This window comes from Enterobacter cloacae complex sp. SHL012 (assembly GCF_049237505.1).
GTDB classification, from domain to species: Bacteria; Pseudomonadota; Gammaproteobacteria; order Enterobacterales; family Enterobacteriaceae; genus Enterobacter; species Enterobacter kobei.
Genome location: NZ_JBMKIZ010000001.1, coordinates 453,803 through 680,964, shown reverse-complemented (window position 1 = coordinate 680,964; position 227,162 = coordinate 453,803). Strand labels below are relative to the sequence as shown.

209 protein-coding genes and 2 pseudogenes (2 of these 211 running past the window's edge) are annotated in these 227,162 nt (G+C 55.1%); 111 read left to right on the top strand and 100 right to left on the bottom strand.

Annotated elements, in window-relative coordinates; genetic code table 11:
• From lapB to yciH, 3 genes are all read left to right on the top strand, one after another.
• A protein-coding gene (gene lapB, locus ACOTY9_RS03265) for a lipopolysaccharide assembly protein LapB (protein WP_088126678.1) crosses the window boundary here: on the top strand, positions 1-151 show its final stretch. It extends 1,019 nt beyond the left edge of the window; the window shows 151 of its 1,170 coding nt (coding positions 1,020-1,170); the start codon falls outside the window, past its left edge; it ends in the stop codon at positions 149-151.
• Positions 152-336: 185 nt separating this feature from the next.
• Complete coding sequence (pyrF, locus tag ACOTY9_RS03260; RefSeq protein ID WP_047626731.1) at positions 337-1,074, top strand: orotidine-5'-phosphate decarboxylase; 738 nt, start codon at positions 337-339, stop codon at positions 1,072-1,074.
• Positions 1,074-1,400 (top strand): stress response translation initiation inhibitor YciH, encoded by a 327-nt coding sequence (gene yciH / locus ACOTY9_RS03255; RefSeq protein WP_014884082.1) that lies wholly within the window; start codon positions 1,074-1,076, stop codon positions 1,398-1,400. Before pyrF ends, yciH begins: the two co-directional genes overlap by 1 nt.
• Positions 1,401-1,504: 104 nt before the next feature.
• On the opposite strand, the gene osmB is transcribed toward yciH, so the two are convergent.
• The 3 genes from osmB to ACOTY9_RS03240 all read right to left on the bottom strand — a co-directional run bounded on the left by osmB (position 1,505) and on the right by ACOTY9_RS03240 (position 2,965).
• Complete coding sequence (gene osmB, locus ACOTY9_RS03250; protein ID WP_008501216.1) at positions 1,505-1,723, bottom strand: osmotically-inducible lipoprotein OsmB; 219 nt, start codon at positions 1,721-1,723, stop codon at positions 1,505-1,507.
• Positions 1,724-1,986: 263 nt separating this feature from the next.
• Positions 1,987-2,739: a DNA-binding transcriptional regulator YciT gene (locus ACOTY9_RS03245; RefSeq protein ID WP_014884081.1), complete on the bottom strand. Its 753-nt coding sequence runs from the start codon at positions 2,737-2,739 to the stop codon at positions 1,987-1,989.
• 43 nt (positions 2,740-2,782) lie between these two features.
• Positions 2,783-2,965, bottom strand: a complete 183-nt coding sequence (locus ACOTY9_RS03240; protein WP_014884080.1) for a hypothetical protein — start codon at positions 2,963-2,965, stop codon at positions 2,783-2,785.
• 193 nt (positions 2,966-3,158) lie between these two features.
• Between ACOTY9_RS03240 and ACOTY9_RS03235 the strand changes: the two genes are divergently transcribed.
• Positions 3,159-4,028, top strand: a complete 870-nt coding sequence (locus ACOTY9_RS03235; RefSeq protein ID WP_348565464.1) for a crotonase/enoyl-CoA hydratase family protein — start codon at positions 3,159-3,161, stop codon at positions 4,026-4,028.
• On the opposite strand, the gene pdeR is transcribed toward ACOTY9_RS03235, so the two are convergent.
• The 7 genes from pdeR to ACOTY9_RS03200 form a co-directional block, all read right to left on the bottom strand.
• Positions 4,025-6,016 (bottom strand): cyclic di-GMP phosphodiesterase, encoded by a 1,992-nt coding sequence (pdeR, locus tag ACOTY9_RS03230; protein ID WP_014884078.1) that lies wholly within the window; start codon positions 6,014-6,016, stop codon positions 4,025-4,027. The two genes, ACOTY9_RS03235 and pdeR, sit on opposite strands and share 4 nt — an antisense overlap.
• Before the next feature lie 323 nt (positions 6,017-6,339).
• Positions 6,340-8,274: an exoribonuclease II gene (locus ACOTY9_RS03225; protein ID WP_071922169.1), complete on the bottom strand. Its 1,935-nt coding sequence runs from the start codon at positions 8,272-8,274 to the stop codon at positions 6,340-6,342.
• 88 nt (positions 8,275-8,362) lie between these two features.
• Positions 8,363-9,349, bottom strand: coding sequence for a CMD domain-containing protein (locus ACOTY9_RS03220; RefSeq protein WP_196347726.1), 987 nt, complete (start codon positions 9,347-9,349; stop codon positions 8,363-8,365).
• Positions 9,350-9,501: 152 nt separating this feature from the next.
• Complete coding sequence (gene fabI, locus ACOTY9_RS03215; RefSeq protein WP_003856831.1) at positions 9,502-10,290, bottom strand: enoyl-ACP reductase FabI; 789 nt, start codon at positions 10,288-10,290, stop codon at positions 9,502-9,504.
• A 250-nt stretch (positions 10,291-10,540) separates the two neighbouring features.
• Positions 10,541-13,645, bottom strand: a complete 3,105-nt coding sequence (locus tag ACOTY9_RS03210; protein ID WP_421637323.1) for a multidrug efflux RND transporter permease subunit — start codon at positions 13,643-13,645, stop codon at positions 10,541-10,543.
• 4 nt (positions 13,646-13,649) lie between these two features.
• Positions 13,650-14,561 carry an ABC transporter six-transmembrane domain-containing protein gene (locus tag ACOTY9_RS03205; RefSeq protein ID WP_059372356.1) on the bottom strand — a complete coding sequence of 304 codons (912 nt, stop codon included), beginning with the start codon at positions 14,559-14,561 and terminating at the stop codon, positions 13,650-13,652.
• Between the two features lie 134 nt (positions 14,562-14,695).
• On the bottom strand, positions 14,696-15,088 hold the full coding sequence (locus tag ACOTY9_RS03200) for a transporter (protein ID WP_100124566.1): 393 nt from the start codon (positions 15,086-15,088) through the stop codon (positions 14,696-14,698).
• Between the two features lie 265 nt (positions 15,089-15,353).
• Here ACOTY9_RS03200 and ACOTY9_RS03195 point away from each other — a divergent pair, with 265 nt between their 5' ends.
• Positions 15,354-16,058, top strand: coding sequence for a response regulator (locus ACOTY9_RS03195; RefSeq protein ID WP_014884072.1), 705 nt, complete (start codon positions 15,354-15,356; stop codon positions 16,056-16,058).
• Complete coding sequence (locus ACOTY9_RS03190; protein WP_348565465.1) at positions 16,055-17,119, top strand: ATP-binding protein; 1,065 nt, start codon at positions 16,055-16,057, stop codon at positions 17,117-17,119. Before ACOTY9_RS03195 ends, ACOTY9_RS03190 begins: the two co-directional genes overlap by 4 nt.
• Here the strand turns inward: ACOTY9_RS03190 and ACOTY9_RS03185 are convergent.
• From ACOTY9_RS03185 to pspF, 7 genes are all read right to left on the bottom strand, one after another.
• Entirely contained in the window at positions 17,100-18,041 is a 942-nt protein-coding gene (locus ACOTY9_RS03185) for an ATP-grasp fold amidoligase family protein (RefSeq protein ID WP_348565466.1), read from the bottom strand. The two genes, ACOTY9_RS03190 and ACOTY9_RS03185, sit on opposite strands and share 20 nt — an antisense overlap.
• 160 nt (positions 18,042-18,201) lie before the next feature.
• Positions 18,202-19,008 (bottom strand): putrescine export ABC transporter ATP-binding protein SapF, encoded by an 807-nt coding sequence (sapF, locus tag ACOTY9_RS03180; protein ID WP_421637304.1) that lies wholly within the window; start codon positions 19,006-19,008, stop codon positions 18,202-18,204.
• A gap of 1 nt (position 19,009) precedes the next feature.
• Positions 19,010-20,002 (bottom strand): putrescine export ABC transporter ATP-binding protein SapD, encoded by a 993-nt coding sequence (gene sapD, locus ACOTY9_RS03175; RefSeq protein WP_014884068.1) that lies wholly within the window; start codon positions 20,000-20,002, stop codon positions 19,010-19,012.
• Entirely contained in the window at positions 20,002-20,892 is an 891-nt protein-coding gene (gene sapC / locus ACOTY9_RS03170) for a putrescine export ABC transporter permease SapC (RefSeq protein WP_014884067.1), read from the bottom strand. The genes sapD and sapC overlap by 1 nt, the downstream gene beginning before the upstream one ends.
• Positions 20,879-21,844: a putrescine export ABC transporter permease SapB gene (gene sapB, locus ACOTY9_RS03165; RefSeq protein WP_348565467.1), complete on the bottom strand. Its 966-nt coding sequence runs from the start codon at positions 21,842-21,844 to the stop codon at positions 20,879-20,881. Before sapB ends, sapC begins: the two co-directional genes overlap by 14 nt.
• A complete protein-coding gene (gene sapA, locus ACOTY9_RS03160) occupies positions 21,841-23,481 on the bottom strand; it encodes an ABC transporter substrate-binding protein SapA (RefSeq protein WP_014884065.1) in 1,641 nt (546 codons plus the stop codon). Before sapA ends, sapB begins: the two co-directional genes overlap by 4 nt.
• A gap of 88 nt (positions 23,482-23,569) precedes the next feature.
• Positions 23,570-24,547 carry a phage shock protein operon transcriptional activator gene (gene pspF, locus ACOTY9_RS03155; RefSeq protein WP_023330538.1) on the bottom strand — a complete coding sequence of 326 codons (978 nt, stop codon included), beginning with the start codon at positions 24,545-24,547 and terminating at the stop codon, positions 23,570-23,572.
• Positions 24,548-24,713: 166 nt separating this feature from the next.
• Here pspF and pspA point away from each other — a divergent pair, with 166 nt between their 5' ends.
• From pspA to ACOTY9_RS03080, 15 genes are all read left to right on the top strand, one after another.
• Positions 24,714-25,382 (top strand): phage shock protein PspA, encoded by a 669-nt coding sequence (gene pspA, locus ACOTY9_RS03150; protein WP_023337367.1) that lies wholly within the window; start codon positions 24,714-24,716, stop codon positions 25,380-25,382.
• 53 nt (positions 25,383-25,435) lie between these two features.
• Positions 25,436-25,660 (top strand): envelope stress response membrane protein PspB, encoded by a 225-nt coding sequence (pspB, locus tag ACOTY9_RS03145; RefSeq protein ID WP_014884062.1) that lies wholly within the window; start codon positions 25,436-25,438, stop codon positions 25,658-25,660.
• Complete coding sequence (gene pspC / locus ACOTY9_RS03140; protein ID WP_014884061.1) at positions 25,660-26,019, top strand: envelope stress response membrane protein PspC; 360 nt, start codon at positions 25,660-25,662, stop codon at positions 26,017-26,019. Before pspB ends, pspC begins: the two co-directional genes overlap by 1 nt.
• Before the next feature lie 12 nt (positions 26,020-26,031).
• Positions 26,032-26,256, top strand: a complete 225-nt coding sequence (pspD, locus tag ACOTY9_RS03135) for a phage shock protein PspD (protein ID WP_014884060.1) — start codon at positions 26,032-26,034, stop codon at positions 26,254-26,256.
• A 195-nt stretch (positions 26,257-26,451) separates the two neighbouring features.
• Complete coding sequence (locus tag ACOTY9_RS03130) at positions 26,452-28,149, top strand: sugar phosphorylase (protein ID WP_348565468.1); 1,698 nt, start codon at positions 26,452-26,454, stop codon at positions 28,147-28,149.
• A gap of 14 nt (positions 28,150-28,163) precedes the next feature.
• Positions 28,164-29,456, top strand: coding sequence for an ABC transporter substrate-binding protein (locus ACOTY9_RS03125; protein ID WP_348565469.1), 1,293 nt, complete (start codon positions 28,164-28,166; stop codon positions 29,454-29,456).
• A gap of 22 nt (positions 29,457-29,478) precedes the next feature.
• The gene (locus ACOTY9_RS03120) at positions 29,479-30,360 is read left to right on the top strand and encodes a carbohydrate ABC transporter permease (RefSeq protein ID WP_014884057.1); all 882 of its coding nucleotides are present in this window, start codon (positions 29,479-29,481) and stop codon (positions 30,358-30,360) included.
• Positions 30,347-31,189: a carbohydrate ABC transporter permease gene (locus ACOTY9_RS03115; protein ID WP_014884056.1), complete on the top strand. Its 843-nt coding sequence runs from the start codon at positions 30,347-30,349 to the stop codon at positions 31,187-31,189. The genes ACOTY9_RS03120 and ACOTY9_RS03115 overlap by 14 nt, the downstream gene beginning before the upstream one ends.
• 29 nt (positions 31,190-31,218) lie before the next feature.
• Complete coding sequence (locus ACOTY9_RS03110; RefSeq protein WP_023338367.1) at positions 31,219-32,271, top strand: zinc-dependent alcohol dehydrogenase; 1,053 nt, start codon at positions 31,219-31,221, stop codon at positions 32,269-32,271.
• Between the two features lie 17 nt (positions 32,272-32,288).
• Complete coding sequence (locus ACOTY9_RS03105; RefSeq protein ID WP_032636319.1) at positions 32,289-33,077, top strand: sugar phosphate isomerase/epimerase family protein; 789 nt, start codon at positions 32,289-32,291, stop codon at positions 33,075-33,077.
• An 11-nt stretch (positions 33,078-33,088) separates the two neighbouring features.
• Positions 33,089-34,147, top strand: coding sequence for a Gfo/Idh/MocA family oxidoreductase (locus ACOTY9_RS03100; RefSeq protein ID WP_348565470.1), 1,059 nt, complete (start codon positions 33,089-33,091; stop codon positions 34,145-34,147).
• Positions 34,141-36,420 (top strand): glycoside hydrolase family 65 protein, encoded by a 2,280-nt coding sequence (locus ACOTY9_RS03095; protein WP_348565471.1) that lies wholly within the window; start codon positions 34,141-34,143, stop codon positions 36,418-36,420. The genes ACOTY9_RS03100 and ACOTY9_RS03095 overlap by 7 nt, the downstream gene beginning before the upstream one ends.
• Positions 36,410-37,084 (top strand): beta-phosphoglucomutase, encoded by a 675-nt coding sequence (gene pgmB, locus ACOTY9_RS03090; protein ID WP_014884051.1) that lies wholly within the window; start codon positions 36,410-36,412, stop codon positions 37,082-37,084. Before ACOTY9_RS03095 ends, pgmB begins: the two co-directional genes overlap by 11 nt.
• A gap of 3 nt (positions 37,085-37,087) precedes the next feature.
• Positions 37,088-38,170 (top strand): ABC transporter ATP-binding protein, encoded by a 1,083-nt coding sequence (locus tag ACOTY9_RS03085; RefSeq protein WP_014884050.1) that lies wholly within the window; start codon positions 37,088-37,090, stop codon positions 38,168-38,170.
• 65 nt (positions 38,171-38,235) lie between these two features.
• Positions 38,236-39,150 (top strand): OmpG family monomeric porin, encoded by a 915-nt coding sequence (locus ACOTY9_RS03080; protein WP_014884049.1) that lies wholly within the window; start codon positions 38,236-38,238, stop codon positions 39,148-39,150.
• 34 nt (positions 39,151-39,184) lie between these two features.
• On the opposite strand, the gene ACOTY9_RS03075 is transcribed toward ACOTY9_RS03080, so the two are convergent.
• Positions 39,185-40,195: a LacI family DNA-binding transcriptional regulator gene (locus ACOTY9_RS03075; protein WP_348565472.1), complete on the bottom strand. Its 1,011-nt coding sequence runs from the start codon at positions 40,193-40,195 to the stop codon at positions 39,185-39,187.
• Positions 40,196-40,350: 155 nt separating this feature from the next.
• Between ACOTY9_RS03075 and ACOTY9_RS03070 the strand changes: the two genes are divergently transcribed.
• The 3 genes from ACOTY9_RS03070 to tyrR all read left to right on the top strand — a co-directional run bounded on the left by ACOTY9_RS03070 (position 40,351) and on the right by tyrR (position 44,451).
• Positions 40,351-41,748: a YcjX family protein gene (locus tag ACOTY9_RS03070; RefSeq protein ID WP_200924259.1), complete on the top strand. Its 1,398-nt coding sequence runs from the start codon at positions 40,351-40,353 to the stop codon at positions 41,746-41,748.
• A complete protein-coding gene (locus ACOTY9_RS03065; protein ID WP_348565473.1) occupies positions 41,745-42,797 on the top strand; it encodes a YcjF family protein in 1,053 nt (350 codons plus the stop codon). The genes ACOTY9_RS03070 and ACOTY9_RS03065 overlap by 4 nt, the downstream gene beginning before the upstream one ends.
• Before the next feature lie 112 nt (positions 42,798-42,909).
• A complete protein-coding gene (tyrR, locus tag ACOTY9_RS03060; RefSeq protein WP_014884045.1) occupies positions 42,910-44,451 on the top strand; it encodes a transcriptional regulator TyrR in 1,542 nt (513 codons plus the stop codon).
• A 33-nt stretch (positions 44,452-44,484) separates the two neighbouring features.
• Here the strand turns inward: tyrR and ACOTY9_RS03055 are convergent, their stop codons facing one another.
• Positions 44,485-45,693, bottom strand: coding sequence for an aldose 1-epimerase family protein (locus ACOTY9_RS03055; RefSeq protein ID WP_063434310.1), 1,209 nt, complete (start codon positions 45,691-45,693; stop codon positions 44,485-44,487).
• A 275-nt stretch (positions 45,694-45,968) separates the two neighbouring features.
• Positions 45,969-46,475: a thiol peroxidase gene (gene tpx, locus ACOTY9_RS03050; RefSeq protein WP_045135272.1), complete on the bottom strand. Its 507-nt coding sequence runs from the start codon at positions 46,473-46,475 to the stop codon at positions 45,969-45,971.
• Positions 46,476-46,582: 107 nt separating this feature from the next.
• On the opposite strand from tpx, the gene ycjG reads away from it, so the two are divergent.
• On the top strand, positions 46,583-47,548 hold the full coding sequence (gene ycjG / locus ACOTY9_RS03045; protein WP_348565474.1) for an L-Ala-D/L-Glu epimerase: 966 nt from the start codon (positions 46,583-46,585) through the stop codon (positions 47,546-47,548).
• On the opposite strand, the gene mpaA is transcribed toward ycjG, so the two are convergent.
• Positions 47,539-48,252, bottom strand: coding sequence for a murein tripeptide amidase MpaA (mpaA, locus tag ACOTY9_RS03040; RefSeq protein WP_348565475.1), 714 nt, complete (start codon positions 48,250-48,252; stop codon positions 47,539-47,541). The genes ycjG and mpaA overlap by 10 nt on opposite strands.
• Positions 48,253-48,437: 185 nt before the next feature.
• On the opposite strand from mpaA, the gene ACOTY9_RS03035 reads away from it, so the two are divergent.
• Entirely contained in the window at positions 48,438-50,054 is a 1,617-nt protein-coding gene (locus ACOTY9_RS03035) for a peptide ABC transporter substrate-binding protein (RefSeq protein WP_348565476.1), read from the top strand.
• A gap of 94 nt (positions 50,055-50,148) precedes the next feature.
• Here ACOTY9_RS03035 and ACOTY9_RS03030 read toward each other — a convergent pair whose 3' ends face one another.
• From ACOTY9_RS03030 to ACOTY9_RS03015, 4 genes are all read right to left on the bottom strand, one after another.
• Positions 50,149-50,712 carry a DJ-1/PfpI family protein gene (locus ACOTY9_RS03030; protein ID WP_348565477.1) on the bottom strand — a complete coding sequence of 188 codons (564 nt, stop codon included), beginning with the start codon at positions 50,710-50,712 and terminating at the stop codon, positions 50,149-50,151.
• Between the two features lie 113 nt (positions 50,713-50,825).
• Positions 50,826-50,966, bottom strand: coding sequence for an Ecr family regulatory small membrane protein (locus ACOTY9_RS03025; RefSeq protein WP_014884038.1), 141 nt, complete (start codon positions 50,964-50,966; stop codon positions 50,826-50,828).
• A 74-nt stretch (positions 50,967-51,040) separates the two neighbouring features.
• On the bottom strand, positions 51,041-52,273 hold the full coding sequence (locus ACOTY9_RS03020) for a sensor domain-containing diguanylate cyclase (RefSeq protein WP_348565478.1): 1,233 nt from the start codon (positions 52,271-52,273) through the stop codon (positions 51,041-51,043).
• Between the two features lie 91 nt (positions 52,274-52,364).
• On the bottom strand, positions 52,365-54,494 hold the full coding sequence (locus ACOTY9_RS03015; RefSeq protein ID WP_348565479.1) for a putative bifunctional diguanylate cyclase/phosphodiesterase: 2,130 nt from the start codon (positions 54,492-54,494) through the stop codon (positions 52,365-52,367).
• Positions 54,495-54,949: 455 nt separating this feature from the next.
• On the opposite strand from ACOTY9_RS03015, the gene ACOTY9_RS03010 reads away from it, so the two are divergent.
• From ACOTY9_RS03010 to dbpA, 4 genes are all read left to right on the top strand, one after another.
• Complete coding sequence (locus ACOTY9_RS03010) at positions 54,950-56,092, top strand: methyl-accepting chemotaxis protein (RefSeq protein ID WP_023338360.1); 1,143 nt, start codon at positions 54,950-54,952, stop codon at positions 56,090-56,092.
• 156 nt (positions 56,093-56,248) lie between these two features.
• Positions 56,249-57,232 (top strand): zinc transporter ZntB, encoded by a 984-nt coding sequence (zntB, locus tag ACOTY9_RS03005; RefSeq protein WP_014884034.1) that lies wholly within the window; start codon positions 56,249-56,251, stop codon positions 57,230-57,232.
• Between the two features lie 275 nt (positions 57,233-57,507).
• On the top strand, positions 57,508-57,690 hold the full coding sequence (locus tag ACOTY9_RS03000; protein ID WP_000025608.1) for a hypothetical protein: 183 nt from the start codon (positions 57,508-57,510) through the stop codon (positions 57,688-57,690).
• 27 nt (positions 57,691-57,717) lie between these two features.
• Positions 57,718-59,091, top strand: a complete 1,374-nt coding sequence (dbpA, locus tag ACOTY9_RS02995; RefSeq protein WP_014884033.1) for an ATP-dependent RNA helicase DbpA — start codon at positions 57,718-57,720, stop codon at positions 59,089-59,091.
• A 42-nt stretch (positions 59,092-59,133) separates the two neighbouring features.
• Here the strand turns inward: dbpA and ttcA are convergent, their stop codons facing one another.
• Together ttcA and ACOTY9_RS02985 are read right to left on the bottom strand one after the other, a co-directional pair.
• Positions 59,134-60,069: a tRNA 2-thiocytidine(32) synthetase TtcA gene (gene ttcA / locus ACOTY9_RS02990; RefSeq protein WP_421637303.1), complete on the bottom strand. Its 936-nt coding sequence runs from the start codon at positions 60,067-60,069 to the stop codon at positions 59,134-59,136.
• A gap of 11 nt (positions 60,070-60,080) precedes the next feature.
• Positions 60,081-60,255: pseudogene (locus tag ACOTY9_RS02985) on the bottom strand (hypothetical protein); the annotation flags it as partial.
• An 81-nt stretch (positions 60,256-60,336) separates the two neighbouring features.
• Between ACOTY9_RS02985 and ACOTY9_RS02980 the strand changes: the two are divergent.
• The 5 genes from ACOTY9_RS02980 to ACOTY9_RS02960 all read left to right on the top strand — a co-directional run bounded on the left by ACOTY9_RS02980 (position 60,337) and on the right by ACOTY9_RS02960 (position 62,429).
• Complete coding sequence (locus ACOTY9_RS02980) at positions 60,337-60,681, top strand: DUF1294 domain-containing protein (protein ID WP_088126699.1); 345 nt, start codon at positions 60,337-60,339, stop codon at positions 60,679-60,681.
• A 94-nt stretch (positions 60,682-60,775) separates the two neighbouring features.
• On the top strand, positions 60,776-61,213 hold the full coding sequence (locus ACOTY9_RS02975; protein WP_023330513.1) for a VOC family protein: 438 nt from the start codon (positions 60,776-60,778) through the stop codon (positions 61,211-61,213).
• Positions 61,214-61,317: 104 nt separating this feature from the next.
• A complete protein-coding gene (locus tag ACOTY9_RS02970; protein ID WP_014883976.1) occupies positions 61,318-61,767 on the top strand; it encodes a hypothetical protein in 450 nt (149 codons plus the stop codon).
• A 39-nt stretch (positions 61,768-61,806) separates the two neighbouring features.
• Positions 61,807-62,004, top strand: coding sequence for a hypothetical protein (locus ACOTY9_RS02965; protein WP_014883975.1), 198 nt, complete (start codon positions 61,807-61,809; stop codon positions 62,002-62,004).
• 2 nt (positions 62,005-62,006) lie between these two features.
• A complete protein-coding gene (locus ACOTY9_RS02960) occupies positions 62,007-62,429 on the top strand; it encodes a GFA family protein (protein ID WP_348565480.1) in 423 nt (140 codons plus the stop codon).
• 17 nt (positions 62,430-62,446) lie between these two features.
• Here ACOTY9_RS02960 and ACOTY9_RS02955 read toward each other — a convergent pair whose 3' ends face one another.
• The 3 genes from ACOTY9_RS02955 to nifJ form a co-directional block, all read right to left on the bottom strand.
• Complete coding sequence (locus ACOTY9_RS02955; RefSeq protein WP_255199877.1) at positions 62,447-62,572, bottom strand: hypothetical protein; 126 nt, start codon at positions 62,570-62,572, stop codon at positions 62,447-62,449.
• A gap of 140 nt (positions 62,573-62,712) precedes the next feature.
• Entirely contained in the window at positions 62,713-63,822 is a 1,110-nt protein-coding gene (ompC, locus tag ACOTY9_RS02950) for a porin OmpC (protein ID WP_014883973.1), read from the bottom strand.
• Between the two features lie 388 nt (positions 63,823-64,210).
• Entirely contained in the window at positions 64,211-67,735 is a 3,525-nt protein-coding gene (nifJ, locus tag ACOTY9_RS02945; RefSeq protein ID WP_348565481.1) for a pyruvate:ferredoxin (flavodoxin) oxidoreductase, read from the bottom strand.
• A gap of 270 nt (positions 67,736-68,005) precedes the next feature.
• Between nifJ and ACOTY9_RS02940 the strand changes: the two genes are divergently transcribed.
• On the top strand, positions 68,006-68,272 hold the full coding sequence (locus ACOTY9_RS02940) for a DUF333 domain-containing protein (protein WP_023330510.1): 267 nt from the start codon (positions 68,006-68,008) through the stop codon (positions 68,270-68,272).
• Here ACOTY9_RS02940 and hslJ read toward each other — a convergent pair whose 3' ends face one another.
• The 4 genes from hslJ to ACOTY9_RS02920 all read right to left on the bottom strand — a co-directional run bounded on the left by hslJ (position 68,273) and on the right by ACOTY9_RS02920 (position 71,375).
• Complete coding sequence (gene hslJ, locus ACOTY9_RS02935; protein WP_014883970.1) at positions 68,273-68,710, bottom strand: heat shock protein HslJ; 438 nt, start codon at positions 68,708-68,710, stop codon at positions 68,273-68,275. It abuts the gene before it with no gap.
• A 126-nt stretch (positions 68,711-68,836) separates the two neighbouring features.
• A complete protein-coding gene (locus ACOTY9_RS02930) occupies positions 68,837-68,965 on the bottom strand; it encodes a DUF2474 domain-containing protein (protein WP_023330509.1) in 129 nt (42 codons plus the stop codon).
• Entirely contained in the window at positions 68,965-69,975 is a 1,011-nt protein-coding gene (cydB, locus tag ACOTY9_RS02925) for a cytochrome d ubiquinol oxidase subunit II (protein ID WP_023330508.1), read from the bottom strand. Before cydB ends, ACOTY9_RS02930 begins: the two co-directional genes overlap by 1 nt.
• Complete coding sequence (locus tag ACOTY9_RS02920; protein ID WP_014883967.1) at positions 69,975-71,375, bottom strand: cytochrome ubiquinol oxidase subunit I; 1,401 nt, start codon at positions 71,373-71,375, stop codon at positions 69,975-69,977. The genes cydB and ACOTY9_RS02920 overlap by 1 nt, the downstream gene beginning before the upstream one ends.
• A gap of 393 nt (positions 71,376-71,768) precedes the next feature.
• Between ACOTY9_RS02920 and ACOTY9_RS02915 the strand changes: the two genes are divergently transcribed.
• The 9 genes from ACOTY9_RS02915 (at position 71,769) to ACOTY9_RS02875 (ending at position 80,286) form a co-directional block, all read left to right on the top strand.
• Positions 71,769-71,957, top strand: coding sequence for a cold-shock protein (locus tag ACOTY9_RS02915; protein WP_348565482.1), 189 nt, complete (start codon positions 71,769-71,771; stop codon positions 71,955-71,957).
• A gap of 82 nt (positions 71,958-72,039) precedes the next feature.
• Positions 72,040-73,449, top strand: coding sequence for a PLP-dependent aminotransferase family protein (locus ACOTY9_RS02910; protein WP_032636344.1), 1,410 nt, complete (start codon positions 72,040-72,042; stop codon positions 73,447-73,449).
• A 271-nt stretch (positions 73,450-73,720) separates the two neighbouring features.
• Positions 73,721-74,866: a putative ABC transporter substrate-binding protein YdcS gene (gene ydcS / locus ACOTY9_RS02905; protein ID WP_348565483.1), complete on the top strand. Its 1,146-nt coding sequence runs from the start codon at positions 73,721-73,723 to the stop codon at positions 74,864-74,866.
• 17 nt (positions 74,867-74,883) lie between these two features.
• On the top strand, positions 74,884-75,897 hold the full coding sequence (locus ACOTY9_RS02900; protein WP_045268210.1) for an ABC transporter ATP-binding protein: 1,014 nt from the start codon (positions 74,884-74,886) through the stop codon (positions 75,895-75,897).
• A gap of 7 nt (positions 75,898-75,904) precedes the next feature.
• A complete protein-coding gene (locus ACOTY9_RS02895; protein ID WP_369796272.1) occupies positions 75,905-76,843 on the top strand; it encodes an ABC transporter permease in 939 nt (312 codons plus the stop codon).
• Positions 76,833-77,639: an ABC transporter permease gene (locus ACOTY9_RS02890; protein ID WP_045268208.1), complete on the top strand. Its 807-nt coding sequence runs from the start codon at positions 76,833-76,835 to the stop codon at positions 77,637-77,639. Before ACOTY9_RS02895 ends, ACOTY9_RS02890 begins: the two co-directional genes overlap by 11 nt.
• A 24-nt stretch (positions 77,640-77,663) precedes the next feature.
• Positions 77,664-79,088: an aminobutyraldehyde dehydrogenase gene (gene patD / locus ACOTY9_RS02885; RefSeq protein WP_014883957.1), complete on the top strand. Its 1,425-nt coding sequence runs from the start codon at positions 77,664-77,666 to the stop codon at positions 79,086-79,088.
• A 182-nt stretch (positions 79,089-79,270) separates the two neighbouring features.
• On the top strand, positions 79,271-79,444 hold the full coding sequence (locus ACOTY9_RS02880; protein WP_014883956.1) for a GhoT/OrtT family toxin: 174 nt from the start codon (positions 79,271-79,273) through the stop codon (positions 79,442-79,444).
• An 86-nt stretch (positions 79,445-79,530) separates the two neighbouring features.
• Positions 79,531-80,286, top strand: coding sequence for an alpha/beta fold hydrolase (locus tag ACOTY9_RS02875; protein ID WP_045268207.1), 756 nt, complete (start codon positions 79,531-79,533; stop codon positions 80,284-80,286).
• A 124-nt stretch (positions 80,287-80,410) separates the two neighbouring features.
• Here ACOTY9_RS02875 and ACOTY9_RS02870 read toward each other — a convergent pair whose 3' ends face one another.
• Genes ACOTY9_RS02870 through ACOTY9_RS02860 form a run of 3 tightly spaced genes read right to left on the bottom strand, consistent with a single transcriptional unit; the run spans position 80,411 to position 86,902 of the window.
• Positions 80,411-82,585: a virulence factor SrfC family protein gene (locus ACOTY9_RS02870; RefSeq protein ID WP_063666462.1), complete on the bottom strand. Its 2,175-nt coding sequence runs from the start codon at positions 82,583-82,585 to the stop codon at positions 80,411-80,413.
• Positions 82,582-85,563, bottom strand: coding sequence for a virulence factor SrfB (locus ACOTY9_RS02865; RefSeq protein ID WP_023330500.1), 2,982 nt, complete (start codon positions 85,561-85,563; stop codon positions 82,582-82,584). The genes ACOTY9_RS02870 and ACOTY9_RS02865 overlap by 4 nt, the downstream gene beginning before the upstream one ends.
• A 4-nt stretch (positions 85,564-85,567) precedes the next feature.
• Entirely contained in the window at positions 85,568-86,902 is a 1,335-nt protein-coding gene (locus ACOTY9_RS02860; RefSeq protein ID WP_045268205.1) for an SrfA family protein, read from the bottom strand.
• 283 nt (positions 86,903-87,185) lie between these two features.
• Here ACOTY9_RS02860 and ACOTY9_RS02855 point away from each other — a divergent pair, with 283 nt between their 5' ends.
• Both ACOTY9_RS02855 and ACOTY9_RS02850 read left to right on the top strand, forming a co-directional pair.
• Complete coding sequence (locus tag ACOTY9_RS02855; protein WP_047625847.1) at positions 87,186-88,784, top strand: ABC transporter substrate-binding protein; 1,599 nt, start codon at positions 87,186-87,188, stop codon at positions 88,782-88,784.
• Positions 88,785-88,885: 101 nt separating this feature from the next.
• Positions 88,886-89,119 (top strand): YdcY family protein, encoded by a 234-nt coding sequence (locus ACOTY9_RS02850; protein WP_063666470.1) that lies wholly within the window; start codon positions 88,886-88,888, stop codon positions 89,117-89,119.
• Between the two features lie 2 nt (positions 89,120-89,121).
• On the opposite strand, the gene ACOTY9_RS02845 is transcribed toward ACOTY9_RS02850, so the two are convergent.
• Positions 89,122-89,571 carry a DMT family transporter gene (locus tag ACOTY9_RS02845; protein ID WP_014883949.1) on the bottom strand — a complete coding sequence of 150 codons (450 nt, stop codon included), beginning with the start codon at positions 89,569-89,571 and terminating at the stop codon, positions 89,122-89,124.
• The gene (locus ACOTY9_RS02840) at positions 89,568-90,086 is read right to left on the bottom strand and encodes a GNAT family N-acetyltransferase (RefSeq protein WP_164954945.1); all 519 of its coding nucleotides are present in this window, start codon (positions 90,084-90,086) and stop codon (positions 89,568-89,570) included. The genes ACOTY9_RS02845 and ACOTY9_RS02840 overlap by 4 nt, the downstream gene beginning before the upstream one ends.
• A 147-nt stretch (positions 90,087-90,233) precedes the next feature.
• Here ACOTY9_RS02840 and ACOTY9_RS02835 point away from each other — a divergent pair, with 147 nt between their 5' ends.
• From ACOTY9_RS02835 to ACOTY9_RS02825, 3 genes are all read left to right on the top strand, one after another.
• Positions 90,234-90,809, top strand: a complete 576-nt coding sequence (locus ACOTY9_RS02835) for a helix-turn-helix domain-containing protein (protein WP_014883947.1) — start codon at positions 90,234-90,236, stop codon at positions 90,807-90,809.
• A gap of 63 nt (positions 90,810-90,872) precedes the next feature.
• Positions 90,873-91,913, top strand: coding sequence for an NADP-dependent oxidoreductase (locus ACOTY9_RS02830; protein WP_023330497.1), 1,041 nt, complete (start codon positions 90,873-90,875; stop codon positions 91,911-91,913).
• A 254-nt stretch (positions 91,914-92,167) separates the two neighbouring features.
• A complete protein-coding gene (locus ACOTY9_RS02825) occupies positions 92,168-92,836 on the top strand; it encodes a GntR family transcriptional regulator (RefSeq protein WP_014883946.1) in 669 nt (222 codons plus the stop codon).
• Positions 92,837-92,956: 120 nt separating this feature from the next.
• Here the strand turns inward: ACOTY9_RS02825 and pqqU are convergent, their stop codons facing one another.
• Positions 92,957-95,071, bottom strand: a complete 2,115-nt coding sequence (pqqU, locus tag ACOTY9_RS02820; protein WP_045268201.1) for a TonB-dependent receptor PqqU — start codon at positions 95,069-95,071, stop codon at positions 92,957-92,959.
• Positions 95,072-95,314: 243 nt separating this feature from the next.
• Here pqqU and ACOTY9_RS02815 point away from each other — a divergent pair, with 243 nt between their 5' ends.
• Complete coding sequence (locus ACOTY9_RS02815) at positions 95,315-96,376, top strand: YncE family protein (protein ID WP_348565484.1); 1,062 nt, start codon at positions 95,315-95,317, stop codon at positions 96,374-96,376.
• A gap of 93 nt (positions 96,377-96,469) precedes the next feature.
• On the opposite strand, the gene ansP is transcribed toward ACOTY9_RS02815, so the two are convergent.
• Entirely contained in the window at positions 96,470-97,966 is a 1,497-nt protein-coding gene (ansP, locus tag ACOTY9_RS02810; protein ID WP_014883943.1) for an L-asparagine permease, read from the bottom strand.
• Positions 97,967-98,383: 417 nt separating this feature from the next.
• On the opposite strand from ansP, the gene ACOTY9_RS02805 reads away from it, so the two are divergent.
• From ACOTY9_RS02805 to ACOTY9_RS02755, 11 genes and pseudogenes are all read left to right on the top strand, one after another.
• A complete protein-coding gene (locus tag ACOTY9_RS02805) occupies positions 98,384-98,923 on the top strand; it encodes an AAA family ATPase (protein ID WP_058689925.1) in 540 nt (179 codons plus the stop codon).
• A gap of 110 nt (positions 98,924-99,033) precedes the next feature.
• Positions 99,034-100,035, top strand: coding sequence for an LLM class flavin-dependent oxidoreductase (locus ACOTY9_RS02800; protein ID WP_045268199.1), 1,002 nt, complete (start codon positions 99,034-99,036; stop codon positions 100,033-100,035).
• Positions 100,032-101,153: an amidohydrolase gene (locus tag ACOTY9_RS02795; RefSeq protein ID WP_421637302.1), complete on the top strand. Its 1,122-nt coding sequence runs from the start codon at positions 100,032-100,034 to the stop codon at positions 101,151-101,153. Before ACOTY9_RS02800 ends, ACOTY9_RS02795 begins: the two co-directional genes overlap by 4 nt.
• A gap of 17 nt (positions 101,154-101,170) precedes the next feature.
• A pseudogene (locus ACOTY9_RS02790) lies at positions 101,171-103,434 on the top strand (NtaA/DmoA family FMN-dependent monooxygenase).
• 9 nt (positions 103,435-103,443) lie between these two features.
• Entirely contained in the window at positions 103,444-103,953 is a 510-nt protein-coding gene (locus ACOTY9_RS02785) for a GNAT family N-acetyltransferase (protein WP_032636417.1), read from the top strand.
• 9 nt (positions 103,954-103,962) lie between these two features.
• On the top strand, positions 103,963-104,889 hold the full coding sequence (locus tag ACOTY9_RS02780; RefSeq protein ID WP_032636418.1) for an amino acid ABC transporter permease: 927 nt from the start codon (positions 103,963-103,965) through the stop codon (positions 104,887-104,889).
• Positions 104,873-105,646 carry an amino acid ABC transporter ATP-binding protein gene (locus ACOTY9_RS02775; protein WP_032636419.1) on the top strand — a complete coding sequence of 258 codons (774 nt, stop codon included), beginning with the start codon at positions 104,873-104,875 and terminating at the stop codon, positions 105,644-105,646. The genes ACOTY9_RS02780 and ACOTY9_RS02775 overlap by 17 nt, the downstream gene beginning before the upstream one ends.
• Before the next feature lie 9 nt (positions 105,647-105,655).
• On the top strand, positions 105,656-106,543 hold the full coding sequence (locus tag ACOTY9_RS02770; protein WP_032636421.1) for an ABC transporter substrate-binding protein: 888 nt from the start codon (positions 105,656-105,658) through the stop codon (positions 106,541-106,543).
• A 41-nt stretch (positions 106,544-106,584) separates the two neighbouring features.
• The gene (locus ACOTY9_RS02765) at positions 106,585-107,202 is read left to right on the top strand and encodes a glutathione S-transferase family protein (RefSeq protein WP_014883933.1); all 618 of its coding nucleotides are present in this window, start codon (positions 106,585-106,587) and stop codon (positions 107,200-107,202) included.
• A gap of 37 nt (positions 107,203-107,239) precedes the next feature.
• On the top strand, positions 107,240-107,470 hold the full coding sequence (gene pptA / locus ACOTY9_RS02760) for a tautomerase PptA (RefSeq protein ID WP_014883932.1): 231 nt from the start codon (positions 107,240-107,242) through the stop codon (positions 107,468-107,470).
• 193 nt (positions 107,471-107,663) lie between these two features.
• Positions 107,664-108,665 carry a Kdo(2)-lipid IV(A) acyltransferase gene (locus ACOTY9_RS02755; RefSeq protein WP_180261715.1) on the top strand — a complete coding sequence of 334 codons (1,002 nt, stop codon included), beginning with the start codon at positions 107,664-107,666 and terminating at the stop codon, positions 108,663-108,665.
• 82 nt (positions 108,666-108,747) lie between these two features.
• On the opposite strand, the gene ACOTY9_RS02750 is transcribed toward ACOTY9_RS02755, so the two are convergent.
• Entirely contained in the window at positions 108,748-110,244 is a 1,497-nt protein-coding gene (locus tag ACOTY9_RS02750; protein ID WP_348565485.1) for a PLP-dependent aminotransferase family protein, read from the bottom strand.
• Between the two features lie 164 nt (positions 110,245-110,408).
• Here ACOTY9_RS02750 and ACOTY9_RS02745 point away from each other — a divergent pair, with 164 nt between their 5' ends.
• Positions 110,409-110,864 carry a GNAT family N-acetyltransferase gene (locus tag ACOTY9_RS02745; RefSeq protein ID WP_045268230.1) on the top strand — a complete coding sequence of 152 codons (456 nt, stop codon included), beginning with the start codon at positions 110,409-110,411 and terminating at the stop codon, positions 110,862-110,864.
• Between the two features lie 63 nt (positions 110,865-110,927).
• Here ACOTY9_RS02745 and ACOTY9_RS02740 read toward each other — a convergent pair whose 3' ends face one another.
• A complete protein-coding gene (locus ACOTY9_RS02740; protein WP_045268191.1) occupies positions 110,928-111,227 on the bottom strand; it encodes an ArsR/SmtB family transcription factor in 300 nt (99 codons plus the stop codon).
• A 161-nt stretch (positions 111,228-111,388) separates the two neighbouring features.
• Between ACOTY9_RS02740 and fusA the strand changes: the two genes are divergently transcribed.
• Positions 111,389-113,488 (top strand): elongation factor G, encoded by a 2,100-nt coding sequence (fusA, locus tag ACOTY9_RS02735; protein ID WP_063666495.1) that lies wholly within the window; start codon positions 111,389-111,391, stop codon positions 113,486-113,488.
• A gap of 35 nt (positions 113,489-113,523) precedes the next feature.
• On the opposite strand, the gene ACOTY9_RS02730 is transcribed toward fusA, so the two are convergent.
• Positions 113,524-114,096 (bottom strand): flavin reductase family protein, encoded by a 573-nt coding sequence (locus tag ACOTY9_RS02730; protein WP_023330480.1) that lies wholly within the window; start codon positions 114,094-114,096, stop codon positions 113,524-113,526.
• A gap of 107 nt (positions 114,097-114,203) precedes the next feature.
• Here ACOTY9_RS02730 and nhoA point away from each other — a divergent pair, with 107 nt between their 5' ends.
• Positions 114,204-115,049, top strand: a complete 846-nt coding sequence (nhoA, locus tag ACOTY9_RS02725; protein ID WP_045268189.1) for an N-hydroxyarylamine O-acetyltransferase — start codon at positions 114,204-114,206, stop codon at positions 115,047-115,049.
• Positions 115,050-115,144: 95 nt separating this feature from the next.
• Entirely contained in the window at positions 115,145-115,594 is a 450-nt protein-coding gene (locus ACOTY9_RS02720; RefSeq protein WP_032636427.1) for a hypothetical protein, read from the top strand.
• An 87-nt stretch (positions 115,595-115,681) separates the two neighbouring features.
• Here ACOTY9_RS02720 and narI read toward each other — a convergent pair whose 3' ends face one another.
• From narI to ACOTY9_RS02690, 6 genes are all read right to left on the bottom strand, one after another.
• A complete protein-coding gene (narI, locus tag ACOTY9_RS02715; protein WP_014883923.1) occupies positions 115,682-116,362 on the bottom strand; it encodes a respiratory nitrate reductase subunit gamma in 681 nt (226 codons plus the stop codon).
• The gene (gene narW / locus ACOTY9_RS02710) at positions 116,359-117,054 is read right to left on the bottom strand and encodes a nitrate reductase molybdenum cofactor assembly chaperone (RefSeq protein WP_088126716.1); all 696 of its coding nucleotides are present in this window, start codon (positions 117,052-117,054) and stop codon (positions 116,359-116,361) included. The genes narI and narW overlap by 4 nt, the downstream gene beginning before the upstream one ends.
• The gene (gene narH, locus ACOTY9_RS02705) at positions 117,054-118,598 is read right to left on the bottom strand and encodes a nitrate reductase subunit beta (protein ID WP_014883921.1); all 1,545 of its coding nucleotides are present in this window, start codon (positions 118,596-118,598) and stop codon (positions 117,054-117,056) included. Before narH ends, narW begins: the two co-directional genes overlap by 1 nt.
• Entirely contained in the window at positions 118,595-122,335 is a 3,741-nt protein-coding gene (locus ACOTY9_RS02700; RefSeq protein WP_421637301.1) for a nitrate reductase subunit alpha, read from the bottom strand. Before ACOTY9_RS02700 ends, narH begins: the two co-directional genes overlap by 4 nt.
• A 73-nt stretch (positions 122,336-122,408) precedes the next feature.
• A complete protein-coding gene (locus ACOTY9_RS02695) occupies positions 122,409-123,788 on the bottom strand; it encodes a NarK family nitrate/nitrite MFS transporter (RefSeq protein WP_071922207.1) in 1,380 nt (459 codons plus the stop codon).
• Between the two features lie 209 nt (positions 123,789-123,997).
• Positions 123,998-124,573 (bottom strand): TetR family transcriptional regulator, encoded by a 576-nt coding sequence (locus ACOTY9_RS02690; protein ID WP_014883918.1) that lies wholly within the window; start codon positions 124,571-124,573, stop codon positions 123,998-124,000.
• A 116-nt stretch (positions 124,574-124,689) separates the two neighbouring features.
• Between ACOTY9_RS02690 and ACOTY9_RS02685 the strand changes: the two genes are divergently transcribed.
• Entirely contained in the window at positions 124,690-126,177 is a 1,488-nt protein-coding gene (locus ACOTY9_RS02685; protein WP_348565486.1) for an MFS transporter, read from the top strand.
• Positions 126,178-126,211: 34 nt separating this feature from the next.
• Here the strand turns inward: ACOTY9_RS02685 and ACOTY9_RS02680 are convergent, their stop codons facing one another.
• From ACOTY9_RS02680 to yddG, 3 genes are all read right to left on the bottom strand, one after another.
• Positions 126,212-126,652 carry a GFA family protein gene (locus tag ACOTY9_RS02680; protein ID WP_014883916.1) on the bottom strand — a complete coding sequence of 147 codons (441 nt, stop codon included), beginning with the start codon at positions 126,650-126,652 and terminating at the stop codon, positions 126,212-126,214.
• A 77-nt stretch (positions 126,653-126,729) separates the two neighbouring features.
• Positions 126,730-127,812 (bottom strand): porin OmpC, encoded by a 1,083-nt coding sequence (ompC, locus tag ACOTY9_RS02675; protein WP_014883915.1) that lies wholly within the window; start codon positions 127,810-127,812, stop codon positions 126,730-126,732.
• Between the two features lie 600 nt (positions 127,813-128,412).
• Positions 128,413-129,291 (bottom strand): aromatic amino acid DMT transporter YddG, encoded by an 879-nt coding sequence (gene yddG, locus ACOTY9_RS02670; protein ID WP_348565487.1) that lies wholly within the window; start codon positions 129,289-129,291, stop codon positions 128,413-128,415.
• Between the two features lie 221 nt (positions 129,292-129,512).
• Between yddG and fdnG the strand changes: the two genes are divergently transcribed.
• From fdnG to fdnI, 3 genes are read left to right on the top strand one after another with little or no spacing between them, the layout of a single operon-like run.
• Positions 129,513-132,560 (top strand): formate dehydrogenase-N subunit alpha, encoded by a 3,048-nt coding sequence (fdnG, locus tag ACOTY9_RS02665; RefSeq protein ID WP_100246819.1) that lies wholly within the window; start codon positions 129,513-129,515, stop codon positions 132,558-132,560.
• A gap of 11 nt (positions 132,561-132,571) precedes the next feature.
• Complete coding sequence (fdxH, locus tag ACOTY9_RS02660; RefSeq protein WP_023330472.1) at positions 132,572-133,456, top strand: formate dehydrogenase subunit beta; 885 nt, start codon at positions 132,572-132,574, stop codon at positions 133,454-133,456.
• Positions 133,449-134,105 carry a formate dehydrogenase-N subunit gamma gene (gene fdnI, locus ACOTY9_RS02655; RefSeq protein WP_348565488.1) on the top strand — a complete coding sequence of 219 codons (657 nt, stop codon included), beginning with the start codon at positions 133,449-133,451 and terminating at the stop codon, positions 134,103-134,105. The genes fdxH and fdnI overlap by 8 nt, the downstream gene beginning before the upstream one ends.
• Positions 134,106-134,176: 71 nt before the next feature.
• On the opposite strand, the gene ACOTY9_RS02650 is transcribed toward fdnI, so the two are convergent.
• The gene (locus ACOTY9_RS02650) at positions 134,177-134,500 is read right to left on the bottom strand and encodes a CcdB family protein (RefSeq protein WP_023337335.1); all 324 of its coding nucleotides are present in this window, start codon (positions 134,498-134,500) and stop codon (positions 134,177-134,179) included.
• A 290-nt stretch (positions 134,501-134,790) separates the two neighbouring features.
• Positions 134,791-135,609 carry a polyphosphate kinase 2 gene (gene ppk2 / locus ACOTY9_RS02645; RefSeq protein ID WP_014883908.1) on the bottom strand — a complete coding sequence of 273 codons (819 nt, stop codon included), beginning with the start codon at positions 135,607-135,609 and terminating at the stop codon, positions 134,791-134,793.
• Between the two features lie 166 nt (positions 135,610-135,775).
• Between ppk2 and araJ the strand changes: the two genes are divergently transcribed.
• Positions 135,776-136,951, top strand: a complete 1,176-nt coding sequence (araJ, locus tag ACOTY9_RS02640; RefSeq protein WP_348565490.1) for an MFS transporter AraJ — start codon at positions 135,776-135,778, stop codon at positions 136,949-136,951.
• A 40-nt stretch (positions 136,952-136,991) separates the two neighbouring features.
• Here araJ and adhP read toward each other — a convergent pair whose 3' ends face one another.
• The 6 genes from adhP to ACOTY9_RS02610 form a co-directional block, all read right to left on the bottom strand.
• Positions 136,992-138,002, bottom strand: coding sequence for an alcohol dehydrogenase AdhP (adhP, locus tag ACOTY9_RS02635; RefSeq protein WP_023330465.1), 1,011 nt, complete (start codon positions 138,000-138,002; stop codon positions 136,992-136,994).
• Positions 138,003-138,198: 196 nt separating this feature from the next.
• On the bottom strand, positions 138,199-139,908 hold the full coding sequence (locus ACOTY9_RS02630) for an ABC-F family ATP-binding cassette domain-containing protein (RefSeq protein WP_047027025.1): 1,710 nt from the start codon (positions 139,906-139,908) through the stop codon (positions 138,199-138,201).
• Positions 139,909-140,782: 874 nt separating this feature from the next.
• The gene (locus tag ACOTY9_RS02625; protein ID WP_014883904.1) at positions 140,783-142,480 is read right to left on the bottom strand and encodes an NAD-dependent malic enzyme; all 1,698 of its coding nucleotides are present in this window, start codon (positions 142,478-142,480) and stop codon (positions 140,783-140,785) included.
• Between the two features lie 176 nt (positions 142,481-142,656).
• On the bottom strand, positions 142,657-142,794 hold the full coding sequence (sra, locus tag ACOTY9_RS02620; RefSeq protein WP_032636448.1) for a stationary-phase-induced ribosome-associated protein: 138 nt from the start codon (positions 142,792-142,794) through the stop codon (positions 142,657-142,659).
• A gap of 95 nt (positions 142,795-142,889) precedes the next feature.
• Positions 142,890-143,105, bottom strand: a complete 216-nt coding sequence (gene bdm, locus ACOTY9_RS02615) for a biofilm-dependent modulation protein (RefSeq protein ID WP_014883903.1) — start codon at positions 143,103-143,105, stop codon at positions 142,890-142,892.
• 232 nt (positions 143,106-143,337) lie between these two features.
• Positions 143,338-144,189: a Vmh family MBL fold metallo-hydrolase gene (locus tag ACOTY9_RS02610; RefSeq protein ID WP_032636450.1), complete on the bottom strand. Its 852-nt coding sequence runs from the start codon at positions 144,187-144,189 to the stop codon at positions 143,338-143,340.
• A 110-nt stretch (positions 144,190-144,299) separates the two neighbouring features.
• Between ACOTY9_RS02610 and ACOTY9_RS02605 the strand changes: the two genes are divergently transcribed.
• Together ACOTY9_RS02605 and ACOTY9_RS02600 are read left to right on the top strand one after the other, a co-directional pair.
• A complete protein-coding gene (locus ACOTY9_RS02605; protein ID WP_014883901.1) occupies positions 144,300-145,181 on the top strand; it encodes a LysR family transcriptional regulator in 882 nt (293 codons plus the stop codon).
• 75 nt (positions 145,182-145,256) lie between these two features.
• Complete coding sequence (locus ACOTY9_RS02600) at positions 145,257-145,685, top strand: OsmC family protein (protein ID WP_014883900.1); 429 nt, start codon at positions 145,257-145,259, stop codon at positions 145,683-145,685.
• A 23-nt stretch (positions 145,686-145,708) separates the two neighbouring features.
• Here the strand turns inward: ACOTY9_RS02600 and ACOTY9_RS02595 are convergent, their stop codons facing one another.
• On the bottom strand, positions 145,709-146,614 hold the full coding sequence (locus tag ACOTY9_RS02595) for a LysR family transcriptional regulator (RefSeq protein ID WP_023337326.1): 906 nt from the start codon (positions 146,612-146,614) through the stop codon (positions 145,709-145,711).
• A 133-nt stretch (positions 146,615-146,747) separates the two neighbouring features.
• Here ACOTY9_RS02595 and ACOTY9_RS02590 point away from each other — a divergent pair, with 133 nt between their 5' ends.
• On the top strand, positions 146,748-147,497 hold the full coding sequence (locus ACOTY9_RS02590) for an SDR family NAD(P)-dependent oxidoreductase (protein ID WP_023337325.1): 750 nt from the start codon (positions 146,748-146,750) through the stop codon (positions 147,495-147,497).
• Here the strand turns inward: ACOTY9_RS02590 and ACOTY9_RS02585 are convergent.
• From ACOTY9_RS02585 to ACOTY9_RS02555, 7 genes are read right to left on the bottom strand one after another with little or no spacing between them, the layout of a single operon-like run.
• Entirely contained in the window at positions 147,494-148,423 is a 930-nt protein-coding gene (locus tag ACOTY9_RS02585) for an oligopeptide/dipeptide ABC transporter ATP-binding protein (RefSeq protein WP_032636451.1), read from the bottom strand. The two genes, ACOTY9_RS02590 and ACOTY9_RS02585, sit on opposite strands and share 4 nt — an antisense overlap.
• Positions 148,416-149,402 (bottom strand): ABC transporter ATP-binding protein, encoded by a 987-nt coding sequence (locus ACOTY9_RS02580; RefSeq protein WP_014883896.1) that lies wholly within the window; start codon positions 149,400-149,402, stop codon positions 148,416-148,418. The genes ACOTY9_RS02585 and ACOTY9_RS02580 overlap by 8 nt, the downstream gene beginning before the upstream one ends.
• Entirely contained in the window at positions 149,399-150,295 is an 897-nt protein-coding gene (ddpC, locus tag ACOTY9_RS02575; protein ID WP_023330458.1) for a D,D-dipeptide ABC transporter permease, read from the bottom strand. Before ddpC ends, ACOTY9_RS02580 begins: the two co-directional genes overlap by 4 nt.
• A complete protein-coding gene (locus ACOTY9_RS02570) occupies positions 150,292-151,314 on the bottom strand; it encodes an ABC transporter permease (RefSeq protein WP_014883894.1) in 1,023 nt (340 codons plus the stop codon). Before ACOTY9_RS02570 ends, ddpC begins: the two co-directional genes overlap by 4 nt.
• 22 nt (positions 151,315-151,336) lie before the next feature.
• Entirely contained in the window at positions 151,337-152,869 is a 1,533-nt protein-coding gene (locus tag ACOTY9_RS02565; RefSeq protein ID WP_047624922.1) for an ABC transporter substrate-binding protein, read from the bottom strand.
• A gap of 15 nt (positions 152,870-152,884) precedes the next feature.
• On the bottom strand, positions 152,885-153,460 hold the full coding sequence (gene ddpX / locus ACOTY9_RS02560) for a D-alanyl-D-alanine dipeptidase (RefSeq protein ID WP_045133998.1): 576 nt from the start codon (positions 153,458-153,460) through the stop codon (positions 152,885-152,887).
• Positions 153,461-153,472: 12 nt separating this feature from the next.
• Positions 153,473-154,327: a MurR/RpiR family transcriptional regulator gene (locus tag ACOTY9_RS02555; RefSeq protein ID WP_014883891.1), complete on the bottom strand. Its 855-nt coding sequence runs from the start codon at positions 154,325-154,327 to the stop codon at positions 153,473-153,475.
• Between the two features lie 266 nt (positions 154,328-154,593).
• On the opposite strand from ACOTY9_RS02555, the gene ACOTY9_RS02550 reads away from it, so the two are divergent.
• The 14 genes from ACOTY9_RS02550 to dsbG all read left to right on the top strand — a co-directional run bounded on the left by ACOTY9_RS02550 (position 154,594) and on the right by dsbG (position 170,709).
• Positions 154,594-156,075, top strand: a complete 1,482-nt coding sequence (locus tag ACOTY9_RS02550; RefSeq protein WP_348565491.1) for an alpha/beta hydrolase — start codon at positions 154,594-154,596, stop codon at positions 156,073-156,075.
• 90 nt (positions 156,076-156,165) lie between these two features.
• Positions 156,166-157,377 carry a diguanylate phosphodiesterase gene (locus ACOTY9_RS02545; RefSeq protein ID WP_023330455.1) on the top strand — a complete coding sequence of 404 codons (1,212 nt, stop codon included), beginning with the start codon at positions 156,166-156,168 and terminating at the stop codon, positions 157,375-157,377.
• An 89-nt stretch (positions 157,378-157,466) separates the two neighbouring features.
• Positions 157,467-158,357, top strand: a complete 891-nt coding sequence (locus ACOTY9_RS02540; RefSeq protein ID WP_014883888.1) for an aminoimidazole riboside kinase — start codon at positions 157,467-157,469, stop codon at positions 158,355-158,357.
• A gap of 173 nt (positions 158,358-158,530) precedes the next feature.
• Entirely contained in the window at positions 158,531-160,048 is a 1,518-nt protein-coding gene (locus tag ACOTY9_RS02535; RefSeq protein ID WP_014883887.1) for a carbohydrate porin, read from the top strand.
• A 67-nt stretch (positions 160,049-160,115) separates the two neighbouring features.
• Positions 160,116-161,486, top strand: a complete 1,371-nt coding sequence (locus tag ACOTY9_RS02530; RefSeq protein ID WP_014883886.1) for a sucrose-specific PTS transporter subunit IIBC — start codon at positions 160,116-160,118, stop codon at positions 161,484-161,486.
• Positions 161,486-162,892 carry a sucrose-6-phosphate hydrolase gene (locus tag ACOTY9_RS02525; RefSeq protein ID WP_348565492.1) on the top strand — a complete coding sequence of 469 codons (1,407 nt, stop codon included), beginning with the start codon at positions 161,486-161,488 and terminating at the stop codon, positions 162,890-162,892. The genes ACOTY9_RS02530 and ACOTY9_RS02525 overlap by 1 nt, the downstream gene beginning before the upstream one ends.
• Positions 162,893-162,920: 28 nt before the next feature.
• On the top strand, positions 162,921-163,937 hold the full coding sequence (locus tag ACOTY9_RS02520; RefSeq protein WP_048996764.1) for a LacI family DNA-binding transcriptional regulator: 1,017 nt from the start codon (positions 162,921-162,923) through the stop codon (positions 163,935-163,937).
• A gap of 89 nt (positions 163,938-164,026) precedes the next feature.
• The gene (locus ACOTY9_RS02515) at positions 164,027-165,577 is read left to right on the top strand and encodes a methyl-accepting chemotaxis protein (protein WP_348565493.1); all 1,551 of its coding nucleotides are present in this window, start codon (positions 164,027-164,029) and stop codon (positions 165,575-165,577) included.
• Between the two features lie 198 nt (positions 165,578-165,775).
• Positions 165,776-166,195 carry a hypothetical protein gene (locus ACOTY9_RS02510; protein ID WP_045134003.1) on the top strand — a complete coding sequence of 140 codons (420 nt, stop codon included), beginning with the start codon at positions 165,776-165,778 and terminating at the stop codon, positions 166,193-166,195.
• Positions 166,196-166,200: 5 nt separating this feature from the next.
• Complete coding sequence (locus tag ACOTY9_RS02505; protein WP_080335820.1) at positions 166,201-166,761, top strand: RNA polymerase sigma factor; 561 nt, start codon at positions 166,201-166,203, stop codon at positions 166,759-166,761.
• An 87-nt stretch (positions 166,762-166,848) separates the two neighbouring features.
• Positions 166,849-167,217 carry a hypothetical protein gene (locus tag ACOTY9_RS02500; RefSeq protein ID WP_014883880.1) on the top strand — a complete coding sequence of 123 codons (369 nt, stop codon included), beginning with the start codon at positions 166,849-166,851 and terminating at the stop codon, positions 167,215-167,217.
• A gap of 48 nt (positions 167,218-167,265) precedes the next feature.
• Complete coding sequence (locus tag ACOTY9_RS02495) at positions 167,266-169,290, top strand: protein-disulfide reductase DsbD family protein (protein ID WP_348565494.1); 2,025 nt, start codon at positions 167,266-167,268, stop codon at positions 169,288-169,290.
• Between the two features lie 7 nt (positions 169,291-169,297).
• The gene (locus ACOTY9_RS02490; protein ID WP_087529358.1) at positions 169,298-169,909 is read left to right on the top strand and encodes a DsbA family protein; all 612 of its coding nucleotides are present in this window, start codon (positions 169,298-169,300) and stop codon (positions 169,907-169,909) included.
• Positions 169,910-169,950: 41 nt separating this feature from the next.
• Positions 169,951-170,709 carry a thiol:disulfide interchange protein DsbG gene (gene dsbG / locus ACOTY9_RS02485; protein WP_032636469.1) on the top strand — a complete coding sequence of 253 codons (759 nt, stop codon included), beginning with the start codon at positions 169,951-169,953 and terminating at the stop codon, positions 170,707-170,709.
• 42 nt (positions 170,710-170,751) lie between these two features.
• Here the strand turns inward: dsbG and ACOTY9_RS02480 are convergent, their stop codons facing one another.
• From ACOTY9_RS02480 to ACOTY9_RS02470, 3 genes are all read right to left on the bottom strand, one after another.
• A complete protein-coding gene (locus tag ACOTY9_RS02480) occupies positions 170,752-172,044 on the bottom strand; it encodes a glycoside hydrolase family 10 protein (RefSeq protein ID WP_023330449.1) in 1,293 nt (430 codons plus the stop codon).
• A gap of 7 nt (positions 172,045-172,051) precedes the next feature.
• Positions 172,052-172,339: a VF530 family DNA-binding protein gene (locus ACOTY9_RS02475; RefSeq protein WP_023338326.1), complete on the bottom strand. Its 288-nt coding sequence runs from the start codon at positions 172,337-172,339 to the stop codon at positions 172,052-172,054.
• 128 nt (positions 172,340-172,467) lie between these two features.
• On the bottom strand, positions 172,468-173,955 hold the full coding sequence (locus tag ACOTY9_RS02470) for a UbiD family decarboxylase (RefSeq protein WP_071922220.1): 1,488 nt from the start codon (positions 173,953-173,955) through the stop codon (positions 172,468-172,470).
• Between the two features lie 112 nt (positions 173,956-174,067).
• On the opposite strand from ACOTY9_RS02470, the gene ACOTY9_RS02465 reads away from it, so the two are divergent.
• Entirely contained in the window at positions 174,068-174,952 is an 885-nt protein-coding gene (locus tag ACOTY9_RS02465) for a LysR substrate-binding domain-containing protein (protein ID WP_014883873.1), read from the top strand.
• A 13-nt stretch (positions 174,953-174,965) separates the two neighbouring features.
• Here ACOTY9_RS02465 and ACOTY9_RS02460 read toward each other — a convergent pair whose 3' ends face one another.
• Positions 174,966-175,952 carry an MBL fold metallo-hydrolase gene (locus ACOTY9_RS02460; protein WP_421637300.1) on the bottom strand — a complete coding sequence of 329 codons (987 nt, stop codon included), beginning with the start codon at positions 175,950-175,952 and terminating at the stop codon, positions 174,966-174,968.
• Between the two features lie 60 nt (positions 175,953-176,012).
• A complete protein-coding gene (locus ACOTY9_RS02455; RefSeq protein WP_059373093.1) occupies positions 176,013-176,540 on the bottom strand; it encodes a GNAT family N-acetyltransferase in 528 nt (175 codons plus the stop codon).
• A 132-nt stretch (positions 176,541-176,672) separates the two neighbouring features.
• Between ACOTY9_RS02455 and treZ the strand changes: the two genes are divergently transcribed.
• From treZ to glgX, 3 genes are read left to right on the top strand one after another with little or no spacing between them, the layout of a single operon-like run.
• The gene (treZ, locus tag ACOTY9_RS02450) at positions 176,673-178,460 is read left to right on the top strand and encodes a malto-oligosyltrehalose trehalohydrolase (protein ID WP_023330444.1); all 1,788 of its coding nucleotides are present in this window, start codon (positions 176,673-176,675) and stop codon (positions 178,458-178,460) included.
• Positions 178,457-180,925: a malto-oligosyltrehalose synthase gene (treY, locus tag ACOTY9_RS02445; protein WP_348565496.1), complete on the top strand. Its 2,469-nt coding sequence runs from the start codon at positions 178,457-178,459 to the stop codon at positions 180,923-180,925. The genes treZ and treY overlap by 4 nt, the downstream gene beginning before the upstream one ends.
• 15 nt (positions 180,926-180,940) lie before the next feature.
• On the top strand, positions 180,941-183,016 hold the full coding sequence (gene glgX, locus ACOTY9_RS02440) for a glycogen debranching protein GlgX (protein WP_047344259.1): 2,076 nt from the start codon (positions 180,941-180,943) through the stop codon (positions 183,014-183,016).
• 2 nt (positions 183,017-183,018) lie between these two features.
• Here glgX and ACOTY9_RS02435 read toward each other — a convergent pair whose 3' ends face one another.
• Positions 183,019-183,564 carry a winged helix DNA-binding protein gene (locus ACOTY9_RS02435; protein ID WP_045134012.1) on the bottom strand — a complete coding sequence of 182 codons (546 nt, stop codon included), beginning with the start codon at positions 183,562-183,564 and terminating at the stop codon, positions 183,019-183,021.
• A 198-nt stretch (positions 183,565-183,762) separates the two neighbouring features.
• Between ACOTY9_RS02435 and ACOTY9_RS02430 the strand changes: the two genes are divergently transcribed.
• The 3 genes from ACOTY9_RS02430 to ACOTY9_RS02420 are packed head-to-tail and all read left to right on the top strand — an operon-like array spanning position 183,763 to position 186,473.
• Positions 183,763-184,485, top strand: a complete 723-nt coding sequence (locus tag ACOTY9_RS02430; protein WP_045134013.1) for a DUF969 domain-containing protein — start codon at positions 183,763-183,765, stop codon at positions 184,483-184,485.
• The gene (locus tag ACOTY9_RS02425) at positions 184,482-185,468 is read left to right on the top strand and encodes a DUF979 domain-containing protein (protein ID WP_023330441.1); all 987 of its coding nucleotides are present in this window, start codon (positions 184,482-184,484) and stop codon (positions 185,466-185,468) included. The genes ACOTY9_RS02430 and ACOTY9_RS02425 overlap by 4 nt, the downstream gene beginning before the upstream one ends.
• 9 nt (positions 185,469-185,477) lie before the next feature.
• Entirely contained in the window at positions 185,478-186,473 is a 996-nt protein-coding gene (locus ACOTY9_RS02420) for a DUF2891 domain-containing protein (RefSeq protein ID WP_047344258.1), read from the top strand.
• A gap of 79 nt (positions 186,474-186,552) precedes the next feature.
• Here the strand turns inward: ACOTY9_RS02420 and ACOTY9_RS02415 are convergent, their stop codons facing one another.
• Positions 186,553-187,971 (bottom strand): MFS transporter, encoded by a 1,419-nt coding sequence (locus ACOTY9_RS02415; protein ID WP_348565497.1) that lies wholly within the window; start codon positions 187,969-187,971, stop codon positions 186,553-186,555.
• Positions 187,972-188,088: 117 nt separating this feature from the next.
• Between ACOTY9_RS02415 and ACOTY9_RS02410 the strand changes: the two genes are divergently transcribed.
• Complete coding sequence (locus ACOTY9_RS02410; protein ID WP_180253379.1) at positions 188,089-188,994, top strand: LysR family transcriptional regulator; 906 nt, start codon at positions 188,089-188,091, stop codon at positions 188,992-188,994.
• A 4-nt stretch (positions 188,995-188,998) separates the two neighbouring features.
• Here the strand turns inward: ACOTY9_RS02410 and ACOTY9_RS02405 are convergent, their stop codons facing one another.
• Both ACOTY9_RS02405 and ACOTY9_RS02400 read right to left on the bottom strand, forming a co-directional pair.
• Entirely contained in the window at positions 188,999-190,453 is a 1,455-nt protein-coding gene (locus tag ACOTY9_RS02405; RefSeq protein WP_348565498.1) for a Cu(+)/Ag(+) sensor histidine kinase, read from the bottom strand.
• Entirely contained in the window at positions 190,443-191,126 is a 684-nt protein-coding gene (locus ACOTY9_RS02400; RefSeq protein ID WP_045134020.1) for a copper/silver response regulator transcription factor, read from the bottom strand. The genes ACOTY9_RS02405 and ACOTY9_RS02400 overlap by 11 nt, the downstream gene beginning before the upstream one ends.
• Positions 191,127-191,288: 162 nt before the next feature.
• Here ACOTY9_RS02400 and ACOTY9_RS02395 point away from each other — a divergent pair, with 162 nt between their 5' ends.
• From ACOTY9_RS02395 to silA, 4 genes are read left to right on the top strand one after another with little or no spacing between them, the layout of a single operon-like run.
• Positions 191,289-192,674: an efflux transporter outer membrane subunit gene (locus ACOTY9_RS02395; RefSeq protein ID WP_063861369.1), complete on the top strand. Its 1,386-nt coding sequence runs from the start codon at positions 191,289-191,291 to the stop codon at positions 192,672-192,674.
• Positions 192,675-192,702: 28 nt separating this feature from the next.
• Positions 192,703-193,044: a cation efflux system protein CusF gene (gene cusF, locus ACOTY9_RS02390; protein WP_063861368.1), complete on the top strand. Its 342-nt coding sequence runs from the start codon at positions 192,703-192,705 to the stop codon at positions 193,042-193,044.
• An 11-nt stretch (positions 193,045-193,055) separates the two neighbouring features.
• Entirely contained in the window at positions 193,056-194,306 is a 1,251-nt protein-coding gene (locus tag ACOTY9_RS02385; protein ID WP_421637299.1) for an efflux RND transporter periplasmic adaptor subunit, read from the top strand.
• Between the two features lie 10 nt (positions 194,307-194,316).
• Positions 194,317-197,457, top strand: a complete 3,141-nt coding sequence (silA, locus tag ACOTY9_RS02380; RefSeq protein ID WP_348565736.1) for a Cu(+)/Ag(+) efflux RND transporter permease subunit SilA — start codon at positions 194,317-194,319, stop codon at positions 197,455-197,457.
• Positions 197,458-197,499: 42 nt separating this feature from the next.
• On the opposite strand, the gene ACOTY9_RS02375 is transcribed toward silA, so the two are convergent.
• Positions 197,500-198,069 carry a hypothetical protein gene (locus ACOTY9_RS02375; protein ID WP_047626185.1) on the bottom strand — a complete coding sequence of 190 codons (570 nt, stop codon included), beginning with the start codon at positions 198,067-198,069 and terminating at the stop codon, positions 197,500-197,502.
• Between the two features lie 382 nt (positions 198,070-198,451).
• Here ACOTY9_RS02375 and ACOTY9_RS02370 point away from each other — a divergent pair, with 382 nt between their 5' ends.
• Positions 198,452-198,895 carry a PACE efflux transporter gene (locus ACOTY9_RS02370; protein ID WP_014883852.1) on the top strand — a complete coding sequence of 148 codons (444 nt, stop codon included), beginning with the start codon at positions 198,452-198,454 and terminating at the stop codon, positions 198,893-198,895.
• 149 nt (positions 198,896-199,044) lie between these two features.
• Positions 199,045-199,407 (top strand): DUF4406 domain-containing protein, encoded by a 363-nt coding sequence (locus ACOTY9_RS02365; protein ID WP_023330429.1) that lies wholly within the window; start codon positions 199,045-199,047, stop codon positions 199,405-199,407.
• A gap of 32 nt (positions 199,408-199,439) precedes the next feature.
• On the opposite strand, the gene ACOTY9_RS02360 is transcribed toward ACOTY9_RS02365, so the two are convergent.
• Positions 199,440-200,201 carry a DeoR/GlpR family DNA-binding transcription regulator gene (locus tag ACOTY9_RS02360; RefSeq protein ID WP_014883850.1) on the bottom strand — a complete coding sequence of 254 codons (762 nt, stop codon included), beginning with the start codon at positions 200,199-200,201 and terminating at the stop codon, positions 199,440-199,442.
• An 86-nt stretch (positions 200,202-200,287) separates the two neighbouring features.
• Between ACOTY9_RS02360 and ACOTY9_RS02355 the strand changes: the two genes are divergently transcribed.
• Entirely contained in the window at positions 200,288-200,872 is a 585-nt protein-coding gene (locus ACOTY9_RS02355; RefSeq protein ID WP_014883849.1) for a GDP-mannose pyrophosphatase nudK, read from the top strand.
• Between the two features lie 83 nt (positions 200,873-200,955).
• Positions 200,956-201,714, top strand: coding sequence for a trans-aconitate 2-methyltransferase (gene tam, locus ACOTY9_RS02350; RefSeq protein ID WP_014883848.1), 759 nt, complete (start codon positions 200,956-200,958; stop codon positions 201,712-201,714).
• An 8-nt stretch (positions 201,715-201,722) separates the two neighbouring features.
• Here the strand turns inward: tam and ACOTY9_RS02345 are convergent, their stop codons facing one another.
• The 6 genes from ACOTY9_RS02345 to ACOTY9_RS02320 all read right to left on the bottom strand — a co-directional run bounded on the left by ACOTY9_RS02345 (position 201,723) and on the right by ACOTY9_RS02320 (position 207,348).
• Entirely contained in the window at positions 201,723-202,913 is a 1,191-nt protein-coding gene (locus tag ACOTY9_RS02345) for a cytochrome c biogenesis protein/redoxin (RefSeq protein ID WP_047626183.1), read from the bottom strand.
• Positions 202,914-203,048: 135 nt separating this feature from the next.
• Positions 203,049-204,347, bottom strand: coding sequence for an ATP-binding protein (locus ACOTY9_RS02340; RefSeq protein WP_047626182.1), 1,299 nt, complete (start codon positions 204,345-204,347; stop codon positions 203,049-203,051).
• Positions 204,344-205,084: a response regulator gene (locus ACOTY9_RS02335; protein WP_014883845.1), complete on the bottom strand. Its 741-nt coding sequence runs from the start codon at positions 205,082-205,084 to the stop codon at positions 204,344-204,346. Before ACOTY9_RS02335 ends, ACOTY9_RS02340 begins: the two co-directional genes overlap by 4 nt.
• Positions 205,085-205,128: 44 nt before the next feature.
• Positions 205,129-206,124 carry an alpha/beta fold hydrolase gene (locus ACOTY9_RS02330; RefSeq protein ID WP_023330426.1) on the bottom strand — a complete coding sequence of 332 codons (996 nt, stop codon included), beginning with the start codon at positions 206,122-206,124 and terminating at the stop codon, positions 205,129-205,131.
• Between the two features lie 146 nt (positions 206,125-206,270).
• Positions 206,271-206,711, bottom strand: coding sequence for a GNAT family N-acetyltransferase (locus tag ACOTY9_RS02325; protein WP_121527876.1), 441 nt, complete (start codon positions 206,709-206,711; stop codon positions 206,271-206,273).
• 52 nt (positions 206,712-206,763) lie between these two features.
• Positions 206,764-207,348, bottom strand: a complete 585-nt coding sequence (locus tag ACOTY9_RS02320; protein ID WP_121527875.1) for a hypothetical protein — start codon at positions 207,346-207,348, stop codon at positions 206,764-206,766.
• 134 nt (positions 207,349-207,482) lie between these two features.
• Between ACOTY9_RS02320 and ACOTY9_RS02315 the strand changes: the two genes are divergently transcribed.
• Positions 207,483-208,031, top strand: coding sequence for a GNAT family N-acetyltransferase (locus ACOTY9_RS02315; RefSeq protein ID WP_014883841.1), 549 nt, complete (start codon positions 207,483-207,485; stop codon positions 208,029-208,031).
• Here ACOTY9_RS02315 and ACOTY9_RS02310 read toward each other — a convergent pair.
• The 9 genes from ACOTY9_RS02310 to sad form a co-directional block, all read right to left on the bottom strand.
• Complete coding sequence (locus ACOTY9_RS02310; RefSeq protein WP_023337298.1) at positions 208,019-208,933, bottom strand: bestrophin family protein; 915 nt, start codon at positions 208,931-208,933, stop codon at positions 208,019-208,021. The genes ACOTY9_RS02315 and ACOTY9_RS02310 overlap by 13 nt on opposite strands.
• Before the next feature lie 201 nt (positions 208,934-209,134).
• A complete protein-coding gene (locus ACOTY9_RS02305) occupies positions 209,135-210,586 on the bottom strand; it encodes a tagaturonate reductase (RefSeq protein ID WP_047344240.1) in 1,452 nt (483 codons plus the stop codon).
• Positions 210,587-210,702: 116 nt separating this feature from the next.
• Complete coding sequence (locus ACOTY9_RS02300) at positions 210,703-211,230, bottom strand: GNAT family N-acetyltransferase (RefSeq protein WP_348565500.1); 528 nt, start codon at positions 211,228-211,230, stop codon at positions 210,703-210,705.
• A gap of 82 nt (positions 211,231-211,312) precedes the next feature.
• Positions 211,313-212,278 carry a sensor domain-containing diguanylate cyclase gene (locus ACOTY9_RS02295; protein WP_058690768.1) on the bottom strand — a complete coding sequence of 322 codons (966 nt, stop codon included), beginning with the start codon at positions 212,276-212,278 and terminating at the stop codon, positions 211,313-211,315.
• A 111-nt stretch (positions 212,279-212,389) separates the two neighbouring features.
• Positions 212,390-213,838, bottom strand: a complete 1,449-nt coding sequence (locus tag ACOTY9_RS02290) for a GGDEF domain-containing protein (RefSeq protein WP_421637298.1) — start codon at positions 213,836-213,838, stop codon at positions 212,390-212,392.
• A 107-nt stretch (positions 213,839-213,945) separates the two neighbouring features.
• Positions 213,946-214,308 carry a DUF4186 domain-containing protein gene (locus ACOTY9_RS02285; RefSeq protein WP_023337293.1) on the bottom strand — a complete coding sequence of 121 codons (363 nt, stop codon included), beginning with the start codon at positions 214,306-214,308 and terminating at the stop codon, positions 213,946-213,948.
• Entirely contained in the window at positions 214,308-215,234 is a 927-nt protein-coding gene (glsB, locus tag ACOTY9_RS02280) for a glutaminase B (protein WP_047626169.1), read from the bottom strand. The genes ACOTY9_RS02285 and glsB overlap by 1 nt, the downstream gene beginning before the upstream one ends.
• A 62-nt stretch (positions 215,235-215,296) precedes the next feature.
• Positions 215,297-216,886 carry a methyl-accepting chemotaxis protein gene (locus ACOTY9_RS02275; protein WP_348565502.1) on the bottom strand — a complete coding sequence of 530 codons (1,590 nt, stop codon included), beginning with the start codon at positions 216,884-216,886 and terminating at the stop codon, positions 215,297-215,299.
• 112 nt (positions 216,887-216,998) lie between these two features.
• Entirely contained in the window at positions 216,999-218,387 is a 1,389-nt protein-coding gene (gene sad / locus ACOTY9_RS02270) for a succinate-semialdehyde dehydrogenase (protein ID WP_303756826.1), read from the bottom strand.
• A 98-nt stretch (positions 218,388-218,485) separates the two neighbouring features.
• Here sad and ptrR point away from each other — a divergent pair, with 98 nt between their 5' ends.
• On the top strand, positions 218,486-219,364 hold the full coding sequence (gene ptrR, locus ACOTY9_RS02265; protein ID WP_348565503.1) for a putrescine utilization regulator PtrR: 879 nt from the start codon (positions 218,486-218,488) through the stop codon (positions 219,362-219,364).
• Here the strand turns inward: ptrR and ACOTY9_RS02260 are convergent.
• The 3 genes from ACOTY9_RS02260 to ACOTY9_RS02250 form a co-directional block, all read right to left on the bottom strand.
• Entirely contained in the window at positions 219,318-219,800 is a 483-nt protein-coding gene (locus ACOTY9_RS02260) for a GNAT family N-acetyltransferase (protein WP_047344235.1), read from the bottom strand. The genes ptrR and ACOTY9_RS02260 overlap by 47 nt on opposite strands.
• 83 nt (positions 219,801-219,883) lie before the next feature.
• Positions 219,884-220,675: a PhzF family phenazine biosynthesis protein gene (locus tag ACOTY9_RS02255; RefSeq protein ID WP_023330414.1), complete on the bottom strand. Its 792-nt coding sequence runs from the start codon at positions 220,673-220,675 to the stop codon at positions 219,884-219,886.
• Positions 220,676-220,702: 27 nt separating this feature from the next.
• Complete coding sequence (locus ACOTY9_RS02250) at positions 220,703-221,491, bottom strand: PhzF family phenazine biosynthesis protein (protein WP_023337288.1); 789 nt, start codon at positions 221,489-221,491, stop codon at positions 220,703-220,705.
• A 177-nt stretch (positions 221,492-221,668) separates the two neighbouring features.
• Between ACOTY9_RS02250 and ACOTY9_RS02245 the strand changes: the two genes are divergently transcribed.
• The gene (locus ACOTY9_RS02245; RefSeq protein WP_333109858.1) at positions 221,669-222,865 is read left to right on the top strand and encodes a sugar transporter; all 1,197 of its coding nucleotides are present in this window, start codon (positions 221,669-221,671) and stop codon (positions 222,863-222,865) included.
• A 94-nt stretch (positions 222,866-222,959) separates the two neighbouring features.
• Here ACOTY9_RS02245 and ACOTY9_RS02240 read toward each other — a convergent pair whose 3' ends face one another.
• The gene (locus tag ACOTY9_RS02240; protein ID WP_014883826.1) at positions 222,960-223,625 is read right to left on the bottom strand and encodes a MarC family NAAT transporter; all 666 of its coding nucleotides are present in this window, start codon (positions 223,623-223,625) and stop codon (positions 222,960-222,962) included.
• 256 nt (positions 223,626-223,881) lie between these two features.
• Here ACOTY9_RS02240 and marR point away from each other — a divergent pair, with 256 nt between their 5' ends.
• The 3 genes from marR to marB are packed head-to-tail and all read left to right on the top strand — an operon-like array spanning position 223,882 to position 224,968.
• Entirely contained in the window at positions 223,882-224,316 is a 435-nt protein-coding gene (marR, locus tag ACOTY9_RS02235; protein ID WP_348565504.1) for a multiple antibiotic resistance transcriptional regulator MarR, read from the top strand.
• Between the two features lie 19 nt (positions 224,317-224,335).
• Positions 224,336-224,716 (top strand): MDR efflux pump AcrAB transcriptional activator MarA, encoded by a 381-nt coding sequence (gene marA / locus ACOTY9_RS02230; RefSeq protein WP_008502237.1) that lies wholly within the window; start codon positions 224,336-224,338, stop codon positions 224,714-224,716.
• A 33-nt stretch (positions 224,717-224,749) separates the two neighbouring features.
• Entirely contained in the window at positions 224,750-224,968 is a 219-nt protein-coding gene (marB, locus tag ACOTY9_RS02225; protein ID WP_014883824.1) for a multiple antibiotic resistance protein MarB, read from the top strand.
• A gap of 38 nt (positions 224,969-225,006) precedes the next feature.
• On the opposite strand, the gene eamA is transcribed toward marB, so the two are convergent.
• Positions 225,007-225,906, bottom strand: coding sequence for an O-acetylserine/cysteine exporter (gene eamA, locus ACOTY9_RS02220; RefSeq protein WP_014883823.1), 900 nt, complete (start codon positions 225,904-225,906; stop codon positions 225,007-225,009).
• A 194-nt stretch (positions 225,907-226,100) separates the two neighbouring features.
• On the opposite strand from eamA, the gene ydeE reads away from it, so the two are divergent.
• Positions 226,101-227,162: the 5' portion of an efflux MFS transporter YdeE gene (ydeE, locus tag ACOTY9_RS02215; RefSeq protein WP_050863049.1), read on the top strand. Its footprint extends 132 nt past the window's final position; only the first 1,062 of its 1,194 coding nucleotides appear in the window; its start codon is at positions 226,101-226,103; its stop codon lies beyond the right edge, outside the window.

Below are 227,162 nucleotides of genomic sequence, written 5' to 3'. Positions count from 1 at the left end.
GCTGCGCGACATGGTCGGCGAGCAGGTGCGGAGTAAACCGCGCTACCGTTGCCAGAAGTGTGGTTTTACCGCGTATACGCTTTACTGGCATTGTCCTTCCTGCCGGGCCTGGTCCACCATCAAGCCAATCCGTGGTCTTGACGGACAGTAATTTTTTAAAACACCTCATTTTAGTTACAACATACTGTTGATTTTTACCCCTTCCTTAACACCGTGCGGTGTGCCAGCCTGGCAGGGGCGCAAATGGATTCTGTCAATTTGCGGCGGCGGCAGGTAGAATGCTGGCCGTTTATCTGTTCCGCGCCGCTGCGCGCCCATAGACGAAAAGGGCTGGTCATGACGTCTGTTACTTCCTCCACTTCCCACGTTATTACGGATTCTCCTGTTGTTGTCGCGCTTGATTACAATAAGCGTGACGCTGCACTGGCCTTTGTCGACGGTATCGATCCTCGCGATTGCCGTCTGAAAGTTGGTAAAGAGATGTTCACGCTGTTTGGACCGCAAATCGTCCGCGATCTGCAGCAGCGTGGTTTCGATGTCTTCCTCGATCTCAAGTTCCATGACATCCCGAATACCACGGCGCACGCCGTTGCCGCCGCCGCAGAGCTGGGTGTATGGATGGTCAACGTCCATGCGTCGGGCGGAGCGAGAATGATGACTGCCGCACGTGAAGCCCTCCTGCCGTTCGGGAAAGATGCGCCATTGCTGATTGCGGTGACCGTATTGACCAGTATGGACGAAAGTGATTTACGCGATCTTGGCGTGACATTGTCACCTGCCGAACATGCCGAGCGTCTTGCGCGTCTGACGCAGAACTGCGGTTTGGATGGCGTCGTCTGCTCCGCACAGGAAGCGGTCCGCTTCAAATCAGAACTGGGCAAAGATTTTAAACTGGTCACGCCGGGTATTCGTCCGGCAGGCAGCGACGTAGGCGATCAGCGCCGTATTATGACGCCTGAGCAGGCGCTGGCTGCTGGTGTGGATTATATGGTTATCGGGCGGCCAGTAACGCAGTCAGCTAACCCGGCAGAGACGCTTAAGGCAATCAACGCATCACTGAAAAAGGGGGCGTAATGACCGATTCCAACAGTCGTCTGGTCTACTCAACGGAGAGTGGGCGCATAGATGAGCCGAAAACCAAAGTGGAACGTCCGAAGGGCGACGGTATTGTGCGTATCCAGCGTCAAACCAGTGGACGAAAAGGGAAAGGGGTTTGCCTTATCTCAGGAATTGACCAGGATGATGCTGAACTAACAAAACTGGCGGCTGAGTTGAAAAAGAAATGTGGCTGCGGTGGGGCCGTGAAAGACGGCATTATCGAAATTCAGGGTGATAAACGCGATTTAATTAAATCGCTGCTTGAAGCAAAAGGCATGAAAGTCAAACTGGCAGGCGGTTAAAATAAATGAGCCACGGCAAATGCCGTGGCTCGTGATATATACGTGCGTAAGTCAGACCAGAAATGCGACGCTAAATCGCGATGTCGGGAAGGCTTATAGAATAATTATTTGCCAACCTGGTGACCGATAATACCACCGACAGCAGCGCCACCCAATGTACCCAGCGTGCTACCATCTGTTAAGACTGCACCACCGAGTGCACCTGCACCGGCACCAATGGCGGTGTTACGGTCACGTTTAGACCAGTTAGAGCATGCGCTCAGGGACATTGCTACAGTGATTGCCAGAACAGCGGCGGCTAATTTTTTGCTGGTTAAGGTCATAATACTTTCTCCTGAATTATCGATTCACGGAAAGAGGTACACGTTAAGTATAGACAAAACGAATACCTAATTCTTTTTTCCGTGAAAGCTGGTCGCGCAGGCGTTACGTAATCACGCAAGTGATAGTCACTTCCTGTTATATCGCTAACATTAATTTTACGACTTTAATGCGGGTTAAACAGGTAAAAACTCTTAAAGGGGGGTTAGGAATCGTCTCAGACGAAGGGATATGCAGGCGCCCGAATGACGGGCGCGAAATGGACTCAGGCGGACGTTTTAATAATATCGACAATCAGACCGTCTTCTTCCAGCTTATTACGATGCTCGTCACTTAACCGTTCGTCGGTAATGACGCGACTGAAGCGTGAGACGGGACCCATTGTGTAAGGATGGACGGCGCCAAATTTGGAACTGTCAGTGAGCACAATGGCTTCACACTCTTTTTCCAGTACGGCATTCACCACGTCAGTGCGCATCATATCCCGGCCGGTGAAACCTGTTTCCGGCTGCCAGCCGTCAATGCCGATAAAGGCCTTACTGAAATGCACCTGCTGAACATATTGCCGGGTCAGCGGGCCCACCATGCTTTCACTTTTCTTTTGGTAAATGCCACCCAGCAAAATGACCTCACAGCGCGTCTCTTTGAGTAAATGGGCGATATAGCTGCTGACAGTGATGATAGTCACGTCTTTTTGTTCCGCGAGCGTCCGTGCCAGAAGGGCGTTGCTGCTGCCGTTTTCAATAAAGACCGTCTCGCCAGGGTTTACCAGTGATGCGGCAAACTCAGCCAGTTCACGTTTAAGCGCGTAGTTATTCATCATGCGCGTCTCAACGTCGTCGCTGTCCAGCGGCACGGCATAACCATGCGCACGGCGCAGGTAACTCTGTTTTTCCAGCAGATTAAGATCCTGACGAATGGTGACTTCGGAGACGCCGGTGGTTTTAGCGAGATCGACCACGCTTACACGCCCCTGATCGATGACCATCTGCAAAATGAGTTGTTGTCGGGAATTCATAGCATCCATTTAATAAAGCGAAACGAGGTCGGAAACGGTGGGATTACACTTCCCACGGCGCTTTTGGCTGTTTGTTTTCGGGGGCGTTGTCAGCGCCATTCTGAGCAAGAAGTTCAGACTTCAGGATCTCGAGATTACGGATCGCAGAGTGATAATCACCCGCTACCAGAATATCCAGCACGGTATCAATACGTTGTGCTACAGCTTGTGGATCAATAGTAGACATAATCTCTCCCCGGGAGCGAAAAGTGAATAATTTCAATGATGCAGAAAATGGGGTCAAAAGAGAAGGGAAAAAATGCGATAACGAAATTACATAAATGAAAGTGATAAATTTATTCCCCCTCATATAGCAGGCTTAATCGGTGGATTAGTCTAAAACTGCGCGCAAGGCGCTTTTTTATATGAGGAATTGGACTATGACAGTTATCAATCAGCCTGCCTGTACACTGTTTACCGATACTGAACGTTTCACGCAGCTCTCAGGGTATTACGAGGCGGAGCGACGCACCGTCTGGATGATGCTGCGGGCTCAGCCGCGTCCTTGCTTCAACCATGCCTTAATTGAGGAGATCATGAACCTTTCCTGGCTGGTCCGTCAGTCGGGTTTTGCGGTCGATTTTTGGGTTACCGGCTCGCTTGTTCCTGAAATGTACAACGTGGGAGGGGACTTGCAGTTCTTCGTCGAGTGCATTCAGAACGGGCGGCGTGAAGCGTTACGGGCGTATGCCCGCGCCTGTGTTGATTGCGTCCATGCGGCGTCAAGAGGGTTTGATACGGGGGCCATCACGCTGGCAATGGTCGAAGGCAGCGCATTAGGCGGCGGATTTGAGGCAGCGCTGGCGCACCATTTTGTCCTGGCTCAGCGTGATGCCCGGTTAGGTTTCCCGGAAATTGCCTTTAATCTGTTCCCGGGGATGGGGGGGTATTCGCTGGTCGCACGACGTTCAGGCATGAAGCTGGCGGAGGAGCTCATCTACAAAGGGGAGTCCCACACGGCAGAATGGTACGAGCAGCACGGGCTGGTGGATGTGCTGTATGAACCCGGGCAAAGCTACGTCTCGGTCAGGACCTTCATAGACACATTGCGGCCAAAACTGAACGGCGTAAGAGCCATGCTGCGTGCTCGTACGCGCGTTCTGCAGTTGCCACGCAGTGAGCTGATGGATATTACCGAAGACTGGGTCGATGCCGCATTCTGCCTTGAGCCGAAAGATATAGCCTACATGGAGCGTCTGGTGATGCTGCAAAACCGCCATCATGCGGCGGGCTTACGCAAGGCCAGCTAGCGCTGTTGTCGCGCCTGATAGCGTTTTAGCCATCGCTCGAATGCGGCAGCGGGCATCGGCTTAGCAAAAAGGAAACCCTGCCGTTCGTTGACGCCATTCTTAGTCAGAAAGGCGTCTTCTTTTGCATTCTCCACCCCCTCGGCGATCACCTGCAGATTCAGGGCCTGTGCCACTGCGACAATGGCGCGTACCAGAGACTGGGAGATGGACTGCTTATGAATATCTCTGACAAAAGATTGATCGAGTTTAATGGCGTCAATAGGAAAACGCGCCAGCTGGGAAAGGGAAGAGTAGCCCGTACCAAAGTCATCCAGATGTATTTGTGCCCCGAGTCGGCTGAATTGCTGGATCACCGAAAGCGCCAGCTCTTCGTTTTCGATGAGACAGCTCTCTGTTAACTCGACGTCGATAGGGCAGTACTCAAAATGCAGATCCTTAAGCGCCTGCTTTAAATCGCTGAAAATCGTCTGGTCGGCAAGCTGACGTGCAGAGACGTTCACGGCCACGCGCAGGTTAATCCCCTTGTCACGCCATTTCGCCACCTGACGAACCACGTCGAGCATCACCCAGCGCCCCAGTGGCACAATCAAACCGGACTCTTCGGCATAAGAGATAAATTCCAGCGGTGGGATCAAGCCGCGCTCCGGCGACTGCCAGCGGACCAGCGCCTCAAGACTTCTGACCTCACCGCGCCAGGTCATTTTAGGCTGGTAGTGAATCAGAAGCTGATCGTTATCCAGCGCTTTACGCAGATTGGTGTCCAGCCAAAGATACTCAAATACGCGCTGGTTCATTTCAGGGGAGAAGACGCAGAACTTACCCCTGCCATTTTCCTTGGCGGTGTACATGGCCGTATCGGCATTGCGAATCACACTTTCCCGATCGTTCCCGTGCTGCGGCGCGAGGGCGATCCCCAAAGAACAGCCGGTATATATCTCAATCAGCCCGATTCTGAACGGCTGGCGCAGGCGGGTCAGAATGCGCGACGCCATCGCTTCCAGCGAGCCCTGAGACGTATTCGTGGCCATCACGATAAACTCATCGCCGCCGAGCCGGGCCAGGACCTGCCCCTCGTCAAGGCAACTCAGAATGGCGAGTGCAACCGCCTGTAAGAGCTGATCGCCAAACATATGCCCGTAGGCATCGTTGACCTTTTTGAAGTTATCCAGGTCAAGATACACCACGCCAACCTGCGTTTCGCCCCGATGGTTGATGGCGTCTGAGATCTGTTCGTGGATGGCATTGCGGTTGGGTAAACCGGTGATGGTATCGGTATTGGCCAGCACGCGCAGGCGCTCCTGCGCCCGACGTTCCTCGGTAATGTCGGTGCCGGAGCAAATAAGAAATATTTCGTTTTTACCGCTGCCGCTGTGAACGAATTTGTTTCTGAACAGAAACAAGCGTTGTCCTTTCCGCGTCTTGATCCAGCGTTCAACTTCGTAGGAGCTGCCGTTACGGAAGAAACCGGTGATATTTCGCTTCGAGGCTGCCGCCTCGCTGCGACTCATAAACAATTTGAACACGTTCTGACCGATCACTTCCTGCTCTTTCAGACCGGTATACTCTTCGCTCAGGCGATTAAAACGCTGAATATTGCCGTGCTGATCGAGAATTACAATGACGGAATTCGCTTCCGAAACCACCTGTTCCGCGAAGGAGAGTCCTTGAGCGAGATCGCGTGCTACGGAGGGGGTATCGTTCCAGGCCGATGCCGTGCCGGCCCACTCGTTTCGGGTGATTTTGCGGCCGACAAGATGCACGGGAACCTCTTCGCCATACAGGGAGAGGTTCATTGAAATGCTGGAGGTAATTACCGTTAACTGGCGGATCAACGTGGCTTGTTCATCGTCCAGCGTCACCACCTGAGTCGCATCGGCATTTTCGCTGGCGGCAAGGTGCAGAGCGTTGCTGTCTGCCGACAATCGCCACCACGGACTGTGAGTACCCATGTAACGAAACAGCAAATTCTGCTCAAGATCGTCGATCATGATTTCTCCCGCTGCTACTCATTAGCGCACAAATTATTCATTTGCAGTCGACTTTTCCGTTGTGAAACAGCGGTAAAACCGAAGTGAACGTATTGTTTTTCCCTGCTTTCTTATAATAAAACGAGTCTGCCAAAAAAGAATACTGAGCATCCAGCTATTCAGGTGACCGAATATGACGGCACTCTTTTACTGTAGATAATTATGGCCATTTTGGGCGGGGGGAATCGGAAAATAGTCAGAAAAAATGATGAATTTGTGGGGCAGGTTAAAAAGAAAAATTGTCGGCCTTCCCGAACGGAAATGGCCGACAATTTAGCGGGTTATCAGACAGCTGGTCGCGCGATAATACTGCGGGTTTCCATGCGGACTTCAGCGATAGTTACGTCAATCACCTCAGTGACTCTGTAAACTGTTTCACCTTTAATCTGCACGGTGCCACTTTCCTGGCTACAGACCAGTTCGTCACGAACGGCATGCAGGAATGGGGCAGGGATAAAGGCGACAGCACCGTTATCCACCAGACGGACACGCATCCCGCCGCGGCTGATATCAATAATCTCCGCAGCGAAGCGGGTGTCGGTTCCGGCTTTATCCTGCAGGAAACGCGCGTAAAGCCAGTCTCCAACGTCACGTTCCGCCATGCGGTTCAGACGGCGACGTTCTGCCATCTGCACGGTCGTGTCGTCCTGAGGGCGCGCAATCGTTTCGCCTTTGATAATCGCTTTCAGCAGACGGTGGTTAACCATGTCGCCATATTTACGAATTGGGGATGTCCAGGTGGCGTAAGCTTCCAGACCGAGGCCGAAGTGCGGGCCTGGTTCGGTGCTGATTTCAGCGAAGGACTGGAAGCGGCGAATACGGCTATCAAGGAAACCGGATGGCTGTGCGTCCAGCTCGCGGCGAAGCTTGCAGAATCCTGGCAGCGTCAGGACTTCTTCCGGATCAACATGCACATCGTGATTCTTCAGCAGGGCCGCCAGCGCTTCGGTATTGGCCGGATCGAATCCGGTGTGAACGTTGTAAATTCCAAAGCCCAGCTTGTCGCGCAGCACGCGTGCGGCGCAAATGTTGGCGGAAATCATCGCTTCTTCGACGATGCGGTTAGCAATGCGTCGCGGCTCGGCCACGATATCCAGCACTTCGCCTTTCTCACCGAGAACAAAACGGTAGTCCGGACGATCTTTGAACACCAGGGCGTGGGTTGTACGCCATTCGCCACGCTTCAGGCAAATACGGTGCAGCAGACGAATCTGCGCCGCAATGGCATCAGATTCAGGTTTCCAGCTGCCGGTGTTTTCCAGCCAGTCAGAGACATTGTCATAGGCCAGCTTGGCTTTGGATTCGATGGTGGCGGCAAAGAATTCGATATCGTCTTCAATCGTCCCATCCGCGGCGATGGTCATGCGGCAGGCGAGAGCCGGGCGCACTTCATTTGGGCGCAGCGAGCAGAGATCGTCTGACAGTTCGCGCGGCAGCATCGGGATGTTAAAGCCTGGCAGGTAGTTGGTAAACGCACGGATTTTGGCCGTTTCGTCCAGTTTACTGCCTTGTGCAATCCAGGCGGTAGGATCGGCAATGGCGACGGTCAGATGCAGTTTGCCATCGGCGCTCTCTTCAGCGTAGAGCGCATCGTCCATATCTTCTGTGCTGGCGCTGTCGATGGTGACAAATTCCAGCGCAGTGAGATCGCGGCGCGTCAAACCTTCGTCCTGCATTTCAGTCGCCACGCCGTTCGGCGCTTCTTTTTCAAGATTATGGCGCGCCAGCGTGACCCACCACGGGACGAAATGGTCATCGCCAAAGGTGATGAACTGCGTCAGCTCTGCATAGAAACCACGGTCGCCTTTCAGAGGATGACGGCGCATTTCTGCTACGGCCCAGTCACCTTCTTTAAAATCATGCTCAACGCCGCGGGCGGCCCGGCAGGGAATGGCATCTTTCAAGAGGGGATGATCCGGCACGATAGAAAGACGATCGTCTTTTCGCTGAACCTTACCGACAAAGCGGGTCAGGAACGGTTCAATCAGTTCTTCCGGCTCAGCGGATTCACGTTCTTTCTCTGTATGAATGACGGCCATGACGCGATCGCCATGCATCACTTTCTTCATCTGCGGTGGCGGAATGAAGTAGCTTTTCTGCGCGTCAACTTCAAGGAAGCCAAAGCCCTTTTCCGTGGCTTTCACGACCCCTTCTGCACGCGGCGTCTGGGAATGCAGTTGCTGTTTAAGCTGCGCTAGCAGCGGGTTGTCCTGAAACATAATGTTCTATTTTCGTAGCCATTGAGCGGCTGACAGTTTTACGCGATTCTCACTTCTACAGCAAGCGGTCTTTGGGGATTGCGTGTGGTTATTCCGCTTTGCCAGCCGCGACTTTTAGTCGATTAAGCCAGCCCTCAAACGCGCTTTGAGACAGGCGGTTGATCGCCTGGGCAACAGTCAGTCCTTCTTCCATGAGTGGGGTAAACTGCGCGGCACTGAAGCGGTCCGGCGAGCGTGTCAGCAAGTCGACTGCTGCCAAAAGCGACGGCGGGGAAAGCGCACTCTCTTCCCGGCTGTTTATCAGGATCTCTCCCGTCAGGTCGAGCAAGGTCGGTTCATGGCACAGGACGGGTGTCAGCGCCTCAAGCGCAGGTTCTGCCTGCCAGCGGGAGAGGGACTCAAGCTGTTGCGCACTCGCATAGCGAAGCTCGACCACGGGAAGAAGCGCTATCCACCTACCGGCGCACGCTGGCAGGGTGTGCGGCTGAATATGATGGCCCGGCAACCAGCGAACGGGATGGCCAAGCAGAGCCTGAAAGACCGCAACCACGCGCGCCTGAAAACCGATAAAGCCGATGATCTGGTTAATCACCACAATGTCATAGGTAGAGAGACCCACCTCATCAAGCTGGTTTCGCGCCTTGTCATCAATGACATCCGGTGAGCTGGCGAGCTGACGGGCATACTGCGTGATTTGCGCCAGCCGCCGGTTACTTTCGCGGGAGGAGTCAGGACCCGGCAGCGGAGCAAGAAGGGCGGCATAATGGTTGCATAGCCGCTGAACGCCACAGGCCTGCGCAACCGTCAACGCGGTACTTAACCGGTCATAGGCGCTGAGCGTTCGCAGACGATTGACGGGAAGTGAGAGGGGAAACAGCTGATGGCATAAGGCTCTGGCAGGGGCAAGCCAGCCGGTACAGGCGGCGACAATCTCATCGGGCAGGGCTAAATCGAGCAAAAAACGATCGTCGACGTTAGCGGCTTCGGGCACCAGGGGCAGCGCATCCGACTGCGCGTGGTTTGACTGGGTTTCGTGATACCAGTGGCCTTTGCCGGAAAAACGGCGTTGTTCCATGGGCGTTCCTTGATCTCAAAATGGCGATCAATATCCTGGCGTAACGCAGATAAAGGGAAAAATATTGTTAGGTGATAACAAATATCAGAACGGAATAACGAGGGGATGGTGCGGGGGAAAACTCTCTTCCCGTGCGGGAAGAGAGTCTGAGCTTATTTAATTTCCAGCTCGTTCATTGCAGCGATGTTGAAGCCGCCGTCAACGTGAACCACTTCGCCGGAGATACCCGCGGACAGGTCAGAGCACAGGAATGCAGCAGAGTTACCCACATCTTCAATGGTAACAGTACGACGAATCGGGGTAACCGCTTCGCAGTGCGCCAGCATTTTACGGAAATCTTTGATGCCGGACGCCGCCAGGGTGCGGATAGGACCCGCGGAGATGGCGTTAACACGCACACCTTCAGGACCCATTGCGTTCGCCATATAGCGTACGTTGGCTTCCAGAGACGCTTTAGCCAGACCCATCACGTTGTAGTTAGGGATAGCACGTTCCGCGCCCAGGTAGGACAGGGTCAGCAGCGCTGCGCCCGGGTTCAGCATTGCGCGGCAAGATTTAGCCATCGCAACGAAGCTGTAGGAGCTAATGTCGTGAGCGATTTTAAAGCCATCACGGGTAACCGCGTTCACATAGTCACCGTCCAGCTGGTCGCCAGGCGCGAAGCCGATGGAGTGAACGAAACCGTCGAATTTCGGCCATGCTTTTGCCAGCTCAGCAAACATGCCATCGATGCTTTCATCTTGTGCAACGTCACATTCCAGAACGATGCTGGAACCCAGCTGCGCGGCAAACTCTTCAACACGGCCTTTCAGCTTGTCGTTCTGGTAGGTGAACGCCAGCTCAGCGCCTTCGCGATGCATTGCTTGTGCGATGCCGTATGCGATGGACAGTTTGCTGGCAACGCCAGTCACCAGAATGCGCTTACCGGAAAGAAAACCCATAGCTTTAATCCTTATATTCATTGCTTATTTTGCCTTGTAATTCATAGCGTTACAGGCAGTATTTCAAAATCATTCGAAATTAGCTCGAAATTATAGCCCACTCACAGCCCCTTGTGTCACGATATTTCTCGCCGATCGCCAAAGACGAATGCCCCAGAAGGTGAGGCGTGGGTTCAAAATTTCAGCATTCGTCCAGTATATCACCCGGCAGCAGCTTCGCCTCATCCAACCAGCGTGGATGCGCGATCCCTCACGATAGTGACCCTTTCCTGGCGCTTTCTATAAAACGCGCGATGACAATAAAGAAAACCGGGACGAAGAAGATCGCGAGAAGCGTACCGCTAATCATGCCGCCAAAGACACCGGTGCCGATGGCGTGTTGTGTGCTGTCACTTGCGCCACTGGCCAGCATTAAGGGAACCACTCCCAACGTAAAGGCTAACGATGTCATCAGAATAGGGCGCAGGCGCTGGCTTGCGGCCTGTATCGTTGCCGCCACCAGAGGGTTCCCTTCACGATGCAATTGTCTGGCAAACTCCACAATCAATATGGCGTTCTTGGCAGACAGGCCTATCAGGGTGATAAGGCCGACCTTGAAGAAAACATCATTCGTCATGCCGGCAACAAACACGGCTATAACTGCACCGATCAGTCCCAATGGCACCACCAGCATGACGGCAAAAGGTATTGACCAGCTCTCATACAGGGCAGCGAGCACCATAAACACCACCAGAATCGACAGGACGATCAGACCCGGGAGCTGCGACTGGGATTTTATTTCCTGCAATGAGCTCCCGGCCCATTCTCCCGCCAAGCCCTGAGGTAAATCCCTGGACAAATTCTCCATAACTTTCATTGCGGTACCGCTGGATTCACCTGTGGCCGCACTGCCGATAATGCGGATAGCAGAATACCCCTGATAACGCGTTAGTTGCTGCGGTGCAACGTTCCAGGAGAGCGTCGCAAACGTTGACACTGGCACCCTCTGCCCCTGGTGGTTTTTAACGGATAATTTCAGGATCTGCTCAGGTTGCATTCGGTAAGGCGCATCGGCCTGGATAATCACCTGCTGAACACGCCCATTGTTCGTGTAGTCATTAACGTAGTTTGAACCCATGGTGACGGAGAGCGTCTGGTTGATTTCATCAAATGAGACGCCCAGAGCTTCCGCTTTTTCCCGGTCAATCTGAAGCGCCAGGCTAGTGCCTTCCGGCAGGCCGTCGATATACACGCCACTCAGTTCAGGACGTTGATTCGCTTTCAGCACCAGCGTATCGGCCGCCTGCTTTAACGCCTCGTAGCCCAGTCCCGCTCTGTCCTGCACGTACCAGGTGAAGCCCGACGAGGTGCCCATATCCGAAATGGCAGGCGGGAGCAGGCTCATCGTTACGGCATCAGAGACGTTTGCCATACTGGCCTGCATATGGTCGGCTTCATCCTCGGCTGTAGAGCCGTGCCTTTCTTTCCAGTCCTTCAGCGTGGTGAATGCCATGGCCGAATTCGGCCCTGATCCTGAAAACCCAAAACCCAGGATCATAATGTTGCTTTCAATATCCGGTCGGGTCGCAATTTCCTGTTCAAATGTTTTTACGACTTTCAGGGTGCGCTGCATTGTGGCATCAGAGGGAAGCTGAATAGAGGACATAAAATAGCCCTGATCTTCGTCCGGCAGAAAGGATGAGGGCAGCGAAGACAATCCAAAAAATAGCGCAGCACAAAGCGCAACATACAGAAGCAGCATTCGGCCGGTTCGTTTCAGAACCGCGCCCAGGCCGGATTCGTACCATGTCGTCAGGGTATGAAAACGGGCGTTAAAGCCTACCGCGAACCTGCCGCCACCGTGTTTTTGCGCGCTGTGGGGCTTAAGCAACGTCGCACAAAGCGCGGGAGTCAGCGTGAGGGCAAGAAATGCCGACAACAGTATGGATACCGCCATGGAAATACAAAATTGTCGATAAATAATGCCTACGGACCCATCAGCAAAACCCATGGGTATAAAGACAGCGGTAAGTACCAGCGTGATCCCGATAATTGCCGGGGTGATTTCGGCCATGGCCTCCCGGGTAGCGTCGCGCGGAGAAAGGTTTTTTTCTTCCATCAGCCGTTCAACGTTCTCCACGACCACAATGGCGTCATCCACGATAATCCCTATCGCCAGCACCATGCCGAACATGGTCAGGATATTGATCGAGTATCCACTCAATAGCATCACTGTGAAGGTGCCCAGCAGCGCGACGGGGGCCACAATCGCGGGGATAAGCGTACAACGTATCTTATGTAAAAACAGCAGCATAACGAGAAAGACAAGGACCATCGCTTCCACAAAGGTTTGCACCACCTTCATGATGGACAGCTTTACAAACGGTGCGGTATCGAAGGGAACCGTAAACGCCATCCCTTCCGGCAATACCTGAGAAAGTTCGTCGATACGTGCACGTACCCCTGAAGCCGTGCTCATCGCATTGGCGCCCGGTGACAACTGGATTGCCGCAGCCGTTGCCGGCACCCCATTTTCACGGATACCGAAAGCGTAACTTTGCAGGCCAGACTCAATCCGCGCAACGTCGGACAGTTTCAGCCTTGCGCCAGACGCATCTGATTTAAGGGTAATGTTTCTGAAAGCCTCTACAGAAGTGAGTTGCCCTTTCACGGTAATGGGATAGGTTACGCCTTGTCCTGCAGTTGCCGGTTCGTCTCCCGTTTTCCCCGGCGAAACAAGGGCATTTTGCTGACCTACAGCGGTAAGAACATCGCTCACCGAAAGCCCGTAACTATGCAGCTGCATGGGATCCAGCCAGATGCGCAGCGCTTTTTCGCCACCAAACAGCTGGACTTTTCCGACTCCCGGCACACGGCGTAGTTCGTCGCTGACGTTGCGGGCAAAATAATCGCTTAAATCCGCCTCTTCAAATTTGCCGGTTGTGGACTTCAACCCCACCATCATTAAAAATCCGGAATTGGCCGCCTCGACGTTGATGCCATTTTGCCTGACCGCCTGTGGCAAACGTGGCTCTACAATCTTGATCTGGTTCTGAAGATCCATCTGTGCCAGCTTAATGTCTGTGCCGGGCTTAAAGGTCACGGTAATAGATGCAGAACCGGTTGTGTCGCTGGATGATTCGAAATAGAGCAAATTATCCACGCCCGATATTTCACGCTCGATGAGCGACACCACGGACGTATTCATGATATCGGGGCTGGCCCCCGGATAAGTGACAGAAATAATGATCCCCGGCGGTGCCACCGCCGGATACTGCGCAACCGGCAACCGGGGTATAGACAGGACACCCGTCAGGACAATAAAAAGCGCCACTACCCAGGCGAATACGGGGCGTTCAATAAAAAAATGAGGCATTAAATTAACGTCCAGATACGTGAATTTCGTCATCGGCTGATACGCGTTTACCGATATCCCTGAGCTGAGAAAATTTCTCAAGAAGCTGCGGGGCGTCATCGAGACTTGTCGCGAACATCCACATGTATGTCATCACGGAATAAATATGTCCGGCGGTGATGCCAGCCGATTGCGTCATCCAGATAATGGTCAGCGTAAAAAGCAGGGCAACGAGTATACCCACCCATAAATAGCCCCACGCCTCCCGGTCCGATAACGCAATGCGTAAACGTGCAAGCGTGACGTAATGTCGGTGAAGGGTGGCGGTGCCTGCCTTATGAACATAATCAACTTCTTTCTCAAGACGATTATTCAGGCGCATGAATAACCATTCATTTTTACGGGTATATTCCGAGACAAATCCCATCAGAATGATGACGATTGCACAGCACATGATGCCGGCCCAGAATTCGATAAATAACAGCATGATTGCCGCACCAAAGAGAGAACTCAGCGAGGTAATAAGCAGGGGCAAGTGCATTTCAAAGAAATCCACATACTCGCGCGAGAGTGTGACCCTGGCGGCGATAGCCGAATGGTTAAGCTGGTATTTCCGCTGTGAAAGCACAACGGAGACCGCAAGCCCGGCATAAATACGGGCAAACGTTCGTGTATCAACACTCCGTCTTGTCGCACCTATGATCCACATACAGAGCACCATCAGTCCGTACAGTGCGGCGTTAAGTGTCTTACCCGCAAGAATGGCATTAATCGCGATGCCTGCCAGAACGGGATACAGTAAAAACATTACGTTTTCAGCCACGACAAGGAAAAAAGTCACAACCAGTTTTTTCCGGTGACGTACCGCGAGTTTTTTAAGTGAGTACATAACGCCAGCTGTATCTGGAGAACGACGATTGTTATTAAGGTTATTCATTCTGGGTAACAGGTTTCAGACTCTTTAAGTGAGTGTATTTTGAGCAATAAGGGTTGGCAGGAAGTCTACAACTCGCCTGTTTAGCGGAAATGGCAGTTTTATGGAGAGAGTGTGGAGCGCAACCGTGCGGTTGTTCAAATCATTCTCATAATGAGGTACAACGGCGAACCGCAGAAAAAAAGAATTAAATAACACTCGTAATAAAACACCAAATCGTCGAAATCTGGCGTAGCGTTCAGCAGCACAGTGAACGTAATTATGAGATATATAAAAATCACCATTAGCCAGAAGGCGATGACAAGTAATTCAGTGAATGCGCCTGCTTTGTTTTGTATTATCAGAGAGACAACCGACAAAGCGATGCAACCATAAATAATGGGAGAGGAGGGCAGCGTCGCGGCAACTTTTTCATCCATTTTATGCATCAACACCAGCCAGGTATAAAGTAATCCCCACGACAGCAGCAGGAACAGCGTATATATACCGATTTTCTTAGTAGAGAAATATTTCGAAAATTCCATGTTCATTATCTCAGCCAGATTCATAAAGCCTTAAAGCGACAGGGTTAATTCTCTCCGTTCTATGAAAGAAGGGTTCTGCCGAATAGCTATTCTGGCCAGGCATTGTCGAGTCTTTATTGACTGAATGTGTAGGCTGTGTGGAGGCATGGCCGGACATTTAAATTAGTGCTGGAAATTTTCATGGCTACGGCACTTTTTCCCGGAGGCTGTGTCTTATTGTGCTAAAGATATCTGATAGCGTGCTCAAAGGGATTTCACCCGCGGAGATAAAATGAACAAAAATACTCTAATCCTTGTTGTTGAAGATGAAGACGACATTGCTGAAATACTGATGAGTTACTTAGAGCGTTCAGGGATGAAAACGCTGAGGGCCAGACAGGGCGAGCAGGCGATAGCGCTTAATCGCCTTCATAAACCGGATCTCATCTTGCTGGACATTCATCTGCCCGTATGCGACGGCTGGAGCGTCCTCACGACGCTTCGTCAGGAAAGTTCCGTGCCCGTCATTATGGTTTCTGCCCTCGATCAGGACGTAGATAAACTCATGGGGCTGAGGCTTGGCGCAGATGATTACGTTATCAAGCCTTTTAACCCTTCTGAAGTTGTCGCGCGGGTTGAAGCGGTGCTGCGCAGAACCAAACCCGCTATTCAGCAGGCGGGGGCCGCGCCTCTCAGGACGCCTTTTATTACGGTCTATCCGGATGATTTCTACGTTGAGGTTACCGTGGGACCTGAAGTGATCTCCCCGGTGTTAACGACGACGGAATTTAAGCTTCTTACGTATCTGGTCAGATATCCGCGAAAGGTCTGCTCCCGCGAAGAGTTACTCAACGCATGTCTTCCTGAAGGTGATACCCTCGACAGAACAGTAGATAGCCATATGAGCAAGCTGCGTAAAAAACTTGAGCTCGCGGGGCTTTACGGCGTCCCTGAGAGCATCAGGGGCATGGGTTACCGGCTTGGGGAGAAAAAATGAACAGAGAGTCTGTCCTGAGTCGTCAGATCTTAACGTACATGATGTTGCTGACGTTTACGATCATTGCCATTTCCATACTGGGCTCCTGGTTTTTTTACTCCTTTATTCTGGATCACCTCCCCGGCGGCGCTGCTGCGGGGGAAGACGAGCAGATGACCCTGTGGGACTGGGTGTGGATCGGGACAGCAACAACAATCAGTCTGATATTCGCGGTTTTTTTAACGATCAAACTTTCCTCGCGGATACTCACCCCGCTAAATGCGGTCGCGTCCAGCCTGAAAAAAATTTCGCAGGGCCAACTGGATGCCCGGGCTTATTGTGCCAGTTCCAGGCTGGGAGAGATCAATCACCTGGTCATGGATTTCAATGAAATGGCGGAAAAACTGCAGACGCTGGATATGCAGCGTAAATCCTGGAATGCCGCCATTGCCCATGAACTCAGAACCCCGGTCACGATTTTACGCGGGCGGCTTCAGGGTCTGGTAGACGGCGTTTTTGAATCGGATCCGGTGCTTTTTAATAATCTTCTCAGGCAGACCGAAGGGTTAACCCGCCTGATTGAAGATCTACGGGTTGTCAGCTCTGACGGTGGGGCGGGTTATACGTTGTCTAAATCCAGAACGGATCTCAACGGGACAATACAGGACGCGCTTGATACGTTCATGCCCGAATTTAAACGTAATCAGTTTACGATAAAGACAGCGTTGAGGGAGCAGCGTTGTGTGTTCGATCCGTTGCGTATCAACCAGTGTCTGGCCGTTCTTTTTGACAACGCATTACACTATTCAACCTCGCGGACGCTCATTGTCAAAAATGGCGTGTCTGATAAAGGCAATTATATTCTTATTCAGGATGGCGGACCGGGCATCCCTGAGGCCTTCCACGATTTTTTATTTCAGCCTTTTCAGCGGGATAATGGCGCCAGGGCATTGAATCCCGAAGGGTGTGGTTTAGGCTTATCGGTGGTAAAAGCCATCATGCTGGCCCATGGTGGCGATGTCACTTATACCTTATCAAAGCAAAACCACTCAATATTTAAACTCACCTGGCCCGACCCGTGAGTTTCAGCGGCAGATCAAATGTGCTTGCTGGCGATAAATGCCATATTTGTCCTAGCTTAGCATCCCATTCCTGTGGGGTAATCGTCAGTTTACCGCGTCTCGGGCTTAAGGTTATTTCACTGAAATAGATTTCATCTTTTTTTAGCATAAGATCAACGCGGCAGTAATCAATTCCCTGCGCCAGCTCCTGGGAGGCCAACAATGCTTCTCGGAATAAAAGCGGTTCGCCAGGATCTGCTGAAGTATTCGGATATTCCATCTGGAAAGGTTGTAAGTTCCAGTGCCTGTCATAAACGTTGATAAACCCTTTCCCGTTATCATCCGTAAAATCCGCTTCAACATAGTGGGCAACGCCATGAAAGCAATGGATCCTCAACATTTCGGGCGTTGTATTCCTGTCAGCATCGTCGAAGAGATCGACAAATGGCTCGCAAAGTATACTCGGCGTAATGTTTTTGTACTGCCATTCGCGTGTGGTGTAGTACAGATTTTTCTTTAACGCGAGGCTCAGTTTTTTACAGGCTTCCCTGTCATTAAAGTGCGCTTTGTCGGTACATATTATTGTGCTACCACTGTCATGGTTGCACTTAAGGACGAATTTGTCAGGAAGTACGGAAAAATCAATTTGCGACGCCCTGGTATAAACACCAAGTAATGGCACCGTTTTCACGCGCGTAGTTCTGGAAGAAACGTATTCCCGAACGGCGAGTTTATCGGCAAGCATTGTATAGACGTTATTATGATCATAGACCAGACGATGGCATATTTTTTCACTCAACGTCGAGGGTGATTTAATGTCAGGGGTTTTCCCGGTTGTTCTCCTGAGCCTCACAGTATGGAAGTGCAGGTCCGTCATTAAAAATGAACGACATTTTCTGATGAGATACTCTGTGTATTTTAGAACATAAGTGGCGGTGATCATTTTTTCTCCTCCGTAATGTCCTGATATTCTGGAGAAGAACTGTTGATGGATATTGCGTAAAATATGGAGCAAGGATGGAGACGAAAATTAAAAGGATTAAATAGCGTACGCAGGTTATTTAATCCTTGATTTAGCGGGGGGGGGGGGGTTACCGTTGTGCTTAGCGGTCCTTTCTCCACGCATCGGCGGTCAGCGCTTCACCGAAATGACCGGCAATCAGTCGTTTCGTCAGCTCATGAAGCGGAGAGGCCATCACATCCGCCGTGCTGCCACGCTCGACAACGTCCCCCTGGTGCATCACCATCACCTGGTCGCTGATGTGCTTCATCATTCCGAGATGTTGGGTAACGTAGATATAGGAGATACCCTGTTTTTCCTGCAACTCCAGCATCAGGTTAATCAGTTGCGAACGCATCGACATATCCAGCGAGGCAAGCGCTTCGTCGGCAATGATTACCTTCGGGCGCAAAATCAATGCGCGCGCCAGACCCAGGCGCTGTTTCTGGCCGGGGGCCAGCATATGCGGATAGTAGCTTTCGTGATCAGGTAACAGTCCCACCATGCGCAGGGTTTCAAAGACGCGCTTTCGTCGCGCCTCGGGCTCCAGCTCGGTGTTCAAACGCAGAGGAAAATCCAGAATCTGCGAAATACGCTGGCGAGGATTGAGCGAGGTTGACGGATCCTGGAAGATCATGCGGATACGCTGGCTGCGGAAAGAGTAATCCCCAAACGCCAGAGGATGATCGTCAATCAACACTTCTCCAGCGGTAGGCTCTACCATGCCGGCAAGCATCTTCGCCAGCGTCGATTTCCCGGAGCCGTTTTCGCCAATAATCGCCAGCGTCTGTTTTTCACGCAGGGTAAAACTTAGCGGCTTTACCGCCTCGACAGTCTGACGATGAAACAGCCCCGTACGATAGCGAAAGGTCTTACTCAGGTTGCGGACTTCCAGTAAGGTTTCGACCATTTCACTCTCTCTCCATGTTCAGCGGGAAATGACAGGCGTAAAGATGATTTTTGGCGCCGGTCAGGCGGGGTGTTTCAATACATTTACGCTGAGCATACGGGCAACGAGGCCCAAGACGGCAGCCTATCGGTAAGGATTCCAGCAGCGGAATCGCCCCTGGCAAGGTATTCAGGCGGCTCTTGTGCGGCATGGCGCTGCCAAAATCAGGAATAGCCCGGATAAGCGCCTGCGTATACGGATGATGCGGGGCGTTGATCAGGTCTTCGCTGGGGGCGGTTTCGACCGTTTGCCCGCAGTACATCACATCAATTTTGTCCGCCCATTTGCTTAACATCTGCAGGTCATGGCTGATCAGCAAAATGGTGGTGTTGTTGTTCTGGTTCAGACGTGACAGCAGGCGGAAAATTTGCGCCTGCGTGGTCGGCTCCATCGCGTTGGTGGGTTCATCCGCAATCAGCAAGCGCGGCTGATTAGCCAGCGCGATAGCAATCATCACCTTCTGACATTCACCGTCGGTAAGCTCATACGGGAAGCTGCGCATCGCGTCTTTATGATCTTTGATACCGACGCGGTGCAACAGTTCGATGGCGCGACGTTTACGCCAGCCGAAACGCTGCCACCAGCGGCCTTTATAGGTCCAGCCGGGGATGTTCTGCATGAGCTGTTTACCCACGCGCTCGGACGGATCGAGACAGGATTGCGGCTCCTGGAAGATCATCGAGACGTTGTGACCAACCAGCTTACGCCGCTCGCGCGGGGAGAGGCGCAGCAGGTCAATGTCGTCGAAGCGCATACGATCGGCGGTTACGCGCCAGTTGTCTTTCGCCACGCCGCAGATAGCTTTGGCGATCAGGCTTTTCCCTGAGCCAGATTCACCCACCAGCCCGCGAATTTCACCCTCAGCAAGCGTGATACTGATGCGATCGACGGCCTTAACCCAGCCTTCACCGGTTTTGAATTCGATGGTGAGGTTGCGGATATCAAGAAGTGGCATTATTGCACCCCCGCGTTAATTGCACGGCGAATACCGTCGCCCAGCAGGTTGATCAGCAACACGCTCACCATAATCGCCGCCCCCGGCAGCATGACTGTCCACGGTGCCACGTAGATTAACTCCAGCGCGTCACCGAGCATTGCGCCCCATTCAGGTGATGGCAACTGGGCGCCAAGGTCGAGGAAGCCGAGCGCAGCAATATCGAGAATCGCCATCGACAGCGCACGGGTGATCTCGGTGACCAGCCCGGCGGCGATATTCGGCAGAACGGCAAACCACAGGATGTTGAAGGTGGTCGCGCCGTCCAGACGGGCGGCGACGACATACTCTTTTTCCAGCTCGTCATGCACCATGCTGTAAACCGAACGCACGATGCGGGGCAGGATTGCCAGCCAGACGGCAAACATCGCATGCGACAGATGCGGTCCGGCAAAAGCAACCACAATGATCGCCAGCAGCAGAGACGGAATCGACAGCAGGGTGTCCAGAATGTGGTTCAGTACCGCCGAACGCAGGCCATGCGTGGATCCCGCAAAAATACCGAGCGCCAGTCCACAGACTGTCGCCGCAAGCGTGACCACAAATGCGCCACCCACCGTCGGGGCAGCGCCGCTTAACAGGCGACTCAATACGTCACGTCCGAGGTCGTCAGTGCCGAGGAAGAAAGAGACTTCGCCGTAGCGTGACCAGGAAGGCGGCAGAAGCTGATAGCCGAGGAACTGCTGGTCAATGCCATACGGGGCAAACCACGAGCCAAAGAGGCAGAGTAATACCAGCCCGGCGCAGCCATAAAGGCCGATCATCGCCGTGGTGTCACCATAGAACTTACGCCACACGGTACGCAGCGCACCGGGTGTGCGCTTTTCACTGTATACGTTATCGTAAGGCATACCATTCCTTATGCTTCAACGGGTTAGCCATCGCACCCAAAATATCGGACAACACGTTAACAATAATCACCAGCGAACCAATCACCATCACACCCGCTGAAATAGCGGCGTAGTCCTGCTGGCGAATCGCGTTGATCATCCATCGTCCCAGCCCTGGCCAGCTAAAGACCATCTCGGTGATCATCGCCAGAGTGAGCATGGTGGAGAACTGCAGCCCCAGACGCGGAATCACCGGCGGTAGCGCGTTATGAAGAACGTTGCGGCGCAGGATGGTCAGGCGTGACAAACCCCGCGTGGCGGCGGCTTTGACATAATTCTGGTCAAACACCTCGATGGTGCTCAGGCGCATCAGGCGAATTACTTCCGTGGTCGGGGCGACGGCCAGCGTCAGTACCGGCAACACCATATGGCGCACGGCGCTGACGATCATCTCATGACGCCACACTGAATCGGACAGCCAGGCGTCAATAATGGCAAAACCCGTCACCGTTTTCACCGTGTAGAGCAGGTCGAAACGCCCCGAGACCGGTAGCCAGCCCATTGTCAGCGAGAAGAAGAGCGTTAACAGCAGCGCCAGCCAGAATATCGGGATGGAGAAGCCTAACAGGGCGAGGGCGCTGATGAACTTATCCTGCCATTTGTTGCGATAGATCCCGGCCAGCATACCCACGGGGATCCCCACCATCAGGGCAAAACCGAAGGCCAGAATGCACAGCTCCATCGTGGCCGGAAAAACCTCTTTCAACTGGTCGGAGATAAGCTGCCCGTTGATGCTGGACACCCCGAAATCCCAGTGCAGCAGACCGTTAAACCAGAACAGCCAGGCATCCCACAACGATGAGCCCTGAAGCGGGGCGTGCGGCGTAAAATAGCTCAGGCTGAAACCGACAAAGGTCAGCAGAAAGAGCGTCACCAGCAGCAGCAGGAGTCGGCGCAAGGTAAAAATAATCATGGTTTTTTCACCTCTTGTTCTTTTTCGCGCGAGACGCCCGCGAACGAGGCATTGCCGAACGGACTCAGCACCAGACCTTTAATATCATAGCGATAGGCCTGGAGACGCAGGGAAGAGGCCAGCGGCAGCACGGGCAACTCCTCGGCGAGGATTTTCTGCGCTTCATCATAAGCATCGATGCGTGAGGCCAACTGTTGGGAAGAGAGCGCTTTTTGCAGAACGGCGTCAAACTCCCGGTTACACCAGTGAGCGTAGTTGGTCTGCGAGTTGATCGCCGCACAGCTCAGCAGCGGCCGGAAAAAACTGTCCGGGTCGTTACTGTCGGTAGCCCAGCCGGTCAGCGTGAGATCGTGATTCATGTCCATCAGGCGCGCCTCCTGGAAACGGCCCTCAACCGGCACGATGATCACCTTGACGCCCACCTGTGCCATATCTGCCTGCAACAGTTCGGCCGTTTTCAGCGGGCTCGGGTTCCACGCCTGGGAACTGGTCGGCACCCAAAGCTGGAGGGTGAGGTTTTCCGCGCCCAGCGCTTTCAGTTGTTCGCGTGCTTTTGCCGGATTGTATTCCGTAATTTTAGCTTCACCGTCGTAGGCCCACGAGGCGCGCGGTAAAATAGAGGCCGCGGTTTCCGCCGTGCCGTAGTAGATCGACTGCATCAGACGCTGGTTGTTAATCGCCAGCGCCAGGGCATGACGGACGGCAGGGTTATTCAACGGCGGCTTATCCGTGTTAAAGGCCAGATAAGCGATGTTCATTCCCGGGCGTAGCGTCAGACGCAGACGCGGATCGTCACGCAAAATAGTGAGCTGGCTGGCGGCAGGCCAGGCGAGCACGTCACATTCCCCGGTGAGCAGTTTTGAGAGACGTCCCGTTCCGCCGGAGCCGAGGTCAACCACCACCTGCGGCATCAGCGGCGTGCCGCGCCAGAAATGTTCATGACGCTGCAGGCGTATATATTGCCCCGCGCGGTATTCAGCCAGCTGGAACGGACCGGTGCCCACCGGCTGGCGATCGAGCAACTCCTGGCGATCTTTTTTCGCAAGCTGCGACGCATATTCAGCAGACATGACGGACGCATAGTGGGTCGCCAGATGCCAGAGGAAGGAGGCATCCGGGCGCGTTAGCGTAAATTCAACCGTTCGGTTATCCAGCTTACGCACGCTCTTAACCGTGTCGGCAAACTGCAGACTGTCGAAGTAAGGGAAATGATCTCCATTGACGTTATGCCACGGATGATTGCGATTAAAGATCCGCTGGAAGGTAAAGACCACATCGTCCGCATTCAGCTTGCGCGTGGGGGTAAACCACGGCGTGCGCTGAAACGCGACATCATTGCGCAGGTGGAAGCGGTAGGTTGCACCGTTGTCCAGCACTTCCCAGCTTTCCGCAAGCTCAGGGACCAGACGGTAGGTGTACGGGTCGACATCAAGTAGACGGTCATACAATTGCGCGGCAAGCGTATCGACAATCAGGCCGCTGCCCGCTTTTTGCGGGTTGAAGGTATCCACCTGGCCGCTCACGCAATAGACGAAGCCACTGTCACGGATGTCAGGCTGCGAAGTCTGCCCCGGCGCGGCAAAAGCCATGCTGCTGAACAGACCGAGTGCAAAAAAGGACGATAAAACCAGACGCATAATTTTTAAGGTTTTTAGGTTCGATCTGCAAAGTGTATCGCACTTACGCCTGCTTCGTAAAAATGTCTGCGGGTAAGTGCCGATATTGTCAGCGCATTTGATGCTTTTTGAGCAATGCCCGTAACTGATGGTAGGTCAGACCCAGGAGTTCAGCCGCCCGTTTCTGGTTATATTTCGCCGTCTTCAGGCTTTGCTCCAGCAATTGTTGTTCCTGGTCGTGCTGGAACTGACGTAAATCAAGAGGGAGGGCGGGGGCGTGGTCAGACGATGAGGGGGCGGTGACCGGCGGCGCATGACGCTGAAAAGGATCGATAATGATGTTATCCAGTTCCGCCTCGCTGCTGCCGTGGCGGTAGACAGAGCGCTCCACGACGTTTTTCAGTTCGCGAATATTTCCCGGCCAGTGATAGGCCAGTAGCGTCTCCTTTGCATAATCGCTGAAGCCGGGGAACAGAGGCAGGCCGAGCTCGCGGCACATCTGAATCGCAAACTGGTCTGCGAGCAGCATAATGTCACTTCTTCGCTCGCGCAGGGGGGGAAGCTGAACAACGTCAAAGGCCAGGCGGTCGAGCAGATCGGCTCTGAATTTCTCCTCCGCGACCCTCTCCGGCAGATTGGCGTTGGTGGCGCACACCAGACGCACGTTAACCTGCAGCGGCTGGCTACCGCCGACGCGCTCCAGTTCGCCATACTCAATGACGCGCAGCAGTTTTTCCTGCACCAGCATGGGCGCGGTGGCGAGTTCATCAAGAAACAGCGTACCGCCGTCGGCGCGCTCAAACCGTCCCGGATGGCGCTTCTGGGCGCCGGTAAAGGCGCCTGCTTCGTGGCCGAAAAGCTCTGTATCGAGCAGGTTTTCATTTAGCGCCGCGCAGTTTAACGAGATAAAGGGGCCGTCCCAGCGTCCGGATAAATAGTGCAGGCGGTTGGCAATCAGTTCCTTACCCGTGCCGCGCTCGCCGATAATCAGCACCGGCTTGTTGAGCGGTGCAAGACGAGACACTTGTTCCAGCACCTCCAGAAAGCTGTTTGCTTCCCCGAGTAAATTGTCTTTGTATCCAGCCATGATGAAATTAACCACTCCTTAGCGATATTCACCAGGTCAGCATAGTTCTTCATTGCGTATAAATCAAACACATCAAGCAAAATCAATAGGATAAAAACTGGCACGGGAATTGTATTATCTCAACAGCAGGGCATTGCCCGACCACAGAAATAAGAGGATTTTTATTATGGGTATTTTTTCTCGTTTTGCCGACATCGTGAACGCCAACATCAACTCACTGCTGGAAAAGGCGGAAGACCCGCAGAAGCTGGTGCGTCTGATGATTCAGGAGATGGAAGACACGCTGGTTGAAGTGCGTTCTACCTCTGCTCGCGCGCTTGCTGAGAAAAAACAGTTAACGCGCCGGATTGAGCAGGCCACCGCCCAGCTCAATGAATGGCAGGAAAAAGCGGAACTCGCCCTGCGTAAAGATAAAGAAGATCTGGCTCGTGCGGCGCTGATTGAAAAACAGAAGCTGACGGACATGGTCGCGACGCTTGAGCATGAAGTGACGCTGGTGGATGACACGCTCACCCGTATGAAAAAAGAGATTGGTGAGCTCGAAAATAAACTGAGCGAAACCCGCGCACGTCAGCAGGCGCTGTCGCTGCGTCATCAGGCGGCCAGCTCTTCCCGCGACGTACGCCGTCAGCTGGACAGCGGCAAGCTGGATGAGGCCATGGCGCGATTTGAGTCCTTCGAGCGTCGCATCGATCAGATGGAAGCGGAAGCAGAAAGCCACAGCATTGGGAAGCAAAAGTCACTGGATCAACAGTTTGCCGACCTGAAAGCGGACGATGAAATCAGCGAGCAGCTGGCGGCATTGAAAGCCAAAATGAAGCAAGATAACCAATAATACTGTTGCGGCACCTGAGCGTGCCGCTATGCATCCTAAGACAAGGAGTACACATGAGCGCGCTTTTTCTGGCCATTCCCCTGACGATTTTCGTGCTGTTTGTTTTGCCGATTTGGCTATGGCTGCACTACAGCAACCGTTCTTCACAAGGCGATCTTTCCCAGAGTGAACAGCAACGTCTTGCGCAGCTTACCGAACAGGCGAATAAGATGCGTGACCGCATTCAGGCGCTGGAAGCGATCCTGGATGCAGAACATCCAAACTGGAGGGATCGTTAATGACCGGACTGAATCTGAACAAAAAGTTGTGGCGAATCCCACAGCAGGGGATGGTGCGTGGCGTTTGTGCCGGGCTGGCACACTATCTTGACGTTCCGGTAAAACTGGTCCGTGTGGTGACGGTACTGTCTATTTTCTTCGGTCTGGCGTTTATCACGTTCGTGGCATACATCGTTCTGTCATTTGTCCTTGATCCCATGCCCGACGGAGAACTGGCCGCAGAAAGTGCGCCAACCAGTAACGATCTTCTGAACGCGGTTGACGAGCAACTGGCCGCAGGGGAGAAGCGGTTACGTGAAATGGAACGTTATGTCACGTCGGATACCTTTACGCTGAGAAGTCGTTTTCGTCAGCTTTAAGAGAGAATTTATATGAAGCAAAACTGGCAACAGGCCGGTCATAAGGTAAAACCCGGCCTGAAAATCGCAGGTAAACTGGTTCTGATGACGGCATTACGTTACGGCCCGGCAGGTGTAGCGGGTTGGGCGATCAAATCTGTTGCCCGTAAGCCGGTCAGAATGTTGCTGGCCGTAGCGCTCGAACCAATGCTGCAAAAAGTGGCAAAACGGCTATCGCGCCGTTACTTATCCCGCTAATTCACACGCGCGTCAGCCCCTACTTTCCCAGAGAAGGGCTGGCGCCGTCTCAAACATTTCCCTCCCTTTAATGTGCTTTCTTTGCGGCAGCTCACAATACTGAGCAGACCCGCTTTGGAATTGCGTTTTTCAGCCTCCCGCTTCGTTGACAGATATTTTTCATGGGAGTAGATTGCCCTTCGTGGGACCGCTACCATGGAAAATAAAGTGAACGCAAAAATTAAAAAACTTATCAATCATATCTACGGTGAATCATTTTCTGACGCACATTTAGACGTGTTATTATCAAAGCTTGAGCAAGCCGCTATTGATATTACAGAAAAGCGCAAATCAGGCTGGGATGAAAAAGATGTTGTCCTGATTACTTACGCCGATCAGTTCTCCGCGAAAGGGGAGAAAGCGTTGCCGGTGCTTACCCGCTTTTATAATGAATGGCTTGCCCGCACGTTTTCCCATGTCCATCTTTTACCTTTTTATCCGTGGTCCTCTGATGACGGATTTTCCGTTATTGATTACCACAGCGTCGCGCCTGAAACCGGAAGCTGGCAGGATGTTGCTGAATTAAAACAGTCTGCCAGCTTAATGTTTGACTTCGTGTGCAACCATATGTCAGCAAAAAGTGAATGGTTTGCTAATTATCTTGCGCAGAAGCCGGGCTTTGACGATTTCTTTATTTCTGTCGATCCTGAAACTGATTTATCTGCCGTGACGCGGCCTCGTGCATTACCGCTGCTGACGCCATTTAAGCTGCATGATGGAAGCGTGCGTCATCTTTGGACCACGTTCAGTGATGACCAGATCGATCTCAACTTCGCCTCGCCTCAGGTACTGATTGCGATGGTTGACGTACTGCTCCATTACCTGGCGGAAGGGGCGCGTTACATTCGCCTCGACGCCGTTGGGTTTATGTGGAAGATTCCAGGAACCAGCTGCATCCATCTTGAGCAGACACACTGCCTTATCCAGCTTTTCCGTGCGATTACCGACGCTGTGGCACCCGGCACGGTGATCATTACCGAGACAAACGTCCCGCATAAAGACAATATCTCGTACTTCGGTGATGGTGAAAATGAAGCCCAGATGGTCTATCAGTTCTCCTTGCCACCGCTGGTGCTGCATGCTGTTCATCGTCAGGATGTAAAAGCGCTTTGCCAGTGGGCGGGGTCGCTGGCGCTGCCTTCAACAAAAACGACCTGGTTCAACTTCCTGGCGTCTCATGACGGTATTGGCCTGAACCCGTTACGTGGCATTCTTCCGGAGTCAGAAATACTGTCACTGGTTGAAAAACTTCAGCAGGAAGGGGCGCTGGTTAACTGGAAAAATAATCCTGACGGAACGCGCAGTCCTTACGAAATCAATGTGACCTATCTGGACGCATTAAGCTCGCAAGACAGCCCGGATGATGAACGTATTGCGCGGTTTATTCTGGCGCATGCTGTACTGTTGAGTTTCCCGGGTGTACCTGCTGTATATATTCAAAGCATTCTTGGCTCGCGTAACGATTATAAAGGCGTTGAACGCCTCGGCTATAACCGCGCGATAAACCGCAAGAAATACACCGCCGGTCAGGTTGACCTTGAGCTCAATAATAAACAAAGTATTCGCCATAAAATCTATTCCCGTTTAAGCGAGTTTATTGCTATTCGTCGTGGGGAACATGCATTTCATCCTGATGCTCAGGCAATGTTTGAATCACTTGATGAACAGATTCTTAAAATTGTTCGCGTGGCTGATAATGGTGAAAGAATTACCGCGCTATTTAATTTTAGTCATAACGTTCATACCGTTTACGAGAAAGTGCTTTCCGGTGTGGAATTGCTATCAGGACAGGCTATTGACGGTACGGAACTGACCCTCAATCCATGGCAGGTTATGTGGATTAAAGAAAACTAAAAAAGGACCCTTAAATGAAAATGCCCAAAATTGTGCTGTTATCAGCACTGGTTTCGTGCGCCCTGTTATCAGGCTGTAAGGATGATAAAACGTCTGCTGTGACCATTGAGTTTATGCACTCTTCAGTAGAGCAGGAGCGTCAGGCGGTTATTACGAAACTGATCGAGAAATTTGAAAAAGAGAACCCTGGCATCACGGTGAAACAGGTGCCTGTGGAAGAAGACGCCTACAACACCAAGGTGATTACGCTCGCGAGAACCGGGGCGCTGCCTGAGGTGATTGAAGTCAGCCATGATTACGCAAAAGTCATGGATAAGGAACAGCTGCTGGATCGCAAGGCGATTGGCGAAGCCATTAAAGCGGTAGGCGAAAACACCTTCTATGACGGGATCCTGCGCGTAGTCCGTACCGAAGACGGTACCGCCTGGACGGGCGTGCCAATGAGTGCCTGGCTGTCCGGCGTCTGGTATCACAAAGATGTGCTGGCTGCTGTGGGTATTGAGGAGCCTCACAACTGGGAACAACTGCTGAAGGCCAGTGAGAAACTTAACGACCCGGCCAAAAAACATTACGGCATTGCGCTGCCTACCGCGGAAAGCGTCATGACCGAGCAGGCATTCTCCCAGTTTGCACTTTCCGGCGGCGCGAACGTTTTTGATGCCAACGGGAACGTCGAAATCGATACCCCTGAGATGGCGAAAGCGCTCTCTTTTTATAAGGCGCTGGCCGCGACCACCATGCCGGGCTCGAACGACGTCATGGAGATCAAAGATGCCTTCATGAACGGTTCCGCACCGATGGCGGTTTATTCCACCTACATCCTGCCTGCGGTATTCCATGATGGAAACCCTGCCAATCTTGGCTTCGTAGTCCCTACCGAAAAGACCTCTGCAGTCTACGGCATGATCACATCGCTGACGATCACCACGGGGCAATCTGAAGGTGAAACGCAGGCGGCTGAAAAGTTTGTGACGTGGATGGAGCAGGCTCAAAACGCAACCGACTGGGTCATGATGTCACCTGGTGCGGCGCTGCCGGTGAACAAGCTGGTGGTAGGTACGGATACCTGGAAAAACAACGAGGTCATTAAAGCGTTTGGGCAACTGCCTTATGAGCTGATTGCTCAGTTCCCAAATGTGCAGGTATTTGGCGCTGTGGGCGACAAGAACTTTACCCGCATGGGCGATGTCACCGGGTCCGGCATTATCAGTTCCATGGTGCATAACGTCACGGTGGGTAAACAAGATCTCAGCGCCACGCTCAGCAATAGCCAGAAGCGACTGGCTGACCTGATTTCACAACGATAGGAGCGCTTTGCGGAAGGAAATTATGAAGACGTTGTTTTCTGGTCGATCAGATATGCCTTTCGCCATGCTGCTGTTGGCCCCCAGCCTGATTTTGCTGGGGGGCCTGGTGGCCTGGCCAATGATTTCCAATATTGAAATCAGTTTCTTACGACTGCCGCTTAACCCGCGCATTAGCGCTGTGTTTGTTGGGCTGGACAATTACATTCGCATCCTCAGTGATGCGGCATTCTGGCACTCGCTGTGGATGACGTTCTGGTACACGGCGCTGGTGGTGATGGGCAGCACCGGGCTGGGGCTGGCCGTGGCGATCTTCTTTAATCGCGAATTTCGGATGCGCAAAACGGCACGTTCACTGGTGATTTTATCCTACGTGACGCCGTCTATTTCCCTGGTGTTTGCCTGGAAATATATGTTCAACAACGGCTACGGCATTGTGAACTACCTGGGCGTTGATCTGCTGCACCTTTATGACCAGGCACCGCTGTGGTTCGACAATCCCGGCAGTAGCTTTGTGTTGGTCGTGCTGTTCGCCATCTGGCGCTACTTCCCGTACGCCTTCATTTCATTCCTGGCGATTTTGCAGACCATCGACAAATCGTTGTACGAAGCCGCAGAGATGGACGGGGCTAACGCCTGGCAGCGTTTTCGTATCGTGACGTTGCCCGCCATCATGCCAGTGCTGGCTACGGTGGTGACGCTGCGAACCATCTGGATGTTCTACATGTTTGCGGATGTCTACCTGCTGACCACGAAGGTCGATATTTTAGGCGTCTATCTCTATAAAACCGCATTCGCATTCAATGACTTGGGTAAAGCAGCAGCAATTTCTGTGGTGCTGTTTGTGATCATCTTCGCTGTGATTCTGCTGACCAGAAAAAGGGTAAACCTCAATGGCAACAAATAAACGCGTACTTAGCCGTATTGGTTTTTATCTGGGGCTGGCGGTATTTCTGATCATCACGCTGTTCCCGTTCTTCGTGATGCTGATGACGTCGTTTAAGAGCGCGAAAGAGGCTATATCGCTGCACCCGACTATTTTGCCGCAGGCGTGGACGCTTCAGCATTATGTCGACATCTTTAACCCGCTGATCTTCCCGTTTGTGGATTACTTCCGCAACAGCATGGTGGTATCGCTGACCTCGTCGGTGATTGCGGTGTTCCTTGGCACGCTGGGGGCTTACGCCTTGTCCAAACTGCGTTTTAAAGGACGCACGACGATCAATGCGAGCTTCTACACCGTTTATATGTTCTCCGGGATTTTGCTGGTGGTGCCGCTGTTCAAGATCATCACCGCGCTCGGCATTTATGACACGGAGCTGGCGCTGATCATCACCATGGTGACCCAGACATTACCTACGGCGGTATTCATGCTGCGCAGCTATTTCGACACCATCCCGGACGAAATAGAAGAGGCCGCGATGATGGATGGTCTGAACCGCCTGCAAATCATCTTCCGCATTACCGTGCCGCTGGCGATTTCCGGTCTCGTGTCGGTGTTTGTTTACTGCTTCATGGTGGCATGGAACGACTACCTGTTTGCCTCCATTTTCCTGTCCAGCGCCAGCAACTTTACGCTGCCGGTCGGGCTGAACACGCTCTTTAGCACACCAGATTATATCTGGGGTCGCATGATGGCGGCATCGCTGGTGACGGCGCTTCCGGTGGTCATCATGTACGCACTTTCTGAACGTTTTATTAAAAGTGGTTTGACCGCCGGTGGCGTTAAGGGCTGAGGCGGCCAATTTTTTATCAGGAGCAAGTTATGAAAAAGTTAGTTGCGACAGCGCCTCGCGTGGCGGCGCTCGTGGAATATGAAGATCGTGCTGTGGAAGCACATGAAGTGAAAATTCGTGCCCGTTTTGGTGCACCAAAACACGGTACCGAAGTTGTGGATTTCCGTGCAGCAAGCCCGTTTATTGATGAAGAGTTCAACGCGGAGTGGCAGATGTTTACGCCGCGTGAAGAGGGCGCTGCGCGCGGTATCGAATTCGGTAAATTCCAGCTGGGGAACATGATCGTCGGCGACATTATTGAATGTGGTGCTGACGTAACGGAATACCAGCCAGGCGACAGCGTCTGTTGCTATGGTCCACTGCAGGAGACGGTCATTGTCAATGCGGTTAACAACTACAAGCTGCGCAAAATGCCGCAGGGCGCATCCTGGAAAAACGCTGTTTGCTACGATCCGGCGCAGTTCGCCATGAGCGGCGTGCGTGATGCCAATGTCCGTGTAGGTGACTTTGTGGTGGTGGTCGGTCTGGGCGCCATCGGACAGATTGCCATTCAGCTGGCAAAAAAAGCCGGTGCGTCAGTGGTCATCGGTGTCGATCCTATCGAGCACCGCTGTGAGATCGCTCGCCGTCATGGCGCAGATCACTGTCTGAACCCAATCGGCACCGATGTGGGTCTGGAAATTAAAAAGCTGACCGGCAAGCAGGGCGCGGACGTGATCATCGAGACCAGCGGTTTTGCGGATGCACTGCAGTCTGCGCTGCGTGGACTTGCCTACGGCGGCACCATCTCCTACGTTGCGTTCGCTAAGCCATTTGCCGCGGGTTTCAACCTCGGCCGCGAAGCACACTTCAATAACGCGAAGATTGTTTTCTCCCGCGCCTGCAGCGAACCCAACCCGGACTACCCGCGCTGGAGCCGCAAGCGTATCGAGGAGACCTGCTGGGAATTGCTGATGAACGGTTATCTCAACTGCGACGATCTGATTGACCCGGTCGTGACCTTCACCTCCAGCCCGGAAAGCTACATGAAGTATGTCGATCAGCATCCGGAACTCAGTATCAAAATGGGCGTCACTTTTTAAGCTAAGGACAGCAAATCATGAAAATCGCAACGCAAAACCAGGCCTTTTTCCCAGCCAACATCATGGAAAAATTCGAGTACATCAAAGCGATGGGTTTTGATGGCTACGAAATTGACGGCAAACTGCTGGTTGAAAACCTCGACGAAGTGAAAGCGGCTATCAAAGCCACGGGTCTGCCGGTGACGACGGCATGTGGCGGATACGATGGCTGGATCGGTGACTTTATCGAAGAGCGTCGTCTCAACGGGCTGCAGCAGATCGAACGCATTCTGCAAGCCCTGGCTGAAGTGGGTGGAAAGGGCATTATCGTGCCTGCGGCCTGGGGAATGTTTACCTTCCGTTTGCCGCCAATGACCTCCCCACGCAGCCTGGACGGCGACCGCAAAGCGGTAAGCGCGTCGCTGCGCTGGCTGGATGAGGTTGCTGCACGCACCGGTACGACCGTCTACCTGGAACCGCTGAACCGCTACCAGGATCATATGATCAATACCCTGGCAGACGCGCGTCGTTATATCGAAGAGAACGATCTCAAGCACGTGCAGATCATCGGTGATTTCTATCATATGAACATTGAAGAAGACTCGCTGACGGATGCGCTGCATCAGAACCGCGATCTGCTGGGGCATGTGCATATTGCTGATAACCACCGCTATCAACCGGGCAGCGGCAGCCTCGATTTCGCCAGCCTGTTCGATCAGCTGCGTGCCGATAACTACCAGGGTTATGTGGTGTATGAGTGCCGTGTTCGCGCCGACAATCCGGCTCAGGCTTATCAGGACTCACTCACTTATTTGCGTGAATGCTAAGGATGACGAGCGTGATGAGTGCTACTACACCTTCGCCTCTGCGCGTCGCCATTATTGGCGCCGGGCAGGTCGCGGACAAAGTGCATGCCTCGTATTACGCCACGCGCAGTGATGTTCACATGGTGGCTGTCATGGACAGCCGCCTTGAGCAGGCACAGGCGTTCGCGGAACGTTATGCTATTCCATCGGCATGGCAGGACGCTCACGAGATGTTGCAAACGGTGAAGCCGGACGTGGTGAGCGTCTGTTCGCCTAACCGGTTCCATTTTGAACATGTGATGGCGGCCCTCGAAGCGGGGTGTCATGTGATGTGTGAAAAACCCCCGGCGATGACGCCGCAACAGGCCGACCAGATGCGCATCGCGGCGCGTAAAGCAGGCAAAGTGCTGGCCTATGATTTTCACCACCGCTTTGCCCTGGATACCCAGCAACTGCGAGAGGCTGTAATGAATGGCACGCTCGGTGAAGTTTACTTCACATCGGCGCAGGCTGTGAGGCGGTGCGGTGTGCCGGGGTGGGGCGTGTTTACCAACAAATCATTACAGGGTGGCGGACCGCTGATTGATATCGGCATTCATATGCTTGATGCCGCCATGTATGTCCTGGGTTTCCCTGCGGTAAAGCGTGTGACCGCGCACAGCTTTCAGAGGCTGGGAAACCACAAAAGCACCGGCCAGTTTGGCGAGTGGGATCCTACGCAATACACCGTTGAGGATGCCCTGTTTGGCACGATTGAATTCTGTAACGGCGGCATTCTGCGTCTGGACACCTCCTTTGCGCTTAACATCCGCGAGCAGTCCATCATGAATGTCGCTTTCTGCGGCGAAAAAGCGGGAGCAACGCTGTTCCCGGCGCACATCTATAACGACGAAGCCGGGGCGTTAGTCACCCTCGCGCAGCGTGAAGAGGCTGATGACCAGCGACATTTACGCAGTATGGATGCTTTCGTACGCCATGTGCAGGGAGAGCCCGTCATGATCGCGGATGCAGAACAGGGCCTGGTTATTCAGCAGCTTGTCGCCGCGCTTTATGAATCAGCAGAAACAGGGGAACGCGTGACATTATGCTGAACGTGTCTGTCTTAACCGATCCGGGCTTTTGTCCTCACAGCCTGAATAAATACGCCTCTGTTATGGCCTGCGGCAATGGCTACATGGGCATTCGCGCTGCGCATGAAGAAGATTACACCCTGCAAACCAGAGGCATGTACCTTGCGGGTCTGTATCATCGTGCGGGACGCAACGAAACCACCGAGCTCGTCAATCTGCCCGATATCACGGGCATTGATGTTGAGCTGGATGGCGTCAATTTCACGCTCCTTGCAGGGGAGATTCTGGAGTGGCAGCGCGAGCTGGCCTTTGCCAACGGCGAGCTGCATCGTCGCGTTGTCTGGCGTTCGCCCGACGGAAACCGTTACCGGCTGGAAAGCCGTCGTTTTGTGTCGCTGGACCAGTTGCCTCTGGTGGCCATACAGCTTTCGATCACACCGCTTGATGCTGCTTCGCAGGCCGTGCTGAAAACCGGTATTGATGCAACGCAAACGAACAGCGGCAGACAGCATCTGGATGAAATCTCGGTCAGAGTCTTTGACCAGCACTACATGCAGGGCGTGTATGAAACGCAGGACCGGGCGTCAGACGTCGTCGTTTCGGCGTTTTGTCAGCTCTCAACGAAGAGCGACAGCTGTTTCACCGCCAAAAATCGTCGTCTCAACGTGCACCATTCCCTGACGATTGCGCAGGGTGACACTGTCACGCTTGAAAAAATTGTCTGGGTAACCCATCGCAATGATAAAGCGCTGTCGCAGGAGTCTTTCGCTCGCAACGCGCTGGCCGATCTCAAAGTCTGCGCAGCAAGAGGCTACGACGCCTTGCTGGAAAGTTCAGCGTATGCCTGGAAAGCCGTCTGGCGTGACGCTCGTGTGGAAGTGACGTCTGCGGAACCTCAGGATCAGATGGCGCTGGATTATGCGGTCTGGCACCTGACCACGATGACGCCTGCCCATGACGAGCGAAGCAGTATCGCCGCGAAAGGGCTGACGGGAGAGGGGTATAAAGGCCACATATTCTGGGATACCGAAATATTCTTGCTGCCTTTCCATCTGTTTACCCGCCCGCAGATTGCCCGCAGCCTGCTGCGTTATCGCTGGCTTAATCTCGCTGGCGCCCGGGAGAAAGCCCGTCGTAACGGCTGGCCCGGCGCGTTGTTCCCATGGGAAAGCGCGGCGAGTGGGGAGGAAGAAACGCCAGAGTTCGCGGCGATCAACATCCGTACCGGGATACGCCAGAAGGTGGCCTCCGCGCTTGCTGAGCATCACATCGTGGCAGATATCGCCTGGGCCGTCGTCGCTTACTGGCAGGCGACACATGATGATGCCTTTATGCGTAATGAGGGTCTGACGCTGCTGATGGAAACCGCCTCGTTCTGGATGGGACGCGCAACGGAAATCAATGGTCGTCTCGAAATCCATGACGTAATAGGGCCGGACGAATACACCGAACATGTGAATAACAACGCCTACACCAACTATCTGGCCTGGCACAACGTTGCCTGTGCCCGTCAGTTTATGGCGATGTTTGGGCGTGAAGATGCGCGTTTTACGGAGAATGCCACGCAGTTCCTGGCGCGCTTATGGCTGCCAGAGGCCGATGCAGAGGGTGTGATCCCGCAGGATGACTCCTTCATGTCAAAACCTGCCATTGATCTGACCCGCTATAAAGCCAAAGCGGGTAAGCAGACGATTCTGCTCGATTATTCCCGTGAGGAAGTGAACGAGATGCAGATCCTGAAGCAGGCCGATGTGGTGATGCTTAACTACCTGCTGCCGGAACGGTTTACGCCGCAGCAGTGTGCCGCCAATCTGGCGTTTTATGAGCCACGCACGATCCATGATTCGTCATTGAGCAAAGCCATTCACGGGATTGTTCTCGCGCGATGTGGTGACACGCAGGGGGCCTATGCCTTCTGGCGTGATGGCATCGGCATTGATTTGGGTGACGATCCGCACAGCAGTGATGAAGGGATACATGCTGCCGCCACCGGTGCGATCTGGTCTGGCGCGGTTCAGGGGTTTGCTGGCCTACAAATTATCGAAGGGGAACTGCATCTTGCGCCGAAACTGCCTGCTCACTGGCAGAAACTGGCATTCCCACTGCGGTGGCGCAACGCAACCCTGCATTTCACCTATGAAAACGAGGTGTTAACCATTGAAACGACCGCACCTGCCACGCTAACGCTGTGGGGCAAAACGCTACATGTGTCGGCGCGAAAAGTTATCACCCGTAAGGACTTTCTTGCATCTGAAAATGGGACCGCTACCACGGAGGGGCACCATGGCGCTTAAGGCTGTTGTATTCGATCTGGACGGTGTGATCACCGATACCGCACATCTCCACTTTCTGGCCTGGCGAGCCGTGGCGGAGGAAATTGGCATCACCTTCGACGAAGTCTTTAACGAACAGCTGAAGGGAATAAGCCGTATGGATTCTCTCCTGCGCATTCTGAAGCATGGCGGAAAAGAGGGGATGTTTAGCGATGAGCAGTGCCTTGCGCTTGCGACGAAAAAAAACGCGCGTTATGTCCAGTCGCTGGCATCGCTGACGCAGGATTCGCTGCTTCCGGGGATTCGAGACGTGCTGGCGGAGATCCGTGCGGCGAAAGTCAAAATTGGGCTGGCGTCCGTATCGCTCAATGCCCCGGGGATTTTGCACGCGCTGGGCATTCATCAGGCATTTGATTTTTGCGCGGATGCTTCCCGCATTCACCGCTCAAAGCCAGACCCGGAGATTTTTCTCGCCGCCTGTGCCGGTCTGGACGTACGTCCTGAAGAGGCTATCGGCATTGAAGATGCCGCTGCGGGCGTTCAGGCAATCAACGCCGCAGGGATGTTGTCGGTAGGGATTGGGCCTGGCCTTAACCATGCAGGATTACAACTTCATTCAACGCAGGAACTGACCTGGACATGCCTGACAGAATTCTGGGCAACCCGGCGTATTGATAAGGAATAAATTATGGCTCAACTGTCTCTAAAACATATTCAGAAAATCTACGATAACCAGGTCCATGTGGTTAAAGATTTCAACCTCGAAATAGAAGACAAAGAATTCATTGTGTTCGTTGGTCCATCGGGATGTGGTAAATCCACGACCCTGCGCATGATTGCCGGGCTGGAGGAGATCAGCGCCGGTGAGCTGATCATTGACGGGGTCTGCATGAATGATGTCCCCGCTAAATCTCGCGATATCGCGATGGTCTTCCAGAACTACGCGCTTTACCCGCATATGACGGTCTACGACAACATGGCGTTTGGCCTGAAAATGCAAAAAATAGCGCCTGCGGTGATTGAGGAGCGTGTTAACTGGGCGGCGCAGATTTTGGGGTTACGTGATTATCTCAAGCGTAAGCCAGGCGCACTGTCCGGTGGTCAGCGCCAGCGCGTGGCGTTAGGCCGGGCGATCGTGCGTGAAGCCGGTGTCTTCCTGATGGATGAACCGCTGTCCAACCTTGATGCCAAGCTTCGCGTACAGATGCGTGCTGAAATCAGCAAGCTGCACCAGAAGCTTAATACCACCATGATTTATGTTACGCACGACCAGACGGAAGCCATGACGATGGCCACCCGCATCGTGATCTTAAAAGACGGCATCATTCAGCAGGTCGGGGCGCCGAAGCAAGTGTACAACGAGCCGGCCAATATGTTTGTCGCAGGGTTCATTGGCTCACCGGCGATGAACTTCATTCGTGGTGCTATCGACGATCGTTATTTCGTAACGGAAACGTTGCGTCTGGAGATCCCTGAAGACAAGCTGGCCGAACTGAATGCGCAAGGTTACCAGCGTAAAGCGGTCGTCTTCGGTATCCGCCCGGAAGACATTCTTACCCTGCAGAGCAGCGGAGAAGACATCACGGCGAAAGTCAGCGTGGCTGAACTGACCGGCGCTGAATTTATGCTTTATGCCACCGTAGGGGGGCATGAATTGGTTGTCCGTGCAGGTGCAGCGAATGACTACGTCGCCGGAGATAATATTGGCATCCAGTTCGATATGAATAAGTGCCATTTCTTCGACGCTGATACAGAAGCGGCTATTAGATAAGAAAGGTGTTTGCCGGAAATGAAAATTTCCGGTTTTTTGTTGGTTAATTAGAAAGGGAATATCTCATGAGTACTCTACTAAAAAGTGCTGCGCTCGTTCTGTGCGCAGGGGTTAGCTGTGCGCAAGCGGCAGAAACTGCGAAACAGTGGGAATTTAATATCGGGGCCATGTATGAAATTGAAAACGTCGAAGGTCAGGGCGACGATAAAGATGGATTATATGAACCTTCCGTGTGGTTTAATGCGACCTGGGATGCCTGGACAATTTCTCTGGCGATGTATCAGGAAGGGCCCGTTGATTACAGCAGCATGACGCGCGGAACCTATTTTGACCGTCCGGAATTTGAATTACGCTATCGCTTTATTGGAACCGATGATTTTACTTTTGGTCTGACCGGCGGCTTCCGTAATTATGGTTATCACTTTAAAGATGAGCACGGTGCCAAAGACGGCAGCGCAAATATGCAGCGCTACAAAGTACAGCCAGACTGGGATATTAAATTAACCGATGACTGGCGCTTTAGTGGCTGGCTTGCTATGTATCAGTTTGCTAACGATCTGGAAAAAACCGGTTATGCTGACAGCCGTGTTGAGACCGAAACGGGCTTTACCTGGACTATCAATGAAACCGTCTCCGCAAAAGTAAATTACTATTTAGAGCGCGGTTTCAATATGGACAGCTCACGTAATAACGGCGAGTTTTCCACGCAGGAAATTCGCGCCTATCTGCCTGTTTCGTTGGGCCAGACAACCTTAACGCCTTACACCCGCCTGGGTCTTGACCGCTGGTCAAACTGGGACTGGCAGGACGATCCGTCGCGTGAAGGGCATGATTTCAACCGCCTGGGTATGCTGTATGCCTATGACTTCAACAACGGTTTATCCATGACGCTGGAATATGCGTATGAATGGGAAAACCACGATGAGGGCGAGAGCGACCGCTTCCACTATGCGGGCGTAGGTGTGAATTACGCGTTCTGATACATCACTTACCAGGGGCGATCCGCCCCTGGTTTTAGCGCAGAGAAGCCGCTAATACAAAGTGGGTGTCGACAAGCACTTTTTGCGGGGCAGGTTGACCACTAATGCGCCTGAAGAGCAGATCGCAACTCTCTTCACCCAGCTTGCGAGTAGGGATATCAAACCCACCTGGCGCTGGCGTGAGAATGAGAGAGAGCATCGGGTCGCTGTATCCGGCTATCACGACCTGCTCAGGGATCATCAGATTTAACTCATCCGCAGCACGATAGAGGCTTAGCAACTTCATGCTGTCGGTGGCGAATACCGCATCAGGAGGAACTGGCGAGGATAATAATGTAATCGCCGCAGCGAGTGCACTCTCGTGGGTATAACCACCATCCATGATCCAGTCGGAATGAATAGCAATATTATGTTTTGCCAGACTGGCTTTATAGCCCGCCAGACGATCAATTGAAACGTGGTAATCAAGCGGTGCATGCAGACAGGCAATTTTCCGTCGCCCATTTTTAATGAAATTATCCGTCAGCGTGGCGCTGTCATTAAAATTATCCGTATCGACGGAATAGATATTCTGATAATCACCTTCCACTTTGCCAATGACGATGACGGGTACGCCATACGCATCCAGCGTGCTGAAAAAAGATTCATTTGCCGGTGAACTCAGCATGATGACGCCTTTGATCATCTTCTGCTTTATTTTGCTCACACATTTTAGCAGATCGTCTTCGCTGCTTTTGGATGTTTGCAAAATAACGTCAAAACCTTCTTCTTCCGCTTTTGTTGTAATCGCATGAAGAACATCAGAGAAAAAAGGGTTACCGGCTGTGGTTTTGGTCGAGCGGGTCGAAATAACCATAATGGCATCGAAGCCAGAAGAGGTCAGTGCGCGGGCCAGTTTGTTGGGCTGATAATTTAATTCGTCTATCGCCTTCAGCACTTTGTCACGTGCTTCGGGGGATATATTCGTTTGTTTATTCAGAACGCGGGATACGGTTGATTTCGATACGCCCGCAACCCGTGCGATATCATAGATGGTGGGTGACATACACCTTACTCACTCCGGACTGACAGCAATGCCGCTCATCTTACTGGAGAGAAAACGGCAATAGCAATAAATAAGAATTGATAATCAACGATCTGCCCCCATTTATTGTATTCTGAAGCCATGCATTCCAGGCTTCCGGGCAATGAAGGATGGCGATGAAGCGACTTAAGAACGAACTCAATTCACTGGTGAACCGTGGCGTTGACCGACATCTGCGCCTGGCCGTCACCGGGCTAAGCCGCAGCGGCAAGACGGCATTCATAACGGCGATGGTAAACCAGCTCCTGAACCTGCACGCCGGAGCGCGCCTGCCGTTGCTCAGCGCCGTAAGAGAAGAGCGTCTGCTGGGCGTTAAGCGCGTCCCTCAGCGCGATTTTGGTATTCCTCGTTTTACCTATGACGAAGGGTTGGCACAGCTCTACGGGGATCCGCCCGCGTGGCCGACGCCGACGCGAGGCGTGAGTGAAATTCGCCTTGCGCTGCGTTTCCGCTCAAATGAATCCCTGATGCGCCACTTCAAGGATACCTCCACCCTGTATCTGGAAATCGTCGATTACCCGGGCGAATGGCTGCTCGATTTGCCGATGCTGGCGCAGGACTACCTTAGCTGGTCCCGTCAGATGACAGGGTTGCTGCAGGGACAACGCGCTGCGTGGTCAACGAAATGGCGAGCGCTGTGTGAAGACCTGGATCCGCTGGCACCAGCGGATGAAAACCGTCTGGCGGCGATTGCCGAGGCCTGGACGGACTATCTTCATCAGTGCAAACAGGAAGGGCTGCACTTCATCCAGCCGGGGCGTTTTGTCTTGCCGGGGGACTTAGCCGGAGCGCCCGCGCTGCAGTTCTTCCCCTGGCCAGATGTGGACGGCGCCGGTGAATCGAAGCTGGCCCAGGCCGGTAAACACACGAACGCCGGGATGCTGCGCGAGCGGTACAATTACTACTGCGAAAAAGTGGTCAAAGGATTTTATAAAAACCACTTCTTGCGTTTCGACCGCCAGATTGTGCTGGTAGATTGCCTGCAGCCGCTTAACAGCGGGCCGCAGGCATTTAACGATATGCGCCTCGCGCTGACCCAGCTGATGCAGAGTTTTCACTACGGGCAGCGGACGCTGTTCCGTCGTCTTTTCTCGCCGGTGATCGACAAGCTGCTGTTCGCGGCCACGAAAGCCGATCACGTGACGGTCGATCAGCATGCCAACATGGTTTCTCTGCTGCAGCAGCTGGTGCAGGATGCGTGGCAAAATGCCGCGTTTGAAGGGATTAGCATGGATTGTCTTGGGCTGGCCTCCGTGCAGGCGACGCAGAGCGGGCTCATTGATCTCAACGGCGAGAAAATACCGGCATTGCGCGGGAATCGCCTCAGCGACGGTGAGCCGCTTACGGTCTACCCGGGCGAAGTGCCTGCCAGGCTGCCGGGCCAGGCCTTCTGGCAGAGCCAGGGTTTCCAGTTTGAAGCCTTCCGCCCTCAGGCCATGAGCGTCGATCGGCCGTTACCACACATCCGTCTGGATGCGGCGCTGGAGTTTTTGATTGGAGATAAATTGCGATGACGGAACCGTTAAAACCACGCATAGATTTTACCGGAACGCTCGAGCAGGCGGATCGCGAAGCGTTTAAAACGACGCAGACGTTCAGCGGTACGCAGGCAGAGAACTTTGCCCCGGCACTGCCGGACGATCTCGCGGTTGAGGAGGGGCCAGCGGAGGCGGTCGTGGAGGCTGCTTTGCGTCCAAAACGCAGTTTGTGGCGCAGGATGGTCACCGCCGGTCTGGCACTGTTCGGCGTCAGCGTGGTCGGGCAGGGCGTCCAGTGGGCGATGAACGCCTGGCAAACGCAGGACTGGGTCGCACTGGGCGGATGTGCCGCAGGTGCGCTGATTGTTGGCGCGGGCGTGGGGTCTGTTGCGACGGAGTGGCGACGTCTCTGGCGTCTGCGACAGCGCGCGCATGAGCGTGATGAAGCGCGGGATCTCCTCCACAGCCACGGAACCGGCAAAGGCCGCGCGTTTTGTAAGAAACTGGCCAGCCAGGCCGGTATCGATCAGTCGCATCCGGCGCTTCAGCGCTGGTATGCCGCCATCCATGAAACGCAGAATGACCGGGAAGTGGTAACGCTCTATTCCCATATGGTTCAGCCGGTACTGGATGCCCAGGCGCGACGCGAGATTAGCCGTTCTGCGGCAGAGTCCACGCTGATGATTGCCGTCAGCCCGCTGGCGCTGGTGGATATGGCGTTTATCGCCTGGCGTAACCTGCGTTTGATTAACCGTATCGCTCATCTCTACGGTATCGAGCTGGGTTACTACAGTCGACTCAGACTGTTCAAGCTGGTGTTACTCAATATCGCCTTTGCTGGTGCGAGCGAACTGGTGCGTGAAGTGGGCATGGACTGGATGTCGCAGGATCTGGCTGCGCGTCTTTCGGCTCGCGCTGCGCAGGGTATTGGCGCGGGCTTACTGACGGCGCGTCTGGGTATCAAGGCGATGGAAGTGTGCCGACCGTTGCCGTGGATCGATGGCGATAAGCCACGGCTGGGGGATTTTCGACGCGAACTGATCGGCCAGCTGAAAGAGACGCTCAATAAAAAACCTGCTCCGTGAGGTTTTGTTCACTTATCGTGCTGGCTGTCAATATTTGTTGACAGCCATCTTCCGGTTCACCGTGTTCTGACATATCATTTTAACGTTACTGGCTTAAAACGGTGAATTTCCCATGCGTCTTGAAGTCTTCTGTGAAGACCGTCTCGGTCTGACCCGCGAGTTACTCGATCTTCTTGTTTTACGTAGCATTGATTTACGTGGCATTGAGATCGATCCTGTCGGGCGAATTTACCTCAATTTTGCCGAAATTGAATTCAATACCTTTAGCAGTCTGATGGCGGAAATCCGCCGTATCGCTGGCGTTACGGATGTGCGCACTATCCCCTGGATGCCCTCCGAGCGAGAGCACCTGGCACTGAGCGCGCTGCTGGAAGCCATGCCTGAACCGTTCCTCTCTCTGGATCTGAAAAGTAAAGTCGAGCGCGTTAACCACGCAAGCTGTCAGCTATTTGCACAGAGCCAGGAGAAGCTCAGCAATCAACATGCCGCACAGCTGGTCCCGGGTTTTAACTTCCAGCGCTGGCTGGACAGCAACCCGCAGAATACCCATAGCGAGCATGTAGTGATAAACGGACAGAATTTCCTGATGGAGATCACACCGGTTTATCTGAAAGGGGAAAGCGACACTCGCGTACTGACCGGTGCCGTAATTATGCTGCGCTCGACGTTACGTATGGGCCGCCAGCTGCAAAACCTCTCCAGCCAGGATGTCGGCGCATTCAGCCAGATTATTGCCGTCAGCCCGAAAATGCGTCATGTGGTTGACCAGGCGCGCAAGCTCGCCAGCCTGACCGCGCCGCTGCTGATTACTGGTGATACCGGTACCGGGAAAGATCTGCTGGCTCACGCTGTGCATCTGGCAAGCCCGCGTGCGGCAAAACCGTATCTGGCACTTAATTGCGCCTCTATCCCGGAAGATGCTGTCGAAAGCGAACTGTTTGGACACGCGCCGGAAGGCAAGAAAGGGTTCTTCGAGCAGGCTAACGGCGGCTCCGTGCTGCTGGATGAGATCGGTGAAATGTCGCCGCGCATGCAGGCCAAGCTGCTGCGTTTCCTGAACGACGGAACCTTCCGCCGCGTCGGTGAAGATCATGAGGTGCATGTGGACGTGCGCGTCATCTGTGCCACCCAGAAAAACCTGGTGGAACTGGTGCAAAAGGGGATATTTCGCGAGGATCTCTATTACCGCCTTAACGTCCTTACGCTGAACATTCCACCGCTGCGCGATTGTCCGCAGGACATCATGCCGTTAACGGAACTGTTTGTCGCCCGCTTTGCCGACGAGCAGGGCGTCCCGCGTCCGAAGCTTTCTGCCGATCTCGGCACGGTGTTAATGCGCTACGGTTGGCCGGGCAACATCCGTCAGCTTAAAAATGCCGTTTATCGTGCACTCACCCAGCTTGAAGGGTATGAACTGCGTCCGCAGGATATTCTGCTGCCTGATTACGACGCCGGAACGGTATCGGTAGGTGAAGAGGCGATGGAAGGGTCGCTGGATGATATTACCAGTCGCTTTGAACGCTCCGTCCTGACGCAGCTTTATCGCAGCTATCCAAGTACTCGCAAACTGGCAAAACGGCTTGGCGTATCGCATACCGCGATTGCGAATAAGCTGCGTGAGTATGGTTTGAATCATAAGAAGGGTGACGAATAGCAAAAAGCCTCTGTAAAGAGGCTTTTTTAATGTTTATTCTTTCGCCAGCGGTGTGGTCACGATTTCTGTTTTTGTCTCTCCCTGAATGGCCGCAATCCTGTTTTCAACCTCTTTCACCTGTTGCGGGCTATGAAGCAGGGTATAGGTGAGATCAAACTGCGCGCTGGCCCCTGGCTGTAATTGCTTAACCCGTTTCTGCTCACGTTCTATGGTCACGGGGTAGGCGTAGCTCGTACCCGGCTCAATCCCCGTAACATACCCCTGCTTTGGCGTATCGGTATTTTTCCATAAGGTCAGCACGGGTAGCTGGCGTGTATCAAACTGAATTGACGCGCCTTTATCGCCGGCTTTGTTGACCACCGCCGCGAGGGTTTCGTGGTTGTTGTCCGCAAGCGGTTTGATGTTAAAGACCATCTCATCAAAGCCTTTTGTCGGCCCGGCATAGGTTTGCCAGTTGTCTACGCCCGCTTTAGCGTAATCGTTGAAGGGGCTCACGCTTACCGCCGGAGCAAGGAAGCGTGCGCCTTCTTCGAGGATCGGCGTCCCGAAGTTACTGTGATAGATGATTTGATAGTCATGAGGGTAATCGGCATGGTTTGTCAGGACATCATGCAGGCTGAACTGGTTAGTGCCTGGAACGTAACGCAGTTCGGTCATGGTTTGCAGATCCGCTTTTTTAAACGTGCTCTCTTTGATTAACCCGCGAATACGAATTTCATACGGGGCGGTATCCGCAACGTCAACTTCGACCTGAGAAGCCGGGGTATTACCGGCCTTGCCGTGAAGCGTATAAATCTGGCCGTCAGCCGTGACCGGATGTCCCGTCCACTCATAACCACAGCGGACCATCATCTCATTGAATCCTTCCAGCCAGCCGAGGCCGTTTCGGCTTTCCAGATTTATATACGCCGGGTTAACGACCTCTTTAACGGGAGAATTCCACCCCAGTCGGGTACCAAAACCTTCCACATGCAGAAGATTCATTCCGCGCGTCGGGCTCAGGGTAATTGTCAGACCGTTTTTACTGCTGATAATGATAACTTTACTGCCTTCCTGCTTTCCGCCGTGCAACACTTTCTGCTCAATGCTGAACGTTTGGTCGTTAATTTTCAGCTCATCGCTGGAAATCTTCCAGTTTCCTTTTTCTACGCTGCTTTCAGCGCTGGTCAGCACCCACGTTTTTGCTGCGGCGTGACCCGAAACCAGTACCGCAAGGAGCGTTAAAGCCAGTTTTATTTTCATTTTGATCCCTTTTTGCTGAAACGATTATTTGATTTCGTAAGCAAATCTAATGTTTTGCCGTAAAGGGAAATGTGATGGGCTTCACTGAGGGCGAAGATGATCAATATTAACCAGTATTATGTGGGAAAGATCGTGTTATTGTTGAGTTGTTGATATTTATTTGCATAAATACTGTGAAGTTATCATATTTATGCTTTAACGATTCAGCGTGTGGGTAATAAAAAACCCCGCCATCGCGAGGTTTTGAAAACGCAGTATAAATTGCTAAGTCACTGTTATGCTTTAAGCGTGTCCAGTGCGGCGGTGTAATCCGGCTCGGTCGTAATTTCGTTAACCAGTTCGCTGAAAAGGACAGTGTCGTTTTCATCAATAACCAGTACAGCGCGTGCAGCCAGACCTTTCAGTGGACCTTCCGCGATGCTAACACCGTATTTTTCGAGGAAATCCGGGCTACGCAGGGTGGAGAGGGTGATAACGTTGCTCAGGCCTTCAGCGCCGCAGAAGCGGGACTGGGCGAATGGCAGGTCAGCGGAAATGCACAGCACCACGGTGTTGTCCATTTCGGTGGCCAGTTGGTTGAATTTACGCACGGAGGCAGCGCAAACGCCGGTATCAATGCTTGGGAAAATGTTCAGCACTTTGCGTTTACCCGCAAACTGAGCCAGTGTGACGTCAGACAGATCTTTAGCCACCAGAGTAAAAGCCTGCGCTTTGCTGCCAGCCTGCGGAATGGAACCTGCAACAGCAACCGGGTTGCCCTGGAAATGAACGAGTTGTGACATAGATATCTTCCTGTTTACATATAGTTAACGTCGGGGCTAGTGTATGCCATCAGCAGATAACACGGCAAACCAATTTTTTCGCCTTTCCGGGCCGCAAGGAGTCAGTGATGAGAAGCGTTAAGGTCTATGAAGAAGCCTGGCCATTGCATACCCCGTTTGTGATCTCTCGCGGCAGCCGAAGCGAAGCCAGCGTGGTGGTCGTTGAAATCGAAGAGGACGGTTTTAAAGGCGTGGGTGAATGCACGCCTTACCCGCGCTATGGGGAAAGTCTCGCGTCGGTCATGGCGCATATCATGACGCTGGTTCCGGACCTGCAAACCGGACTTTCTCGCGAGGCGCTCCAGCACCGTTTACCCGCCGGGGCCGCGCGCAACGCCATTGATTGTGCGCTCTGGAACCTGGAAGCGGCGAAACAGCAAACATCGCTGACGTCATTGCTGGGCGTGGTGCTGCCGGAATCGGTGGTTACCGCGCAAACGGTGGTAATCGGTGAGCCGGAACAGATGGCCGCCAGCGCAAAAGCGCTCTATGACGCCGGGGCAACGCTATTGAAAGTGAAACTCGACGATCGCCTGATCAGCGAGCGAATGGTCGCTATTAGCTCAGCGGTTCCGGCCGCCACGCTCATTGTTGACGCCAACGAATCCTGGCACCCGGAAGGGCTGGCCGCACGATGTCAGCTGCTGGCCGACCTGGGGGTCGCCATGCTGGAGCAGCCTCTGCCAGCAGAAGATGATGTGGCGCTGAATAATTTTATCCATCCATTGCCCGTCTGCGCGGATGAAAGCTGCCATACCCGGGAACGTTTGAGCGACCTTCAGGGGCGCTATGAGATGGTCAATATTAAGCTCGACAAGACCGGCGGCCTGACAGAGGCGCTGGCCCTGGCGGAAGAGGCCCGGGCGCAGGGATTTGCGCTGATGCTGGGCTGCATGCTCTGCACGTCCCGGGCGATCGGCGCGGCGCTACCGCTGGTTAATCAGGTCCGTTTCGCCGATCTGGATGGCCCGACGTGGCTGGCGGTTGATGTGTCACCCGCGCTTAATTTTACCAGCGGCGTGCTTCATCTCTGAGGCTGCCAGCGTAAAAGCTCCATCATGGCTTTTAAGTACTTTTCGCTGGCTTCGTCGGACGAGATCGCCGGGAATTCAGCGGTAATGCAGGGCAGGCTCAAATCGGCGCACCAGCTACCGAATGATCCTGGCGTTTCATAGCCGACGCTGGTGACGAGTGGCAGGGAAAATGCTTTCGCCAGCCAGGCGCCCAGCTCGGAGTGACGTGGATCTTCAATACACGCCAGCGGATCGTGGAAAGAGACAATCCATGCAGGGTGGATCTTATGGATGAGCTGGCACAGCGCCTGGGTTTCAGGCTCCGAGCCCGGTTTATCTCCCGTCAGCAGAACCACATCACGCTCCTCGGCGGAGCTGTTCCAGCGATAAACGGTTTCTCCGGCGCGCCAGTTTGCTGCCGGGAAATTACGATTTAAGTCTACGCCTCTCGCATTGGCGCGTAGACCGAGCTGACAGCCGTCCGGGTTAACCGCCAGAATCACGTGATGACGCCGTAATGAGGGCGTTAGTGTCCGCAGCGCGCATGAAAGCGTCACGATGGAGGAGTTTTCGTCACCGTGCGTGCCGGCAAGAATCAAGCCGCTGTCGCGGTCGGCATCGGGGGCGGGGAACCAGATCAACGATGCGCCTAAAAATGAGCGGCCATATTGCTCAGCGCCCGGCGGAAAGACGCCGCGTTCCGCTCTCGGTCGGGTGGTTGTCATACGAAATCCTGATAAAAAGATCACTACTCGCAGTGTTGTGCAAAACACGCGGTTAATCAAATAGTTTCCGAAATGGTTGAGGATTGCCTTAAATCACTATTCGGGAGTAAGTTATTTGCATTTCTTTTTGTCGAAACAAATAATTACGCATCTGCTTGTTACCTGAATTCATTAAAGGGGATCTTATGAAGCATCCTGTTTCGCGTCTTTTTGCCGCACTGTGCCTGTGCGGACTCTCTTCACTCTCTTTCGCTGCGGATGTGCCACAGGGTACGGCACTGGCGCAAAAACAGGAGCTGGTCAGACACATTAAAGACGAACCGGCTTCACTCGATCCGGCAAAAGCGGTGGGGCTGCCAGAGATTCAGGTGATTCGCGATCTCTTCGAAGGTCTGGTGAATCAGAATGAGAAAGGGGAGTTGACGCCGGGAGTGGCAACGCGCTGGCAGAGCAACGATAACCGCATCTGGACATTTACCCTTCGCGATAACGCGAAGTGGTCCGACGGTTCGCCTGTCACCGCCCAGGATTTTGTCTACAGCTGGCAGCGTCTGGTTGATCCGAAAACGACCTCTCCGTTTGCCTGGTTTGCTGCCCTGGCGGGTATCAACAACGCGCAGGCCATTATTGATGGTAAAGCTGCACCCGATACGCTTGGCGTAACGGCGGTCGATGCCAGAACATTACGCGTCCAGTTGGACAAACCGCTGCCGTGGTTCAGTAATCTGACGGCTAACTTTGCCTTCTACCCGGTGCAAAAAGCCAACGTAGAAAGTGGTAAAGAGTGGACCCGTCCGGGATCTCTGGTCGGCAATGGTGCCTATGTCCTGAATGACCGCGTGGTGAATGAAAAACTGGTTGTCGTCCCCAATACCCACTACTGGGACAATGCAAAAACCGTCCTGCAAAAGGTCACCTTCGTACCGATTAACCAGGAATCATCGGCCAGCAAACGTTATCTGGCGGGTGATATTGATATTACCGAATCGTTCCCAAAAAACATGTATCAGAAGCTCCTGAAGAATATTCCGGGACAGGTTTACACGCCGCCTCAGCTGGGCACGTATTACTATGCGTTCAATACGCAAAAGGGCCCAACGGCCGACTCCCGCGTTCGCCTGGCGCTGAGCATGACCATCGATCGCCGCATTATGGCGGAAAAAGTGTTAGGCACGGGAGAGAAGCCCGCATGGCACTTCACGCCTGACGTGACGGCCGGGTTCACCCCGGAGGCCTCGCCATTTGAACAGATGTCGCAGCAGGAGCTGAACGCCCAGGCGAAAACCTTGCTGCAGGCCGCGGGGTATGGCCCTCAGCGTCCGCTGAAGCTGACCCTGCTGTACAATACTTCAGAAAATCATCAGAAGATTGCCATCGCGGTGGCGTCAATGTGGAAGAAAAATCTCGGTGTGGATGTCAAACTGCAAAACCAGGAGTGGAAAACGTATATTGACAGCCGTAATACCGGTAACTTTGACGTGATCCGCGCCTCCTGGGTGGGCGATTACAACGAGCCATCGACATTCCTTTCGCTGCTGACCTCAACCCACAGCGGTAACATCTCGCGTTTCAACGACCCGGCCTACGATAAAATTATCCACCAGGCGACGCTGGAAACCACGGCGAAAGCGCGCAATACGGACTACAACATGGCGGAAAAAATCCTCACGGAGAAAGCGCCTATCGCGCCGATTTATCAGTACACCAATGGCCGCCTGATTAAGCCATGGGTGAAAGGCTATCCTATTAATAACCCGGAAGATGTGGCGTATAGCCGGACGATGTATATTGAGAAGCACTGACGGGAGAGAATAACCTTGTCGCACTGAAAACTGGCGCATTCTGGCGCCAGTTTTTACTTATGCCCGCGCGTGCCGCTGTTGGGCAGCACCACTGTTACTCCAGCAATGCGCTAAACTTCGCCAGCCACTGTGGATGAGCGGGCCAGGCGGGGGCGGTGACCAGATTACCGTCTACATGTGCCTGGTCGATGCCGATACTGGCGTAGTGACCACCGCTAAGACGCACTTCAGGCGCACTCGCCGGGTAGGCGCTGCAGGTTCGGCCTTTTAGTATGCCGGCAGCAGCAAGCAGTTGCGGACCATGGCACACGGCGGCGATTGGCTTACGTGCCGCGTCAAATGCCTGCACCAGCTTGAGCACATCGTCATTTAACCGCAAATATTCTGGCGCTCTGCCGCCCGGGATAAGCAGTGCGTCATAATCCTGCTCCCGTGCGGCGGAAAAGTCAGCATTGAGGACAAAACGGTGGCCGGGCTTTTCGCTGTAGGTCTGGGCACCGTCGAAGTCATGGATTGCCGTCATGATGTAGTCCCCCTTAGGTTTGTCGGGGCAAACGGCATCCACCTGATGACCAATCATCTGTAATGCCTGAAACGGGACCATGGTTTCATAATCTTCGGCGTAATCGCCAACCAACATCAGGATTTTCTTGCTCATCTTTCCTCACCTTTATTTATAGAGATGATTAAGATATAGCCTGGTATGGCTCGATTGCCGGAAATAAAAAAGCCCGTCAGAGCACAGGCAAAATAAGCAAATGAATTATTGCACTACAGCGCATCGAAGGTCGGGTACAGGGTATTTTCCAGATATTCAACGAAATACCAGATCTCACCGCTAAAAATAAACCACAAGCCAAATATAATAAGGATGAAAATGATTAAGGTGAGTATTATTTCAGTCTTTCCCATTGTAGCGACTACCCACCTGTCAGTGATTTACATAAGTGGGGCATTGTAACGACGCTTTCCCGTATACTCCAGTCTCATGCCGCAAGGACTTTATTACGTCCATCGTTTTTGGCGCGATAGAGCGCGTCGTCTACGCGTTTAAACAGCTCATCAATACTCTCTTCCGGTTCATGCCTTGCCACACCAATGCTGACGGTAAAACGGGGTAATCCGGGTATGGTGATACGGGTTACCGCCGCGCGGACGGATTCGGCAATCTTCATGGCAGTGTCGAGACAGGTGCGCGGCAGCAGGATGACAAACTCTTCCCCTCCCCAGCGAAACACGAGGTCATCTTGCCTGCTGCAGGCTTCCAGCGTGCGGGAAAGGGCGATAAGCACCTCATCACCTTTCAGATGGCCGAAGAGGTCGTTGATGTTTTTAAAAAGATCGGTATCCACCAGCAGCAGGCTAAATTGCTGTTGCGCGGAAAGGTGGCTCAGGTTGGTTTGATCGATAATATTGTAGAACTGGCGTCGGTTAAGTAAGCCTGTCATTGAGTCACGTAACGCCGCATTTTCCAGCTCCAGCTCGAGCCTTTTTTGTTCGGTGATATCATGGATGATGCACAACATCAGTTTGTCACCGTAAATCTCAATGGGCCCCGCGTAGGTCTGGACATGGCGGGTGGTGCCATCGGCAAGACGGTGAACAAAATTAAACGGCTTATGTCCGCCGGGCAGTGCGGCAATCTCCGTCATAATGGGCATGACACCTCTCCCCAGGGTATTTATCTCCCAGGTGTGTTTATTGCACATTTCATCATGCGAATAGCCATAAAAGCTGAGCGCGGCCAGGTTTGCATCGACAATTTGCCCGTCGCGAGCTGGGTCGATTAACAGCATTGGCGCACTGTTGGTCAGGAAAAAACGGGCGTAAAAACCCTGTTTTTTACGCTGATAGGTTGTGGAACGGCTGGCTTTCAGACCTGATGGGGCCTGAGAAGAAATCCCTTCAAAAACGATAACATCGCCATAAGGCGTGAAGTGGGAGAGAGAGAGGCGGCAGCTTAACGGTGTATCTTGCCCGGCACGGCTAATCGTCCAGATCTCGACAATATCGTGATCGTTTTTCAGTTCAGGAACATACATCGACAACACGCTTTGCGCACTTGCGGAACAGGTGCCTTTACGCAAGCCATCCAGTGTTTTATTACCCATCAGCTGTGTTGCGGCCACATTGGCAAAAATGATCTGTTCTGAAACAGGAGATATGAGCCACACGGGCGTTTTAATTGCATTCAGCGCATCAAAACCATTTTGCGACATAGGCATTTCCTGTTCATCGGCATGTTATGCCTGACAATCACGTCAGATTAACTCGCGTCCACTCCTCTGAAACATACGCTATTCAATCCTGTCAGGCATGATTTTTTTGTGAAATAAATGCGGGATCCGTATGAATTTTACTCATGGGTATAATTTGTTTATCTGAATTTTTCTGTAGCAGCAGCCACGGAACCTGTTCCGCAGGCAATGGGCGGGAGAAAAGGAACCCCTGCAGATAGTCACAGCCAAGGCTGGTCAGTATCGCCTGCTGTTCGTCCGTTTCAATGCCCTCAGCAACGACATTCATCTCCATGGTCCTGGCGATATTAATAATGGTTTCCACCAGCTTACGGCTTTTCTCGTTTTCCAGCATAGAGGTGACAAAACTCTTATCAATTTTTAGCTCTTTTGCCGGGAGAACGCTTAACATCAGCAGGTTAGAATAGCCAGTACCAAAATCATCAATAGAGACGGTGACACCCGCATGGTTAAAGGCGTTCAGGAGCTCGATACTGCGGTCGAGGTTTTTAAGCGCAGTACTCTCTGTTACCTCCAGAATCAGCCGGGAGGGAGACAGATTATATTTTTCCAGCATCGACGAGACGATGTGAAAGATATCCGGCTGTTCGAACTGAACGGGGGATAAATTGAGCGACAATGTCCACTGACTGAAACCTTGTTCCGTCCAGAAATGAAGCTGCCGACACGCGGCCTCAATCGCCCAGTTGCCAACCGGAATAATCAAATCCGTTTGTTCCAGCGTGGGTAAAAACAGTCCCGGCAGCAAAACGCCTTGCTCCGGATGACGCCAGCGGAGAAGTGCTTCAAAACCGTGGATCGTCTTATCTTCCGCGTGCCAGGTTGGCTGATACCAGAGCTCAAACTGATCGCGTTCCAGGGCCTGAGAAAGCGCCTGAAGAAAACCCGGTTGCGCCGGCACTGTTGTTGACATCTCCGGACGGTAAATTGCCCAGCCGTTACGTCCATCCTCTTTAATATGTTGTAAGGCTGCATCAGCCTTAAACTTCAGTTCATGTAGCGTTTCGCCATCTTTCGGATAGAGGCTGACCCCCGCGCTGATGGTGGTGTTCAGCGTGTGACCGCAGAGTGAAAGCGGGCGGCGCATATCCGCGAGGAGGGTGGTGAGCAGGGTATTAAGCTTTTCATCATCACATTCGGGAACCAGCAGGATAAAAGCATCCCCGCCCAGTCTGGCCAGCGTCATCTCACGGGTAAGCCGGGACGTAATGCGCTGGGCAATAGTGATTAGTAACTCATCACCCACGCTGTGGCCCCAGGTATCATTCACGCGTTTGAAGTGATCGACATTCAGGAAGATCACGGCAAACTGTTTCTTGCTCAGCAAGGCGCTGCGAAGACAGTCCTGCATTCGGATATCCATCTGATGATGGTTTGCGAGCCCGGTGAGGGCATCGAAGCGAGCCTGAAGCTCAAGCTGGTGATTGAGTTGTCGCAAATTGTCCGTCAGCCGGGTGGTGCGCCAGTGCGAATCGATTAGCGAAATAATTAACATCACGCCAAGAAGTGATAGTGTGGTGACGGAAACCCATATGGATAATCCCAGCTCGCCGATCCCGCCGGGAAGCGTGCGTGCCATCTCATGGAAATGCGCGGCACTCATGCCCGTATAATGCATTGCGCAGATGGCGGCACCCATCACTAAGGCCGCGAGAATGCGATTTACAAAGACCCCTTTGTGCTTATCCCGGAGACGAAAAGCCAGCCACAACGCCACACCGGAGGCGACAACCGCAATTACCACGGACAAACCGACAATCCGCTGATCCCAGAGGATGCTTCCCTCCAGCATCAATGCGGCCATACCGATATAGTGCATCGAGACCACGCCAGCGCTGAGAATGATCGTGGCGACTGTCAGTCTAAACAGGGAGAGGTGTTTGCCCGTAACGGCAATATTAATGGCCGTTGTGGAGGCTATAACCGCCGCACCAAGTGAGGCCAGGGTTATCCAGAGATCGTAGCTCATCATCATGGGCATTTGCATCGACAGCATGCCGATGAAATGCATTGACCAGATCCCAATGCCCAGCGTTACGCCTCCGGCAATCCGCCAGAACAAAGCCGCTTTTCGGCTGGAAAGGGGAATTTTCCCGGCGCTGTCCAGAGCTACAAAGGAGGCGATAAATGCCACCAGATAAGAGACAGCAATCAACACAGGGTCCCACGATATATTGAGCATTATGCAATCCCACGCCTGAGAGGGTTACCGATTTCGCCTGCCGGCACATTTTTATCGGGCAACGAAAATGCGCATTCAAACCATATCAGTTATTTATCGTGAAAAATGACCAGTCATATAACAACTCTATACTCACCGGGAATATAAAATATATTCTCGTTTTTAACTTATTAAGCATTGCTAAACATAGACCACTATCACTAGCAAAGCGCCTTAAATACGTGGACGAACGAATCGTCTCGTCGCAGGTGATGGTATCGCTTAACGTGGTTGTGAACTAGTATCACAGCATTCGGCGCAGCACATTTTTACTAATACGCTTTTTTTACCTGACTTAAGCTAAATATCGGGTGCGTAACGGCGAAACGAGAAACCAGCGCGTTAGGTGAGGACAAACGTAAAAGTGAATGCTATAAGTCTTAATGCCGACCAAAATATAAGTTGTGGGTAAAATCATGCTAAGAAATATTAGTGTCAGGACCTTCATTGCCTGGTTCCTGTTATGCCTTTTTTTGGTAAATGCAGGTATCGTTGCTCTATTTTCCAGCAATTTCTCTCTCTTCATTTCGATTAATCTGGTTAATTTCGTTGCGCTGTTTTTGCTCTGGAGTTATATGACGAAGTTTCTTGTGACGCCGATCAATACTGTGAAAAAAAGTATTGAAGAAGTGACCGCAGGTAATCTTGGTGTCTCAATCCCTGAGTTTGGCAATAACTGCGCGGGACGATTAATCCCCGGAATTAATAGTCTTTCCAGTAACATTGCGACGCTGGTGCGTGAGATCAGGGCGTCATCTCAAAACGCCATGACCTTGTCGGATCAACTCTCTGCCCGTAGCGCTCAGCTCTCGGTGAAAACCGAGCAGCAGTCTGCCTCTCTGGTGCAAACCGCTGCCAGTATGGAGCAGATGGCGGCAAGTACCCGAAACAATGCCGATAATACCCGTCTGGCGAGCGAGCAGGCAAACGTCGCGACATTGCAGGCGCGTAAGGGAGGAGAGCTGATGGAGCAGGTTGCCAGCAATATGCAATCCATAACCGAGTGCGCGCAGCAGATGACGGAAATTATCTCCCTAATCGACGGGATTGCATTCCAGACAAATATCCTGGCGCTTAACGCGGCGGTTGAGGCGGCGCGGGCGGGCGATCACGGCAAAGGGTTCTCCGTCGTCGCGGAGGAGGTGAGAAACCTGGCGCACCGCAGTGCGGAGGCCGCGAAAAACATCAAGACGCTGATTGACGTCACCAGCAGTAATGTTACCCAGGGTGCCAGCGTCGTGTCGGAAGCGGAAAAGAATATGCATGAAATCGTGACCGGTTCCGGCAATGTCAGCCGGTTGATGGATGAGATTTCTACCTCGACCGCTGAGCAGGAGAAAGGCATTTACCAGATCACCCTGGCGCTGTCTGAACTGGAGCGGGTCACGCAAAGTAACGTCGCGATGGCGGAGGAACTCAATGGTTCCTCTGATGTCCTGCGTAATCAGGTGATTGAACTGCAAACGCGGACACGCAATTTCAGGCTTGAGCAGGGACACTCGCCGTCATCGTTGACCGGCCCTGCACCTTTCCTCCAGCGGCCCGAGCACTCGCTCTGACAGCACTTCAAAGCCTGGCATGCCAGGCTTTTCTTCTCCTGAAACACAGTATGTACAATTCCTGAACGATTTCAGCGCCATGCGAGACATAGTTGTTGCTTAACCCCCGACGGAAGCTAGACTGACATCGAAAGAGCTAAACAGGGGGGAGGCGCAGTGGAGAGCATTAAAGGATCAGAACTTAACGTTCCTGACGCAGTTTTTGCGTGGGTGCTGGACGGTCGCGGCGGTGCCAGGCCGCTGGAAGATAATGATGTCATAGATAAAGAGCATCCCTGCTGGCTACATCTCAACTATACCCATCCGGAAAGTGCTGACTGGCTGGCCACGACCCCGTTGTTGCCCAACAACGTGCGCGACGCCCTGGCAGGAGAAAGCCTGCGCCCACGTGTGAGCAGAATGGGTGACGGAACGCTTATCACCCTGCGCTGCATAAACGGCAGTACGGATGAACGTCCCGATCAACTGGTGGCGATGCGCGTCTATATGGACGACGGGCTGATTGTGTCCACCCGCCAGCGGAAGGTCCTGGCGCTGGACGACATTGTGAACGATCTCAAAGAGGGAACCGGACCGGTCGACTGCGGTAGCTGGCTGGTGGACGTCTGTGACGCCCTGACCGATCATGCGAGCGAGTTTATTGAAGAGCTGCACGATAAAATCATCGACCTGGAAGATAACCTGCTCGATCAACAGATCCCGCCGCGCGGCTTTCTGGCGTTATTGCGTAAGCAATTGATCGTGATGCGTCGCTATATGACACCGCAGCGGGATGTGTATGCCCGTCTGGCCAGCGAAAGACTCAACTGGATGAATGACGATCAGCGCCGCAGAATGCAGGACATAGCGGACAGACTCGGCAGGGGACTTGATGAGATCGACTCCTGTATCGCGCGAACGGCGGTGATGGCGGATGAAATTGCTCAGGTGATGCAGGAGTCGCTGGCGAGAAGAACCTATACGATGTCTCTGATGGCGATGGTCTTCTTACCCAGTACCTTCCTGACAGGGCTGTTTGGCGTCAATCTGGGGGGGATCCCCGGTGGTGCTTACCATTACGGCTTCACCGCGTTTTGCGTCATGTTAGTTGTTTTGATTGGTGGTGTTGCATGGTGGTTGCATCGTAGTAAATGGCTGTAAATTTACGTTTTTTTGCCCTTTTGCTGAGATTAAAACGCTCTTTTAATTGAGCGAAGTCAATAAACATCAGCCCGGCAAGGTGCAATATTACTCCCGCAGGTGAATGCAACGTCAAGCGATGGGCGTTGCGCTCCATATTGTCTTACTTCCTTTTTTTGAATTACTGCATAGCACAATTGATTCGTACGACGCCGACTTTAATAGTCGGCTTTTTTTTGCCTCCTGTTTCTCAGCGTCTACCCTAAAAGGGACGACAACCAAGCTTGGAGGGAAAGATGAGCATTTTACTCGCTCTGCTCGTGCAACAATCGCGTCAGTCCGACCCTGTTCCCACCGATCCCGTGCCGATGCCCGATCCCATACCGCGTCCGCAGCCGATGCCCGATCCGCCGCCGGATGAAGAACCGATTAAATTGTCGCATCGAACCCTGAGATCTGCGAGGATACGCGCCATCTGACCGTAAAGATCACCACGAGAGACTACTGTGACCGCTTTTTCTACCCTGAATGTTCTGCCTGCCGCCCAACTCGACAACCTCAACGAGTTGGGATATCTCACGATGACGCCTGTTCAGGCGGCCGCGCTGCCCGCTATCCTTGAGGGCCGCGACGTACGCGTGCAGGCGAAAACCGGCAGTGGGAAAACGGCCGCTTTCGGTCTTGGTCTGCTGCAGCATATTGACGCGTCGCTGTTCCAGACTCAGTCGCTGATATTGTGCCCGACCCGCGAGCTGGCAGACCAGGTCGCGGGTGAACTGCGTCGCCTGGCGCGCTTTATGCCCAATACCAAGATCCTGACGCTCTGTGGTGGACAGCCGTTCGGCGCACAGCGTGATTCGCTCCAGCATGCGCCACACATTATTGTCGCGACGCCTGGCCGCCTGCTGGATCACCTGCAAAAAGGCACCGTTTCGCTGGATGCATTAAGCACGCTGGTGATGGATGAGGCGGACAGAATGCTGGATATGGGCTTCAGTGATGCCATTGATGAAGTGATCCGCTTCGCGCCGGACGATCGCCAGACGTTGCTATTCTCTGCGACCTGGCCTGAAGCCATCGCCGCAATCAGCGGTCGCGTGCAGAAAAATCCGCTCACTATCGAGATAGACAGCGTCGACGCGCTCCCGGCCATCGAACAGCAGTTCTTTGAAACCTCACAGCAGGGAAAAATCCCGCTCCTGCAGAAATTGCTGAGCCAGCATCAGCCTGCGTCGTGCGTGGTGTTTTGTAATACTAAAAAAGACTGTCAGGCGGTGTGTGATGCGCTGAATGCGGCGGGGCAGAGCGCCTTATCTTTGCATGGCGATCTGGAACAGCGCGATCGCGATCAGACCCTGGTGCGTTTCGCCAACGGTAGCGCCCGTGTTCTGGTGGCGACAGACGTGGCGGCGCGCGGTCTGGATATCAAATCCCTTGAGCTGGTGGTGAACTTTGAGCTGGCATGGGATCCCGAAGTCCACGTCCACCGTATTGGCCGTACCGCACGTGCAGGAAACAGCGGTCTTGCCATCAGCTTCTGTGCGCCGGAAGAGGCGCAGCGCGCCAATATTCTCGCTGAAATGCTGCAGATCACGCTGAACTGGGTGAATGCACCGGGCAGCGTTAAACTCGTGCCGCTGGAGGCCGAAATGGCGACGCTGTGTATTGATGGCGGCAAAAAAGCCAAGATGCGTCCGGGTGATGTGTTAGGGGCATTAACCGGCGATATCGGTCTGGAAGGGGCGGATATCGGTAAGATTGCGGTTCATCCGGCGCATGTTTATGTGGCCGTGCGTCAGGCAGTTGCCCATAAGGCATGGAAGCAGCTGCAAAATGGCAAGATTAAAGGTAAAACCTGCCGCGTTCGTCTACTGAAATAAGGCATAAAGCGTCTCAGAAGATCTTTCTGAGACGCTAACCGATTACTTCACTTCCAGCACGTTCAGACGCAGTTCGTCCAGTTGGTTATCATTGTCTTCCGGCTGCCAGCCCGCAGGCTGCATGGGGATCTCTTCCCGGTCAAATGCCAGGTCACCACCATTCACCACTTCTGAATCATGGTTGATGCCTTTGAAGTCGAAGAGCTCAACGTCAGCGAGGTGTGAAGGGACCACGTTTTGCATCGCGCTGAACATGGTTTCGATGCGACCCGGGTAACGTTTGTCCCAGTCGCGCAGCATGTCGCCAATCACCTGACGCTGCAGGTTTGGCTGAGAGCCGCACAGGTTACATGGAATGATCGGGAACCCTTTCGCCTGTGAAAAACGCTCAATGTCTTTTTCGCGGCAGTAGGCAAGAGGGCGGATCACAATGTGCTTGCCGTCATCGCTCATCAGTTTAGGCGGCATGCCTTTCATCTTGCCACCGTAGAACATATTCAGGAACAGCGTTTGCAGGATATCATCGCGGTGATGGCCCAGCGCAATTTTGGTCGCACCCAGTTCCGTCGCGGTACGATAGAGAATGCCACGGCGCAGACGGGAGCAAAGCGAGCAGGTCGTTTTCCCTTCCGGGATCTTCTCTTTCACAATGCCGTAGGTATTTTCTTCGACGATCTTGTACTCAACGCCCAGGTTTTCAAGGTATTCCGGCAGGATGTGTTCCGGAAAACCCGGCTGTTTCTGGTCAAGGTTGACCGCTACCAGCGAAAAATTAACCGGCGCGCTTTGCTGAAGATTGCGCAGGATCTCCAGCATGGTGTAGCTGTCTTTACCGCCTGACAGGCAAACCATGATGCGGTCGCCTTCTTCAATCATGTTGAAGTCTGCAATGGCTTCGCCCACGTTACGGCGCAGACGCTTTTGCAGTTTGTTCAGGTTGTATTGCTCTTTCTTGTTAATTTCTTGATTAGCTTGCATTTATTCTTAACTCAAACCTCAAATGGGCACCAGCGGGATAGCATGATTTCAAACACCCTCTGCGCATTTGTGTGCCCATCCGACGGGTAATAAAAGACGGGTTCGCGCCTGCAGTGAAAACCAGCCTGCGAAAGTGTGCCGTGTATGGTACGGATTGCTGCGACGAATGCCAGCATGTTTTACGGAATAATCACCTTAACCTGACACTATCTTAAGATAGCGTATAATGGCTTTCCAGATCCGCCCGCCAATCCAGTGACTGTTCCTATGACGCTCAATCGTTTTTGTTTTTTGCTCCTGCTTGTCGCTGCGATCGGCAGCTTTTTCTCCTCGTCTTCCTTTGCCGTGTGGTTCCTGCTGATCAATGTGCTGACAATGGCCATTTATGGCGCCGATAAAACGGCAGCACGGAAAGGGATGCGCAGGGTGCCGGAAACCACGTTACTCCTGTACGGTGCTGTGGGAGGGTGGCCTGGCGCGATTTTGGGTCAACAACTCTTTCGCCATAAAACGCAAAAGCAGCCGTTCAAAACCTGGTTTTGGATCAGTGTTGTGGTGAGTCTCTCAGCCATGATGGCGCTGTATTATTTCTCTCCTTTTACCCCTTATTGAGCGTTGTCAGGACCGCACACATTCCCGTTGACCTCAAGTTAACTTGAGCTTTTAAGATGTCTTCGACATGTTGATACAGGAGTAACAACTTAAAATGAAAGACATCGATGTAGGCTTCACGCATGTTGCGTTTATGGTCAGGGACCTGGAAAAAAGCATCACGTTCTATCGCCGATACGCCGGGATGGACGTTATTCATTCGCGTGAACCCGGTCTTCCTGATGCCCGAAAAGTGGCATGGTTGACTGACCACACCCGTCCTTTTGCGCTGGTTCTGGTGCAGGCAGACAACGTGACCGATACGCCGCTGGGGAATTTTGGCCACCTTGGGATTGCCTGCGCCACGCGTGAAGAAATTGACAGAAAAACGGCGATGGCCACTGAGGAAGGGATATTACGGAAAGCACCGGAAGATCTGGGTGACCCCGTCGGGTATTACGTATTCTTTGCCGATCCTGACGGAAATACCTTAGAGCTCTCATATGGTCAGCGTGTCGGGCTGACGGCGACGGGTGAGAATGCATCTGAATAACGTGAAACGGGCCTACTGCCAAAAGTAGTAGGCCAATTCCTGGTGGGTTGCTGTTTTTTGCACAATCTGAATAATACGTGCAACAACACGGACGACAGTATCCCATGAATAGAAAATCTATTGCACTGGCAGCACTGGTGTTTTTCTCTGCGCCTGGCTGGTCAGCGTTTCAGGAGCGGGAATATAATACCTGGTATATAAAAAATGCCGTTCTCTATGACATGACGCAGACCTCGGACGGTTTTCCTGTCATGGTGAGCATATTCCAGCCTGAGCGTAAATCCGCAAATCTGGTGGTGTCGTACATCACTGAAGGCCGTTGCGATGATAATAACCAGCAGCTTAATGTAAATGGCAAAGTGCTGGCCGCAAAATATCGCTGTGTTCAGGTTGGACAGAACAGAATAGACCATTTCTCCGTGGTGGATGCGAACAGCGTCAATAGCCTGGTGACCTATCTAAAATCCGATTTCACGCTACTCCTGCAAAATGATATCAAGATTTGGGCGGCAAATATCAAAACGCCCAAATACGGTCTGACGCCGCGTTTTTAAAATCCTGCTACGCTTGTTTGTTGTATCAGGAGCATGAAGATGAAGAACAAAGACGAACAAACAGGATTAGTGGGGCTGGCGATCGGCGCCGCTGTTATTGGACTGGTTTCCGCACAGAGACCGATCGATCGCGACAGCATAGTGGATGAACTGGTCAGGCTGGGCAGGCAGAAAGGCGATGGTGTCGAAGATGAGGTTTTCGTTAAAGCCGCCCAGCTGGTGAGAAAAGGGGTATAACGATGGCTGAAGTATGTCATGCGCAGTGCCATTGTGGCGCGGTAGCCTTTACGGTCGAACTCACTGATGGCTTTAACACCGCGCGGCGCTGCAGTTGCTCTTTTTGTCGTATGCGGGGCGCAGTCGCGGTTTCTGCTCCGTTATCGGGAATTACCGTAACCAAAGGCGAGGACAAGCTGACGGAGTACCGTTTTAACACCGGGACGGCGCGGCATTTCTTTTGCTCAGTCTGCGGAATATATACGTTCCATCAGCGTCGCTCTAACCCTAATGAATACGGCGTGAATGTGTCCTGTATTGAAAATGTCTCGCCGTTTGATTTCCCCGAAGTGACGGTAATGGACGGCGTCAACCATCCGAAGGACGGCGAAAGTGGGGTGTTTGGTTATCTCTCGTTTCGCAAAAGAGAGACCCATAAAAGCTAATTACTGCATGGGCAGGATTAACCGCCTTCCAGTCGGGTCAACAACGCACCGAGATGTCCGACAATATCGCGGAAATCAAAAATCAACGCCATCCACAAACAGGCTAAAAGAGTCAGTACGGTTAAGGATAGACGAGCAAACAACGCAGTTGTCCTTAATGAAGAAAGGGCTATCTGCGCAGTCTAACCTGCTTTCTCTCAACTTAGCCTCAACCAAAACCTTTCTGAAGCTACCATTTGTGATGGCATTCAAAAAAAAGCCCGCATTTCGCGGGCTCTGATCATCAGAACTGGTAAACCAGACCTAACGCGACGACATCATCGGTGCTGATGCCGTTGTCTTTGTAGAAGTTATCATCTTCATCCAGCAGGTTGATTTTGTAATCAACGTAGGTGGACATGTTCTTGTTGAAATAGTAGGTAGCGCCTACATCCGCATATTTAACCAGGTCCTGATCGCCCTGACCGTTGGCCAGGTCTTTACCTTTAGACTGCAAATAAGAAATGGCCGGACGCAGACCGAAATCAAACTGGTACTGCGCAGTCACTTCAAAGTTCTGGGTTTTGTTCGCCACGGCGTCGGTATTATCACCATACGGGGTCATGTTGCGGGTTTCAGAATACATCGCCGCCAGATAGATATTATTGGCGTCATATTTCAGGCCTGCCGTCCAGGCATCTGCTTTATCACCGCCCGCAGTGGTATTCGTCACCTGGTCGTTGGTACGGTCAGAAGAGGTGTACGCAGCACCGGCGCTGATGCCCATGCCAAGGTCGTAGGTGGTCGAAATACCGAAGCCGTCACCGTTCTCATGACGCGTGTCGCGGCCATTATTGGTGCCTTCCTGGTTGTTGCTGGCATCTTCATTTTTGCCCTGATACTGCAGCGCAAAGTTCAGACCCGGCACCAGACCGTAGAAGTCGGTGTTACGATAGGTTGCGACGCCGTTCGCACGGCCAGTCATAAAGTTATCCGCATTGGTGTAAGAGTCGCCGCCGAATTCAGGGAGCATATCGGTCCAGCCTTCCACGTCGTACAGCACGCCATAGTTACGGCCATAATCGAACGAGCCGTAGTCACCCACTTTTACACCGGCGAAGGCCAGACGCGTCCAGGACTGGTTATCAGACCCTTCAGTGTTATTAGCCTGAATGTTGTACTCCCACTGGGCGTAGCCGGTCATCATGTCATTGATCTGCGTCTCACCCTTGAAACCCAGACGCATGTAGGTTTGGTCGCCATCTTTAGAGGCGTCATCAGAGAAGTAGTGCAGGCCGTCTACTTTTCCGTACAGGTCTAATTTGTTGCCATCTTTATTATAAATTTCTGCCGCATGTGCTGCGCCAGCCATTAACAGAGCCGGAATCATCAGAGCCAGTACTTTTCTTTGCATTTTGGTATTCCTTTGCGGTTGTTTTTATTTAATTACCTGTTGAACTTTCCAAATAAGAAAGTGGTCTCATGCTAAAACACTCCGCAGAAGAGTAATAAAATATAATTGTTACGAATTGAGTTAAATCTAAACTGAATTAAACCACGGTAATGATCATTTGTTTGGTGAATAATTAAGGTTATACCATAACAAATAAAAATTTTTAATGAGTCGCCAGTTCAGGTAGTCTTAGCGTCGTTATATGCCTTTAAGATTATTTATCCATAATTCACATGAATGTTATTTAGGTAACTAAAACGATATTCATTGATTATCTGGATTAGCCCGATGTGAAAGCATCGGGCTTTTTTTATGACAAAAAAATGCCCGGACGAGCCGGGCAGTGGCGTTAGTCGCTGGCTGATTTTTCGGCCTTCCCGGCCAGCTGTGCCAGGAAGTCATACCTTTTTTGCAGATCGGCTGCGGCGTCTTTCCAGAGTTGTTCCGCCACCTCAGGCTGTTGCGCATTGAGGCGACGGAAGCGCTGCTCCTGCATCAGCGTCTCTGCCAGCGCATCTGACGGCGGACGCGAATCCAGCGCCAGCGGTAATTTACCCTCGTCCGCACGGCGTGGATCGAACCGGTACAGCGGCCAGAAGCCGGTCGCCGTCAGTTGACGCATCTGATCGTGGCTGAGCGCCAGATCGTAGCCATGTTCTTCGCACGGGCTGTAGGCAATGATCAGCGATGGGCCGGGATAGGCTTCTGCTTCCTGAATCGCTTTCACCGTCTGGTTAAGCTGCGCGCCGAGCGAGATTTGCGCGACGTAAACGTGGCCGTACATCATCATACTCACGCCGAGATCCTTGCGTGCTTTGCGCTTACCGTGTTCACCAAATTTCGTGACGGCGCCCAGCGGTGTGGCTTTCGACGCCTGCCCACCCGTATTGGAATAACACTGCGTATCCAGCACCAGGATGTTGACGTTCTCGGTGAGGCTCAGGACGTGATCCAGCCCGCCAAAGCCGATGTCGTAAGCCCAGCCGTCGCCGCCAATCAACCAGATGGATTTTTCGACCAGCGCGTCAGCGTCGGTCAGCAACTGCTCTGCATCCGCGACCCCCTGAAGGGCGTGACGCAACGCTGCCACCTGCTCGCGACGCACGTCGGGTGTCGCTTCGGCATGAAGCGCTGCATTCAGTTCGGCAGGAATTTGCCCGGCGAACTGCTCCAGCAAGCGCATCACTCGCGCGCGGTGTTGATCAACGGTGAGGCGGAAGCCCAGGCCAAACTCGGCGTTATCCTCAAATAGTGAGTTTGCCCAGGCCGGACCGCGACCCTTTTCATCGGTGGTATAAGGCGTAGAGGGCAAATTACCGCCGTAGATGGACGAGCAGCCGGTGGCGTTAGCAATCAACATCCGGTCGCCGTACAACTGAGTAAGCAGTTTGATATACGGCGTTTCACCGCAGCCGGAACAAGCACCAGAGTATTCGAACAGCGGCGTGATGAGCTGCGAAGTCCGAATATCAATCCGTTCCAGTTTGCTGCGATCGATTTCCGGCAGATTCAGGAAGAAGTCATAGTTCTCTTTCTCTTCTTCAACGTGCTCCAGGCGCGACATCATGTTGATTGCTTTAATGTCCGGGTTCTGCCTGTCTTTCGCCGGGCAGACCTCAACGCAGAGGTTACAGCCGGTGCAATCTTCCGGCGCGACCTGCAGAACGTATTTCTGTCCGCGCATATCGCGGGATTTTACATCCAGCGAGTGCAGGCTGGCCGGTGCGTCTTCCATCGCTTCCGGTGACACGACCTTGGCACGAATGGCCGAGTGCGGGCAGGCCGCGACGCAGTGGTTGCACTGAGTGCACAGCTCTTCTTTCCAGATCGGGATTTCTTCGGCGATATTGCGCTTTTCCCAGCGCGTGGTACCCATCGGCCAGGTTCCATCCGGCGGCAGCGCGGAGACGGGCAGGGCGTCACCCAGCCCGGCCAGCATGGCTGCCGTTACGGTCTTAACGAAATCAGGCGCCGCATCAGAGACCACCGGAGGACGGTTCGGACTGGCGTCATTCACCGGTTGCAGCGGCACCTCGGACAGCGACTCGCGCGCCAGCGCCAGCGCCTGCCAGTTACGCTCTACCAGCTCCTGTCCCTTGCTGCTGTAGCTTTTGGCGATCGCGCCCTGCAACTCTACCAGTGCGCTGTCGCCCGGCAGGATTTGGGTCAGATGGAAGAAGGCCATCTGCATCACGGTATTGATACGTGCAGCCAGGCCACATTCGCGGGCAATTTTTGCCGCGTTGACCACATAGAATCGGGCTTTTTTCTGGTTCAGGACCGTCTGTACTTCCTGCGGCAGACGCGCCCAGACCTCATCCGCGCTGTACGGCGTATTGAGGAGGAAAATACCGCCTGGCTTCAGGCGCTCCGCCATCTGGTATTTGTCGATAAACTGCAGCTGGTGGCAGCCAACAAAGTCGGCCTGAGAAATCAGGTAGGCCGAGCGGATAGGGTGCTCGCTGACGCGCAGGTGGGAAACGGTCAGGCCACCCGCTTTTTTGGAGTCGTAGACGAAGTAACCCTGCGCATACCACGGGGTCGAGTTACCGATGATCTTGATGTTATTTTTGGTCGCCGAGACGCTGCCATCGCTGCCCAGGCCGTAAAACAGTGCTTCAAGTTTGGCGGTTGAAGGCAGAGTATTTTCCGGCAACGGCAGGGACAGGTTCGTGACATCATCATAGATACCCACCGTAAAGCGCGGTTTGGGTTTTGCTTCCCGCAGTTCATTAAATACCGCCAGCACGCAATCCGGCCCGAACTCTTTGGAGGATAAGCCATAGCGACCGCCGATCACCCGCGGAAGTGTTTCACGCTCGCCCTGGTTAAAGGCTTCTGCCAGGGCGGTCATGACGTCCAGGTAAAGCGGTTCAGCGTGCGCCCCAGGCTCTTTGGTTCGGTCGAGCACCGCCACCGTACGCGCGCTTTCCGGCAGGGCAGAGAGCAGATGTTTGGCCGAGAACGGGCGATACAGACGCACTTTAAGTACGCTGACCTTTTCTCCACGGGTCAGCAGCTCGTCAACCACCTCTTCACAGGTGCCGATGGCGGAACCCATTAGCACAATCACGCGTTCAGCCTGCGGATGGCCGTAGTATTCGAACGGCTTGTACGCGCGCCCGGTCGCGGCGGCAAAATCATTCATTGCCTGCTCGACGTGGTCATAAACCGCGTTGTACCACGGGTTCGTGGCTTCCCGGGACTGGAAATAGGTATCCGGATTGGCTGATGTCCCGCGAATTACCGGGTGTTCCGGGTTAAGGGCACGGGCGCGATGCGCGTCGATTTCCGCCTGCGGCAAAAGATTCAGGATAGTATCATCCGCCAGCGGGACGATTTTGTTGATTTCGTGAGACGTGCGGAAACCATCAAAGAAGTGGATAAACGGAACGTGGCTTTTAAGCGTGGCGATATGAGAAATCAACGCAAAATCTTGTGCTTCCTGAACGCTGCTGGCGCAGAGCATGGCGCAGCCTGTCTGACGCACGGCCATCACGTCGGAGTGATCGCCAAAGATGGAGAGCGCATGGGTCGCAACGGTACGTGCGGCGACGTGCAGGACGAAGGGGGTCAGCTGGCCGGCGAGTTTGTACAGCGTCGGGATCATCAACAACAATCCCTGTGAGGAGGTAAACGACGTGGAGAGCGCGCCTGTCTGCAGCGCACCATGAACCGTAGCGATCGCTCCCGCTTCAGACTGCATTTCAACCACTCTCGGGACATCACCCCAGACGTTTTTTACCCCGTTTCCCGCCCAGGCATCCGCCTGTTCCGCCATGGTCGAGCTTGGCGTAATCGGGTATATGGCGATAACTTCGCTGGTGCGAAACGCGACTGAGGCAACTGCACCATTACCGTCAATAGTTTGCATAGGACGACACCCTTACATTGCGCAAAAAAGAGGGCCTGTCATAAGACGACAAGCCTTGAATATTATCTCTTTAGTCTAGCAAACAGGGGGTTTTACGATTTTCGCTTTTGTGTCCTCGATATTCTCGTCATCAATGAGTAGATCAACTAAAGGGTAAAAAAATTGCGAGAAATTGTTTCAGTAGCGCATAAATACGCACTTCCGCTCTCGACGACACGGGAGGTGATGCCTATTATGCATAGGTTTCGCATTATTTACGGGGGAGAGAGCATGCGTTCAGCATTTTTGATTGGGTGTGCCGCATTATTATTGTCGGCATGTAGCAGTGAGCCTGTTCAGCAGGCGACGGCGGCTCACGTAGCGCCGGGAATGAGAGCGTCAATGTCCAGCTCAGGACAAGCCAACTGTGCCATGATTGGCGGCTCGCTGTCGGTTGCCCGCCAGCTTGATGGTTCAGCTATTGGGATGTGCGCGTTGCCAAACGGCAAACGCTGCAGTGAACAGTCGCTTGCCGTTGGAAGCTGCGGTAACTACTGATCAGTCAACACGTTTAAACATCAGCGTTTTGTCGGCGGTCGCCAGCGTTAACTGGTCTTCCGTCAGGTCGACCTGCGCCCCTTTGCGCAGCATGTCGCCGAGGGTGTGATCCAGTTCGTTAAGCTGCGGTTCAGTACAGAGTTTGCGCGTCATTGCCAGCGTTTTCACTGTCAGCTCACCTTCGGACAATTTCCCCTGTCCGTTGAAGCGGTTACACATCGTGCCAGACACGCTGATGTTATCTACCAGGTTCAGAGCGGGCAGCGCGTTAAAACTGATCTCAGGTGGTGTTGTCATGCCCTTCACGGCTTTGCCATCCACATTTTCCAGTACAAAACGATGGTTCTTCAGCTGCTCTGGCTGAACGGACGCTTTGCCCGGATTAACGCAGCCGGTCAGGACAAGACTGATAACACTTAACGCAATGAGCTTTTTCATTTTTGTTCTCAAATAATAAATACTGTGAATCTTTTACCAGTGTAACGATACGCTGACGTGCGTTAATGGGGTTTATCTGAAAGTGCGGGGAGAGCCGGGCAACGCAGCGGTTGCCCGGAATGACGATTAATGAGATTTAAACCCGGCTGCCGTCATCAATATGCGAAAGAGCATACTGACCGCAGCCAGCGCCAGTACGCTGCCGCCCCAGATAATGGCCAGCCACAACACTCTTTTCCAGACCGGTTGTTGCATCAGTGATAACCCTCCCCATGCTGAACTTTGCCGCGAAATACGTAGTAACTCCAGAAGGTGTAGACCAGAATGACGGGGATGATCAACAGTGCACCCACCAGCATAAAGCCCTGGCTTTGCGTTGGCGCAGCGGCCTGCCACAAGGTGATGGATGGCGGAATAATATGCGGCCAGATGCTGATCCCAAGCCCGCTAAAACCAAGGAATATCAGCCCTAACGTCAGGATAAACGGACGGTTATGGCTGTCAGGATTATTCAGGCAGCGCCACTGATACAGGCTAAAAATCACGACCAGCGCAGGAACCGGCAGCAGATAAAACAGATTCGGCAGCGTAAACCAGCGTGCGGCAATGGCCGGGTGGGCCAGCGGCGTCCAGAGGCTGATCGCCGCAATAAATGCCAGCAGGATAATCAGTAACGTTTTGGATAACGCCCGCATCCTTTGCTGCAGCGCATTTTCGCTTTTCATTACCAGCCACGTCGATCCCAGCAACGCGTAGGCCACCATCAGACCCGCACCGCAGAACAGGTTAAATGCGGTAAACCAGTCAAACGGACCACCCGTATACGTTCGGCCTGTCACGGTAAAACCGTTAATGACGGCGCCCACCGTCACGCCCTGGGTAAACGTTGCCAGAATGGAACCGCCAATAAACGCTTTATCCCAGAAGGGGCGGTGGGCGGGCGTGGCTTTAAAACGAAACTCGAATGCCACCCCGCGGAAAATAAGTCCGATCAGCATTAATGTCAGCGGAATGGTGAGAGCATCAACGATCACCGCATACGCCAGCGGGAATGCGCCGAACAGGGCGGCGCCGCCAAGCACCAGCCAGGTCTCATTGCCGTCCCATACCGGCGCGACGCTGTTGACCATCACATCACGATCGTCAGCGTTTGGCGTTGCGGGGAACAACATCCCGATCCCCAGATCAAAGCCGTCCATGACGATATACATCAGCGTGGCAAAGACGATGATCACAAACCAGATAATGGAAAGATCGATACCCATTACGGCTGCTCCTTATGTTCAGTAGTGACGGCTGAAAGCGGGCGCGCAGGACGTCCATCGGACGCGGTGGCGAAAGATTCGTGTGGCTGCGGGCCTTTTTTGATGAGGCGAACCATATAGCTGTAGCCGACGCCGAACACCGAGGTGTAGACGACGAAGAAGGCCAGCAAACTCACGCTCATATGCAGATCGCCGTGGGCTGATACCGCATCCTTCGTTCGCTGGAGTCCATAGACCACCCACGGCTGGCGGCCCACTTCGGTGGTGACCCAGCCTGCCAGAATCGCAATCAGGCCGGATGGGCCCATTAACAGGGCAAACCACAGGAACGGGCGGGATGAATAAACGCGCTTTTTGTAGCGCAACCAGAGCGCCATCACCCCAAGCAGCAACATCAGCATGCCTAAGCCCGCCATGATGCGGAATGACCAGAAGACGATGGTCGAGTTTGGGCGATCTTCTTTCGGGAACTCCTTAAGGGCTGGGACCTGTTTATCCAGGCTGTGCGTCAGGATGAGACTTCCCAGCGCCGGGATCTCCAGACCAAAGCGGGTGCGCTCTTGCTCCATGTCAGGCCAGCCAAACAGCAGCAACGGGGTCGGCTCACCCGGTGGGTTTTCCCAGTGGCCCTCAATGGCGGCAATTTTGGCGGGTTGATGCTTTAAAGTATTCAACCCATGCATATCACCAACCATAGCCTGGAGGGGAGCGACAATCAGCGTCATCCACAGTGCCATTGAAAACATTGCCCGTATGGCAGGATTATTATTCCCGCGCAGCAAATGCCATGCTGCGGATGCACCAACAAACAGGGCGCTACTGAGGAACGCGGCGATCGACATATGCAGCAGGCGGTAAGGGAAGGAGGGGTTGAACACCACAGCGAACCAGTCCACCGGCACCACCTGGCCGTTGACAATCTCATAGCCCTGCGGGGTCTGCATCCAGCTATTCGAAGAGAGGATCCAGAAGGTGGAGATAATAGTCCCCAGCGCCACCATGCAGGTGGAGAAGAAGTGCAGTCCCGGTCCAACTTTCTTCCAGCCGAACAGCATCACGCCGAGGAAACCGGCCTCAAGGAAGAAGGCGGTAAGCACTTCGTAGGTCAGGAGCGGGCCGGTAATACTGCCCGCAAACTGTGAAAAGCCGCTCCAGTTGGTGCCAAACTGGTAGGCCATGACCAGGCCGGAGACTACGCCCATGCCAAAGTTAACGGCAAAAATCTTCGACCAGAAATGGTAAAGCGAGCGCCAGACCGGATTTTTTGTTTTCAGCCATAATCCTTCGAGCACGGCAAGATAGCTTGCCAGGCCGATGGTGATTGCCGGAAAAATAATGTGAAAGGATACGGTAAAGGCAAACTGTATCCGCGCAAGGTGAAAAGCATCCAAACCAAACATGCACAGCCTCAATGTCAAACGGTGTGTTGTTATGGTATAGGCGCAGAGATCGGACTATCAGACGCAGAACAGCGAATTTTAACCATAACAGTTTGATTCAGACTCCCGCTTTTACAAACTGATATAGATTACCGTTACGGAATAAAAAAATTATTTTTATGAATTTTACGCATCAATCCGCTTGCTTTGCCGTCAGCAACATGCGTTAATGGATTTCTGGTTTTGAGTCCAAAAAAATATCTGACGTAGTTTTATAAAGCAGTTCTCATCACGTTGTGCCTCTCCGCAGCCTCTCTTGGGTCTTTATCTACATTCCGATTCGTTTTGTTTAAAACCAATATTGCCCAATCGGCCCATTAGTAATTTACGTTTTTACGTTAACAGGAGAATCCTATGACTTCTTATATCCATTTCCGCTGCCCATGCTGTCATGGCTCGCAGTACCGCACTTCAGTCTTTGATGTGTCTGAGAAAAACCCATTCGGCGCAAAATGCATTTTTTGCAAATCGTCGATGGTCACGCTCGACCACCTCGCTGCTGCGCGTTCCGCGATGAATCACACCACCGAGTACCGTAAGTAATCTACCCGGTTTTTCATAACAGTTAGCAAAATCTTCTCTTTTTCTCCTGCTGATATACACTGTCGGCAATAAGGAGAATCTGATGAAAAAATACCAGCGTCTGGCGCAACAAATTATCTCGCAAATTGAGCTTGGCGTATGGCTGCCGGGCGATAAGCTGCCTTCCCTGCGAGAGCAGGTGGCGAGCAGCGGCATGAGTTTCATGACTGTTGGCCACGCGTATCAGATGCTGGAAAGTCAGGGACGCATTGTCGCCAGGCCACAATCGGGCTATTACGTTGCCTCGCGCCCGACCACGCACCAGCCTGTGCCGCCTGCCCAGGTGATGCGTGACGAAGCGGTGGATATCAACACCTATATCTTCGATGTCCTTCAGGCCAGCCGCGATCCGTCTGTCGTTCCTTTCGCATCCGCCTTTCCCGATCCCCGGCTTTTCCCGCTTCAGCAGCTCAACCGCTCGCTGGCTAACGTCAGCAAAACGGCGACTGCGATGAGCGTGATTGAAAACCTGCCGCCGGGTAACGCTGAACTCCGCCACGCCATTGCGCGCCGCTATGCGCAGCAGGGGATGAACATCTCGCCGGACGAAATTGTCATTACCGCAGGTGCGCTCGAAGCGCTGAACCTGAGTTTGCAGGCGGTGACGGAGCCTGGCGACTGGGTGATTGTCGAAAACCCCTGCTTTTATGGCGCGCTGCAGGCGCTGGAACGCCTGAAGCTCAAAGCGTTGTCGGTCGCCACGGACGTCCGGGAGGGGATAGACCTGAACGCCCTTGAACAGGCGCTGAATGACTATCCGGTAAAAGCCTGCTGGCTGATGACCAACGGCCAGAATCCGCTTGGTTTTACGCTAAGTGCAGAGAAAAAAGCCCGTCTGGTCGCCCTCCTGACAAAGCATAACGTCACCCTGATTGAGGACGATGTATACAGCGAGCTCTATTTCGGCCGCGAAAAACCGCTTCCGGCAAAAGCCTGGGATCGGGACGACATGACGCTTCACTGCTCCTCTTTTTCAAAATGTCTGGTGGCAGGATTCCGTATCGGCTGGGTGGCGGCCGGAAAACATGCGCGACGCATTCAGCAGTTGCAACTGATGAGCACGTTATCGACCAGCTCCCCTATGCAGCTGGCACTGGTGGACTACCTGGCGACTAAACGCTACGACGCCCATCTTCGCCGCCTGCGACGAACGCTCGCTGAGCGAAAACAGCAAGCCTGGCAGTCACTGCTGCGCCATATGCCCGCCGGGGTCAAAATTCACCATAACGACAGCGGCTACTTTTTATGGCTGGAGCTTCCGGCACAGCTGGATGCCGGGCTGCTAAGTGAAAAGGCCTTAACGCACCATATCAGCATTGCGCCAGGAAAAATGTTTTCCACCTCTGACGCATGGACACCGTTCTTCCGTTTTAATACCTCCTGGGCGTGGGGAGAGCGAGAAGAGCAGGCGGTGATTCAGTTAGGAAAATTAATTAGCACGATGTTGAAATAATCTTTTTCCCCTTATTTAAATAAACATTTCTTATCCTGATGACGGCGCTACGAATATTTCGCAGTGCCCGGTCATAGGAAATCTGCATACTGCCTCGCGCCGCTAACCCCTTGTCTATAATCCAGTTAACGGGGAATGCGCCCTCGGTCACACCTTGATGAAATTTCCTGAAGCCAAACGGTGCGGCGCATTTGTGCGGTCTACGTTTAATAAGGGAGATATTTTTACGGCACGGCTGCCGCTAAATTTCATTGCGACAGGAGTAATTCTTATGAGCAAAAAATTTGCCCGCAGCAGCCTGTGCGCGCTCGGCATGACTATCATGACAGCGCACGCCGCAGAACCACCTAAGGCGATGGGGGACGGGGAAGGTCGTCTTGATATTATTGCCTGGCCGGGCTATATCGAGCGTGGGCAGACCGATAAAAACTATGACTGGGTCACCCAGTTTGAAAAAGAGACCGGTTGTGCCGTTAACGTGAAAACGGCGGCCACGTCAGATGAAATGGTCAGCCTGATGGCGAAAGGGGGATACGATCTGGTCACCGCGTCAGGCGATGCATCGCTTCGCCTGATCATGGGCAAACGCGTTCAGCCGATAAATCCCGAACTCATCCCGAACTGGAAAACCCTCGACACGCGCATTGTGAAGGGGGAATGGTTTAACGTGGGCGGCAAGGTCTACGGTACACCCTATCAGTGGGGGCCAAACCTGCTGATGTACAACACCAAAACCTTCCCGACGCCACCGGACAGCTGGAGTGTGGTCTTTACCAAACAGGATCTGCCGGACGGTAAAACCAATCAGGGTCGCGTGCAGGCATATGACGGGCCAATTTATATTGCCGATGCGGCGCTGTTCGTCAAAGCCACCCAGCCACAGCTGGGCATCAGCGATCCCTACCAGCTCACCGAGGAACAATATGCCGCGGTGCTGAAAGTGCTTCGCGACCAGCATGCCCTGATCCACCGCTACTGGCATGACACTACCGTCCAGATGAGCGACTTCAAAAATGAAGGCGTTGTGGCTTCCAGCGCCTGGCCATATCAGGCAAATGCGCTGAAGGCTGAGAACCAGCCCATCGCCACCGTCTTCCCGAAAGAAGGGGTAACCGGCTGGGCGGACACCACCATGCTCCACGCCCAGGCAAAACACCCGATGTGCGCCTACAAATGGATGAACTGGTCGCTGACGCCAAAAGTGCAGGGCGATCTGGCGGCATGGTTCGGCTCACTGCCCGTCGTCCCTGAAGGGTGTAATGCCAGTACGCTGCTGGGTGATAAAGGTTGTGAAACAAACGGTTATAACGAGTTCGACAAAATCTTGTTCTGGAAAACCCCGACCGCTCAAGGTGGCAAATTCGTGCCGTACAGCCGCTGGACGCAGGATTACATCGCCATCATGGGTGGACGATAATCGCCCGGGAGCAGAACATGACGTACGCAGTAGAATTTAACAATGTTTCCCGGCTGTATGGCGACGTGCGGGCGGTGGACGGGGTGACCATTGCCATTCGCGACGGGGAGTTTTTCTCCATGCTGGGGCCTTCGGGCTCCGGCAAAACCACCTGCCTGCGTCTGATAGCGGGTTTTGAACAGCTGTCAGGCGGCACGATTTCTATTTTCGGCAAAGAGGCGAGCGCGCTACCGCCATGGGAGCGGGATGTAAATACCGTCTTTCAGGATTATGCGCTGTTCCCGCATATGTCGATCCTCGATAATGTCGCCTACGGGCTGATGGTGAAAGGCGTCGACAAGAAGAAACGCCATGCCCAGGCGCGTGATGCCCTGGAAAAAGTAGGGCTGAGCTTTGCCATCGCCCGCAAACCTTCGCAACTTTCCGGCGGCCAGCGCCAGCGTGTCGCCATCGCCCGGGCGCTGGTCAATGAACCGCGCGTCCTGCTGCTGGACGAACCGCTGGGCGCGCTCGATCTCAAACTGCGCGAACAGATGCAATTCGAGCTGAAGAAACTTCAGCAGGAACTCGGCATTACCTTTATTTTCGTCACCCACGATCAGGGCGAAGCGCTCTCCATGTCGGACCGGGTGGCGGTATTCAATAACGGCCGCATCGAGCAGGTGGATACCCCGCGCGATCTCTATATGCGTCCGCGAACGCCGTTTGTCGCCGGTTTTGTGGGCACGTCCAACGTCTTTGATGCAGCGCTTGCGCAGAAAATTTGCGGCATGGAAGGTATCTATTCCCTGCGCCCGGAACATATTCGCCTGAACGAGGGCGGTGAGGTTCAGGTTCAGGGTATCGTGCAGGCCGTTCAGTATCAGGGAGCCGCCACGCGCCTGGAGCTGAAGCTTTCCGAGGGGGCCAAACTGCTGGTCAGCCAGGCCAACCTCAGCGATGTCTCGCTGCTGAGCGGCATTGCGCCGGGGCAGGCGGTGATGGCCTCGTGGTCACGCGAGGCGATGATTCGCCTGCATGAGGAAAGGTGAAATGGATATGAGTGTCGCTCATCCTCCCGCACCGCACGGCCGCTTGAGCCGCATGACGGCACTGTTCTGGCGTAAGCCGTCGCTCGGCCTGTTCCTGCTGCTGCTTGCCCCGCTGATGTGGTTTGGCATCGTCTATCTCGGATCGCTGCTGACCCTGCTGTGGCAGGGGTTTTACACCTTTGACGACTTCACCATGGCGGTCACGCCGGACCTGACGCTGGCGAATATTCAGGCGCTCTTCAATCCGGCAAATTACGACATCATCCTGCGCACCTTAACGATGGCGATCGCGGTCACTTTGGCCAGCGCCATTCTGGCATTCCCGATGGCCTGGTATATGGCGCGTTACACCCGCGGCAAGTGGAAAGCGTTCTTCTATATCGCCGTGATGCTGCCTATGTGGGCGAGCTACATTGTCAAAGCCTACGCCTGGACGTTGTTGCTGGCGAAGGATGGTGTGGCGCAATGGTTTCTCAGTCATATGGGGCTGGAACCGATCCTCACCTCACTTCTTACGCTCCCGGCGATAGGCGGTAACACGTTATCCACCTCCGGGCTGGGGCGCTTTCTGGTCTTTGTCTATATCTGGCTGCCGTTTATGATCCTGCCTGTGCAGGCCGCGCTGGAACGTCTGCCAGCGTCTTTACTGCAGGCTTCAGCCGACCTCGGCGCGCGCCCCCGCCAGACCTTTCGCTATGTTGTATTGCCGCTGGCGATCCCGGGAATTGCCGCGGGTTCAATATTTACCTTTTCCCTGACGCTGGGGGATTTCATCGTCCCGCAGCTGGTGGGGCCGCCGGGCTATTTCATCGGTAACATGGTCTACGCTCAGCAGGGCGCTATCGGCAATATGCCCATGGCGGCTGCGTTTACGCTGGTTCCCATTGTGCTGATTTCGCTTTATCTGGCGTTCGTGAAACGTCTGGGAGCATTCGATGCACTCTGAACGCGCACCGTTGTTCCTGAAAGTGGCGGCATGGGGAGGCGTCATCTTCCTGCACTTCCCGCTGCTGATTATCGCGATCTACGCCTTTAACACTGAAGATGCTGCCTTCAGCTTCCCGCCGCAGGGGCTGACGCTCAAGTGGTTTAGCGTGGCGGCGGGGCGTGGCGATATCATTGAATCCGTGACGTTGTCACTTCAGATTGCCGCGCTCTCCACCGCCATTGCCCTGGTGCTTGGCACGCTTGCTGCAGCGGCACTTTGGCGAAGCGACTTTTTTGGCAAAAACGCCATTTCACTATTGCTGCTGTTGCCCATTGCCTTACCGGGAATCATTACCGGTCTGGCGCTGCTGACCGCATTTAAAACGATCAACCTTGAACCGGGTTTTTTCACCATCATTGTCGGGCACGCCACATTCTGCGTGGTGGTGGTGTTCAACAACGTCATTGCCCGGTTCAGACGCACCTCCTGGAGTCTGGTGGAGGCGTCAATGGATCTCGGGGCCGACGGGTGGCAAACCTTCCGCTATGTGGTGTTGCCCAATCTGGGTTCAGCACTTCTGGCGGGCGGAATGCTGGCCTTTGCCCTGTCGTTTGACGAAATCATCGTCACAACCTTTACGGCGGGACACGAGCGCACGTTACCGCTGTGGTTGCTCAATCAGCTCGGCCGTCCTCGCGACGTGCCGGTCACCAACGTTGTTGCACTGTTGGTCATGCTGGTGACAACTTTCCCCATTCTGGGTGCCTGGTGGCTAACCCGCGATGGCGAGAACATCGCCGGCAGCGGGAAATAACATTGATTTGAACAGGACAATGCTATGCAAACACATCTGCTGATAAAGGGTGAACTGGTCGCCGGACAAGGCGAAAAACAGCCGGTATATAACCCGGCCACCGGAGAAGTACTGCTGGAGATTGCTGAAGCCTCTGTCGCGCAAGTTGACGCGGCTGTTCAGGCCGCCGATCGGGCTTTTATCGACTGGGGGCAGACCACGCCCAAAGCGCGTGCGGAATGTCTGCTGAAACTGGCTGACGCCATTGAGGCGCAGGGTGAAGAATTTGCCAGGCTTGAATCGCTCAACTGCGGGAAGCCGCTCCACTGTGCTCTGGGGGATGAAATTCCGGCGGTGGTCGACGTGTTTCGTTTCTTCGCCGGGGCGGCCCGCTGCCTGAACGGTCTGGCCGCAGGTGAATACCTTGAGGGGCACACCTCGATGATCCGCCGTGATCCGGTGGGGGTAGTTGCATCGATTGCGCCGTGGAACTACCCGCTGATGATGGCAGCATGGAAGCTGGCACCCGCGCTGGCTGCCGGTAACTGCGTGGTGATAAAACCCTCTGAAATCACGCCGCTGACGGCGTTAAAACTGGGAGAACTGGCGAAAGATATCTTCCCGGCAGGCGTTGTGAACGTGTTATTTGGTCGCGGTAAGACGGTTGGCGATCCGCTCACCGGGCATGACAAAGTCCGCATGGTGTCGCTGACCGGTTCAATTGCCACCGGCGAGCATATCATCGGCCATACGGCGTCCTCCATTAAGCGCACCCACATGGAGCTGGGCGGTAAGGCTCCGGTAATCGTTTTTGATGATGCTGACCTGGACGCGGTTGTCGAAGGGGTGCGAACGTTTGGTTTCTACAATGCCGGGCAGGACTGTACGGCGGCCTGCCGCATTTATGCCCAGAAAGGCATATATCCTGCGCTGGTTGAAAAGCTGGGTGCTGCGGTCGCCAGCCTCAAAATGGGGGCGCCGGAAGATGCCGCTACCGAACTGGGGCCGCTAAGCTCGGCCGCTCACCTTTCACGCGTCTGTCAGGCTGTCGATCAGGCGAAAGCGCTCGGTCATATCAGCGTTGTGACGGGCGGAAGCAAAAAGGAGGGGGCTGGCTACTACTTCCAGCCGACCCTGCTGGCGGGGGCAAAACAGGACGATGCCATTGTTCAGCGCGAAGTGTTTGGGCCGGTGGTGAGCGTCACTGAATTTGACGATGAAGCGCAGGTGCTGGCCTGGGCGAACGATTCACAGTATGGCCTGGCGTCATCGGTCTGGACCAAAGACGTGGGCCGTGCTCATCGTCTGAGTGCGCGGTTGCAGTACGGCTGCACCTGGGTGAATACCCACTTTATGCTGGTGAGCGAAATGCCGCACGGCGGCATGAAGTTATCCGGCTACGGCAAAGATATGTCGGTGTACGGACTTGAGGATTATACGGTCGTCCGGCATGTGATGATCAAACACTAAGCCATCCTGCCTGGCCGCTTGCGCGGCCGGGCATTCTCCTTCTTCGCCCTGCGTGTTAAGCAAGCTACTCCATTGTTATTAGCCATAATATTTAAGTGGTTATTCTGTAACGAAAAAACTTGATCTGTATCAACATATGACGCATATTGCGTGCGGTTATTTTTTCGGCTCTGGTATACAGAATGACGTTGTATCAAAAGATGTTGGTTTTTTACGCAGTGATGGCTTCCATCTGTGCATTAATTACCTGGTTCCTTTCAAAAGATCGCAAACGCATCCGCCTGCTCAGCGCGTTTCTGGTGGGGTCGACCTGGCCGATGAGCTTCCCCGTTGCGCTCCTGATCTCGCTTTTCTGAAGCACGCTTCCACTTTTTCCAGATGAACATGGCATTCCTGATTCGATAACTGTATAAATACACAGTGAATCGTAAAAGGAGTGCTTATGAACAGTTTTTACTCGCAGCAGGCGGGTTGCACCGTGCGCTGGCATGATTTGCCCGGCTCAGGCGAGCCCGTGGTCTTCATCCACGGGCTGGGGTGTGCCTCTTCCTATGAATATCCCCGCGTTGTCCGTGACCTTCAGTTTGGCGCACGCCGGGCCATTCTCATTGATTTGCCCGGCAGCGGTTACAGTGATAAACCCGAGCACTACAGCTACCGCACGACTGACCAGGCCCGCGTGGTGGCAGAGCTGATTGACCACCTTGAATTGGATGCCTTCTGGTTATACGGCCACAGCATGGGCGGCAGTATCGCGATTGAAACGGCGGCAATGCTGGGAACGCGTGTTAAAGGACTGATGGTGTCGGAACCTAATTTTCACGCGGGTGGTGGGATGTTCAGCCGCTCGATTGCGGCGCAAACCGAACAGCAGTTTCTGGAACAGGGTTATGACGCCATGCTCAGCGCAGAAACCTCAGCGTGGGCGGGGTGTCTGCAAAGCAATGCGCCGTATGCAGTCTGGCGCGGAGCAAAGAGCCTGGTTGAGGGTGTAATGCCGGTATGGGAAACGCAATTCCTGTCGCTCTTGTGCCCGGTGACGCTAATCTTCGGCGAACATTCTCTGCCTGACGACGATGTTGATAATCTGAAGCAGAAAGGCGTTGAGGTAAAAATTATCCCTGCGGCGGGGCATTCTATGTCGTGGGAAAATCCGTCAGCACTGGCTCAGACGTTAGCCGGGTGTATGACGGAGTGATGTGCGCAAAAGTTTCGCCCGGCGGCGCGACGCTTGCACGGGCCTACGATGAATTGTGCAAGGTATTGATATTACGGCGGAATGTAGGCCGGGTAAGCGCAGCGCCACCCGGCAAGAATGGCAACTACATGATTAAAGCCCGTAATGCCTGACGTGCGTCAGGTTGAATATCATGCGGATGCTGGTAATCAATGTTCTCTATCGCCCGGCTATAGAGGGCAACCAGCCAGTCGTAAACGTACGCGGTGGCCGCATGGACTGGCTGTTCCGCCAGACGCGTCAGACGTGGCGCGGCGCTGCTGACGACGGGCGTAACGAAGATAGCCTGTCCCTTGCGGATGCGGCTTGCCGGACGCTCTGCTGAAGGCGTTTGGTCATACCCCAGCCAGCCAACGAAATTGCCCATCACGGCGTGCAGTTGCGCGGCGCTGCTCTTATCCGCTTCGACAATACGCTGAAGCTGTTGCGCCAGATTAAGCCGGTAGCTGGTGACCACCAGAACATCCGCGATTTGCTGTAATACTGCGGGTTCCAGACCGAGACGGGCGGCCGTGGCCTCATTACGGCTCCACTGACGCAGATGATTTATCCATACTCTGTGCGCCAGACGCGCCTTGTCCTTCGTCTGGAACTGACCAGCACTTTCCTGGGCGTTATCGGTAAACAGATCAATGGTATCCGTAAACAGCCCATTGACCTGCTCCTCGCGCGGTTGCTGGACGGCGAGCAGCGTTTCAAACGCTTTCATCGGCGGCATCAATCCTTCAAGAAGCTCGCCGTGACGGGCGGCACTGCTTTGCAGGGTGCGCACCATGTTTTCGGCCTGTGCGCGTCGGGTAGCCGGTTCCTCAACCAGCGGGGCGAGATAGCTGCGCATTAGCGCCGAAAGCTCCTGGCGAAGCAAGCTTTTCAGCGTTCCAAGGCGCTTCTGCCGCTGCGCAGGGAGCGTGGCCTGAGACAACCACTCAATGACGCGCTGCATGCTGTGGCTATCCAGCGCCTGCAGCGTGCCCCAGCGTAAACCCGGTTTACCGAGCAGATGCTGTACGGCTTCATCAAGATTCTGGCGGGTGGTAAAGCGGGCGTCATGCGGGGTAATCGCCCACACCAGCCCCGGCAGGGCAGACTCTTCAGCAGGCTGCGTCTCTTTGACCCAGTTCATTAACACTTTTGCTTTTTTGGCCGTCTGCTCGTGCTGCGCTGTCGCATTGCAGATAACCAGCACGTCAGGCTGTAGCTGCTGGCGGTAATGGTCGAGCAGCCACTGACATTTTGCCTGCGCTAACGGATCGGCACTGCTGTCTTCAAAGACCGGAATATCAATGATATCAACGTTATCCAGCGCACCACTCTCAACCGGCAGGACCAGCTCGCGGGTCAGGAAGGCCAGAACGTCAACCGGGAGGCTGATGGCGTTGAGCATGTCGCCGTTATTCAGCGGATGCAGCAGCGTCTCCTGTGCGTCCTGCTGGGTTAAGGTGCCATGCGTCAGGAACCCTTCACCCGGCAAGCCAAAGCTATCTACCAGCAGACTCAGCGGAGCAGCAAGCTCGCTGGCATGGCTGGTCTGATGCAGAACATGGGCGAGCTTCAGCCACTGTTGGGTGAATTCCTGTTGCTCACCCCACAGCAGCGACCAGACGCTTGCCCGGGTGCTGAGATCAAGTGAAGGCACCAGTTGGGCAAGCTCATACCACAGGGCATCATCAATTTGCTGTTTCGCAGCGGGTATTGTGCACTGCCAGAAGCGGGCGATGGCACCCACTTCCTGCGCCGTGATACCCGGTACGCCCTGCGGCTGACGCAGGCCACGCCATTTCTCAAGACGGGTCTCAATGACCGCCTTATCCACTGCGCGCATCTGCGGATGCAGCGTCGTGCGGGCAATAAACAGCTGTACCAGCTCGGCCTCGGTGATCAGACTCAGACGTAGCGGAAACGCCTCATCAACCACCTCCCGGTTTTCCCGGGTAAAGCGGACGGCCATGTTGGTCAGGGCATGACCCGGATTGATATGCGAAAAATAGTCAAAGGTGCGCTGGCCTGGCGTAACGTTTAGCCGTCCATTACCGCTGCCGCACAGCGACAGCAGCAGGTGTGCTTTTGCGCTCTGCGAATGACCGTAAAGTCCAATGCTGCTCTGGCGGGTCAGGGCACGCTCAATAGCCTGCTCTCGTGCCTGCGCCGCGTTGATGCGGGCAAGCAGGGCGTCAGCATCGTTGTCCAGCACAGGGGCATTCATGCGCGTCTCATTAATCCACCCGATTAACGCCTGAGTGGTGGTGGTCGTCGCTGTCATTTCAGGTATACGCTCCCGCTGTCGATCCAGTAGTGGCTACCGCTGTGTCGGCGATCGGCCAGAGTATTCAGTTTGAAGGTTAAGGCGTCAGGCGCTACCGGTGTGCCATCCTGTAGCCAGGCATCGCTCAGTTCAAAGGATTCAGGACCTTCCTGCTTGCTGCCGCCGCAGAGCTTAAGCCGCACGTTCAGCACGCCGTCACCGGCAATCGCTTTCGCCAGTTCAGCCGAATTGATGCTGAGCGTATAAAGCGGCGTGGCAGGCCAGCGTGCGTTCGCCAGCTGGCGGAAGCCGAGGGTGACGTTGCCGCGTAGCGGGAAGTGCAGGCGTGCGTCGAGTTTTGCGCCCGGCTTATCGAGGTCGATATCCTGATACCAGACGTTTTCCTCACGCAGGGTATTAACGGTGTTATCCAGCACGCCGAGATAACGCACGGTGGAATACGCGCCAATGTCCGCAGCTTTAAAGTTGAAGCGCGGCAGACGCAGGTCGAGCGCCAGGCTGCACAGCATGGCACCCACGGCGGCGGTTGATTTAGGGTTACCAATGCGCCCCTGCTGACTGAACGGATACCACTCATGTACCTGGTATTTATCCAGCCAGACGATGCGATTGACCGGCACCGGCTGCAGGTGACGGATCAGCGCCTGAACGCCTGGCAGGCAGCCAGGGCGACCGGTAATCAGCAGAATATCGCAGCTGTAGTGGGAAATCGCTTCACAGACTGCGTGAAGCGGAGAGGTCAGCGTAAACTGACCGGCCAGCATCGCATCCTGCATCTCGCGGAAATTGACGTGCAGCGGTACGGCGAAAAGGTCGAACGCTTCTGAGCCCGCAGGCAGGGCATGATCAATCGCCTGCTGCAGATAATTCATGACGTTGCGGGTTGGTTTCTGCGGCAGAAGATCGCCAAAGGTGGCATGCAGGCCAGCCAGCGGATCGTCAACGTCGCTGGATTCCCACGCGGCAAGAATGGCGTGGCCAATCGGCATAAAGAGCTGTAGCGCCGTTTGCTGGCGCAGCACGGCCTGGGTATCAATACGCCCGGAGTCGCCGAACAGCGACGCCATGAGCAGCGAGGCGTCCGCAATCCCGGATTTCTGCAGCTGCGTTTGCAGGGCGGGCAGCACGTAGCGCTGAATCACGTCCAGAAGGGTATCATCGCCCGCCACTTTAAACCCTTCGCGGAACAGCAGCTGCGGCGTGATTTTGACGTTATTACCGGAGCCGTCATCCAGTTGATAATGGGTGATCGCCATATCCGTGGTGCCGCCACCGATGTCGATAGACGCGACGCGCAATGCGCGGCCGGGCTGCACACCAGGCTCAGGCTCACGATCCGTGCGGGCGAGCGAGGCAAAGAAGGCTTCCGTCTGGCCGCCAAAATGGGAGATCGCTTCGTTATACAGCCAGACCAGTTGACCACAGCTGGCCTCATCCCACTCCATCTGGATTTCAGGGACCGGCACCACGCTTTTTTCCTGCTGTTTGCGGGTGGCAAAATCCTCATCCTGCGGGTGCCAGCCCATCGCTTTCCAGACGATGGCGATGGCTTCGAACATGCGGCGACGGAAAATCTCGCGCTCCTGCTTTGGCATTGCCGAGGGCAGGGTCAGGATCAGGGTGCGCAGCTGGCGTGGCGAGGCAGGGAAGCCCAGACGCAGGCGGGTGGCGACGCTGTTGATCTGACCCAGCGCCTGCGCCAGCAGCTCGCACAGCATATGCGTCATCAGGGTGCTGCGGCTGTACTGCGGCGAGAAGACCGGCAGTCGCTCGTCCTGCGGCAACGTAAACAGCGGTTCACCGTCATCGTTCATCAGGTTCATCAGTGGGAACGCCGTGGCAAGCGGCTCACGCTGGGTTTTGCCGTTCATCTGACTAAAGCGCCAGTCCTGCACCACCGGTGTTTCATCCCACAAATAGCGACGCGGGCTGGAGATGCCGCTGTTCCCTTCGGTTCCCAGACGCTGCATCGCCAGCTTGCGGGCTTCATCACCCACGCGAACGATCGACGGCCAGACAAACGCATCTTCGCGGCCACTTTCAACCGAGAAGTGCTGTTTGCCAAAGCGTGCTTCGGAGAACTCGAGACGGCTGGTAAACAGAGGCTCATTGAGGAATTGCGGCTCGCTCAATGAACGAACCTGTAACTCGGCGGTCTGCCGCAGTCCATCGTTCGCATCGCCGTGGTCTTCAATAATGACGCCGCAGGTGTGAGTGTTACCGACGTCGAGGATCAGGTCGACCGGAATCGCTGGCGTACTGAGGGTATGGGTAACAAATTTCACTTCCGGCACGGTGAGCTGTTCACCGAGCATGGTCAGCAGGTTAAGCCAGTGGGCCTGATATTCAAAGCTGCGCATCGCCTGATGCAGGTCACGTTCAGAACGATTTTCAACGCCGTCAGCATACTGGGTAAATGCTTCACGCAGCCAGCCGTCAATCCAGGTCTGGTCGAGGAAGCTTTCAACCTCGCTATCGCGCCAGGCCAGCGCGAAACGGGTGCCGTTCAGAATATCGTTTTCAACCGGCGATAGCGCGGAGGTGGCATGTTCCGCAATCTGGCTGTCGAGGGCGAGGGTCACGCGGTGCGTATTGCCTGCGGTGTCGGGGGTGTCGAGCTTGCGGACCTGCACGCGGGCCCAGTTATCCGGCCCCTCCACAAAGGTGCGCGGCGGGTTGAAACGCAGGAACGGGACGGGAAGCCAGACGCCGTCCAGCACCGCAAGGGACTGCTGCAGCGGGATAGTCGTTTCCGGTTTAACCACTTCAGGCTGGCCGCCGTGCGTTCCCGGCACGGTATAGCGCCCGTTAACCAGATCGAAATCGAGGCGTAAAAGAGGGCCGTTGGCGGTTTTACGTACGAAGCGCCCGTGGCTGGCGGTGTCCTGCGGCGTCAGCCCGAAATCGAGGAATTGCACGCCGCTGTTGGCAATAAGCGTAACGCTTTGTTTATAGTCGCAAAGATTTACCAGCATAGGATCAGGCACCTGCTTTCTTGAACGTCAGGGGGACGACGGTGTTGGCATCATAACGGGCGCGACATTCTGCGATATCGCTGGTGCCGGCTTTACAGGCGACTTCCGGCATCGGGTAGCGGGAACCGTCGGTACAGCGGGCCGTGCCGCGACTCTTGATCATCAGCTCACCATTGCTGTGTAGCCCGGAGAAGATCTCCGCGCGGCAGACAATATTGTCGCCATGGACTATGCGGGCGAAACCTTTATTGTTCTGGATTTGATAGCGCATTGACGGTGGCTTGCCGGTGACCGGGTCTTTCACGTCGAGAATCGCGCGCCAGGTACCGTTCAGGAAGCGTGTCGATCCGGCTTTCACCTGACCGGCCTCCATCACCATGGCATCTTTCGGGATCGCGACAATCACCACGGGAGCGGGTTCAGGCTCTTTTTCTTTGCTCGCCACCACCTCAGCCTGATGCAGGGGTAAATTCATCGCCAGTGGCTCAACGGCTTTGATCGGTTTTGGGGCGATAGCCACGGGCTCAGGGACCGGCGCAGGCGCGGGCTCTGCAGAAGGGGCCGGTTTTGGCCACATCAGCGGGGCGGCAATAGCGGCAACGATCACCGCCGCGACCGGCAGCGTCCAAAGGGGAACGCGACGCTTCTTCGTGATGACGACAGGCGCGGGTTCAGGCGCAGGTTGCGCAACAACCGGTGCGGGCTCGGGCGCATACAGGTCTTCCGGCGTAATCCGTATCGCGGCGACCGGGGCAATCAGCGGCTCGTCAGCTTTTTCAAAGGTGATGGCCGGTTCGGGCACCCGCTCGGGCTCGGGTTCAGGATCTTCAATCACAACGGGGGCGGGCTCAGGGATCAGCGATTCACGCAGGCAGTCGAGGACATCGTCACGCGCATTTTCATTCAGGTTTACAAAACCCCAGAAGCACAGGATCGGTTTTCCGTCGACGAGAAAAACGAAATTTTCCCCAGGGAACTGAAATGCTTTCGACAGCAGCGAGCCGAAGAGCTGTTGCGCTGTTTTCGGCGACTGAAGGCATTTCTTGCTTAACGACTCTACGCTCGCAAGGGTGTTTTCCAGATAGCGCAGGGCGCGATAGCGGTCGTCCTCACCAGCCGCTTTCCAGCTGGTGACGTTTCCCTCCACCGGGGAGTACCAGTCTACGCGGTCGCCGCTGTCGTTGACCTGCGGAATCGCCAGACAGTCAACGATAGCCTGTTGTTTGCGCAACCGGAGCGCTTCCCGAATTTGTAACGCTGATTCAAAAACGGCTTGTCCGCCGCCGCCCACGGCCTGAAAATCATCCAGGTTACCGCTGCGTAAAAGAGTTTTAGCCACGATTTGATCCCATATACTTCTTCACGCCGTTACTTTAACGAAACGAGGAAGAAAACAAACGGAGGAAGAGACGCTAAAAGGGCCGATTTCTTGCGGCATAGAAAGTGACGGTTGTGCTTGACGGATAATGGCACTTAAGGCAAATCATCTTTTCGGATGCTGACCGTAAAACCAGCAAAAAACGCGGCTTTAGAATAACCTGATAGTGTTTCGTTATTTGCCAGGTCATAACGGCTGTGCTGTTATTACTGTCCTATATAATAAAACTGTCAGGGTTATAACCATGTCTACAGGGAAAACACTGCTCGCCCTTGCGCTGAGCGCGCTTTTACCAGCCGGTGCCGCGTGGGCGGCAAACAACGACACCTTAATTTACTGTTCTGAAGCGTCACCCGAGTCGTTCAACCCGCAAATCGCCAGTTCCGGCCCCTCTTTTGTCGCCAGTTCTCAGGTACTGTACAACCGCCTGATCAATTTCGACCCGGTGAAAAACACGCCGGTTCCGTCGCTGGCGGAATCCTGGACGATTTCACCGGACGGTAAGACCTATACCTTTACCCTGCGCAAAGGGGTGAAGTTCAACAGCAACAAATACTTCAAGCCGACCCGCGACTTTAACGCCGATGACGTTATTTTCTCGGTTATGCGTCAGAAAGACCCTAAGCATCCGTACCACAACGTGTCCCAGGGTAACTATGAATACTTTAACGACGTGGGTCTTGATAAGCTGATTCAGGACGTCAAAAAAGTCGACGATTACCACGTTCAGTTCACCCTGAGTGAACCCAACGCCGCGTTCCTGGCCGACTGGGGGATGGATTTTGCCTCGATTCTCTCCGCAGAATACGCCGATGCGATGCTGAAAAAAGGTACGCCTGAAAACGTGGACACCTGGCCGATCGGTACCGGTCCTTATGTGCTGCAGCAGTACAAAGTGGATTCACTGATCCGCTACGTCGCTAATCCGAACTACTGGGATGGCGAGGTGCCGACCAAACATCTGATCTTCTCCATCACGCCAAATGTGGAGACGCGTCTGGCGAAACTGCAGACCAACGAATGCCAGATTATACCCGCGCCGTCTCCGGTGCAGTTTGAGGTGATTAAGAAGAACAAAGACCTGACGCTGCACTCGGTTGATGCGCTGAACGTCGGCTATCTGGCGTTTAACACCGAGAAAAAACCGTTTGATAACGTGCTGGTGCGCCAGGCGCTGAACTACGCGACCGACAAAAAGGCTATCGTTAACGCGGTCTTTATGGGGTCGGGGACGGTGGCAAAATCGCCGATCCCACCCAATATGATGGGCTTTAATAACGAGCTGAAGGATTACAGCTACGATCCGGAAAAAGCGAAAGCGCTGCTGAAGCAGGCCGGGCTGGAGAAGGGCGCAGACGTTACGCTATGGTCAATGCCGGTTCAGCGTCCGTATAACCCAAACTCGCGTCGCATTGCGGAGATGATCCAGAGCGACTGGGCGAAGGTGGGCGTAAAGGCAAAAATCGTCTCTTACGAGTGGGGCGAATATCTCTCCGGAATGCGTAAAGGCGAACATGATTCCGCACTGTTTGGCTGGATGTCCGATAACGGTGACCCGGACAACTTTGCCGATGTGCTGCTGGGCTGCAACAGCATTAAAACCGGGTCAAATGCCGCACGCTGGTGCGATAAAGATTATGATTCCCTGGTACAAAAAGCGAAGCTGACCAGCAATCCGGCTGAGCGTGCGAAGCTCTATGGCCAGGCGCAGGAGATTTTCTACCAGCAGGCGCCGTGGATCGCACTGGCAAACGGCAAAACGTTCTATGCGACCCGCAGCAACGTGACCGGGTACAGCGTGAGCCTGATGGGCAGTGATTTTTCAAAAGCGAAGCTGAACTAAGCATTTTATTGCCGGGTGGCGGCTACCCCTTACCCGGCCTACATTTTGCACCCGTAGGCCCGGTAAGCGTAGCGCCACCGGGCACGTGAGGAGGAGTGACAATGTCACATTTAAACGACGTGATCGCCCGCGTGGATGCCGCCATCGACGAGAGCGTGATTGCCCATATGAACGAACTGCTGATTGAACTGAGCGATGATGCCGAACTCAGCCGGGAAGAACGCTATACCCAGCAGCAGCGTCTGCGTACCGCGATTTCGCATCACGGTAAGCATCATAAAGAAGAAATGGACGCGCGGCAGGAACAGCTGACCAAAGGCGGCACGATTCTGTAGCCTCAAAACTGGCGTCGTGCGACCAGCCAGGCCCCGACAACCAGCATCACCGCACCGCACACCGGGCCTGCCAGGGCGCGGAGTGGAACGCCATGGCTTCTCAGAACGTCCATCACCAGCCCACCGATCAGCTGGCTGGCCACCAGTACGGCGATGGTGGTCGCTGCGCCAACGTTCTGATATCCGCTGATACTGGCAAAGACGAAAAACGAACCCAGCAGTCCCGGAATAAGCGTCCACCAGCGCACCGTTGCGGCCAGCTCGCTAAACCCGGCGACGCCCTGTTTCAGCAGCAGAATGCTGACAAACAGCACGATGCCGACCAGCGAGTTGAGCAGCATCGCGATCAGAATGGTGGAGGAGGATTGGGTGATGCGCACCATCAAGGTATTCTGTACCACCAGACCGATTCCCGCCGCCACCAGAAATGCCAGCGTCAGTGATTGATTCATGGAATAGCGTCCGGGTCGCTGCGCTCGTCAAGCTGCAGCTGCATAAAGATTAAGTCCAGCCACCGGCCAAACTTGGTTCCCACCTGCGGCATTTGTCCGGTAGTCACGAAACCGAGGGTTTCATGAAGGTGAATGGAGGCCTGATTTTGAGCTTCAATACCGGCCACCATCACATGTTTACCGAGGGTGCGGGCCTCGTTAATCAGCGCTTTCATCAACGTGCGGCCAATCCCCTTGCCCTGATGATCCGGATGGACATAGACCGAATGTTCTACCGTATGGCGGAAACCCTCAAAGGCTCGCCAGTCACCGAAAGAGGCGTATCCGGTAATAACACCATTTTCCTCGCTCACCAGAACCGGATAGCCTGCAAGTGTACGAGCCTCAAACCACGCGATACGGTTATTGGTATCGACGGTTTTATCGTTCCAGATCGCGGCAGTGTGCAGCACCGCGTGGTTATAGATCTCTCCTATCGCAGCGCAGTCTTCTTTGCAGGCATGACGAACGATCATGATGTTCCCTCTGTGTGTTGTTCACTATAGTATTACGTTGTAGATACGATATTACACAACTGCATCGTCCGGGCGCTACGCCATAAGCCCTATTTTTTGTTATCAGAACCCCATTGAAATGCCATTCATACACTATAGTATGACGTCATGAACACAATAACAGACACAATGAATCAACGAATTAGTGCAAGAATTCGTCTTGAGCGCGAGTCCCGCGGATGGTCCCTGAGCGAGCTGGCTGACCGGGCAGGGGTCTCGCGCGCGATGATCCACAAAATTGAGCGCGGAGACAGCAGCCCGACAGCGACTCTTCTTGCCCGCCTGTCCGGCGCGTTTGGCATCAGCATGTCCACGCTGATTGCACGCGCGGAGATGCAGGAAGGTAAACTCCTGCGCCTTGCCAACCAGCCTGTCTGGCGCGACCCGCAAACGCACTATCTCCGCCGTCATGTTTCTCCCCGTACCGATCTGCCCATCGACCTTGTTCAGGTAGAACTGCCTGCCGGGAGCGATGTGCCGATGCCCGCATCGTCTTACGCGCTGGCTCGTCAGCTCATCTGGCTGCAGTCCGGCGAGCTGGTGTTTCAGGAAGGCGACACACGCCACGAGATGCAGGCCGGTGACTGTCTTGAACTTGGGCCGCCAAATGACTGCCGTTTCATCAACGAAACGAATGAAAGCTGTGTCTATCTGGTTGTACGGCTTAACCAGTCGGGCTCGTAAAGGAAGCGATAACGCCGTTCATGAGCCAGGCTGTAATGACATTTGTAGCAGAAGGAGATCCTGATGAATCACGCTGTTTCGCAAAATCGCCGCTGGGTGCTGGCTTCTCGTCCACAGGGCGCGCCGGTCGCGGAAAATTTTCGTCTGGAAACACAACCTGTTCCCACGCCCGTTGAGGGGCAGCTGTTGCTTCGTACCGTCTGGCTGTCGCTGGATCCGTATATGCGGGGTCGCATGAGCGATGCGCCATCCTATTCCCCTCCGGTAGAGGTGGGTGCCGTAATGGTTGGGGGAACGGTCAGCCGCGTTGAGCAGTCAAACCATCCCGATTTCAAACCCGGTGAATGGGTGCTGGGCTACAGCGGCTGGCAGGAATATGAACTTTCGGACGGCAGCGGCCTGGTCAAGCTGGGAGACAATCCGTCTCATCCTTCCTGGTCGCTGGGTATTCTGGGTATGCCTGGTTTTACCGCCTATATGGGGTTACTGGATATCGGACAACCGAAAGCGGGTGAAACGCTGGTGGTCGCTGCGGCGACAGGTCCGGTTGGCGCCACCGTTGGGCAGATTGGCAAAATCAAAGGTTGCCGGGTAGTGGGCGTTGCCGGTGGGGCAGAAAAGTGCCGTCATGCCGTTGATGTTCTTGGGTTTGATCAGTGTCTCGATCACCACGCGGCGGATTTTGCCGACCAGCTGAAGCACGCCTGCCCGAAAGGGATTGATGTCTATTATGAAAACGTCGGGGGGAAAGTCTTTGACGCCGTACTGCCGCTACTGAATACCTCTGCGCGCGTGCCGGTTTGCGGCCTGGTGAGTGGCTACAATGCGACGGGCTTGCCTGAAGGACCGGATCGCTTGCCGCTGCTGATGGGCACCATTCTGAAGAAACGTATTCGGATGCAGGGGTTCATTATCGCTCAGGACTATGGCCACCACATTAAGGCGTTCCAGGACGAGATGGGGCGCTGGGTGCAGGAAGGTAAAATTCACTATCGTGAACAGGTCACGGATGGGCTGGAGAACGCGCCCGAGGCGCTGATTGGCCTGCTGGAAGGTCGAAATTTCGGCAAAGTCGTGATTCGCGTCGCGGGTGACAATAAATAAAAAGCATGATGGCGGGGTTTCCCGCCATATTTATTTGTGAAGATACGATATATTGTCTTTAATTAACGGACATGGTTTTTCGCGCCATCATCCCGGATGCGCCCGAAGCCGATAAAAAATCACAGTTTGCTTTTTTTGCTGTTTTTACGTACTTCCCACCACCAGGCATGACGATACAGGATATATCGAAGCAGCGTCGTTTTATTAAACCGACGCTTAAAAATAGCATTAAGTTTTAGCTACAGGAATTGAACATGCTTGATTTGGATCACTTAGAAAAAGCCCAAAGGATCAGTCTTACCATGCAAGTTGAACTCAGTTTGAAAGGAGCATTAATTACAGGCTCCCTCAAACCTGGCGCACGGCTGATTACGAAAGAGATTGCCGATAAATTGGGAACCAGTATTACGCCGGTCCGCGAAGCGCTGCTGCGTCTGGTGTCGGCAGGGGCGTTACACGCTACGCCCGCGCAGGCCTTTCTGGTGCCAGAGGTCACGCTGGATCGTTATAACGAAATTAACGCCATTCGCAAACAGCTTGAGCCCATGGCAGTCGCCGCGGCCTGTCAGAATATGTCTGAGCAAAAGCTGGAGACGTTGCGCAAATTGTCGGACGTATTTCATGAGGCCATGCGCAACGGGAACGTCCAGCAGGCGCTCCATGCGAATCGTGTCTTCCGGTTTACGCTTTATCAGTATGCCGAAATGCCGACGCTGAATGCGTTGATTGAACAGCTATGGGTGCGCATCGGCCCGTGTATTAACTATCTTCACCGTGAGCTTGATGACATCAAAGTGTCGACTTATCACTATGACGAGCTGCTTTCAGCCCTTGAGAGAAGAGATGTTGATGCCAGCCAGAAGGCGATTGATAAGTTGATTGATGAAGCGAATACGCTTTTACAGCGACAATATTTTAACTAAGAGATTATTTAGCAGAGCGACTATATCCCGCACCTAATTATTTATCTGGTGAATAACTCCTGATGGCTTATTGCCATCAGGAGCATTATTTCATTTATAAAATAAACTTTACTTTTTTTCTCACTCGAAGCGATAAGAGACCGACAGACCAACACCGTAGTTACGGCCAGGTGCGGGCTCGTAATAACGCCCGTTCGATTCGTTAACAATAACGGAGCCGACATACTCTTTGTCGAACAGGTTATCTACGCGGCCAAAGACGTCCATCCCCCAGTTGCCATAGTTAAATTTATACCCGGTATTGAGCCCAACCACCGTGTACGACGGCGCTTTCGCCGTGTTTTCGTCATCAGCCATGATGTCGCTCATATAGCGCACGTCAGAACCCGCGTACCAGCCTTCTTCTGGCTGCCAGCCAAACGACGCGAAGCCCATATTGCGGGCAATGCCCGGCATACGGTTGCCATTACATTCGGCATCGCCGCAGACGTTGGTGCGGTAGGTGGCGTCCAGGTACGTCCACGCCATTTTCAGTTTCCAGTTCTCAGCAAACTGCTGATCGAGAGAGACTTCTACCCCCTGACGGCGGGTTTTCCCGGCATTTTTATAGCTTGTACGACCGCCAGCGCTGGCATCTACCACGATCTCATCATCTGTGTCTGTGCGGAACAGCGCTGCCGTCAGCAGACCATTACCGATGCGGGTTTTGCTGCCCACTTCATAGGTGTTGTTCGTGGAAGGTTTCAGGCCGATGTTCAGGCCGCCCTGATTATCGGCGCGATAAGAAAGTTCGTTGATGGTCGGCGTTTCGAATCCACGTCCTGCGGCCGCATAGAGGTTCCACGCGTCCGTCACCGCATATTTCACCGAGCCTGCCGGGAGCCATTTGTGATAGCTCGCGTCACCGCTGTCATCGCCGTTCCCCGGCGTAACGTAGTGGTCGTTGGAATCGAACCAGACCGAGCTGTAACGCACGCCCGCGTCGACGGAAAGTTTCTGCGTTAACTGCCAGCTGGTTTGCAGATAAGGATCGACGTTCCACATCAGATTGCGTTCATCACGACGCTTATCGCCTTTAACGCCGTAATCCGGCACGCCGTTGTTCATCACGAAGTTTTCGTACCCGCGACGATCTTCACTCATGTTTTCATAGTTCAGACCGGTGGTGAAGGTGACCGGCACCAGCAGCTCACCACGGTGCGTCCAGCGGGTATCAACGCCCTGATAGTGGCGCTGCATATCAATCACGCCGCCGGAGTGAGAAGGTCGCAGCTGCGGCTGATAAGGAATCGACTGATACTGCGTCATTTCACGCTCACCGGCATACATCATCACGCTCAGATCGTCCTGAGCGCTAAGCTGGCGGTCATAGCGCAGACCGGCCTGGGTCTGCTTGATGGTCTTGCGCGTGTTGTACTGATCGCCGCGCGGAGACTGACGTGGGTTGTTTTGCCACTCCTGATAGCTCAGCCCGCCCGGATCGTTGGCTTTCATGTCCACGCTGTTGAAAATCAGCGTCAGCTTGCTGGCGTCGTCAATGCGTACACCCAGTTTGGCGTTAGCCAGATTCTTCCGCGCGCCGCTGTGGTCGCGGAAGCCTTTGGTGGTGAAGCGGGTAGTCGAAACCGTGTAATCCACGTCTCCCGCATGCGTTCCGTCCCCCATGGCGCCGGTGGCTTTCATTCCATAGCGCCATGTACCGTAACTGCCGTAATAGCTGCTCGCCTCAAGGGTCGGTGGCTGCTGCCCGGTCTGGGTAGTCATGTTAATCACGCCGCCAGAGGCGTTACCGTACAGGGCAGAGAAGGGGCCACGCAGCACTTCAACGCTGTCAATGCTGGAGAGATCGATGTTAGACGTCTGGCCCTGTCCGTCCGGCATGGTGGCAGGGATACCGTCGACATACATGCGAATGCCGCGCACGCCAAACGTTGATCGGGCACCAAACCCACGCACTGAAAGCTGGAGATCCTGGGCATAGTTCTGCCGGTTCTGGATTTGCAGCCCGGGAACGCTGCCAAGCGATTCAGAGAGGTTAATGCGTGGCGTGGCATGACGCATATCATCGCCATTCACGACGCTGACCGCCGCCGGGGTATCAAGCTCTGATACGGTTTGCGGCGTGGCGCTGACGATCATGGTTTGTTCCTCTGCGCCGATCGCACTAAGCGGCACAAAAACAACGGGGACCAGCAGCAGCGGGAGAGATGCCTTACGGGCAGAAATGATTTTCATGAGTAAAACCGGTTGTGGGGTGTAAACGAACCAAATGGAACATGTCCATACATGTTAAAGGTTTTGTAAATGTTTTGAAAACTATAACCGCACATTGCGTTAATGAAAGGCGAGAAGGGAAAGAAAAACTCCACTTTTAACTCATTAATGATTACTATTCTCATTATCATAACGGCGACGCCATGACGTTGCCAGCCGGAAGCGATGTCAGCCGTACTCCCATTTTTCAAAAAAGGAATTGTTATGTCTTTACGCCATCTGTGCTCACCGCGACTGAGCACCTCTCTGCTGTCTGCCGCTTTACTGTTTGCCGGAACCTTCCAGGTGCATGCCGCCGAAGAGATGCTGCGTAAAGCAGTGGGTAAAGGTGCCTATGAAATGGCGGTCAGCCAGCAGGAGAATGCGCTGTGGGTTGCGACGTCGCAAAGCCGTAAAACTGACAAGGGTGGGATTATCTATCGTCTTGATCCTGCCACGCTGGAGGTCACGCAGGCCATTCATAGCGATCTCAAACCTTTTGGTGCAACCCTCGACGGCGCGACGCAAACCCTGTGGTTGGGTAACACGATCAACGGTGCGGTGACGGCCATTGATGCGAAAACGGGCGACGTGAAAGGGCGTCTGGTGCTCGATAGTCGCCAGCGCAGCGAAACGGTGAAACCGCTGCAGCCGCGACAGCTGGTGGCAGATGACGCGAGCAACACGATTTACATCACCGGGATGGGCAAAGAGAGCGTGATTTGGGTGGTGGATGGCGCCACGCTGAAGCTGAAAGGAACCATCGCAAATACGGGTACCTACAGCACCGGGCTGGCACTTGATGCCAGGGCAAAACGCCTGTATACAACGAATGCGGACGGCGAGCTGGTCACCATTGATACCGCCACCAACACCATCCTCAGCCGCAAAAAAGTGCAGGACGACGGCAAAGAACACTTCTACCTGAATTTGAGCCTGGACACCGCCGGTCAGCGTGCCTTCCTGACCGACTCAAAACAACCGGAAGTGCTGGTGGTGAGCCTGAAAGACGGCAGCGTGATGGAGAAAATTGCGGCGCCTGAATCACTGGCGGTTCTGTTTAACCCGGCTCGCAATGAAGCCTACGTGACGCACCGTGAAGCCGGTAAAGTGAGCGTGATTGACGCGAAGTCTTATAAGGTGACAAAAACCTTCGACACGCCTGTCTACCCGAACAGCCTGGCACTGTCTGCCGATGGCAAAATCCTGTACGTGACGGTGAAACAAAAATCAACTCGCCAGCAGGAAGCCACTCAGCCAGACGATGTGATTCGTATTGCACTCTAATGTGGGAATTGCCCGGTGGCGCTGCGCTTACCGGGCCTGCAAAAACGATAAGATGTAGGCCGGGTAAGGCGAAGCCGCCACCCGGCTTTTTTATTAACGCGAGGTCTCTTCCACCAGCGGTGCGTCGTGTTTTTCATCATCAGGATGAACCGGCGCGGTGCTGTGAATTTCGTGAACGCGTTTACGTACGCCGAACCAGCCTGCGATCAGCAATACGGCCAGCAGCGGAATGGTGGCGATGGTATAGGTACCGTTCGGGTAGTCGAACGCCATCAGTACCAGCACGCTAAACAGGAAGAGCAGGGTGAGCCATGAGGTCACCGGTGCGCCCGGCAGCTTAAAGCTGACGTCAGCGGCTTTGCCTTCTTTAATGGCTTTACGCAGGCGCATCTGGCAAACCACGATAAAGGCCCAGGAGGCGATAATCCCAAGTGCGGCCACGTTAAGAACGATCTCGAAGACCTGAGACGGCACCAGATAGTTCAGGAATACACCGAAGACATACACCACCAGGGTCGCCAGAATACCGGCATACGGTACGTGCTGCTTGCTCATCTTCGACATGAACTTCGGCGCAGAACCGCCCATCGACATAGAGCGCAGGATACGACCGGTAGAATAAAGGCCGGAGTTGAGGCTGGAGAGTGCCGCCGTCAGTACCACGATGTTCATGATACTGCCAACGTAAGGCACGCCGAGCTTGGAGAAGAAGGTGACAAACGGGCTCTGACCAGCCTGATAGGCATTCCACGGCAGCAGCAGAACCAGCAGCACCACGGAACCAACGTAGAACAGACCGATACGCCAGATCACGCTGTTAATGGCTTTCGGCACCATGGTCTGCGGGTCTTTACATTCACCCGCTGCGGTACCGACCAGTTCGATAGAGGCAAAGGCAAACACGACGCCCTGAACCAGAACCAGCGCAGGCAGCAGACCGTGCGGGAAGAAACCGCCGTTATCGGTTATCAGGTGGAAGCCGGTGGCATTGCCATCCAGCGGCTTACCGCTGCCGAGGAACACGGTCCCGACGACCAGGAAAATCACAATCGCCAGCACTTTTACCAGCGCAAACCAGAACTCCATTTCGGCGAACCACTTCACGCCGATCATGTTCATGGTGCCGACAATCGCCAGCGCACCAAGGGCAAAGACCCACTGCGGCACGTCACCGAACGCGCCCCAGTAGTGCATGTAGAGCGCAACGGCGGTGATATCGACGATACCGGTCATCGCCCAGTTGACGAAGTACATCCAGCCTGCCACGTAGGCCGCTTTTTCACCGAGGAATTCACGGGCGTAGGAAACAAAACTCCCGCTGGACGGACGATGCAGCACCAGTTCACCCAGTGCGCGAAGAATGAAGAAAGAGAAGATCCCGCACACCAGATACACCAGGGCGAGAGCCGGGCCAGCCATTTGCAGACGCGCACCAGCACCTAAAAACAGACCTGTTCCGATAGCGCCGCCGATGGCGATCATTTGCACCTGACGGTTGCCCATCGCTTTGTGGTAGCCCTCTTCATGGGAGTTCAACCAGCGACGTTTAGCAGCGTGATGATCGGCTGCGCTTTTATTGCTTGTTTTCATTGAGTTACCTGTTTGCCTGTCTGAACCATTATCGTGATAGTCCTGCCTGGCAGAGAGCGATACAAACGATTGCTTCTGCGCAAACACATGTCGCCTTCCCAGTCATTCTGCGTATGGATAAGGCGAAACATGGCGAGGCATCCTACCTGCAATTCATAAGCGACGCAAAATATAACCGTGTCGAAAGTGATGCAGGTCGAAGGAAATCGTGTGGTCAGAGCAGATGAGGATTACAACACGCTGAATCGTGGCGAGTTTTTAGACAGAACTAATAGTGAAGTGCTGCTTTAATCATCAGAAATCCTTAATAATTACGTTGAGGTAGCGCGCAATGAGGCAGCGCGTCACGGGCATTTCATTAACAAAAATAAAACGATATGATCCGAAATGTTTTCTTCAGCATGGCCAGGCGGAACGGTGAAAATCAATATTATCGGTACCAGCGGGAGCGGAAAGAGTACGCTTGCCCGGCGCATCGCGACGGAACTGTCGCTCCCTTATATTGAGATGGACAGGCTCTACTGGCGCCCTGAATGGAAGGGAACGCCCGATGAGGAGCTACTGGAGACGCTGGCAAATACGCTTGCTGCCACACCCGGCTGGGTGCTTGATGGCAACTACAACCGCACGCGCCCGGTGAAATGGCGTGAGGTTGATCTGGTCGTGTGGGTGGACTGCGGTTTTATCCGTACGCTCTGGCAGGCGGTGACGCGCGCGTTTAAACGCGCATGGCACCAACAGGAACTGTGGCCTGGCACCGGAAACTGCGAAAGCTTCCGCCGCTCATTTTTCAGCCGGGAATCCATCATCATCTGGACCCTTAAAACCTGGCGCATTAACCGCGAGCGTTACGACGCTGATATGAAAAACCCGCAATACGCCCACATTCAGTTTGTTCGCATCACCCGTCGCCAGGAGGCGGATGCGCTGATTGCTTCGCTGAAAACTCACCCCTAGCAGGGCGCTGTATATCTGATTTCCAGAAAACTAAATGTAAATTAATTGTTTCTCAGTGGTGAGATACACCTTTAATAATGTCGACATGTTAAGTCAAACGAGAACGCAACATGTCATGGCGAATCAGCATTCTGGACAAAAGCCCCATCGCTGAAAACGAAACGGCTGCCGATGCACTGGCGCGTACGTTAGCGCTGGCGCAGCAGGCAGAAAATCTGGGCTATCACCGCTTCTGGATTGCCGAACACCACAATACCCCTCAGCTTGCCAGTCCCTCGCCGGAGCTGCTGATTGCCTGGATCCTCGGGCAAACAACGCGCATCCGGGTCGGTTCCGGGGGCGTCATGCTCCAGCACTACAGTCCGTATAAAGTCGCCGAGAATTTCAACGTGCTGGCCGCGCTGGCGCCCGGCCGCGTGGATCTTGGCGTCGGAAAAGCGCCTGGCGGATTACCGCTCTCGACCCGCGCGCTGCAGCTGGGGCTGGATCAGCAGGAAAAGGGCAGCTTTGCCGAACAGCTGGCCCAGCTCGATCGCTGGATCCGCCCTGAAAACCACTCTGCGGAGGAAGCCGTTCGCGCCACGCCGCAGCCACCAGTACCTGCACAGGGTTTTCTGCTGGGCGCCAGCACGGAAAGCGCGCTGCTCGCCGCATCACTCGACTGGCACTTTGTCTTTGCCGCGCATCTGAACGGAGATCCGGAACTGTTACGCGAGGTGGTTTCGACCTGGCGTAAGAACAGCGCGCGGGAGGTGATAGTGGCGGTGCAGGCGATTATCGCGCCGACCCAGGTTGAGGCCGAAGCCCTGGCGCAGAAGGTCGAAGTGTGGGGTGTTGAGCTGGCAAACGGCCAGCGCGTGACCGTCGCCAGCGAGGATCAGGCCTATGCCTTTGCCCGTCAGGCCGGGAGCGAGCCGGTGCGCATCGCCCGTCGCGCCCAGTCGCTGCTGGCGGGGACGGCGGAGTCGGTGCTGGAACAGCTGAACGCGCTACACGCGCAGTGGGGGATCGACGAATTTATCATCGACACGCCGGTTGCGGAGGGGGCAACGCGCGTGCAGTCCCTGCGTTTGCTGGCCGAGGCGCGTCTGAACAGGGAGGTTACCGTATGAGCTTTGTTGAACAACTGATTGCCTGGCGTCGCGAGCTGCATCAGAACCCGGAGCTGTCCGGCCAGGAAGTGGAAACGACGGCGCGCCTGCGCCGGTGGCTGTCAGCCGCGGGCATCACGCCGCTGCCTTACGACCTGCCGACCGGTGTGGTGGCGGAGATCGGGACCGGAAACAAACTGATCGCGCTGCGGGCAGACATTGATGCCCTGCCCATTGAGGAGCGCAGCGGCGTGCCGTTTAGCTCGCAGCAGCCCGGCGTGATGCATGCCTGCGGACACGATATCCATACCAGCGTGATCCTCGGTGCAGCGTTAAAACTGAAAGCGCGGGAAGCCTCGCTTAAGGGGCGGGTGCGTATCCTGTTTCAGCCAGCCGAAGAGAACTTTGGGGGGGCGAAGAGCATGGTGCGGGCCGGTGCCCTGCAGGATGTCAGCGCGATTTTTGGGATGCACAACGAGCCCGGCCTGCCGGTGGGGAAGTTCGCGACCCGTGGCGGGCCGTTCTATGCCAACGTCGACCGCTTCGCGATCCGCATTACCGGTAAAGGCGCGCACGCCGCGCGCCCGCATGAAGGCAACGACGCTATTCTCCTGGCCAGCCAGCTGGTGACCGCGCTGCAAAGCGTCGCCAGCCGCAATGTGAATACGCTGGATTCGGTGGTGCTGAGCGTGACGCGCATCGCCGGGGGCAACACCTGGAACGTGCTGCCGGAAAGCGTTGAGCTGGAAGGTACGCTACGCACTCACCGCACGGAAGTGCAGCAGAACGTGAAGGCCCGCGTGGGGGAAATTGCGGCCGGTTTTGCCAGTGCCTTTAGCGCGCAGATTGATATCACCTGGTTTGCCGGGCCCACTGCGCTGGTCAATGACCAACGCTGGGCCGATTTCGCCACCTCGGTCGCCCGTGAAGCGGGGTATGAAACCCATCACGCCGAGCTACATATGGGCGGAGAAGATTTCGCAGTCTATCTCCAGTCTGTGCCCGGCGCGTTTGTCAGCATCGGCAGCAACAGTCCGTTTGGTTTACACCACCCGGCATTTAATCCGGATGAAGCCTTAATTGAACCCGCTGCCCGCTATTTTGCCCAGCTTGCGGAACACGCCCTGCAACACGTCTGATTAATCATGAGGTAAATATGTCTGCACATCGTCAACTGCGGCTCGGGACCATTTTGCATGGCGCATCCGGAAATATGTCCGCCTGGCGTCATCCGGCGGCCGTCGCGGATGCCAGTATCAATTTTGATTTCGTTAAAGAGACGGCATTAAAAGCGGAAGAGGGCAAACTCGATTTCTTATTCGTTGCCGACGGTCTTTATATTAACGAAAAATCGATCCCGCATTTTTTAAACCGTTTTGAGCCCTTAACGGTGTTATCTGCGCTGGCAAGTATTACCTCGCGCCTGGGGCTGGTGGGAACCTTATCCACCTCCTACAGCGAGCCCTTTACCACGGCGCGGCAGTTCGCCAGCCTCGACCACCTGAGCAACGGACGCGCTGGCTGGAACGTGGTGACTTCGCCGCTGGAAGGTTCAGCGAAGAACTTTTCCCGCGAAAAACACCCGGAACATGCGCTGCGCTATCGCATTGCCGATGAGTATCTGGACGTGGTGAAAGGGCTGTGGGATTCCTGGGAAGAGGATGCCTTTATACGTAATAAAGAGAGCGGTCAGTTTTTTGACCCGGCTAAACTGCACCCCCTGAATCATCACGGGGATTTCTTCCAGGTCGCCGGGCCGCTCAATATTGGTCGCACGCCGCAAGGACGTCCGGTTGTCTTTCAGGCCGGTGCGTCGGATGACGGGAAAAAACTGGCGGCAAAACATGCCGACGCCATTTTTACCCATCATGACACCTTCGAAGAAGCGAAAGCGTTTTATCGTGACGTGAAACAGCAACTGGAAACGAACGGTCGGCGCGCGTCTGACTTACAGATTTTCCAGGGCGTCAGCGTCATCGTTGGCAACGATGCCGAAGACGTGGAAAACCAGTACCAGACTACGGCGGCGCTGGTGTCGATTCACGATGCCCTTAATTACCTCGGACGTTATTTTGAGCATCACGATTTTAGTCAGTATCCGCTCGACGAGCCGTTCCCGGATATCGGCGATCTGGGCAAAAACAGCTTCCGCAGCACCACCGATGAAATTAAGCGTAACGCCCGCGAACGCAACTTAACCCTGCGCCAGGTGGCGCTGGAAGCCGCGTCGCCGCGCCCGCGTTTTTCCGGCACGCCGGAAGAGGTTGCAGACGGCCTTCAAGCCTGGTTTGAAGGCTATGCCGCAGACGGCTTCATCATTCAGGGCGGCACGCCGGATACCTTCCCGCGCTTTGTTGACCAGGTAGTGCCCGTTTTGCAGGCCCGCGGCCTGTTCCGTACCGACTATCCCGGCACCACGCTGCGCGACAGCTTAGGTCTGGATCAACCGAAAAACACGTTCACACAACAATAAAAGAGAACACCGCTATGCAGAAAACATCGCTTATTCTGGCGCTCGCGCTGGCCTTTACCCCTGTCGTCCGGGCAGAGAATGTCACGATTAACGGCACTGGCGTGAGTATTGAGGCCAATAAAACGCCGATCAACACCGTCAAAAACGGTGATGCGGTGGCGCAGCTACCGAAGGATTATCGCTTTGCCGTGCCCGGGAAATTTACCGTGGCGGTGGCGGGGCTGAATCAACCGCCGCTTACGGTTTTCTCCGATGACAACAAAACGCTGTTGGGAAGCGAGGTTGACGTCGCTCGCCTGGTGGCTGACAGCCTCGGGCTGGAGCTGAACGTGGTGCCGACCTCGTGGGAAGACTGGCCGCTGGGCGTGGCGTCCGGAAAATACGATGCCGCCATCAGCAATATTACCGTCACCAAAGCGCGCAAAGAGAAGTTTGATTTTGCCACCTACCGTAAGGACTCCCTCGGTTTCTACGTGAAATCGACCAGCCCGATTACCTCGCTTAAAAAAGCAGAGGACATCGCCGGGCTCAGGATTATTGTGGGCTCCGGTACCAATCAGGAAGCCATTCTGCTGGCATGGAATGCCGAGAACCTCAGGAAAGGGCTGAAACCCTTTACTCCGATCTACACCAAAGACGATGCGGCGCAAACGCTGGCGCTGCAGTCCGGGCGCGCGGATGCCTACTTTGGCCCGAACGTGATTGGCGCGTGGAAAGCGGCGCTCAACGGCAAAACCAAACTCGTCGGCAGCGTGGACGGCGGCTGGCCGAAAGCGGCGCACATCGCGGTCACGCTGAGAAAAGGCAGCGGCCTGGTCGAGCCGGTGCAAACCGCGCTTAATGGCGTAATCAAAAACGGCGATTACGACAAAGTACTAAACCGCTGGGGAGAAGGGGTTGAGCGCATTGCTCATTCCGAGGTGAACCCGGCAGGTCTGGGAGATTAAGGAGGCGCTATGCGTGAACAATTTCGTGATGTTTCGCCGGAAGATGCCGAACTGCAGCCGATTATCGAGGGACTGTTCGGTGAATATGCCGCCCGCTACGGCGACTACTTCTCTAAGGACGCGGAAGTGGAGCTCACGGCGTGGTATTTAGCGCCACAGGGGCTGTTTATCGTGCTGGAACGTGACGAGAAGATTATCGCCACCGGTGCGTACAAACCCTTTGATGAACGGACCGCCGAAATTAAACGCATCTGGACGGACAAATCCCTGCGTCAGCAGGGGCTTGCTGCCCGCGTGGTGCAGGAACTGGAGCGCAGGGCGGTGCTGGCGGGTTACAGCCAGATCTACCTGACGACCGGTTTTCGTCAACCGGAAGCGGTGCGGCTCTATCTCAGCCAGGGATACCAGCCGCAGTTCGATCTCACCCGTGACCCGGAAGAGTACAGCCAGCCGCCGTTTGACGGTCGGCTGCGTTTCACCAAAACGCTGGTACGTGAAGCGTTCAGTAGAACCGCATGAGGAACGACGATGAGCAACGTTGAAACCATTAAGGTGGTCCCGGCGCGTTATCCGCTGCGGACCGTCGGCGCCGTGGTGGCCCTGTTTATCCTGGCCGTTGTGATCCAGTCCGTGGCCTTTAACCCGCGCTGGGAGTGGGCGGTGTTTGCCCGCTGGTTCTTTGACCCGGTGATCCTCGCAGGTGTCGGGCAGACCCTGCTGCTGACCCTGATCGGCACTGCGCTGAGCGTGGTGATTGGCGGCCTGCTGGCCCTGGCGAGACTCTCTTCCTCCTGGCTGTTAAGCAGCCTGGCGTGGGGATACATCTGGTTGTTCCGCTCGCTGCCGCTCATAGTCGTGCTGATCATCCTTTACAACTTCTCCTATCTCTACGACACGCTCTCGATCGGCGTACCGTTCACCCGCATCACCTGGGGCAGTTTTGAAACCATCAACGTGCTCGGGCAATTTTCTACCGCGGTGGTGGGGTTAACCCTCGTTCAGAGTGCCTATACCGCCGAGATCATTCGTGGCGGATTCCTCGGGGTCGATCACGGCCAGTATGAGGCTGCCGCCGCGCTCGGCCTGCCCGCATGGCGCCGCACGGTGCGGATCATTCTGCCCCAGGCGCTGCGTACCATATTGCCGTCGGGGTTCAATGAAATTATCAGTCTCGCCAAGGGTACGGCGATGGTGTATGTCCTGGCGATGCCGGAGCTGTTCTATACCATCCAGATGATCTACAACCGCACGCAGGAGGTGATCCCGCTGCTGATGGTCGGTGCCGCGTGGTACCTGGCGATCACCACCGTTCTGTCCGCTATCCAGTATGGTGTTGAGCGCGGGCTCGCCCGCAGCGAACGCCGCTCCGCCGTGAACCAGAACAGCGCCACCCGTCGTAGCCGCGCTGTCACCACCACGCCAGCACAGGAGCCCGTCCATGCAAGCCTCTCCTGAAGGACATATTTCAATTACCGGCGTCAGCAAATATTTTGGCCGCCATAAAGCGCTCGACAACGTCACGCTTGAGATCCCGCCGGGCTCCGTAACGGTGATCCTCGGGCCGTCCGGCTCGGGTAAATCGACGCTGCTACGCACCATTAACCACCTGGAGCGCGTCGACGAAGGCTTCATCCAGATCGACGGGGACTACATTGGCTACCGTCGTCAGGGTGACAGGCTTTACGAACTGAAAGAGAACGAGATCCTCAAGCAGCGCGTCAACGTGGGTTACGTGTTTCAGAACTTCAATCTCTTTCCGCATCTCACGGTGCTGGAAAATCTGATAGAGGCGCCCATCGCGCATAAAAAGCTCAGCAGGAAAGAGGCGGTGGAAAGGGCATATAGCCTGCTGGATGTGGTGGGGCTAAGAGATAAAGCGGACGCCTGGTCCCGCCATCTCTCCGGCGGCCAGCAGCAGCGCATTGCCATTGCCCGTGCGCTGGCGCTGCGTCCGCGCGTAATGCTGTTTGACGAGCCTACCTCGGCGCTGGATCCGGAGCTGGTGGGGGAAGTCCTGGACGTCATCAAAAAGCTGGCCCGCTCTGGCACCACGCTGGTGGTGGTCACGCATGAGATCGGCTTTGCCCGGGAAGTGGCGGATCAGGTGGTATTTATGGTCGACGGGAAAATTGTGGAGCAGGGCAACAGCGACGACGTTTTAAACCGTCCGTCGCACCCGCGAACGCGCCAGTTCCTCTCTAAAGTGCTGTAAGGAGCGCAGATGAAATATGAATGTCTGGTTGGGTTGTTCTTCACGACGGTGAGCCACGCCGGGATTGATGTGCAGGCCAACGAGCAGCCGCTGCCGGTGACGGTGGATCGGCAGGCGGTGGCGAAGATCCCCGCAAACTACAGGTTTGTTGAGCCGGGAACGCTTACGGTTGCCGTTTCCATGCTGAACTCTCCACCGCTGGCGCTGCTGGCCAGCGACAATCGCACGCGCATCGGCAGCGATCCGGATATCGCCCGCCTGCTGGCGGGTAGCCTGGGGCTCAAGCTGAAGCTGATACCGACGGCATGGGAAGACTGGCCGCTGGGGATCGCCTCCGGACGCTACGACGTGGCGCTGGTGAACATTGCGGTGACCGAACAGCGTAAAGAGAAGTTTGATTTTGCGACCTACCGCGTCGATTCGCTGGCGTTCTCGGTGAAATCCACCAGCGAGATTCAGTCGATCAAAAGCCCGGAAGATCTGGCCGGGAAAAAGGTGATTGTTGGCTCGGGCACCAATCAGGAGCGCATCCTGCTGGGCTGGAACGAGGAGAACAAAAAGGCGGGACGCGAACCTGCGCTGCCGGTCTATCTCCACGACGATGCCTCGGGCAATCTCTATATTCAGTCTGGCCGGGCGGATGTGTTCTTTGGTCCGCAGTCGGTTTCGTCCTGGAAAGCGGCGCTCACCGGAAAAACGCGCGTCGTGGGGTTAGGCCCAAAGAAAGCCTTTGTCGCCACGACCACGAAAAAGGGGAATGGGCTGGTGTACGCCCTGCAGGCCGCGCTGGACGGGGCGATTGCGCGGGGAGAGTACCAGAAGGTGCTGGCGCGCTGGGGTGAACAGGGCGAAGCGGTCACGCAGTCGGAGGTCAACCCGCCTGGGATAACCTACTAATGGTGCTCTACACTTAGGGTTTTCATCCCTGAGGGGGCAACATGATGAAACTTTATGGCGTACCCGGCTGGGGCTCGACAATCAGTGAAGTGATGCTGACCCTGGCCGATATCCCTTATCAGTTTGTGAACGTGGACGGGTTTGACCAGCCTGGTCCGCAGCGTGAGTTGCTGCAAAAGCTCAATCCGCTGTGTCAGGTGCCCACGCTGGCGCTGGAAAATGGCGCCATCATGACCGAAACGGCGGCGATTGCCCTGATGGTACTCGACCGTTGTCCCGATCTTGCGCCGCCCGTGGGGCAGGCCGAACGCCAGCAGTTTCAGCGTTTGCTTATCTGGTTTGTGGCTAACGTCTATCCCACTTTTACGTTTGCAGATTATCCCGAACGCTGGGCGCCCGACGCACCGGAACAGTTGCAGAAAAACTGCATTGCGTACCGGAAATCCCTCTATTTATGGTTCGAAAGTCAGCTTAAAGCCGCGCCGTTTGCATTGGGAGAACGGCTGACGCTGCTGGATGTGTATATTGCCGTGGCGCGCACCTGGGGGCCTCGTCACGACTGGTTTGCTGCCAATACCCCGAAATTTACGGCGATCGCCGATACCGTCTGTCAGCTGCCAGAACTGCACAAGGTGTTAAAGGCAAATACAATTATCTGATAACGTGAAGCGCTCAACCACAACAGGAAACCTGCATATGCCACACGTAGATATTAAATACTTTCCCCGCGATCTCAACGACGAACAAAAAACCGCGCTGGCGGCCGATATTGCCGAAGTGATTACGCGCCATCTTAACAGTAAAGACCGTTCCATTTCGGTAGCGCTGAATGAAGTTCAGGAAGCAGACTGGAAAGCCCAGGTCTGGGATACCGAGATCGCCCCGAAGATGGATGACCTGATTAAGAAACCGGGTTATTCAATGTAATTTTTATGCCGGGTGGCCGCTTCGTCTTTCCCGGCTTTGTCTGCCTCTCAAGCCTTCTTTCCGCAAAAAACGATAAAAATAAGTTTAATCTTATCCGGTACACTTTACGTTCCTGACTGACATTTTATAAATCCTTAGGAAAGATCGACAACAGAATCAATTAAGGACAGCAACGTTAAAGGATAATTTTCTCATGACAAAATTACCCCGGTTTTCACCTGCCTTTTTCCATCCCCGATACTGGCTAAGCTGGACAGGCATCGCCGCGCTATGGCTCATTATGCTACTGCCTTATCCGCTGTTATTCAGAATTGGACATCGCCTCGGGCGGCTGGCTATGCGCCTTCTCCCTCGCCGCGTGGCGATTGCCCGCCGCAACCTAGAGCTGTGCTTTCCGCAGATGAAAGCAGAGGAGCGTGAAGCCTTGCTGCAGCGTAACTTTGAATCCGTGGGGATGGGGGTAATTGAAACCGGCATGGCGTGGTTCTGGCCCGAATGGCGGGTGCGTAAATGCTTTACCGTGCGCGGGTATGAGCATATGGAGCAGGCCAGGGCGCAAGGAAAGGGCGTGGTGCTGGTTGGCATGCATTTTCTCACCCTTGAACTGGGCGCGCGGATTTTTGGCATGCTCAACCCGGGGATTGGGGTTTATCGTCCGAATAATAATGCGTTGCTGGACTGGCTTCAGACGCGCGGGCGTCTGCGTTCTAATAAAACCATGCTGGACCGTCATGATTTAAAAGGCATGATCCGCGCCCTGAAGCAGAATGAGATTCTGTGGTACGCCCCGGATCACGACTATGGCAAGACTAACAGCGTGTTTGCACCCTTCTTTGCTGTCCCGGATGCCGCAACTACGGCAGGAAGCTATATGCTGGTAAAAAGCGCTCAGCCCGCCGTGATTCCGTTCGTGCCGCGTCGCAGGGCGGACGGAACCGGTTACGAACTGATTATTCTTGAGGATATCAGCGCGTCGTTGCAGGGTGCTGACAAAGAGACGGTTGCAACGCAGATGAACAGGGCTATCGAGCGAGCCGTGCTGATGGCACCGGAGCAGTATATGTGGCTCCACCGACGCTTCAAAACGCGCCCGGAAGGCCAGCCTGACAGGTATGCACGCCGCAAGAGCGTGGCATCGCGAGTGGATATTCTCCCCGCCGACGAGCTTACTGACCGCTCGGGCGTCCAGCACTAAGGGAGCATCCTGCCCTCACCATGCGGTGAGGGCCTGCGGTACGGCGCATAGTCCGCAGGCCACCAGGGCTGCTGTCGAGTATCTACAGTGGCGAGAGATAACAACATGACCGGAAAATTGCGGCCAGCTTTTTTACCGCGTCTTCTATTTCCCTTTCGGTGTAAGCGGCAAATCCCATTAAAAAACCGGTGGATACCGGGCTGCCTGCATATAAGCCGGTAAGTCCTAATATATCAATATCAGCGCGACGGGCCGCGGCGGCAATATCCTTCTCGGATAGCCCGTGCCTCAGGTGGCAAGGCATCTGCATGCCACCCGCTGGCGTTGTGTACACAACATAATCAGAAAGATACTCGTCCATCAGATTGGCCAGTTTGTCGCGACGAGCAACATAAACGTTCCTCATCTTGCGAATATAGGCACCAAAATGGCCCCCCTCCAAAAATTTAGCCAGCGTCAGTTGAGTTATTGATGCGGTATGGCCGTCCATTAATGTCCTGGCCATGGTAAAGGGCTCGGTCAGTTCTGAGGGGACGATGATGTACGCAATACGTAGCCCGGGGAACAGCGACTTGGTGAACGTGCCGATATAAATTGTCCGGTTGTAAGCATCCAGCCCCTGAAGGCAGGCCATAGGCTTTCCTTCATAGTGAAACTCACTGTCATAGTCATCCTCAATGATCCAGGCGGCGTGACGGTTTGCCCATTCAATGACGGCCAGTCGTCGGTCAAGAGAGAGCGTCACCCCAGTTGGATACTGATGAGAAGGGGTAAGGTAGATAGCTCTGGCAGGTTCGGTTAGCGAATTAAGTGCGTCAACGGATATGCCTTTTTCATCAAGAGGAACCGGGACAGGGTGCAGTCCGGCAGCCTTAAACGCTTTGTGTGCCCCTTGATAGGTGGGATCTTCTATGACAATACTCTCCCCGTTGTCCAGCAGCACGTGTGAACAGAGCGCTAGCGCCTGTTGAGAACTTGTCAGAACGATCACCTGTTCTGCACTCGCACGTGTCCCGCGCTCAAGATTGACATATTCCGCGATGGCCCGCCGTAAGCGCTCCATGCCCTGCGGTGGACTTTGCTCCAGTATTTTGTGCTGATATTCCTTCTGGACCTGCCGCTGAAGACGCTCCCAGGTTGGAAGGGGGAACAGGCGGGTTTCGGGGATACCGGGCGCCAGCGGACGTGGCGAAGAAAACTCGCGGATCCCGCCACTTTCATAGATGACCTTTCCACGGGCGCTAAGTTTTGCTTTTCGTGTTTCCGCGGTTGGCGGATGCTGTAGGGAACGTGGTTTTAAAAACCGGGCGCTGGAAGAGACGAAGCTCCCTCTGCCTGTTTGCCGCTCAATAAAACCTTCTGCATGCAGGCTGGAATAGGCTGCTTCAACCGTATCCCGCGAAACATTCAATGAGGTAGCCAGCGCACGTGAAGCAGGAAGCGCCTTACCGTGCGATAAGGTCCCTTCAAGTATCAATGTGCGTATCGCTCTCTGGATCCTTTCATGAAGCGGTAGTGAACCGTTTGCAGGGTCGGAAATCCATGCCTTAACCGTTTCAAGCTGCGCGTGCTTAAACATTATGTTGTCCACTTTTCCCTCTGTGTCCCTTGATTCTAAAGCAATAGTGTATGCAGCAGGATGAAAAATTGGTCTGCCTTTGTGTTGAGAATTGGTGGGGCAAAACGGGCCATTCAGCGAATACACTCTTCCTGAAACAAATACGGGATAAGCACAGAGGCATTATGAATAATACGAGCGTGACCATTGAAGCAGTTAAAGAACGTGATTTTGAAAGCTGGATGCCACTATGGAGAAAATATCAGGAATTTTACAACGTCGATCTGTCCGGGGCAGTGACTGAACGAACCTGGCAACGATTTTTCAGCTCCGTTGAGCCAGTATTCTGCGTAGTGGCACGATGCAATGGAGAGGTGGTGGGGTTTGCGCATTATCTTTTTCACCGTTCGACCTGGGCTGAGAGCGATTATTGCTACCTCGAAGATTTATATGTCAGCGATGCAGCAAGGGGCAAACACACGGGCAAACAGTTAATAGAATATGTGCAGAGAGAAGCAAGAAAACATCACGCCAGCCATCTTTACTGGCATACGCATGAAGCCAATTATCGCGCGCAACGATTGTACGACTGGATTGCGAAAAAAAGCGGGATGATTGAATATCGTATGCACGTAAGATAAATCCCTTCGCTGTCCGTGTGCCCCTTAAAAACTTTAAGGGGCATTAAACCAGACGTACTCTTATCATTTAGCCTGCAAAAGTATCTCCATCAACCCTGGAAAACGGGTATCCAGATCTTCTCTTCGCAAAGAAATCATGTTTTCTCGTCCCTGCGGACGCTGCCAGATGACGCCGCTGTCCCGCAATACGCGCCAGTGGTGGGTCATGGTGGATTTCACCACATCTTCCGGGCGCAGCGCGTTACAGCTGAGTTCGCCGCCGTCGGCAAGTCGGCGGATAATTGACAGCCGGAGCGGGTTGCCGAGAGCAAACAGCACATTTTCCAGCAGTATTTGTTCAGTTTCAGGGTGGTTTGGGATCATCGTTTTCCTGCGTATGGCGTCAGATTGAGCTATATCAACAATAGGTCAACCCGTAAAAAATAGTTCGATAATACTCGTACAATAGGACTATTATAGCAAACGAACGAATACACGACCATCCCAGTCGTCACAGACAAGTCAGAAAGACTTAAGGAAATAGTATGCCCCGACCCATCCCTCTCGAACGTTATCGCAACATCGGTATCTCCGCGCATATCGATGCCGGTAAAACAACCACCACTGAGCGCATCCTGTTTTATACCGGGATGAGCCATAAGCTGGGTGAAGTACACGATGGCGCGGCAACCACTGACTGGATGGCGCAGGAGCAAGAGCGCGGGATCACGATTACCTCCGCGGCGGTCAGCTGCTTCTGGCCAGGCATGGACAGAGGGTTTGAACCGCACCGGATCAACATCATCGACACCCCGGGGCACGTGGATTTCACCATTGAGGTCGAACGTTCCATGCGCGTGCTCGACGGCGCGGTCATGGTGTATGACTCCGTGGGTGGCGTGCAGCCACAGTCGGAAACCGTCTGGCGTCAGGCGAACAAATACAAAGTTCCTCGCATTGCGTTTGTTAACAAAATGGACCGTCCAGGGGCAGATTTCTTCCGCGTGGTGCGGATGATGCAGGAACGCCTGAAGGCCAACCCGGTGCCGATTGTGATTCCGGTTGGCGCGGAAGAGCACTTCACCGGCGTGGTGGATCTCATCAAGATGCGCACCATTTTGTGGGACGATGCCACTCAGGGCATGGTGTTTACCTATGCACCCGTGCCGGACGATCTCGTCAGTACTGCCCAGGAATGGCGGGAAAAAATGGTCTCTGCCGCGGCGGAAGCCAGCGATGAGCTGATGGATAAGTACCTCGAAACGGGGGATCTGACGGAAGCGGACATGATTAAAGGCCTGCGTATCCGCACCATTTCTGGCGAAATCCAGCCGATGCTGTGCGGCAGCGCGTTCAAAAACAAAGGCGTGCAGCGCATGCTTGATGCGGTGATTGAGCTGATGCCGTCCCCGCTGGACGTGCCGGCCATTGATGGCGTGGATGAAAAAGGGCAGCACGCGGAGCGTCATCCGAGCGATGAGGAACCGTTCTCCGCCCTGGCATTCAAGCTGATGAGCGACCCGTATGTCGGGCAACTGACCTTTATCCGCGTTTACTCTGGCGTGCTGCGTAAAGGTGATGCGGTCTATAACCCGGTGAAAGGAAAAAAAGAGCGCATCGGGCGTATTGTGCTGATGCACGCCAACGACCGTCACGAGGTGGATGAACTGCGCGCCGGGGACATCGCGGCCTGCGTTGGGCTGAAAGACGTGACCACGGGTGATACTCTCACCGACCCGAACGCCGTTATCACGCTTGAACGCATGGAGTTCCCGGATCCGGTTATCTCGCTGGCAATCGAGCCGAAAACCAAAGGCGATCAGGAGAAAATGGGGATCGCGCTGCAGCGTCTGGCAGCGGAAGATCCGTCGTTCCGTCTGCATACTGACGAAGAGTCCGGTCAGACCATTATTTCCGGAATGGGTGAGTTACACCTGGAGATTATCGTCGACCGTATGAAGCGTGAGTTTGGCGTCGAGGCGAACATTGGTCGTCCACAGGTGACCTACCGTGAAACCCTGCGTAAGGCGGTGAAGGATATCGAAGGTAAGTTTGTCCGTCAGTCCGGTGGTAAAGGGCAGTACGGCCATGTTGTCCTGAGCCTGGAGCCGACAGAACCTGGCAGTGGCTTTACGTTTGAGGATGCGACAAAGGGCGGCGTGGTGCCACGCGAGTATATCCCGTCCGTTGAGAAAGGGCTGCGGGAGGCCATGAACAGCGGTGTGCTGGCGGGCTATCCGGTTGTCGATGTTAAAGCGACGCTGACGTTTGGCTCGTACCACGATGTCGACTCGTCTGAGATGGCGTTCCGCATGGCGGCAATCCTTGGTTTCAAAGAGGGCGCTCGCAGGGCGGATCCGGTGATTCTTGAGCCGATCATGCACGTGGAGGTGGAAACACCGGAAGAGTACGCCGGTAACATCATGGGCGATCTCTCCTCCCGACGCGGCATGGTGCAGGGCATGGAAGAGCAGTACGGCAGCCAGATTATCCGCGCTGACGTGCCGCTGGCCGAGATGTTTGGCTACGCCACGACATTACGCTCGATGTCCCAGGGACGCGCGACGTATACGATGGAGTTCCATCATTTTGCGGAAGCACCGCGGAATGTTGCGGATGAGATTATTTCGAAGCGCGCGAAGTAGTACGTCAACCCTCTCTCTTATGGGGAGAGGGTTTTTCAATCCAGAGCCTTCACCATCTTCCCGCTCGTCACAAACGTCCCGGCCCCAAGATGATGCAGCGTATTCAGTTTATCCCCGTCAAACTGCCAGCGTCCGGCGACGAACGCACGCTCATCTGCTGCCGCCGAAACCACTTCGCCAAACAATGTGTCATATTTTTCCGCCGCGGAGGTAACGGGTAATAACCGGCACTCCATCCACGCCAGACATTTTTCTTCGATAACCGGCAGGCCGAGTTCAGGGCCGTTTACGACCGGAATGCCGTAGCAGTTGAATTTGTCCTCGTCGCGCCCGCTGACGCTGCCGACCGCGTAAGTCCAGTTGGCCGCCGCTACGCCGGGAATGACAATCCCAAACTTCCCGCTGCGCTCAATCAGCTCGCGCGACCAGGTACTTTTGTCCACCACGATAGCGATGCGCGGCGGTTCAAACTCCACGGGCATTGACCATGCGGCGGCCATCACGTTGCGTCTGTCGAGAGATTCGTCCCGACTGGTAATCAGTACGGTAGGACCGTGGTTCAGCAGGCGGCTGGCATGACGCAATTCAACAGGGCGAAAGTGGCTCATAGGATCTCCTCATCTACACGATGAGTATGGCGAAAAAGCACGTAAATCAAAATGAATGCGCAAAATTAGTTTATAAACAGAACATCACCCTCAAAGGAAACTGATGCATGTCCCCATTTCTGACTGGCTATTTCGCGCGTATCGGCTGGACGCAACCCACACGGGTAGATATCGATACCGTGCGCGCGCTGCATTTACACCACAACTGCGCCATTCCATTCGAAAATATTGATGTCGTCCTGCCGCGCGAAATTCATCTCGAAGATCAATGTCTGGAGGACAAACTGGTGACCGCGCGCCGTGGGGGATATTGCTTTGAGCAAAACGGCCTTTTTGAGCGAGTCTTGCGTGACGTCGGGTTTACGGTGCGCAGCGTGCTCGGGCGCGTGGTCCTGGCGAATCCGTCGCAGATGCCGCCGCGTACGCACCGCCTGCTGCTGGTCGAGCTTAACGGTGAACGCTGGATTGCTGACGTTGGGTTTGGCGGCCAGACGCTGACGGCGCCGATTCGTCTGCTGGCTAACGAAGAACAGGAAACGCCGCACGGGCAGTATCGTCTGCTGAGCGAGGGGAACGACTGGGTGCTGCAGTTCCGCCATCATGAACACTGGCAGTCGATGTATCACTTTGACCTGACGACGCAATATTTCAGTGATTATGTTATGGGGAACTTCTGGTCGGCGCACTGGCCGCAATCGCATTTCCGCCATCATCTGTTGATGTGCCGCCATCTGCCGGACGGCGGTAAGCTGACGCTGACCAACTTCAACTTCACCCACTGGCAGAATGGCCATGTGGAGGAGCAGATCCATTTGCCGGATGCAGAGGCGCTGTATCAGCTGATGCAGTCGCGGTTTGGTCTTGGGGTTGACGATCCGAAGCACGGCTTTACACTAGCAGAATTGACGGCGGTGATGGCGGGGTTTGATACGCATCCGCAGGCAGGAAAATAGCCCGGTGGCGGCTACGCCTTACCGGGCCTACATGGGTTCGAACGTAGGTCGGGTGAGGCGCAGCCGCCACCCGACAACATAAAAGGCATACTGATATGGAAATCTTGATTCGGAATAAATTTAGTTCTGTGGGAATGTTGCTCGGTGTTATTGCGCTGCTTCTCTCCTTAGCTCAGTTTACCCTCGGTCCGTTTTCTTCAAAGTCGACAGCACTTGAAGTTGTTGTGGCTGAAAAGGTTTCGGCAGTAAAAAAAGGAATAATGGCTGGTTTAAAAGGAGAGCAGCCGATCGTTGAGACGAAAAAGAAACCAGTAGATATCGACCGGTTACTGATCGCCAGCGGAATAGTGTTGTCTGTCGTGTCGCTTGGACTTGCTTTCATTAGTGGCCTGCGTAAAGAGAACAAATGGACCGTGAGTGGGGCACTCTTTTTTTCCGGGGCCACGATCGCTTTTCATGCGGCGTTACTGGCTTTTGGTCTCATCATTGCGGTTTTAGTTCTGATGTTAGTTGTTTCAATCATAAGCGGAAGCACTCCGTTCTGACCTTATAGCCCGGTGGCGGCTACGCCTTACCGGGCCTGCAAGGGCTCGAACGTAGGGCGGGTAAGGCGTAGCCGCCACCCGACACACTCAGCGGCGCGATCTCACCACCTGATACCGCCGGGTAAAATACTCAAACGGCGCGCTCCAGACGTGGACCAGGCGGGTGAACGGGAAGATAAGGAAGATCGTCATCCCCAGCACCAGATGTACGCGGAAGATCGGTGCCACGCCGCTTAACATCTCCGACGAGCCGCCCTTAAACGTCACGATCCCCTGTGCCCAGCCGACCAGCTTCATCATCTCGCTTCCGTCCGGATACTGAGCGGAGAACGGAATGGTCGACAGCCCAAGAATGCACTGGATCAGCAGGATACTCATGATGATGATATCCGGCGTGGTGGACGTTGCACGCACGCGCTGGTTGAACAGGCGGCGGATCAGCAGCATTGACCCACCGATGAGTGTCAGCACGCCGCAAATCCCGCCCGCAATCATAGCCAACTGCTGTTTAACCGCGACGGGCAAAAACCAGGCATACATCCAGTGCGGGGTTAACATGCCGAACAGGTGGCCGAAGAAAATCCCCAGGATCCCGATGTGAAACAGGTTAGAGGCCCAGTTCATACCGCGTTTGCTGAGCATCTGGCTCGACGAGGCGCGCCAGGTGTACTGCCCGTAGTCGTAACGCAACCAGCTGCCGAGGAAAAAAACGGTGGCGCAGATGTAGGGGTAAATGTCATAGAAAAACACGTTCAGGTAATGTGTCATTTTGGGCCTCCGGCACTGACGTCCACGTACTGCGGCGCGACGTCCTGGCTAAAGCGTCGTTGATAGTGCTGCATCGGCGAGCTGTCGCACGATGTGGCGTTGTCTTCGATAAACTTCACCTGTTCCTCTTCCCACACGGCATCCAACGCCTGGCGGGTATCGTCGCGTTTCTCACCTGACACCTGTTGAGTGACACTGTCACTTGAAAGGCGGCTTCCGGCCAGGGCGAGCAGGGCGTCAAACAGCTGATAATGCGCCACGCCACGCTGTTTCAGACGACCGCCAACCAGGGCGAGGATTGGCGCAACGTTCTGCAATCCCTCACGCGCTTCGTCGTCGGTTACGATGCTGAGATATTCCAGATAGAGCGGCAGGTAATCCGGCAGCTCACGGCAATCCAGCACCAGGCCCGCTTTTTCATACTGACTCATCAGGTCAACCATCGCCTGGCCGCGATCGCGGGATTCGGCGTGAACGTGCTCGAACAGCAGTAGCGAGGTGGCGCGCCCGCGTTCGAACACTTCACACCACTCGGCCTGTTTATCCAGTAGAGGGGCGCTCAGGTGCTGTTGGGCAAACGGCAGCAGCATGGGCGCGTCCTGCGCAATCAGCGAGAGCGCTTCATCACGGTTCTCCCATAACGTGTCATCGGGATACTCAATCAGCAGCGCGACGATCTTGAGGATCTGCATTATTCTCCCTCCCCATGTTCGCGCACCTCGGTAATGTTGATGGCATCGATGCGGCTGCTGTTGAAGAGGTTGAATTTGGTGTCGGAGCCGTGGCAACCGTCACCAAAGGTGAAGCCGCAGCCGTTTTTCTCCGGGAACGCGTCGCGCGCCATTTCACGGTGGCTGGTGGGGATCACGAAGCGATCTTCGTAATTCGCAATAGCCAGATAGCGGTACATCTCCTCAACCTGCGCTTCGGTCAGGCCGACTTCTTCGATGGCGCGAGTATCGGTCACGCCTTCCACGGTCTGGGAGCGTTTGTAGTGGCGCATCGCCATCATACGTTTCAGAGCACGCAGCACCGGGCCTGGGTCACCTGCGCTAAGCATATTTGCCAGATACTGCACCGGGATGCGCAGGCTTTCGACAGCAGGCAGTACGCCATCACTCTGCGGCAGGCCGCCGGCATCCGCGTAGGACTGAATCGGTGACAGCGGTGGCACGTACCAGACCATCGGCAGGGTGCGGTATTCCGGGTGCAGCGGCAGAGCCAGCTTCCAGTCCATCGCCATTTTATAAACAGGCGATTTTTGCGCTGCCTCAATGACGTTCGCCGGAATGCCCTGTTTCAGCGCTTCTTCGATGACCGCCGGATCGTGCGGGTTCAAGAACACGTCGCACTGACGTTCGTACAGATCGGTTTCGTGCTCGGTGCTGGCCGCTTCTTCAATGCGGTCCGCGTCGTACAGCAGCACGCCGAGATAGCGAATACGCCCGACGCAGGTTTCTGAGCAAACGGTCGGCTGGCCGGACTCAATGCGCGGGTAGCAGAAGATGCATTTCTCGGATTTACCGCTCTTCCAGTTGAAGTAAATTTTCTTGTACGGGCAACCGCTGATGCACAAACGCCAGCCGCGGCACTTGTCCTGGTCAATCAGCACAATGCCGTCCTCTTCGCGCTTGTAGATGGCACCGCTCGGGCAGGTGGCGACGCAGCTTGGGTTCAGACAGTGCTCGCACAGGCGCGGCAGGTACATCATGAAGGTATTTTCAAACTGGCCGTACATCTCCTTCTGGATCTTCTGAAAGTTGCGGTCGCGGGCGCGCTTTTCGAACTCACCGCCCAGCAGCTCCTCCCAGTTAGGCCCCCAGACGATTTTATCCATCCGCTTGCCGTCAATCAGCGAGCGAGGGCGAGCGGTAGGGAGATGATCCCCCTCCGGGGCGCGATGCAGGTCCTGATAATCAAAGGTGAAGGGTTCATAGTAATCGTCAATTTGCGGCAGAACAGGGTTAGCGAAAATTTTCGACAGAACGCCCATTTTGCCGCCGAGACGCGGGGTCAGTTTGCCGTGGATCCCTCGGATCCAGCCGCCTTGCCACTCCTCCTGGTCTTCCCAGTTTTTTGGATAGCCAATGCCCGGCTTGGTTTCGACGTTGTTGAACCACGCATATTCCATGCCTTCACGCCCGGTCCAGACGTTCTTACAGGTGACCGAGCAGGTGTGGCAGCCGATGCATTTATCGAGATTCAGAACCATGCCAACCTGTGAGCGTATTTTCATTTTTTCGTCTCCTGTACCTGATCCCGACCTTCGCCATCCAGCCAGTTAATGTTTTTCATTTTGCGGATCATGATGAATTCGTCGCGGTTCGAGCCGACGGTGCCGTAATAGTTAAAGCTGTACGCCAGCTGCGCATAGCCGCCGATCATGTGCGTCGGTTTCGGGCAGACGCGGGTGACGGAGTTGTGGATCCCCCCGCGCCGGCCGGTCACTTCAGAGCCCGGAATGTTCAGAATGCGCTCCTGAGCGTGGTACATCATGGTCATGCCCGGCGGCACGCGCTGGCTGACTACCGCGCGGGCGGTGAGGGCGCCGTTAGCGTTAAAGGCTTCGATCCAGTCGTTGTCCTCAATGCCCAGCTCACGCGCGTCGGTTTCGCTTATCCAGACAATCGGCCCGCCGCGCGACAGGGTCTGCATCAGGAGGTTTTCGCTGTAGGTGGAGTGAATGCCCCATTTCTGATGCGGCGTCAGGAAGTTAAGCGCTTTTTCCGGGAAGCCGTTCGGCGGGATCTCGCGCATATGGCTCACGCTACGGGTATCAATCGGCGGACGGTAGGCCACCAGACTCTCCCCGAAAGCACGCATCCACGGGTGATCCTGATACAACTGCTGACGACCGGAAAGGGTGCGCCAGGGGATTAGCTCATGAACGTTGGTATAACCCGCGTTATAGGAGACGTGCTCGCTCTCAAGACCGGACCAGGTTGGGCTGGAGATGATTTTGCGCGGCTGCGCCTGGATATCACGGAAGCGAATTTTCTCGTCTTCTTTGTTCAGCGCCAGATGCGTGTGGTCACGTCCGGTCAACTCCCCAAGCGCTTGCCAGGCCTTAACCGCCACCTGACCGTTGGTTTCCGGCGCGAGGGCGAGGATCACCTCTGAAGCGTCAATGGCGGTTTCAATCCGCGGACGACCTTTTGCCGGGCCGTCGGGCTTGACGTAATTGAGCTTGCCGAGGAAATCGACCTCGTTCTGGGTATTCCACGATATGCCTTTTCCGCCGTTACCGAGCTTGTCCATCAGGGGGCCAAGAGACGTAAAGCGCTCGTAAGTTTCCGGGTAGTTTCGCTCAACGACCGCAATGTTTGGCGCGGTTTTGCCGGGGATCAAATCGCATTCACCTTTGCGCCAGTCCTGGATATCAAACGGCTGAGAGAGTTCCGCCGGAGAGTCGTGCTGCAACGGTTGCAGAACCACGTCGGTTTCGGTGCCCAGGTGACCGACGCACACCTCGGAGAAGACCCTGGCGATGCCTTTGTAGATCTCCCAGTCGCTGCGCGATTCCCACGCCGGATCGACGGCGGCGGAGAGCGGGTGAATAAACGGGTGCATGTCCGAGGTATTCATGTCGTCTTTTTCGTACCAGGTGGCAGTCGGCAGGACGATATCGGAGAACAGACAGGTGCTGGACATGCGGAAGTCGAGCGTCACCAGCAGATCGAGCTTGCCCTCGATGGCAGCGGTTTGCCATTCGACCTCTTCAGGCTTCACGTCGTCTGTGGAACCCAAATCTTCACCCTGAATGCCGCTCTCGGTGCCGAGCAGGTATTTCAGCATGTACTCGTGACCTTTCCCTGACGAGCCAAGCAGGTTAGAGCGCCAGACAAACAGGTTACGCGGGTGGCTCTTGCCGTTATCGGGTTGCTCGCAGGCGAAGCGAACGTCTCCCGATTTTAGCCCCTGAACGGTGTAGTCCTGCGGCGTCATGCCCGCCGCATCGGCACGTGCCTTAATGTGCAACGGGTTCAGGTTGAGCTGCGGCGCCGAGGGCAACCAGCCCATGCGCTCGGCGCGAACGTTGAAGTCGATCAGGTGCCCGGTGAATTGGGTGGCATCCGCCAGCGGGGAGAGGAGCTCCTGCGCAGTCAGCTTCTCATAGCGCCACTGGCTGGCGTGGTTGTAAAAGAATGACGTGCTGTTCATCTGACGTGGCGGGCGGTTCCAGTCCAGCGCAAAGGCCAGTGGCAGCCAGCCGGTTTGCGGACGCAGTTTCTCCTGGCCCACATAGTGCGACCAGCCGCCACCGCTCTGCCCGACGCAGCCGCAGAAGACCAGCATGTTGATCATCCCGCGGTAGTTCATGTCCATGTGGTACCAGTGATTCACCCCGGCACCGAGGATAATCATCGACCGCCCGTGCGTTTTGTGCGCCGTGTCGGCAAACTCGCGGGCGATTTTTTCAATCAGATACGCGGGTACGCCGGTGATCTGCTCTCCCCATGCGGGAGTGTATGCTTTGATCTGGTCATAGCTGTCTGCGGCGTTACTGTCCTGCAGACCACGATCGAGGCCGTAGTTCGCCAGCACCAGATCGTAAACGCTGACTACCCGTTTCTCGCGACCGTCGGCGAGCGTCAGGGTTTTGCTCGGTACGCGGCGCGTCAGCACCGGCTCCTGCTTCACGCTGCGAAAATGCGGGTTCTCATTACCGCCAAAGTAGGGGAAGGCGACATCTGCGACGCTATCGTGCGTAATCAGCAGGGAGAGGGTCAGCTCGCTTTCATGGCCTGCCGCCCGGGGCTCCAGGTTCCATTTGCCTTTTTCTCCCCAGCGGAAGCCGATGGAACCGTTTGGCACCACCAGGTTCCCGGCAATATCAAAGGCGACCGTTTTCCATTCAGGATTATTGGCTTCACCCAGCCCGTCGACAAGGTCTGAGGCTCGCAGCATCCGCCCCGGTACGACGCGACCATCGGCCTGTTCGTCCAGCAGGACCAGCATCGGCATGTCGGTGTAGCGGCGGCAGTAGTTGAGGAAGTAGTCGCTCGGGTTATCGAGGTGGAACTCTTTAAGGATCACATGGCCCATTGCCATGGCGAGGGCGCTGTCGGTGCCCTGTTTAGGCGCCAGCCACTGGTCGCTCAGCTTCGCGACTTCCGAGAAGTCCGGCGTAATGGCGACGGTTTTGGTGCCTTTGTAGCGCACCTCAGTGAAAAAGTGGGCGTCCGGGGTACGCGTCTGCGGCACGTTCGAGCCCCAGGCAATGATGTAGCTGGAGTTATACCAGTCTGCTGATTCCGGCACATCGGTCTGCTCACCCCAGGTCATTGGGGAGGCCGGAGGCAGATCGCAGTACCAGTCGTAAAAGCTCAGGCAGGTGCCGCCCAGCAGCGAGAGATAGCGGGTCCCGGCGGCGTAAGAGACCATCGACATCGCCGGGATAGGGGAAAAACCGGCGACGCGATCGGGGCCATAATTTTTGATGGTCCAGACGTTGGCGGCGGCAATCAGCTGGTTCAGCTCTTTCCAGTTTGAGCGGATAAAACCGCCTTTTCCGCGCGCTTTCCTGTAGCTCTGCGCTTTCTGCGGATCGTTCTGAATGGCATCCCAGGCCAGCACCGGATCGGTATGCTGCGCCAGCGCTTCTCGCCAGAGTTCAATTAACCTGCGGCGCACCAGCGGGTATTTGAGACGGTTGGCGCTGTAGAGATACCAGGAATAGCTTGCGCCACGCGGGCAGCCGCGCGGTTCGTGGTTGGGCAGGTCAGGGCGGGTGCGTGGATAGTCGGTTTGCTGGGTTTCCCAGGTCACCAGGCCATTTTTGACATAAATCTTCCAGCTACAGGAGCCGGTACAGTTCACGCCGTGGGTGGAGCGCACAATCTTGTCGAACTGCCAGCGCTGACGATAGCTGTCCTCCCAGTCGCGGTTGGTGTGATACACCTGCCCGTGCCCATCGGCGAAACTGTCGCCTTTTGTTTTGAAGTAACGAAAGCGGTCCAACAGTTTGCTCATGACATTTCTCCTGCTTCGATAGCATGGCCGGAGGGGGGTGCATCCCGCTCCGGCAAAGAGGTCGTTATTATTTTTATGACGATTTGCGGCCGTACACCAGCCAGGTGACAAGGACACAGACGATGTAAAACACGAGGAACACTTTCATGGCCCCGACCGGCGATCCGGTCATCGCCAGCGAGGTGCCAAACGCTTTGGGAATGAAGAAGCCGCCCACGGCGCCGATAGCAGAGATAAAGCCCAGCGCGGCCGCTGTTTCGGTCACCGCTTCATGCTGCGCCTGCTCGTCCGTGCCGCCCTGCTTTTTGACGCGGTCGAGGGTAATTTGGCGGAAAATAATCGCAATCATCTGGAAGGTGGAACCGCTGCCCAGCCCGGCAGTGAGGAACAGCCCCATAAACACCAGATAGAAGGCGAAGAAACTGCCTGAACCGGAGCCCGGAAGCGTCAGGAAAATCAGGGCGCTAAAAATCGCCATAAAGACGAAGTTGATCAGCGTCACCCGCACGCCGCCCAGTTTGTCGGAGATCATCCCGCCCGCCGAGCGGGCCAGCGCGCCGATCAGGGGACCAAAGAAGGCAAGGTGCAGGATGTTCACGTCCGGAAACTGGGTTTTCGACAGCATGGCAAAGCCCGCCGAGAAACCGATAAACGAGCCGAAGGTCGCCAGATAGAGCAGGCTTAGCAGCCAGAGGTGAAAGCGTTTCAGGACCGGAAGCTGGCTGGCGATGGAGGCCTTTGAACTGGCAATATCGTTCATGCCAAAAAACGCCGCAATGGTTGCCAGCAGCAGGAGGGGGGCCCAGATCCAGGCCGCGTTTGCCAGCCACATCGTCGAGCCATCCTCCTGTGGCACGCCGTGCACCCCGAGGAAGGTGAACATCGGGAGGAAAATGACCAGCGGCGCAACCAGCTGCATCACGCTGACGCCCAGGTTGCCCAGCCCGCCGTTGATGCCCAGCGCGCTGCCCTGTCTGGATTTCGGGAAGAAAAAGCTGATGTTGCCCATGCTCGATGCGAAGTTAGCGCCAGCAAATCCGCAGAGCAGGGCGATGATGATAAAGATCCAGTACGGCGTCGCGGGGTTTTGAATGGCAATTCCCAGCCACACGCAGGGGATAATCAGGATGACGGTACTCAATACCGTCCAGTAACGCCCACCGAATATCGGTACCATAAACGAGTAGGGGACGCGCAATATCGCACCAGAGAGAGAAGGTAATGCTGTTAGCATAAAAAGCTGATCGGTGGTGAAATTAAATCCGACTTTATTCAGGTTGACGGCGATGGCGCTAAATAACATCCAGACGCAAAACGCTAATAGCAGGCAAGCCACAGAAATCCATAGATTTCTTCGTGCGATATGTTTTCCTTTATTCTCCCAGAATTGCGCGTTTTCAGGTTTCCAGTTACTCAACAGATGCGGATTATTCTTTTCACTTTGTTGCGACATAGCGCCCTCTTGCTTACCTTAATGGAAAGAAAAAAGAAGTAAAAACAAAAAGATGAGTGAGAATTTGATGTTGGATTTATTGGATGTTTTGGGATACATCTGAAAGGATAGATAAAAAAGAGCGCCCCTGAGGTGAGAATGGAAATTGCGGAGCGCTTAATATGTTACCAATTGTAAGTGTTGCGGGAATTAATACTCCGGAAGGAGTATTAAAACAATTCCAGCGTGATAAGTTTGTCGAGATGTTTATTTAGCGCCGCATCGTCCATTTCCGGCATATTTAATACGGTGATCCCATCCAGGCCGCAAACCAGCCCTATCAAACGCCAGGCAATATTTTCCGCCCGATCGGTGAGTGTGAATGCCCTTGCTTCCGCCCCGGCACGGATAATAACCACCGTCTCGTGATGCCACATCTCCATGGTCAGGACATAAGCCGCTTTGATCTCGGGATCCCGGCTGGCGAGAATTTGCGCTTCCCGCCACAGTCGGATATAAGGCTCAAACTTACCGTCGTCGCTGCCGAGCATGCTGTGCAACCGTTCCCGCCAGGTGGCACGTTCATCCGCTACGTCGGCATCTAATAGTTCGCGGATCAGGCGAACGAATGCCAGCGATTTCAACTCACCGCCGGAGGCAAAGTGGTGATGAACCTGCCCGGTAGCGACGCCCGCTTCAGTCGCAATGCGCCGCACCGTCATCGCCGCCAGCCCCTCGGCGAGCGCCACGCGCATGGCGGCCTGTAAGATTGCTTCCCGCCGTTCATCCTTGCTCAGATATCGCATGTTTACTCACTCTCAATGGGAATGAAACGAGTGTAACAAAAAGCTGGACACTCGTTCAACTTTACGTAGGATCGCATCCTGGACATGTGTCCATGTTTAAAATGAAAAGGAAATTTATGTTTCGTCAGTGGTTAGCGTTAGTGATTATCGTGCTGGTTTATATCCCGGTCGCGATCGACGCGACGGTGCTGCACGTGGCGGCGCCGACATTGAGCATGACGCTGGGCGCCAGCGGTAACGAATTACTGTGGATTATCGACATCTACTCGCTGGTGATGGCGGGTATGGTGCTGCCGATGGGCGCACTCGGTGACCGCATGGGGTTTAAACGATTGTTAATGATCGGCAGCATGCTGTTTGGGGTGTCGTCCCTGGCGGCAGCCTTTGCGCCGTCAGCCGGGTGGCTGATTGCGGCGCGCGCCTCGCTTGCAATCGGTGCGGCAATGATCATTCCGGCCACGCTGGCCGGGATCCGCACGCTGTTTACCGACGCGCGGGATCGTAATATCGCGCTTGGCGTCTGGGCGGCCGTGGGTTCAGGTGGGGCGGCATTTGGTCCGCTGATTGGCGGTATCCTGCTTGAGCATTTCTACTGGGGAGCGGTGTTTTTGATCAACGTCCCGATCGTGCTGGTGGTGGTGTCGCTGGCCGCGCGTTTTGTACCCCGTCAACAGGGGCGTCCTGAGCAGCCGCTGAATATCAGCCATGCCATCATGCTGATTGTTGCGATCCTGCTGCTGGTCTACAGCGCCAAAACCGCGTTGAAAGGCGTGCTGTCGCCGTGGCTGGTAGCCTGTACGTTACTTACCGGGGCTGTGATGCTGTTGATTTTCGTGCGTATTCAACTGCGCGCCCGCGTGCCAATGATCGACATGCGCCTGTTTTGTCACCGCATCATTCTCAGCGGTGTGGTGATGGCAATGACGGCGATGATCGCGCTGGTGGGCTTTGAGCTGCTGATGGCGCAGGAATTGCAATTCGTTCACGGCTTTACGCCATTCGAAGCCGGCATGTTTATGCTTCCGGTCATGGTGGCGAGCGGGTTTAGCGGGCCGATCGCCGGAGTGCTGGTGGGGCGTCTGGGGCTACGCATTGTCGCTGCGGGTGGCATGGGGCTCAGCGCGGTCAGTTTCATTGGCCTCTCGATGCTCGATTTCAGCACGCAGCAGTGGCAGGCGTGGAGCCTGATGGTGCTGTTGGGCTTCAGCGCCGCCAGCGCGCTGCTGGCCTCGACCTCTGCAATCATGGCCGCCGCGCCGAAAGAAAAGGCCGCCGCTGCCGGGGCGATTGAAACCATGTCTTATGAACTGGGGGCCGGGCTTGGGATCGCTATCTTTGGTCTGCTGCTGACCCGCAGTTTCTCTGCGTCGATTGATTTGCCGCAGGGGCTGAATGCGTCTCTCGTCGACAAAGCCTCGTCATCCATCGGCGAGGCGATGAAGGTGGCGCAGGAGCTCACGCCAGCACTGGCGGTTTCGGTGACGGAGGCGGCGAAAAGTGCGTTTATTACCTCCCACAGCGTGGCGCTGGGGAGTGCGGGGGGCATGCTGTTGCTGCTGGCGGCAGGAATGTGGTTTAGCCTGGCGAAGGTGCCAAAGCAGTAAACAAGCCTGGTGCGCAGGCTGGCCGGGCAGCAGTTTACGGCGTTAGCAGGCAGTGTTCATCTCGTGCTTCAATTTCCGAACCGCTGTAGCGTGCGTATTGCCCGGTCAGGCCAAAAAACGCGGGTTGGGTTTCAGTATAGATTTCTGCTGCAAGTACCAGCCGGCGTCGTTCATCTTCGCTCATCTCAAGCAGCGTCCAGGGAATAAAATAGCGCGCCGTTGCGGTCAGTTTGAACCACAGCGGGCAGCCGCAGCCTGGACAAAACCAGCGTTCTCCGCGTGCGGATGAGGCGAAATGAGACGGAGCAATGGAATCTTGCTCCACAAGCGGCTCGCCCTGCGTCTCAAGATACATGGCAATGCCGCCTGACCACTTCTGGCATTGCGTACAGTGACAGGCATATACATCAAAATGGTTGAGGCTCACGCTGAACTGACTCATTCCGCATAAGCAGCGTCCTTTGAACAGGTGCATGGCGTTCTCCTTTTTGACGCCAGAAATCCGTATAAAAAAAGCCAGCCACATGGGCTGGCTTTTTAGCGTGACAAATCTTAGAACTGGTAGGTCAGGCCGACAGCAACGATGTTGTCGGTAGCAACGCCAGTTGCTTTGGTGAAGCTGTTGTCGTCAACCAGGTTGATTTTGTAATCAACATAGGTAGACATGTTTTTGTTGAAGTAGTAGCTCGCGCCAACGTCAACGTATTCAACCAGATCCTGGTCGCCGTATGAACCCAGATCTTTACCTTTGGATTTCAGGTAAGCGATGGATGGACGCAGACCGAAGTCGAACTGATACTGAGCAACAACTTCGAAGTTCTGAGCTCTGTTCGCGATATAACCGTCACCGAAGTTGGTCATGTTGCGGGTTTCAGAGTAGGTGGTTGCCAGGTAGATGTTGTTCGCATCGTATTTCAGACCAGCAGCCCAAACTTCTGCGTTTTCACCGCCAGCGTTAACGGTATTGGCTACGCGACCTGCAGCAACCTGACGGTCAGTACGGTCAGATTTCGCGTAGGTGGCACCAACAGCGAAGCCGTCCATTTCATAGGTTGAAGACAGACCCCAGCCGTCACCGTTCGCTTCGGTGATGTTACGGTCATCGTTTTTACCCTGGTACTGAGCAGCGAAGTTCAGACCGTCAACCAGACCGAAGAAGTCGGTGTTACGGTAGGTTGCAACGCCAGTCGTACGGCCAGTCATAAAGCCATCAGTCTGCGTCCAGGTATCACCACCGAACTCTGGCAGAACGTCAGTCCATGCGCCGATGTCGTAAGCAACACCGTAGTTACGACCGTAGTCGAAAGAACCGAATTCGTTGAATTTCAGACCTGCGAAGGCCAGACGCGTTTTGCTGCCGTCAGTGCCCTGAGATTCAGAACGGTTGCCTTTGAACTCATATTCCCACTGGCCGTAACCGGTCAGCTGATCGTTGATCTGAGTTTCACCTTTGAAGCCCAGACGAACGTAAGTTTTGTCGCCGTCGTTGCCAGCGTCATCAGAGAAATAGTGCAGACCTGTTACTTTACCGTACAGATCCAGCTTGTTACCGTCTTTGTTATAAACTTCAGCCGCGTTTACAACGCCTGCTGCCAACATGGAAGTCACTGCCACTGCAACTAATTTAAGTTTCATCTTAAATATTCCTTATAATTTTCTTAGGTATTTCCTGAGCCACTTTGAACGAGTTTTAAACGAGGCTGCTCGTCAATGGCACGTTATTTTTAAAAATCTTGTAGTCCTCTTTCAATAATAAGTTTCAAAATATTAATAATAATTTCATTTAGTGTGATCGAGATCGGATAAATGGCCTAAAAATAGCCTAAAAATAGCCTGAAATGATGAGTATTTAATCAATTTTGGGTGGGGTTTATTTCCGTCAATATAGTTTCATTGGGTTGTTATAAAATATGTTAATTATCGGTAATGCCGTTCTTTTGGTTGGGGTGACAGAGTGTATTCAACCGAAAGTGGCGGCCTTGCGCCCTTAATTGCACGGAAATTCCGTTGCTTAGACAGAAACACACAGAAACATACTATTGCACTTTGTGCTATTAATATTGTGAGTATTTGACGGCAATTAATCACATAGCGGTGTCAGTTTGTGTCAATATTAAGAGACGCAAATTTACGAAAAGAAGGTAATATAAACAGAAGTTAAACGCGCGCCCAAATATTAAATTTATGTTAATTTTTTGCTGTCGGGATGAATATTACCCGACAGCTGACCCGGAATTATTTTTTGGTGGCGTACCAGCAAAGCAATGACCCGACGCAGACCATCAGCGCGCCTTGCCAGAACGAGAAAGAGAGGGGGGAACTCAGCAGCACGGCGGCAAGCGCGGCAGAGAGTACGGGAGTAAAATAGGATATGGCGGCCAGCACCGTGACGTTACCGTGCAAAATGCCAACATTCCAGGCGGCATAACCTAACCCTAGCGCCACACCACACATAACGAGTTTCACGACAACCGGAACAGTGAAGACCATTTCCGGCTGATCGCTCAGCGCATATTTCACCCACAGGCTCAGTGCCGTCAGCAAAACAAACAGGGTAATGCCGTTTTGCTCGTTAGCAAATTTACGGGTTACCGTGCAGTAGGCGGCCCAGATAAATGCCCCGGCAAAAGCGAGCGTATAGCTGAGTGGATTCGATACAATATTGCGCATTATTTCATCAGGGTGTAATCCTTGCTCACCCCCTAGTACCCAACATACACCGAGCAGTGCAAGGATTAAGCCGGGGATAACCCACAGCGTTGATTTTTGTCCGTTGAACAAAATAGCAAAGACGATCGTCAGGCTCGGCCAGAGATAATTGACCATTCCCACTTCAATGGCCTGCGCTCGCGTGGCGGCATAGCCTAACGAAAGGGCAAGGCAAATTTCGTAACTGACAAACAGTACGCTGCCGGCAATAAGATACCTGGGTGAAAAGCGTTTAATATCAGGAAATCCCACCGTTACCAGACACAATAATCCGCTGAGGGTGTATATCATCGCCGCACCGCCGACGGGCCCCAGCCCCTCACTCACGCTACGAATCAGGCCCACCATTGTGCTCCACAACAGAATCGCTGCCAGCCCGATAAGCGTTGCTCTCTTTCTGTCCATTACGTCTTCATCGCTAAAAAAATCAAAGGAAAAAGATATAGCATTAATCCTGACGCTGTTGCGAATTATTCTCGCATGTGTTTAACCCTAAAGGATTATTTGAAGGCGCGAGCGGTGACCATTAAGAGGGCGAAGTCACGCGACCTTGATTTGACGCAAAAAAAAAAGGGGTTTTGCTGTTAGTTTGCGGCGCGAAGTCTTATTTGAACACGAGGACAACAATGGACGTCAGCCGCAGACAATTTTTTAAAATCTGCGCGGGCGGTATGGCCGGAACAACAGCCGCTATGCTGGGATTCGCTCCTAAAATGGCGCTGGCTCAGGCACGCAACTATAAACTGCTGCGCGCGAAAGAGATCCGTAACACCTGCACATACTGCTCCGTGGGTTGTGGGCTTTTGATGTACAGCCTGGGTGATGGCGCGAAGAACGCCAGAGAAGCGATTTATCATATTGAAGGGGACCCGGATCATCCGGTGAGCCGCGGGGCGTTATGCCCGAAAGGCGCGGGTCTGCTGGACTACGTTCACAGCGAAAACCGCCTGCGTTATCCGGAATACCGTGCGCCAGGTTCGGACAAATGGCAGCGTATTTCCTGGGATGAGGCCTTCTCCCGTATTGCAAAATTGATGAAAGCCGACCGCGACGCCAACTTTGTTGAAAAGAATGCAGAGGGGGTGACGGTAAACCGCTGGCTTTCCACCGGTATGTTATGTGCCTCTGCGGCCAGTAATGAAACCGGCATGCTGACGCAAAAATTTGTGCGCTCTCTCGGCATGCTGGCGGTTGATAACCAGGCGCGCGTCTGACACGGACCAACGGTAGCAAGTCTTGCTCCAACATTTGGTCGCGGTGCGATGACCAACCACTGGGTTGATATCAAAAACGCTAACGTCGTGGTGGTAATGGGCGGTAACGCCGCTGAAGCCCATCCGGTGGGATTCCGCTGGGCGATGGAAGCGAAAAACAACAACGATGCGACGCTGATCGTCGTCGATCCGCGCTTTACGCGCACGGCTTCGGTGGCCGATATCTATGCGCCGATCCGCTCCGGCACGGACATTACGTTCCTGTCCGGCGTACTGCTGTACCTGATCGAAAACAACAAAATTAACGCGGAATACGTTAAGCACTACACCAACGCAAACCTGCTGGTACGGGATGACTTTGCCTTCGACGACGGGCTGTTCAGCGGCTATGACGCGGAAAAACGCCAGTATGACAAGTCCTCGTGGAACTATCAGTTCGACGAAAATGGCTATGCGATGCGCGATGAAACACTGACGCACCCGCGCTGCGTGTGGAACCTGCTGAAGCAGCATGTTTCCCGCTATACGCCGGACGTGGTGGAGAACATCTGCGGTACGCCGAAAGCGGACTTCCTGAAAGTGTGCGAAGTGCTGGCCTCCACCAGTGCGGCAGACAGAACAACGACCTTCCTGTATGCGCTGGGCTGGACGCAGCACACCGTGGGTGCGCAGAACATCCGCACCATGGCAATGATCCAGCTGCTGCTCGGCAACATGGGGATGGCAGGGGGCGGCGTAAATGCGCTGCGCGGTCACTCCAATATTCAGGGGCTCACCGACCTCGGCCTGCTCTCCACCAGCCTGCCGGGTTACCTGACGCTGCCGTCGGAAAAGCAGGCAAATCTGCAAACGTATCTTGAGGCCAACACGCCAAAAGCGACGCTGCCGGATCAGGTGAACTACTGGAGCAACTATCCGAAGTTCTACGTCAGCCTGATGAAATCCTTCTACGGCGACGCGGCGCAGAAGGAGAACGACTGGGGCTTCGAGTGGCTGCCGAAGTGGGACCAGGCGTACGACGTCATTAAGTATTTCAACATGATGGATAAGGGGAACGTCACGGGGTATATCTGCCAGGGCTTTAACCCGGTAGCGTCCTTCCCGGACAAGAACAAAGTCGTTCGCAGCCTGAGCAAGCTGAAGTACATGGTCGTCATCGACCCGCTGGTGACCGAAACCTCGACCTTCTGGCAGAACCACGGTGAAGCGAACGATGTCGATCCGGCGTCGATTCAGACCGAGGTGTTCCGCCTGCCGTCCACCTGCTTTGCGGAAGAAGATGGCTCCATTGCGAACTCCGGTCGCTGGCTGCAGTGGCACTGGAAAGGCCAGGAGGCGCCGGGTGAAGCGCGGAATGACGGTGAGATCCTGGCCGGGATTTACCATCGTCTGCGCGAAATGTATCGCACCGAGGGCGGTAAAGGCGCTGAGCCGCTGCTGAAAATGCGCTGGAACTATAAGCAGCCGGATCGTCCAGAGTCAGAAGAAGTGGCGAAAGAGAACAACGGCGTTGCGCTGGCGGATATTTATGATGCCAACGGCAGCCTGGTGGCGAAAAAAGGCCAGCTGCTGAACAGCTTCGCGCTGTTGCGTGATGACGGTACCACGGCATCTTCCTGCTGGATCTACACCGGCAGCTGGACGGAGCAGGGTAACCAGATGGCGAACCGCGATAACGCCGACCCGTCCGGGCTGGGCAATACGCTGGGCTGGGCCTGGGCGTGGCCGCTGAACCGCCGCGTGCTGTATAACCGCGCCTCCGCCGACGTGAACGGCAAGCCGTGGGATCCAAAACGCATGCTGATCCAGTGGAACGGCTCGAAGTGGGCAGGGAATGATATCCCGGACTACAACACCGCCGCGCCGGGCAGCAACACCGGGCCGTTTATCATGCAGCCGGAAGGGCTGGGTCGCCTGTTTGCGCTTAACAAGCTGGCAGAAGGGCCATTCCCGGAACACTACGAGCCGATGGAAACGCCGCTCGGCACTAACCCGCTGCACCCGAACGTGGTCTCCAGCCCGGTGGTGCGGATCTATGAAGACGACGTATTGCGCTTAGGCAAAAAGGACAAATTCCCGTATGTGGGTACAACCTATCGCCTGACCGAGCATTTCCATACCTGGACCAAGCACGCGCGGCTTAACGCCATCGCCCAGCCGGAACAGTTTGTGGAGATAAGCGAAACGCTGGCGAAAGCGAAGGGGATTGCCAACGGTGACCGCGTGAAGGTGAGCAGCAAGCGTGGCTTTATCCGCGCGGTGGCGGTGGTGACCCGTCGTCTGCAGAGCCTGAACGTTCATGGTCAGCAGGTGGAAACGGTCGGTATTCCGCTGCACTGGGGCTTTGAAGGGGTGGCGCAGAAAGGCTACATCGCCAATACCCTGACGCCAAACGTTGGCGATTCCAACTCGCAAACGCCGGAGTACAAAGCGTTTCTGGTCAACATCGAGAAAGCGTAAGGAGCGATTAAATGGCGATGGAAACACAAGACATTATTAAACGCTCCGCGACCAACCCGATTACCCCCGCGCCTCGTGCGCGGGACTATAAGGCAGAAGTCGCTAAGCTTATCGATGTCTCTTCCTGCGTGGGCTGTAAAGCCTGCCAGGTGGCCTGTTCGGAGTGGAATGATATCCGCGACGAGGTGGGGCACTGCGTCGGGGTCTACGATAATCCGGCGGATCTGAGCGCCAAATCCTGGACGGTGATGCGCTTTAGTGAGACCGAGCAGAACGGCAAGCTGGAGTGGTTAATCCGTAAAGACGGCTGCATGCACTGTGAGGATCCGGGCTGTCTGAAGGCATGCCCGTCCGCGGGGGCGATTATTCAGTATGCCAATGGGATCGTCGACTTCCAGCAGGACAACTGCATCGGCTGTGGGTACTGCATCGCGGGCTGTCCGTTTAATATTCCGCGCCTCAATAAAGAGGATAACCGGGTCTATAAATGCACCCTGTGCGTGGACCGCGTGAGCGTCGGGCAGGAGCCTGCCTGTGTGAAAACCTGTCCGACCGGGGCGATTCACTTCGGCACCAAGAAAGAGATGCTTGATGTGGCGCAGGCGCGGGTGGACAAACTCAAAGCGCGCGGCTACGACAAGGCGGGTATTTATAACCCGCAGGGCGTGGGCGGTACGCACGTTATGTACGTGCTGCACCATAACGACCAGCCGGAGCTGTATCACAATCTGCCGAAAGATCCGGCGATCGACACCTCAATCAACCTGTGGAAAGGGGCGCTCAAACCGCTCTCTGCAGCGGGCTTTATCGCCACCTTTGCCGGGCTGATTTATCACTACATTGGTATCGGGCCAAATAAAGAGGTGGATGACGATGAGGAGGAGCATCATGAGTAAGTCGAAAATGATCGTGCGCACGAAGTTTGTCGACCGCGCCTGTCACTGGACGGTGGTCATTTGCTTCTTCCTGGTGGCGGTCTCCGGCATCTCGTTTTTCTTCCCGACGCTCCAGTGGCTGACGGAAACTTTCGGCACCCCGCAGATGGGACGCATTCTGCACCCGTTCTTCGGCGTGCTGATTTTCGTGGTGCTAATGTTTATGTTCGTGCGCTTCGTCCATCACAATATCCCGGATAAGCAGGACATTCCGTGGCTAAAAGGAATTGTCGAAGTGCTGAAGGGCAACGAGCATAAAGTGGCGAAAGTAGGCAAATATAATGCCGGACAAAAGATGATGTTCTGGACCATCATGAGCATGATTTTTGTGCTGCTGGTGACGGGCGTCATTATCTGGCGTCCGTATTTTGCCTCGTATTTCCCGATTCAGGTGGTGCGCTACGCGCTGCTGATCCACGCCACCTCAGCCATTATTCTGATCCATGCCATTTTGATCCATATGTATATGGCGTTCTGGGTGAAGGGGTCGATTAAAGGAATGATTGAAGGGAAGGTGAGTCGTCGCTGGGCGCAGAAACATCACCCGCGCTGGTATCGCGATGTGGAACGACTGGAAGCGAAACAGGAAAATACGGAAGGGATGAAGTAAGACCTGCGCCGTCGGCTTTGCCCGGCGGCGCTGCGCTTGCGCGGGCAGGACAAATGCCTGGCCGACTGGCGTCATGTATTAGTTAATAAACGATCAATTGCGGCTATAACATCATGACGTGTGTTACGTAAATTACAAACAAAATCTTTGGGGTTAATTTTATTGTTGTTAAGGTTGGTTATCATGGGTGAATAAATTAGAAACGTTTCAAAATCGATATTTACGGCTGGTGCCAGCTGACTCTGCCATAACGGTAATTTATTCACTCTCGCAAGTGGCACAATTACGCGCGTGGCAAGATCATCATAATAATCATCCTGAATGAGCATATAGTAAGGCAGCTTATCCCTGGTTGCTGTAGAGGTATTCCGGTAAACATTAAATTGTCTCAGCATTAAAGCACCCTGAAAAACTCATCATCAGTAATAGTTCCATGTTTTTCCACAAACTCATTCATTGAGTGAATGAATGAACGATCCGCATCTGATGACTGACACGGCGCAACGGAGTCTGGTGAGGTATGGCTCGACGGTACTGTTGGTTTAATGCTTCGCGAGAGGGTGTGGTCAACTGTGTGTTTCATTCGTATCTCCTTTGTTGGTGCGGCCATTATCAACCGCAGCCAACAAAAAACAATACATTTTCCCCTGGTAATCTACATTCTGCGAGCCGTCTTCCAGTAATCTTAGAACCGCTCTTCCACATAACGGAACGGGTATTTCGTCGGTTTCACTTTGCCAATTTTACGTTTCGGTAATTCCACCTTTTCAACGTGAATTTCTTTATACGGGATCTGCGTCAGGAGATGCGAAATAATATTCAGCCGCACGCGTTTTTTATCTTCCGAACGGGCCACATACCACGGTGCCCAGGCGGTATCGGTTGCCGCAAACATGGCATCGCGCGCTACGGTATATTCATCCCACAGGTTAAACGATTTAATATCCATCGGTGAGAGCTTCCATATTTTACGACCGTCGTTAATACGGTCACGTAAACGGCGCTCCTGCTCTTTCGGTGTCACCTCAAGCCAGTACTTCAGCAGAATAATCCCGGCATCAACCATCGCTTTTTCCATCACCGGCGTACCGTCGAGAAATTTCTCCACCTGTTCCGGCGTGCAGAACCCCATGACCCGCTCGACGCCCGCGCGGTTGTACCAGCTTCGGTCGAATATCACGATCTCCCCGGCAGCGGGCAGATGGGGAACATAACGCTGAAAATAGAGCTGGGTTTTCTCTTTCTCGGTGGGGGCGGGAAGGGCAACAACGCGGAAAACGCGCGGGCTGACGCGCTCGGTGATCGCTTTTATGGTGCCGCCTTTACCGGCGCCATCGCGCCCTTCAAAAACGATACACACTTTTAACCCTTTGGCGACGACCCATTGCTGGAGCTTCACCAGTTCAACGTGGAGGCGACGAAGCTCTTTTTCGTACTCTTTGGTTTTCAGCGGTGCATTTTTTTCGACATCAACAGCGACACTGGTTTTCTTCTTGCTTCCCATGATTGTCATCCTCAGGTTGTCCGGCGCGGGAAAAAGCGAGGCCGCACTATGAAGTGTAATCCACCTGAATTAATGGATTAACGTGTCAGCCAGCTGATTTGAACTGGCTCACCATACCAGTTTGTTCAATAATGCCCGTCGCGAGTTTTTAACCTGTGGTCGTGGTATGAAAAAGACAATTTTTTCGTTGGCGCTTGGCACGTTTGGCCTGGGGATGGCTGAATTTGGCATTATGGGTGTGCTCACCGAACTGGCGCACGACACCGGCATTTCTATTCCCTCGGCCGGGAATATGATTTCGTTTTATGCTTTCGGCGTGGTGATTGGTGCCCCGATTGTGGCGCTCTTTTCGGGCAAGTTTTCGTTAAAAACCACGCTGTTGTTCCTGGTGGCAATGTGCGCTGTCGGCAATGCGCTGTTTACTTTCTCCACGTCCTATATCTGGCTGGCGCTGGGGCGTTTAATTTCTGGTTTTCCGCACGGGGCCATTTTTGGCGTCGGGGCGATTATCCTCTCTAAAATAGCACCACCGGGGAAGGTAACGGTTGCCGTGGCCGGGATGATCGCCGGTATGACCGTGGCTAACCTGGTCGGTGTCCCGCTGGGTACCTGGCTGGGGCACGCATTTAGCTGGCGCTATACCTTTTTCCTGATTGCGGTGTTCGATGCGCTGGTGATCCTGTCGATTATCCTTTGGGTGCCACACCTCCATGACAGATCAGAAATCAAATTGACCGAGCAGTTCCAGTTTCTGAAAAGACCAGAACCGTGGCTGATTTTTGCCGCCACTATGTTTGGTAACGCCGGTGTGTTTGCGTGGTTCAGCTTCGTTAAGCCCTTTATGGTTAACGTCTCTGGTTTTTCGGAAGGGGTGATGACCGCCATCATGATGCTGATGGGTCTTGGGATGGTGTTGGGCAATCTGTTAAGCGGTAAACTCTCTGGTCGCTTCAGCCCGCTGCGCATTGCCGCCACCACCGATATGGTGATTGTCGCCTCACTGCTGCTGCTTTTTGCCACTGGCGAACAGAAAACGGCCTCGCTGGTCATGGGCTTTATCTGCTGTGCCGGGCTGTTTGCGCTCTCTGCGCCGCTGCAAATCCTGCTTCTGCAAAATGCGAAGGGCGGTGAGATGCTGGGGGCGGCAGGGGGGCAGATGGCATTTAATCTCGGCAGTGCGATTGGCGCGTACTTTGGCGGGATGATGATTACCCTTGGCTTTAGCTGGCGTTACGTCACGCTACCAGCGGCAATACTCTCGTTCTCGGCCATGAGCGCATTGCTGTTGTACGGATATCTGCGGACAAGACAGTCACACGTTAAGGCTCGTACGGCTGTATGAAAACCGCTCCCTTTCAGGAGCGGAGATAAATGATGAGCGCTTATGAGCGTAAATCAATCACCATACGGCCACGGATCTGACCCTGTTCCATCTCTTTGAAGATGGCGTTGATATCTTCGATTGGACGCATTGTCACCTTCGGTACCACTTTACCTTCCGCCGCAAACTGGAACGCTTCCTGCAGATCCTGGCGGGTGCCGACCAGTGAGCCCACCACCTGAATGCCGTCCAGCACCAGGCGCGGAATATCCAGGCTCATCGCTTCCGGCGGCAGGCCAACCGCGACCACACGACCACCGGCGCGTACGGCATCCACCGCCGAGTTGAAGGCCGCTTTTGCGACGGCTGTGACGACAGCAGCATGCGCGCCGCCGGTTTTTTCCTGCACAATTTTAGCGGCATCTTCACTGCGGGAGTTGATGGTCAAATCCGCACCCATGCTGGCGGCAAGCTTCAGCTGTTCGTCATTAACATCCAGCGCGATGACTTTGGCGTTAAAGACGTTTTTAGCATACTGCAGCGCAAGGTTGCCTAGCCCACCCAGACCATAAATGGCAATCCACTGGCCCGGTTTAATACCTGAGATCTTCACCGCTTTGTAAGTGGTGACACCTGCGCAGGTGATGCTGCTGGCGGCAGCAGAATCCAGGCCATCCGGTACTTTTACCGCGTAGTCGGCGGTGACGATGCACTCTTCCGCCATGCCGCCATCAACGGAGTAACCGGCATTTTTTACATCGCGGCACAGGGTTTCGTTGCCGGTATTACAGTATTCACAGTGACCACAGCCCTCAAAGAACCAGGCTACGCTTGCGCGATCGCCGACCTTCAGCGACGTCACGCCAGGGCCGATTTCTTTGACGATGCCAATCCCTTCATGGCCCAGGATCACCCCGGTTTTATCGCCAAAGTCACCGTTCTTTACGTGAAGATCGGTATGGCATACGCCACAGCATTCCATCTTCAGCAGGGCTTCACCGTGCTTGAGCGGGCGCAAGGTTTTTTCGGTAACGTTAACCTGATGATCCTGAGTAACAACAGCAGCCTTCATGTGTATCTCCTTGTTCATGATGAGTATCTGCATAGCAGGCGTAATACTCCTCAAGGATTAATGCTTAAGCGCTGTAATGCAAGGTGCCCGCAACATAATGTCATCATTTAAGGTGATTTCAGATTAAGAAAAGGATGTTCCTCTAATAATTAAGGGGGAAAATACTGGCCCGACGAGAGGCTCGCCGGGCGCAGCGTTACAGCTGTGCTTCTATCTCCTTAATTTCTTTACGCCATTGTGCCTGTAGCTGCGGTTTTTGATGCTTTGGCTTCCGCGCGAGATCGTCTTCCAGCAATGTTTCCAGCGCGACAAGCCGTTCAAGCAGATCGTCAGAGGGGGATACAGGCATGGTCGTGGCATCGACGGGAGCTGGGGATGTTACCAGTCCCGCGCTTTCACGCAGCCGCTCGAATACCGATTCTGCATCATGCCATTCGCTCAGCTTTCCCTCTTCAATTAACCAGAAACGGTTGCAGCTTTGGCTAATTAATTGACGATCGTGGCTGACCAGCAGGACGCCGCCCTCAAACTGCTGCAGGGTTTGCGCCAGCGCCTCTTTGCCCTCCATGTCGAGATGGTTGGTCGGCTCATCGAGCATCAGCAGGCTATAGCGGGCAAGCGTCAGGCCGACAAACAGCAGTCGAGAGCGTTCGCCACCGCTGAGCGTACTGACGTTTTGTCCGTGACGCGCCCACGGAAATCCGGCGCTGATGAGCGCCATTTTTCTGTGTTGCGGGTCGGGCGCGAACGGCTCCAGCACGTCAAACAGCGTGGCGTCATCCGGCAGCTGGTTCAGCGTCTGATCGTAATAGCCAGCTGACACGCGTGGATGAAGTTTCAGCCCCGTATCGCTCTGCTCATCACTAAAACAGCGCCAGATAAGCTTCATCAGAGACGATTTTCCGCAGCCGTTACGACCCACAATCGCCACGCGATCGCCGCTTTTCAGACGCGCGATGTCGATGTTAAACAGCTCAGAAAGCCCCGGCGCAGGCGGCACGCCGAGGTTTTCTATCTCCAGCAGTCGGTCGGCGCGAAGCGCATCGCCGCGCAGGGTTAACGTCCACTGGCTGCCAGCCGTAAGCGCCGTCTGGCTCTCCTTCAGCCGTTCGACCTGTTTTTCCATCTGTTTGGCTTTCCGGGCCAGGTCTTCGTTATCGTAAACCTTGCCCCAGGTCGCCAGCCGCTTCGCGCTGGCGGTCACGCGGTCGATCTCCTTTTGCTCCGCCTTGTGGCGCTGCGCGTCGCTTTCATCTTTTGCTTCAAGCGCCTTGCGTGCGGCCGTGCAGGGAAGGGCAAAGTAGTGCAGCGTTTTATCGCGCAGGATCCAGCTGCCGTTTGTGACGGCATCCAGCAACTGTCGGTCGTGCGAGACCAGCACGAAGCTGCCTGACCAGTTCTGTAAAAAATGTTCCAGCCAGAGCATGGTCGGCAAATCGAGGTGGTTACTGGGTTCATCCAGCAGGAGCAGATCCGGCTCGTGAATCAACGCCCGCGCCAGCAGCAGCCGGGTGTGTTGCCCGCCGCTCAGCGTGGCGGAGCGCAGCGTCATATCCTGCGGGGTAAAGCCCATGCCGGCCAGCAGCGTTTCGGCTTTCCAGCGCAGGCTATCGCGCTCAGCTAAAGGCAGCTGTGCGAGTACGGCATCCAGCATGGTCAGCGGGAAAATAGCGTCCGGAAGATGTTGCTCAACGCGCGCCATCAGGCAGTGCCCGGCCAGCGCTACCGTACCGGCGGCGGGGGAGTCTGTGCCGTCCAGCACCTTTAAAAGCGTACTTTTTCCGCAGCCGTTATCGCCCAGCAGGCCAATGCGGTCGCCTTTTTTCAGCGTAAAAGAAAGGGAGTCGAAGAGCGTGCCAAACGCCGTATCAACACGTAAAGATTGTGCAGTGAGTAAAGTGCTCATTGTTGCTTACCCAAGAGTTACAGGCATGTTTATGCCTCGTCAAACATCGCTGACGATAACTCAGTAAGCCCGAGAGAAGGGATTTCAGGGGTTGGTGTCTTCGCTCAAGCAGAAGTTATCGCAGCACGATACCGATAACGCTTGAGCGGGTGCGATCACCAAATGTATGTGAAACATTGAAAATTTCACAGTACAGCATAATTGGCCTCCTTATATATTCAGTAGGTTAATGGATGAAAGGAGTGTAGCGGGGGAAAGGGGGTTTGGCTAGTGGGATTCGATGGTGCGGTCTGATGCCCTCACCCGTAGGGCTGAGGAAACCCCACAAAATAATACCTGCACAGACTACCCCCTCTCCCTTGAGGGAGAGGGCTGGGGTGAGGGGGAACATACGGCTTTGGTGGTCATTCCGTTCACTTTATGTTCCTTGCTACTCTGTAACGACACGACCGGTGAACGTGCCAGGGTGGCTCAATCGCCACCACCCTGGCGACCCGGGCTCCCGGCGGTAAATCGCCGCTTCGCGGATTGTTCGCCCCATCCCTGGGGCTCACCCCTTCGGGGCCAGCGCATGCGCTGTCCAAAATTGCTCCCGGCAATTTTGTCCTCAGCTTATTCCTTCAGGCTATCGGGTCGGGCATGAGCCTGCATCCCTGCAGGCCACGCCCTCTCGGCGCATCCCTGCGCCTCGCCCCGGCCTTACGGAAACGCTTCGGCGATTTACAGCCGGACCAGGGCGTCGCTGTAAGTCATTCATTTTCATGAAGCAACCTTCATCGCTTCCGGTATAAAAATTACTGGGATTCCTGAGCCCACAGGGAGGGCCCCCGTAGGCCCGGTAAGCGAAGCGCCACCGGGCGATTGGGTCGCAGAGTTAAATCGAGGTACGGCGATAGCTGCGGTATTCAGGCTTCCAGAAGTTATCGTCAATAGCCTGCTGCAGCGCGTCGGCAGAGGTTTTCACCGCCACGCCCTGCTGCTGCGCCATTTTACCTACCGCAAACGCGATAGCGCGCGACACCTTGTGGATGTCCTTCAGCTCAGGAAGTACCAGCCCTTCACCATCATTGACCAGCGGCGAGTGGCCCGCGAGGGTTTCGCTCGCGGACATCAGCATCTCATCGGTAATGCGAGACGCGCCGGAGGCGATCACGCCCAGACCAATACCCGGGAAGATATAGGAGTTGTTGCACTGGGCAATCGGATAGGTTTTATCCTTCCATACCACCGGATCGAACGGGCTGCCGGTCGCAACCAGCGCGTTACCTTCGGTCCAGGCGATGATGTCCTGCGGCGTCGCTTCTACGCGGGAGGTCGGGTTGGAAAGCGGCATCACGATAGGGCGCTCGCAGTGCTTGTGCATCTCACGAATAATCTCTTCCGTGAAGAGGCCAGTTTGTCCGGAAACGCCGATCAGAATATCCGGCTTCACGTTGCGCACCACGTCCAGCAGGGAGAGGACTTCGTTGTCAGTATCCCAGTTTTTCAGGTTCTCGCGTTTCTGCACCAGTTTGGTCTGGAACGGCAGCAGGTTCGGCATACCGTCGGTCAGCAGGCCGAAACGGTCAACCATAAACACGCGGGAGCGGGCCAGCTCTTCACTCAGGCCTTCACGCTGCGTCTGGGCAATAATCTGTTCGGCGATACCGCAGCCTGCGGAGCCTGCCCCGAGGAAGACGATTTTCTGGTAGCTCAGCTGGCTGCCGGCTGCGCGGCTGGCGGCGATAAGCGTACCCACGGTCACGGCTGCGGTGCCCTGGATATCGTCGTTAAAGGAGCAGATCTCATCGCGATAGCGGTTCAGCAGCGGCATCGCGTTCTTCTGCGCAAAGTCTTCGAACTGCAGCAGCACGTCCGGCCAGCGGTGTTTCACGGCCTGGATGAAATCGTCGACAAACTGGTAGTACTCTTCGTCGGTAATACGCGGATGACGCCAGCCCATATACAGGGGATCGTTCAACAGCTGCTGGTTATTGGTACCCACATCCAGCACCACCGGCAGGGTATACGCCGGGCTGATGCCGCCACAGGCGGTGTACAGTGACAGCTTACCGATCGGAATACCCATCCCGCCGATGCCCTGGTCACCCAGACCCAAAATGCGCTCGCCGTCAGTCACCACAATGACTTTGATGTTGTGGTTAGGCACGTTCTGCAGAATATCGTCCATGTTGTGACGGTTCTGGTAAGAAATGAATACCCCGCGGGAGCGACGGTAGATCTCAGAGAAACGCTCGCAGGCAGCACCCACGGTCGGGGTATAGATCACCGGCATCATCTCTTCCAGATGGTTCTGCACCAGGCGGTAGAAGAGGGTTTCATTGGTGTCCTGAATATTGCGCAGGTAGATGTGCTTGTCGATTTCGGTTTTGAAGCCCTGATACTGGATCCACGCGCGCTCTGCCTGTTCTTCGATGGTTTCAACCACTTCGGGCAGTAAACCCAGCAGGTTGAAGCTGCTGCGCTCTTCCATGCTGAAGGCGCTACCTTTGTTGAGCAGGGGGAATTCGAGTAAAACCGGTCCGGCATAAGGGATATATAAGGAACGATGTTTTTTCAGTTTGTTGTCCATGTCACTCACTCTTTTTTTGAAGATCCGTCCCTGACACTGCTGTTTGTCATCTTTCTGGCCTGTGCGATGGGGTGCGGTCGGGCGGTATTATAAAGGAGCTGAATATTAATTACCGCAACACATAAACAAAAACACCATCGGTTTTGCCGATGGTGTTCTCTGTCTCAGTCTGGAACTTACTTGCCCGCGTGGCGTTTTCTGCCGGTGGCGTGAGTGACTTGCGTTACGTGGTCGCCTTCAATCACCACTTTACGCTGATTAGAAAGCTTGTAGTTCAGTCCCAGAATGTGGCGTGCCTGACGGTTCGATTTCATGTTAACTCCTCAATCCTGTTGATAGTTTTAAGGACCAGTTTGCTTACGCAAACGAAATGTAACCCCTTAGGTTGCAGATCCAGCTTAGCAGGTTTTTACAAAGGTGCGTTTCGCCCGCTGACGACGTAGTTAATGGTCTGCTGGTAGATGTCACTGAGGATGTCATTATCCGTGGATTCCACCCACCTGGTCAGTTCCATCAAAATGTCATCTTCAGTCACAGCACCGTGTTCGGCGTGAAGACCCTGCGCAATCGCGTTAACGAGCTCAGGTTGTGCTGCTGTAGTATTAGCCGGGTAATAAGTAAACATGCTGCCTCCGTGTCGTTGTCTGTTTAATGGTACGGCTCGCAAAAAATGTAATTCATAAACAGAATGGCAAATATTTTACCCGTTGTGGCTAAGATTCATCTTAGAAACGAAAATGTCATAAGTGCATGCTTTTATGCACTTTTAAAACGTGGGGATAAATGGACGTTGGGCAACGAGGATATTTGGGCGGTGCTCCTGCTATGGGGGAAATATAGCAGGAGCCGTTTTTAACTTACCACTTCATTTCGCCGGTATTTACTTTGGCGCTTAATTCCAGGGAGCTCTCTTCGGCAAGATCCGGGTACTGTTTTTTCATCGCGCCGATAACGCCCGCGGAGTCTTTGTGTGCGGATAAAGCCTGTTCAAAATGCTGCAGGTAGCCACGCGTAAAATCAATCGCGCCCGTTCCGGCAGGCGGAGTCCCAAGATAGTGACCCGGGATCACGCGTTCAGGTTTGTGCGCAGCCATATTGTCCAGGGTTTGCTGCCACTGCTGGCGGCGAGCAGGCGTCTGGGTATCTGCCGTCCAGACGTGAATACCCCAGGAGACACCGGTGCCACCGAGGATCGTTTTCGCAGACGGGATCCACACGTAAGCCGCGTAACTGTCTGGTTGTTCAATGTCGATCTTTTCCCCGTCAACCATAAACGTGGTTGAGGCGAGCACCTGCGGAACGACCAGCGTCGTTGGCGCGCCGTCTTTCATCTGCGGGCCCCAGAAGGCGAGTTTGGCGTCTTTGGTGGCCTTAATATGGTCAACCACCTGCTGCGTGGCCACCACTTTGGCATTCGGGAAGGCTTTTACCAGCGGTTGCAGACCAAAATAGAAATCCGGATCGCCGGAAGTGATCACAATCTTGTTCAGCGTTTTACCGCTGCGGCGAATTTTCTCCACCAGCGCTTCGCCATCTTTCACGCTGAACTGAGCGTCAAACAGAACGGCTTCTTTCGGGCCAGAGACCAGCGTGGAAGAGACCGCGAAAATGCCTTTTTCCTGCGGGTTATACGTTTCAATCGTCAACGGCGCGGCAAAAACAGCCGGTGTGAAAAGGGCGCAAAGCAGTGCAAGGCGAGTAAGCTTCATCATCATGTCTCTGTGGTTCAGGAAAGTCTCTATTGTACGGATATTCGTATTTGCCAGAATTCCTGAAACAAGACATGCTTAGTTTCATAAATCGAGCAAATGGAGCGTATATGGATCGCGTTATTGCCGCTCAGGTCTACAACCGGATATGCGAGCTGGGAAGTTTGAGCGCGGCGGCCCGCGCATTGGGGATCTCGCGACCGATGGTGAGCCGCTACCTGGAACAAATGGAAAAGTGGGCGGGAACACGGCTGGTTAACCGCTCCACGCGCAAGCTGACGCTGACGGCAGCCGGCGAAAAAGTGTTGCAGAAAACGCGGACGCTTTCGCAGCTCTCGCAGGAGATTGAGGGCCAGTCGGAGAAAGATTTGCCGTCAGGCACGCTGCGGGTCGCCTGTGCACACTTTACCGCCATGCACCTGATTGCGCCGGTGCTCCCCGGGCTGCTCGCGCGCTACCCGCAGCTGCGCATCGAGCTGGATGTGAACAACCACCCGGTGAGCCTGGTAGGGGAGCGTATTGATGTCGCTGTGCGCATTACCGACACCCCCGAACCGGGCATGATCGCCCGCCGACTGGGGGAGTGTCGTTCAGTCCTTTGCGCCTCGCCGGACTATCTTGCTCAGCACGGAACGCCCGTCAGTCCCGAAGATTTAGCGCAGCATAACTGCCTGCACTACAGCTTTTTCGCCGGGCAGTCCTGGCATTTTCTTACGCCGGAAGGTGAAAGCCTGAGCGTGGCCGTCAGCGGCAACCTGAGCGCCAGCATCTCATCGTTGTTGATGGACGCCGCGATTAACCACTGCGGTATCGCCATGTTGCCGGAGCGTGAGGCATCTGACGCGCTGGCGCAGGGATTACTGGTGCCGGTTCTGAGCGTGCTGGAGCCGAAACCGCTTGCCATCCATGGCATTTACCAGTCCCGGGAATATCAACCTGCCGCACTGCGCGCATTCCTTGATGCACTGGCGCAACATGTGTTCAGTGGCTAAGACTCTTCTGTCTTCGCCGCAGAATCTGAGTAGCCTTCTATACTTAACCCTTTGTAAGCCAAAAGGAGAGCAAGAATGACTATTCATAAGCACGGTTCAGCACACTGGTCTGGCGACATTAAACGCGGGAAAGGAACGGTTTCTACCGAGAGCGGCGTTCTCAATCAGCAGCCTTATGGCTTTAACACCCGCTTTGAGGGTGAAAAGGGGACCAACCCTGAGGAGCTGATTGGCGCGGCACACGCCGCCTGTTTCTCGATGGCGCTTTCGCTGATGCTGGGTGAGGCGGGCTATACCGCCGATTCCATTGATACCACTGCAGACGTCTCGCTGGATAAAACCGACGGCGGTTTTGCTATCACAAAGGTTGCGCTGAAAAGCAAGGTGACTGTTCCCGGCATCGCGCCTCAGCAGTTTGACGGCATCATTCAGAAAGCGAAAGCAGGCTGCCCGGTGTCGCAGCTGCTGAAAGCCGACATCACGCTCGATTACAAACTCAACTAAGCCCCAGCCGGGCTCGCGCCCGGCTATCCCTTCAGCGCGGCGGGGAATACCTCCGCCAGCCAGGCAATAAATACCTTCAGGCGGTGCGTTAAATGCCGGTTTTGGGGGTAAACCACATGAAACGGATAGGCAGCAGGGCGCCAGTCGCTCAGGATTGCCGTCAATGTTCCCGTCTGCAAATAGTGCTTTGCCGAATACTCAAAAGTCTGAACAATCCCAAGTCCCACCGCGGCAGCAGCGAGATGGGCATTGCTTTCATTGACGCCGAGATAGTGTGGAATGCTGATTTCCAGCGCCTCGCCATCCTGTCTGAAGCGAAACGGAAAGGCCCGCCCGGTGACCGGAGAGAGATAGCTTATCAATTTGTGGCCGTTGCGCAGCTCCTGCGGATAGGCCGGGACGCCATGATTCTTCAGATAACCCGGCGTCGCGCAGGTAACCATTTCAGCATTGCCGAGATGTCGGGCAATAAGTGTTGAGTCGTTCAGCGGGCCGCCGCGAATAACACAGTCTACGTTACCGCTGATTAAGTCTACGGGCCGGTCGGCCACCCCAAGATCGATCCGGATATCCGGGTAGCGCTGCATGAAATCTGGTAGCAGGGGGATGAGTACGTCGCGGGCGGTGGAGCCGCCGATGTCGACGCGCAGATGCCCCTTTGGCGTCGCGCGAGAAACGCGAAAAGAGGTGTCAATATCTTCGATATCAATCAGCACCCTGAGTGCTTTTTCATAGTATTCCGCCCCCTCAGGCGTGGTGACGACCCGGCGGGTGGTGCGGTGCAGGAGGCGGATCTCAAGATGCGTTTCGAGAGATTTCACCAGTTTGCTCAGGGTGGCTATCGGCATATTCAGCGAATCCGCCGCGCGCGTAAAACTGCCGGATTCCACCACCCGCGTAAAGGCACGCATTGCCATTAACTGGTCCATCAGGCCCTCTGATTATTTCTGTATGTGAATAGTCATTTTCATTTTTGCCCATTTTTCATTAATGCTGCAAGGGCTAAAGTTTGTTCAACGCGAGCGAAAGCGCGCAAATCAAACCCAACAAAAGGTAAATGACATGAACACGACTCTTTCAGGAAAAATTGCACTGGTAACCGGGGGCAGCACCGGTATTGGTCTTGCCACGGCGCAGGAGCTGGCGGCTCAGGGGGCGAAGGTGTACATCACCGGACGTCGTCAGGCCGAGCTGGACGCGGCGGTGGCTGAAATTGCTTCAACGGCAGTGGGCATTCGTGCGGATGTCTCTAAACTCGGCGATCTGGATGAGGTTTATGCCCGGATTGCAAAAGAGGAAGGCCGTCTGGATATCCTGTTCGCCAATGCGGGGGGCGGTGATATGCTGCCGCTGGGCGCGATCACCGAAGAGCAGTTTGACCGTATTTTCGGTACTAACGTCCGCGGCGTGCTCTTTACGGTGCAGAAGGCGCTGCCGCTCTTATCCGCCGGATCGTCGATTATTCTGACCGGCTCGACGGTCTCCATTAAGGGGACGGCAAACTTTAGCGTCTACAGCGCCAGTAAGGCCGCCGTTCGCAACTTTGCCCGCTCCTGGGCGCTGGATTTGCAGGGCCGCGGGATCCGCGTCAACGTGGTGAGTCCGGGCCCAATCAAAACCCCGGGTCTCGGTGATTTGGTGCCGGAAGAACACCGTCAGGGGCTGTACGATGCGCTGGCCGCGCAGGTCCCGCTCGGACGTTTAGGCGCGCCGGGTGAAGTAGGGAAAGCGGTGGCGTTTCTGGCCTCCGATGCGGCCAGCTTTATTAACGCCACCGAGCTGTTTGTGGACGGCGGGATGGCGCAAATCTAACCCAGGTTGCGCCAGCAGCGAACGTGACGGCCCTCGTGAGAGGGCTGTAAAGCCTGGGGATCTTCACACCCCTGCGTGGCCAGCGGGCAACGGTCGCGGAAAAAGCAGCCTTTGGGCAGGTGACGGTTTCCGGGAAGCTCCGTTTTGCGTAACGCCAGCGTTTCATCCAGCGGTTCACCGGTGCGGGGAACCGAATCGAGCAACAGACGGGTATAAGGATGGCGCGGTTCCCCCAGCACCTGCGCGGCGCTGCCCAGCTCCACAATCTGCCCGAGGTACATTACCGCCACGCGGTCACTCATGTGTCGGACCACCGATACGTTATGCGAAATTAACACATAAGTCAGATTACGTTGCTGTTGCAGGGTCACCAGCAGATTGAGGATTTGCGCCTGCACGGAGATATCCAGCGCGCTGGTCGGTTCGTCGAGCACGATGATGTCCGGATCGGACGAGAGAGCCCGGGCGATGGCGATGCGCTGGCGCTGGCCGCCGGAAAAGGCGTGCGGTAGCCGGTCGAGATATTCCGGACGAATGCCAACCTGCAACGCCAGGTTTTCCGCCATCTGTCGGCGTTCCCGTTCGGGGCTGCGTTTTTGCACCCACACCGGCTCGGTGATGATGCGCCAGACCGGCAAGCGCGGATCGAGCGACGAGAGCGGGTCCTGAAACACCATCTGCATGCCGCCCGCGTGGTTTACCCGCTGGTATGCCCCGGCGCTGGGCTTAAGCATGCCCATCAGTAGCTGGGCCAGCGTGCTTTTACCGCAGCCGGATTCCCCGACAATGCCCAGCGTTTCTCCCCGACGGATCTGCAGATCGAGTCCGTTGAGCGCATGCACCTGCTCGGTGACGCGGCCCAGCCAGTTTTTACGTGCCGCAAAGTTTACGTGCACGCTATCCAGTTCCAGCAGCACATCAGACATGGGGTTTCTCCTGTTGCGGATACCAGCAGGCGGCCTGTTGGCCTTCTGCGCCATGGGGGTGTAAGCGCGGGGTTTCGCTGCATTTCGCCCCGGCGGCAAAGCAGCGATCGCGAAATGCGCATCCCTGCGGAAGCTGGCTGAGGTTGGGGACGGTACCGGGGATGGCCGGGAGCAGATCGCGCGGCTGACCGTTCTCCGGCGCACACTTCAGCAGGCCAATGGAGTAGGGATGAACTGGGGCATGGATCAGCGTTTGCGTGGCGCCGCTCTCTATCACGCTACCGGCATACATCACATACATTCTGTCGCAGAGCTGGGATACCACGGCCATATCATGGCTGATAAACAGCACAGAGGTGCCGCTGGCCCGCGCCTTATGCTTCAGCAAGCGCAGCACCTGCAGCTGGACGGTAACGTCCAGTGCGGTGGTCGGTTCGTCGGCAATGATCAGCTCCGGCTCGCAGGAGAAGGCAAGGGCGATCATCACCCGCTGGCGCATGCCGCCGGAGAGTTCGAAAGGATAACGCGCCATCACCTGGTGCGCGTCCGGGATTTGCATCTCTTCCAGCAGGGTAATCGCCTTTTGTTGCGCCTCCCGCCGGGAAAGTGGTCGATGCTGGCGGATCACCTCCACCATCTGTTTGCCAATCTGTCGCGTCGGATTGAGGGCGGTCATCGGCTCCTGAAAAATCATCGCCACTCTGGCGCCGCGCCACTGGCGGAGCTGTTTCTCAGATGCCGCGAGGACATTTTCACCCAGTAGCATCACCTGGCCCTGATGGATCCGGTAGCTGCCTTCCGGCAGCAGCCGCATGGCGAGCATTGCGGTCACGGATTTCCCCGATCCCGATTCGCCCACCACGCCGACGATCTCACCCCTTTTGATCTCCAGCGAGACGTTATTCAGCGCGTGGACCTCACCGCGAAAAATCGGGAAGCTCAGGTGCAGGTCTTCAATGCGTAATACCGATTCGGTCATGACTGTTTCCCTCCTGACTTCGGATCCAGCAGGTCGCGGATACCGTCACCGAACAGGTTAAAACCCACGGCGGTAATCAAAATGGCCGCACCGGGAAAGGCGCAATACCACCACTGGTCGAGAACGTAGTTACGGCCAACGGCCACCATCGCCCCCCATTCGGCGGTCGGCTGCTGTGCACCCAGACCAATAAACCCCAGCGTCGCGGCCATCAGAATAGCGCTACCAATGTCCAGCGAAGCCTGCACAATCAGCGGCGGCAGGGCATTACGCAGAATATGCCAGCGGATCAAATGCCAGCGTGATGCGCCAAACGTGCGGGCGGCCTGCACGTAGGTAAACTGGCGGACCACCAGCGTCTGGCCGCGCGCCAGGCGGACGTAAAACGGAATGCGGACAATGGCGATCGCCAGCATGGCGTTAAACAGGCTCGGGCCGAGCGCGGCAGCCAGCGCCATGGTCAGCACCAGAGAGGGTATAGAGAGCATGATGTCCATCACCCGCATGATGATGGCGTCACCGCGCCCACCCAGTACGCCGGACAAACAGCCCAGCAGCGAGCCAATGCCGCCTGCAATCACCACCACCGCCAGCCCGGCGGCGATCGACTGCTGGCTGCCTGCCAGGACGCGGCTGAACAGATCGCGTCCCACTTCATCGGTACCAAACCAGTGTTGTGCGGACGGTGCCTGCAGACGGGCGGTCAGATCCAGCGCGTTCGGGTCATGCGGCACAATCCACGGTGAGGTCACCATCACCAGGAGCATCGCAATCATAATCACGCCGCCCACCATCGTGAGTGGGCTTTGACGCAGCATCCAGAACAGTTTTGCCCAGTTAATACGTTGTCTTGCAGTTTTAACCGGGACGGGCGTTTCCTGCGTTAACATCATTCGGCACCTCCGCGCCCAATTCGCGGGTCAATCCACAGATAAAGCAGATCGACCACCAGATTCACCAATACGTAGGCCAGAGAGACGACGACAGCGAAGCCCATCACCGCAGGGAAATCGAGCGCCTGAATGGACGTCACCACCCAGGCACCCATCCCCGGCCAGGCAAAGACGGTTTCGGTCAGTACTGCACCGTACAGCAAATCGCCCAGCGCCAGCCCCAGCACGGTAATCGACGGGATCATCGCATTGGGCAGAGCGTAACGCAGGACGATATACCAGCCAGGCAGGCCGCTGGCGCGCGCCGTGCGGATGTAGTCCTCGCTAAGCTGCTCCAGCATCGCGGAACGCACCTGACGCGCCACAATGCCCAGGTGAACAAACGCCAGCGTCAGCGAGGGTAAAATCAGATGCTGAAGCGCATTGAGAAAGACCTCGACGTTGCCCTCCAGCAGGGCATCCAGCAGGTAAAACCCGGTGACGTGCGTCGGCGGATCGAGCCAGTCGTCCAGTCTGCCGCCGCCCGGGAGGATCTGCAGGTGCCCGTAGAAAAGCACAATAACGCCCAGACCGAGCCAGAAGGCTGGTGTGGAAATGCCGGTCATCGCCATTAATCGCACCAGATGATCCAGCCAGCGGTTGCGATAGACCGCCGACAAAATCCCCAACGGCACGCCGATGACCAGCGCCAGTAGCAGGGAGCAAAAGGCCAGCTCCAGCGTGGCAGGGAAAAAGGCCTTCAGGTCTTGTGCAACCGGACGTCCGGTACGAATGGACGTGCCGAGATCGCCATGGGCGAGAGCATCGACGTAGCGACCAAACTGGATATACAGCGGCTGATCCAGCCCCAGTTGCTGGCGGATGTTTTGCACGATGTCGTCGCTGGCACGGTCTCCGGCCAGCAGACGGGCCGGATCGCCGGGGATCATGTGTGAAATAATAAAGGTAATGATACAGACACCGGCCACCACCAGGAGTAATCCCCAGCAGCGCTGGCGCACAATGCTCCAGAACGTCATACACTTTCCCCCGGCGAATTCGTTATTTACTCATGGTGGCGATGTTGAACACCTGCTCAAGCATCGGATTAAAGGTGAAGCCTTTAACCTCTTTGTTCATCGCCAGCTGATAGTTCTTCTGGAACAGATAAACGTAGGCCGCCTCGTCAATCACCACTTTTTGCGCCTGCTGGTAATCTTTGGTGCGTTCTGCCTGATCGGTGGTTTTCAGCGCGGCCTGCAGCAGCGAGTCGACCTCTTTGTTTTCATAGAATGAACGGTTGCCCGGCAGCCCTTTTTTGTCTGATTCGAACCAGTAGTTCATGAACATATAGGGGTCGGCAAAGTCCGGGCTCCAGTTACCGATTGCAATGTCGTAATCGCCTTTACCGACGCGGTCGCGCATGGTGGCGTTCGCCAGTTTCTCCAGCTTGACGTTAATGCCGATCTTGCCGAGGCTGGCCTGGGTTGAGAGGGCGATAGGCTCCCAGTTCGGATCGTTATCCGAGTAAAGGAAGGTCAGGCTGGCGGGCTTGTCTTTGACCTTCTCCAGCGCCGCTTTCGCTTTGGCCTCATCATAGCTGTACTGCATTGCCGTGGCGTCAAAGCCCCACATGCCTTCAGGGATCGGGCCGCGCATCTGCTTGCCGTTGCCGCTCAGAATGCCCTTCACCATGCCCTGGTAGTCCGTCGCCCATGAAATGGCTCGACGTAAATCCACCTGATTGAGCGGCGCTTTGCTGTTGTTGAGGTAGAGATAGGTCACGCGCAGGGACGGGTATTCCGCGACGGCGACTTTTCCTTCCTGCTTCAGGGCCGAGAGCTGATCGACCGGCAGGGAGTCGGCAATGTCCAGATCGCCGCGGGAAAGCTGCAATCGGCGGGAGGCGCTCTCTCCGATAATTTTTACCGATACACGCTTAAAGTGCGGTTTTTCACCCTGCCAGTGTGGGTTAGGCACCAGCACCAGCTGCTGGCCTTTCTGCCAGCTTTTGAGCATAAACGGCCCGGAACCGGCGGTGTTTTGCGCCAGGAAACCGCGCGCATCGTCCGCGGCATTTTCCTTCAGCACTGCCGGGTTAATGATGGATGCCCCGTCATTTGCCAGCGTGTAAAGGAAGGGGGCAAACGGCTGGCTGAGGGTGAATTTCACCGTATGGTCATCTACCGCATCAATTTTCAGATCTTTCGGGAAGGCTTCAGACGGCCCCTGGCCGAGCTTCAGCAGGCGTTCAAAAGAGCGTTTTACCGCGTCGGCGGTGACCGGCGTGCCGTCGGAGAATTTCGCGTTATCCGCCAGGGTAAAGGTCCACTCTTTCTGGTCGTCGGACGCTTTCCAGCCTGTCGAGAGATCGCCTTCCACCTCGGTAGAGCCTGGCTTGTACTTGACCAGACGCTGATAGGACGGATAGGTGACGGTCCAGTCGTTGTTATCAATGGTGATGGCAGGGTCGAGCGTTTGCGGGTCGGCGGCTTTACCAATCACCAGCATGTCTTTCGGGACGGCAGCCAGCGCCAGCGGAGCGTTCATTACCAGCGTGGCGGCGATCAGGGTCGTGAGAAGCGATGTTTTCATGGCAGTGCTCCAGGTTTAAAGAGGGGTGTGCATCAGGGGAAAACAGGCAAAACGGTCATCAAGCAGCGGGTAGCTGGTGGCGTTCGGCAGTTCAAAGTGCCACCATTCGCTGCTGATACCGACAAAACCGCCACCGAACATGATGGCATTCAGCAGCAGACGGTTGCGCTGGGCGTGCGGCGGTACGGAAGGGTGATACGGATGCGAGCGGTCGTGCATTTCGTCAAAACCGGCGCCCATATCCAGCACGGTATTGTGTTCGTCCATCAGCGTGACGTCGATGGCCGTGCCGCGACTGTGATTGGAGCCAATCGCCACGTCGACCACATATTCCGGGTTCGGGCAGGCATCCCACAGCTGGGCCTGCGCCTGCTGCGGTCGGTAGGCGTCGTACACCACCAGCTTCAGCCCGGCCAGCGTGGCAATGCTGATGGCTTTTGCCAGCGCGGTGGCGGCGTCGGTATGCAGCAGGCACAGCGCCTCTTGGTAGATCGGGCGACCGGTGATGTTGTCGGCAGTGGCGTACTTCAGATCGATATGCAGCGTGGGAAATGTCTTCGCCACATCAATCAGTTCACTCTCTTCGGGCATAGCTCCGCTCCTTTAGCGTTCGAATTGACCAAACTCTTGTTGTAATTGCCGGTTTACCGCCAGACGTGCCGGGAGCGCATCACCCAACGCTTCCACCACGCCCGACAGCAGCAGGTTGAACAAACAGCTCACGGGGGCAAGTGAATCCCAGAAATGACCGGTATCGGTTTTCACCTGCAGTAAGTCCATCGGATAATCCCGCGCCCACGGACACCAGATGTCGGTGATTAAGGCCAGCGGAATGCCTTTTTCGCTCGCGACGCGGCAGTACTGGCGGGCCATCGCGGAGTAGGCGCGCGTATCGGTCAGCACGACATAAGGGTGCGAAAACCCCGAGTTGAGGGATTCCACCCAGCTTCCGGATGCCCCCTCCGAATAGCTCACGCGCGGGCGCAGGTACTCAAGGTGGCTGAAGAAGGCGTTGGCGATCCCGCGGGTGGACTGGATCCCCAGCACAAACACCGCATCCGCATGGGCCAGGTTGTGTACGACCTGGCGGAAGACGTCCGTTTGCGCGAGCTGATACACCTGCGTGATGGCGTCCACTTCCAGCGAAAGGGCGTGCTGAAGGCGGTTGGGCAGGGGGCGCTGCTGTTGCCAGGAGTCCAGACGTTCGTTCATACCCCAGGGCTGATACGGATCGCGCAGGCTCTTTTTGACATCCTCCAGGTTGCGGTAGCCCAGCTTGCGCAGAAAGCGTCCCACGGTGATCCCGCTCGTCCCGCTCGCCTGACCGACGCTTTCAGCCGTTTCAAACGGTATCTGCGCGGCGTGGGCAAGCAACCAGCTTCCGACCCGTTTTTCGCTGGGCGTGAACTGGCTAAACATCGTTTCGATACGGCTCAACATCTCAGGTTTCGTCGTCATACCGCCTCGCTGTTAACACGCTGTCAAAAGCCGATCTTGTGTTACCTCGTTAACAATGCATGACGCGTGCCAGGGACACAGGCGAGGGAATGCCTGCTCTGCTGTAAACTTCATGCAATATTTAGTTAACGGATGATCAACATTTGTGCAGCGTAGTTCACTTTTGGTGCAGTGACAGAATCTGCACGTATGAATTTGGTGAATACGTCAGCCCGTTCACATTTTTGATAAGATAGAAACACAGTAGACATGAAAGGGATCCCGGCATGGCGAATTGGCCCTGGCGAGTCAGCGAGCATCTGATGGTGCTTGTTAAGAAAATAGCGATGGTGGTGGGGATCGTACTGGTCGTCCTGTTGGCAGTGCGGGTCTATCTCTCGCAGCAGGGGCCTGAACTGCATCTCTGGCATACCTGGCGGGCAGATGAGATGTCCCTACGCGAGCTCGATGGCGCCGACTTTGCCGGGTATGTTGCCCGCGAAAATGCCATTTTCGCCGATCTTAATACCGCGGTGACGGCAAAAACAGAGCATGAGGAACAAACGCCGCTAAACCGCTATTACCGCCAGAGCCTGGTCTGGCCGGGTCAGTTTTCACCGGATGCCAACCGCTCTTTTGTACTCATGCCAGCCGGAAAGCCGCGCGGCGCGGTGGTGTTGCTCCATGGACTGACGGATTCACCCTATAGCGTCAGACATCTTGCTCAGAATTATCAGGCCCACGGCTTTGTGGCCGTGGTTCCGCGCCTGCCCGGACACGGCACCGCGCCTGGCGCGCTGACGGACGTTGACTGGGAGATGTGGCTGGCGGCGACGCGCCTTGCCGTTCGGGAAGCGACGCGTCTGGCGGGAGAAAATGTGCCCCTGCATCTGGTGGGCTATTCCAACGGCGGGGCGCTGGCGATGAAATATGCCCTCGATGCACTTGACGTGCCATCGCTGCGTAAGCCGCAGCAACTGGTGCTGCTGTCGCCGATGATCGGCGTGACGGCATTCGCGCGATTCGCCGGTTTCGCCGGGTTACCGGCGCTGCTCCCGGCGTTTGCCAAAGCGGCGTGGCTGAATATTTCCCCGGAATATAACCCGTATAAATACAACTCGTTCCCGGTGAACGCCGCCCGCCAGTCGTGGCTGTTGACGAAGGCGCTGCAGGAGCAGATTGGCCGGGAGGCGCGGGAAAACAGGCTGGCAACGCTGCCGCCGGTTCTGGCATTCCAGTCGGTGATGGATTCCACCGTCAGCACCCGCGCGGTGGTGAGCGGCTTGTTTGATCAGCTTCCGGCAAATGGCAGCGAGCTGGTGGTATTTGATATCAACCAGGCGGCGAGCTTCCGTCCGCTGTTCAAGCCCTCGTCCTGGACGGCCACCTCAGCGCTGCTGCCTACTGTCGATCGACGTTACACTGTCACGGTTATTACCAATGCGAATGAACACAGTTTCTCAACGGTAGCGAAAATCACGCCGGCAGGAAGCACTCACGAGACGGTCGTGCCGCTTGGGCAGTCCTGGCCGCAGGATGTCTATTCCCTGTCGCACGTTGCGGTGCCGTTCCCGCAGGATGACGATCTCTATGGCCGGGAGCCTGACGTGAAAAACCGCTACGGCATTAGCCTGGGGACGATAGCGCTCTGGGGGGAAACCTCTGTGTTGAGCGTCGGGAAAGAGGCGCTTATGCGGGTCACCTCAAACCCGTTCTACGGCTACATGGAGGAGAGGATCAACAGCCGAATCGGGGATGAGAAAAAGTAACGTTCTTCTGTTGTGTGAATATGTTAGGTCGCAATGATTAAGTATGTTAAATAATACCTTCAAGGCACCTCTCTCATCGGAACCCGTTTTGTGCTGACGACTCTCATTTACCGAAGCCAGTTGAATTTATCCCACCCGTCAACCGAACTCCGGGAGGTGGTGGAGCGCGCCAGACGCCGTAACGCGAAGCTGAATATAACCGGTGTGCTCCTCTCTAAAGGGGATGACGTTCTGCAAATTCTTGAAGGTTCCGAAGAGGGCGTGGTCAGGCTCTTCAATAAAATCCGTGATGACAAGCGGCACAGCGGAGTGGTTGAACTGATGCGGGATTATGGCCCGCGCAGACGATTCGAAAACGTCGGGATGCTGCTGTTCGATCTGCAGACGCAGTCGCCGAAAGAGGTGCTGCAATCGGTGCTGCGTTACAGCAAACTCGACAGTTACCTGGCCTCCGATGACCGCGTATTCAAATTTATTCAGACGTTTATTACAGATAAGCGTCCGAACCCGTCGGGTGGACGTTACGATCCGGCAAAGTGGGCGCTTGAACCCGAAACCTTACCCTTTGGCGAGTCTCTGGGCCTGATTGCCGCGCAAACCTGTCAATTTGCGCTTCAACCGATTGTTGAGCCTTCGGAAGGCAAGATCAGCTCCCTTGAAGCTCTTATCCGCAGCAATGACGGCGGCAGTCCGGACCAGTTCTTCCGCGCCCTTGACCCGGACACCCTCTATCAGGTCGATCTCCAGACGAAAGCCTATGCCTTTGCGCTGGCGGAAAAGCTGGGGATTGGCAGCCACAAAATTGCGGTCAACCTGTTGCCGATGTCGCTGGTGAATGTCCCTGGCGCAGTGGAATTTCTGGTCGGTGAGATTAAAAAACACGGGCTTCAGCCAGAGCAGGTGGTGCTGGAAATCACTGAAAACGAGATGATATCCGGACTGAATCAGTTCAACAGCGCCATTAAACAACTTCGCGGTGAGGGGGTTGGCATGGCGATTGATGATTTTGGTTCCGGCTATGCCGGTCTCTCTCTGCTGACGCGCTTCCAGCCGGATAAAATTAAGATTGACCGGGAGATTATCAGCGATATTCACCTGAGCGGTCCGAAACAGGCGATTGTACGCTCGATTATTAGCTGCTGCTCCGATCTCGAAATCACCCTGGTGGCGGAAGGTATCGAGAAAATAGAGGAGTGGTGCTGGCTCGAATCTGCCGGGATCCGCCGCTTCCAGGGCTTCCTGTTTGCCCGCCCGCTGCTTAACGGCGTCGGAGATATTCACTGGCCGCACCTGGTGCGTTAAGGCAATTTTCCACTCGCGTTATTTCCCCGTCGTCCTGCCTGTGCTTAAATAGCTAAAACGGTTTAACATAGTTTAGCTTCGAGGTTCACATGGAAAAAATCTGGGTACTGGGTGATGCGGTGGTGGATCTGCTGCCTGATGGAGAAGGGAGATTACTGCAATGTCCGGGTGGCGCCCCGGCAAACGTTGCGGTCGGTATTGCCCGCCTGGGGGGGCGTAGCGCGTTTATCGGCAGAGTTGGAGACGATCCTTTCGGGCGCTTTATGGCTCACACACTGGCTGACGAGCGGGTCGATGTGCAGTGGATGCGCCTTGACCCGGCACACCGCACCTCAACGGTGGTGGTCGATCTCGACGAACAGGGCGAACGTTCGTTTACCTTTATGGTGCGCCCGAGCGCCGATCTGTTTCTGGAACCTGCCGATCTGCCTACCTTCAGCCAGGGTGAATGGCTGCACGTCTGCTCCATCGCGCTAAGCGCTGAACCCAGCCGCAGTGCGGCCTTTCAGGCGATGGATGCCATCAGGAAGGCGGGCGGTTACGTCAGTTTTGACCCCAATATACGCCCGGATCTCTGGCCGGATGAAACCGCACTTCGACGCAGCCTTGAAGAGGCGCTGCAACGTGCTGATGTGGTGAAACTCTCCGTCGAGGAACTGGCATTTTTAACCGGTGAGGAGCAGGTGCACGCCGGTCTGGCTGCACTCATGCGCCGCTGTCCGGCGCGGCGGGTGCTCGTCACGCAGGGTAAAGAGGGCGTTATTGCCTGGCATGAAGGCACCGTGAACCACTATCCGGCAACCCCGGTTAAGTGTGTAGATACCACCGGCGCGGGGGATGCCTTCGTCGCCGGTCTGCTCTACGGGCTGGCCGCCGGTCTTGAACTGGTTCCCGCCATCACCTTAGCCCAGCGCTGCGGCGCGCTAGCCACCACCGCGAAAGGGGCGATGACCGCCTTGCCCTGGCAGCACGAGCTGTAATTGCTCCCTTTACAGGCCGTCGGTCGACGGCCTGAATTGTCGCCCCGATCACACTTACTAAAACGGTTTAGCAAAAAAGATTGCCGATCCAAAATTCACCAGTTTAGTATCAGCAACCTAAACCGGTTTAGCAATTTAGCACGTTTAATGACTTCTTTGAGGGATGCGACAAAATGTATAAAAAACGCAGACTTGCCGTGATGATAGGCATGCTGGCCGGAAGTACCTCTGTTTTTGCCCAAACGGATATGACAAGTATCGAAGCGCGGCTTGCCGCAATGGAACAACGCCTTCAGGACGCAGAGACGCGCGCGCAGAGGGCGGAGAAACGCGCCACGGAAGCAGAACAAAAAACGCAGCAGCTCGTTGCCGCGCAGCAGCAGACGCAGTCGACAACCCAGGCGGTGGCGCAGCGCACCACTGCGCTGGAGAAGAAAGCGGATCAAAGCAGCGGGTTTGAGTTCCACGGCTACGCTCGTTCCGGCCTGCTGATGAATGACGCGGCCTCCAGCAGCAAAAGCGGTCCGTATCTGACCCCAGCCGGCGAAACCGGTGGTGCAGTAGGGCGTCTGGGTAATGAAGCCGACACCTACGTTGAGCTGAACCTGGAGCACAAACAGACCCTGGATAACGGGGCGACGACGCGCTTTAAAGCGATGCTGGCCGACGGCCAGAGAACCTATAACGACTGGTCAGCTGATACCAGCGATCTCAATATTCGTCAGGCCTTTGCGGAGCTGGGCAATCTCCCTGATTTCACCGGCGCGCTGAAGGGCAGTACATTCTGGGCAGGTAAACGCTTCGACCGCGATAACTTTGATATTCACTGGCTGGATTCCGACGTGGTGTTCCTGGCCGGTACCGGTGGTGGCGTCTACGACGTGAAATGGAACGATTCGCTGCGCAGTAACTTCTCCCTCTATGGACGCAACTTCGGCAGCGTGGAGCAAACCGACAATAACGTTCAGAACTATATCCTCAGCATGAACCACTTCGCCGGGCCGCTCCAGCTGATGGTGAGCGGCCTGCGGGCTAAAGATAATGACGATCGTAAAGACGCGAACGGCGATCTCATCAAAACGGATGCCGCTAACACGGGCGTTCATGCCCTGGTGGGCTTGCACAACGAGAGCTTCTACGGCCTGCGGGAGGGGACGGCCAAAACCGCGCTGCTGTATGGTCACGGGCTGGGGGCGGAAGTGAAAAGCATCGGCTCGGATGGCGCACTGCTGTCCGAGGCGGATACCTGGCGCTTTGCAAGTTACGGTGTCACGCCAATTGGCGGTGGCTGGAGCATTGCGCCTGCCATCCTGGCGCAGAGCAGTAAAGATCGCTACGTCAAAGGCGACAGCTATGAGTGGGTCACGCTCAACACCCGCCTGATTAAAGAGGTGACCCAGAATTTCGCGCTGGCGTTTGAGGGAAGCTATCAGTACATGGACTTAAACCCGGAAGGTTATAAAGACCGAAACGCCGTCAACGGCAGTTTCTACAAGCTGACCTTTGCTCCGACGTTAAAAGCGAGCAAAATCGGCGATTTCTTCAGCCGCCCGGAGCTTCGCCTGTTCGCCACCTGGATGGACTGGAGCAGCAAACTGGATAATTACGCCACCGATGATGCCTTTGGCAGCAGCGGTTTCAACGCCGGCGGGGAATGGAACTTTGGGGTCCAGATGGAAACCTGGTTTTAACCCATCACGCTCCCGCCTGGCGGGGGCGTTTCGCACATCATAAAAAAGAAGTCAGGCAGAGGTATCTATGGATTTTAATCAAATCGCCCGCGAGCTTATTCCGCTGCTGGGTGGCAAGGAAAATATCGCCAGCGCGGCGCACTGCGCAACGCGTCTTCGTCTGGTGCTGGTTGATGACGCGCTGGCCGATCAGCAGGCGATCGGCAAGGTCGACGGCGTTAAAGGCTGTTTCCGTAACGCCGGGCAGATGCAGGTGATTTTTGGTACGGGCGTGGTGAATAAAGTCTACGCCGCGTTTATTCAGGCGGCGGGGATTAGCGAGTCCAGCAAGTCTGAGGCGGCGGACCTGGCGGCGCGCAAGCTGAACCCGTTCCAGCGCATTGCGCGTCTGCTCTCCAATATCTTTGTGCCGATCATTCCCGCGATTGTGGCGTCCGGCCTGCTGATGGGCCTGCTCGGCATGGTGAAAACCTACGGCTGGGTCAATGCGGACAACGCTATCTATATCATGCTGGACATGTGCAGTTCGGCGGCGTTTATCATTCTGCCGATCCTGATCGGCTTTACCGCCGCGAGGGAGTTTGGAGGTAACCCGTACCTGGGCGCGACGCTGGGCGGCATCCTGACCCATCCGGCGCTGACTAACGCCTGGGGCGTGGCGTCCGGTTTCCACACCATGAACTTCTTCGGCCTGGAGATCGCGATGATTGGCTACCAGGGCACGGTATTTCCGGTGCTGCTGGCCGTCTGGTTTATGAGCATCGTGGAGAAAAACCTGCGCCGCGTGATTCCGGATGCGCTGGACCTGATCCTGACGCCGTTCCTCACCGTTGTGATCTCTGGCTTTATCGCCTTGCTGATTATTGGTCCGGCGGGACGCGCCTTAGGGGATGGTATCTCCTTTATCCTGAGCACGCTTATCGCCCACGCGGGCTGGCTGGCCGGGCTGCTGTTTGGCGGACTGTATTCGGTGATTGTGATCACCGGTATTCACCACAGCTTCCACGCGATTGAAGCGGGGCTGCTGGGCAACCCGTCGATTGGCGTGAACTTCCTGCTGCCGATCTGGGCCATGGCGAACGTGGCGCAGGGCGGAGCCTGTCTGGCGGTGTGGTTCAAAACCAACGATGCCAAAATCAAAGCCATTACGTTACCGTCGGCGTTCTCTGCGATGCTGGGCATCACCGAGGCGGCCATTTTTGGTATCAACCTGCGTTTCGTTAAGCCGTTTATTGCCGCGTTGATTGGTGGCGCGGTGGGGGGCGCCTGGGTGGTCTCTGTGCATGTCTACATGACTGCCGTCGGGTTGACCGCCATTCCGGGTATGGCCATCGTGCAGGCCAGCTCGCTGCTCAACTATATTATCGGCATGGTGATTGCCTTCGGCGTGGCGTTTACCGTCTCGCTGCTGCTGAAATATAAAACGGACTCTGAATAATGACGTTACCTTCCCGCTGGCCTGCGATTCTGCAGGCCGTTATGAAAGGGCAGCCGCGCGCGCAGGCTGACAGCCATTATCCGCAATGGCACGCCGCGCCGGTGACGGGGCTGATGAACGATCCCAACGGGTTTATCTGGTTTGCCGGTCGCTACCATCTGTTCTATCAGTGGAATCCGCTGGACTGTGAGCATCGTTTTAAATGCTGGGGGCACTGGAGTTCTGCGGACCTGGTCCACTGGCAGCATGAGCCGCTGGCGCTGATGCCCGACGAAGAGTATGACCGCAACGGCTGCTACTCCGGTAGCGCCGTGGATAACCAGGGCGTGCTGACGCTGTGCTATACCGGCAACGTGAAGTTCGATGACGGCAGCCGTACCGCCTGGCAGTGCCTGGCCGAGGAACAGCCGGACGGCACCTTTAAAAAGCAGGGGCCGGTGCTGGCGCTGCCGGGGGGCTACACCGGTCACGTGCGTGACCCGAAAGTGTGGCAACACGACGGGCTGTGGTACATGGTGCTGGGCGCGCAGGATCTGCAAAAGCGCGGCAAAGTGCTGCTGTTTAAATCCGCTGATTTACATGCCTGGGCTTCCTGCGGTGAAATCGCTGGTCACGGGGTCAACGGCCTGAAGGACGCAGGTTATATGTGGGAGTGCCCGGACCTGTTCGCGCTCGACGGTACGCACGTGTTGATTTGCTGTCCGCAGGGGCTGGCGCGCGAGCCGTATCGCTATCTCAACACCTATCCGGCCGCCTGGATGAGTGGGGCGTTTAGCTATGAACGCGGCACGTTTGCGCACGGCGAGCTGCACGAGCTTGACGCGGGCTTTGAGTTTTACGCCCCGCAAACGACGCTGGCGGAAGATGGACGACGCATTCTGATTGGCTGGATGGGCGTACCGGACGGGGAAGAGATGCTTCAGCCGACGCGGTCGCACGGCTGGATGCACCAGATGACCTGCCCGCGCGAATTGCAGTATCGCGACGGCAAGCTCTGGCAGACTCCGGTGCGTGAGCTGGCGGCGCTGCGTGAAGAGGAGCAGCACTGGCAGGGACGTGCCAGCGATGCGCCCGTTCTGGATGCCGCGCGACTGGAGTTTGAGTTAAGCGCTTCGCAGGTGAACGTCGATTTTGCGGGCGCGCTGCGCCTCACGGTTGATGAGCAGGGCGTGCGGCTGGAACGCGCGAGCCTGAAAACTGGTGAGACGTTGACCCGCTATTGGCAGGGGGACGTCCACCATTTACACGTCCTGTGCGACCGCTCCAGCGTTGAAATTTTCATCAATCATGGCGAAGGGGTGATGAGCAGCCGCTATTTTCCTGACCATCCGGCCTGGGTGCGCTTCGAAGGTGCGTCCGATATCACATTACGCTACTGGTCGCTGCGCGCCTGCATGATAGAATGAGGGTTTTGGCAGCCGGATCTAAGTCGTTGTGAGAAAAACAAAACGCGTCACCATTAAAGACATCGCGGAGCTGGCGGGTGTGTCAAAAGCCACCGCCAGCCTGGTCCTGAACGGGCGCAGCAAAGAGCTTCGCGTGGCGGAAGAGACGCGTGAACGCGTGCTGGCGATTGCGAAAGAGCACCACTATCAGCCCAGCATTCACGCCCGGTCACTGCGCGATAACCGTAGCCACACCATTGGTCTGGTGGTGCCGGAGATCACCAACTACGGCTTTGCCGTCTTTTCTCACGAGCTGGAAACGCTGTGCCGCGAGGCGGGTGTCCAGCTGCTGATCTCCTGTAGCGATGAAAATCCGGGGCAGGAGACGGTGGTCGTCAATAACATGGTGGCGCGTCAGGTCGACGGACTGATTGTCGCCTCCAGCATGCTTAATGATGCGGACTACCTGAAACTCAGCGAGCAGCTGCCCGTGGTGCTTTTTGATCGCCATATGAACGACAGCACGTTGCCGCTGGTGATCACCGATTCCATCACCCCAACGACGGAACTGGTGGCGGATATTGCCCGCCAGCATCCGGATGAATTCTATTTTCTGGGCGGACAGCCGCGCCTTTCTCCGACTCGCGACCGTCTGGAAGGGTTTAAGCAAGGTCTGCGAGCGGCCGGTGTGGAACTGCGCCCCGAGTGGATCATTCACGGCAACTACCACCCGAGCTCCGGCTACGAAATGTTCGCCGAACTCTGCGCCCGTCTGGGGCGCCCACCGAAAGCCCTGTTCACCGCCGCCTGCGGGCTGCTGGAAGGGGTACTGCGCTATATGGGTCAACATAACCTGATGCAAAGTGATATCAGATTAGCCAGCTTTGACGATCACTATCTCTACGATTCGCTGACGATCCCCGTGGATACCATTCGCCAGGACAATCGCCAGCTGGCGTGGCATTGCTTTGATCTGATTGGCAAATTGATCGAAGGGGAGACGCCGCAGCCGTTGCAGCGGAAGCTAGATGCCACCCTGCAGCGGCGCTATAAGTCAGCGGTATAGCCTCGTTCGATACATCAATAACTTTAATTAATTTAAGTTTTGGATGCGCCGATAACCATAAGGAATAATTCTCCTTGAGGTATTGGTTTATGTCGTTGAAAAAGTCATCCCTGATTGTCCTGTTCTCACTGCTTTTGTTCTTTGTGGTCAGCACCGTCACCAGCGTTGGCCTCATCATTAAAAGTAATAATTCCCTGGATAACGTCAACAAAGAGATCCAGGTTGTGCTGTCGATTATTGACCCCATCAACCATAGCCGTACGCTGCGCGTTCGCGTGATGGAGTATGTGAAGATGGTGGAAGCGGGCAACTCGGCAGACGGGGCGGCGAAGCTTGCTACAGTAAAAGAGGCGCTGACCAAAGCGGACCACGCCTTTGCGGCCTTTATGGCTTCGCCGCGACTCACGGATGAAGCGCCGCTGGTGAGTGCCTATCAGGATGCCTGGCAAAACTACCGCAACCAGGGGCTGGCGCCGCTGATCGATGCCGCTGAGGCACAAGATGTTGCTAAATTTAACGCGCTGATCCCGGAAGTTTCCCGCCTCGACCGCCAGTACGAAATCGTTCTCGACCAGGTCCTTTCCGTCCACCAGAAATACGCCAAAAGCCTGAACGAAGACGCGAGCAGTAATTTCGTCTCCGGCCTGGTGATGATTGCCGTTATCGCCTGCCTGTTTGTGCTGGTGATTGTTGCCGTCAGCCTCTTCATGAAGCGCTTCGTCTTTGCGCCGGTCAACCTGGCGCGCGAGCACTGCAGCCAGATCGCCGCGGGCAAGCTCGACATTCCGGTGCCGGTGAAGGGGAGTTCGCATAATGAAATCGACCACCTGATGGGCTCGATGGAGCAGATGCGTCAGGCACTGCTGGCCACTATTGCTCAGGTGCGCGATGCGAGCCACACCGTGACGCACGCGGCGCAGGAGATTGCCTCCGGCAATATCGACCTCGCATCACGTACCGAGCAGCAGGCTTCCGCGTTGACCCAGACGGCGGCAAGCATGGAAGAGCTGAGCGCGACGGTGGCGAACAATACCGATAACGTGTATCAGGCCGGAAAACTGGTGCAGGACGCAGTGCACAATGCCCATACCGGCGAAGCGGTGACCCGCGAGGTGATCGACACGATGAATACCATCGCGGCGAATTCGAAGCGCATCGAAGACATTACCAGCGTGATTAACAGCATTGCCTTCCAGACCAACATTCTGGCGCTGAACGCAGCGGTGGAAGCGGCGCGCGCCGGTACGCAGGGCCGCGGTTTTGCGGTAGTGGCCAGTGAAGTGCGCACCCTCGCGCAGAAAAGCGCGGTGGCGGCCAAAGACATTGAAAGCCTGATTGCGCAGTCGGTTTCCAGCGTGAAAAACGGTGCGGAGCTGGTCAACCGCTCGGGCGAGGTGATTGACTCGATTATTTCATCGGTGAACAAAGTGAATACGCTGATGGAGCAGATCTCCGTGGCTTCGGAAGAGCAGAGCCGTGGGATCGGCCAGGTCGGGCAGGCGGTGACCGAAATGGACGGCGTGACCCAGCAGAATGCCGCGCTGGTGCAGCAGTCCGCTGCGGCGGCTGCCTCGCTGGAAGAGCAGGCGCAGCAGCTTTCACGGAGTATTTCGAGTTTTAGGTTGCCGGTGCAGGCGTAATTCTTTGAATCTGCCGGGTGGCGCTGACGCTTACCCGGCCTACGAAATCTGTAGGCCCGTGCAAGCGTTAGCGCCGCCGGGCACTCGTTGCGATTGCGCATCCGTAAAAATTATTTCATTCCCCCCAGAAATATTTCCCTCCCTCATCCGTCTACCTCATCACAAGCCATAATCAGTTACGATAAACGAGGTAACACCATGAGAGATTTTGAACTGCACGGCAGAGGTCACGGACGCGGATTTGGTCGCCACCGTATGGGCAAGGGTTTGGTTATCGGCGCGGTGATTTTCATCTTGCTCGGCCTGCTGGTGATGTCCCTGTGGAACGCCTTGCTCCCGGCAATCCTTGGCGTGAAAGCCATTGGTTTCTGGCAGGCGCTGGGCATTCTGGTGCTGAGCCGCATTCTGTTTGGCGGACTGGGCTTCCGTCCCGGCATGTTTGGCGCACACCGCCGGATGCACGAGCGCTGGATGAACATGACGCCCGAACAGCGCGAGGCGTTTATTCAGCAGCGCCGCGAAGGGTTTGGTCGTCACGGGCGCGGCCACTGCGGCTGGCACGGTCATCGTGACGATAAGCGCGATGACGCTACGCCAAAAGCGCCGGACGCAGAGTGAGCGAGATGAAAGCCGGAGAGGCGGGCGGATCCCTGTTGATGTCGGCGCTCAACGCCTGCCGCGCCCGGCTGAAAGCCTTCATTCGCGGGCGGACGTCCGTTCGCGATGATGCCGACGACATTTTGCAGGAAGTGACCTATCAGCTGATGAAGGTGGAGCAGCCGGTCGAAAACGTCGCCGCCTGGCTGTTCCGCGCGGCGCGTAACGAGATGACCGACCGGGCGCGTAAGAAACGCGAGGTGTCGCTCTCCGGCTATTTTACGGATGAAGAGGAGGAGGGCTTCCCGGAGGACGAGCTGGCCGAAACCCTGTTCGGTGTCCCGCAGACGCCGGAAGAGGAGTATCTCAAAACGCTGCTGTGGGAAGAGCTGGGGCAGGCCCTGTCTGAACTGCCGCCGCCGCAGCGCGAGGTGTTTGAAAAGACCGAGCTTCACGGCTACAGCATTAAAATGCTGGCAGAGGAGACGGGGGCCAGCGAACAGGCGCTGTTATCCCGCAAGCACAAGGCGGTGCTGTTTCTGCGCACGCGGTTGCGGGATATCTATGATGCCCTGACGGGCGAATAGCGGCCTCAGACAAAACCTTACACTTCCGGTACTTGTAGATTCATCACTATCGTTTATGATCGGGGCGTCTTGTCACTCTGGAATGTTATGCGCAACCGTCAGCTCCTCGGAAAATGGCTTTTGATCGTCACCTGTCTCGCGATGGCGCTTTGCCTCGTGCAGCGTGCGGTCATGCTCAACCATTTTTTACAGGGACTGGAGCCGCAGATCGCCCTGAGTGCAGACGCCCCGTCGCAAAGCAACGCCGGGGAGTCTGGGCCTTCACCCTGTCAGCTAGGCGCGCACTCCCTGCTTTGCGCGCAGCCGCTGTTCTTCGACGGCGCGCTACCGGCCATTATTATCTTCTTCGCGCTGCTGCAGCTGTTTACGCAAGGGCGGGCATTTGCGCCCGTGGAACAGCCCGTTCAGGCACCGCCTCCCCGAATACACCTTAAAAACTGCGTTTTCCGTGAATGAAAATCATCGTCATCACACGATAATTTTTCACTGTTCACGGAGTAAAACATGGTTAACCTCTTCAGGGGATTCGTCTTCCTGTGGCTGTCCTGCATTGGCATTGTCCATGCGGCGGACACCGGCTGGCTGGTCTCCCCACAAAACGATCACGCCCGCATCCGCTTTCAGGCGGAAAGGGAACAAACGCACATTACAGGCCTACTCACCGTTGAGCTAAAGCCCGGCTGGAAAACCTACTGGCGGTCGCCGGGCGAGGGTGGCGTCGCGCCAAAAATCGCCTGGCCGCAGGGCGTTACGGATAGCTGGTCCTGGCCGGTACCGTCGCGATTCGATATCTCCGGTATGACCACGCAGGGCTATCACGATAAGGTCACGATCCCCATCGTGCTCGACGGCGTGAAGGGCGACACGCTCGACGGCACGCTCACGCTCTCCACGTGCAGTAACGTTTGTCTGCTGACGGACTACCCGCTGCACCTCGATTTTACGCAGCCGGTGGATGACGGTTTCCATCACGCCTTTGACCGCGCGATGCAGGCCGTGCCGGGCACGTCTGGCGTTTCCGCCGATCTGTCCGCCTGGCTCTCTGACGGCAACCTGGTGGTGACGGGAACGACCGACGGGAAATGGGATAATCCGGGGATCTACTTTGACCCGCTGGAGGGGGATATTCTGCCCGGCGAGCCGGCCATTAAGCACGATGGCAATACGCTTCGGGTCACGGTGCCCGTCACCGACGAATGGGGCGATAAGCCCACGTCGCTGGAAGGCAAGAGGCTGTCATTTGTGCTGACCAATGGCAGTGACGCACAGCAAACCACGATGACCGTTGGCGCTACGCCCGCCGAGCCTTCCGCCCCAGGCGGGACGGGCAAAATGGTGCTCTTTGCCCTGCTGGGCGGGCTGATCCTCAACCTGATGCCGTGCGTGCTGCCGGTGATGGGGATGAAGCTTAACAGTATTCTGCAGGCGGGTTCGGACAGACGCGTCATCAGGCTGCGCTTCCTGGCAACCAGCGCCGGGATCCTCACCTCCTTTATGCTGCTGGCAGCCATGGTCACCGGGCTGAAGCTAGCCGGGGCGTCACTGGGATGGGGCATTCAGTTCCAGAACCCGTGGTTTATCGGGTTGATGGTTACCGTGACCTTCTTGTTTGCGCTGAACCTGTTTGGAACGTTTGAGATGCTGCTGCCTTCTGCCGCTACCGGGCGACTGGCTACGGCAGGCGGGGCGGGGCTTGGCGGCAGCTTCTGCGAAGGGATGTTCGCCACGCTGCTGGCCACGCCGTGCTCCGCACCGTTCCTCGGGACCGCAGTTGCCTTTGCTCTTGGCGCGCCGCTGCACGCCCTGTGGCTCATCTTCCTGATGCTCGGCGTGGGCATGAGCCTGCCGTGGCTGTTTGTCGCCCTGGTACCCAAAACGGCCATGCTGCTGCCGAAGCCTGGCCGCTGGATGAACACGCTTAAAGCGATCCTGGGCCTGATGATGCTGGCCTCCAGCCTCTGGCTGGCGACGCTGCTGAGCCTGCATCTGGGGGCAATGGTGAGTCAGATCGTGGTGCTGGTGCTGATTGTTGTCGCGCTGGTGCTGTTCGCATTGAAGGGGCAAACCTCCTCGCCGTTGTTCTGGATCGTGGTCATCGCGCTGTCGGCGTTTGGCGGGTATCAGCTGCGCGGAGTGTTTACCTCGCCGCCGGACGCTCCGGCGCAACTTATCGCTGAGACCATCCCGTGGCAGCCACTGAGTGAAGACGCCATCCAGCAGGCGCTTTCTCAGGGGAAACGGGTATTTGTGGATATTTCGGCGGACTGGTGTGTGACCTGCAAAGTTAACGAGCATCGGGTCCTGAATCAGCCAGACATCATTGCCGCGCTGAGTCAGCCGGACGTAGTGGCGCTGCGCGGTGACTGGAGCCAGCCGTCCGTCTTTATCGCGGATTTTCTGGCGAAGCGAAACCGCTACGCTATTCCGTTTAATGCGGTATATGGCCCTGGTCTGCCGGAGGGCGAAATCCTCTCGCCGCTGCTGGATAAACGCACCCTGGTCACCACCCTGAACAACGCAAAAGGCTAAACGTATTATGAAAAAATTCCTTATCACGCTGATGCTCCTGCTGGCCTCGGCTCAGGCGATGGCCGCTCAGCCGCTGACGCCAGACCAGGAGCAACGTGCGCAGAAGATGATCGCGGATTTTCTGTTTAACGATCCGAATTCCCCGCGTATCGGCGCGAAAAATCCAAAGCTCACCCTTGTGGTGTTTACCGACTACAACTGCCCGTACTGCAAGAAATTCGACCCCTATCTGGAGAAGATCGTAGAAAAACATCCCGATGTCGCCGTGGTGTTTAAGTTTTTACCTTACCGCTCGGAAAGTTCGCTGACCGCCGCGCGCGATGCGCTCACGCTCTGGCGTCAGGATCCCGGGCAGTTTATGAAACTGAACAATACCCTGATGGCTAAAAAGGGATACCACGATGACGCCAGCATTCAGGAAGCGCAGAAACGGGCTGGGGTCAGCGTTACCACGCCTGATGAGGAGAGTCTGATGACCATTAAGCGCAGCCTGCTTGTCGCGGAAAAAATGGGCATTCAGGGTACGCCCGCCACGCTGATTGGTGAGGGATTGCTGCCCGGCTGGGTGCCTTTTGAACAGTTCGATGAAATCGTCAGCGACGCGCTGAAAAACCGCTAACCTGAAGGGGGCGTGATGCCCCCGATAAACCGGAGAGGGATATGAAAAAATTACTGTTACTTTCGGCGCTGGCGACCTCAGGTCTGGCCCAGGCGGCTGACGCCATACCGGATGTGGTTAAACACTTCAGCGAGCAGCAGAACATTAAAATCATCAAAAAGCTGGATGCGCCCGGCGGCGCGCCGGCCTGGCTGGGGCAGTATCAGGACATGGGGGTGACGCTCTTTTTAACCCCGGACGGCAAGCACGTGATTTCGGGCTATCTGTACGATGACAAAGGGAAAAACCTCAGCGAGGGGTATTTCCAGAAAGAGATCTATGCCCCGATGGGACGGGAAATGTGGAAGACGCTCAACGCGGCGCATCCCCTGAAGGAAGGGGCGGATAACGCGCCGCGCAAAGTCTTCGTCTTCGCCGATCCGTTCTGTCCGTACTGCAAGCAGTTCTGGTCAGAGGCGCAGCCGTGGGTCAAGGCGGGCAAGGTCCAGCTGAATACGCTGCTGGTGGCGTTTCTTAACCCTAACAGCGGACGTAACGCTGCCGCGATCCTGAATGCGAAAGATCCGGTCTCGGCCTGGCGCGAGTACGAGCTCTCCGGTGGCAAAAAGTTACCGAAGCCTGAGGGGGAAGGGTCTCGCGAAACGGTAGCGATCCTGCAGAAACACCAGGCGCTGATGGACAGTCTGGGGGCCAACGCCACCCCGGCCATTTACTATATGAACGCGGAAAACGAGCTGCAGCAGGTTGTCGGGATGCCGGACGCGCAGCAGCTTGAAGCGATGTTCGGGCCGAAGCCGTAAAGAACGCAGGCAGAAACAGGACGTTTCTGCCCGGCCGTCCGGTTAGCTACCCCAGCGTCCTTTGAGATAGTTGACCGCCTGCTGCGTCTGCGGCTTGTTCAGGTAATCTTCCCGGAACAGGATGGTGCCGTTGACGTTGGGCAGTGAATCATTGAGATCGAGCTGTTTTTTCAGTTCCGGCACGCCGCCCTGAACCGTCCAGTCCGGCTCATTTTTCGACGGTTCGCCCACTTTGTAGAACGCGATGCCGATGTACAGACGCGTGTGGGTCGGCTTCACGACGTCGGCCCACCATTTGGTCAGCACGTCATAGCGCGCGGCATCCCGGGAGAAGGGCCAGTAAATTTGCGGGGCGATGTAGTCCAGCAGGCCCTGCTGCACCCACTGACGCGTATCGGCGTAGGATTCATCATAGGCGGCGGCACCCCGGGTGTCCGAGCCTGCCGGGTCAAAGGAGCGGTTACGCCACACGCCAGCCGGGCTGACGCCAAACTCAACGTCGGGTTTGGTTTGTTTTATCGCGCGGGAAACCTGGACGATCAGCTGATGCGTGTTGTGTCTTCGCCAGTCGGCCTTAGAGGCAAATCCCTGTCCGTACTGCCGGTAAGTCTGAGAATCATTCAGCGCGGATCCCGGTGATTCAGCATAAAAGTAATCATCAAACTGCACGCCGTCTATCGGGTAGTTCGCCACGACTTCCGTGACGACACGGGTTATCCAGTCGCGCACTTCCGGAATGCCGGGATCGAGTACGAAGCGATCGCCCGAGACGCGTACCCACTCCGGGTGCTGGACATAGACGCTCGACGGGGTCTGATACGCCGTCCGGTTCAGGGCAGCGATGGTTGACGGCTTCGTGTTGGTCGACACGCGGTACGGGTTGAACCAGGCATGGACTTTCATACCGCGCTTGTGCGCTTCATCCAGCATAAACTGAAGCGGATCGTATCCCGGATATTCGCCGATGTTGCCCGTCAGCATATCTGACCACGGTAATATTTTTGATGACCAGAGTGCCGTGCTGTCCGGCTTTACCTGGAAAAATACCGTGTTAATCCCAAGGTGTTTAAGGTTATCGAGCTTGGCGATAAGCGCCTGCTTTTGCATTGCGATGCGCTGGTCAGCGCTGGTGCCATTCACCGAGGCCACCGGCGGCCAGTCGAGGCGAGAGACGGTCGCCAGCCAGATCCCGCGCATCGGCTCGTTTGCCTGTTGGGTCGGTTTGCTGACGGTGGGGAGCGGGGTAACTAATGATTTTGGTGGTTTTGAGGAGCAGCTTACAAGTAAAAGTGCGCAGCCAGCCAGCGCACCGATCCGTTTTACGTGTCGCGTCATTTGCGTATTAGCTCTTGATAATCCGACTGTTAGCCCAGGGATTAAAGGCGGGCGCCTCCTGTTCTATATGTCCCTCGTCGTGGAGGGAATCCAGATACAGGGCTTCGACCTCCGCGCGTGCCCACGGGGTACGGCGCAGAAATTTCAGGCTCGATTTAACGCTGGGGTCTTTTCTGAAACAGTTAATTTTGATGCGGTCACCCAACTCGCTCCAGCCATATTTCGCCACCAGGGCGTTGACCATCATCTCCAGCGTGACGCCATGCAAAGGATCGTTAGAAATGTGTGCAGTCATAGGTGTCCGGATGTCTCAATTTTTGTGGGGGTGGAGTTACCGAAGAAAGGGTACAAGAAAGCAGGGGAAGCGGCAATTTAAGCGTGAAATTCTTCACCCCCGAGGGGTGAAGAAAGAGGAACGTTCGTTTACTTTTTGTCTTTAAACAGTTCAGGTGCCCACGGTGTCGGGTCAACCTCCATAAACGGCGCGCGCTCGAAGCGATCCTTCAGCGCCCACGGCACCGTGCAATCAAAGATGGTCTTGCAGGAGATGCCGTTTCCGCGAATTGAGTTGCTGTAATCCGGCGACTGAGACGGATCCAGCTGGTGGCCGCGGATCCCCGGAATATTCGTGATGCTGACATCGCCCTGCATACGGGTGGTCATCGCCCACAGGATGTCGTCGCTGTCGAAAATATCCACGTCTTCATCGACAAGGATAATGTTTTTCAGCTCCGAATAGGTGGCTAACGCGATAAGCGCTGCCTGGCCCTGGCGTCCTTCATCTGACGGCTGGCGTTTTTTCACCTGCAAAATACCCAGGAATTTACCGCCACCCGCGGTATGTGCATAGACGTTTTGCAGGAAGCCCGGAATCGCCTCTTCCACCGCATTGCGGATACTGGCCTCCGTCGGCAAACCGGCCAGGGTGGTATGTTCTTCTCCGGGGCCCACCAGCGTTTGCAGGATAGCCTGGTGGCGCATGGTCACCGCTTTCACTTTGATCACTGGCAGAGACGGGTTCGCCTCACCGCAGTAGCCCGGGAATTCCGGCATCGCGTGGCCGGTGTTGGTATGCTGATCTTCTCTTACGCGCACGCCGGGAAGCAGTTCGCCTTCAATGATAATTTCCGCCCGCGCGATGGCTTTCTCTTTTACCGCCACGCCCTGTACCAGCTCGACCGGCTGCTGGCGCAACGCCCCGGCGACGCCCAGCTCATTGTAACCAAACGGTGTGGTGGGGGCCTCAAAACACGCGCCGATATAGATAGCGGGATCGAGCCCCATGTTGATCGTCACCGGCAGCGGTTTTCCGGCCGCTTCCGCTTTTTTGCGAAAGACTTCAATATGGCGACCGGCGGCCAGGAACATGGATAGCTCATCGCGCTCCTGCACGCAAAGGCGGTGGATGGTGACATCCGTCAGCGAGCTGTCCTCCGGATCGCTTGCCAGCACCAGTCCCAGGCAGAAGAACGGGCCTGCATCAATCGGCGTATTGGTTGGTGCTGGCAGCAGTTTGCGCAGATCGAAGTCCGGATCTTCAGCGTAGAAGACCTGCTCCTGACAAGGGGCCTGCGAGGCCGGGACGACAACGGGTGCGACCGGTTTTTTCACCGCCTGACCGACATGTTTTGCCAGTTCAGAAGGCGCACAGCCTAACAAAAGTGCCGCGCGTTCACGGCTGGCGTGCATGCCCACCAGAATGCGCGAGCCCGGATAGCCCTTCACGCTGTTGAACATCATGGCCGGCCCCGTGCGGGTCGGGCGTTTTACCGTACCGCCCGCGCCAATATGACGATACACACCTGCCAGCTCTGCGTTAGGATCGACGGGATGATCGGTTTCAATATACTGGCCTTCGTGGCGCTTCAGTAAGGCGATGGCACTTCTGAGATCGTTGACTGGGTTTTCCATATTTTCCTCCCTCGGTTGAATACCTCCATTTTTACGACAATGACCCATAGCATCAATTGCATCATTACTGCTAAATTGATAATAAATTTATTATCAAAAAAGGAAGTCTCCCGTGCAGTTTCGTCAGATGCGCCATTTCATTGTCGTTGCCGAAGAACTCCACATGCACCGGGCCGCCGAGCGTTTAAACATGGCGCAACCGGCGCTGAGCCAGCAGATAAAGGCGCTGGAAGAACGTTTAGGCGTCACGCTCTTTAGCCGGGCGAACCGTCGCTTAACCCTGACGCCCGCGGGCGACGCGTTTCTGGTGAAGGCCAGGCTCGCCATCTCCCTGACTGAGCAGGCGGTACTGGACGCCAGGCAAACGGCGAGAGGCGAGCAGGGGGTGTTAAACCTGGGATGCGTGTCGAGTGCGATGTTCGACGGTAAGCTGCCCGCTGCACTGCGCCAGATGCACAGCCGCTGGCCGGCGATAACCATGTCTTTGATGACGGGTAATGTGCAGACGCTCTACGCCGCCGTGCAAAGTAACCAGCTGGATGTGGCGATTATTCGGGCACCGCTGCCATCGCTGCCTGACGATCTGCAAAGCCGGCCGTTCACCTCAGAAAAAACGGTGCTGGCGCTGTATCGCCAGCATCCTCTGGCCGACTCTTCCGCTCTGACGCTCGCGTCAGTGAAGGATGAAAAATGGATCTCGCTGCGCGATCCGGAGGGCGTGGGGCTGGAGCAGTACTTTTATGACGTCTGTAGCGGGGCGGGTTTCCAGCCGGACGTAGTGCAGAATGCGACGGATGTTCCCACGGTGATAAGCCTGGTCTCCGCGGGATTTGGTCTGGCGTTGCTGCCTGCGTCAGCAAAGGCAGTGAGTGTCGAGAATGTCGTTTACGTGGACATTCTCGACCGTCTCAGGGAAAGCGAACTGACGCTGGTGTGCCACCGAATTATTCGCTCAGAAGTGCTTAAAAAATTTCTGATGACCCTCGATCGCACCTGACGGCGTCATCCGCTTATTTCACGCTGCTGGCGTCCCGGTTGGTATAGGTAACGGGAACCCAGGCATAGCCACCGTTTTCACCTTTGGTGACATAGCCGATACCCGGGAACGGCAGATGGGGCGCGGCAATCAGGTCTCTGTTTTTCACAAAGTCCGCAAACGCCTGTTCGCGCACGCTTGCCGCTTTGTCCTGATCTTCATCGTAGGTGATGGTCACACCAGGCTGCGGGAACTGGACCGCCCCGGCATGAATGATGTCGCCGACAAAGGTGATCTTCTCGCCTTTGCTTGTCAGCGTGTAGAAGGCTGAACCCGGCGTATGGCCGGGATGAACCGTGCCGGTCAGCCCCGGAAGAATCTCAGCCGTGCCGCTAAAAGGCACCACTTTACCGGCGTCAAGATAGGGCTTTAAGGTCTTCTGCGCGACGTCAAAGTAGTTCTTGCCGTAGCCGGTTTTCTTTTGATTATCGTCGTTAAAGAAAAAGTCGACGTCGGATTTGCCAACGAAAACGCGTGCGTTGCTGAATACCACCTTGCCGTCTTTGACCAGACCGCCCGCGTGATCGGAGTGGGCGTGGGTCAGCAGGACTTCAGTAATGTCCTCGGGTTTAACCCCTTGCGTGGCGAGGCTTTCAACCAGGCGTCCACCCGCATCAGGACCAAAGAGCTGGCCCGAGCCGGTATCCACCAGAATTTTATGTCCGGGGATCGCAATCAGGAACGCGTTAATGGAGACCTCGGCCGGGTTGGTCTGGAAATTTTTCGCGAGCAGCGCATCAATCTTTTGCGGCGTTGTCCGGCGCAGCAGCTTATGCAGATCCTGCGCGACGGTTCCGTCGGTAAAAGACGTGACAATGACATCGCCGACCTGCACGCGGTAACCGCCCGCCGGTTGTTTAACGACGTGCTGGGGCGTTTCTGCCGAAGCCTGCAGCACAGGGTAGAAAAGCAGTGAACTGGACATCAGCGTGGAAAGAGCAAGTTTTTTCATGGTAAGCATACGCGTCTCCTTTGAAAGTGCTCATCTTACTCATAGCGGCCGTAGAGCAGCGAGTTTTCGCTACACCAGCATGTAATACCAGAACAGGGCAACTTCGTCTTTTTCCGGCAGGGCGTTGTACAGATAACGGTCGTATCCGCCCAGGGTGAAACCGTAGTTTCGGTAAAACAGACAGGCCGAGACGTTAACATTTTGGGTTTCCAGCCGCAGTCCCGGCGCGTTTACGCTTCGCGCCCACACGTGCGCGGCGGCCATCAGTTTTTGTGCTGCGCCGGTTCTGCGCTTTGTGCGCTCCACGGCAATATAATCGACCGAGATAAATTTATTCCAGCTGATTGAGGCGGTAATAAATCCCGCTATTTCACCGTTATCCGTTTCGGCGACAAGAAATATGGCGTCCGGATTAACGCAATGATTTTCCAGGGTTTGAATGTCAAGCTCGTAGATTTTTAGCCAGGGTTCGGCGACGGCTTCGATATGCAAATCACAGTGAATAAAGGGCTCTCGCGCAATGTGGTTAACGGTGAAAGAGAAGTCACAACATTCAAGGCGTGCGAGGTCGGTATTTAATCCTTTTCGAATCTGCATAATTTCCCCTGTAGTGAGTGAGTTCATAAAGAATAGACCAGGCGGTTAAATCCGCTGAGCCAACACACTTTTAATCCTGAACTAAGCTTGTACTTCGTTCCGCGTAAAATGTGGGTCATTCGAGGACAATGAATGGAATTCAGGACATTTCAAAAGCAGTGGGGTGCTGAGTTTATTTCCGATGACGTTGTACGTTTTCGCGTCTGGGCAGAAGGACAGAAAGCGCTGACGCTACGTCTGGCCGTCACCGACGTGCCGATGACGGCAGTGGGTAACGGTTGGTTTCAGGCAGACGTTCCGGGCGTTACGCACGGCACAGAGTATCAGTTTGTCCTGCAGGACGGCATGACGGTGCCCGATCCCGCGTCTCGCGCACAGGCGAGAGACGTTAACGGCCCCTCCATCGTTATCGATCCCCGACGTTATCAGCCGGTTAACCGGGACTGGTCAGGGCGGCCGTGGGAAGAGACGGTTATCTATGAACTTCACATTGGCACGTTTACCCCGGAGGGGACCTTCCGAGCCGCGATTGAAAAACTCCCTTATCTGGCAGAACTGGGTATAACCCAGCTTGAAGTTATGCCCGTGTCTCAGTTTGGCGGATCCCGCGGCTGGGGGTACGACGGTGTGTTGCTTTATGCTCCGCACGCCGCATACGGTACGCCAGAGGATTTCCACGCGTTAATCGATGCCGCGCACGGTCTTGGGCTTTCCGTGGTGCTGGATATCGTACTCAACCACTTCGGCCCGGAAGGCAACTATCTCCCGTTGCTGTCGCCTGCCTTTTTCGATGCTGAGCGGATGACGCCCTGGGGCAACGGAATCGCCTACGAGCGCGAGCCGGTAAGACATTACATTACCGATGCGCCGCTCTACTGGCTGACCGAGTACCGCCTGGACGGCCTGCGTTTTGATGCCATCGACCAGATTAAAGACAGCTCGAAGACGCATATTCTCCAGGAAATTGCAGAGAAGATCCGTGAGGCGATCCCGAACCGTCATGTTCACCTGACCACGGAAGACAGCCGCAACGTCATTTTCCTGCATCCGCGTGATGAGCACGGCAATACGCCGCTGTTTACCGCTGAGTGGAATGATGATTTCCACAACGCGGCTCACGTGTTTGCCACCGGTGAGACGCACGCGTACTACCAGGATTTTGCGTTTGAACCAGAGAAAAAATTCGCCCGGGCGCTGGCAGAAGGGTTTGTCTACCAGGGCGAGGTTTCGCTGCAAACCGGCCAGTCCCGCGGAGTGGAGTGTCACACGCAGCCACCGCAGTTCTTCGTTGATTTTATTCAGAACCACGATCAGACCGGGAATCGCGCCCATGGTGAGCGGCTTATCACCCTCGCAGGTGCCAATAAAACCCGTGTGCTGCTTGCTGCACTACTGCTTTCCCCCCATATCCCGCTGCTGTTTATGGGCGAGGAGTTTGGTGAATCACATCCGTTCCTGTTCTTCACCGATTTTCACGGCGATCTGGCCGACGCGGTGCGGGAAGGGCGCGCAAAAGAGTTTACTGGCCATGCCGGGCACGATGACGCTGTCCCGGACCCGAATGACGTGAATACCTTTGTCCGCTCAAAGCTTGACTGGAATAAAATTGCCACCGACGACGGCAAAACGTGGCTCCGCTTCACGCGCCATCTGCTTACGCTGCGTCATCGTTATATCGTTCCGCTTCTGCATGAGGGAAGTCGCGTCGAGGGCAAGGTGATCGGGACGGCACCCGGTATGGTGGCCGTAAGCTGGCGCTTCCCGTCCGGAACGCTTTCGCTGGCGCTCAATATCGGCAATAAATCTGTCAAACCGCCCGCTCTCCCGGGGGAGACGCGCTTCGCCTGGCCGGAGGTAACCGACATTTTGCCGCCGAACAGTATTGTCGTTCGCTTTGCTGATGGAGAAGCATCGTTATGATCCCTTCCGCCACGTACCGTATACAGTTCCGTAATGGCATGACCTTCGATCGCGTTGTCGCGCTGGTACCCTATCTGAAAGACCTCGGCATCAGCCACCTTTATGCCTCCCCGGTGTTTACTGCCACAACGGATTCCACGCACGGCTATGACGTCACCAACCCGAATGAAATAGACCCTGCGATCGGCGGACGCGAAGGTTTCGACCGCATGTCCGCGGCGCTTAAGCAGGCCGGCATGGGGCTGATACTGGATATTGTCCCTAACCATATGTCGACTTCTCTGGAAAACACCTGGTGGCGGGACGTGATTGAGTACGGACAGCAGAGCCGCTATTTCCGCTATTTCGATATCGACGGGTCTCGCCCGCTGACGCTGCCGTTTCTCGGGGACACCTTTGAGGCGGAGCTGGAGAAGGGAGCCATTACTTTAAAACGTGACCCTGTCACAAACAAAGCCGCTCTGATCTATTACGACACCGCATATCCGCTCAACCCGGGCACGTTCAGCGAGGATAAGAGCCTTGCGGAACTGCACGAAGCACAAAGCTGGCGATTGATGTCCTGGCGGGAAGCGCCGAAACAGCTTTCGTGGCGACGTTTCTTTGAGATTACCGGTCTGGTGGGCGTGCGTGTTGAAGATGACGCGGTATTCGACGATACGCATCGCCTCATCCTTGAACTGGTTCACGCGGGTGTGGTGGACGGTCTGCGGATCGACCATATCGACGGTCTGGCCGATCCGCTGGGCTATCTGCAGCGCCTGCGGCAGGCAACCGGACCGGACTGTTATATCACGGTCGAGAAAATTCTCGCTAAAGGAGAACAGCTTCCCGCCGAGTGGCCCGTCTCCGGTACTACCGGGTATGAATTTATCGCTTCGCTGGCGGAAGTGCTGGTCGACGACGATAACCTGTCGCGTCTGGAAAAAATTCACGATGAGACGCTGGGGGTAACGGTCGATCGCCACGCGGAACTGCGCGATGCGAAAGGCCTGATGACCGATCGTAATTTTGAGGGCGAGTTCACCACGCTGCTTAATCTTGCAGACGATCTGGCCCGCCGCAATGACGTTGCGCTTCAGCGCGATGATATTCGCCACGCGTTACGCGAGCTGCTTATCGCCTTTCCGGTGTACCGCACCTACGGCACCCGGGAGGGGTTAACCCCGCCAGATGTCGCGCTGCTTAACCGCGTGGTCGCCAGCGTCGAGACATCCGAAGCCGCCCTGAGCCTGATAGTCCGCATTCTTACCGGCGATTTGCCGGAAGAGTGCCGCGAGTCCGCCGCGCTTTTCAGAATCCGCTTTCAGCAGTTGACCGGGCCGCTGATGGCGAAGTCCGTTGAAGACACGCTGTTCTTTCGTCATAACCTGGAGCTGGCGCTTAATGAAGTGGGCGCCGACCCGACGCCGCGCGCGTTCTCGCTATCCCGCTTTCATCAGGAGATGCGCATTCGTCTGGCCCGTCAGCCCGATGCGCTGCTGGGCACCTCCACGCACGATACCAAGCGCGGGGAAGATGCCCGGGCCCGGCTTTACACCCTGACGGAGGCCCCGGAACAGTGGGGCGAAAATCTGGCCCGCTGGCGCCAGATGAACCAGACCCAGGTGCGGTTTCTCAATGACGGTACCGCGCCAAACGCCGCCGACACCTGGATGATCTATCAGGCGCTGGCAGGCGTCTGGCCCGCCACGCTGTCGCCGGACGACGCCGACGGGCTTGCCTCGCTGGAGGCGCGTTTTATCGCTTTCCTCGAAAAAGCGCTGCGCGAGGCGAAACAGCGCACCGACTGGATCGACAGCAACGAGAGCTATGAGAGCGTGGTGCTGCGCTATGCCCGGCACCTGCTTTCACCGGACAACACGCTGTTTCTGCATGATTTCAGCGAGTCCATGCGGCCCTTTATCCGCGCCGGACTGATGAACAGCCTCAGCCAGACGGTGATTAAGCTGACGGCGCCCGGCGTGCCGGATATCTATCAGGGCAGCGAGGCGCTTAACGTTAGCCTTGTCGATCCGGATAACCGCCGCGAGCCGGACTTTCCGACGCTGGTGCAAAACCTCAGCGTGGCGAATGCCGGTATGTTTGAAAACCCGGCGTGCTGGCAGGACGGAAGGGTGAAGCAGTTTGTCACCGCTACGCTCCTGCGTCTGCGGCCACACTATCCCGGGCTGTTTCGCTATGGCGACTGGCTGCCGCTTAAAGTGTCCGGCGAGCGGGAGGAGCATCTGATTGTCTATGCGCGAGTGAAAGACGGCGAGGTGCTGATTGTTGCCGTGCCGCGACTGGTTTTTGGCGTCACCGATAACCGCACGCTGTGGGGCAATACCACGGTGGCGATACCCGAGGCGCTGGCAGGAAAACGCTATCGGGATCTGTTCAGCGGTGAAAGCCGCATGCTGCAAGAGACGCTGGATTTAACGTCAGAAAAGGGATGTGTACTGGTTCTGCTTACCTGCGAATAATCGTGGAGAACGAAAATGGCAAAGGATACAACGTTTGAAATTCGGGCCGGTCATGGCCAGCAGTTGGGTGCAAATTATGATGGGAAGGGGGTCAACTTCGCGCTGTTCTCCGCTCACGCTGAGCGGGTGGAGCTCTGTCTGTTTGACCCCTCCGGGAAAATGGAAATCGCCCGGCTCGAGCTTCCTGAATATACCCACGAAGTCTGGCACGGCTATGTGCCGGATCTGAAGCCCGGTGCGCTTTACGGCTATCGCGTCTACGGCCCCTATGACCCGGAAAACGGTCATCGCTTCAACCCGCATAAACTGCTTATCGACCCCTATGCCCGCGAACTGGTGGGTGATATCGACTGGAACGAGGCCCATTTCGGCTATGCGCTGGGGCATGACGAATTAGACTTGAGCTTTGATACCCGTGACAGCGCCCCGTTCACGCCAAAATGTAAGGTTATCGACCCGAACGCCTGTGACTGGCAGGACACTAACCGACCCACTATCCCCTGGCCGAACACCGTGGTGTATGAAAGCCACGTAAAAGGGTTTACCCAGATGAACCCGGCAATTCCTCCCGAACTGCGCGGCACCTTTGAGGGGATGGGGCATAAAGCCTCCGTGGACTACATCAAAAGTCTCGGCATCACCTCGGTTGAGCTGCTCCCGGTTCACTGGTTCCCGGACGATCAACATCTTCTCGACCGCGGTCTGAAAAACTTCTGGGGCTATAACACGCTGGGCTTTTTTGCGCCGGCGTCGCGCTACTTCGGCCCGGCGGGGATACAGGGCTTTCGCGATATGGTGCGCGCTTATCATGATGCGGGCATCGAAGTGATTCTCGACGTGGTGTATAACCACACGGCGGAAGGCAATGAGCTTGGCCCCACGCTCTCGTTTAAAGGCATTGATAACTACAGTTATTACCGCACGCTGCCTGACCAGCACCGGTATTACATCAACGACACCGGAACGGGGAACACGGTCAATACCTCTCACCCGCGTGTGCTGCAGATGGTGATGGATTCGCTGCGCTACTGGGCGGAGTCGATGCATATTGACGGTTTCCGTTTCGACCTGGGAACGATACTGGGCCGCGAACCGGAAGGGTTTGATCCGCGCGGCGGCTTTTTCGACGCCATGACCCAGGATCCGGTTTTATCCCGACTGAAGCTGATTGGTGAACCCTGGGATATCGGCCCCGGCGGCTATCAGGTGGGCGGTTTTCCGCCAGGCTGGGGTGAATGGAACGACAAATACCGCGACACCGTACGCGAGTACTGGAAGGGGGATAACGTCTCTAACGACTTTGCCGCCCGTCTGCTGGGATCCGGTGACTTGTACGATCTGCGCGGGCGTCGCCCCTGGGCCAGCGTTAATTTCATCACCGCCCATGACGGCTTTACGCTGAATGACCTGGTGTCGTACAACGAGAAGCATAACGCCGACAACGGGGAAGACAATAATGATGGCCATAACGATAACCGTTCATACAACTATGGCGAAGAAGGGCCGACGGAGAACCCGGATATTATTGCTACCCGCGAAAGGCAGAAGCGTAATTTCCTGACCACGCTGCTGTTTTCCCATGGTACGCCAATGCTGCTGGCCGGCGATGAGTTTGGCCGCACGCAGAAGGGCAACAACAACGGCTACTGCCAGGACAGTGAGATCTCGTGGATCGACTGGAAAGGACTCTCCGAGAACGACGCCGCGCTGCGCGAGTTTACCCGACGTTTGATTGCGCTTCGTGCCGCGCAACCGTTATTGCGTCGTGAAAGCTGGCGCGACGGGCTGGAGATCCGCTGGTTTAACGCCGGCGGCGGTCCGCAGCAGGCAGAGCAGTGGGATGAGGGCTCGACGCTCGGGGTGTCCATCAGCAGGCCCGATCTCAAACAGGAAGAGGGGATCTGGCACGATGTGCTCATGCTGTTCAACCCGTTTGAAGGCAGCGTGGCATTCCAGATCCCACAGTTTGGTGAAGGAGGATGGGTGCTAGAGCTGTCTACAGCCGATGACGCCGTGACCGGGAAGGCGATCACCGAAGCGGTAGAATTCGAGCTGGCCGGACGCAGCATTACTCTTTTCCGACGGCCCTGAGTTTACAGTGATGCCGCCGCCCTGGCGGCGGTGTCGTACAGGGAGGAAATCGTGCGTAACAGCTGCGCGGTTTCGCCAATGGATTTTCCGGCAATGCCGCTCTCCGCATGTATCGCGATCAGACACGCCTCCCGCACGTCGCGGTATTTCATACATAACGCTTTCCCTTCCTCCGTGGTGGAGAAAAAGAGCTCTTTACCCGCTTTCTCACTTGTCACGTAGCCTGCTTTAACCAGCTTTTTCAGGGCATAAGTCACCACATGCGTATCTTCCACGTTGAGAACAAAACAGATATCAGCCAGCTTTTTCTTGCGATCGCGGTGGTTCACATGGTGCAGAAGTGAGACATCAAAGGCGCCCATATCGGGCTCGCCGGCAGCCGTCATGCAGCGCACCATCCATTTGTTGAACGCGTTGCTGGTCATGATCAGCGCGTATTCCAGCTCTGACAGTTCCGCGCAGCGCTCGGACACCAGATGGCGGGACGAGACGATCCGGCCATCGTTGATGTCGTCGTGATGGGGTGAAGCATGCTTTTCTGAGGTCATAACGTTCCTTAGTCAGAAATGTAAACTCATCGATAAAATAAGAACATTTTATTGATAAATTGTTTACATGTTTTTGAGGTTCAGATATAGCTTTTTAGCGCAGGTTTTGCAAAGCCTGACGAAAACACAACATCGCTCGCCGCAAATTAAAAAAATAGCCGTCGGCGCGCAACGCTCACTTTCGATAGGGTAAACGTTATGGACGGTTCTACGCTGTTGCCGCTGATCGGGATACCGATCGTGGTTATTGGTTTTGCTTTGCGCTTCAACCCGCTACTGGTGGTCGTGGTCGCGGGGCTGGCGACGGGTCTGCTGGTCGGTATGGATCTCGGCATGCTGCTTGAGACCTTTGGCGAGAAGTTCGTCAATAGCCGATCGCTCGCGACCTTCATTCTGATCCTGCCGGTCATTGGTCTGCTGGAATATTACGGGCTAAAAGAGCGCGCCCAGGCCTGGGTCGCGAAGATCGCCAGCGCTACCTCGGCGCGCATTTTGATGCTCTACTTTGTCGCCCGTGAAGGCACGGCCGCGTTAGGGTTGATGTCGCTGGGCGGGCATGCCCAGACGGTACGCCCGCTGCTGGCGCCGATGGCGGAAGGGGCCGCTCTGAACGAGTATGGTGAACTGCCGCAGCATATCCGCGACAAAATCAAAGCCCATGCCGCCGCGTGTGACAATATCGCGGTCTTCTTTGGGGAAGACATTTTTATCGCCTTTGGTGCAGTGCTGCTGATTGACGCGTTCCTGAAAGAGAACGGCATTCAGGGGATTGAACCGCTGCATATCGGCCTGTGGGCCATTCCGACGGCCATTGCGGCATTGATTATTCATATGACACGCCTGCTGCGCCTGGATGCCAGTATCCGTCGTGACGTGATGGCCTGGCGTGCAGAGCAGGCAACGCAGGGGGCCGCGCAATGATGACGCTTATCACCATTAACCGCGTGTACTACCTGATTGGCTTCGTCGTAATGTTGCTGGTGGTCATGACCCTGCGCGATCGTGCGAATCCGAAGCGTTTCACCACCGCGCTTTTCTGGTTTTTATTTGGTGGGATTTTCCTGTTCGGTGATCTGATGGTTCAGGAGCTCGGCAAATCGCTGGCGTACCGGATCATCGGCGGCAGCGTTATTGTTATCGCGCTGCTGGCGGGCTTTGGTCTCGTCGGAAAGGGGCACTACAAAATGGCCTCTGACGAGGAACGGGTTGCCTCGTCAAACCGGCTCAAAAACTGGCTGTTCCTGCCCGCGCTGATGATCCCCGTGGTGACGGTTATCGGGACGCTGTTCCTGAAGGGCGTGTCGATTGGCGGCGTTTATCTTCTCGACCAGAAACAGCTCACCCTTGCGGCGCTGTGCGTGGCCTGCGTCGCGGCGATCCTCACCGGCTGGTGGCTGACGAAGGGCACGCCGCTGCACGCGATTCGCCAGTCTCGCCGTCTTGTCGATACCATCGGCTGGGCGGTGATCCTGCCGCAGATGCTGGCCATGCTGGGTGGGGTATTCGTGGCGGCCAATACCGGTGACTCCGTGCAAAAGGTAGTGAGCCTGTTTGTGAACCCGGATAACCGCTTCATGCTGGTGGTGATTTACTGCGTGGGGATGGCGCTGTTTACCATGATCATGGGTAACGCCTTTGCCGCTTTCCCGGTATTGAGTGCCGGTATCGCCTTACCGTTCCTGATTAACGTGCATCACGGTAACCCGGCGCCGCTGCTGGCGATTGGCATGTACGCAGGGTATTGCGGCACGCTGATGACGCCGATGGCCGCGAACTTCAATATCGTGCCCGCCGCGCTGCTGGAGCTGAAAGACAAATATCAGGTGATCAAGATCCAGATCCCGACCGCGTTAACCTTGCTGGTGGTGAACGTGTTCTTAATGTATTTCCTCGTTTTTCGCTAAGGAGTGGTTATGGAATTAACGCAACAACAGGCTGACGCGTTTGCCCGAATGCCTTTAACCTATTTGCGCCAGGAATACCCGAACCACATCATGCATCTGCTGAATGATGATGGTGATGTTCTGCCGCCTCGCGAACTGCACCCGATTTTCTACGGCTGTTTTGACTGGCACTCGGCCGTGCACGGCTACTGGTTGCTGCTGCGCTGCGTGCGTCTCTATCCCGAATTGCCGTGCCGGGATGAAATCGTCGCGCTATTCGACGAGCATCTGACCGAAGAGAACGTGGCTAAGGAACTGGCCTATTTTACTGCGCCGTTCCGCGCCTCGTTTGAGCGCCCGTATGGCTACGGCTGGCTGCTGGCGCTGGCCCAGGAACTGAAACAGTCTTCACTGCCGCAGGCCGCAGGCTGGTATCAGACGCTTGAACCGTTAACGCAGGATATTCGCAATCGTCTGGTGGATTACCTCGGCAAGCTCACCTATCCGATCCGCGTCGGGACGCATTACAACACGGCGTTTGCTCTGGCGCTGGCGCTCGACTATGCGCGTACAGTGGGGGACAGCGGGCTTGAGCAGGCTATTCTGGCATCAGCGGAACGGTTTTATCTCGCCGACACGCGCTACCCGGCGCACTACGAGCCCGGCGGTGATGAGTATATTTCCGGTGCGCTGACAGAAGCGTTGCTGATGAGCAAGGTGGCAGAGGACTTCCCGGCCTGGTTCGACGCGTTTTTGCCGGAGGTGGGCGCCGTTGCAGCCCTGATGAGCCCGGCGCAAGTGAGTGACCGTACCGACCCGAAAATTGCCCATCTGGACGGGTTAAACCTGAGCCGCGCCTGGTGTATGAAGCATATCGCAAAAGCGCTTCCCGCAAACCATCCGGCGCAGCAGGCGCTGCGTGATTCGGTGGCGAAACACCTGATGGCAAGCATAGAGCATGTTGTCGGCAGCCACTACAGCGGCGGGCACTGGCTGGCGAGCTTTGCGCTGCTGGCGCTGGAGTAAATAAACGAGACGCCTTTCTTGCCGGGTGGTGCTGCGCTTACCCGGCCTACATTGTTCATTAAAATCAATATATTGCATATTATCTTGTAGGCCCGTGCAAGCGTAGCGCCGCCGGGCGCAGCCTGCTCGCGCTAAACAACACGGCGCCCGTCGAGGCTATGACGGCGATCCACAGCGCAACATGCACGATCCGGTCATCAAGGGTTTGGCCGGTTGTTGCCGCCAGCAGCACGCCCACCGTAGCGGCGCCGAGACACTGGCCGAATGTCCTGACGATAGACAACACGCCGGAGGCATAGCTGGCATAGTCTCGCGCCACGTTAGCGAGCATTTCCCGGTTATTGGGGCTCTGGAAGCAGCCAAACCCTATCCCGCAAACCAGGCTGCGCAGGCAGATGTTCCATACGGATGGGCTTTCAGGCAGGGTCGCCAGCAGAACCAACCCACCGATAAATATCATCAGCCCGAGGGTCGAAATCAGCGGCGCGGAAATCATATCTGCCCAACGCCCCGCGTGCGGCGCAATCAGCACAATACCTATCGGCCACGGGTTAAAGAGCAGCGCAGAAACCACGGGACTGTAGCCATACACGCTCTGAAACAGGAACGGCAGCGCGACAAAGGTGATGCCCTGGCTCACAAACGAGGCCAGCGAGGTTAGCGCAGCGAGGGTAAAGCGTCCGTTTTTGAATATGACGGGCGGCAATAAAGGGTGACTTGCCCGCCGAATCCGCCAGATAAAGGCGAGGGCGCTCATCAGCGCGAAAAGTCCCCAGCCGATGGCTTCGTGATTAATGTGCTGCGTGACGCGCTGAAGACTGTTGGCCGTCATGATCGTTGCTCCCAGAAATGTTGCGGAGAGCACTGCGCCTGGCGCATCAAAGGAGGATTTATCACCCGCTGATTCCTTCGGTAAAGCGCGCCATGCCAGCAGCAGGGCGATGCAGCCTGGAATAAGGTTAATGGCGAACAGCCACTGCCAGCTCAGCGCGTTCAGAATCGTTCCGCCCAGCACCGGGGCTATGGCCGTGCTGGAGGCGATAAGCAGGGCGTGCAGTCCCAGAACGCGGCCAAGCAGTCTGCCGGGGAAAACGGATCGCAGGATTGCCGGGGCGATGCTCAGGGTGGCCGCGCCGCCGATGCCCTGCAGAATACGCATTCCGATAAGCACATCCGGGGTCTTCGCCAGCGCGCAGCCGAGAGAGGTAAGCGTAAAGGTGGCGAGCCCGGCCAGAAACACCGGGCGATAGCCCACGCGCGCCGCCAGCGCGGCAAAGATGGCGAGGGTCATGGCCGCTGACAGCAGATAACCGTTGGCGAACCAGACAGCAACATTGGCAGGAACCTGCATTGCGCTTGCCATGGAGGGGAGCGCGATGTTGATCATCGTTCCGTCAAAGACCCCCATCAGCGTGGTGGTCATCACGGCGGCCAGGACCCGGGCGCGCTCATGCCCGGATAAACCTTCATCGCCGGGCAGGTTTGAAAATAGCGTCATCGTCGTTACTCCAGAAAAGAATAGTAATGACGAAACTATAATCATCAGGTATACAGGGCGGAAGACGCAGCATTTGCACTTAATCGTTGCATATAACGCCCTATCTGAGGATTCCTCATGACCGATCCTGACTTTAATCTGCTTGTCGCGCTCGATGTCCTGCTGGCCGAAGCCAGCGTGGCGGGCGCGGCGCGACGCTTAAACCTGAGCACCTCAGCCATGAGCCGAACCCTGAGCAGGCTGCGGGAGGTCACCGGCGATCCTATTCTGGTTCGGGCGGGTCGTCAGATGGTGCTGACCCCCTGGGCGGAAGCCACACGGGATCGCGCCCGCAACGCCGTACACGAGGCGAGGGCGGTGCTCCAGCCCTCCAGCGATACGCTGAAGGTCGAGAATCTGGCGCGCCTGTTCACCATCAGAGCCAACGACGGTTTTGTGGTGGCGTTTGGGCCACTGCTTATTGCCGCAGTCGCAAGTGTTGCCCCCGACGTTTGTATCCGTTTCTCTCCGAAACCTGAAAAAACCTCGCGCTATCTGCGAGAGGGGCTTGTCGATCTGGAAATCGGCGTGCAGAGCAATATGGGGCCTGAAATACGTCTGCAACGGCTGTTTCAGGACAGGTTTGTTGGCGCAGTGCGCCAGGGGCATCCACTGGCTTCGCGTCCGTCAGTTAGCCTGCAGGATTATATCTCCTGGGGGCATGTGGTGGCCTCGCCCGACGGATCGTTACACGGTTTTGTCGATGACGCGCTGGCGGAACGCGGGATGAAACGTAACGTCGCCAGCGTTGTGCCCGGTTTCCCGACGGCGTTATCCGTGGCGTTGGCCTCCGATCTGATTGCCATGGTCCCGGCGCTGTATTTGCTCAATCAGACCATGTCAGAACGCGTACACGTCTTTGAACTGCCGTTTAAAACCCGGAGCATTACCGTCTCACAGATGTGGCATCCGCGCATGGAAAAGGATCCCGCGCACCGGTGGCTCAGGGAGAAGGTGCTGGAAGTATGTCGGCCGGTTCGCTGACCGCTTAAACGGTTTTCTTCGGCACGGAAAGTATAAAGCGCGTCGATACCGCATCGGATTCCACACGGATTTTTCCGTGATGGGCGCTGACGATGGATTTCACGATGGCAAGGCCGATGCCGCTGCCTTCGCCTTTACGCTGTCTTGATGGATCCACCCGGTAAAATCGGTCAAACAGCCTTGGCAGATGTTCTTCCGGGATCGGCACGCCGGGGTTGGCAACCACCAGTTCAACATTGTTTTCCTGCTCTCGGAGTGAGACGGTCACCGCTTTTCCTTCCGGCGTATAGCGCAGGGCATTGGATAACAGATTGTTAATCGCCCTTCTGAACATCTGCGGGTCGCCTTCTGTCAGGCAGGGCATTCCGTTAAATTTCAGCGTGACGTTACGTTCTTCCGCCCAGGCTTCGAAGAAATCGAACACTTTCATGACTTCAGCGCGCAAATCAAAGATCGCCCGGTCCGGGATGAGCTGATTATTATCCGCCTGCGCCAGGAACAGCATGTCGCTGACCATCCGGGTCATTCGGTTGTACTCTTCAAGGCTGGAATACAGCACATCTTCCAACTCCTTCTGAGAACGGTTCTGGCTCAGCGCAATTTCCGTTTGCGTCACCAGATTGGTAACAGGTGTTCTGATCTCATGCGCGATATCGGCGGAAAAATTGGCCTGGCGGGTAAAGACATCTTCTATTTTTTCAATCATATGGTTGAAAGAGATCACCAGCTGTTCCAGCTCAACGGGCGCGCGGGACGGTTCAAGTCGCGCGTCGAGATTCTCTGAGGTGATATTTTTAATGGCGGTGCTGACGTTACGCAGAGGCAGATGGCCCTGGCGTACCGCAATACGAATGACAACAATAATCAGCAGACTGATTGCCGCGGCAATCGCGAAGAGATTCTTCTTCAGGGCATCCAGGTAGTGCAGATGAAAATTAATGGAGAGGCCAATCAGCATCACGTAGTCCTGCGATTTGCCCTGCAATGTCGCCGTGCCTGACGAGGCGATAATCCGGTACGTGTCCATTTTCATGTCGGGCCCCGCGTGCATGGAAGCAGAAGAGTCCTCCACCGTCCACAGAAAGACATCCTGGGTGCGACGGTGCACGTTAAAATCCGGTGTATTCATCGCAGGGCGTAATGCTGCCCCGTGTGCCGAGCTGAACAGGGTATTTCCCTGCGGATCCACAAGCAGAACGGCAACGTTGCGGTAACTGGCGATCGACTCGTTGAGTTTACTGATTTTCTTCCGCTCGGGTTCGGCAGGTGACTGTAGGATACGGTGCATCGCGATGCTGATTTGCTGCAGATCGCTGATGTCCTGCTCAGCAAAATGCTTTTCAACGGAATGCACCATAAACCACGTGAAGGCGAAAAACGCCAGGATCGTGGAGAGACTGATAAAAAAGGTCAGCCGAAGAGCCAGCGAAAAAGGGCGCCTGAAAGGCTTAATGCGCATCCGGCGCCTCCAGCATATAGCCCACACCGCGCACCGTCTGGATCAGCTTGTGTTCATAATCGTTATCGATTTTTGCCCGAAGCCGTTTTACCGCCACATCAATGGCGTTCGTATCGCTGTCAAAGTTCATGTCCCACACCTGAGAGGCAATCAGGGAGCGGGGCAGCACTTCTCCCTGATGACGAAGGAAAAACTCCAGCAGGCTGAACTCCTTACTGGTTAACAGGATGCGATTCCCCGCCCGGCTCACTTTTCTCGACACGAGGTCAACCGTCAGGTCAGCCACCTGAAGCTGGCTTTCCGCAATCACCGTATTTCCGCGCCTCAGCAGCGTTCTTACCCGGGCGAGAAGTTCAGCAAAGGCAAAAGGCTTAATCAGATAATCATCCGCACCCAGCTCAAGCCCTTTGACCCGGTGTTCAATGGTGCCGAGCGCCGTGAGGAGCAGTATGGGCATTCCTTTCCCGGCCGAACGCAGCATGCGGACAATATCCCAGCCGTTCACGTCGGGAAGCATAATATCCAGAACCAGCAGATCGTATTCCGCAGTCATGGCGAGATGGTAACCGTTGAGGCCATTGTCAGCGTGGTCGACGATAAACCCCGCTTCAGTCAGTCCCTTGCTGAGGTATTCACCGGTTTTCATTTCGTCTTCGACGATCAGTATCTTCATCTTGCTCCCCTGACTGGCTGCTGACGACATTCTATTGTGCTCGCGGCCGTTAACAATGACTTACGTTAAAAATGACAACATTGTCATTATCCTGTCACCCGTCAAACAGGATGCGTTCAGTAGAGTGACCCTAAAAATACTCTGGACTTCATTTGAACCATTATGTTCCTGTTAAAACGACTTAGCATCAGTACGGTATTTTTCCTGACAGGCTGCGTCTCGCTGACGCCTGAGTACCAGCGACCCGCGTCACCGGTGCCCCAGCAGTTTTCGTTATCCCGAAATGGCCTGACACCTGCGGTGGCGGGGTATCAGGATACCGGCTGGCGTCACTTTTTTGTCGACCCCCAGGTCGTTGGGTTGATCAGCGAGGGCCTGGAAAACAACCGCGATTTAAAAATGGCTGCCCTGAAGGTTGAAGAAGCCCGGGCGCAGTTCACGGTGACGGATGCGGATCGTTATCCTCAGCTGAATGCCTCCTCGGGTATCACCTATAGCGGCGGTCTGAAAAGTGACAAACCTGCCTCGCAGCAGTACGACGCAGGTCTTGCAGTAAGCTATGAACTCGATTTCTTCGGCAGGCTCAGGAACATGAGCGAGGCGGACCGACAAAACTTTTTTGCCAGCGAAGAAGCCCGTCGTGCGGTGCATATTCTGCTCATCTCTAACGTGTCGCAGAGCTATTTCAACCAGCAGCTGGCCTATAAACAACGCCGTATTGCGCAGGAGACGCTGAAGAATTACCAGCAGTCTTACGCGTTCGTTGAGCAACAGCTGGTGACCGGCAGCACAAACGTCCTGGCGCTGGAGCAGGCCCGGGGGCAGATTGAAAGCACTCAGGCAGAGATAGCCAAAAGAGAGGGTGAGCTGGCGCAGGCCAATAATGCCCTGCAGCTGGTCCTCGGAACGTATCGCGCACTGCCGGGCAACAGCGGCATGAACGCCAGCGATATTGCGCCGGTCAGGCTGCCGCCTCATCTTTCATCAGCGATACTGCTGCAGCGCCCGGATATTATGGAGGCGGAGTATCAGCTTAAAGCGGCCGATGCGAATATCGGTGCGGCACGTGCTGCCTTTTTCCCGTCCATTTCACTGACCAGCGGACTTTCAACGGGCAGCACGGAACTCTCCAGCCTTTTCACAACGGGCAGTGGGATGTGGAATTTTATCCCTAAAATTGATATCCCCCTGTTTAATGCAGGCAGAAATAAAGCCAACCTGAAGCTGGCTGAAATTCGCCAGCAGCAGTCGGTTGTGAATTACGAACAAAAAATTCAGTCCGCCTTTAAACAGGTTGCTGACGCGCTCGCGCTGCGGGAAAGCATTAACCAGCAAATTAATGCCCAGCAGCGGTATCTTGATTCGCTAAATATCACCCTGCAACGTGCCAGAGGGTTATATTCCAGCGGTGCGGTGAGCTATATCGAAGTGCTTGATGCAGAACGTTCTCTGTTCTCCACGCAGCAAACTCTTCTCGACCTTATTTATGCCCGACAGGTGAATGAAATTACGCTCTTCACCGCACTGGGTGGCGGTTGGGTCGAATAAATTCATTTAATTAAACAGGAAAGTAAAAATGCGTAATTCACTTAAAACCGTTGTCCTCGGTGCGATCGCCGTAATGTTTTCTGCCAGCCTTCAGGCCGAGGTTCATCAGCACGCAGGAATGAATATTGCCAGTGAAAGAACCTCAGAGCAGATTATTAAGGGGACCGGCATTATCAAGGATATTGATCTCACGAGTAAAAAAGTCACTATTGCCCATGATGCTATCCCGGCGGTGGGCTGGCCCGCGATGACGATGCGCTTCACCTTTCTTCAGGCTGACGAGAGTATTTCGGCCCTGAAAGTCGGTAGCCACGTTGATTTTTCGTTTGTCCAGCAGGGCAATATCTCTTTACTGAAGAGCATTAAATAGCGAGAAGTAGCATGGCATCTTTAAAAATAAAATACGCTGCCATGATAGTCAGCAGCCTTATTGCAGGAGGGCTGATATCCGTCACGGCATGGCAGCATATTCACACCTCTGCAAAACCTGAAAATCAGGTTTCTGAAAGAAAGGTACTTTTCTGGTATGACCCGATGAAGCCAGACGTTAAATTCGATAAACCTGGCAAATCACCGTTTATGGATATGGATCTGGTGCCAAAATATGCGGATGAAAATGATGATAAAAGCGGTGCCGGAATACGCATTGACCCCACGCAGGTCCAGAACCTGGGGTTAAAAACGCAAAAAGTCACTCGCGGAACGCTGAATTATAGCCAGACGATCCCAGCCAATGTCAGTTATAACGACTATCAGTTTGTTATTGTGCAGGCGCGCGCGGAAGGTTTCGTTGAGAAAGTATACCCGTTGACGATCGGCGACCATGTCAGGAAAGGCACGCCGCTGATTGATATCACCATTCCGGACTGGGTAGAGGCGCAGAGTGAGTTTTTGCTGTTATCCGGTACCGGTGGAACGCCTGTGCAAATCAAAGGCGTACTTGAACGTCTTCGGCTGGCCGGGATGCCGGATGAAGATATTCAGAAGCTACGGGCGACCCGCACTATCCAGACCCGATTTACCATCAAGGCTCCCATTGACGGGGTTATCACGGCGTTTGACCTGCGCACCGGCATGAATATTTCAAAAGATAAGGTGGTCGCTCAAATTCAGGGGATGGATCCGGTCTGGATCGGCGCGGCGGTCCCTGAGTCTATTGCTTATCTGCTGAAAGACACGTCGCAGTTTGAGATTTCAGTACCCGCTTACCCTGATAAATCCTTCCCGGTTGAAAAATGGAACCTTCTGCCGAGCGTGGATCCCAGCACCCGTACGCTGCAGGTGCGCCTGCAGGTCTCCAACAAAGACGAGCGTCTGAAACCGGGCATGAATGCGTATCTCAAACTGAATACGCAAAGTCCGGAGATGCTGTTGATCCCGTCCCAGGCCGTTATTGATACCGGAAAGGAACAGCGCGTGATTACCGTCGATGCAGAGGGGCATTTTGTGCCGAAACCGATCCACGTTCTGCATGAATCTCAGCAGCAGTCCGGTATTGGTTCAGGCCTCAACGAAGGGGAGACGGTGGTAGTTAGCAGTCTGTTCCTGATTGACTCCGAGGCCAATATTACCGGCGCGCTGGAGCGCATGCGTCACGCTGAAACAGCAGACAACACGCATTCAGGTCATTAAGGGGACGATGATGATTGAATGGATTATTCGGCGGTCCGTCGCAAACCGTTTCCTGGTGATGATGGGGGCGCTGTTTCTTAGCATCTGGGGCGCATGGACCATCATCAACACACCGGTCGATGCCTTGCCCGACCTGTCTGACGTTCAGGTGATTATCAAAACCAGCTATCCTGGCCAGGCCCCGCAGATAGTTGAAAATCGGGTGACCTATCCGCTCACTACCACCATGCTGTCGGTACCCGGTGCCAAAACCGTGCGCGGTTTTTCTCAGTTTGGTGATTCGTATGTGTATGTCATTTTTGAAGACGGTACTGATTTGTACTGGGCCCGGTCGCGCGTACTGGAGTACCTGAACCAGGTTCAGGGCAAACTGCCTGCTGGCGTGAGTTCAGAAATTGGCCCGGATGCCACGGGGGTGGGCTGGATATTTGAATATGCGCTGGTCGATCGTTCCAGTAAGCACGATCTCGCAGAATTGCGCTCATTGCAGGACTGGTTCCTGAAATTTGAGTTAAAAACCATCCCCAACGTGGCTGAAGTGGCATCGGTTGGCGGTGTGGTTAAGCAGTATCAGATCCAGGTCAATCCGTTAAAACTTGCCCAGTACGGCATAAGCCTGTCGGAGGTTAAGCAGGCCCTTGCGTCGTCGAACCAGGAAGCAGGGGGATCGTCGGTTGAAATGGCGGAAGCAGAGTATATGGTCCGGGCCAGCGGCTACCTACAGACGATAGACGATTTCAATAATATCGTGCTGAAAACCGGTGCGAACGGTGTCCCTATTTACCTGCGCGATGTTGCTCGCGTACAAACGGGGCCGGAAATGCGCCGCGGTATTGCTGAGCTGAACGGGCAGGGGGAAGTGGCGGGTGGCGTGGTGATCCTGCGCTCGGGCAAAAATGCGCGTGAAGTCATTACGGCGGTGAAGGATAAGCTGGAGACGCTGAAGGCCAGCCTGCCGGAAGGCGTCGAGATTGTGACGACCTACGATCGCAGCCAGTTAATCGACAGAGCTATCGATAACCTGAGCGGCAAGCTGATTGAAGAATTTATCGTGGTGGCCATCGTCTGTGCGCTGTTCCTCTGGCATGTCCGCTCTGCGCTGGTGGCGATTGTCTCTCTGCCGCTCGGCCTGTGTATTGCCTTTATTGTGATGCATTTTCAGGGACTGAACGCCAACATCATGTCGCTGGGGGGCATTGCCATTGCCGTCGGTGCGATGGTGGATGCGGCCATTGTGATGATTGAAAACGCGCACAAACGGCTGGAAGAGTGGGATCATCAGCATCCGGAAGAGCAGATCGACAACGCCACCCGCTGGAAGGTGATCACCAATGCCTCTGTGGAAGTGGGGCCCGCACTGTTTATCAGCCTGCTGATCATCACCTTATCGTTTATTCCCATCTTTACCCTTGAGGGACAGGAAGGGCGACTGTTTGGTCCACTGGCCTTCACGAAAACGTACTCCATGGCGGGGGCGGCCATGCTCGCCATCATCGTTATCCCCATCCTGATGGGCTTCTGGATCCGCGGAAAAATCCCCGCAGAGAACAGTAACCCGCTGAACCGGCTGCTGATTAACGCCTATCATCCGCTGCTGATCAGGGTTCTCCACTGGCCAAAAGCCACCCTGTTGGTTGCAGCCTTATCTATCTTCACGGTTATCTGGCCGCTGAGCCAGGTGGGCGGTGAGTTTTTACCGAAGATCAACGAAGGCGACCTGCTGTATATGCCCTCGACCTTGCCCGGTGTGTCTCCGGCAGAAGCAGCGGCGCTCCTGCAAACCACGGACAAACTCATCAAAACGGTGCCTGAAGTGGCGTCTGTTTTCGGCAAGACAGGTAAGGCAGAAACGGCAACGGATTCCGCACCGCTTGAAATGGTGGAAACTACGATTCAGCTCAAACCAGAGGATCAGTGGCGGCCCGGCACGACGATTGACAAGATAATTGACGAACTGGACAACACCGTTCGTTTGCCAGGCCTGGCTAACCTGTGGGTTCCGCCTATTCGTAACCGCATTGATATGCTCTCCACCGGGATCAAAAGCCCGATAGGTATCAAAGTGTCCGGTACCGTTCTGTCTGATATCGACGCCACGGCGCAGCGCATCGAGGCGGTCGCCAAAACGGTGCCCGGCGTGGTGTCTGCTCTGGCGGAACGCCTGGAGGGCGGGCGTTACATTGATGTGGATATTAACCGGGAAAAAGCCGCCCGCTACGGAATGACGGTGGGCGATGTGCAGCTGTTTGTCTCTTCGGCCATTGGCGGCGTAACGGTAGGTGAAACGGTGGAAGGCGTCGCCCGCTACCCGATCAATATTCGTTATCCTCAGGACTACCGGAACAGCCCGAATGCGTTAAAACAGATGCCTATCCTGACGCCGATGAAACAGCAGATCACGCTGGGCGATGTGGCTGATATTAAGGTTGTTTCCGGCCCCACGATGTTGAAAACGGAGAATGCCCGGCCAGCCAGCTGGATTTACATCGATGCACGGGGCAGGGATATGGTATCGGTGGTGAACGACATTAAGACGGCCATCAGTCAGAACGTGAAGCTGATGCCAGGTACCAGCGTGTCTTTCTCCGGACAATTTGAGCTTCTCGAACATGCCAATAAGAAGCTAAAACTGATGGTACCGATGACGGTGATGATCATCTTCATTTTACTGTACCTGGCGTTCCGTCGCGTGGATGAAGCAATGCTGATCCTGATGAGTCTGCCGTTCGCCCTGGTCGGTGGAATATGGTTTCTCTACTGGCAGGGTTTCCATATGTCAGTCGCAACCGGAACCGGATTTATCGCCCTGGCCGGGGTCGCAGCGGAATTTGGGGTCGTTATGCTGATGTATTTACGTCATGCTATTGAAGCGCAACCTGAACTGTCCCGTCGGGAAACGTTCACAGAACAAGGGCTTGATGAAGCACTTTATCATGGTGCCGTGCTCCGTGTGCGGCCAAAGGCCATGACCGTCGCGGTGATCATTGCGGGCCTGCTGCCAATACTTTGGGGGACCGGTGCCGGTTCGGAAGTTATGAGCCGGATAGCGGCGCCCATGATCGGCGGGATGATCACAGCGCCACTGTTATCGCTGTTTATCATTCCTGCGGCTTACAAGTTGATTTGGTTGCGCAGGCATAAAAAGCCATAAAAAAATCCCGCTGTAATGGCGGGATTTTTACGAGATGAATGCTTAACGCGCCTGGCTGATAAGCTTGCGCCAGGCTCTGTTATGCAGAGTAAACAGCAGCATCTTATAAAAGGCGGTGGAAAAAATACAGCTGCCGCTAAGCAGTAACATGACGATACTCACTAGCGCCGCGGTCAGACTGACGCCCGGAGAAGTACTCTCGATCAGCGCGGCAAGCAGATAAGCTGCTGTTAACAAAAGGCTTATCACCGCCAGCGTAAAATGTAACCGCACAGCGCGCATGCTGCCTTTGCCAATCATAAACATCGTCACACCGTTAAGGCCAGCGAACAGCAGGGCGACCAGCACAACCCACACGAATACGCGCTCGGCTGGCTGGTCGAGTGCGGTAAGTATGCCGTAACCCAGCCACAGCTGCGGAATGGCGAAACTGACAATCACCCCGAGCGTACTGACCGCCGCCGGAATACCCATGGTATGTAGGCCTACAGGCTTACCCATTTCTTCGGCCAGCTGCGTCTTGATCTGTTGCAGCTGCGTCGGGGCGGCATTGTTTATGTTGACGGCCACCTTGTTACAGTGTTGCAGTCGACGGGATAAAACATTAAACATTTGAATACTCAGCGATTAGGCACACATGTTGATTTATATGATCGTATGGAAAAGATTCCGCTCAAGAGCATCACGGCATTTTTTAATAAGTATCTCGATAAGCGATAGTAGAAGGGAAGGCAACTATGAAGCTTTTGTTGGCTTCATTACGGGCCTCATACTCAATTTAACATAATATACATTATGCGTACTTGCATTAAGTAAGGCGAAATCTGGCGTTTCATGGCTACGTTGACCTGAATGCTGATACCCTCTGAAAGCGTCTCCGTTGACCATCTCACAGTGCCTTCCGCTTTTGCTCAGAGTTTCAATCCTGCATGTTTAGAAAGAGTTGAACGATGCCTGATATACTTCAGCTTTTGGAAAACGCAGCCCTGAGCAAATGGAAATTGAATTAAATAAAAGCGTTAAAGAACGAATCTTCCATGCTGTCATTTTTGAAGTCATAGCTAACGTTATCATCGCGCTGTCGCTTGCCTGGTTGATGAACGTTTCGATACTCCAGTCTGGATCGCTGTCCGTGATATCTGCACTGACCGCGACGGCATGGAATTTTGTTTTTAATAAACTCTTTGACTCGCTGCAGAAAAAATACCGCTTTCAACGAACCTTCCTTGTTCGTGCTATCCATGCGGTGGGTTTTGAAACAGGACTGATCATCACCTTAATCCCCGTTGCGATGGTTATGCTGGATTTACCCATCACTGAGGCATTTTTCGTTGAGATTGGGCTGGTGCTGTTTTTCCTGCCATACACAATGCTGTTTAACTGGCTATACGATTACCTGCGTTGGATGTTCGTTGGACGGAGGCGTTCGGCTTCATAACAATAGCCCTTCTGTCTAAGTGATCAAATGCTCTGCCATGCATGTTTTTGCACGAAAATGCACGAAATACTTTCAAAACGCGGCGGTAATTTCGTAAGATATCGTCTACAAACGTGCAACTTCATGCAATCACACTGACAGAGGTATCTATGACACAACAGCTCATTTTAATTGCCGGTCCCTATCGAAGCGGCACCGATGGCCTTCAGGCGCGCATTGATGAGAATCTTGCGCGTCTCGAAAACGCCGCATTAGCCGTATACCAGCGTGGTCACGTTCCGGTCATTGGCGAATGGCTGGCTCTGCCACTGGCGAAGGCCGCAGGCTCGACATCGTTGGGAGATGACATCGCAGAATCAATGCTTTACCCCGTAGCTCACCGGCTCATCGCAAAATGCGATGCGATTTATCGGATTGCCGGTGCGTCTAAGGGGGCGGATATGGACATTGAAGTGGCCAGGGAACTTGGCCTCACGATTTATACTACGCTGGAGAGCATTCCTCAGGCTTAACGATGACCGTGCCAGTCAGTCATCTGACTGGCTCATGAGGAAGCCAGTACGACCGATACCCCTTTTTCGGATAGCGTATGCACCCAGCCACGATCGGTATCGTCTTCGACGACAAGCGTATTCGCTAAGGATACGTCGCCAATCACAAACGATGACGCCGTATTGATTTTTTCCGGTGAAGCCAGAACAACCGTCTCGGCCGCTCTGCCGGAAAATGCACGTTTGATGCACGCCTCTTCGAAATCGCCCGTGGTCAGCCCTGCTTCCGGATGGATCCCGGTCACGCCCATAAAGAACAGATCGGCATGAATGTTTTCGATACCTTCGATGGCCGCCGCGCCGACTGCAACAATTGAGTGTTTATACAAACGGCCGCCAATCAGAATCACTTCAATAGCGGGATGATTAACCAGCCCCAGAGCAATGCTCGGACTGTGCGTCACCACGGTAATACGCAAATCAGGCGGTAAGAAAGTAATCAGTTCAGAGGTGGTCGTTCCACCGTCAATGATCACTACCTGGCCCGAAGAAATCAGCTGCGCGCCCTTCTGCGCCACCTTTCTTTTGGCATCCATTTTAACGGACTGACGCTCTGCAAAAGGCACAATAGCGGAAGACGACGGCAGCGCACCGCCGTGAACACGCTGTAAACGCCCTTCTGCCGCCAGCTCGCGTAAATCACGCCGGATGGTGTCCTCAGAGACATCAAAGAGAATGCTGAGCGCTTTAGACTGGACCTGGCCTTCGGCGCCGAGCTTCTCAAGTATCAATTGTTTTCGCTGACTGGTGAGCATTCTGGATTCCTGATATTGCATGATAAATCTTGAAACTGCACGTTAATGCTGTTATTAATCGTTACTCTACGTAAGGAGGACAAAACGTGCAATCGAAACGTGCAGATGTGCGCATCATTAACGATGAAATATTGTCAGATAACTGGTACTTACTCAAAAAATATACCTTTGACCATCAACGACGCGATGGCGAATGGCAGCGACAAACCCGTGAAGTTTATGACCGGGGGAATGGCGCGACTATTCTGCTCTACAACCGTGATAAAAAAACGGTGATTCTGACTCGCCAGTTCCGTTTCCCGGTCTTTATCAATGGTCATCAGGGTGATCTGATCGAGGCTGCTGCGGGCCTGCTCGACAATATGGATCCAGAGAGCCGAATAAAGGCAGAAGCGGAAGAAGAGACCGGGTTTAAGGTGTCGAGCGTGCAGAAAATCTTTGAAGCCTATATGAGCCCGGGTTCCGTTACGGAGAAACTCTACTTCTACCTTGCCGAATATCAGCCAAAGGATAAAACCAGCGCAGGCGGCGGTATCAAAGCGGAGGGTGAGGATATCGACGTGCTGGAGCTCCCCTTTGAGGACGCTTTGCGGGGCATTGAAACGGGCATGATTGTCGACGGGAAAACCATCATGCTGCTCTATCATGTTGCACTGAAAGGCATTCTGTAATGTGACCTTGTTGCGGCACCTGTCCCGGTGCAGGTGCCGGCCTGTGCTATCCTTGCTGGTACACGCAAAAAGGAGATCTAAAGATGGCCGACTGGAACCCTTCTCTTTATCTGCAATACGGTGCTGAACGCACGCGTCCTGCCGCTGAGCTACTCGCCAGAATCCCACTGGATGACGTCGCCACCCTCGCCGATTTGGGCTGTGGTCCGGGAAACAGCACGGCGCTGTTGCGCCATCGCTGGCCGAACGCACAGATTACCGGGGTCGATAACTCGCCTGCCATGCTGGAAGAGGCGCGCAGTGCGCTGCCGGGCTGCCGATTTGTTGAGTCCGATATCCGCCAGTATAAGCCGGACCAGGCGCTGAATTTGATTTATGCCAATGCGTCATTGCAATGGGTTCCAGACCATTACGATCTTCTGCCTCACCTTGTTTCTCTCCTCGCGCTTAATGGCGTCCTGGCGATCCAGATGCCGGACAACTGGCTTGAGCCTACTCACGTAGCCATGCGCGAAGTGGCCCTGGAGCAAGACTATCCTGACCGCGGTAGAGAACCGCTGCCTGGGGTCCATGCCTACTATGACATTTTGTCCGAAGCCGGGTGTGAGGTGGATATCTGGCGGACGACCTATTTCCATAAAATGCGCTCGCATCAGGCCATCATTGACTGGGTCAGCGCCACCGGGTTACGCCCATGGCTCCAGGAACTGAACGAGCACGAACAGAAACGTTTCCTGAAACGCTACCATGAACTACTGGAAGAGCAGTATCCGCTCCAGGAAAACGGGCAGATACTGCTGGCTTTTCCTCGGTTGTTTATGGTTGCTCAGCGTCAACCCTGAGGCGGTAATCAGGAACGGGCTTCTTTCAGCAGCTGTTGAATCACCTGTTCCTGTTTATCGTAATTTCCCTCCCCAAAGGAGGTGTAGCGCAGCTGCCCTTTAGCATCAAAGTAATAATGCGCTGGCCAGTACTGGTTGCCGAAAACATTCCAGATTTGGTAATTATTATCCGTCACAACCCGATACGGCAGCTGCCATTTATTCACCGCATTTTTTACCGACGAAATCGGTTTCTCCCACGGATATTCCGGGGTATGAACCCCAATCACGACCAGACCTTGCGACTGATACTTTGTGGCCCAGTCGCGCACATGCGGAAGCGTATGCTGGCAATTAATGCAGTCCCAGGTCCAGAAATCAATCAGGACCACCTTCCCGCGCAGTGATTCAGACGTGACAGTGTCACCGTTTATCCACCCTGTTCCACCGCTCAACGACGGCAGCTGGCTACTCGGCTCGGTCATCACCACCGGCTGGAGCTTCACCGCTTGTGTAGCGGGTTTTGCCAGATTCAGCAGCGTGGTTTCAAGACGGTCCGCCACCCCATTTGCGCCTTTCAGAACAGACGTCATTCCGGTCGCGTTAAAGACGACAGCCGCTAACATCACCACGCCAGCCCCCTGGCGAAGCTTCGCCATCAGCGCCGATTTTGCTCTCAGAGGTGCCATCAGCGTGCGGCCTCCGAGAACGAGTAAACCCAGCATTAACGCGCATCCACTGCCGTAGGCGGCAAGTAACGCCCCTGTCGCGATGGCTGAATGTCCCGCAATATTAAGGCTGAATATCGCCCCCAGAATGGGACCTGCGCAGGGGGACCAGAGCAACCCGACCGCCAGCCCGGCCAGAAAAGCAGATGCCATGCCGCGTGTTTGTCCGCTTCGGGTGTTCAGGACGTTTCCCGCGCTGACTGCTGGCCCGGCAATTCGCTGGGCAAAGGAGGGAAAAATTAACGCCAGCGCGGCCGTAGCCAGAATGATAAGCGCGATCCAGCGTCCAACGACGGTGGCTTCAGCTATCCACTCGCTGGCGACGGTGACAACCATCGCAACCAGGGTGAACATCACGATCATCCCCGCGAGCAGTGCCATAATATGTCGTCTTTGCCCCTGAAAACCGGCAAACAGGAGGGGAATAACCGGGAGTGTACATGGACTGAGCAGGCTTATCATCCCGCCCAGAAAAGCAATTATCAAAAACATAGAGACCTCACGATACAAGTCCTGCGACGCTGCAGTGAGGCTATTTCATCGTGCGGATGTGTTCAGGATATGTGTAAAAGCGCGGGTTTTGTCTGGCTCTGTATCTTCCCGGAAGGCAGATACAAAGCCATACAATTAACGTCGTGGGAGCGTAACGGAGACATCCAGCCCGCCCTCGGCGCGGTTCGCCAGCTTCAGCTTGCCGTCCAGCTGTGCGGTCAGTTGCGCAGCAATTGCCAGACCCAGTCCGGTTCCACCGGTATCACGGTTGCGCGATGTTTCAACCCGATAAAACGGCTGCAATACGGCCTCCAGTTCGGCATCGGGTATTCCCGGGCCGCCATCTATAATGTGGATCACCACCTCACTGGCGGATGAATCATCAATGACAATGTTGGCGCGCTCGCCAAATTTCAGGGCGTTATCCAGCAGGTTGGTCATCACCCGGCGAAGCGCCTGCGGACGCGTCACAATCGGCAAACGGGATTCGCCCGCCTGAAATTGCACGTGTTTACCGATGTCCTGATAATCACAAGCGATGCTGTTTATCCAGGCATTAAGTTCCAGCTTCAGCGATGTCTCTTCCAGTGATTCTGATGACCGGGCATAGGCAATCCCCTCGCGCACCAGACGCGACATATTATCAAGGTCATCCATTAGCTTGTCGCGCAGTTCAGGTTGTTCCGCCATTTCGACCCGCAGCTTCATGCGGGTAATCGGCGTCTGGAGATCGTGCGAAATGGAGGCCAGAATCTGCGCACGTTCCCGGAGATAAGACTGAATACGTGCCTGCATGGCGTTGAAGGCATGGGCAGCCCGTTGTACCTCAAGCGGCCCTTTCTCGGTCATTGGCGTATTGGCCGCCGGTTCCAGGGCGTCAACCGCGCGGGTAAACTGTGAAAAAGGCCGCACAACCTGCCGCACGGCAAACCAGGAGCAGGCCGCGAGCAGCAACAGTTGCAGGATAAGAACAACGGGCAGCCAGCTGGCGACCGGTGGCATGCGCGGGATCAGATCAATGGTCAACGGCGCACCGTCGTGTAACGTAAGATGTGCCTGGATATGTGAAATGGCGCCAGGAACAGCCGTAAAGCTGAGCGGGTATTGTGCTGCCAGTGTCGCTTTTAAGGTACGGATGGCATCCTGGGAACGCTTATCCGTCGGTGCGTTGCCCGGCTCACCCGGACCGAGGATATAACGATAGTTACCCCGCTCAAGGCGCGGCAGCCACGCCGCCCGTTCAGTGGCCGGTAAGCGGTCTAAAATGGCCACGCTGGTCGCGACATCGTATTCCAGGTTACCGAGCATCACCGTGCGGGCGCTGTGCATTCGTTCTATCATGACCAGCGTCAGGCTCAGGGCGTTGGCCAGCAACAGGCCGGGAAGCACAATGATCAGCAAACGGGCCAACAGTGAGCGTGGCCAGAACCTCATTCGTTCGCCTCTTTGATCGTGACCGGCATGGTAAACACATAGCCTTCGCTGCGCACGGTTTTAATATAGGCGGGTGTACGCGCATCTTCATTCAGGCGTTGACGTACCCGGCTGACCAGCAGATCGATAGAACGTTCAAACAGTTCGGCGTCGCGCCCCTGCGTCAGGTTGAGCAGCTGATCGCGAGTCAACACGCGCTGAGGATGATCGAGGAAAACGCGCAGCAGGCGATACTCCGCCCCGCTGAGCGCCACAATCACCCCTTCCGGGTCTATCAGGTGGCGGGCAACGGTATCGAGCTCCCATTCACCAAACGTCACCAGTCGCCCTGCTTCTGTTACCTGTAAATTGGGCGGCATTGTACGAAAACGGCGTAAAATCGCTTTGATTCGCGCCAGCAATTCGCGCGCAACAAAAGGCTTCACAACGTAATCATCCGCCCCCATCTCCAGCCCCAGGATCCTGTCCGTCTCCTCATTACGCGCCGTCAGCATCAGGATAGGCAGATCTTTATGTTTGCCGACACGCAGTTGCCGACACAGCGTAAGACCGTCATCGCCGGGCATCATGACGTCCAGCACCACCAGGTCGATATGCTGTTTATCCAGCACGGCGCGCATCTCCTTGCCGTTGGCCGCGCCGGAGGCGCGATAACCGGACTTAACGAGATAGTCGACAATCAGTTCACGAATATCCCTATCGTCATCGACGACAAGGATATGGTCAATATGCTCCACCGAAATCTCCAGACTGAAGGGTAACGTATTGAAAATAGCACATTTCAGAGTTTATCTGCGTCGACCACAGCGTTAACGAAATCCTGCGGATCTTCCTGAGGCGGATTGTGACCCACTGTCGCCCCAAAGGTGCGGTGTTCATACTTACCGGTAAATTTACCCGCGTAGGCCTGTGGTGCCGGATGCGGTGCCCCGTTATTTCCGCCTTCGATGGTGATCGTTGGTACGGTGATATTCGGCAGCGCGGCCAGTTTTTGCTCGTAGCTGTCGTATTTGCGCTCACCTTTTTCCAGCCCTAAGCGCCAGCGGTAATTGCTGAGCGTCACCGCGACGTGATCCGGATTATCGAGCGATTTGGCGCTGGCGTTGAAGGTTGCATCGCTAAATTTCCAGTCCGGTGAGGCCTGCGACCAGATCAAACGGGCAAAGTCATGCGTGTTTTTAGCGTAGCCTTCCGCACCGCGCTCGGTGGCGAAGTAAAACTGATACCACCACTGCTGCTCTGCTTTTGGCGGCAACGGTTGTTTGCCAATCTGCTGGCTGCTGATGAGATACCCACTCACCGAAACGAGCGACTTAACGCGTTCTGGCCACAGCGCCGCAACGATATCCGCTGTGCGGGCACCCCAGTCGTAGCCTGCAAATACGGCCTGTTTAATATTCAGGGCGTCCATCAGATTAACAATATCTTTCGCCATCGCAGACGGCTGGCCGTTGCGCGGGGTTTTAGCTGACAGGAAGCGAGTGGTGCCGTAGCCGCGCAGAGAAGGCACAATGACACGGTAACCTTTTGCCGCCAGTGCGGGAGCGACTTCAGCATAGCTGTGAATATCGTAGGGCCAGCCGTGTAATAAAATAACCGGTTGACCGTCTTTCGGGCCGATGTCGACATACCCGACGTTAAGGTCGCCGGCGTTAATTTGCTGCGGGTGGTCAAAGGCTGCCGTGAAGCTGGTGCCGGTGACTTCGGCCTGACAGGACATCACGGTGCCAAGAGAAACGGTCAGAGCAAGGGTCGAGTAAGCGAGTTTGCTGAACATATTTGGTGTCTCCGATTGAGTTCAATTCACGGGGATATAACAACACCTCAATGTATAGCGGATATGTGCGAAAGCGGGTTTATTGCAAGCCTGTGTATGTATCAGGAACACAGATACAGTGTGATACAAACACAGGCGTTTTAGCCTTACAGGGAAAGGCGATAGCGAACGTAATCGTCGGCCTCACCGTATTGATCGTAGAGTTTACGCGCTGGGTTATTCTCCCGGGTGACCCAGTACAGTTTTGACCACCCTTCACGCTTACCTTCTGCAATCAGGGCATCTATAAGCGCTTTGCCCGCCCCCGCGCCGCGTTCATCAGCATCAACAAACAGATCTTCCAGGTAGCAAATGGGCGCTGTTGACCAGGTGCCTTCGTGCAGAATACACATTGCGAAACCGATCACTTTTTCGTCCTTCTCTACCACGCGACAGAACATCGACGATTGCGCTGAGAGCGCCCTCTCCCAGGTTGATGCGGTAACGGATTCCTCAAGATAGCACTCATAGAAATGGGTATAGCCATCCCACAGCGGTCGCCATTGAGAATAATCATCTTCGCGTAGCGGTCTTACCGTAACTGCCATGTGTTCCTCGCAATACCTGTTAATTGCCATATCGAAACAGCGTAGGGTCTTATCACCTTTTTAATCGCATTTTGCGGGCCAGACGGGCAAGACGCTGCGTACGGCAGTAGAGCGTAAAGAGCACGAACCCTCTTCCATTCATCACCAATCTGCAAAATACCAACGCGAAGAAGGCAATGACCAGTGGCCAACTACTTCCGTGATGGGCAAACAAGAAATATACCGCCTGAACGACGGTTATTATCAGCAAAATAAAGAACAGCGCCAGAAATCCCGCTAACCCTGACGTTAATCCCCGAGCCAGAAGTACGCTTGTGATGATGAGCGCGCCAATCATGGCCAATGACGGTAAGAAAAAGCCCAGTGCATGGTGTAAAGGTGATAAGCCCGGAAACGCATGGAGAAAAGGCAGAAGATTAAATGCAAAAGCCACTAAAAACAGAGGAAGCAGCACCGCGACCGGATAAGGGTTTTGACGTGGAAGCTCATTGAGCGGCCGGGAAAAATAACGTTCAAGCTCGGGAGTGGAATGGTTCAATAGATGAGCCTCGCCTCGGGCGATAGTCTTCTCAATCTCCCAGCCATGATGCAGGAGATCACAGAAAACGCGTCCGTTTAAAAGTGGCAGCAATCTCATCAAAAATATCACCATCAAATAAAAGGAAACGATTTTGGTGGTCAATAACCACAGCGCAGCGCACTGGAATGTGATAGAGATAAAAATACCAGAACCCAAACAAAAACATAACGCTTAAATACGGAGATCCGCGGATGACAATACCTACGCTCACGACTGAACGCTTACTGTTAAAACCGCTGGTTGCCGAAGATGCTGTCCAGATACAGAAGCTATATCCGCGGTGGGAGATCGTGCGTTATATGGTCTCTTCGGTGCCCTGGCCTTACCCGGATAACGGTGCGGAAAATTATGTTAACAACGTGGCGCTGCCCGATATGGCAAAAGGGATTGCCTGGTTCTGGAGCATCCGACGTCGCGAAGTACCGGATGAACTCATGGGTATTATCTGCCTGTACGATATTGAAGATAACAACCGCGGATTCTGGCTGGCACCGGAGTTTCAGGGTAAAGGCTATATGCGGGAGGCGAGCATTGCGGCGACGGATTACTGGTTCAATACGCTGAACAAAGCGGTGTTGCGTGCGCCGAAGGCCGCTGCCAACAGCCGCTCACGTCGTATTTCAGACAGCAGCGGCATGCGGCTTGTCAGAACGGAAAAGAAAGCCTACGTCAGCGGTATGCTTGACTCCGAACTGTGGGAGATCACCCGCGACGAGTGGAACGCCCGTCAGGTCAGCTGATAATGCTTATCTGGCATCAACCTTTCAGGAATGTTCTCTTCATCGTTCATCTGCAGCAGATCGCGTTCCATATTGTTGCAGATGGCGTCCAGCGGCAGGTCGTTATCTTCCGTACCAAACGGATCTTCCAGCTCTTCTGCCAAAGTATCCAGCGAGATAAAGGTGTAAGAGATCAGCGCGGAGACAAACGGTGTCATGTAATGCAGGTCCACAACCAGCGCAAACGGCAGCATGATGCAGAACAGATATACCGTGCGGTGCAAAATCAGCGTATAGGCAAACGGCACTGGCGTCGTCGCGATACGCTCGCAGCCGGAAAGGACGATGGACATGTCGTTCAAGCGGTTGTTCAGACTATGGAAAAGGATGTCCGAAAGCTGTCCGTTACGCCGCCGCACGGCAAGCCACTCCCCCATGATCAGTAGAATACGGTTGGCCGGCGAGTTGGCAGCCATCACGTGCCGTAAATCATCCGCAGCAAGATAACGAGCGAGTTCGTCAGCGTTCAGTTCCCGGCGCAAGGTCATTCGCAGGCAGTTGGCAAAGGCAATCTGCAGGCGGACAAACTCACCCAGATGTTTATCGTCAGGCAAGGTGTTTTTTACCTCGCGAAACAGCGAGCGTGCCGCTATCATCAACTGCCCCCAGAGCAGTCGAGCCTCGACGTAACGTGAATAACAGGCGTTGTTTCTGAAACCCAGAAAGATAGCGATCGCCACGCCGAGAATGCTGAAGGGCGCGACGGTAAATTTGATGCCCAGCGAGGTGTACCACGGCAGCATCAGGATCACGGCGATAGAAAGCAGGAAGTTGAGCAGCAGTCGGGTATAGATTTTGGGAAGTACCGAACCGTGCCAGACAAAAATCAGTTGTAGCCAGTGCTGTTTAGGACGAACAATCATAGTGAGTTTCAGGCAAGAAAAGAGCGTGGCTATTAAACGTGATCCCCCTCACGGTTGCAAGCATGTTAACGGGACATTGCATTTTCCCCTCTGCAAAGCGAAATATGCACGGTGCTGATTCTCTTTTTTAAAAACGGAGTAAATAGTATGTTGTAACTAAAACAGATTCTATTTAAACCCGGCCGCAGCCGGGTGACGTGATTAGCAAAGTGGCTTCACCGCTGCGCGCATTCCCTTCAGCAGAATGGCATCAAGATCCAGCGTCACCTGGTCCACTAGGCCGTTCACCTGCGTCAGGTCCAGCTCCCAGTGCTCTCTCTCGCTCAACACAGCCTGCACCAGTTCACGGGTACTTATCTGATTATCGCGGTGCCGCGCCCATAACTGCTGATAACATTCCAGCCAGTTCGCATCATCCTGTACCGGATAGCCCTCCCCGTTACGCTCCGCGCGATAAAACGCAATCAGGGCCGCTAACGCAAACGTCAGACGGGATGGTAACTGCCCCCTGACCTTTTGCCCGGCCAGCAATTGCGGCAGAATGCGGGTGCGGTATTTAGTCATGCCGTTGAGCGCAATCGAGAGCAACTGGTGTCTGATGTAAGGGTTCCGAAAACGCCCTGTTACCGCGCTGGCGAACGATTCCAGTTCATCACGTGGCAGATCGAGGACCGGAATAATTTCCTGATAAATCGCTTTTTCGACGAAGGCACAGATATCGGCATCATTCATCGCCTCACCGACCGTATCCAGCCCCGCCTGGAACGCGACCGGCACCAGTGCCGTATGCGCACCATTCAGGATGGCGACTTTACGCTCTTTGTAGGGTTTGATGTCATCCACAATCAGCACATTAAGCGGATACTTATCCAGACGCAGTTCTCGAGCAAGGAATGCAGGCCCCTGAATGACAAACAGATAGAAGTGTTCTGCCGTATCCAGGAACGCATCGTGATATCCCAGCTCAGCTTCCAGCGCGGCCGCTTCATCGCGCGGGTAACCGGTCACAATACGGTCAACCAGCGTTGAGCAGAAATGGTTTGCTTCATTTAGCCACTGGATGAAAGCGGCAGGCAGCGCCCACTCCTGCGCATAACGCAAGACCAGTTCACGCAAGGCGTCTCCGTTGTAGTCTATCAGCTCACACGGAATGATGATCCAGCCCTTATCGGTCGCACCATTGAAGTGGCTGAAGCGCTCAAACAGCAGGCGCGTCAGTTTCGCCGGATAGCTCACGGCAGGCGCATCGTCGAATTTGTCACCCGCGTGATAGCCGATCCCGGCCTCCGTGGTGTTCGAGAAAACAAAACGCATATCGGGGTTGTGGGCCAGTTTCAGGAACGCATCATACTGGCTGTAGACGTCGATCTCCCGGTTAACCGAGCGGATAAGACGGCTCTCACTTACCGTTTCGCCCTGCTCATTCAGGCCGCGAATGATGGTGGTATAGAGGCCATCCTGGGTGCTCAGCGAGGGCGGGAAAGCACTCTGAATGGGGCGAACGATAACCACACCGGCATTGAGATCGGTATGTTCATTTAGCAGGTCAATTTGCCAGTCGACAAACGCACGCAGGAAGTTGCCTTCACCAAACTGGATGATGCGTTCAGGGTATTGAGCACCGGGAAAATCACGACGGTTAAGCGTGTTCACAATGGGTTCCTTTTATGATTAGTCATACAGCCTGATAAGATTGGTACGATAACTTATCAAAACTTTCCGACCAGGAACCCTGTTTCGATCAATTCACGGCGTGGTTGTGACGAAAATTATAAGAATTTGTAGAACACGGACGTCGCCGTCATGGCACCGTCCGGCATCAGGGCGTAGCGCGGGATCTCACCGACCTTTTGCCAGCCGGCACGCTGATAAAACGTCTCAGCGCCGCTGCCGGTGGAGGTATCGAGTACCAGAACCGAAATATTTCTGGCGCGGGCTTCAGCCTCAAGCGCTTCCATCAGCGCCATCGCGGCCCCTTTGCGACGCGCTTTTTCATGTACCAGAAGTTTTGCCACATCGGCACGATGAGGTTGATTCTCTGGCTGGTCGGTAATCAGTTGCACCGTTCCGATAACCCCCAGCTGGGGATCAACGCTGGCAAGTACAACGCGCTCATGGCGCCCTACGCTTTCAGCAATACCGAGCCAGAATGAACGGGCCTTCTCGAGGCTAAACGGCAACATGAAGCTGACGGATGCGCCGCCGCTCACGCAGTTTTCGAGGGTCCCGGCCAGCGCATCAAGATGAGTGAGAATGTCGTCACGGGTGAAGTTTTGGATATGCAGCGAGGTATTCATTGTTTGTCCTTACGTTGAATACCCACACTTTGCATTTAACATTTTCTTAACGCAATCGGGTCAGTCATACGCTTTTGTTATATCACCGCCCGCGCTGCCGCTGCTGCTTCATGGCATACATTTTTGCATCGGCATCGTTGAGCCACTTTTGCAGGTCGTTACTGTTGTGATCAAATTCACTCAGCCCCCAGGAGAACTTCAGCGACCATGGGTGTAACTTGCGCGCATTGTAGTTTTCGACCTGCTCGGCGAGATACTGCATGGCAATCCACGCCCCCTGCTCATCCGTGTCGGCAAACAGCACCGCAAACTCATCGCCACCGAAACGAACCAGCAGATCCGCTTCACGGAAAGAGGTACGCATCAGTTGCGCCATGACTTTAAGCGCCTTATCCCCCTCCTCATGCCCGTAACGATCGTTAATCTCCTTGAACCGATCCAGATCCAGCCATCCTAGCGTCAACGGCTCAGCACGGCGTCGGGCAATGGAAAGTGTGAACCGCACAAGCTGATTAAAGCCGCGTCGGTTGAATAACCCGGTCAACTCATCCGTGGTCGCCGCGCTGATGGCGGCAAACTCATCCTCAGCCAGCGCGCCCAGGTCACCCAGTACGGCGAGATCGGCCGCTGAAAACTCGCGAGGAGCGTAATCAATCAGGCAGAGCGAGCCAACGCTTGCGCCGTCTCGTAAGCGCAGCGGGAAGCCCGCGTAAAAACGCACGCCGGGCTCACCGGCCACCAGCGGGTTATCCGCGAACCGGTCATCCTGAAGCATATCCCCTACCACCAGCGGAGCTTCAGTGAGGATCGTATGGCCACAGAAAGAGATGTTACGCGGAACGGAACCGGGTGCCTGTCCATCCGCCGATTTCACGATCAGCGAGTGCTCATCAATAAGATTGACCATCGCCAGTGGCACCTGGAAAAAGCGTTTCGCCAGGCGCGTTAAGCGGTCAAACGCCGGGGAACTGTCGATCTCAAGCAGACCCGATTCGCGCAGCGAGTGAAGTCGGTCTGTTTCATTTTCAGGTGTTGCAGGTGCTTTCATAATGTCTCCTGACGTAAAGCGTTACTCAAAGCGTAGCTTAAACAGAGACATTGTCAGTGTGCGAATATCCTGTTAAGCCGCTATCTAATTCACGTCAATGCCTTATAACGATTAACGCAACTCAGTTTCACTCCCGGCACTGGCGGCAAGTTGCTCATCCGCCAGCCGGGCGCTGGTACGATTTCGACCCGCCTTTTTTGAACGATAAAGATGATCGTCCGCCTCGGCCATCAGCTTGTTGAAGACCTCCGTCAACTGCCATGACTCCGCCTTTCCGCTTCCGAGGCCAATACTGACCGTCAGATAAAGCGTCTGCTGACGCCAGGTGAAAGGATGGCTGGCGACGGTACTCCTGATACGTTCCGCCAGTGCATAGCCGTGTTGTTCATCGCCCGAATTGACGACCACAGCAAACTCCTCTCCCCCCATGCGGGCCACCATCCCGTCTTCGCCAACGACCTGCTGAACCTGGCGGGCAAAGGCTGCCAGCACGCGGTCGCCGCACTCATGACCGTAGTTATCATTGATGCTTTTGAAGTAATCAATATCGAGCAGCATGACGGTCAGAAAACGTGGATGACGGTGCGTTTCTTCGCGTTTTAGCGCCTCGTAAAGCCCGGAACGCGAGTAGACGTGGGTCAGAAAGTCATAATCCGCCCGCAGGGATACCTGACGGATCAGGGAATTAATCGCCGCCATGCTGACGGAGACCATCACCGGGCAGATCGCCATCGTGGCAATACCCAGCCGCGCAGAAAACATCATCGGGGTCGAGAGCGGCGTCGCCACGGCGATATTAATGATGGAGTTGGCGACCAGAATGATTTCAATCGCCCCTGTAATAAACGTCAGCAGGCAGGTCGCAGGCAGCGAGTAGCGTACCGCACACCAGATAAGCGCAGGCAGCGGAAATGCGAGGCTTCCCGCACCGCCAATCACCACCGAGGCAGCCACCGAAACAACCAGCGCAATGATCGGTAACAGTTTCTCCAGATTTACCCTGAGTTCCCGCACCGGCAAACCGAGGGTAAGTATGCACGGCACAACGAGTACGCCAGTGGAGAATTGTTCGCTAAACCAGTCGGCAAACAGCGGCCAGAAGGTATGACTGTCTATCCCCACGGACCCGAACGCACCGAGCAAGGCACACAGCAGCGCAGCAATCAGGCAGTAGTTAAACAGCCGTAATGCGTTGAGCGGATCGGGGGTTTTCTTCATCAACCGTCTGTCACGCTGAACCAGCACGGCGACAACGACGATAAAGATCATGTTAGACAGGTTTATGACCACCGAGGCCATTCCCCAGTTAGTCGTCACCGCGTCGTACATCAGCATCGCGACATAACATACCGCGTAGTAATGCAGGTGATGCAGAAACACATAACGGGCAAAGATCCCTGCCATAACGCCATTCAGCGGCCAGAACAGGGATAAGGCCTCGACCAGCCGCAATTCCGCGCCCACAAAATAAAAGAGAGTGGTGAGAATAAATATCGCCGAGGCATTACGCAGCGGCGTGTCGGGTTGGAACAACCTGAAGGCGGTGAGAGCAGAACGCATTAAATATCATTCCATATGAATGCTTATGGCAAATATTGCGGTCGTCAGCATGATCGGGACTAACTTAACCTGCATCTATAACACAATTACAACAGGATCATAACTCGTCAAATTTGGCTGTTCATCTGTATCACCAGCCAGTGGTGGATCACGCTGACGATATAATGTTGTTGCTGCGCAGTCAGTTGCACGCCCTGGGGAATATTATGCCATTTTGCCAGACAGCCCCGGCAGCAGGTCGCCGTGGCATGCTGGGCGATAAATACCGGGTGACCGCGCATGGGCGTCTGTTTACCGTCGTTGGCAGGTTGCGCCGGTGCAAGGCGTTTTTTAACGAAATCCGCAGCATGCTGGTCAATGGTGTCGGGTCCTTTGTCCCAGCAGTACTGCCGTTCTTTATTGCCTAAACGAAAGCGCGAGCGAAACGTCGATCGCGCCAGGCGGGAAAAAAGCGGATCCAGATCGGACATCAGTATACGGAACGTCCCAGACGTTGGGTCAGTTTCTCCAGCACCGCCACACCGGCAAGTGAATTTCCCGTTTCATCCAGCTCCGGGCTCCAGACGGCAATCGCCATTTCATGCGGCACAATCGCCACGACCCCGCCGCCAACGCCGGATTTGGCCGGAAGCCCAACCCGCCAGGCAAACTCGCCCGCGTTTTGATACATGCCGCTGGTCGCCATCAGGGCGTTGACCTGCCGCGCCTGCAGTGGGGAAACGACGTCCTGATCGAGATGCGGCGCGTGCCCCTGGTGCGCCAGAAACAGGAACGTCTGGGCCAGCTCAACGCAGCTCATTTTCAACGCACAGTAGTGGAAGTAGTTTTGCAGTACGGTCGCCACGTCGTTATGAAAGTTGCCGAAGGATTTCATCAGCCAGGCGATGGCCGCGTTACGGGCGGAGTGCTCAAACTCCGAGCGGGCCACTACCGAATCATAGGCAAGATCGTCAACGCCCGAGAGCTGACGAACAATCTCCAGCATTCGCTGACGCGGTGCGCTGAGACGGCTTTGCAGCATATCGCAGACCACCAGCGCCCCGGCATTGATAAAAGGGTTACGCGGTTTACCCTGCTCGATTTCAAGCTGAAGCAGTGAGTTAAAAGGCTGGCCGGACGGATCTTTACCGACACGCTGCCAGATCTCGTCTTCCTCGTACTGGCGCATCGCCGCAACCAGGCTCAGCACTTTCGAAATTGACTGAATCGAAAAACGTTCAGTGGCATCCCCTGCCTGGTATCGCTGTCCGTCGATGGTACAGATCGCAATCCCCAGCCTATTACCGCTGACCGAGGCAAGAGCCGGAATATAGTCGGCAACCTTACCCTTTCCCAATAACGGACGAACCTGCGCCAGAATCTCGTCCAGCATCTCATTATGGATGACCGCAGCCACTCTTTGCTCCTTGCCCTCAGGCTAAAACGGGCTGCGAGTATAACAGAGGCTTATGTATTGCGTCAGGCGCTAAGACGAAAACGCGAAACGGCCTGCAATAAAAGATCGGATTGCTTTTGCAGTCGCTCAGAGGCCTCTGAGGCGTCAGAAACCAGCAGATCCGTCTGGCGGGAAACCTGATTCAGCGCCTGAAGCTGACGCGTCATCTGGTGAATACTCTCCCCCTGACTGAGCGTAGCGGTTGAGATTTCATTCAGCAAACTGCTTAAATTGCCGACCAGACCGGTGACCTGCTGCAAATTGTCTTCCATCAAATTCACCGCGCGGGATCCGTCTTCAATGCCCTGCAAAGAGCGATTGATAAGTTCCTGGATGGTCTGCGTTGAGTGGCTACTCTTTCTGGCAAGCAGGCCGACTTCCCGGGCGACAACGGCAAACCCGCGCCCGTGGTTACCGGCATGGGCGGCTTCAATGGCGGCGTTTAACGCCAGAATATTGGTCTGAAACGCCACGCTGTCGATCATCGCCACGATCCCGCGCATTTCAGAAGATCGCTCGACGATCGCCTGCATGGACGCATTCACGGTCGACATCATCTGGTCACCGCCTACCGCGGCCTGACGCGCTTCGTCCGCGCGCGAGCTGGCGAGTCTGGCGTAGCCGGTATTCCCTTCCACATGCGTTTCCAGCGTCGCGATATGGGTCGTGACCTCTTCCAGCTCTTTTGCCTGACGCGCCGATTGCTGATACAGCTTCTGATTCCCCTGCGCCAGGGAGCCGATATTTTCAACCATTGCGGTCGTGGCATGGCTGACCTGGGTCACCAGCTGCTGCAGACCGTGCTGCATGGTGGCGATACTGTCGCTAAGCTGCCCCGTCTCACGATTAAAACGCCTGACGGCAGGCGGCGTACCGGATAGATCTCCGGCTGCCAGCTGGTTAATATGCGCAATCAGTCGACGTAACGGCGTGATCACCCACCTGGACATGCCGAACCAGACGGCAACGGCGATGGCGAGCAGTAAAACCGGCGCAAACAGGAACAACGTTTGCAGCCTTGAAAGCTGCGTCATAAGTCCCTGACGCCCCTGCATGGCCTGCTTCTCGCTGGCCTGCTGATAACGGGCGTAATTATCGTTGAAGTCGCTCTGAAACGCCTGGGCCGGGACAGCAAAAAAGGCATCAATGGTGTGGGTTCTGACAAGCGCTTCCGATTGCTCTTTAATGGCACCGTAAAAAAGCTGATAGCTGTTCACCAGGGCCTCATCTTCCGGCGGATTGAGTGCCCGCCAGGCTTGCCACGCCTGCTGAGAAACCGCCAGCGATGCTTGCGCCTCATCCATCAGACTGTGCCAGCTTCCTTCTGAACCGGTCTCTTTATCCTGCATAAACCAGACGCCGGAGCGGTTAAGCAGATCGCTTGCCGCCAGCAGGGAGACACGCGCCAAATCAAGCTTGCTCTGCTGCTGATACGCCAGCAGATTTTGCCGCTCGTTGCGCTGAGCGTCCTTCAGGGAGGCGTTAAGCAGAAAAGATGAGGAGAGTTGTAGTGCGGAGAAAAGGCCAATAATACAAAAGATACCCGTCAGCAGGCCAAATTGACGTGGGATAAAGCGCTGCGCAATACGACGAAAAATTTGCGTTAGGTTCATGATTTTCTTCAGTAACAAGACGTTAGACGCGTGCGAGTCTACGAAACGAAAATGACAGAACCATTGCAGAGAAATGACAGTGGCCCTCAAATTGAGGGCCACTACAAACGAATTACACTCTGTTCTTCCACACCGTCTGCACGTTACAGAATTCATGCAGGCCGAAATGGGAAAGCTCGCGGCCAAAACCGCTCTTCTTCACACCGCCAAAGGCCACGCGCGCATCGCTGGCGCTGTAACCATTGATAAACACCCCACCGCACTCCAGCTCGCGAGAGAATTTATCCGCAAGCGCGGCGTCGGCGGTGAAGACCGTAGCAGAGAGGCCAAAGTCGCTGTCGTTTGCCAGCGTCAGGGCGTGCTCAGCATCTTTCGCGACGGTAATAGCCGCTACCGGACCAAACAGCTCCTGGCGGAAGGCCGTCATCGACGGCGTGACGTTCGCCAGCACGGTAGGCGCGTAATAATTCCCCTCGCCGCTGATTTTCTCTCCGCCCAGCAGCAGCGTGGCCCCCTCTGCCAGGGTGGCCTGAACCTGCTGATGCAGTTCATCGCGCAGGTCAAAACGCGCCATTGGGCCAATATAGTTCTCTTCTACATCGGGTGTGCCTATCTTCAGGGCGGCTACGCCCGCGACGAAGCGTTGGGTAAAGATATCCGCAATACCCTCTTCAACAATGAAGCGTTTGGCGGCCGCGCACACCTGCCCGGTATTCTGATAGCGACCCGCCACCGCCGCTTTCACGGCGAGATCCAGGTCAGCGTCGTTGAGCACGATGAACGGGTCAGAGCCGCCCAGCTCAAGCACGCATTTTTTCAGCGCAGCACCTGCCTGGGCACCAATTGCGGCCCCGGCACGCACGCTGCCGGTAACGGTCACCGCCGCAATGCGACGGTCGTTAATCGCCTGGCTTACGCCGTCATTGGTGGCATTAACCCAGCCAAAAACGCCTTCCGGGAAACCGGCATCCGCAAAAATCTGTGCGATAAGATCCGCCGAGCCAAGCACGTTTGGCGCGTGCTTAAGCAGATAGCTGTTACCTGCCAGCAGGATCGGCACCGCCCCGCGCAGTACCTGCCAGAGCGGAAAGTTCCACGGCATCACCGCCAGAATCGGCCCCAGCGGGCGGTATTCAATAACCGCGTTGTGGTTTTCCACCTGGGTTGGCTCTGCATTCAGCATGGCCGGGCCGTGTTCCGCATACCAGTCACACAGACCCGCAGATTTTGCCACTTCCGCCCGCGCCTGCAGAACCGGTTTGCCCATCTCCCGGGACATCATCCGGGCCATCTCTTCCGCACGATGACGCAGCGCAGCACCGAGATCGCGCAGCTTCTGCGCCCGCCAGGCGACGCTTTCGCTCCGCCACTGACGAAAACCGGCATCAGCCCGGGCGATAGCCTGTTCAACCTCTTCCTGTGTCGCCCACGGATACGCGGCGATCGTTTCACCCGTAGCCGGGTTAACAGACAGGGCATGTGTAGCAGATGAATAAGTCATGATGTTCTCCACGCATTTCGGTTGATTAATTGTGGCTCACTCTGCTATTTCTTAGAAATGAATAATAATAACCACCTTATTCACGAAACGAGAATGCTATGGATTTAACCCAGCTTGAAATGTTTAACGCCGTCGCGCTGACGGGGAGCATCACCCAGGCGGCGCAGAAGGTGCATCGCGTTCCCTCGAACCTGACAACACGCATCCGCCAGCTGGAGGCCGATCTCGGCGTTGAGCTGTTTATTCGTGAGAAGCAGCGTTTGCGGTTATCTCCCGCCGGGCATAACTTCCTGCGCTATAGCAGACAGATTCTGGCGCTGGTGGATGAAGCGCGCATGGTCGTCGCGGGGGATGAACCACAGGGGTTATTTGCTCTTGGCGCGCTGGAAAGCACCGCTGCCGTGCGCATCCCTGAATCGCTGGCGCAGTTTAACCAGCGTTATCCGCGCATTCAGTTTGCCCTCTCTACCGGCCCTTCCGGAACGATGATAGAGGGTGTACTGGAGGGAACGCTGAGCGCCGCCTTTGTTGACGGACCGCTGTCACACCCGGAACTGGAGGGGATGCCGGTCTACAGGGAAGAGATGATGCTGGTCACGCCTGCCGGGCATACGGAGGTCACACGCGCCACGCAGGTGAGCGGCAGCGACGTTTATGCCTTTCGCGCCAACTGCTCATATCGCCGACATCTGGAGAGCTGGTTTCATGCAGACGGCGCGATGCCTGGCCGCATTCACGAGATGGAGTCCTATCATGGCATGCTCGCCTGCGTCATTGCGGGCGCGGGCATCGCGCTGATGCCGCGCTCCATGCTGGAAAGTATGCCAGGACATCATCAGATTGAGGCCTGGCCGCTGGCTGAAAACTGGCGCTGGCTCACCACCTGGCTGGTGTGGCGACGGGGGGCGATGACCCGCCAGCTGGAAGCGTTTATAGCGCTGCTAAACGAACGTCTTCAACCAGCGCCTTCTCCATAAACAGGCTAAGCGGGTCGTCAACATAGGGGGCAAATGCCGGGCGCAGTTCGTACCCGCACTGTTCATACAGACGAACCGCGGCGTGTTGTTTTATCCCTGTCTCCAGCCGTACCGTGTGGCAATGACGGCTCAGGGCCTCATCTTCCAGGGCAGCCAGCAGCCTCTCTCCCAGATGCTGTCCCCGGTGGGTCGGGTCAATATAGACCCGTTTCATCTCACCGGTTCCATCCCCGTTAAGCACGATGGCGCCACAGCCAACGGCCTGAAGCTGCTGGTCGCGAATGATCATCAGGATAAGCGATGAGTCGGGCAGCGCTGAAAGATCGAGCAGATGATTGCTCTCTGCGGGATACAGTTCGCTCTGATAGCGGTCAAGGGCTGCAATCAGTGTGAGGATGTCCGGATGACGAGCGGATTCAGAGGTAATGGAATACATGGCAGGCTCCTTGCTGTTTTTTATTTTAAAATAGCGCAGCTCTGCCATGGTGCTTCATAGTATTAACTTATCGCGCTGCCCGGCTAGCGCAAAAAGATACGGCCTTTCAGATACAACGTGGCCTGACCGGCGATCAACACGCGATCGCCCTTCAGTTCACAGCGCAGATCGCCGCCACGATACGACACCTGACGTGCGTTCAGTGACGTTTTACCCAGCTTTTCGCTCCAGTAGGGGATCAACATGCTGTGCGTGGATCCGGTAACCGGATCTTCCGGCACCCCTTCGCCCGGGCAGAAAAAGCGGCTGACGAAGTCATAGTCTTCTCCAGGCGCCGTTACGCAGACCATTTTCCCCAGCGGAACCATTGCCGCGATATCTGGCGTGAGCGCCTCCACCTGCTGCTGGCTCTCCAGCACCACGATATAGTCTCGTCCGGCGCGTACCTCTTTCGCCTTTGTGATGCCCAGCGCGCTGAACAACGCTGCCGGGGGATTATCGACGGCCTCCGTCGGCCACGCAGGGAAATTCAGCGTCAGCCAGTCGCCGCTGCGCTTGACCGTCAGCTCGCCCACGAAGCGCGTGGTAAAATGAATTTCGGTATGCGGATAATCCAGATATTCAAAAATCACGTGTGACGCCGCGAGGGTCGCGTGTCCGCACAGGTTAATTTCGTGCAGCGTGGTAAACCAGCGCAGTTCAAACCCGTCGTCGGTTCGCACAAAAAAGGCGGTCTCGGACTGATTATGCTGCTGCGCCATTTTAAGCAGCGTCTCATCGGGCAGCCACTCCTCCAGCGGGCAAACCGCCGCCGCATTACCGCCAAACGCCCTGTCGCTGAAGGCATCCACCAGATAAAAATCAATTTCCTGCATTGTCTCTCCCTCTCTTGTTATCAGTTTTTAGCGCAGATACACCGTGCCTTTCAGGTAGCACGACGCCTGACCGCTCATCAGCACCCGTTCCCCTCTCAGTTCACAACGCACGTCACCGCCCCGCGCCGACACCTGACGGGCAAACAGGGTCGTTTTGCCCAGTGTTTCACTCCAGTAGGGGATCAGCATCGTGTGCGCGGACCCGGTGACCGGATCTTCCGGGACGGAAACGCCCGGTGAGAAGAAGCGGCTGACAAAGTCATATTCCCCCTCGCCCGGTGCCGTCACGCTAACTTTGTGCTCACCCGGTGTCATCGCAGACAGGTTCGGCATAAGGGCTTCAACCTGCTGGCGGTTTTCCAGGACGATCACCCACGCGCGCCCTTTACGGGCGTCAACGTAGTGGCGGATACCCAGCGCCGCGATCATCTCTGGCGGTGGCGTCTCTTTATGTGTCGGACACGCCGGGAAATCCAGCGTCATCCACTCTCCCTCCCGGCTGACCGTCAGGCGGCCAGATGCGGTGTCGAAGTGGATCCGCGAGTCGGGGTAATCCAGTTCATGAAACAGGACGTACGCGGCGGCCAAAGTGGCATGCCCGCAGAGATTGACTTCGGTGAGCGTGGTAAACCAGCGTAGCTCAATGCCCCCTTTGCTGCAGACGAAAAAGGCCGTTTCCGATTGATTATGCTGTTGCGCCATTTTCAGTAGCGTTTCATCGGGTAACCATTCTTTCAGGGGACAAACCGCCGCCGGATTGCCACCAAACGAAGTATCGCTGAACGCATCTACCAGATAAAAATCAATCTCCTGCATTGTCTTACCGCCTGTTTTTGTTGTGTTGTTCTTTTATATTCAATGAAAACACCCTCCCCGGCTACCGCTTTCACAAGGTAAATATTGAGATCTGTGTCACATAATGGTTGAGTTTTCGCCGTTTGACGTTTTAAGATCGTCTCCTCTTCTTTCCAGCAACGAATCTCCGACATCCCTATGACAACGAACACAGTTTCCCGCAGGGTTGCGTGGCTACGCGTGGTCACGCTGGCCATTGCCGCGTTTATTTTCAACACCACAGAGTTTGTTCCGGTTGGGCTGTTGTCTGACATTGCCGACAGTTTCCAGATGGAAACGGCTCAGGTGGGCATTATGTTGACCATCTACGCCTGGGTGGTGGCGCTGATGTCATTGCCGTTTATGCTGCTGACCAGCCAGATGGAGCGGCGCAAACTGCTGATCGGTCTCTTCGTGTTGTTCATCGCCAGCCATGTTCTGTCGTTTATGGCGTGGAATTTTACGGTGCTGGTCATGAGCAGGATTGGCATTGCATTCGCCCATGCGGTGTTCTGGTCAATCACCGCGTCGCTGGCTATACGCCTGGCCCCGGCGGGTAAACGCGCCCAGGCGCTGAGCCTGATTGCCACCGGCACCGCGCTGGCGATGGTGCTGGGTCTGCCGATTGGCCGTATCGTGGGGCAATACTTCGGCTGGCGTACGACCTTCTTCGCGATCGGCATGGGGGCACTGGTTACGCTGGTGTGTCTGATTAAGCTGCTGCCCGCGCTGCCGAGCGAACACTCTGGCTCGCTGAAAAGCCTGCCGCTGTTGATGCGTCGCCCTGCGCTGCTGAGTATCTATCTGCTTACCGTAATCGTGGTGACCGCCCATTACACGGCATACAGCTACATTGAACCGTTTGTTCAGGTGGTGGCAGGCTTTAGCGCCAATTTTGCCACCCTGTTACTGCTCATCCTCGGCGGTGCGGGCATAATCGGCAGCGTGCTGTTTGGCAAGCTGGGTAATCAGCATGCTTCCTTGCTTGTGAGCGGCGCCATTGGCCTGCTGCTCGCCTGCCTGCTGTTGCTGATGCCCGCCGCGGGCAGCGAAAACCATCTGGCGATCCTGAGCCTGTTCTGGGGCGTGGCGATCATGATCATCGGCCTTGGCATGCAGGTAAAAGTGCTGGCGCTGGCACCGGACGCGACGGACGTTGCCATGTCACTGTTCTCGGGGATATTTAATCTGGGCATCGGCGCGGGCGCGCTGGTGGGAAATCAGATTAGCCTTCATGTCTCGATGTCGGCGATTGGGTATCTGGGCGCTATTCCGGCCCTGGTCGCGCTTAGCTGGTCAGTGCTCATCTTCCGCAAATGGCCGGTGGCGCTGGAGGAACAGGGTCAGCACGGGTGACGTTTGTTTGTGCCGGGTGGCGCTGCGCTTACCCGGCCTACAAGCCTGTAATAACCCAGGCCGGGTAAGGCGAAACCGCCACCCGGCAATCACCTCAGTGGTAAGTTTTAATAATCTCCAGCACGCCGTTAATAATAAACTGCACGCCCATACAGACCAGTAAGAAGCCCATCAGACGTGAAATAGCTTCGATACCGCCCTTGCCTACCCAGCGCATAATCGCACCGGAACTGCGCAGTGACCCCCACACAATGATCCCGATAATCGCAAAAATCAGCGGTGGCGCAACCGTCAGGACCCAGTCCGGGAAGGTGGCGCTATCACGTACCGTAGAGGCGGAACTGATGATCATCGCGATGGTACCCGGCCCCGCCGTGCTCGGCATAGCCAGCGGCACAAAGGCAATATTTGCACTCGGTTCGCTTTCCAGCTCTTCGGATTTGCTTTTGGCTTCCGGCGACTCATGCGCTTTCTGCGCCGGGAACAGCATGCGGAAACCGATAAAGGCGACAATGAGTCCCCCGGCGATGCGAAGGCCAGGGATGGAAATCCCGAAGGTGTTCATCACCACCTGCCCCGCATAGTAAGCCACCATCATGATGGCAAACACATAGACGGAAGCCATCATTGACTGATGGTTACGCTCGGCGCTGTTCATATTCCCTGCCAGCCCGAGGAAAAGCGCCACCGTCGTTAACGGGTTTGCCAACGGCAGCAGCACCACCAGCCCAAGACTCACTGCTTTAATTAAATCCAACATAATGCATCGTCGTCCTTATCCATATTCATCCCCGCAAGTATAGGGGGAAAGTGTGACGTTAAGCCATCTGCGCAACGTAACGATTATTTTCCGTAAGTAAGGATAACCCTGAGTTATCTATATGATTTGAAAGCGTTCAAAAAAAGTTCATGAAACGTTTTAGCAATTCGTGGCATCGGCTGATTCATTCAGTTGACTTATACTTGCCTGAGCAATAATATCTGCCGTGACTAAACTACTTGCCAGGGCAACCATTGTGAAAAGCACCAGTGATATCTTTAACGACGTTGTTCCGCTGGGTCGTCTTATTCATATGGTTAACCAGAAAAAAGATCGCCTGCTCAATGACTATCTGTCACCGCTGGATATCACCGCAACACAGTTCAAAGTGCTGTGTTCCATTCGCTGCGAAGTGTGTATCACGCCGGTTGAGCTGAAAAAGGTGCTCTCTGTCGATCTGGGTGCGTTAACCCGCATGCTGGATCGTCTCGTCTGCAAAGGATGGATAGAACGAAGCCCTAACCCGAATGACAAACGCGGCGTGCTGGTCCAGCTCACCTGCGATGGCGCGGCCATGTGCGAGCAATGTCATCAATTAGTAGGACAAACACTGCATCAGGAACTAACAAAAAACTTAACGGCAGATGAAGTGGCAACCCTTGAGCTTTTGCTGAAGAAAATACTGCCGTAAACAGAAAAGAGGTATGACGATGTCCAGACGCAATACTGACGCTATCACCATTCATAGCATTTTGGACTGGATCGAAGATAACCTGGAATCGCCGCTCTCCCTTGAAAAAGTGTCAGAGCGTTCAGGTTACTCCAAATGGCACCTGCAACGGATGTTCAAAAAAGAGACCGGCCATTCACTAGGTCAATATATTCGCAGTCGCAAGCTGACGGAAATTGCCCAGAAACTGAAAGAAAGCAATGAGCCGATCCTTTATCTGGCAGAGCGTTACGGATTTGAATCACAGCAAACCCTGACGCGTACGTTTAAGAACTATTTTGACGTGCCGCCTCATAAGTACCGAATCACCAGCGTACCCGGAGAATCCCGATACCTGTATCCGTTAAAACATTGTAGTTAATCATCGCCTGTATAAGACGTAACCGAGGAAATCATGAAAGTTATCGCCTCCGCCGCCCTCGCCTTGCTGGTGCTGTTTTCCAGCCAGACCTTCGCGGAGCAAACCCCAGGTGCAACGCAGCAAAATAATCGTGGCACGATGATTTTGCCGTCAGCACATGACCAGTCACCCTATGATTTCAACCACATGGGGACTGGTAGCGACAAATCCGACGAATTAGGCGTGCCTTATTATAATCAGCACGGCTTCTGATTCGTTTTTGCCCCGCCACTGCGGGGCTTTTTTATGCTCTAGCCTCTGACGCGCGCCGCCCGCCGTACCCGCAAGCCAAACACGTTGATATACAGCCCCGCCATAATCAGCACGGCCCCCAGCAACTGCAGCGCGCTCAGCGTTTCATCCAGCAATAGCGCCGCACTGGCGAGCCCAACCACCGGCACCAGCAGAGACAGGGGCGCCACGCGCCAGGTTTCATAACGCCCCAGCAGCGAACCCCAGATCCCATAGCCCACAATCGTGGCGACAAAGGCCAGATAAATCAGAGAAAGGATCGTGGTCAAATCGATATCGACCAGGCTTCTCAGCATCACATCCGGACCATCCAGAATAAACGACGCCGCCAGAAACGGGATGACCGGAATTAACGCGCTCCAGACCACCAGCGACATCACCTGCGGCCGCGCCGCGTGCTGCATAATCAGCTTGTTGAAGATATTCCCGCACGCCCAGCTCAGCCCCGCCGCCAGCGTAAGCATAAAGCCCAGCAGCGCCACATCCTGACCATTCAGGCTGGCTTCAATCAGCACCAGTACGCCAAACACCGCCAGCGTAATCCCCGCCAGCTGTTTGCCCTGCAAACGTTCGCCAAATACGAACGCACCGAGAATGATGGTAAAGAACGCCTGCGCCTGCAAAACCAGCGAGGCAAGACCGGCAGGCATACCAAACTTGATGGCGCAGAAGAGAAACGCGAACTGGCCAAAGCTGATGGTCAGGCCATAGCCCAGCAGTAATTTGAACGGGATTTTTGGACGCGCAACAAAAAAGATCGCCGGGAACGCCACTAACATGAAACGCAAACCGGCCAGCATAAGCGGGGGCATATTGTGCAATCCCAGCTTAATGACGACAAAATTGAGCCCCCATACTACGACCACCAGCAACGCCAGCAGTCCGTCTTTACGCGTCATACCCTGCCCCTGAATTATTAATAATTTGTTAACACTTCAAGGTACCAGAAAAAAGGACGCTGCGAGAAGATCATTAATTCTGGCAGGCAGCTGAAGCACTTACGGATAAACCAGGTGCTATACAAGCCCCTTATGTCATGGTAATCCTGTTAACACACCTCTAATAAAAGCATAAGCAACTGTCGGGCAGAAATATGAAACCATCTCTCAGGCGCTCAACCGCAGCGCTGCTGGCATCGTCATTGTTGTTAACCATCGGTCGGGGAGCGACGCTGCCGTTCATGACCATTTATCTCACGCGCGTCTACAACATGAGCGTCGAGAATATTGGTTATGCCCTGACGATTGCGCTGACCATCGGCGTGGTGTTCAGCCTGGGATTTGGCATTCTGGCGGATAAGTTTGATAAAAAACGCTACATGCTGATTGCGATCGTGGCGTTTATTGCCGGATTTGTCGCGATCCCGCTGGTGGATAACGTCACGCTGGTGGTGCTGTTCTTTTCCCTGATCAACTGCGCCTACTCCGTATTTTCGACGGTGCTGAAAGCCTGGTTCTCCGACGTGCTCACCTCAAGCCAAAAAGCGCGTGTTTTCTCGCTCAACTATAGCTTCCTGAACATTGGCTGGACGGTCGGCCCGCCCATCGGCACCCTGCTGGTGATGTACAGCTTACAGCTGCCCTTCTGGCTGGCCGCTTTTTGCGCCGCGCTGCCGCTCGCGTTTATCCATTTCTTTGTGCAAAAAAGCGTCGCGCTGGATACCGCCGAGGAAAAAATGCCCTGGCAGCCGTCGGTGTTGCTGAAAGACCGCGCCCTGTTCTGGTTCACCCTCTCCGGCCTGCTCGCGTCGTACGTGGGCGGATCGTTCGCCAGCTGCATTTCGCAGTATGTTCTGGCCGCCCACGCCGACAGCGATTTCGCGCAGAAGGTCGTCGCCGTGGTGCTGCCCGTTAACGCCGCCGTGGTGGTGACGCTGCAATACGCGCTTGGGCGCAAGATTTCCGCCAGCAATATTCGCCCCCTGATGACCGCCGCGACGCTGTTTTTTATCCTGGGGCTGGGGGGCTTTATGCTCTCCGGGGAGAATCTGATTTACTGGGGTATCGCTGCCGCGATCTTTACGCTGGGTGAGATTATTTATGCGCCGGGTGAATACATGCTGATCGACAACATCGCCCCGCCGGGGATGAAGGCAAGCTATTTCTCCGCACAGGCGCTGGGCTGGCTGGGCGCGGCCGCAAACCCGATGATCACC

What these genes read in the sequence shown, in the direction of transcription:
- ACOTY9_RS02965 (WP_014883975.1), top strand. Translation starts at nt 61,807, where the DNA reads ATGAAGAACAAAGACGAACAAACAGGATTAGTGGGGCTGGCGATCGGC.
- ACOTY9_RS02825 (WP_014883946.1), top strand. Translation starts at nt 92,168, where the DNA reads ATGCTTGATTTGGATCACTTAGAAAAAGCCCAAAGGATCAGTCTTACC.
- ACOTY9_RS02510 (WP_045134003.1), top strand. Translation starts at nt 165,776, where the DNA reads ATGAGAGATTTTGAACTGCACGGCAGAGGTCACGGACGCGGATTTGGT.
- ACOTY9_RS02365 (WP_023330429.1), top strand. Translation starts at nt 199,045, where the DNA reads ATGACACAACAGCTCATTTTAATTGCCGGTCCCTATCGAAGCGGCACC.
- ACOTY9_RS03020 (WP_348565478.1), bottom strand. Translation starts at nt 52,273, where the DNA reads ATGTCGCAAAATGGTTTTGATGCGCTGAATGCAATTAAAACGCCCGTG.
- ACOTY9_RS02260 (WP_047344235.1), bottom strand. Translation starts at nt 219,800, where the DNA reads ATGTATTCCATTACCTCTGAATCCGCTCGTCATCCGGACATCCTCACA.
- ACOTY9_RS03245 (WP_014884081.1), bottom strand. Translation starts at nt 2,739, where the DNA reads ATGAATTCCCGACAACAACTCATTTTGCAGATGGTCATCGATCAGGGG.
- dsbG (WP_032636469.1), top strand. Translation starts at nt 169,951, where the DNA reads ATGAAAAAATTACTGTTACTTTCGGCGCTGGCGACCTCAGGTCTGGCC.
- pspC (WP_014884061.1), top strand. Translation starts at nt 25,660, where the DNA reads ATGACCGGACTGAATCTGAACAAAAAGTTGTGGCGAATCCCACAGCAG.
- ACOTY9_RS02360 (WP_014883850.1), bottom strand. Translation starts at nt 200,201, where the DNA reads ATGCTCACCAGTCAGCGAAAACAATTGATACTTGAGAAGCTCGGCGCC.
- ACOTY9_RS02495 (WP_348565494.1), top strand. Translation starts at nt 167,266, where the DNA reads ATGGTTAACCTCTTCAGGGGATTCGTCTTCCTGTGGCTGTCCTGCATT.
- narW (WP_088126716.1), bottom strand. Translation starts at nt 117,054, where the DNA reads ATGCAGATCCTCAAGATCGTCGCGCTGCTGATTGAGTATCCCGATGAC.
- hslJ (WP_014883970.1), bottom strand. Translation starts at nt 68,710, where the DNA reads ATGAAAAAGCTCATTGCGTTAAGTGTTATCAGTCTTGTCCTGACCGGC.
- ACOTY9_RS02720 (WP_032636427.1), top strand. Translation starts at nt 115,145, where the DNA reads ATGGAAATCTTGATTCGGAATAAATTTAGTTCTGTGGGAATGTTGCTC.
- pspD (WP_014884060.1), top strand. Translation starts at nt 26,032, where the DNA reads ATGAAGCAAAACTGGCAACAGGCCGGTCATAAGGTAAAACCCGGCCTG.
- ACOTY9_RS02800 (WP_045268199.1), top strand. Translation starts at nt 99,034, where the DNA reads ATGTCATGGCGAATCAGCATTCTGGACAAAAGCCCCATCGCTGAAAAC.
- treY (WP_348565496.1), top strand. Translation starts at nt 178,457, where the DNA reads ATGATCCCTTCCGCCACGTACCGTATACAGTTCCGTAATGGCATGACC.
- ydcS (WP_348565483.1), top strand. Translation starts at nt 73,721, where the DNA reads ATGAGCAAAAAATTTGCCCGCAGCAGCCTGTGCGCGCTCGGCATGACT.
- ACOTY9_RS02275 (WP_348565502.1), bottom strand. Translation starts at nt 216,886, where the DNA reads ATGAACCTAACGCAAATTTTTCGTCGTATTGCGCAGCGCTTTATCCCA.
- ACOTY9_RS03200 (WP_100124566.1), bottom strand. Translation starts at nt 15,088, where the DNA reads ATGAACATGGAATTTTCGAAATATTTCTCTACTAAGAAAATCGGTATA.
- fabI (WP_003856831.1), bottom strand. Translation starts at nt 10,290, where the DNA reads ATGGGTTTTCTTTCCGGTAAGCGCATTCTGGTGACTGGCGTTGCCAGC.
- ACOTY9_RS03080 (WP_014884049.1), top strand. Translation starts at nt 38,236, where the DNA reads ATGAGTACTCTACTAAAAAGTGCTGCGCTCGTTCTGTGCGCAGGGGTT.
- ACOTY9_RS02765 (WP_014883933.1), top strand. Translation starts at nt 106,585, where the DNA reads ATGATGAAACTTTATGGCGTACCCGGCTGGGGCTCGACAATCAGTGAA.
- ACOTY9_RS03025 (WP_014884038.1), bottom strand. Translation starts at nt 50,966, where the DNA reads ATGGGAAAGACTGAAATAATACTCACCTTAATCATTTTCATCCTTATT.
- ACOTY9_RS02730 (WP_023330480.1), bottom strand. Translation starts at nt 114,096, where the DNA reads ATGAGCCACTTTCGCCCTGTTGAATTGCGTCATGCCAGCCGCCTGCTG.
- ACOTY9_RS03030 (WP_348565477.1), bottom strand. Translation starts at nt 50,712, where the DNA reads ATGAGCAAGAAAATCCTGATGTTGGTTGGCGATTACGCCGAAGATTAT.
- mpaA (WP_348565475.1), bottom strand. Translation starts at nt 48,252, where the DNA reads ATGACAACCACCCGACCGAGAGCGGAACGCGGCGTCTTTCCGCCGGGC.
- ACOTY9_RS02285 (WP_023337293.1), bottom strand. Translation starts at nt 214,308, where the DNA reads ATGTCCGATCTGGATCCGCTTTTTTCCCGCCTGGCGCGATCGACGTTT.
- ACOTY9_RS03070 (WP_200924259.1), top strand. Translation starts at nt 40,351, where the DNA reads ATGAAGCGACTTAAGAACGAACTCAATTCACTGGTGAACCGTGGCGTT.
- ACOTY9_RS02600 (WP_014883900.1), top strand. Translation starts at nt 145,257, where the DNA reads ATGACTATTCATAAGCACGGTTCAGCACACTGGTCTGGCGACATTAAA.
- cydB (WP_023330508.1), bottom strand. Translation starts at nt 69,975, where the DNA reads ATGGGTATCGATCTTTCCATTATCTGGTTTGTGATCATCGTCTTTGCC.
- ddpC (WP_023330458.1), bottom strand. Translation starts at nt 150,295, where the DNA reads ATGATGTTAACGCAGGAAACGCCCGTCCCGGTTAAAACTGCAAGACAA.
- ACOTY9_RS02960 (WP_348565480.1), top strand. Translation starts at nt 62,007, where the DNA reads ATGGCTGAAGTATGTCATGCGCAGTGCCATTGTGGCGCGGTAGCCTTT.
- ACOTY9_RS02775 (WP_032636419.1), top strand. Translation starts at nt 104,873, where the DNA reads ATGCAAGCCTCTCCTGAAGGACATATTTCAATTACCGGCGTCAGCAAA.
- yciH (WP_014884082.1), top strand. Translation starts at nt 1,074, where the DNA reads ATGACCGATTCCAACAGTCGTCTGGTCTACTCAACGGAGAGTGGGCGC.
- marB (WP_014883824.1), top strand. Translation starts at nt 224,750, where the DNA reads ATGAAAGTTATCGCCTCCGCCGCCCTCGCCTTGCTGGTGCTGTTTTCC.
- ACOTY9_RS02580 (WP_014883896.1), bottom strand. Translation starts at nt 149,402, where the DNA reads ATGACCGAATCGGTATTACGCATTGAAGACCTGCACCTGAGCTTCCCG.
- ACOTY9_RS02315 (WP_014883841.1), top strand. Translation starts at nt 207,483, where the DNA reads ATGACAATACCTACGCTCACGACTGAACGCTTACTGTTAAAACCGCTG.
- fdxH (WP_023330472.1), top strand. Translation starts at nt 132,572, where the DNA reads ATGGCGATGGAAACACAAGACATTATTAAACGCTCCGCGACCAACCCG.
- ompC (WP_014883915.1), bottom strand. Translation starts at nt 127,812, where the DNA reads ATGAAACTTAAATTAGTTGCAGTGGCAGTGACTTCCATGTTGGCAGCA.
- ACOTY9_RS03055 (WP_063434310.1), bottom strand. Translation starts at nt 45,693, where the DNA reads ATGAAAATAAAACTGGCTTTAACGCTCCTTGCGGTACTGGTTTCGGGT.
- ddpX (WP_045133998.1), bottom strand. Translation starts at nt 153,460, where the DNA reads ATGCCCGAAGAGAGTGAACTGATTGATGTGGCGAAGACATTTCCCACG.
- ACOTY9_RS02975 (WP_023330513.1), top strand. Translation starts at nt 60,776, where the DNA reads ATGAAAGACATCGATGTAGGCTTCACGCATGTTGCGTTTATGGTCAGG.
- ACOTY9_RS02590 (WP_023337325.1), top strand. Translation starts at nt 146,748, where the DNA reads ATGAACACGACTCTTTCAGGAAAAATTGCACTGGTAACCGGGGGCAGC.
- ACOTY9_RS02420 (WP_047344258.1), top strand. Translation starts at nt 185,478, where the DNA reads ATGGAATTAACGCAACAACAGGCTGACGCGTTTGCCCGAATGCCTTTA.
- ansP (WP_014883943.1), bottom strand. Translation starts at nt 97,966, where the DNA reads ATGAAAACAAGCAATAAAAGCGCAGCCGATCATCACGCTGCTAAACGT.
- ACOTY9_RS03190 (WP_348565465.1), top strand. Translation starts at nt 16,055, where the DNA reads ATGAACAGAGAGTCTGTCCTGAGTCGTCAGATCTTAACGTACATGATG.
- ACOTY9_RS03220 (WP_196347726.1), bottom strand. Translation starts at nt 9,349, where the DNA reads ATGGAACAACGCCGTTTTTCCGGCAAAGGCCACTGGTATCACGAAACC.
- ACOTY9_RS02490 (WP_087529358.1), top strand. Translation starts at nt 169,298, where the DNA reads ATGAAAAAATTCCTTATCACGCTGATGCTCCTGCTGGCCTCGGCTCAG.
- ttcA (WP_421637303.1), bottom strand. Translation starts at nt 60,069, where the DNA reads ATGCAAGCTAATCAAGAAATTAACAAGAAAGAGCAATACAACCTGAAC.
- ACOTY9_RS03015 (WP_348565479.1), bottom strand. Translation starts at nt 54,494, where the DNA reads ATGCTCAATATATCGTGGGACCCTGTGTTGATTGCTGTCTCTTATCTG.
- ACOTY9_RS02515 (WP_348565493.1), top strand. Translation starts at nt 164,027, where the DNA reads ATGTCGTTGAAAAAGTCATCCCTGATTGTCCTGTTCTCACTGCTTTTG.
- ACOTY9_RS02370 (WP_014883852.1), top strand. Translation starts at nt 198,452, where the DNA reads ATGGAAATTGAATTAAATAAAAGCGTTAAAGAACGAATCTTCCATGCT.
- ACOTY9_RS02385 (WP_421637299.1), top strand. Translation starts at nt 193,056, where the DNA reads ATGGCATCTTTAAAAATAAAATACGCTGCCATGATAGTCAGCAGCCTT.
- ACOTY9_RS03010 (WP_023338360.1), top strand. Translation starts at nt 54,950, where the DNA reads ATGCTAAGAAATATTAGTGTCAGGACCTTCATTGCCTGGTTCCTGTTA.
- sapA (WP_014884065.1), bottom strand. Translation starts at nt 23,481, where the DNA reads ATGCGTCTGGTTTTATCGTCCTTTTTTGCACTCGGTCTGTTCAGCAGC.
- ACOTY9_RS02405 (WP_348565498.1), bottom strand. Translation starts at nt 190,453, where the DNA reads ATGCGCATTAAGCCTTTCAGGCGCCCTTTTTCGCTGGCTCTTCGGCTG.
- sad (WP_303756826.1), bottom strand. Translation starts at nt 218,387, where the DNA reads ATGACTTATTCATCTGCTACACATGCCCTGTCTGTTAACCCGGCTACG.
- pgmB (WP_014884051.1), top strand. Translation starts at nt 36,410, where the DNA reads ATGGCGCTTAAGGCTGTTGTATTCGATCTGGACGGTGTGATCACCGAT.
- ACOTY9_RS02475 (WP_023338326.1), bottom strand. Translation starts at nt 172,339, where the DNA reads ATGACTGCACACATTTCTAACGATCCTTTGCATGGCGTCACGCTGGAG.
- ACOTY9_RS03125 (WP_348565469.1), top strand. Translation starts at nt 28,164, where the DNA reads ATGAAAATGCCCAAAATTGTGCTGTTATCAGCACTGGTTTCGTGCGCC.
- pdeR (WP_014884078.1), bottom strand. Translation starts at nt 6,016, where the DNA reads ATGATCGACGATCTTGAGCAGAATTTGCTGTTTCGTTACATGGGTACT.
- ACOTY9_RS03115 (WP_014884056.1), top strand. Translation starts at nt 30,347, where the DNA reads ATGGCAACAAATAAACGCGTACTTAGCCGTATTGGTTTTTATCTGGGG.
- fusA (WP_063666495.1), top strand. Translation starts at nt 111,389, where the DNA reads ATGCCCCGACCCATCCCTCTCGAACGTTATCGCAACATCGGTATCTCC.
- ACOTY9_RS02755 (WP_180261715.1), top strand. Translation starts at nt 107,664, where the DNA reads ATGACAAAATTACCCCGGTTTTCACCTGCCTTTTTCCATCCCCGATAC.
- ACOTY9_RS02375 (WP_047626185.1), bottom strand. Translation starts at nt 198,069, where the DNA reads ATGTTTAATGTTTTATCCCGTCGACTGCAACACTGTAACAAGGTGGCC.
- ACOTY9_RS02895 (WP_369796272.1), top strand. Translation starts at nt 75,905, where the DNA reads ATGAGTGTCGCTCATCCTCCCGCACCGCACGGCCGCTTGAGCCGCATG.
- ACOTY9_RS02625 (WP_014883904.1), bottom strand. Translation starts at nt 142,480, where the DNA reads ATGGACAACAAACTGAAAAAACATCGTTCCTTATATATCCCTTATGCC.
- ACOTY9_RS02240 (WP_014883826.1), bottom strand. Translation starts at nt 223,625, where the DNA reads ATGTTGGATTTAATTAAAGCAGTGAGTCTTGGGCTGGTGGTGCTGCTG.
- ACOTY9_RS02845 (WP_014883949.1), bottom strand. Translation starts at nt 89,571, where the DNA reads ATGAATCAATCACTGACGCTGGCATTTCTGGTGGCGGCGGGAATCGGT.
- ACOTY9_RS02540 (WP_014883888.1), top strand. Translation starts at nt 157,467, where the DNA reads ATGGAAAAAATCTGGGTACTGGGTGATGCGGTGGTGGATCTGCTGCCT.
- ACOTY9_RS02795 (WP_421637302.1), top strand. Translation starts at nt 100,032, where the DNA reads ATGAGCTTTGTTGAACAACTGATTGCCTGGCGTCGCGAGCTGCATCAG.
- ACOTY9_RS02530 (WP_014883886.1), top strand. Translation starts at nt 160,116, where the DNA reads ATGGATTTTAATCAAATCGCCCGCGAGCTTATTCCGCTGCTGGGTGGC.
- ACOTY9_RS02745 (WP_045268230.1), top strand. Translation starts at nt 110,409, where the DNA reads ATGAATAATACGAGCGTGACCATTGAAGCAGTTAAAGAACGTGATTTT.
- ACOTY9_RS02585 (WP_032636451.1), bottom strand. Translation starts at nt 148,423, where the DNA reads ATGTCTGATGTGCTGCTGGAACTGGATAGCGTGCACGTAAACTTTGCG.
- ACOTY9_RS03210 (WP_421637323.1), bottom strand. Translation starts at nt 13,645, where the DNA reads ATGCCTCATTTTTTTATTGAACGCCCCGTATTCGCCTGGGTAGTGGCG.
- ACOTY9_RS02875 (WP_045268207.1), top strand. Translation starts at nt 79,531, where the DNA reads ATGAACAGTTTTTACTCGCAGCAGGCGGGTTGCACCGTGCGCTGGCAT.
- ACOTY9_RS02595 (WP_023337326.1), bottom strand. Translation starts at nt 146,614, where the DNA reads ATGGACCAGTTAATGGCAATGCGTGCCTTTACGCGGGTGGTGGAATCC.
- glgX (WP_047344259.1), top strand. Translation starts at nt 180,941, where the DNA reads ATGGCAAAGGATACAACGTTTGAAATTCGGGCCGGTCATGGCCAGCAG.
- ACOTY9_RS02830 (WP_023330497.1), top strand. Translation starts at nt 90,873, where the DNA reads ATGAATCACGCTGTTTCGCAAAATCGCCGCTGGGTGCTGGCTTCTCGT.
- ACOTY9_RS02910 (WP_032636344.1), top strand. Translation starts at nt 72,040, where the DNA reads ATGAAAAAATACCAGCGTCTGGCGCAACAAATTATCTCGCAAATTGAG.
- pqqU (WP_045268201.1), bottom strand. Translation starts at nt 95,071, where the DNA reads ATGAAAATCATTTCTGCCCGTAAGGCATCTCTCCCGCTGCTGCTGGTC.
- ACOTY9_RS02690 (WP_014883918.1), bottom strand. Translation starts at nt 124,573, where the DNA reads ATGCGATATCTGAGCAAGGATGAACGGCGGGAAGCAATCTTACAGGCC.
- ACOTY9_RS02940 (WP_023330510.1), top strand. Translation starts at nt 68,006, where the DNA reads ATGCGTTCAGCATTTTTGATTGGGTGTGCCGCATTATTATTGTCGGCA.
- treZ (WP_023330444.1), top strand. Translation starts at nt 176,673, where the DNA reads ATGGAATTCAGGACATTTCAAAAGCAGTGGGGTGCTGAGTTTATTTCC.
- ptrR (WP_348565503.1), top strand. Translation starts at nt 218,486, where the DNA reads ATGGATTTAACCCAGCTTGAAATGTTTAACGCCGTCGCGCTGACGGGG.
- ACOTY9_RS02780 (WP_032636418.1), top strand. Translation starts at nt 103,963, where the DNA reads ATGAGCAACGTTGAAACCATTAAGGTGGTCCCGGCGCGTTATCCGCTG.
- pspA (WP_023337367.1), top strand. Translation starts at nt 24,714, where the DNA reads ATGGGTATTTTTTCTCGTTTTGCCGACATCGTGAACGCCAACATCAAC.
- ACOTY9_RS03105 (WP_032636319.1), top strand. Translation starts at nt 32,289, where the DNA reads ATGAAAATCGCAACGCAAAACCAGGCCTTTTTCCCAGCCAACATCATG.
- ACOTY9_RS03095 (WP_348565471.1), top strand. Translation starts at nt 34,141, where the DNA reads ATGCTGAACGTGTCTGTCTTAACCGATCCGGGCTTTTGTCCTCACAGC.
- ACOTY9_RS03185 (WP_348565466.1), bottom strand. Translation starts at nt 18,041, where the DNA reads ATGATCACCGCCACTTATGTTCTAAAATACACAGAGTATCTCATCAGA.
- ACOTY9_RS02430 (WP_045134013.1), top strand. Translation starts at nt 183,763, where the DNA reads ATGGACGGTTCTACGCTGTTGCCGCTGATCGGGATACCGATCGTGGTT.
- ACOTY9_RS02915 (WP_348565482.1), top strand. Translation starts at nt 71,769, where the DNA reads ATGACTTCTTATATCCATTTCCGCTGCCCATGCTGTCATGGCTCGCAG.
- ACOTY9_RS02395 (WP_063861369.1), top strand. Translation starts at nt 191,289, where the DNA reads ATGTTCCTGTTAAAACGACTTAGCATCAGTACGGTATTTTTCCTGACA.
- patD (WP_014883957.1), top strand. Translation starts at nt 77,664, where the DNA reads ATGCAAACACATCTGCTGATAAAGGGTGAACTGGTCGCCGGACAAGGC.
- ACOTY9_RS02460 (WP_421637300.1), bottom strand. Translation starts at nt 175,952, where the DNA reads ATGCTTACCATGAAAAAACTTGCTCTTTCCACGCTGATGTCCAGTTCA.
- eamA (WP_014883823.1), bottom strand. Translation starts at nt 225,906, where the DNA reads ATGACGCGTAAAGACGGACTGCTGGCGTTGCTGGTGGTCGTAGTATGG.
- ACOTY9_RS02680 (WP_014883916.1), bottom strand. Translation starts at nt 126,652, where the DNA reads ATGCACCTGTTCAAAGGACGCTGCTTATGCGGAATGAGTCAGTTCAGC.
- bdm (WP_014883903.1), bottom strand. Translation starts at nt 143,105, where the DNA reads ATGTTTACTTATTACCCGGCTAATACTACAGCAGCACAACCTGAGCTC.
- ACOTY9_RS03240 (WP_014884080.1), bottom strand. Translation starts at nt 2,965, where the DNA reads ATGTCTACTATTGATCCACAAGCTGTAGCACAACGTATTGATACCGTG.
- ACOTY9_RS02415 (WP_348565497.1), bottom strand. Translation starts at nt 187,971, where the DNA reads ATGACGCTATTTTCAAACCTGCCCGGCGATGAAGGTTTATCCGGGCAT.
- narI (WP_014883923.1), bottom strand. Translation starts at nt 116,362, where the DNA reads ATGACACATTACCTGAACGTGTTTTTCTATGACATTTACCCCTACATC.
- ACOTY9_RS02785 (WP_032636417.1), top strand. Translation starts at nt 103,444, where the DNA reads ATGCGTGAACAATTTCGTGATGTTTCGCCGGAAGATGCCGAACTGCAG.
- ACOTY9_RS02470 (WP_071922220.1), bottom strand. Translation starts at nt 173,955, where the DNA reads ATGGAAAACCCAGTCAACGATCTCAGAAGTGCCATCGCCTTACTGAAG.
- adhP (WP_023330465.1), bottom strand. Translation starts at nt 138,002, where the DNA reads ATGAAGGCTGCTGTTGTTACTCAGGATCATCAGGTTAACGTTACCGAA.
- ACOTY9_RS02410 (WP_180253379.1), top strand. Translation starts at nt 188,089, where the DNA reads ATGACCGATCCTGACTTTAATCTGCTTGTCGCGCTCGATGTCCTGCTG.
- ACOTY9_RS02920 (WP_014883967.1), bottom strand. Translation starts at nt 71,375, where the DNA reads ATGTTTGGTTTGGATGCTTTTCACCTTGCGCGGATACAGTTTGCCTTT.
- ACOTY9_RS02480 (WP_023330449.1), bottom strand. Translation starts at nt 172,044, where the DNA reads ATGACGCGACACGTAAAACGGATCGGTGCGCTGGCTGGCTGCGCACTT.
- sapC (WP_014884067.1), bottom strand. Translation starts at nt 20,892, where the DNA reads ATGCCTTACGATAACGTATACAGTGAAAAGCGCACACCCGGTGCGCTG.
- ACOTY9_RS03000 (WP_000025608.1), top strand. Translation starts at nt 57,508, where the DNA reads ATGAGCATTTTACTCGCTCTGCTCGTGCAACAATCGCGTCAGTCCGAC.
- yddG (WP_348565487.1), bottom strand. Translation starts at nt 129,291, where the DNA reads ATGGACAGAAAGAGAGCAACGCTTATCGGGCTGGCAGCGATTCTGTTG.
- ACOTY9_RS02855 (WP_047625847.1), top strand. Translation starts at nt 87,186, where the DNA reads ATGTCTACAGGGAAAACACTGCTCGCCCTTGCGCTGAGCGCGCTTTTA.
- marA (WP_008502237.1), top strand. Translation starts at nt 224,336, where the DNA reads ATGTCCAGACGCAATACTGACGCTATCACCATTCATAGCATTTTGGAC.
- ACOTY9_RS02750 (WP_348565485.1), bottom strand. Translation starts at nt 110,244, where the DNA reads ATGTTTAAGCACGCGCAGCTTGAAACGGTTAAGGCATGGATTTCCGAC.
- osmB (WP_008501216.1), bottom strand. Translation starts at nt 1,723, where the DNA reads ATGACCTTAACCAGCAAAAAATTAGCCGCCGCTGTTCTGGCAATCACT.
- ACOTY9_RS02250 (WP_023337288.1), bottom strand. Translation starts at nt 221,491, where the DNA reads ATGCAGGAGATTGATTTTTATCTGGTAGATGCGTTCAGCGATACTTCG.
- nhoA (WP_045268189.1), top strand. Translation starts at nt 114,204, where the DNA reads ATGTCCCCATTTCTGACTGGCTATTTCGCGCGTATCGGCTGGACGCAA.
- ACOTY9_RS02290 (WP_421637298.1), bottom strand. Translation starts at nt 213,838, where the DNA reads ATGCGTTCTGCTCTCACCGCCTTCAGGTTGTTCCAACCCGACACGCCG.
- ACOTY9_RS02570 (WP_014883894.1), bottom strand. Translation starts at nt 151,314, where the DNA reads ATGACGTTCTGGAGCATTGTGCGCCAGCGCTGCTGGGGATTACTCCTG.
- ACOTY9_RS02550 (WP_348565491.1), top strand. Translation starts at nt 154,594, where the DNA reads ATGGCGAATTGGCCCTGGCGAGTCAGCGAGCATCTGATGGTGCTTGTT.
- ACOTY9_RS02980 (WP_088126699.1), top strand. Translation starts at nt 60,337, where the DNA reads ATGACGCTCAATCGTTTTTGTTTTTTGCTCCTGCTTGTCGCTGCGATC.
- tam (WP_014883848.1), top strand. Translation starts at nt 200,956, where the DNA reads ATGGCCGACTGGAACCCTTCTCTTTATCTGCAATACGGTGCTGAACGC.
- ACOTY9_RS02555 (WP_014883891.1), bottom strand. Translation starts at nt 154,327, where the DNA reads ATGACGACGAAACCTGAGATGTTGAGCCGTATCGAAACGATGTTTAGC.
- ACOTY9_RS02525 (WP_348565492.1), top strand. Translation starts at nt 161,486, where the DNA reads ATGACGTTACCTTCCCGCTGGCCTGCGATTCTGCAGGCCGTTATGAAA.
- ACOTY9_RS02425 (WP_023330441.1), top strand. Translation starts at nt 184,482, where the DNA reads ATGATGACGCTTATCACCATTAACCGCGTGTACTACCTGATTGGCTTC.
- ACOTY9_RS02435 (WP_045134012.1), bottom strand. Translation starts at nt 183,564, where the DNA reads ATGACCTCAGAAAAGCATGCTTCACCCCATCACGACGACATCAACGAT.
- ACOTY9_RS02630 (WP_047027025.1), bottom strand. Translation starts at nt 139,908, where the DNA reads ATGAGCACTTTACTCACTGCACAATCTTTACGTGTTGATACGGCGTTT.
- ACOTY9_RS02455 (WP_059373093.1), bottom strand. Translation starts at nt 176,540, where the DNA reads ATGCAGATTCGAAAAGGATTAAATACCGACCTCGCACGCCTTGAATGT.
- ACOTY9_RS02295 (WP_058690768.1), bottom strand. Translation starts at nt 212,278, where the DNA reads ATGAAAGCACCTGCAACACCTGAAAATGAAACAGACCGACTTCACTCG.
- ompC (WP_014883973.1), bottom strand. Translation starts at nt 63,822, where the DNA reads ATGCAAAGAAAAGTACTGGCTCTGATGATTCCGGCTCTGTTAATGGCT.
- narH (WP_014883921.1), bottom strand. Translation starts at nt 118,598, where the DNA reads ATGAAAATACGCTCACAGGTTGGCATGGTTCTGAATCTCGATAAATGC.
- ACOTY9_RS02840 (WP_164954945.1), bottom strand. Translation starts at nt 90,086, where the DNA reads ATGATCGTTCGTCATGCCTGCAAAGAAGACTGCGCTGCGATAGGAGAG.
- ACOTY9_RS02330 (WP_023330426.1), bottom strand. Translation starts at nt 206,124, where the DNA reads ATGTTCAGCAAACTCGCTTACTCGACCCTTGCTCTGACCGTTTCTCTT.
- ACOTY9_RS02900 (WP_045268210.1), top strand. Translation starts at nt 74,884, where the DNA reads ATGACGTACGCAGTAGAATTTAACAATGTTTCCCGGCTGTATGGCGAC.
- ACOTY9_RS03085 (WP_014884050.1), top strand. Translation starts at nt 37,088, where the DNA reads ATGGCTCAACTGTCTCTAAAACATATTCAGAAAATCTACGATAACCAG.
- ACOTY9_RS03225 (WP_071922169.1), bottom strand. Translation starts at nt 8,274, where the DNA reads ATGTTTCAGGACAACCCGCTGCTAGCGCAGCTTAAACAGCAACTGCAT.
- ACOTY9_RS02685 (WP_348565486.1), top strand. Translation starts at nt 124,690, where the DNA reads ATGTTTCGTCAGTGGTTAGCGTTAGTGATTATCGTGCTGGTTTATATC.
- ACOTY9_RS02565 (WP_047624922.1), bottom strand. Translation starts at nt 152,869, where the DNA reads ATGAAAACATCGCTTCTCACGACCCTGATCGCCGCCACGCTGGTAATG.
- nifJ (WP_348565481.1), bottom strand. Translation starts at nt 67,735, where the DNA reads ATGCAAACTATTGACGGTAATGGTGCAGTTGCCTCAGTCGCGTTTCGC.
- tpx (WP_045135272.1), bottom strand. Translation starts at nt 46,475, where the DNA reads ATGTCACAACTCGTTCATTTCCAGGGCAACCCGGTTGCTGTTGCAGGT.
- ACOTY9_RS02310 (WP_023337298.1), bottom strand. Translation starts at nt 208,933, where the DNA reads ATGATTGTTCGTCCTAAACAGCACTGGCTACAACTGATTTTTGTCTGG.
- ACOTY9_RS02345 (WP_047626183.1), bottom strand. Translation starts at nt 202,913, where the DNA reads ATGTTTTTGATAATTGCTTTTCTGGGCGGGATGATAAGCCTGCTCAGT.
- ACOTY9_RS03065 (WP_348565473.1), top strand. Translation starts at nt 41,745, where the DNA reads ATGACGGAACCGTTAAAACCACGCATAGATTTTACCGGAACGCTCGAG.
- ACOTY9_RS02400 (WP_045134020.1), bottom strand. Translation starts at nt 191,126, where the DNA reads ATGAAGATACTGATCGTCGAAGACGAAATGAAAACCGGTGAATACCTC.
- ACOTY9_RS02815 (WP_348565484.1), top strand. Translation starts at nt 95,315, where the DNA reads ATGTCTTTACGCCATCTGTGCTCACCGCGACTGAGCACCTCTCTGCTG.
- ACOTY9_RS02300 (WP_348565500.1), bottom strand. Translation starts at nt 211,230, where the DNA reads ATGAATACCTCGCTGCATATCCAAAACTTCACCCGTGACGACATTCTC.
- fdnI (WP_348565488.1), top strand. Translation starts at nt 133,449, where the DNA reads ATGAGTAAGTCGAAAATGATCGTGCGCACGAAGTTTGTCGACCGCGCC.
- ACOTY9_RS02865 (WP_023330500.1), bottom strand. Translation starts at nt 85,563, where the DNA reads ATGCTGGTAAATCTTTGCGACTATAAACAAAGCGTTACGCTTATTGCC.
- ACOTY9_RS02850 (WP_063666470.1), top strand. Translation starts at nt 88,886, where the DNA reads ATGTCACATTTAAACGACGTGATCGCCCGCGTGGATGCCGCCATCGAC.
- ACOTY9_RS03235 (WP_348565464.1), top strand. Translation starts at nt 3,159, where the DNA reads ATGACAGTTATCAATCAGCCTGCCTGTACACTGTTTACCGATACTGAA.
- ACOTY9_RS03075 (WP_348565472.1), bottom strand. Translation starts at nt 40,195, where the DNA reads ATGTCACCCACCATCTATGATATCGCACGGGTTGCGGGCGTATCGAAA.
- ycjG (WP_348565474.1), top strand. Translation starts at nt 46,583, where the DNA reads ATGAGAAGCGTTAAGGTCTATGAAGAAGCCTGGCCATTGCATACCCCG.
- pyrF (WP_047626731.1), top strand. Translation starts at nt 337, where the DNA reads ATGACGTCTGTTACTTCCTCCACTTCCCACGTTATTACGGATTCTCCT.
- ppk2 (WP_014883908.1), bottom strand. Translation starts at nt 135,609, where the DNA reads ATGGGAAGCAAGAAGAAAACCAGTGTCGCTGTTGATGTCGAAAAAAAT.
- pptA (WP_014883932.1), top strand. Translation starts at nt 107,240, where the DNA reads ATGCCACACGTAGATATTAAATACTTTCCCCGCGATCTCAACGACGAA.
- ACOTY9_RS02870 (WP_063666462.1), bottom strand. Translation starts at nt 82,585, where the DNA reads ATGACAGCGACGACCACCACCACTCAGGCGTTAATCGGGTGGATTAAT.
- cusF (WP_063861368.1), top strand. Translation starts at nt 192,703, where the DNA reads ATGCGTAATTCACTTAAAACCGTTGTCCTCGGTGCGATCGCCGTAATG.
- ACOTY9_RS02700 (WP_421637301.1), bottom strand. Translation starts at nt 122,335, where the DNA reads ATGAGCAAACTGTTGGACCGCTTTCGTTACTTCAAAACAAAAGGCGAC.
- ACOTY9_RS02500 (WP_014883880.1), top strand. Translation starts at nt 166,849, where the DNA reads ATGCGCAACCGTCAGCTCCTCGGAAAATGGCTTTTGATCGTCACCTGT.
- tyrR (WP_014884045.1), top strand. Translation starts at nt 42,910, where the DNA reads ATGCGTCTTGAAGTCTTCTGTGAAGACCGTCTCGGTCTGACCCGCGAG.
- ACOTY9_RS02650 (WP_023337335.1), bottom strand. Translation starts at nt 134,500, where the DNA reads ATGCTGAGACAATTTAATGTTTACCGGAATACCTCTACAGCAACCAGG.
- araJ (WP_348565490.1), top strand. Translation starts at nt 135,776, where the DNA reads ATGAAAAAGACAATTTTTTCGTTGGCGCTTGGCACGTTTGGCCTGGGG.
- ACOTY9_RS02320 (WP_121527875.1), bottom strand. Translation starts at nt 207,348, where the DNA reads ATGAGATTGCTGCCACTTTTAAACGGACGCGTTTTCTGTGATCTCCTG.
- ACOTY9_RS02890 (WP_045268208.1), top strand. Translation starts at nt 76,833, where the DNA reads ATGCACTCTGAACGCGCACCGTTGTTCCTGAAAGTGGCGGCATGGGGA.
- pspF (WP_023330538.1), bottom strand. Translation starts at nt 24,547, where the DNA reads ATGGCTGGATACAAAGACAATTTACTCGGGGAAGCAAACAGCTTTCTG.
- ACOTY9_RS02605 (WP_014883901.1), top strand. Translation starts at nt 144,300, where the DNA reads ATGGATCGCGTTATTGCCGCTCAGGTCTACAACCGGATATGCGAGCTG.
- ACOTY9_RS02880 (WP_014883956.1), top strand. Translation starts at nt 79,271, where the DNA reads ATGACGTTGTATCAAAAGATGTTGGTTTTTTACGCAGTGATGGCTTCC.
- pspB (WP_014884062.1), top strand. Translation starts at nt 25,436, where the DNA reads ATGAGCGCGCTTTTTCTGGCCATTCCCCTGACGATTTTCGTGCTGTTT.
- ACOTY9_RS03110 (WP_023338367.1), top strand. Translation starts at nt 31,219, where the DNA reads ATGAAAAAGTTAGTTGCGACAGCGCCTCGCGTGGCGGCGCTCGTGGAA.
- ACOTY9_RS03205 (WP_059372356.1), bottom strand. Translation starts at nt 14,561, where the DNA reads ATGAATAACCTTAATAACAATCGTCGTTCTCCAGATACAGCTGGCGTT.
- ACOTY9_RS02325 (WP_121527876.1), bottom strand. Translation starts at nt 206,711, where the DNA reads ATGGCAGTTACGGTAAGACCGCTACGCGAAGATGATTATTCTCAATGG.
- sra (WP_032636448.1), bottom strand. Translation starts at nt 142,794, where the DNA reads ATGAAATCGAACCGTCAGGCACGCCACATTCTGGGACTGAACTACAAG.
- ACOTY9_RS03035 (WP_348565476.1), top strand. Translation starts at nt 48,438, where the DNA reads ATGAAGCATCCTGTTTCGCGTCTTTTTGCCGCACTGTGCCTGTGCGGA.
- ACOTY9_RS02930 (WP_023330509.1), bottom strand. Translation starts at nt 68,965, where the DNA reads ATGCAACAACCGGTCTGGAAAAGAGTGTTGTGGCTGGCCATTATCTGG.
- ACOTY9_RS02835 (WP_014883947.1), top strand. Translation starts at nt 90,234, where the DNA reads ATGAACACAATAACAGACACAATGAATCAACGAATTAGTGCAAGAATT.
- ACOTY9_RS03195 (WP_014884072.1), top strand. Translation starts at nt 15,354, where the DNA reads ATGAACAAAAATACTCTAATCCTTGTTGTTGAAGATGAAGACGACATT.
- ACOTY9_RS02255 (WP_023330414.1), bottom strand. Translation starts at nt 220,675, where the DNA reads ATGCAGGAAATTGATTTTTATCTGGTGGATGCCTTCAGCGACAGGGCG.
- silA (WP_348565736.1), top strand. Translation starts at nt 194,317, where the DNA reads ATGATTGAATGGATTATTCGGCGGTCCGTCGCAAACCGTTTCCTGGTG.
- ACOTY9_RS02740 (WP_045268191.1), bottom strand. Translation starts at nt 111,227, where the DNA reads ATGATCCCAAACCACCCTGAAACTGAACAAATACTGCTGGAAAATGTG.
- ACOTY9_RS03130 (WP_348565468.1), top strand. Translation starts at nt 26,452, where the DNA reads ATGGAAAATAAAGTGAACGCAAAAATTAAAAAACTTATCAATCATATC.
- ACOTY9_RS02610 (WP_032636450.1), bottom strand. Translation starts at nt 144,189, where the DNA reads ATGAAGCTTACTCGCCTTGCACTGCTTTGCGCCCTTTTCACACCGGCT.
- sapB (WP_348565467.1), bottom strand. Translation starts at nt 21,844, where the DNA reads ATGATTATTTTTACCTTGCGCCGACTCCTGCTGCTGCTGGTGACGCTC.
- sapF (WP_421637304.1), bottom strand. Translation starts at nt 19,008, where the DNA reads ATGGTCGAAACCTTACTGGAAGTCCGCAACCTGAGTAAGACCTTTCGC.
- ACOTY9_RS02340 (WP_047626182.1), bottom strand. Translation starts at nt 204,347, where the DNA reads ATGAGGTTCTGGCCACGCTCACTGTTGGCCCGTTTGCTGATCATTGTG.
- sapD (WP_014884068.1), bottom strand. Translation starts at nt 20,002, where the DNA reads ATGCCACTTCTTGATATCCGCAACCTCACCATCGAATTCAAAACCGGT.
- ACOTY9_RS02535 (WP_014883887.1), top strand. Translation starts at nt 158,531, where the DNA reads ATGTATAAAAAACGCAGACTTGCCGTGATGATAGGCATGCTGGCCGGA.
- ACOTY9_RS02770 (WP_032636421.1), top strand. Translation starts at nt 105,656, where the DNA reads ATGAAATATGAATGTCTGGTTGGGTTGTTCTTCACGACGGTGAGCCAC.
- ACOTY9_RS02245 (WP_333109858.1), top strand. Translation starts at nt 221,669, where the DNA reads ATGACAACGAACACAGTTTCCCGCAGGGTTGCGTGGCTACGCGTGGTC.
- ACOTY9_RS02970 (WP_014883976.1), top strand. Translation starts at nt 61,318, where the DNA reads ATGAATAGAAAATCTATTGCACTGGCAGCACTGGTGTTTTTCTCTGCG.
- ACOTY9_RS02505 (WP_080335820.1), top strand. Translation starts at nt 166,201, where the DNA reads ATGAAAGCCGGAGAGGCGGGCGGATCCCTGTTGATGTCGGCGCTCAAC.
- ACOTY9_RS03120 (WP_014884057.1), top strand. Translation starts at nt 29,479, where the DNA reads ATGAAGACGTTGTTTTCTGGTCGATCAGATATGCCTTTCGCCATGCTG.
- ACOTY9_RS02695 (WP_071922207.1), bottom strand. Translation starts at nt 123,788, where the DNA reads ATGTCGCAACAAAGTGAAAAGAATAATCCGCATCTGTTGAGTAACTGG.